Here is a 212,439-nt window from a genome sequence, read left to right as displayed (position 1 = left end):
CGACTCTCGTAAGACTTCAAAATTTTTGTAGTCATTCGAACATCACTTAAAAAGTGACAGCTCGAACAACTTGCTGAAGTCTCTAGCGAGTGCCCACACAAATTATCTGATTAACTATTTTAAAGAGCGTCTGACTTATCTGTGTAAGATAGTAAGTTACTTGGTAACTTGTCGGTGTAAGCTTTGTTTGCTACCCCGTGTCAGTGGAGGCGTATAATACGCACATGATTTTTTAAGGCAAGTACTTTTTTGAATATTTTCTAATTAATTTTAAATTCGTTAGAGAGCCCAGAAAAGCACCAACCTTAAACTTATCACTAACTATGCTTCTATATAGAACAAGTAACACCTGTTCCTTTAAGACCACAGTATCCATTTACGTTTTTATGAAGATATTGCTGATGGTACTCTTCCGCAAAATAATAAGTATCTATCATCGCGCATTCAGTTGTGATCTCACCATAACCAGATTCAACCAGTCCTTTTTGATAGGCGTTTAAAGATTTTTCAACAACCTCTTGTTGTGATTCATCCGTTGTGTATATAGCAGAACGATATTGGGTACCTATGTCATTGCCCTGCTTCATACCTTCGGCTGGGTTATGATTTTCCCAGAAGACTTTTAATACTGCATCCAAGCTTGTTAAGTCACGATCAAAAATAACATTCACAACTTCAGCATGTCCGGTTGCTCCTGAACACACCTCTTCATATGTCGGATTTAATGTATAGCCGCCAGCATATCCAACTGAAGTTACTGTAACGCCAGGAGTATTCCATAACTTTCTCTCAGCTCCCCAGAAGCACCCCATACCTAAAATGATACGTTCTTCATTTGCTTGCAGGCTTTTTTTCATGTCTTGATTATTTACAGCATGGACCGCTGTAATTTTCATTTCTTCATTACGACCTGGCAGCGCTTCATTTTGAGGAACAATCGCAGCTTTAATAGCTTGTAATTTACTCTGATTAAACATTAAGTTACCTTTATAATTTTGTTACATTGCATACTGGCAATCGTAATAGTGTTACTAAACTATCAAACTGAGAAAGCTTAATGCAAAGAGTCCTTTTTGTTTGGGACGCTCGAAACGCACCGAAACACCTTTATTTTTTTATTGATCATTTTAAAGAGATTTGTTCTGACTATGAAATTGAGCCAAGGTTCCTCTCTTTTTGTGACCAGGATTTTAACGGTATAGATAGATGCCAATATGGTATGCGAGCTTTGTTAAATGCAGTGCATCATCATAATGCCGACATTATCATAAGTTTTGGTAGTCAATCTAACCTGCTTGCTAAGCTAATAAAGCCAACGCTAAAAGTGCCTCTTATTTGTAATAACCTACCTGATGAGCTCGAACAATCTGCGAATGTAAAAAAGAAAATAGATAGAGTAACAAAAACATTTACAGCTCATTGTAATTGGTCATTAAGCTTTAATAGCAAGAGTAATTATTACTTACCTCCTAACATTATCAAGGACTCACTAAATACTTGTATCGGTATCATTAAAGCAGACCCTATTGGACCTGTTTTAGCAAACCTAGTTCTACAGCAGGGTTTGACCTTTAAATATATTAATAGTGAGTCTTCCAATAAAAGATTGAAGAGTCACTTTTCTGATGTTGATTTTATGATTATCTCAACAGATGTAGATGATATCTATCGTCTCTCTAACTATGCCGCAAGCTATGGCATTTCCAGTTTACATGTAGGCCAAAAGCTGAGGACTAAGGCAAGCAAAGAAAAGCATCCTTTATATGAAAATGTTAGTTCTTCAATAGACATAGAGCTTATTAATAAAATTAAAGTTTGGAAGGGGCTCACGAAACCTCAAAAGCAAGAAAGCGCAAATGAAGCAAGACACGTACAGTCAATACATAATGGTATAGACAAGTTTCTAGCTGATTTAGGTTTTCAAAAATCCCTTAAATCAATTTATATTGAACCATTTTCAAATATCTCTTGACTCTCAATTGGCTCTCCCTATAATACGCACCTCGTTGACGCGGGATGGAGCAGTCTGGTAGCTCGTCGGGCTCATAACCCGAAGGCCGTAGGTTCGAATCCTGCTCCCGCAACCAATTATTTTCTAATTGGATCAACGTCTTAAATTTGTCGCGGGATGGAGCAGTCTGGTAGCTCGTCGGGCTCATAACCCGAAGGCCGTAGGTTCGAATCCTGCTCCCGCAACCAAATTTAAACAATCTGTATTAGTCGCGGGATGGAGCAGTCTGGTAGCTCGTCGGGCTCATAACCCGAAGGCCGTAGGTTCGAATCCTGCTCCCGCAACCATACAGAATACAATATAGATTATTTGTCGCGGGATGGAGCAGTCTGGTAGCTCGTCGGGCTCATAACCCGAAGGTCGTAGGTTCGAATCCTGCTCCCGCAACCATTTAATTCCGTATAGCCTCATTCGTCGCGGGATGGAGCAGTCTGGTAGCTCGTCGGGCTCATAACCCGAAGGCCGTAGGTTCGAATCCTGCTCCCGCAACCAATTCAAGATTCCTCAAATATACACATCTTAATTAAACACATTCGCAGCAATATCTTCTAACGCTAATACATTGTGTACTACTTCTAGTTTTATCGCTTCTCTTGGCATTCCAAACACAACACAAGTTTCTTCATTCTGAGCGATAGTAAAACCACCGTTTTGGTAGATTTTTTTCATACCTTGAGCACCATCTTTTCCCATTCCTGTCAGGATTATGGCGATTACATTGTCCATTCCAAATTCAGCTAATGAATTAAACATCAAATCAACCGAAGGTTTATGACCACAAACTTTTTCTGAATCATCAAGCTGAGTAACATAATGGCCACCACTTTTGATTATGGTTAAATGCTTTCCACCCGGTGCCAAATAGGCACTACCAGGCTGAATAATCTCACCGCCTTTGGCTTCAAAAACATTTAATTGAGTATGTCTGTTCAAACGGTTTGCATAAGATTGAGTAAAGCCAGAAGGCAAATGTTGCGTAATCACTATTCCAGGAGAGTCTGCAGGAAACCGCTCTAAAAGCTCACGTATTGCTTCAGTCCCACCAGTAGATGCTCCAATAGCTATAATTTTAGTCGCCTTTTTATTATTAATAATTTTGGGAGGCGCTTTAACTTGCTTTGGTTTACGCCTAACATTTGCTTGATTGGCAGTACGTATTTTTTCTAGTATAAGCCCAGAGTATTGATTGATCCCATTTACAACATCCAAACTTGGTTTAGCGATAAAATCAACTGCGCCAAGCTCTATGGATTTAAAGGTGGCATCCGCACCTTCTTGAGTCAGAGTCGACATCATGACAACAGGTGTAGGCCTTGCTTTCATGAGTCGGCTCAAAAAGGTAAGCCCATCAACTTTAGGCATCTCTATATCTAATGTAATCACATCAGGTGCAAATTTATTGACTAAATCTCTAGCCACAAAAGCATCTTGTGCGGTTCCTACTAGCTCCATATCGCTAGCACTTTTAATAATTTCAGTCATCAAACTTCGTATTAATGCTGAGTCATCTACTACCAGAACTTTAATCTTCATAAAAATCCTTTTACTAAGAGCGAATTAAAATAAATCGATATCTCCAGTTTTAGTATGACTAGAAATGTCCGTTTGATAGACAGACTCCCTATTTACAAGAGGAGCAATGTGGGCAGATTTAAGCTTTTTAATAAGCACCTTGCCTGTATCGGTAAAGAAGAAAACCTTTCTAGGTTGAGCACCTTGAAGGTCACTACTGTAAACTTCTATATGTTCTTTCGATAAATAAAGACGAACAAATTCCGAGTTCTTCTCACCAACGGTTGAATTTGGCATTCCCGGTAGAACATTCGCCCCACCAAAAATTTTTGCCTGTAAATACTCTTTCCTCGCCCCAAGCTTCATTAAGTGGTTTATCAATATTTCCATCGCATAAACACCATAACGTGCTGAGGCTGTTAACATGCCAGAGTCCCCTCTTTCATCAGTCGGCAATAGAAAGTGATTCATTCCTCCAATTCCTGTCATTGGATCCCTTAAACAAACGGACACACAGGACCCGAGAACTGTAACAATCAGCTTTCTCTCCTTGGTGGCATAATATTCACCAGGTAACACCTTGATCGCATTTTCATTAAAGTTGTTATCATAAAACTGATGTGAGGCAACATGAACATTATCGAAATCAAAAGACATCCAGATGCACTCCTTTAAGCTGGTTTATAAGTCGTTTTGCCAACAGCAGAAACGATGTGTGAAAAATAAGAAAAGTTTTCCGAGTGACCAGCAACATATAAACCATCTTTTGGAAGCAAACGAACCATACGAGTTAACAAAGCTTCCTGCATTTCACGATTAAAATAGATCATGACATTTCGACAAAAAATAATGTTTACAGGCAAGTCTATTGGCCACTTACTATCTAAAAGATTTATCTGTCGAAATTTAACCATTCTTCTTAGCTCAGGCACCACCCTTACAAACCCCTTGTTTGAACCTGTCCCTCTATGGAAGAACTGCTTCTTCATGGATAAATTGAGAGACTGAATTCGAGACTCGTGATAAACCCCCTGTTTAGCTGTCTCTAAGACATTACTATCAATGTCCGAAGCGATAATCTCAATGTTTGTATCGAACTTGCCGAGTGCCTCTACAACACTGATGGCAATGGAGTAAGGCTCCTCACCAGTACTTGAAGCCGCACACCAAATCCGTTTAACTCCTGGCGTTTCATTAAGGTAATCTTTCAGTACTTTAAAATGATGTTCTTCTCGAAAGAAGGAGGTCAAATTCGTTGTTAATGCATTAATGAAGTTTTGTTCTTCATGGGCATTAGCAGCAACATAGTCAAGATACTCAGCAATACTTGATAAGTTAAGGGCTCTTACTCTTCGAACTAACCGGCTATAGACCATAGCGTCCTTGCTATCGGCCAAGTTTATGCCAGTTAGTTTATTGAGAAATACTCTAACTTTTTCAAAGTCCTCATTGGTATATAAGAACTCATGCTTGTCATCATCCTTGATTAAATTTAACAATTAGAATTCTTCCCATTCGTCTTCAGATTGTTGAGCTTGAATAGCTTGTGGCGCAGGTCTTCTTACTAGTTGCTCACTCGATTTAGAAGGTAACTTTTTAACCAGTTTTACCTCTTCCTTTTCCACCTCTTCAGTATCAACTAATTGAAATGTAGCCACTCTAGAGGTTAATTGATCAGCTTGATGCTGCATACTTTCTGCTGACGCAGCGGCTTGTTCAACTAGTGCTGCATTCTGCTGGGTCATTGAATCCATTTGAGTGACGGCTTTGCCTATCTCATCAATACCTGCCGACTGCTCTGCTGAGGCTGCAGCAATTTCAGACATAATATCGTTGACACTCTTAATGGATGTCACAATTTCTTTCATGGTATCGCCCGAGCGTCCTACCAAAGCATTACCATCGGTTATCTTATTAACCGAATCAGAAATCAAAGCTTTAATATCTTTCGCTGCATTGGCAGACCTTTGCGCCAGAGTTCTTACTTCTGATGCAACTACAGCAAACCCTCGACCTTGTTCACCTGCTCTAGCTGCCTCTACGGCTGCATTTAAAGCTAGGATATTAGTTTGGAAAGCGATGCCATCAATCACGCCGATAATGTCAGAAATTTTCTGAGACGATTCATTTATCGATGCCATGGTTTGAACAACTTGCTGAATGAGATCACCACCATCAACCGCCACTTCCGACGCTTTTGAAGCCAAGGAGTTTGCTTGTTTAGCGTTATCAGCATTTAGCCTAACCGTGCCAGTCAGTTCTTCCATACTAGAAGCGGTTTCTTCTAAACTCGCCGCCTGCTGTTCGGTTCGGTTTGAGAGATCAGCATTACCTTGGGCAATTTCAACAGATGCGGTATTTATTGTGTCTGCTGCCGTTCTTATTTCTCCTATAATTCGTGCCAAGTTTTCTGTGGTTTGATTTGAGTAATTCTTAAGTTGTTCGAAGGTTCCTTTATAATCAGCTTCAACTTTCTCTGTTAAGTCGCCTTCAGATAAGGCCAGTAATACTCTGGAAACATCATTCAGGCCAACATCGGCTGTCTCCAATAAACGGTTAAGCCCTTCAGCCATAGATAGCATAAAGTCAGATTTATTTTCTATGCTTGCTCTTTCGGAGAAATTACCATCAACAGCAGCAGAAACCAGCATGGCAATTTCTTCTTCAGCCTCAACTTCTAATGTTCTATCAAGCCATTCAACAACAGAGCCAAGACGCACACCATCTTCAGAAACAATTGGATTTGCTATTAGGCGATAGTGTCTTCTACCAACCTTGATTTGAGAGGTGTAACTTGATTGTAATTTTTCCAGCAAGTTTTGCTGATGAGCAGGGTTTGCATGAAAAATATCAATATTACTACCAAGTACGGTAGCAGAATTAAAGTGAGGTAAAACAGCTCTCAAGTCAGACTCTGAGTCTTGCAACATGGCCATAACACTTTCATTCATATAACAAATATTTCTATCTGCATCTGCAATCATGACATTCGTTGTAGTGCAATTTAGAGATGCCATGATTCGAGCGGTTTCTTCCTCTGTTATCAAGGCTTGAGAAATATCATCCCACTCAATACAAGAACCAATGTGAGCCCCAGCTTCATCCAAAACGGGATTAGCATTTAAATTGAAAGTTCGGATACCAATGCTCGTTCTAGACTCTATGTTGTTAGACATCTTATTAAAGACAGAAACAAACTCGACCGATTTCTCTGGACTCGCCAATTTAGATAAAGGCATACCAACCAGAGATTCAACACTAAAGTCTGGATCCCATCGACGAATATCATCTTGAGAATCCTTGAATAAATCTATTGTTGTCTGGTTAACATAAAATAATTTATTTTCTTCATCCGCCATCATAAAAGCAGTAGCACTGTTATCTATTGCTTGTTTAATGGCATAGTTACCTCTAGCCTCAATTTCAGCCAGTTTTAGCTTCTCACCCATAGCTGATAAGGAATTAAACAACAAACCAAATTCGTCTTTTCGAGATAAATCCAAACTATGTTCGAAGTTATTATTTGAAATATTGTTAGCAGTGTTCATCCCTTCTTTAACACCGTTAATTACTGAGCGTACTATAGCTAGACCAAGCACCAAGCTAACCAAAATTAATACAGAGATAAATAAGATAGCCTCATATAAAAGCCAATAAGCCTCTGTGACTTTCTCTCCTAAACGCTTTTCTAAAACCGCATTAGTATGCTCAGCGAAAAGGTCAAAATCACTCATCATACGATTTGCATCTTCGAAGAATTGATTCGTAGGATAAGTTAAAACTTGTTTTTGAAAGATCTCTTGATCAATTAAATCAGCAAACTCTTGAAACTCTCTATTCAATTTTTCAACTTCGCTTTTTAGCGAAAAGACTTCAGGATCACTCGAAGATGCAATGGCAACTTCAATATTGTGGCTTAAGAAGTAAAATGAGCTTGCGACACTATCAATTGCAACATGAAGCAAACCAGCTTGCTCTGCACTTATATAGCCTTCTGCTAAAACACCAGCACCAATCCCTCTTAAACGGGCAATCCCCTTTAACACTTTGGGTAAGTCATCATTAGATGCAATGACTAAATGATAGGTTTCTGGAGCAGGGTCATACCTGAGATAGAAAAACTCAGATACATTTGGAATCATCTTAGAGCTAATTTCCGTAATCATTTTCGTGTGTTGAGCAAATGATTCTTTTTTGGAAATATTATTGTTACGAACTTCAGATTTTAATGTTGCAAAGCTAGAAGACAATGTACTTAAGCGCTCATTGATTTCAGTGTTAGGCATGACCTCACGGAAGTAAGGTTGAATTTCGGATAAATACTTAGTAACACTTTCCGCTCTTTCATCAATATTTCTTTTACTTGAATCTTCATTCGTTAAATAAATTGCACTTGTGCCCCTGTGACCTTGAAACAAACCCTCAAGTTTCATCAACTTTCTAATAGGCTCTATCCCTGCCAACTCTTTTTCTAAAACATCGATGAGCACGACCTCTGTCTTTATGAAGAAGCCTGTTGGTAATGCAATTGCCACTAGAGCGAGTAAACCAAGTGACAACATTTTTGTTGATAACTTAAAATTGTTAAGCCAGCTCATTATTATTCTCCCTAATATCTAAATCACGATTACTCTCGTATAGCCCAAGCTCATCACTTGAAATCAAAGCTTCAATATTGACCAATATAACCATCTGATCTTCTAGTCTGGCTAATCCATGTAAATACTGGCTATCAAAAGCAACCCCAAACTCAGGTGCCGGTTTAATATCATTCATTGACAGATTGATCACATCAGATACACCATCAACGACTATCCCCACCACGCGATTAGCAATGTTCAGCATAATCACTATGGTAAAATCATCATAAGTAACCTGACCGACTTCAAACTTAATTCTAAGATCGATAATGGGCACAATGTCGCCACGTAAATTTAATACACCTTTAATAAATGGTGGCGCATTCGCTATTTTGGTTACTGCCTCATACCCTCTAATTTCTTTCACTGTCATAATATCTAAGGCGTAATGTTCCTCCCCCAAAATGAAGGTTAAGAACTCTTGCCCATCCATGATTAAGTTTTCTTTTTCATTTGAAGCTTGATTCATATTGCTTCCGCCTGTTGAACATATTCTTGTGAAGTGACTGAATGAGAGAGAGACTCGACATCTAAGATCATCGCGACACTGCCATCACCCATAATTGTTGCTCCAGCAACCCCAGGAACTCTTTTGTAATGCCTTTCTAAACTTTTAATGACAACCTGTTGTTGCCCAACAAGATCATCCACTAATAAACCAAAACGCTTTTTAGCACTTTCAACTAACACGACAATGCCTTTAGAAGGGTCCTCAATCGCATTACTGACTGACAAACAACTACCTAAGGGGATGATTGGCCAGTACTCTCCACGCACCCATAACAAAGGTTCGTTTTTAATTAATCTGATTTGAGTTTGATCTGGCTGAATTGACTCAATGATATTAACGAGAGGAACAACGAAGATTTCACCCGCTACATCAACTGTCATACCATCGACAATCGCCAAAGTTAGCGGTAAATGTATGTGAAAAGCGGTACCTTGACCGGCTGTCGATTCAATTTCAATTCGGCCTCCTAAAGATTCGATATTCCGCTTAACCACGTCCATACCAACACCGCGCCCCGATACGTCAGTTACCTCAGCAGCAGTCGAAAAACCTGGTGCAAATATCAGATTCCAAATATCACTATCTTGGAAGTTTTTCTGTAACGGAATATTATTTTCAGCCGCTTTATTTAAGATTCTTTCACGATTAAGGCCCGCACCATCATCGATAATGCTAATTAAAATAGATCCGCCCTTCTGCTGAGCTTTAAGCGTGATGGTTCCTTTTGCGGTTTTACCTGCTTTGGCTCTTTCTTCTGGCACTTCAATGCCATGGTCAATACTATTTCGAACTAGGTGAGTTAAAGGGTCAGCCAATTTTTCAATCAAGCTTTTATCAATCTCAGTCGTTGCGCCTTCTAAATTGAGGTCTACTGTTTTATTGAGTTTGCTGGATAAATCCCTCACCAACCTAGGAAAACGATTAAAGACAAATGAAATAGGAAGCATTCGAATAGACATGACAGCTTCTTGAATTTCTCGGGTATTCCTTTCAAGCTCAACTAAGGCGATTAGCATTTTTTCGCTAACACCTTCATCAACTTCTTCTTCAATCATGGCAAGCATAGATTGAGTAATTACAAGCTCGCCGACTAAATTGACTAAGGTATCCACCTTAGATGTTTCAACTCGAATAGTGGAAGATTCTGGTGTTTTTTCTACGGGTTTAAGAGGCCTTCGAGCCGCTTTAACAGGTGTAGCTGCTGGTTTAGTTGTTGCAGGTACATCATTTGCTTTTGCTTCGACAACTTTAGCGTCATTAGCAACGGGTTTAGGAACACTCTTAACATCAGAGGTAACAGAATTAAAGGGCTCTTTTTCCTGGGAAGTAATTTCTGCAGATGACTCACTATTGTTACTTTGCACAACCTCTTTATCATCAACTTTTGCTTTTTCCTCTAATGCAGGTTCATCTTGATCAAAGAAGCCAAAACCCTCTTCATCGTCATTAGATTCTTCCTTAACTTCTTTATTCTCAACATCTTCGAAGAACCCGAAGTCTTCGTCATCAGAAGCAGAGACTTTTGATGCCTGTGGATCTTCAAAAAAACCAAACTCTTCGACTTCCTCTTTGATAATAGGACTTTCAAAAAAGCCGAAATCCCCTTCATTATCAGACTCGTCTACTGGCTCATCCTCAGAAGTAACTTTAACAGCATCTTCTAAACGGCGAGTACTGGTACCGACTAGTTCCCAGTCAATATCAGAATCATTTCGATAGCAGGCTAAAATCGACTTCAAGACGTCAATCATTTCTAATAAAAGATCGACAATAGAAACAGATAATTTGATTGTTTGCTTACGGGCTCTATCGAGTAAATTTTCCATTACATGAGTCAAGCCAGTTAGCGCTTTAAAGCCAAAAATATCACTCCCACCTTTTATTGAGTGGGCGGCTCTAAACACGCTATTTAATGCTTCTGGGTCTGGATCATTAAGATCTAGATCCATCAACAAGTGCTCCATTTCATCAAGATGTTCCTGACTTTCTTCAAAGAAAACATCATTGAATTGACTCATATCGATAGTCATAAAACATCCCTGTTTAATTTAGAACTTTTGCAACAACCTGTAGGAGTTTTTTAGGATCAAAAGGTTTAACCATCCAGCCCGTTGCGCCAACAGCCTTGCCTTGTGCTTTCATAGCATCGCCAGCTTCTGTTGTTAGCATAATCAGTGGAGTGCGTTTATAGGCATCCAAGGCACGTAATGATTTAATTAAAGTTAAACCATCCATTCTCGGCATATTCTGATCGGTTAGGACAAAATCGAAACGTTTTGTCTTACAGAGGTCCAGTGCTTCTTTTCCATCTTTGGCAGAAGTCACTGTGTAACTTGCAGATTTTAATGTCGCTTCAATCATTTGCCTAACTGAGGCTGAATCATCAACAATTAATAAATTATTGCTCATATATATCTCACTCCATCGAAATAAAAAACACATATAATCCACAATGAAATTATATAAATAAGATTAGATTCACATTTTAATTTTCGCCATTAATCATTGATGTTTTTATTAAATTTTCTCGAAATCTATTACACAAATTGAAATATCATCATTTACAGGCATATTTCCTCTAAATGAATTGCTTTTATCCATAACACTATCGACTAATACTTCAACTGAGGTTTTATTAATCACCTCAAATACTCTTTGTTCACCAAACTCTTCACCCACTTTATTACACTGCTCTGTTAAACCATCGCTATACATGAATAAAAAGCCTTTTTTAGGCAAAGGCATAGTTAAAAAGTGAGTATCAAACTCCTTATCACCTAGAATACCAAGTGCCATATTTTCTGATTCTGCTTCTTTTTCTTTCATATTATTTTCGGCATAGATAAGCACTGTTGGCATACCACCATTCCATACCTTCAATTGCTGGCTATAAAGGTCTAGCTCAATTAAAATCGCCGATATAAATCGATCTGGAGGGATGTAATCACCCAGTTTTGAGTTTAACTCCTCAAGTACCATTTCAGCAGAATGGCCTTTACTTATCATGGACTTAAAGATGGAAGCCAAGGGAAAAACACTGATTGCAGCAGCCAAACCATGGCCTGTAGCATCCGCTAATAAAATATAATGGGAACCTGAGGGTGACTGCGAGTGCAGTTGAATATCACCACTAAAATTATCTGCGGAAAGAGTATAAGAGTGTAAGAAGTCGGGCTTATCTTCCTCGCCTATCATATGGTTATATACATAATACGCGATACTTTCTTCAACTTTATGTTGATGCATAAGCTCACCTAAGAGCTTTGATTCCTCTTTTGATTTTTTCCTTTGCACATCATCATCAAGTATCTTCTTAACTTTACACCAGAAAAGCTTTAAGTTTAAAGGCTTGATAAAATAATCAGATATTCCAATTTTAAAATATTTATCAATGTTTTTTTCTTCTTCCTTGTCAGTAACAATAATGATGGGATACTTTGATGAAAACTCTAAAACAAAAGAAAACAAGGACTCATCACTTAACATGTCATCATTAATAATGATCATGGAATAGTCTTTTGTCTTTTCCTTTAATTTTGCTTCAAAGAATGTATTAAAGACATTTAATTCAAAGTTATTACTTGAAAAAACATCATTCATTATAGAATCGACAGCATAATCATTACTTACAAGCAATAATTTAACGATTAAGTCATTCATACTTAAAATCTCACTCAAAAGCGTATAGTTTTTGAAAATTAGCCATTTTCAATATCTCAGCTGTTTTTCCTGATACGTTTTTTACAGTTACTTTTTTATTGCATGCCTGAGCTTTTCTATATAATAAAACCATCATTCCCAAGGCAGAACTATCAAGGTAGCTTACTCGGCTAAAATCAAGCACTATCTCAGAAACACTGGCATTTATAATTGAATCATCATATTTTTTCGTAAATTCCTTATGAAAACTAAAATCAAATTTATCGGGTAATGAGATTACATTGGTATCACTCATAAAATAATCACCTTTTAATTTAGAATAAATCAATTTCTCCACTTTCGATGTCAGTAGAAGAAACAGGGTTCCTTGCAGTATCTTGCCTTTGTTTAATTTTTTCAGCATAAGAGTGAACATCATTTTTAACAGACTCAAAGTCATTAAAGTTTAATGAACCAAGCTCTTTAGATAAGAAAGCCAAGGTCTCATTGGTAAAAGTAATATTCTGACTATTAATATCATCGAACTGTAACGCTCTTATTGCGTTATGAATTGAATCTTCAAGCTGAGAAGAAATACCATCTAAGCGCTCTGTTACCTCTTCATCAGACTCTGCTTTCTCGATAATTTTCTTCAGAGCATCTTGCATATAACGTTTAGAATCCATGATATAAGTAACATCTTGAGAGGCTAGAATTTTAACCCCTTCAGACAAGTCTTCTATACGATTACAAATGCTACTGATTTTTGATTGTATTGATTCACTGAACCCAGATGAGCGATTTGACAGAGCTCTTACCTCATCAGCTACAACAGCAAAACCTCTTCCAGCTTCTCCCGCTCTAGCAGCTTCAATCGCCGCATTTAATGCCAATAAGTTTGTCTGGGAAGAGATTTGATCTATGTCTTTTAAAGCGGATACAACCAATGGCAACTCTTCGGCAATGGTATTTACTTTTTGCAGCAATTCCATGGAAGAGGCAGACATTTCAACGGTTGTATTTATAAATTTAGAGAGGGTTTTACCTGTATTATCTGCAAATAGCTTCATTGCAGTACTGTATTGCTCATCCTGATTATCCTCACTTTTCCCCACCTTAATTAAGGTTTGAATACACTCATTCTCTTCTTCCATAAGTCGATTAAAATCAGCGAAAGATTCAGTTAAAAGCTCAACCGCCCCTTTTTGAGTTTCAAAAATACCATCAAGATTTGTTTGGCATTCTTGCAAAACAGGGTGAATCTCTTGCACTAAGCCAAGCATGCCAGATTCACTTACCTCTTCATTACTCACTTCATTTACAGGGTTTTCTTCAGGCTCAGCTTCATTTTCATCTGACACTTCAGAAGGAGGATTTTTGGTAAGAAAGAATTTCATTGAAACAACAGATATTAAGGTACTAGCAACAACGGCTACATAGGTATAGCCAGTTGAAACCAAAGCAATGCCAGCAAGAAGTGCAACAACGACACCAAAAAGCATCTTCGCCCTATCCATGGAACCTCCTTAAAATTTTAAACCTCAATCGGTGAAATTAAATAAACAATTGATTTAATTAAGTTTTAAAACCAGTCCATAACAAATTAAATAGCCCAATTTCTCTTCGAAAATTTAAATATATACAATGAGGCAGTATAGATTGCATTTAAGATATATCCATTATCTCACCCTTAATTTTATTGAATAAATTAACCTCTGCGAGCACACCTCAAAGCCCATTAGGTAAACTCATTGTCTAATGAAAGCTCAAAAATAGTCTTAAATTAAGCGTAGCAGTAAAGGCAAAAAGTAAAAGTGAGGAGACCTAAAAAGTGTTAATTTTTGTCATAAAAGACAATGAGATTAAAATGATAATCCCCTAAGAAGGTTTAAATAGCTCATCACCTTGTAAGGCGAGAAAATTATTATTTATAAAGTGTTAGTAGGCTTTTGCTAATAATAATGAAAGCTGAAAATATTGATAAAAAAATGATACTTTTTTTACTAGGAGAGATCACCGCAAAAAGTTTATACCTTGATAGTAAAAAACCTATCAACACACCCGGCAACATTTTCACACTCAGTACAAAGGCTTGCTGGCTAAGCTCTCCAGCTAAAGCTAGCAAAAGAATAGAAATAGGTGTGCCAATTAAAAAAAAGCTGATCAAAGCCTTACGCGTATTAACAGGCGATTCATTTTGATAAATAAGCGCCATAATCGGCCCGCCGATAGACGTAATAGTGCCAGAAAAGCCTGAAAAGAAACCCGCTAAAAACAGGTTTCTAGCGTTTAAAGGAATGGATAATTTTATAAAAGAAAGTAGCGAAGCAAACAAAAGGCTCACCCCGATAGCCATACCAAGTAGCCATTGGGGGAGGTAAATAAGGATGACAACACCGAACCAAGAACCGGGAAAGCGAGCAGCGATAGCAGGTAAAACTATTTTAAGGGATAAGCTTTGTTTTTCGCTAAAGAACAACAAAAGAGACAAGGTAAAGCCCAAAATTAAAATAGGGCCAGGCATGTAGCTTTCATTGATAATGAAAAGTAGAGGCGCACTTAAAAGCGCAAAACCAATCCCTATCCTTGCTTGAACAAGAATGCCCAAGATCACAATCGCTAAGGATAAAAGGTCAATAGTACTATAAGCAAAAACAGAAAAAGGGAGCATTTAACTCCCTTTTCTGTGGTTTATAGACAGACTCAGCTTAACTTGCACCAGCACCCTGTCTTGACTGTTCAGAGTTCTCTACCAAAACAGCCGCACCGATTTGATTGATTTCTTGCCAAAGTTTTTCATCGATTTCGATACCATTATCTATGGTCTTCTCTTTCTCTTTAGCAATCTCTTTCGCACTCATATGGAATCGAGTTTGATGATCATTTGAGTTTTGCAAAGAAGAAGTTAAATCAACTCGAGAACTACAAATAATGGTCAATGCTTGCTTGTCCTGCTCATTGCTCTCAAGATTAGTCACAGCTTGGCTAAAAGAAGGGTAACGCGCACCAGCATTAATAGCAGCCGTATATTCAGTTACCACGTCCGATCCATTGCGCCAGTAAGCCACCACACTGATACCACGACGGCCACAATCAGTCAGTGCTTTTAGTATGAACTTACGGTTATGACAATTGTGTACACTAATAGTCGCAATACCACATTCAAGTGCCTTTGCATGGGCTAGATCAACCGCTGAAGCAATACAGTTCAGCGCACTTCGGCCATGGCTATCAATAGTAGCGGAGGTGCTATCTTCATAGATGACGGTACTCATATCCTTATATCTATCTTCTTTAATATAAGGCAAGGTTCTTTGTAATTCTTGCAGTCCATTTAAGCCATGCTTTTCTAGCCATAGGATCATGTTGGCAGCATCTTCGTAATTACCAACAAAATAGTTAGCCGCTTCAAAGCAACGTCGTAAAGCCGCTTTCAACTCATTCATAGAAACATGCATTAGACATTCTCCTCTGCTTTTGGCGCCAATGGCATAAACCAATCATCATTAAAACTAGTTCCAATATCTTCTAATAAAGGTGCGCCTTGAAACATGGTATTTCGCACCCAAAGTTTGGATCTAGGATCAAATTTACTCACCCCAAAGAAGGCAAGTTTGGCTCTTAGCAAATGCATAGGAAGTACATTTTTATCAAGCAAGTTGGCCTGAATATCACCATAAACACAACGGTTCATACTTTGAATACGTCTAACAATGCCTCTCAATTTAGGCTTAGTAACCATAAAACGAGCAGTTGAATGTTCTGGGAATTCATTAATATATTCGCACAGCTGGTCGTAGCATTTACGTACGGCATAACCTACACCTAATGCCATTTGTTTATCTTTCCCTTTTTCGGTCGCCGCTTGACCTAATCTTGGCTCCATCTTCTCTTCTGACCTGTACCAGAAAATATCTCTAGAACCACTTTCACTAAAGTCTATTTTCAATGCCCATGCATAACGAGTTTCAATCACCTGTTTAAGTGTTTGCAGCGGCATAACAGGGTCTAGATCTAAAAACTCTTCAGAACCATGATAGCCCTCTAAGTCGTCAACTAACTCAGGGTGAAGCTCTAATAACAAAGAGACTAGAAGCTCTTGCCCTTGCAAAGAGCAAGCCTCTTCACTCCAAACAATCAAGCTATTCCAGCTGTCTACACCAAGGTCAAGACGTGCTTTTAGCTGTTCAAGATCTGCCAAAACAGCAATATTATTGTTTGTTTGCCACTCGTCTTCTGTTTCTGTTTCAGCCATATGGCTTTGTACACGGCTGATTAAACGCTCTAACTTCTCTTTTGCATTTTCATCATAAAGCCCAAGTAACCTCACTCTTGCTAAAGCAAGCTCACGCATCTCAACCCATTGGTTAATTAATAGAGGATGGTTCATGAGATAAGGCGCCATGCCTAAGCCCGTTGAGTTACCAATACCAAAGTAACGCTTAATTTCTGGTTTCATTGGGTTATAAGTCGCTGGCGTACGTTTTTCAGCAATATGCTCAGCTTGGAACAAACTAAAGTTTCTCAACATGAAGCACACGAACATTTCTGCCGAGAAAGGTCGCGCAAAATCAGGCCAGCGAGTAGATACCTTCTCCCAATCCGCCATGCCTAATTTACCACTGCCGTAAACAGCCGTTGTACGATATAAATAGCCCACTTTAGCTATCTTATTAATGTCCGGCTGACCGCCGTTCGCTAATTGATCAACAACGTATTCAAAGTTACGTGCACTTCGGTTAGCACGTGATAAGACAAAGACACGGGAATCAACTCGACCCGCTTCTTGTTTAGGGACATTTTGGCGCAAGCTTTCAACGTAAACCTCATCCACTTTACCAGCAACCAGTGCCATTGTGAGATCCCATTTTGAAGCGATTACCCTATCATTTCGCTCATCTGGAGACAGATAATCAGAAAAGATAACAAAGCTAAACAGGTCATGAGGTGTTTGAATTTCATAAATAGCCGTACCATAGCCTTCGTCATTTAAAGACATGGTCGTCATATTTATCTGCCAACGCTCGCGCATCACATGGCGAACCAAGATGCGCATAAAGCTTAATCGGCTTTGATGCATAGCACCTAATCGCTCCAAATCCATTACCTGGTCGATAGGCCGAAGTGGCAACGCATTATTTCCTCTTAACGAGGAGTCAATCGCGGCGGGCGTGGTCATGGCAAACACTCTCTTATTTTAGTAATTGAAAATTGTCTTCCTAGTGAATAGACATTCATGTTTCACTTGATGGTCTCATCATTGATCATGCGCCCTCTCCCATCAAATCAAAAAGCTATATCATTAGATAAGCTTTTCTAATCAAAACACCTCAAACCATTACTTTTCCTAGGTTTTCCCCTTTTATAAAAAAATGAGCTCTTTTCAATTCTTTGACCAGTATCAAACAAACCCAGCCAATTAGCGCTTTGCCTTGCTCAAAATAAAGTCAACAAGTGCACTCGCGGCAGGTGATAAAGATTTGTTATTAAGCTGCACTAAACCAATTTTGCGCACTACAAAAGGTGTATCCAAAGGGATAAAACACAAAGTTGAGCTCTCTTTAGGGAAGGCATACCTAGGTAAGGTTGTAATTCCCACACCCGCTTCAAGCATGGCAATTAAAGAGATCATATTAGAAATATAGAACTGTGAACGGCCAAGTAAAGGGCTAGCCTCGCTGTCTTCTAGCAAGCGCGAAGTACCATTACTAATAAACCTATGTTCTAACAATGTTTTCCAATGAATCCCCTTAAGCTCAGCTAAAGGGTGATCTTTAGGGCAAACAACTCCAATCTGATCTTCCCAAATAGCTTCAAAGGTTTTATCAGGATGTTCCTCTTCATGAAATAAGCTAGCAATACCAAAATCTACCTGCTGATTTTCAACCATTTTAAGAACGGCATCAGAATTATCATCAAAGAAACTGACATTCAGCTCCGTCGCATCCGCAACAAACTCAAGTAGCAATTCAGGTAAAACCTGACTTGCTATAGAAGGGACAGAAGCTAGTCGGATATGCCCTGCTTTATGATCAGCCATCAACATCATGTCTTGTGCAATACGATCATGATGAGCAATGAGTTCTTTTGCCTTAGGTAAAAACAGTTCACCAAAAGGTGTCAACTCAGCCTTAGCAGACTTAGTTTTACGTTTTTCAAAAACAGACTCACCCAGTTTACTTTCCAAATCTTTTATCGATAAAGAAATCGCAGGCTGAGTTCTATGGGCCCGTTCAGCAGCAACATGAAAGCCTTTAAGCTCAGCAACCCAAACAAAATGGCGTAGTTGAGTAATTTTAAGTTCTGGCATCATAATAAAAAAACCTTATCACTTAATATTAATTATTAATTTTTATTATTAAACCATGGGTACTAGTATGATGCCAATACCACATAGGAGTAGATCATGTCCGATTCAGTTTTTCGTAATTACATCGCCGGTGAATGGGTTGATGGAAACAAAGATAATATAGATAACATTAGTCCAGCTGACACCAAAGATAACATTGGTACTTATGCTCAAGCAGATAAAGCGCAAACACTTGCAGCGATTGAAGCGGCTAAGCAAGGTCAAGCTGAATGGGAAAAAAGCGGTCTAGAGCAAAGATACTCTGTCTTGATGGCTATTGGTGATGAGCTGATCGCACGTAAAGACGAGCTTGGTGAATTGCTAGCCCGTGAAGAAGGTAAAACATTAGCAGAAGGCGCTGGTGAGACTTACCGTTCAGGTCAGTTCTTCCACTATTATGCTGCTGAAGTACTTCGTCAAATGGGCGAAACAGCTGACTCAGTTCGTCCAGGTGTTGAAATCGAAACTCGCCGTGAGCCAGTGGGTGTTGTAGGTATCATCACACCTTGGAATTTCCCAACAGCAACAGGCGCTTGGAAAATTGCCCCAGCACTTGCATACGGTAACTCAGTTGTTTGGAAACCCGCTAACCAAGTACCAGCAAGCGCTTGGGCTTTAACAGAAATCATTTCTCGCCAAGGTCTTCCTGCTGGCACAGTAAACCTAGTAATGGGTCCTGGTGCTGAAGTAGGCGATACACTGATTCACTCAAAAGATATCAATGCACTTACTTTCACAGGTTCTTTAGAAACTGGTCGTAAAGTCGCTGTTGCAACGGCTGCAAACCTAATCAAATGCCAGCTAGAAATGGGCAGTAAAAATGCACTGATCGTTCTAGACGATGCAGACATTGATAACGCGGTTGAATGCGCTGTTGGTGGTGCTTACGGTGGTACAGGTCAAAAATGTACAGCCTCTTCACGTTTAATCGTTACTGAAGGTATCCACGACGAGTTCGTTGCCAAAATGATTGAGCGCATGAAGAAATTGGTTGTTGGTCACCCTCTTAAAGAAGGTGTTCACATTGGTGCGGTTGCTGATGCACGTCAAATGGAACAAAACCTATCTTACCTTGAGCTTGCTAAGAAAGAAGGCGGCGAATTGGCATATGGTGGTGAAGTACTGACAGAAGAAGCTGATGGTTACTACATGCAACCAGCGCTTTTCACAAACACAACAAACCAGATGACAATCAACCGTGAAGAAGCTTTCGCACCGATCGCTTGCATCATCAAGGTTGCTGACTATGCAGAAGCACTAGACACACTGAATGATACAAACTTTGGTCTAACGGGTGGTATTTGCACAACTTCTCTTAAATACGCTAACGACTTCAAACGCAATGCTAAAACAGGTTGCGCCATGATCAACTTGCCAACAGCAGGTACGGATTACCATGTGCCATTTGGCGGACGTAAAGATTCAAGCTTTGGTCCACGTGAGCAAGGAACTTACGCAAAAGAGTTCTACACCGTGGTTAAAACCACTTATATGCGCGCATAACAAAGGGCTGAATCATGCATCAGGATCTTATCGTCATAGATGGTTTGCAATACTCAAATTGGGACAGAAACATCTTCTTACAGCTTAAAGAAGGTGGTGTCACCATGGTACATGCGACCATTGTTTACCATGAACAAATTCGCGAAACCCTATTGCGTATTGGTGAATGGAATACTCATTTTGAGCGTAACGCTGACCTAATTATGCCGGTTCGCTGTGCTGATGATATTCGGATCGCCAAACAAACAGGCCGTGTTGGCATTATGTTTGGCGCTCAGAATTGCTCACCGATTGAAGATGACATTGCCATGATCGAGATAATGCGCGAGCTAAATCTCATGATCATGCAACTCACTTATAACAACCAAAGTCTTCTGGCTTGCGGTTGTTATGAGGCAGTTGATAGCGGTGTTACCCGCTTTGGTAAACAAGCAATCAAGGAAATGAATCGTGTTGGCATGATAGTCGACATGAGTCATAGCGGCGAACGCAGCACCCTTGATGCGATAGAAATATCAGAGCGACCTATTGTAATTTCTCACGCTAATCCGTTGAGCTTCCATGAAGCAAAACGCAACAAGTCAGACCTAGTTCTTAAAAACCTTGCTGAGTCAGGTGGTTTACTAGGTTTCAGTTTATATCCATTCCACCTTAAGAATGGATCAAACTGCCGCCTTGATGAGTTCTGCGACATGATAGCTAACACAGCAGATTTAATGGGCATAGACAATATTGGTATAGGTACAGATTTATGCCAGCAGCAGCCACTTTCTATTCTTGAATGGATGCGAAATGGTCGTTGGTCAAAGACAAAGGATTACGGAGAAGGGTCTAAATCCAATGCGGATTGGCCTGAACCACTCACTTGGTTTAGGGATAGCCGAGATTTCCCAAATCTCACCAAAGGCCTAATTGATAGAGGCTTTAATCAAACTGAGGTAGCAAAAATAATGGGTCAAAACTGGTTACGATTCTTCGACGAAGGATTAACACCACAAGACTCATAAAGGTAACCCAAGTTAACGGGCATACAGGCATGCTCGTTAACGCCGGATAATTCCAATAAATATAAAAAATAAATATCCTTCAGGAGACTACCATGAGTAGAGTTTCTCAAGACGGCGTACAGCCAAATCAAGCTAGCAACGGCACTGGATTATTAGCAGGGGTAGATTTACCCGTGTTTTTCATCAGTGGTGGCGGTTTAGCACTCTTCGTAATTGCCGCTCTGTATGACATCAATATGGTTTCATCTTGGGTAAATAGCGCATTTGCCACATCCACCAAACTCTTTGGTGCTTATTGGCAAGTATTGTTGTTATTAACCTTTATAATCGGCTTATTCCTAGCGATTGGTCGTTCTGGTGCAGTGGTACTTGGCGGCATCAAGACCCCTGAGATTTCTACTTTTAAGTGGATCTCAATCATCATGTGTACCCTACTTGCCGGTGGCGGTGTGTTTTGGGCAGCAGCAGAACCTATGGCTCACTTCACTTCTGCACCACCATTGTTTGGTGAAGCAGAAGGCGCACAAGCAGCTTACAATGCATTAGCACAAAGCTTTATGCACTGGGGTTTCCTAGCATGGGCAATCTTGGGTAGCTTAACCGGTATCGTTTTCATGTACCTACATTATGAAAAAGGTCTACCACTTAAGCCAAGAACTTTGCTTTACCCTGTGTTTGGTGACAAGGTAATGACTGGTCCATTCGGTGCTATCGTTGATGCAAGTTGTGTACTTGCTGTTGTAGCCGGAACAGTTGGCCCAATCGGATTCCTAGGTCTTCAGGTTAGCTTTGGTTTAGAAAAACTATTTGGTATTCCTGATACCTACACAACTCAGCTTGTTATCCTACTTTCTTTGATTGGTATCTATACCCTTTCAGCGGTAAGTGGTGTGACTAAAGGCATCCAGATTCTAAGTCGTGCCAACGTGATTCTTGCTGTTGTTCTGATCGCTTTCATTCTATTATTTGGACCAACTGCTTTCATCATTGATAGCTACCTACATTCTTTTGGTATTTACCTTGATAAGTTCATCCCAATGGCAACATTCCGTGCTAGCCCAGGCTGGTTGGACTGGTGGACAGTATTCTTCTGGGGCTGGTTCCTAGGTTACGGTCCTCTTATGGCCATGTTTGTCGCACGTATTTCACGTGGTCGTACCATTCGTCAAATGGTGCTATTGATCTCAGTTGTTGCACCAATCATCACAACATTCTGGTTCACAATCGTTGGTGGTAGTGGTTTAGCGTTTGAAATCGCAAACCCAGGTGTTATCTCTGAACCTTTCACAGGCTTCAACCTACCAGCAGCACTATTGGCTATCACAGAACAATTGCCTATGGGCTTCATGATCTCTGTCTTGTTCCTGATTTTGACTACTATCTTTGTAGCAACAACAGGTGACTCAATGACCTATGCAGTATCTATGGTTATGACAGGTACAGACCAACCACAAAGCTCTATCCGTGTGTTCTGGGGCATCATGATGGGTGTTGTCGCAGCACTACTTATCTCGATTGGCTCTGGCGGTATTTCTGCCTTGCAATCTTTCATCGTGATCACGGCAGTACCGGTTTCTTTGGTACTACTACCGTCACTTTGGACTGCACCACAAATTGCGAAGAAGATGGCAGACGAGCAAGGCTTGTAAGTGATTACCTTGCTATGAGAACCTAGCCATTAATGCTTAGCCTTACCCTTTGGGTAGGGCAATAGCAAAAGCAGCAATAAATAGAAGGGAGCCTCGGCTCCCTTTCTAGGTGCAAACTCTGCAGTTTTCAGAGTTAACTATTTATAGAAAACACATAGGACACACCAAGACCATGGCTCAGCCAATCAAAACCCCCGTTAAAACAGACCTTTTCGCATCCAAAGCACCACTTGAATGGGCAGTCATTGCTAACGGGCAACTATCGACAGCTCAAATTCCAATTGACCAAGAAGGTAAAGTTGTTGAAGGCGGCATAGAAGCCCAAGCACGTCAAACAATGGATAACTTGAAGCACACGATAGAAGCAGCTGAATTGACGATGGACCATGTCACTCAAGTACTTATCTATGTTACCGATAGATCTCAACTTCCAGTATTTAACAAGGTTTATGCAGATTACTTTGCAGCACCTTACCCAAACCGCGCAGCCATGATAGTTGCAGGTTTAGCGAGAGAAGAGATGCTATGTGAAGTGGTTGCTTATGCCGTCGTGCCTGCACAAAACTAAGCTATCAAAAGCAAGCTTTCAAAATTAAGCGCTCAAAACTAGATAGCCGAAAACAGTGTTGATAATGTGGTTAATCCATTATCAACACGATTAAATGCGTTCTTTTAATGGGCAGGTTCTCCCCCCGCTTTTCTTACCCGTCACAATTGTTTGTGGCTAAGAATTTGGTAGAGCTTGCTTCTTTTTCCCCTCCCTCTCTGAAGCAAATAAAAGGCTTCAGGTATAAAGATTCCAAAACGACGACTAAACACATTCCTGCGACAAAATCCTTGTCTTAATCCATAGAGATAGGCATGCTGCACTATTTTTCAATTCGAACTTTATTCGTCATTATGTTTCGCTATTTATAGGGATGTAATTTGCAAGCTAGCCACTCAAACTCACCAAAAAAGCCTTATACTTTAATAATTATCAGTCTGATATTAACGGCTTGTAGTGCTGTAACACATGGCTTTAGCATGTTTTTGTATTCTGCTCTTTTACCTGAAGTAAGAGACTTATTTCAGCTTAGCTATAGCACAGCCTCTTTCATCTCGGCCCTACTTTTTATTGCCTATATGCTGACCTCATTGATAAGTGGTGTTCTTCTAACAAAACTAGGTGGCTATAAACTCTTTTTACTCACCATAGGGATTAGCCCTGTCTTATTGGCATTAGCCGTACTCTCTCCTTGGGCATTAGGCTTCGCTATTTGCCTTGCTTTTGTATCAGGTTGCGCTGTTGCAAACTGGAATGCCATTGTTGCCTTATCAAGCGACATTATACCGCTAAAGTTTCGTAATCGTATCCTTGGATTAGCGTCTGCAGGTGCCGCCTTTGCGATTACCTTGAATGGTATTTTAATCGCCTTATTTTTACCTGAGTTGAGCCTGCAAGCTTTTTGGTTTGTATGCGCCGCTATCACAGCCGCCATTGCACTTTTATCCTTTATCTACCTACCTAAACCAAAAGAAGAAGCCCAAGAGCAAAACTATCAAAAGCCAAGCATCAATCCTAAAACTATTCTTAAATCTCACCCTGTCGCTTTACAAGCCGTGCTTTTAAGCGCTTTTATTGGCTTTATTTCAGGGCCCTTTTTAACCTTTTTATCACCTTTTATTGTGAATGTACTCAAAGGCGATTCAAATCAGACAGGTTCGATTTGGACCATGATAGGCGTAGCTGGGATAGTGGGCGGCATGATCATAGGCGCACTTGCCGATAAGTTTGGCATTATCCAAGTTATTAAACTCACCTTATTAAGCTTTGCGGCCTGCATACTTCTATTATTGTGGGACGCTAAACTTTGGGTACTCTGGGCTTGTGCCAGCATTTTTGCTTTCTTGTACTTCCCTGTCTGGGGGCTAATCGCCAGCCACATTAGCGACTTTGTCGATAGTAAACAAAGCGCCCTTATCGTCAGCTTAGGCATGGTTGGCTACGGCTGCGGCAATGCTTTCGCCAGCAGCCTTTGTGGCATATTACTCGATATCAGCACTCAATATAGCCAAGTCGACGGCTTCACTCTCGTCTACTCTTGGGTACTCGCATCAGCCTGTCTTGCAGCACTTTGGTGCCAGAGAATGCAAAAAGCGAAAACTTAAAGTAAATAAAAACAGCTTGATCACATCACTTCGCTTAGTCCAACTCACTTAGTTCCAAAGCACTCTCCCAACTGCGGATAAAACGGCTTTGTTTAGCATGATCTCGACCAACCAAGAGTTGCTGGTCTAACTCTATGATACGGGTGGGATGTGATCGCTTTTTACTGAGGTTGATCGCTTGGCTTGCATCGCCTATGGGGAAGAGTAGGTTTTCCGACAACATTAAACTTTGTACTTTTTCAGATAATAAGAAGTCAATGAATTTACCAGCATCTTCGGCATTTGGCGCAAGTTTAGGGATTAACACTGAACGCATCATAAGCAGGGTGTAATCTGTTGGCATTATCATGGTGAGTCTAGGGTCACCCAAAGCACGCTTGTGCGCATAAGAGCCCACTAGGTTATAACCAAGCAATAAGTCCCCTGCGGCCACATCATCTATCATGGCGCTAGTACAACAGTAGGTTTTCACCTTGTGACTACCAAAAGCCTCAATCATACGCCCCCATGTGGCGTCAGCTTGGCGAGCATCTTGGCTCGCTAATAAATAACCTACTCCACTTTTACGAATATCATAGGTGCCTATCTTGCCTTGAAAGGCTTGGCTGTGATGACGCATTATTTGTAATAAATCCAACCTATTTTTTGGCAGCTCACCACCTGGAAACAGATTCTGATTTACCAACATCACCACGGGTTCTAACGAGAAGGCAAAGATTTGATTCCGCCACTTTGCCATTTCTGGTAGGGCTTGAGTCATACTGGATTGATAGGTTTTGGCATAGGCATCATTAACCAGCTTCAATTGTAAATCCATGGCACTGCTAACAATCAAGCTGGCTTTGGGCCTGTCTTTTTCTGCCATCACCTTATGATAAAGTTCGAGGGAGTTCACATCATAATAGGCAACTTTAGTCGCTGGATAGGTTTCGACAAAAGTTTTTAAAATAGGTTCAAACGCATCAAGGTCGACTGTGGAGTAGATATTTAAAGTTCGCTGCTCTTGGAAGAAGTTACCTCCTTGGTCCAACGCTGAGTCAGATTCGTACACAACAGGGTTTGCCATTAAGCTTGCCACATAAGTAAATATGAATGCGACTAACGCTTTTTTCAGACTTCTCATAACTCACCTTCTCGCTCAAAATATAAAGGGAAATCTACACTGATAGTCGCTCCTTTAGGCTGAGTATCAGTCACTTTGATTTTCCCCTGATGCCTATCGCTAATTTCTTTTACCATAGCAAGCCCTACTCCTGTGCCAGATATTTCATAGTTAGCTCGATAAAAGCGTTCAAACACTCGCCTTTTCTCATCATCAGCTATCCCATCCCCATAATCGATAATGCTCAATCTCACAGATTGCACATCTTGTTTGATGCGGATTTCAACCAGTTGCTCATTCTGATCATTTAGGCCATTACCTGCACTGTATCTCACCGCGTTATCGAGAAGATTGTTGAGCATTTGTTGTAGAGAAAAAGCCTCTCCAAGTATCATGACTTTACTGGTGTCTGATTCGAAAGATAAGTGAATCCCTTGCCTTAAAGCCGCAACAGCTTGTTCCATGCAAGACTGCTTTATAAGAGCAACCAAATCCAGAGGAATGAGACGCTGAGTTTGAAGGCGGTGAGACACCACGGCCTGATTAAGTAAGATGGTAACGGTTTCACTTAAGGTTTCGCTTTGTTGCACTATCTGCTCTAGGGCTTCTTCTTGCCTTTCTGGGGTAGTTTGATCTCTGGCATTTTCAGCTAGCGCTTTAAGGCTGGCTAGAGGTGTGCGTAATTGATGCGCTGATTCTGCCGTATAATTTTCTAGCTGTTCTAAGTTTTTATTTAACCGCGCCATAAAATGATTTAAAGCGATTTTAAGTTGGTAAGTTTCTTTTGGTGTATCCAATTTAATAGGTGTTAAATCACCGGGCTGTCTTTCTTCCAGTAACTCTTCAATGCGATGTAATGGGTTAAGTACCAGATGACTTCCCAACATGATAAGCACTATGGCGACAATTGCGATCAAGAGAATCACTTGTACTGCACGGGTAGTAATAGAAGACGCCATGGTTTCACGGGACAAACGAGTTTGCCCTAATAAAATGGTTACACTACCTTGGATATTGGCTTCGGTGACATCTCTTTCCAACCAGACAAGCCTTATCATTTCACCAGAAAAAATTTGATTATAAAACTGAGGTTTGCCTAATTCAGACGGTGATGGTGGTGTACTTTCGAGACTTTGATTTCCTGTAATATAACCATCAACCGAGCTTTCGACACGATAAAAAATTCTATCTTCGTTAGCCTGTGCCAAGGTAGAAAAAGCAGACCAAGGAATATCAATGGATAGGCGCCCATCCTCTGCGAGTATGTTTTCATCCATTTGCAATAAGGCACTCAGCAATAGCCTATCGTAGGATAAGTCCGCTAACCTTTGGCTATAGTTAAACACCAGATTAATCGCGATAAGCGCAATAACACTTATTACGCCAGCACCAGATAAGATAAAGCGCTTTCTTAGAGAAGGCGCTTTTTGTAGCTCTAACGCTTCATTTTCAGCCAGACTAGCTGATTTCTGCCACATAACCCAAACCCCTTAAGGTGCTTATGGTAAGTGAGCTCTTCACCAATTTTTTACGTAATCGACCCACATAAAGCTCAATGGCATTTGGCCCTGGGGTTTCATCGTAATTAAATAAATGCTCGGTAATTTCATCTTTACTTAATACTCGGCCAAGGTGTCCGACAAACACTTCCAGCAAACAAAACTCGCGATTTGTCACTGGCTGTATTTCACCATTTACTGTTACTTGGCGAGCATCCCTATCAATGGTCAAATTACCATGCTCTGTAATATTCGCCGCATAACCATGATGCCTTCTTAGCAAAGCACGGCAACGGGCTTCTAATTCTCGAAAATTAAAGGGCTTAGTTAAATAATCATCAGCGCCAGCATCGAGAAGAATCACCCTATCATCCATTTGATCTCTTGCGGTCAAGATCAAAACAGGGGTCTCATTTGCTCTGGCCCTTAATTGTTTTAGAATTTGCAGGCCAGACATGCCCGGCAAATTGAGATCTAAAATAATCAGATCCAATGTTTGGTACTTTAGAATTTCATTTGCTTGTTCGCCATTCGTTACAAGATCTGCCCCATGACCCAAGCTTGTCAGGCGATCACAGATCGCTTGACCTAAGACTTCAGTGTCTTCTACAACCAATACACGCATAAACATCTCTCTTGCTGATCTTATTTTTATAATTAGCTTTTTTATTTAGTCTCTAACGCTTTTTAATGATCCCTTGATATCAATAGATTATAGCCTTTCAAACGTAAAAAATTCGGAGCAGTCTGGCTGCTCCGAATTCCATTTCTTAGACGGTTTCGTCTGTTTAAAAATCTAACTCGATGTTGCTTCTTTAGATTTTGACATTTTTGCTCGAACCATAGGCCCAACAATCACAGGAAGTACCAAACCAAGAATCGCTACAGTCCAAAGACCAATACTTAAACCACTGTTTAGTAGAACACTCCAGTCACCATCAGATAATACCAAGGCGTGACGAAGGCTTTTTTCCATTTCAGGCCCAAGTAGCATACCTAAAATAACAGGTACTAAAGGCACATCAACTTTACGTAGAACATAACCAATCACACCAAAACCAACCATGAAATAAAGGTCTAAGGCACTGTGACTTACTGAGTAAATACCAACAGATGCGACCAAGGTAACAATCGGCATTAGGTATTTTGGCGGTACGCTAAGCAACTTAACAAATATACCTATCATTGGAATATTCAGTAATAAGAGCACTAGGTTACCAACAAACAAAGCCGCGATTACACCCCAAACTAAATCTGCATTTTGAGTAAATAACATAGGGCCAGGTGTCACGTTTAGTGAGATCAACATAGCAAGTAACACTGCGGTTGTACCACTACCAGGTACACCTAAAGTCAACATAGGAACAAGCGCCCCTGATGCCGCACCGTTATTACCCGCTTCTGGCGCTGCGATACCACGAGTATCACCTTTACCAAACTCTCCTTTATCACCAACGACTTTCTTTTCAAGCGTATAACTGATGAAGCTACCCAAAGAAGCACCGGCTCCTGGCAATACACCTGAAACGAAACCAAGTAAGGCACCACGAAGTGACGTTGGTAAAACCTTAACAATATCGCTCATAGTCAGTTTTAGCTTATTAATAGCCACTTTCTTAAGGCCATCACCCGCATGCTTTTCGATGAAAAAGAGTAATTCACTGATCGCAAACAAACCAACGATAGCGATAATAAAGTCCACCCCTTCAAATAACTCTAGGGTGTTATAGGTATAACGCTGCACACCACTTGAGATATCAATACCAACAGAGGCAATCATCAAACCTAAAGCCGCCGCCATTAGGGTTTTAAATTGGTTTTTACCTGTGATACCACCTAAGGTCGCAAAGGCTAATGCAAATAAAGCAAAGTATTCTGAAGGACCAAACTTAAGCGCAAATTTCGCCAAGATAGGAGCAAGAATCACAAGACCGATAGTGGCAATAAAACTACCAATAAAAGAGGCAATCGCAGAGATAGCCAAAGCTTCAGCCGCCTTACCCTTTAACGCCATAGGATAACCATCAATACAGGTCATCATGGCAGGCTCATCGCCTGGGATATTAAGCAAGATGGAAGAAATACGTCCACCATACATGGCACCAGCATAAACAGAGGTTAGCAATATCAAAGAAGATGTTGGCGATAACCCTAAGCTAAACGCAAGAGGGATAAGAATCGCAACGCCATTTGCAGGGCCAAGGCCAGGCAAAGCACCAATTAAAGTACCTAAAATGGCACCTATAATGGCAAACATCAGGCTTTCTGGGGTTAAGGCAACAGCAAAACCCTGCATTAAAAAATCTAAGGTTTCCATAGTTATAACTCCAATAAACCAAGAGGTAGTGCAAGTTCCAGCACATTATTAAAGATCAAGAAGATAGCCACCGAACTACTCACGCCTATGATGAGGCTCATCTTCAAGTCAGCCCCCATACGCCAAGCAAGGTAAGTCACGACACCAACAGCTGCTGGGATAAAGCCAAGCGGCTCAATCGCCCAAGCAAACACTAAGATGGCAATGACAACACTAATCAGCTCAAGCAACATAGGTAGAACAGGCCAAGCTTCATCTGGATCTGGTTTAAGCATCATGTAAATGGCGCTGGCACCAAGAAAGAAGGATAAAATGATAGGAAAGGTTTCAGGGCCAACACTTTCTTCGCCGCCAAAGGGTTCAGGAAATTGTGTTGCTTCCCACCCATAGACTACAGCTAGAATTAGCATCAACATGCCAAATACACGATCGTTTAAGCGCATGATTGTGCTCCAAAAATAAATTGATCAAGGGTAACGAGTTGAATAAGACAAGGCTTATTCAATATTTAAAGCGGATAGCTTTAATCCAATTAAAAAGGGTTGGGCAATGAGACTAATAACTGCCCAACCAAACACCTCGAGGAGGTTACTTAATTAGACCAATATCCTGAGAAAGAATGCGGATATCCAATGTTTGATTCTTCACAAATTGAGTGAATTCAGCACCGGTTTTATGGAATGGCATCAAACCATTTTTAGCCATAATATCTTTCCATTCTTGAGTTTGATAAAGCTCATCTATGGTATTTACCCACCAATCATAAGAGTCATCACCTGCATTACCAGGTACATAGAATCCACGCCAGTTAGGCGCTACTGAGCTAACCCCTTGCTCTAGTGCTGTTGGGATATTATTAAGTGGCGCAGGAAGACGTTCTTCAGATAAAACGGCCACAACACGAATGTCACCAGAATCTAAAAAGCCTTTAACTTCTGAGATATCACCAGTAAATGCATCAATATGACCACCAACAACCTGAACTAAAGCTTCACTACCACCATTGAATGATAGGTATTTAATTTTTGGTAGTTTAGTGACATTGGCTTCTTTTGCTGTGATTAAAACTTTTAGATGATCCCAACCACCAGTGGCACTACCACCCGCAAATTTAACTGAGTTTGGATCTTTACGAAGGGCGTCCATTAATTGAGAAAGGTTCTGATATTCAGAGTCTTTAGAAACAGCAATAATGCCGTAATCAGCACCTAGCGTACCAACCCATTTTACTTGGTCAGAGTTCATTCCTGGGAACTGGCCTTGGGCAAGACGTGTTGTCGTTGCGGTACTTGCGGCAACAATAAGCGCATCATCTTTAGAACGCTTACTAACAGTATGAGCAAAAGCAACACCACCGCCGGCACCACTCATATTCACTGTTTGTACGTTACCCTTGATGTAGCTTAAATCGACTAAAGCTTTACCAACACTACGACAAGTAAAATCCCAGCCACCGCCTGGGTTAGCTGGCGCAATACACTCAGCAGAGCGCGCAGGTTCATAAGCTTGAACACTCGTTGATGCAAGGGCAATTACACCAGATGCCATGATAGATTTGAGTGCGAGGGTTTTGAATGTACTTTTGGTTTTCATAATCTAATTCCAATTGTTATTTTTGTATTAATGAATCTTTTTGTGCCTTTCCTTTTGCGCCAAGAAACTCGACTCATTCAATCTAGCACACCAAACTGTCGTCAACCTGTCATCCAACTCGAAAGTCCATTTCGCAAATTTTAATAACGCAGAAACTCAATCTTGGTACTATTTTGCTAGCCTTTTGCACTGTAAAAAATAGCGATATAAAAAGACATTGACGATCAAACAAACCCTGAAAGCGAAAGTTTGATTGTTTAGAAAGGGGAAATTCAGAAGAAAAGGGATTAATTTTTAACAAGAAACCATCTTGCTATGTAATGTTTAAAAGCAAAAAAGGCGATCTAATTAGCTTAGATCGCCTTTTTTAAATTCTGTGTAATAGTAATTTTGCGTTAGACAGCGTATGCCAAGCTATCCATCATGCGCATTTCATCTTGGGTTTGTTTAACCAAGCGTTTAGCACATTGGCCACAAGATCCACATTCTGACGCTACACCCATAAACTTACGAATATCACGCAGGCTAGCTCCCGCTTCAACCGCGCTCTGAATCTCTTTCTGGGTAATCCCTTTGCAAATACAAACGTACATAAGAAACAATCTCATTACTATTCAACCTGAAATAGAGTTTAGTAGTAATGAGAACGGTTTTCAACAATAATTGATAAATATTCTCATTTATATTTGCAAATTATTTGTAATCATCAGATTAGTAGAAAAAAACTATCAGAAAACACATTCTAATTTAAGAAAAGTGTTTAGGTGTTTTCTGCAAATAGACTTCTAATTGCGCCATACCTGTTGGCAAGTCCACTTTTACACCCAAGTCTCTCATACTACTTCCAAACGCATGAAGCGCTCTGAAAAGGTTATGCTCACGACATTGTTCCCCCATCTGGCCGATACGAACAACAGGCTGACCAAATGAGCCTGCAATTTCTACCCGGTACTTATGAGAAATGTGGTGACAAATATCCATGGCGGTTAATCCTTCTGGAATACAAATGCCGATTACCGAGTTTAAGCGTGAGTGCTCAGGTACAAATAGCTCTAACCCCATAGACTCGATTCCCTGCTGTAATGCTTTCGAGCATTTCAGGTGTCGATTGAATCGTGCTTCTAAGGTTTCTTCGCATACAAGCTTAAGCGCTTCGTGCAAAGCCATAATGCCAGATACAGGTGCGGTATAGTGGTAACCGTCTTTGTGCCAAAAGTTAGTGGCTAACTTAGCATCAAGACACCACTGCACTACTTGCGTTTCTCTTTCTTGAATACGTTGCCAAGCCGCCTCAGAAAAAGCTAACAAAGACACACCAGGAATCGAAGATAAGCCTTTTTGGCCACCTGTGATCACAGCATCAATTTGCCACTCATCCATTTTTAACGGCATGGTACTTAAAGTACAAACCGCATCGACAACCACTAAACAAGCATACTCTTTCGCAATGCTCGCAATCTCTTTTAAGTGGATATTACACACTGTATTAGAGGTTTCCCCTTGTACCATGGTAAGTACTTTTGGGTTATGTTGCGCCATAGCTTCTCTAATCAAGCTTGGATCAGCAGCGGATTTAACATCGATTTTCAGCTCTATCACATTGGCTCCAACACGTGCCGCCATTTGCGCCATACGATTACTGAAAAAACCATTACTGATACTTAAAACAGTATCACCTGGTTCAATCAAGTTTGCTGCTGCCATTTCCATTGCCGCAGAACCAGGGCCTGCTACACCCATTACCCAAGGTGAACGTGTTTGAAATACATACTGAGCCATGACTTTCACTTGCTCTATTACCTTAGCCATAGCACCACCAAGATGGTTTACCACTAAAGAGTTTGCTCTGGCGACACGGGCGGGAATTGGCACAGGACCAGCCCCCATCATTAACAGAGGTTCTTGGGGTAAAATATCATCAAGGGACATTAAGCTAGGAGGAACAATGTTGAGCGAGTCAAGACTCATAATAAAACCTAAATACAAACAAAAGTGTGAAAATCGAAAAGGAAGTAGTTTAAAATTTTGTTTTTTTTAATTTAACGAAATTTTATTCGGCAATAATAGCGTATTTGACTTTTAAATAAGAGATATCAAGAGCAATACAGTGTTTTATTCTTCACTTAGCATTTTTACAGTACTTTCCCACCCTGTTTTAACTAAATTACCAGTACGACTTACTTCAATATTCGGCATTTAAAACACCTTATAAAACAGTATTTTAATCTCAAATAGAAAAATTGGCTTAGGGTTAGGGCGTGGCTTAGGTTTTATGGGATAATAGCGCCACTAAAACCCGATTAGGATCTTAAAATGTTAACCTGTGGCATTGAAATTAAAGGTAGTGATGCCATCTTGTGCTTACTTTCGAAACAAGATGGATTATTTCAAATAGCGGATTGTCGTCAAACTCGCGTCTCCTTGGTGAAATCAGAATTAAGCGAGAACTTAAAAAGCTTTCAATTCACATTAAAAAAACTTTTTGAGGACTATAAAGTTGATGAAGTCGTGATTCGCGAGCGCCCGACCAAGGGTAAATTTGCCGGGGGTTCTGTAGGCTTCAAGATGGAGTCAGCGATTCAATTAATTGATACAGTCAATGTTACTTTAATGAATAATGCTGAGATCAAATCTCGTATCAAATACACGCCTATGCCAGTCCCTTTTGCAGCAACTGGCCTTAAAGCGTTTCAAGAAGGCGCTTTTAATACAGCTTATGCTTCTCTTTGCCCAGAAGCGCCAAAAGAGTAAAAGCACCAAAGTTAAACCTGACAACTCATGTCAGGTTTAACTATCTCATTCTTGCACAGGCTATAGAGATAAAGTCGACTAGGCTTTTTTAAGTAAGACAATCATCACACCACCCAAAACCATGACGCTTGATATAACAAAGTGTAATTCTATCCCTTCTCCCAAAAAGCTTATGCCCATAGCCGTTGCAATCACAGGGACAAGTAACTGACTCACTGAGGCGAGCGTACCACTTAGTTGCTTCACTACCTGATACCAAATGGCATAGCCTATACCCGAGGTAAGTGCACCGGATACTATTGCTAAGTAAATCCCATTTGCTTCAATTAATAAGTTATCTCCCCCTACAAAAAGCAAGTTAGCAATAAGCAGAAACATTACGAAGGGCATAGACCAAATAAAGTTGCGGCTTGTTTTCATTAAAGCGGATTCATTTACCTCTGTTTTTTGCTTAGCGAGTAGGCTATACACACCCCAGGCAACCCCAGCGATTGTCATCAAGACAAAGCCTTTTAAGCTTGGAGACGATAAAGTTGGCAATAAAAGGTAAATGAAACCACTAAAGCTCAAAAGTATGCCGATCCATTGTACTAAATTAGGCCTTTCTCCTTTTACGACATTAATGCCTATCATGCTAATTTGCACAGCAGCAAAAAGAATAAGTGCGCCTATGCCTGTTTCTAAAGATAGGTAAGCGTAGGAAAAGCCAGCCGCATAGGTAAAAAGTAAAAAGGGGCCGAATATAGGCATTACTCTTTGCTTGAAACTTCTTGGCCTTACATCAGCTTTGTTTAAATTGAGAGCAAACACTTGAGCAACAGGCTTTCTTTCTAAGAGTACAAATAAGAAAACTAAAGTAATCGCGCCGGACAATAACCGAATAAGAGTAAAACTAAGAGCATCTATTTGTTGTCCCGCAAGTGCCCAGCGACATAAAAATGAATTTCCAGCAAAGGCAATTAGCGCCACACTAGTGAGTAAAAACAACCTAGGATCAAATCTCATACAAGCGCCTTAGTAACACACAAACAAAATTGAAATTATCTGACAAGATTATAAGAGACCAGTTCAAACTGAATGGCATTTTTATGCTTTCCCTCTGTATTTTTATCTGGGTCAATCACAATAAGTTTTAAATTTTCTGACAATATCATTCGTAAACTGCCCCAAATCACCCCTAAAAAAGCACTGTCTAAGCCATTATTTAATTTATTAACAATTTAGTAACTTTATAACACAAACAAGTTAAGCCATTGATATTAAATGCTTTTAAAGCATCAATCACTATACGAAATTATGACTATATCCTTAGTTGATATGTCAAATACCCCCTTAACTTTCATTTTTATGTACTATATGTCGGCGAATTTTTCGAACAGATTATTTTAGCGGAGTGACACTCTTACTCGCTAATCAAGGGGGCCAAAAGCCCTCTTACATTCATTTTACAATACTGCTTGTAAACGTTAGGGGAAAACCACATGTCAGATAATCAAACTATTTATTACACTTTGACGGATGAAGCACCCGCTCTTGCGACAGCGTCATTACTTCCAATTCTTCGTTCTTTCACAAAAGAAGCGGGCATTGAAATAGAGCTTACCGATATCTCTTTAGCTGGCCGTATTATTTCTAGCTTTCCAGAAAAACTAGAAGATGGGCAAAAAATTGTAGATGGCCTTAAGTTTTTGGGCGAACTTACTCTTAAAGAAGACGCTAACATTGTTAAGCTACCTAATATCAGTGCTTCTCTTCCTCAGCTAACGACTTGTATTGCTGAGCTTCAAAGCCAAGGTTTTAACGTTCCTAACTACCCTGAAGTTGCTAACTCTGATGAAGAGAAAGACGTTCAAGCACGTTATGCAAAAATTCTAGGTAGCGCGGTAAACCCAGTTCTACGTCAAGGTAACTCTGACCGTCGTGCACCTTCTGCTGTTAAAGCATCTGCACGTAAAAACCCACACTCTATGGGTGTTTGGAATAAGTCTTCTCAAACTCACGCTGACTATATGCGTGACGGTGACTTCTTCTCAAGCGAGCAATCAACAACAAGTAAAGAAGCACAAGAAGTACGTCTTGAGTTTGTTTCTGAAGCGGGTGAAGTTAGCGTTAAGAAAGTATTGCCTCTTCAAGCGGGCGAAGTTCTAGACAGCATGAACATGAGCAGCAAAAAACTACGTGCTTTCTTTGAAGAGTCTCTAAACGACGCTAAAGAAAACAACATCATGTGGTCTCTGCACGTTAAAGCAACCATGATGAAGGTGTCTCACCCTATCGTATTCGGTCACGCGGTAACTGTTTTCTATAAAGAGTTATTTGATAAGTACGGTGAACTTTTTGAAGAGCTAGGCGTAAACCCTAACAACGGTCTAGGCAGTGTTACTGATAAGATCAAATCACTTCCTCACTCTCAGCAGGAAGAGATTCTAGAAACTATCCACTCTTGCTACGAGCACAGACCAGAGCTTGCTATGGTTGACTCTGTACGTGGTATTACTAACCTTCACGTACCAAGTGATGTCATCGTTGATGCGTCTATGCCAGCAATGATTCGTAGCTCAGGTATGATGTGGGGCCGTGACGGCAAGTTGAAAGACACTAAAGCTGTTATGCCTGAGTCAACTTATGCACGTATTTACCAAGAAGCAATTAACTTCTGTAAAACAAATGGTGCATTCGATCCAACCACTATGGGTACTGTACCTAACGTTGGTCTTATGGCTCAAAAAGCTGAAGAATACGGTTCTCACGACAAGACATTCGAAATTGCTGAAAGCGGCGTAATGCGCGTTGTTGATGCAAACGGCACTGTGTTGATGCAACACAATGTTGAGAAAGGTGATATCTGGCGTGCATGCCAAACTAAAGATGCGCCTATCCGTGACTGGGTGAAACTAGGTGTTACTCGTGCTCGTCAATCTAATACACCAGCCGTTTTCTGGTTAGACGAAGAACGTCCACATGATAACGAACTTCGTAAGAAGGTTGAGCTATACCTACAAGACCACGATCTTGAAGGTCTAGATATCCGCGTTATGTCTTACAACGAAGCTATTCGTTTCTCTATGGAACGCATCAAGCGTGGCCTAGACACTATCTCAGTAACAGGTAACGTACTACGTGATTACCTAACTGATTTATTCCCAATTCTTGAGCTTGGTACTTCTGCAAAAATGCTTTCTGTTGTACCTATGCTAGCTGGCGGCGGCATGTATGAAACAGGTGCCGGTGGTTCTGCTCCTAAGCACGTACAACAGCTAGTTCAAGAAAACCACTTACGTTGGGACTCTCTAGGTGAGTTCTTGGCTGTGGCAGTTTCTCTAGAAGAGCTTGGCATCAAGAATGACAACGCTAAATCTAAAGTACTTGCAGCAACACTAGACCAAGCAACAGAGCGTCTATTGGATACTAATAAATCACCATCTCGTAAAGCTGGCGAACTTGATAACCGTGGCAGCCACTTCTACCTAGCTATGTACTGGGCTGAAGCACTTGCAGCACAATCTGATGATGCAGAACTTGCAGCTAAGTTTGCAACACTAGCAAGTACACTAACTTCAAACGAAGCAAAAATTGTTGCTGAATTAAATGAAGTTCAAGGTAAGTCAGCGGGTCTTGAAGGTTACTACCACATGGATCTAGCTGAAGTTGCTAAAGTAATGCGTCCAAGTGCGACACTAAACGAAGCACTAGCAGCACTTTAATCGCAATTAAAGCGTTAGTCCTTGTTATTTGAAAAGCCTTTCAATAAGGTTTTCAAATAACTCAAAAAGCCTAGGTTCTTTATGTGCCTAGGCTTTTTTTGTACTTTAAAAAAGCATCATCCATGGCTTACACTCACATGGTTTTCACTCTCAAGATTTAAATGCAGGTAGCAGTATGAGTAATCTTCTTTTTCCGGCACCAGAGCCAACTACAATCACCATTCAAAACAGCGATCAAGTATTCCCTGTTCGTAGGGTATATTGCATTGGTAGAAACTATGCTGATCACGCTATCGAAATGGGCCATGATCCAGATAAAGAACCTCCTTTTTTCTTTCAGAAAAACACAGATAACATTAATACCTCAGGTCAATTCCCCTACCCGAGTATGAGTCAAGACGTTCACTTTGAAATGGAGCTGGTGATTGCACTAGAAAAAGGTGGCAAGAATATCTCGTTAGATGATGCTCTAAACCATATCTACGGTTATGCCTTGGGTCTAGATATGACACGCCGTGACTTACAAGCGCAGATGAAAAAAATGGGAAGACCATGGGAAATTGGTAAAGCGTTTGAGCAGTCAGCCCCTGTCAGCCCTATCTACCCAGCAAGTAAAATAGGCCACCCACAGCAAGGTAGTATAAGTCTTAGAGTCAATGATGAGGTCCGTCAACAAGGGGACCTGAACCAAATGATTTGGAAAACAGCTGAAATGATCAGCTATCTCTCTAACTATTATGAACTCGCCCCTGGTGACCTCATTATGACAGGTACACCAGCAGGCGTTGGTGCAATACAAGTTGGCGATAAGCTAACAGGGGAAATTGAAAATCTGGGTAAATTCGAAGTAGATGTTATTTAAACTCAGAATTTAAATCGGTTGCTTAAAAACTACTTATATAGAAAGGTGCATCAAAGTACCTTTTCTATATAAGGCCATCTAGACCAGATTCCATATTCAATACACCTTCTACATCGTCCAGTATTTCTACCTTAAGACCAGCAAGCTGAATAACCTTTTTAGGCATAAAGACAATAACTTCATCTATTTCTCTTTTATCAGTAATAGCGCCATTAATATAATTGGCTAGGTTTAATATTGCACTTAAAGGAGATGGCACTTCATAGGTATAAGGTCGCTTATACTGTTTGATTGCAACACCTAGCTCTTCTGGTAGCCCCCACATATCTAATAGGGCCTTACCTGCATCTTGAGAGGTAAAACCTAAACGCTCAGTTTCTGCAGCAACTCGGCTAGCTTTCGTTTCTTTTACCAAAGTTTGTATTGCTTTAGCACGGTTTGGCGCAGCCAAATGAAGTAGAAGCCGTCCTATGTTATAGATAACACCTGCGGTGAAAGCCACATCCGCCTGCACCGTATCAGACCTTTGCGCCAACCATTGAGCAATAGAGGCAACCATAAAACTATCGCTCCAAAACTCTCTCATATCTAGACCGTCAACCTCTGACGCAGAGTTAGCCATACCAGAGGCGATCACTAAGGTGTTAAGTTTATCCATGCCTAAAATAACCACGGCTTCGTCTATAGTGGATACTTTTCTTGTCAAACCAAAATGTGCAGAGTTCACTAATCGTAAAATTTTAAGTGATAAGGTTTGGTCCTTCGCGACCTTTTCCGCTATCAAATTATAATCTGCATCTGGATCACCTAAAGCCTGCATTAACTCTCTAACCACTTCGGGAACATTAGGTAACTTGTCGGTCTGTTCTAATAAATCACTGATTTCCATAAAGACACCTTAAAGCAAACAAGATTTATGAAAGAAATAGGTTTCTTGATAAGCACACTTGAAAAGTAAGAGGACCAATAAACTGCTGGTTACTACTTATTGTTTTAACTCACCATTTCCTAGTTTTAAATAACGATTCTTTCAGCCTAGCTTTGCTTTTGGAAAAATTAAAGGTGAAAACAAAATATATATATTGGCTTTAGATTTAGCTGACTCCTAACAATCTTAGTAGTGTCGTAGTAGATGCCGCCAATAGGATAACAATCAGCAAAGGGACTCTTTTATAAGCCAGAATCGCAGCCACAATAAAACCCATCAAACGGGCAAAACCAGCAAACTCATTCGCCTCGAACAATGCTGTTGCAATTGCCAAACTAAATAAAAGTATTTGGCCTAGCTCATTTGATAATACTTCTATATTAGGAAACCTTGTAAGCTGCTGTCGCAAGTAGGGACCAGCCAATCTTAAGCTGTAGCTACCAAGGGCAAGCACTAAAATACCTAACAAAATATTTTGACTATCCATTGCTAGTTACCCTCTTCATAAAAATACCCATTAAAGAAAGTAAGGCAGGAAGACCAGCAGGTAAAAAAGGTGTGCTCGCCACACAAAGCACGGCGCCAGTCGAAGCTGTCACTCGCATTGTCGAGCTATTTAGCTTAGGTAATACAAGTGCAATCAAGATAGCAGGAAACATCACATCTAATCCTAAAGCATGGGTGCTCTCAATGATTTCTCCCAATACAGCACCAAAGTAAACGCCCAATGGCCAAGCAACTAATATCCCTAGCCCAGAGAGCCAATAAGCTTTCTTGTTCAATTCAGAGCTTGGTTGGCTAATTCCAAATACAACCGATTCATCATTCATCAAATGGCACCCAAGAAACCTACGCCAGCCTTTTCCTAATTGCGTATTCAAACTAAGACCAAATGCTAATAAGCGTGAGTTAACCAATAAACCCGCTATGGCAGCAGTAACAGCCCCACCACCTGACGCAACAATACCGATAAATAAAAATTCAGAGGCCCCTGCTAGTACTAAAATGGATAAGGAAAGAGGTACCCATAAATCAAATCCAAGGCTTATCGCTAAAGCGCCATAGGACACACCAACAAGGGCATCAGCAAGACAAACAAAAAGTATTTGAAAGCCTAATTGAGAAGAGTTTGAACGAATAAGTTTTTTCATAACACCATTTCCATCATGAACGTTTGATCGATATAATGAACAAAACCTATTGCATCGTCAAGACGAACGTTTGTATTTTATATCGAACAGGCAAATATTTATGACTAAAGAAAACCAACTTCCTATTGAAATTGTTGCTAAAGCATTGGTCAGAGAAAGGCGTAAGACGGGCTTATCTATGGCAGAAATTTCCCGTCAGGCTGGCATAGCAAAATCCACTTTATCCCAGTTGGAATCTGGTATTGGGAATCCAAGCCTAGAGACGCTTTGGGCTTTAAGCATTGCATTAAAAGTACCTTTTTCTAAATTAATTGAGCCGGTACAAAACGAGATCCAATTAATTCGCAAAGGGAATGGGATAAAAATAGAGTCTGAACATGCAAATTATACAAGTTTGCTTTTATCAGCCTGCCCGTCAGCTGCGCGCCGAGACATTTATCAGATAATGGTTGAACCAGGGCAAGCAAGGCAATCAGAGCCCCATATGACAGGTGTTGTCGAGCACATTATTGTCACTCAAGGCAGCGCTTTAGTCGGCCCTAATGAGCAAACCCATACCTTATATCCAGGCGATTACATCAGTTATCCTGCAGATCAGGCCCATATTTTCGATGCCCTAGAAGAACACACTCAAGCCATCGTCATTATGGAACAAGCCTAAACTTATTCGGCCAGACCCTACTGACATATCTTGTCAGTAGGGTTTTGTTATACTGCTTCTTTATCGCTAAAAAAGGCCGTTTTCCTTACCCAAATTAAAAAGCGATCTTGGCGTGATGAAATGAACTGGCTAAATGCTGAAAAAGTTCCTACCTCAATAAGGATCTCATACTTATTGAGCATGAGTAAAAGGAGTGAAGGTGTTACCCACAAATCGATTATTTAGCATTATTCAACTGCTTCGAAACGCAAGATACCCTGTCAAAGCACAACAGCTGGCGGATAAATTTGAAGTATCTGTACGTACAATTTATCGAGACATTGCAGAACTTCAGAATCAACTTGTTCCGATTCATGGTGAAGCAGGTGTGGGCTATGTGTTGAAGCCGGGTTATGAAATGCCACCTCTAATGCTGACAGCTAATGAATTAGAAGCCGTCGCACTTGGTGCCCATTGGGTGAGCCAAAGGGGAGATAAATACCTAAGTCAGTCAGCTAGCTCTTTATTAGAAAAAATTAAAGAGGTGGTACCTGAGCACTTACAAAGTGTCGTGCTGGATACTAATTTGGTGTCTGCAAACTTCGCTCAAGCAGTTGAAGACAGCATTAATATGGACGATGTAAGAGAAGCCATTAGACAGCAAAATAAGCTCTTCATTGCCTATAAAGATGTTAAAGAAAATATCAGCCACAGGATTATCTGGCCTATTATGGTTGCCTATTTTCATAGTGTCCGCTTAGTTGTTGCCTGGTGTGAAAGCCGCCAAGATTTTCGTCACTTTCGCACGGATAGGATCAATAAGGTTGAAGTCTTAGCGGAGAATTACCCTAGATCACGTCAAATACTCAAACTTGAATGGCAGCAAAAAGAGAAAATCTCACTGCCTCAAACCAACTCTCAATAAAGGTATTTCTCTAGAGGGCAATCTCGGTACTAAACTTATTACGCGTCATGGATATCAAGGTTCTAAATTTACGCATATTCGACTCTCCGTAAAGCACTCGGTTTGAAAAGTCTTTAAACATCTTCATATTCGCCACATTCACAATCAATACAAAGTCGACTTCTCCCGTGACTTGATAACACTGAGTGACCTCAGGGCTTGCTTGAATACGCTTGATAAAGAGCTCATTCATATCACGCCTATCCCTTTCCATCTCAACCTCAACAATAATCACAATACCTTCGCCGATAAGGTGAGGATTAAGAATGGCAACACTCTTCTCGATCACGCCTTTGTCATAAAGTGCTTTTACTCGCTTTAGACAAGCGGGAGCGGATAGGCTAATCATGTCAGCCAAAGCCGCATTGGTGATTTTATTGTCTTTTTGAAGAACCCTTAAAATTCGTTTATCTATTTCGTCTAACTCAATCATTAGTTAATTCGCCTTCAACATACCTCATAAATGAGAAATAATATTAATCAAATAAGACAATATAAGAAACAATATATTTTTGTATTTATTTAAAATTATGTCCTGTAAATCATCACAAAGTTAATTTGAGCGACACAAAAATGAAAACTTTTTTTAAAGAACTGCTAATCGAAATATGGGATGTTTCCTACACTCTTTTTAAACTTATGATCCCCACCATCATAGTGGTAAAGATTTTAGAAAGTCTTGGCTTTTTAGAGTACTTTGCCTTGGTTCTCGGTCCAATTATGCATTGGGTTGGTTTACCTGAGTCTATGGGGATTGTTTGGGCAACCACCATATTAACCAACATTTATGCTGGTATGCTGGTCTTCTTCTATGCTCAGCAAGCAGAAACACTGACAGTTGCACAAGTAACGGTTCTTTGTATTCTCATGCTCTTTGCCCATGGCCTCCCCGTTGAAGCGCGTATTGCTCAACAGGCAGGTATTCGCCTTAGATTTACGCTTTTACTTAGGGTTGGAGGCGGCTTAGTACTAGCATGGATACTCAACAAGCTTTACCTTGAATTTGATTACCTACAAGAGGTTAATCAATTGTCATGGCAGCCTGAGCCTGCTGACACGAGTTTACTTGGTTGGGCCAAGGGGCAGATTGAAAGCTTAATCATGATTCAAATTATCATTGTGGGCCTCTTATTTGCGCTAAAAATACTCAAACTATTGGGCATTGAAAAACTGATGGGCTATATGCTGTCACCCTTATTACGAATGCTAGGGATCAGCCGTCAAGCAACAACCATTACTATCGTTGGCTTTACCTTAGGGATTAGTTTTGGTGGTGGTTTGTTGATTAATGAAGCAAGACAAGGACATGTTTCAAGACGAGATATTTTCGCTTCTATGAGCTTACTCGCCCTTTGTCATAGCATGATAGAAGACACCATCCTCATGCTCTTATTAGGCGCTGACTTCGCAGGTGTTTTTTGGGCTAGAATCATATTCTCATTTATTGTCATTGCTATTCTAACCAGGGTAATGGATTTACTACCTGCTAGAGTATGGGATAAACACCTAACCAATAAACATATTCAGCCAGGATAATCATAGTAAACACAAAGGGGCCAAAGTCTGGCCCCTTTCATTTCATCATCCTTTTATTCGTTATTTAGTTTCTGCTAGTAAGGAGTCTAAAGCTTCAAAAAGCCAAGTCATCACAGGGCCAATAGCTTTATCTCGACGGTTCACCACACCTATCTCCACCATCAAAGGAGAAGGAATGCACTCACTCGAAAGCTCCACCAACTCTTCTAATACCCAATCAGATTTCGCCACATGCTCAGGAATCAAAGCCCAACCAACGCCTCTCATCACCATCATAGAAATATAATAGTAGCTGTCTATTTGCCAATGGTTTGCTGATAAAGGTGGCTCTTGGGTTTGACCTTTTCGATCACAAATAATGATCTGTCTATACTGGGCTAATTGGTGAATTGTCGGTGCTTTAAATTGAGCTAATGGATGTTGAGCGCTTACCACTAAACTATGCCTAAAGTGTCCAATTGACATAAACTCAAGTGAGTCAGCTAAGGTGCTGATGTAAAACATAATACCGATATCGGCAATACCTTGTTCTACCCATTGGGCGATATCTTCTTGAGAACCATTAATGATAGTAAGCTTTAACGAAGGAAATTCATCCGCTAATCGCTGGAACATGACTTCAAAAGCTGTATTTGGCACAGCTTCATCCAAGGCGACTTTGAGAGTCAACTCTTCACCTATGGTGACTGCTTTTGCTCTCGCCTCAAGACGCTGGCACTGAGCAAGCACAGCTTGTGCTTCGATAAACATTTGCTCACCATCCTTTGTTAAAACTGGCAACTTAGCACTTCGATCAAACAGCTCAAAACCCAAGTCTGCTTCTAGGTTTGCTATCGCCGTACTAATACGTGACTGCACTTTTCCCATTTTTCGTGCCGCGGCAGAAAAAGAGCCAAACTTAACTGAATAAACAAACGCCGTTAATTCATCTAATGTCCAATTCATGAGCATTCCTCAGCTTAACACTCTCTTTTTATATCTCTAAAAGAGATACCAACTAACTAACATCAATCTTATTATAAGGATATCCTGATGTGAATATTTTCTCCGACACAGACAGCTATTGCCCATGAACACATCTATGACAAAACAAACGCAAGCTAAATACATTCGCAGTACATTTTGGCGCTATAGCCTACCTGCGATTACTGCCATGTTGGTGAATGGGCTTTATCAGGTTGTCGATGGTATTTTTATCGGTAAGGTAATTGGTTACAGCGGTCTTGCTGCAATCAATATGGCTTGGCCCATTATCTTCTTTCTTGTGGGTTTCGGCATTATGGTTGGCATAGGAGCAGGCAGTCTGCTATCTATCCACCAAGGTGAGTCTGAAATAGCGCAGGACTCTAACGCTAAATCCAACTATAGCGCTAAGCTTTTAATGACAAGTTTGTATGTGATGATAGCCCTTGGCCTAGTCTCATCCTTCTCATTAAGTCTAGCTGGGGAGTTTCTGTTAGAGCTTCAATCAGGAACAGCTGAAGGTATCATTTTAGCTAAAGCTTACCTAGATTGGTTTAGCATAGCGGGCACATTGAGTATTTTTGCAGCGGCTTTACCCCTACTTATTCGAAATGATAATAGCCCTATGATTGCCACCGGATTAATGGGCTTTGGTGCTTTACTCAATATTTTATTAGATTATGTTTTTATCGATTATCTAAATCTCGGGCTAGCTGGCGCAGCCATTGCAACTTTGATTGCTCAGTTTATTGTTTGTGTATTGGGGCTTATATATTTCTTTAGTCACTACTCAACCAAACCTTTTCAACTAGAAAAGAAAACAAAGAACACACATTTAGTTTTTGATTTCTCACTGGCTAAAAAAGTGATTGCCTTAGGCGCTTCAAGCCTCATTATTTATGTATATACCAGTGTCATGGTAGGGCTACACAATACTTTATTTATGGAGTACGGTAACGCACTTACTGTGGGGGCTTATGCCATAGTCGGTTATCTAATGGTCATATATTACTTTGTTGCAGAAGGTATCGCTGATGGGTCTCAACCTCCTATCAGCTACTTTTTTGGAGCCAAAAGACAAGGCGATATTCAAGCCTTAGTCGTGCTATCAATGAAGGTCACTTTATTAGCAGGCCTTGGATGGACGCTATTATTAAACTTCTTCCCTAATGAATTAATTCAACTCTTTAATCATGAGGACGAGGCCTTAGCGCAAGCAACGATTCACGGTATTCAATTACACCTATTTGCACTGGCGCTTGATGGTTTTATCATGCTGGCATCCATTTATTTTACCAGTGTTAATCAACCTGGAAAGGCGCTAAGTATTGCATTAGGAAATATGTTTATTCAGCTACCTTTCTTATACCTTTTACCCAAATTTTTTGGACTAGATGGAGTTTGGTTGGCCATGCCTGTATCCAACATTGTGCTCTTCTTAATTGTCGCACCTATGTTATTTTTAGATTTAAAACAGACACAAGATATATTTCAAAAAAGTGCGTTTATCAGGTGATATATTAGATTTACATTATCTTGATTGTTATAACAAAAAACTCTTCTAAACTTTTAAAAGTATATTAGAGGGCCCTGTTATGACATTAAAAAATCGTTTTAGAACAATATTCAGTCTGCTTGTCTTTTTCACTTTTTTGCTTGCTATCATAGTCACTCTGTTAATTAATAATCATGCAAAAGTTGATGCTGCAGCAGACTATAGATACAACTCATACAATCTGGGTTTAAGCTCTAAATTAAACTCAGATTTATTAACTAAGTTAGCAAGGCAATACGTCATAACAAGAGATACAAAATATTTTGATGACTATTTAGAAGTTGTCGACATGCTAGAAGGTAAAGCACCTTGGCCTGATGGCATAACTAAGAGCTATGCTGATAAATTAAATGAAACAGGGTTTGCTGAGGATGAGCTTGCCAAGCTAGATTTATCTAATACCCTATCGCTCAAATTAATCGAACTTGAAGAAAAAGCTTTCGCGCTAATCGAGCCATTACTAAAACTCAGTAACTCAGCTCTTTCAGACTCACAAAGAAGTGACTGGCTAGAGGCTGTCTCCCTGCTTTATTCAAAAGATTATGAAAACAGCGTGACACAAATTAAACAACCAGTAGATGAGTTTTTTGTGTTACTTGATACCCGAACACAAACCGAACTTAACCAACTCAAGTCTTCTAGCTATGATTTGGGCATAGCCACTTTAATACTAACCTGCATCATTTTATGTATTTTGATGTTTGCTTATTTCACTATTAACAAACGCATTATCAAACCTACCCTCAAGCTTGCCCATGAAGCAAAAGAAGTGGCTAAAGGAGATCTCACTAGAAACATCTTAGTTGAAGGGAAAGATGAGCTATCTGATTTAGCCATGGCGTTTAACGACATGATTGAGCGTTTGTCATCCTTATTGGTCGACATTAAAAATCAATCAAAAAATACCAGTGCTTACTCTATCTCTCTTAATGAGATTACAGAGAGCACATCACAATTTAGTTCAGAGCAATCTGACGCAGTCGAAGTTATTTCACACTCAGTCAGCGAAAACTCAACGGCAACAAAAGAGATAGCTTCAACTTGTACCAATGCAGTTGCAGCCGTAAGCCAAATTGATACTCAAACTAAAGACGGTAAACAGGTCGTCGAATCTTGTCTAAACGCCGTCGATAGACTGTCCAAAGAGCTCAGCGTTTCAATGGAGAAATCAGACCAGTTAGTTAACTCTGTCTCAGATGTCACCAATATTGTTGAAGTTATCAATAGCATTGCAGAACAAACTAATTTATTAGCATTAAATGCAGCGATAGAAGCTGCAAGAGCAGGTGAAATGGGCCGTGGATTTGCCGTGGTTGCTGATGAGGTACGAAGCCTGGCCCAGAGAACCCAGGCCTCAACCAGTGAAATTACCGATAAAATTAACATTCTTGAAAGTGTCTGTAAGGATGTTGTGAGTAAAGTCAGCGGTTGTGATCAAGAGATAAAATTAGCCGTCGACTACAGCCAACAAGCAAATACATCATTAACTTCAATTGAAAATTATGTTGGTAATCTATTCGACATGACAACCTCAATTGCAGCAGCTTCAGAGCAACAGGCGCAAGTAACAGACGATATAAGTGAAAGGCTTGGCACGATAAAACAAGGGACTCTTTCAGTAAAAGAAAAAATAGAACATGTAGCTGAAACCTCAACCCAAATGCAGTTAGGGTCAGATCATTTAGAAGAGTGTGTTCAAGTATTTAAAGTTAAAAACCCTTAGTAAAAGTTTGGGGGCATTTCGCCCCCTTAATGCTATAGGATTTTAGCTTTGAATGGATCAAGTCACTTCCGTATTTGCAGATAGTGTCACTTTAATTTCTCTTGTTAAGACTATGCTTTCTAATTCAATTAACCGGTTTAGATGCTTTTCATTTAGCTCGATACCAGCGCATATCAAACAGGATCCATTTTTGGTAAAGATGCCCTCCACCAATACCATACCTTCTTTGAGTTGCTTGATATTCGGAATGCTTTGAATACCTTCTAGACTAGGTAATGAGACATTCTCACAAAAGTCATCAACCTCAGCCAGACTTAAAGTATCGTCACTTAAACTATCAAAAATGGTTTCAACATCTTGATACCTAGCTTCATGATACAAGCTAGATGACTCTAGAACTGCACTATTTATTTTTTCAGTTAAGGGCTTAACGGCAAGAGGCTTAACTAAGAAGCCATCTATATCTAACTCCATACAAGTCGTGATCACCTTGATATTGGAATAAGAAGTGACGGCAATAATTTTCAAATCCTTTTTATTTTTCGTTTTACCCAGCCTGACTTGTTTTATCAAGGTCATACCATTCATACTGGGCATATTGATATCAGTAATGACTAAATCAATTTTATGCTGATTAAGCCGTTCAATGGCGAGCTCGCCATTTTTAGCAGATAAGACATTTTCAAAACCGATTCGCAGCAACATAGCTAGGGTCTGCTTCCTAGAAAAATCATGGTCTTCCACCACAAGAATGGTCATTGAAGAAGTTTTCATAATTAATACCGCCTTGTGTTAAATAATGCTTTCCTGCTGTAGATACTGCTTAATTTTCTCAAGCTCAGACACACTTTTAGCATAGAGCTCACTTAGCTCATCCCACTCTTGTTGCGTTGCTGTATTCTGAATTTTTAGTAACTGCTCTGCTAAGGCATCGGCACCTGCTGAATTCGCAGCCCCTTTAGCGGCATGCGCTAGTTCTTGCAGCTCTTGGCTATTATGTAAATCCAGTGCTTGCTTTAACTTATCAAAATCATCACACACAGATTCCCAATATCCTTCTAAAAGAGGGATTATCACGTCATCATCTAAGGTGCCTAAAATATCATTAAGCTTGGAAAGATTAATCGGGCTGTTATCTAAGACATCCACAATATCGATAGACTCATGCTTGGCCCTAGCTTCTTCTTTCCCTTCAATAACCCTAGTTAAAGACGCTTGTCGAATCCATTTTTGCAGAGCTTTACCGAGTTCTGAAAGCTCTACCGGTTTTGATAAATAATCGTCCATGCCTGAGGCGATACATTGCTCAGCTGAACCCACTAATGCATTGGCCGTGATAGCAATAACAGGCGTGTGCCCTAAACTTTTATCTTGGCTTTCCACTAACCTCACTTCCTTGGTTAGTTCAAAACCATCCATAACCGGCATATGGCAGTCTGTTAAAATTAAATCGTACCCACCCTTTTTCCATTTATTGAGTGCTGCTTTACCGTCATTCGCCATTTCACAACGATAACCAAGCCGTGTTAATTGTCGCTGCAAAACATCCCTATTAGTTGGCTGATCTTCTGCCACAAGAATAAAGGCATCAGAGACTGCAGAACTCTCATCAGAGCTATCTGATAGCGTCTCTTTTAACGTGCTGTCGCTCTGAATATTTGGGCTACAAATGCCAAACAAAGAGGCTATAGCATTAATAAAGTTGCTGGGCTTTAGAGGATGAGCAGCCAAAATATAAGCATTTGGCTTAACTATGCCTTTGCTCTTAGAAGGATTATCTGTCATTGATACAATTTTCAGATCGTCATATCCGTCATAGCCAACATGACTTTCTCTACGTTCCTTGATGTCATCTAGGCTGTACTCAGGACAGAGGACCAACATATCAAAAGCTTCGTCTTCGTTTTTAGCATGGCATAACACAACTTCAGCTTTATCTATCGTAGTCACAAAGCTCAAATCGCAATCATAGTAGGACAAGTTATCTTGAATCGCGTTTTTCAGATTCAAATCACTATAGATACATAGAATCTTTTTAGAAACTAAATCAATTGGGGTTACCTCATCATTATTTAAAGCAGAGGTATCTATCGGTACATTAATTTTGAATGTGCTTCCCATACCGATTTCACTTTCAACACTGATAGTTCCTCCCATCATTTCTAATAAGGTTTTAGTGATGGAAAGCCCCAAACCTGTGCCGCCGTACATGCGTGTTGTTGAGGTGTCAGCTTGTGTGAAAGCAGTGAATAGCTTAGATAATTGTTTTTTCGTCATGCCAATTCCATTATCCGAAATAATAATGTCGACAGACTCTTTACCACCGCGATTAATGAAATGTGTTTTTAACCAAATTTCACCGAATGAATGTTCATCACCGCCACAAAACTTAACCGCATTGCCTAATACATTAATCAGTATCTGGCTCAACCTTACCCCATCACTCATGATGGTTTGTGGTATTTTTGGATCATGGGTAATGTAAATCGAAATGTTCTTATTATTCGCTTGCAGCCAAAGTACATCGGCAGTCCTCTCTACCACTAGCTGAAAATCTACTGGGATAATTTCTAATGACATTTGCCCTGCTTCAATTTTTGAGAAGTCCAAAATATCATTAATAATATTGAGCAATGTTAAGGCTGAGTCCCGTATGGTTGAGACCATAATTTGCTGATCTTGACTCATATCGGTTTCATGTAACAAACTCACCATACCCACTACACCATTCATTGGCGTGCGTATTTCATGGCTCATGTTTGCAAGAAACATAGATTTAGCTTCATTGGCAGCTTGAGCAATTTCGCTTTCTTGCCTTAAAAAGTCTTGGGCATTTTTTTCCTTGGTGATGTCTATATTCACACCACCCATACCAATCGCTTCACCTGTCACTTCGTCGAATATGACATCGGCAGCGGCCTTAATCCAATGTACTTCGCCAGATTTCAGTCTAATTCTGAACTCACTATTAAACTGAGAGAGCGTTTCTCTAGCCAAGGCTAATTCTGCTTCAGCGGCCTCAACATCTTCAGGTAAAACACGTCCGCGCCACATTTCATAGTTATTAAGAGAATCTTCCTTATCAACGTCATAGAGGGTGTACATTCTATCGTCCCACTCCAATTGATTTGTAATGAAGTTCCAGTTCCAAATCCCTATGCCACCAGCTTCTGTGGCCAGGTTTAATCTATGAAGAATTTTTTGTAGATGTTTCTTACTTAGGTTTAATTCGTATTCTGTAATTTTCGCGACACTGATATCCCTTAAAGTACCAAAGTAAAATCTCTCATTATTAAAAACGAAACTATTTGCATGAATGGAAAGAGGAAATATTTCGTTATCACAAGACTTACCCGTTGTTTCTATAGTCTCGCCTGATAACTGGGTTTGAGTAATATAGTTAATACTCACAAGGTTCATATCAGAATCGTCAGAAAACTCTAATAACTTACTGAAACGCTTACCTAAAATATCATCTTTTTCATAGCCAAACATTTTTAAAGCAGATTCATTAATATCCAATAATTCTTCATTATCATTAGCGATAAACATGCCATCAATAGCAGATTTAAACACGGCTTTCATTCTATTTTGGGAGCTTTCTAATTTATTGTTTGTAGTATGTAATATTTCTTCTAAAGCTAGATTAGCGGATTCAGAAAAGTTTTCAGCATTACAAATTTCAGTAATATCTAAATGCACTGCAAGAAACCTATCGACACAGTTTTCTTTATTAAAGATGGGAAGGACATGTACGTTATTCCAATAGCTAGCGCCGTTACTTTTAACGTCTTGAATTGTCGTTTCATAGTCATCATAACAGGCAAGTGATTGAGTAAACTTCTCATACTCAGTGGCATCTTTTTTTATTTTACTAATAAATAAAGAGGCTTCACCTAATACACCTTCTTTACTCTTGCCTGTAATATTTAAATATTCATCATTTACATAACAAACAGTACAACTAGAGTCGTTATTATAAAACTCTGTTATGCCAACATTTGCAATTTCAATTGCCTTAGATTGAATAAAAACACGTTCTTTTAAAAATATATTTTCATTCAATATATTTTCAAATACAGAATGATCCTCATCATTTTTCAATTCTAATTTATGAGAAAGGTCATCAATCTCTTTATCTTTAAAAAAGATAATTTTCTCAATAATATTAAATATATAAAAACCTAAAACAAACAATAGGAAGGATGTTAGAGCGAACATAATACTCAACATTGGCTCTATATGATCTTGAAAAAAAGCACTAATTACGTCGACAAGTAAAAATGTGGTTAAGAACGAAAAGAACATAATCTTGGTCTTTTTGATGTTCATAAAATCTCCCTGTTTAACCTTTATATCCTATTGTTATCTGTAAAGAATTATAGGTTAAATTAATATATGCACAGGAATTTCTACGTTTAATTTTATAAACTTTTATGAACAAGACTCATAAAAATCAACGTTTTGTGAAGAGAAAACGAACCTCAGAACAAGGTTTAATCGCAAGCAAAAAAAAACCAACTAGCTACGACTAACTAGTTGGCTAAAAATACCAATTAAGCTGACAGACTTAACTGATATATACGAAGAAGTTAACTACTTAATTTACTTACCTTTAACTAGGTTAAAAAAATGTGTATCACTGGCAACAAAATCTGAAATTGCTTCAAGAACCGGCTGAGCCTTAAGAATTTTTCTATGACCAAATCCTTGAGTTGTCATCAAGTGCGCATTTTGTAGCACACTTTCCAAACGCTTTGATTCACTGTGCAATACCTCTTTATCACTTTCATCATGAATCAATAAAGTGGGTATCTGACACTCTTGTAATAGATTAGTGGCATCAAGCTGATGAAAAGGGACACCCACATATTGAGCGATACGAGCGATGAAATGATCAGAAGTACGCTTATTAAAGCCAATTAAACTAACAAAATGTCTAATGGAGTTTTCGATTGATGAAGGGCCAGATATTAAAACCATTTTCTCTGGTGATACTCCTTTCCCCACGGCAATAGACGTCGCAGAGGCTCCCATAGAATGGCCGATAATGACACTAAACTCACCCAGTGTTTGCTCTGCTAATAATATTGTTTGAGCAAAAAGATTAGCGTTAGAAGAGTTACCCGGAGATTGGCCATGACCTGGCATATCTAAACCCACCACGTTATAGCCTTGCTCAAGCAAACCATCAACTAAACCATACATATGAGTCGCTCGGCTTTCCCAACCATGTACTAACAAGATCTGTTTATTATTTGATTTAGCTGCCTCAGCACACCATTTAATTGCGCTTACTTCATCACCTAAATTGATTCGTTCACCTTTTAATTCAGCTCTTAGCTCCCAATCTTTCACTTCAGAACGCTTAGGTTTTAAGAAAACTTCAGCAAATTTATGAGCAGTATTCGCCGAAGCAAACAAGCTGGTAAGCTGGTTCTTTAAACGGAAAAGTGTAAATGCGATATTCATCATTTAGCCTCGGCTATTCATCTTTTAATAAGGTGTTTGCAATAAAGCCTAAACCTGACGTAAGGTAGGTTTTTAAAGCAAATTTTTTTAATCTGTTCTTTGATCAGGCATTAGATAGCAGTTGATGACTTTCACAGCACTTTCAAAGGCTTGTTTAGAGTCATAGATGCGACACACTAATAGACAACCTTGTATACATGACACTATCCACTGGGTAAGTTCATCAATACTTTGCCCTTGATCTTTAAAGTCACCGTTTTCTATACCAGCGGTTAATACACTCTTGAGCCCTTTAGACTGAGTAATTAGTAGTTTTTTAACCGTTTCTTGAACAGGTGGCGATAACTTATCCCACTCACCAGCAAAAGCGCCAGCTGGACAAAGTTTTTCGCTTGGAATCACGTATAAACGATAGATATTAAAGTAATAATCAAGTCGTTGTTTTGGTGTTTTACCTATACCTCGCTCAAAACTTTCACGTAAATCTATGTTTGCCCTTTCTAATAAAGCCAAGGTCAAATCATCTTTAGATTCAAAATGATAATACATGCTCCCTTTTTTGATGCCCGTGCGTTTAGCTAGCTCTTGAAAACTAACTCCGCTGATTGACTGGCGTTGAACCAAGTCTTGCGCTGCATCTAGGATAGCGGTACGTGTGTCTTTATTAATACTCATTCACCTACCTTACGTCAGGTATGTGATTTGTGTCAACATCGCATTATGAAATATCTGTTTCTTAATCAGAACAATAAATCCAAAACAACTTAATATTTTCTAAATTAGTATTTATAGACAATCACTTAACTAGTCTTGACTCAATTAAAGTGCTTGTATAATTAAACTGAATCCTGATGCAAATAAAATAAAGTAAACAAACTGCTTCATTCGTTTTGAGGAAAAAGGTAACGGAAAATAACCTACTGCAAGGGTCGCTAAAATAACCACAGGAACACCTACTGCACTTAATAAGTAAGCTTGTTCACTCACCTCTTGGCTGCTTATAACGAATGCTAAACGAATCACCGAAGTAAAAGTAAACGCCATTAAAAGCGTCGCTCTTATCGTTTCTAAACTAATGTTTTGACGATACATAATATAAGTCATAGGCGGGCCGAAAGCCGCAAACATTCCCCCCATGACACCAGAAATAAGGCCACTTAGGAGATAGCCAAATTTACTCGTTTTGGATGTTTTTTCACTCACCTTAATTAGCATGGCTAAACTACTAATAAGAATACAACAGCCAAGAATGAGCTTGAGCAAAGCAAGCTGACTCTCACCAAAATAAGCTAATAAGTAAACGCCTAAAAAAGTCGCCGGCACACACGGAATTAAAAGATACCCTAGCGCTAATTTATCAACTTTACGCCATAAGCGACCTTGTAAACCAATAGAAGAGTTTACCAAGCTTAAGAAGCTGACAACAAAGGCGGTTACTTCAATAGGCGCTAAATCAAAAGCCGTTACACCACTCATGACAACGAGAGCAAACGCAAAGCCCGTACTGGCTTGTATATAGCTAGCTAAGATCAAAAAAACCAATAATAAAATATGTGTTACGTCTAACATGACCTCGACCTTTTTATTTTAAAGCGCTTTCTCTAAAAATTTAAAAGCAAAAAAAAGAGCTGCTATAAAAGCAGCCCAAAAGTGGATATACATTTCAGGAGACTGGTGAGTCTATATATCCAATTCATGTGTCTGTTTTAAGCACACTGATTTATCAAGTCGATAAACAAGTCACTCAACAGATTAAATAGCGTCAATAAGATGGCATTGGGCTTGATGCCCACTGGTTGAATACCTCATTTCAGGCACTTGAGTACGACAAATATCTTTGGCATGTGGACATCGAGTATGAAACTCACAACCCATAGGTCTCTGTAAAAGGCTCGGAACCTCTCCTTGTAATTCAATCCGCTCTGAATGAGCGTCTGGGTCTGGATCATGATTAGCAGACAAAAGAGCTTGAGTATAAGGATGCTTAGCCTGTTCAAAAATATCATCTGTATTGCCTTGCTCAATAAATCGGCCTAAGTACATTATCCCCATACGATCACTAATATGGCGTACAACACTTAAGTTGTGCGTAATAATCAGCAGACTTAGACCTAACTCACTCTGTAGTTTTGCTAGCAGATTAAGTATTTCCCCTTGAACAGATACATCCAGCCCGGCGGTTGGCTCATCAGCCACAATGAGTTTAGGTGAAAGGGCCAATGCTCTTGCTACCCCAACTCGCCTCGCTTGACCTCCACTTAACTGAAAAGGATAACGACTGGCAAAATGAGCAGGTAATCCAACCATAGATAAGAGCCGCCTCGCTTCTTCTGCATAATCATCAACTTTGACTCCGTGTATTTTAAATGGCTCGGTAATAAGTGATTCGACTGTTAAGCGCGGGCTCAGTGACCCTATTGGATCTTGAAACATCATGGCAATATCTCGACGCAAAGGTCTGAATTGTGAACTACTCAAACCTATTAACTCTTTATCTAGGTATCTGATACTGCCTTCCTGGGCTTTAACTAACCCTGTGATAGCTCGTGCTAATGTGGTTTTCCCCGAACCACTCTCTCCCACTATTGCAAAGGTCTCACCGGGTTTAACATTTAAAGAGACACCACAAACGGCATCTAAAAAAGGGTCATCATCACGCTCAATTAAAGACTTGATAATGGATTTGCTACGAAAACGTACCTTCACATCACGAGCTTCTAATAAATTAAGCATAAAGAGCTCCTGCTTCATTCAATAAGTGGCAACTAGCCATATGATTATCATTTAACTGACTGACTTTAGGCTTATTCTCATGGCAATTTGCACTTGCAAAATCACAACGTTCGGCAAAAATACACCCTTTAGGCACTTCGATAAGATCGGGTAAACTACCTAGAATGGTCGGCAAGTCTCTGGTTTTATGTTTAATGGCAGCAGGATCACATTGCAGAAGTTTTTGAGTATAAGGGTGGCTAGGGTTATGGAAGATATCCCTAACACTGCCTTTTTCTACCACTTCACCCGAATACATAACCACGACTTCATCACACAGCTCAGCAATGACACCAAGATGGTGTGAAATAAATAAAATAGAGCACCCTTGGCTTGCTTGTAACTCTTTCAAACGATAGATAATTTGCACTTCTAGGGTTGCATCGAGTGCAGTCGTTGGCTCATCAGCAATCAATAGTTCTGGCTCGACCAATAAAGCCATAGCAATGGCAATTCGTTGTAACATGCCGCCGGAGAATTCATGTGGGTATTGAGATAAGCGGCTTTCTGGATCAGGAATACCAACCTTATCTAACATAGCAGCGGCCTTAGCCGCTTTCTCTTTTTTGCTTATTTTGTCTCGGTATTGAATATCTATCATTTGGTTACCAATCGAGACAACGGGATTTAAGCTCGTCATTGGATCCTGAAACACCATAGAGAAGCGATCTCCTCTTAATGCTTGCATCTGTTTTTTTGACAAGTTAAACAGCTCATCTTCAGCAAGTTTTATACCGCCTTTAGTCACTTCTGCATTGGAAGCGAGTAAGTTAATAATGGCACCAATCAAGGTAGATTTACCGCATCCACTCTCACCAACTATGCCTACAATTTTTCCTTTCGGGATTTGCATATTAATATTGCGTAAAGCTTTCAATTTACCTCTTGGGGTACGGTAATCAATCGATAAGTCATGCACATCTAAAATTAATTCAGTCATGGTATTAGATATCCTTACGCAATTTAGGGTCAAAAATATCCCTCAATGATTCGCCTAAAAAGGTGAAACCTAAGGTACATAAAATAAGAGGAATCCCGCCCGCTATAATCATCCAAGGAGTATTGCGAATAAATAAGTAACCGTCGTTTAAGATAGTGCCCCAACTTGGCGTTGGAGGCTGAATACCTAAACCTAAAAAGCTCAAGCCAGCTTCAATGGTGATCACAATAGGCACATCCATACTGGCAAGAATTAAAAGTTGACCAATAACATTAGGAAGCATATGCACACCTAATATTCTTGGCATGCTGGCACCCAAAGCTCGCTCAGCCAGAATAAACTCTTGCGCACTAAGTGCTTGAGTTTGCGTTCTAACAACACGACCATAAATGGGTATTGAGGTAACCACTATCACTAGAATAATGGTGGTTAAGCTAGGTCCTGTTAATGTCACCACTGCTAGAGCAAAGATGATCGTTGGGAATGATCGAACCGTATCAAATAAGGTCACGATAATATGATCCAACCAAGCTGGACCAAAGCCCGCAATCAGCCCTAACAACAAACCGAAACCAAGTGCTAATGAGATGGCTGAAAAAGCCACTTTTAATGCCACCTGACTCCCCATTAATACTCTGGAAAAAATATCCCTACCGAGTTGGTCTGTGCCAAACCAATGCTCAGCCGACGGCCCTTTTAAGCGATTCAAAACATCAATAGCAATCGGATCGTGAGGCACTATCCAAGGCGCTAAGATTGCACTCCCTACAATTAAGGTAACAAGAATTAGACCCAGTAAACCCAAAGGCTCTTTACAAAGGCGCTTAATCGCTAATTTAAAACCTGTTAAAAATTCAAAACTAGGCATAACTAACATCTGCTTGAGGCTTGAAACAGTCATACATACTCCTAAGCATGGGCTCTAATACGTGGGTCTAAAAGGGCATTAACAAAGTCTGCTAAGGTGGTCACTATGACAAACAAAATGGTGGTAATCAGGACTGATCCCATAACGATTGGGTAGTTTCTGGTAGATACAGCATCAAAAATCAGCTTACCGATACCTGGCCTTGCAAATACGATTTCTGCAAACAATGCCCCCGAAAGGAGATAACCCACTCCAACACCTAATAATGTGATGGTAGGTAGTATGGCAATACGCAAGCTATAACGATAAATGATTACTCTTTCAGGTAACCCAAAGGCTCTTGCCGTACGGATATGGTTGGCACCTAAAGTTTCCAGCATGGACGAACGGACAAGCCTTGAAATATAGCCAACCCAACCTAACCCTACCGCTAATGATGGCAAGATAAGATGAGTAAGTTGATCTGCGATATCACCTGAATCACCTGCCCCTATAGCTGGTAACCAACGCAAGGTAACTGAGAAAATGAGCAAGCCATAAATAGCCACAACAAAGGAAGGAATTGCTATTGTACCAACCGATAGAATAGCGCTGATTTTGTCGAACAAAGAGTTCTGATAAATAGCAGAATAACAACCAAGTGGAATACCAATCGCTGCTGCCCACATGATACTGACAAGAATCAAAATCAGGGTATGTGGCAATTGCTCCATTATGATATCAATCACAGGCCTTTGACTAAAAACATCAAAGCCCAAATCCCCTTGAAAGACATCCTTAAAGAAGTTAAATAGTTGGATCAAAATGGGTTGATCTAGCCCCATTTTAACAGCTAACGCTGCTTTCATTTCTTCCGTTGCCCTTGGCCCTAAAATAATACTGGCCGGGTCTCCTGGAATAGAATGAATCATTAGATATAAAGCCGTTACGGCTAAACATACAATGAGTACACCTAAGCCACAGCGTTTAACTAGAAAGAACCACATAATCATCTCACTTAATAACGGGTGAGCACTTAAACCGGGCCAATTTAGGTCTGGCTTAACACTTGAATAAAGGCAATAACAGATAAAAGAGGCTTAATAGGTTAAGCCTCTCAACTCAACTATTACTGAAAGCTTCTGTACAAAGGTGTGCCGTCAGGGCGTAATGCAGGAACAATAGCGTTGCGATAAATAATAGGAGTTGATTCATGTGTGATGAATCGATATGAACCAGATTCTTCCATAATATCTTGCATCTTTTGATACATGATCGAACGTTTTGGTTCAGATGATTCACTCAGCGCCTTTTCATGAAGTTCATCAAACTCTTGATTACGAAAGCGCTCCCAGTTCCAAACACCCACTTGCTTTTCGACAAACCACTGGCTTGCATAATAAGGATCTGGCGTCATAGAGAATCGGTTCATCACCAGCTCAATATTTTTCCAACGATCACCAGAACTTTCAGAACCTAATGCCCAGAAAGAGCCTGATTCATGTAGGTTAACCGTTAAACGAATACCCACAGTTGCCATTGTCGCCTGCATAATTTGTGCAGCTGTCACAAAGGTACTCTTGTTCAAAATATCAATAGATAAGTCCAGCCCAGACCCGTAGCCAGCTTCATTTAGAAGTTGCTTAGCTTTTGCATAATCTGCAGCAGGTGCCAGTATGCTTTTCTCTCTATGGCCAGTTAGTCCAGGGGCGATAATCCCTGTGGCAGCATCAGCAGCATCAAAATAGGCAGCAGCGAGAATAGAAGGTACATCAATTGAAAGCTGGATCGCTTGACGAACTTTAGGGTCTAACAGTTTGCTGTTTTCCTGATTGATTCCCACCCAAACATAAAATAGAGAAGGATTTTCACTTAATAGCGAGTCCTTAGGCGGTGTATCACGGTAGTTTTGCAATGAGCTCAAGCTGATACGAGTAAAGTCTATATCACCTGCTTCAAAAGCAATTTCAGCCGTTTTTTCATCATCTATCTGGTGAATATGAATTTCATCATAAACTGGCATCTTGCCTGTCCATAATGGATTTCGTTCTAGAATAACAACTTGTTTAGGCTTCCACTCTTTAATTTGAAATGGGCCAGAAATAGCAGGCGGCTTACTACCAAACTTACCACCAACAGATTCAACCGCTTTCTTTGATAAAATATTACCAGCCGCATAAGGCAGCGTAATATTCCAAAGTGGTTGGAAAGCCTCTTTTAATACGATAACCCCTGTGTATTTTCCGGTTACCTCAACATGGTCTAAGGTTCCCCAATCTGAGGCTACGGGAGAGGCAAGTTCTGGATCAATAATTCGTTCATAAGAAAATTTCACATCTTCAGCTGTCATTTCTCCAAAGCCATTGGAGAACATGATGCCAGGCTTTAACTCAAACGCGATGTGAGTATCATCAATTTGCTCTATACTCTTCGCTGCTTGTAGCTCCCATTCCCAATCTTTACCGGCTTTGTAATAGATAAGTTTGTTATAAATCGCTCCCATAACGTCTTCATCTGTTGCTGCGGTATAAAAAGCGGGATCAAGGGATTGAATATCGGTAAAGCTACGTGAATGAAGTATTTTCAGGTCACTATCCGCGGCCTCAACAATAGGTAAGCTAACCACACTCATAACACCGAGTAATGCCGAGCTCATCACAAGCTTTCTGCGACCTGCACTAAAGGTCTTTTTTAGAAATGATAGGTTGAACATTGGTTTACCTCTTATTTTTATTCTAGTTTGAATTTAAAATCGCTTGTCTTTAAAGCATTCGTATTTAAAAACTAAGTGAGTTCAAAATTTCGCTATCTATCAAAATTTATCCAAAGGGAAAATGGGTCTCCTCAAGTTTTTGAATGGGAATAAGCTGTAATCAGATTGGCAAACACCGGGACCTGCGACACTGATAATATGTTTTGAAATAGGTTCAAAGGCGGCTCGAAAGTGCAGCCGAGAATGAATAAGAATGTATTTTTTTTGACTAAGATCGATGCCGGTATGAGACAGGTAAGCTTGGTCGTAAGGTTCACAACGCTTACTGCTAACAATTAATTCTAGCGAGCCAGTATCCAATACCGCGCTCATGCCTATATCAGCCTGGAAACCAGGCATCATTGGCCCTTTCAATTTAAAGCGGCCATCATGAATCGACTTTACTCGGCCCTTAAGTGTTAATGGCTGACCTTTAAGCTGTAAACTTGGCACATCACTTTTACCACCTATACTCAGATCAACGTCAGCACCGACTCCTGCTTTTGCCATTTTAGCCACTGCCGTTGCATCCCAAATTGGTCCAGCAACTACCTGCTCTAAACCTTGTGAGATGACCTCTTTAATCACAGCCATACTGTCAGCATTGCCTCCAGCACCACAGTTATCACCATGATCAGCCAGAACAACCGGAAACTGATTTAAGCTTTTAGCGAAAGAAATCGTGTCGTAAATTGGGTCTTGCTGATAAACAAAGGCTTCTCTTTGCTGCCAAGCAGCATCCAAAACAGCTTCAATGACAGCATTACTCATGACTTTTTGAGAAGGAATTAAAGCATCATAGACAACCAAACAACTCACACTTACATGGGATATATCTGCTAGAGGAAAGCCAGTAAATAGTGTCACATTTAACACGTCTTCATTTGTTTCTACCTTAGACGCTATGGCAAGCACGTCTTTCATAGGCTGTTCAGATGAGGCTTGCTTTAGCAAATGAGGCATCATAGGGCGCTTCTGCCACAACATTTTAGGCTTAACTTTACCCTCTAATGTCTTAAGTAAAGTATACGCAGTGCGCATGCCTGCTTCGTACATATCAATATGAGGATTAGTCCGATAGCCAGTAATAATAGAGGCATTATCAACCATGTCTTGTGTGAGATTAGTATGCATGTCTAGAGTAACTGCAATTGGTAAATCTGCATTAATTGCTCGAATACGCTTAAGCAGTTCTCCCTCACCGTCCTCAAACTCATGTGTCACCATTGCGCCATGAAGGTCTAATAAAACGGCATCACAACCTTGTGATACAGCCTCACAAATTTGTGACGCAATTGACTCAAAGGCAAGGTTATCAACCGCGCCACTTGGATCAGCATTTGCGGCAATAGGTAGTACCACCTCTGCTCCTAAACCATCAGCAAAATCTAAAAAGGCATCGATAGGAAAACCTGAATCTTGATATGCTGCTCTTGCAACATCACCTTGGGGAGGCATTGCATAGCCAGTACCACCAGCAAACGCTTCATAAGGTGTCGGCTGTGCCGAAAACGTATTGGTTTCATGTTGCATCATGGCTATTACAAATCGCATTACTCACCTCTGTATAAGCTGAACTAGATCGCTGTTTAATCGCTAATTTGTTTACATTTCATTGAAAGCGATAATCTTGATTAGCTGTGAATTAACAACGTCTTCTCAATATAAAAGCCTGCTAATTAATATCAATTTCGCTAATACAAGTTTTTTTTATGCTCCCCCTTCGCTAGTCAGCGTCACTTTTTTCTTATAAGCAGGGCCACAAGGTCCAAGGCGAACATTGTTTCTGAGGTTTTGATAAGCAAGATTAGAAAGGCGACATGGATGAGCACCAGGAGAGACTACCTGCATCATTTTGCTAGCAATAGTGGCAAAGTCAGCTTGAAAATGCACTGTGCTTTTAAGCACCAAAATACGGCATTCATCTAACTTGATATCAAGATGATGAAACACAGAGCGATCAACACATTGAAATCGATCACGACTTATCACAACGCGAATGTCAGCTTCATCAGATTGCAAGCGCAAACAAGCTAATCCACCCACATTGGCTTTAGCACCAGAATACATATCACCCGTACAGGTAAAGCAGCCATCGGTGACTTTTTCGACTAACCAACGCCCTATTACAGGTTCAGAGTTGAAACTAAAATGGTTTCCCACTTGTGCATCTATATATTGGCCTTCACCAATAACCCGCACTTGTTCTATTAACTTGGCATCACAAATAGCTGCAACCACGCCACCTTTAACACCGGCTTTTATCATTTGATCAAGAATGCCTGTGGTATCACTGGTGGCACCTGCTCCAGAGTTATCTTGCACATCAGCTAGGATGACAGTGCCTTGGGAATGTTTAGCAAGATGCTTTAAAGAGAGCTCAATCGCTTCATCAGCTTCTAATAACTTATCTTGATAAATCTGTTCAGCTTCAAGCACTGTGCCATATAGCTTATTAACACTCTGCCTTAAGATCGCTTTGTCACTGCCATAAGCCACAATCGCAGGACCTGCATCATAGATATCAGCAGGTGGAAAACCTAATGCCAGCTCTAATCCTTGTGCACTATCTTGATCCCACTGCTCTAAATATTGGTATAGCTGTTTATTGGGTTTATCATTTGTGCACTGGGCGGATAAAGGGATGAGATAAGGGATTTGACACAATTGTTTGTAACGTAGCCCACCTTCTAACCAAGAGATTAGGTACTCAAAGGCTCTCTCACCTGTTTCAATCATATCGATATGAGGGTAAGTACGATAAATACTAATAAGATCGCTTTGCTCTACCATTAAAGGCGATACATTGGCATGAAAATCAAGACTCACAACAATAGGAATATCATCAGAAACAATCGTTTTTATCCGTCTTAACAACTCACCTTCTGCATCATCATATTTGGCCGTAGCCATAGCGCCATGCAGATCAAGATAAACGGCATCAAAGTCAGATTCAGTCAATATCATTTGGCAAAGTTGTGACATGATATCTTCAAATGCCTGATCATCAACCAAACCACTTGGCTCAGCCGAACACCAAAGTAAAGGTGAAAGTTCGTGACCAGCCTGCTTTGCGCTTCTCATGAAGCCAGTGCTTGGCAAGCTCATACCATCAAATACAGATAGCATTTCATCGGCAAAAATCATTTTCGGCCAAAGATCTGCTTTTACAAAGTCACTATATAACGCAGGTATAGGAGAAAACGTATTGGTTTCATGCTGAAATCCAGCCATCAATATCTTCATATAAATCTCACCAAATTGGTCCTAAAAGTCTTAAGGCAGGCTTTACTCTCTTTTTGATATCAATAACTAAATCGGCTTAACAGATTGTTATCTAAGGAGCTACGTGCTTAAGTTATAAGGAAAGTTTACTCTCCATATTTAGAGAGCTTCAATTTCGCGAGTAAGGTAAAAATAGAGCAATGTTAGATGCCAATAGCTTAAAAAAGCATAAACTAGCGACAGCAGAAAAGGTCGAAAGTGAACTAGCTAGCAATTTACGCTACCTATGTGATCAGAAGTCATCTATTTCTAAAGTGTGCCGTGACCTAGATATTAACCGACAGCAATTTAATAAATATCTAAGTGGAATATCACGCCCATCAAATTCAAATTTAATTAAGATTTGCGATTATTTTCAGTGTGATTCAGATGTCATCAATTTACCCCATCAACAATTTGTCGCATTGAGCAAACAAGCCCCAAAGCAGTCAATTAGCTCTGACTCACAACACCTATTAAACCTTTTAGAGATCACTTACCCAAAAGCTGACAAGGACCTAACCCGCTACCTTGGTTTCTATAATGTTTATTGCCACTCTATGGGATTCCCAGGCTATATAGCGAAATCTGTGGCACACTTTTATGTTAAAGACGATCGCATTTTTTGTAAGACCATTGAGAAAATGGATAAAGTAGATGAAGAAAAGGGCCCTTGCTTTACCTTTAAATACTTTGGCGTAGTTTCACTGATTTCAGATCGCATTTACATTATTGAAATGGAGTCCCTATTAAAGAAGAACCTATCTATGGCTATTCTTTATCCAACCTATCAACCCAAATTTCAATTTTTAAATGGCATTAATGCTGGTGTTTCTAGTACTCACGGTCGAGACCCTGCCTGTCGTTATATTACCTATGAATTTTTAGGTACAAGCATCAACATTAGGGAAGCATTAAAAGGTAGCGGGCTATATCGACTGGATAGTCCTAAAATAAGCGAGGATGTAAAAAACCGCTTGAAAGTGAAAAAGTCGACCATAGACCCTGATGTCTTTTTTGGTTACGACTATATATAAGTAGGATGTTTAGGAGTAAAAGGGCTAGCTGAATAAAGACAGTCAGCCCAGTGCTAATTTACTCTCTTATCAGAGGTGCGAAGTAAGGCTTTCCTTGCCTTGATCGCAATTGCTTAATTCTTTCTAGAATTAAGACTTAAAAGGTGTAACCCATACCTATCATAACCACATAAGGGTCGATCTCGGCATCAAAGGTACCCACTGTTGTTTTTACTTCTGTGTCTATATCCATATACCAAAGTGACGCATTAAAAAACCAGTCTTCATTTACTTCAACATCAATACCAGCTTGTACAGCTAAACCAAATGAATCATCTAGTTCTACTTCTGTATTATTTAGCGCTCCGAAACCTTTCTCTTCAAAGAAAGTGGTGTAGTTTAAACCTGCACCTAGGTAAGGACGGTATTTGCTGTCCGCTTCACCAAAGTAGTACTGACCCATCAGAGTCGGTGGTAAATGAGACACTTCTGCAATCTTACCTAAACCATTTGTAGAAACATCATGGGTAAAAGGGGTTGCCGCTAATAACTCGATACCCACATTATCAGTCATCATATAGGTAAAAGTTAAACCCACTTGCATATCATTTGTAAGCTCTAGTTCACCAGTGTTTAAAACGTTATCACTGGATTCATTTGGCATTACTGAGGCTAATCCGCCTCTCATGAAAAAATCCCCTTCTTCATGAGCCATTACCATTGGAGAAGCTAACGCCAACATGACACTCAGAGGTACTATCTTTTTCATATTTCTGTCCTTATTGATTGGTTGATCTAGTGAGCAGGCAAAATATCAGCTTTTTCAAAATCTCTCTTAACCTAGATCAATAGAATTCGAGCCATAGCTCTGCTAATTCAAATATCCAAAGCTAGATCAAGTTTTCTGCAAGTATCTCGCTCTTTTCTTATTCGCTGCTCATTTACACAAAAAGACAGACAATCCACACCGATTTCAAAGTTAAAAATCACTTCAATTTAATAACCTTATTGTTCAAAACGTTTTTTTTAAAATTAAAAGTCAACGGTTAAAAAGATATATACACAAATCACGCATACATTTCACATTTAGTGCCAACTGATGACACTTTTAAGGTCAGAAACGTGAACTTATTAGTAAAAGTTGACATTAGATTGACTATAAAACGCACGAATGGAAGCATAAATGAGCAACACAAAGTGCTTAAAAAGCAAAAAAAACTTATGGCAAAACGATTAATCACAATCGCAAAAACCATAAATAATAAGAGCAAATGGAGATTGTAATGAAATTGAAAAAGTTAGCTTATTTAGTACCTGCTTTGATGTATATGACAACTGCGCAAGCCGCTGACATAGTGCAACTTAAAGCAGACCAGAATCAGTCAATTATTGGCCAGTCCATTGTTGGTCAATCATTAACTAATTTGCCGCAAGCCCTTAATTTAGATAGTAAAAACTCTTTTAAGAGTCATGATGTAAAGGCTGTTAAAAAAGCACGTTTACGTCAACAGTTCAACGGAATTGAGGTGTATGGACACTCCTTGTCTGCTAAACGCGACGCATCTGGCCAAATAAGCGAAGTAGTAGGTAACTATATTGCTAACATTGGCAATGACGTGACTTCAGTAAGCGCTGATTTAAGTGAAAAAGAAGCCATTGCAATCGCGTTACGTAAGGATGGTCTAACTAAACCAGAAAGAAGCAGCGCTGATTTAATTATTTGGCTTGATGAAAGCCAAACTGCTCACCTAGTTTACAAAGTAGATATCTTTACTGGCGGCGACACTCCAGCTCGCCCTATTAGCTTCATCGATGCGAATTCTGGTAAGGTTTACAAATCTTGGAACGCACTAAATCATGGCATAATCGGTCAATCTGCACCGTCACACAATGACAAAATCATTGGACAATCTACTGAAAGCAACGAAATCATCGGTCAATCAGTAGAAGCCGTTGCCAGCCAGAATGCGACAGGTATAGGTGGTAACGAAAAAACAGGCGTTTACTACTATGGTACTGATTATGGTCACCTACAAGTTGACTCTGACTGCCGTATGGAAACAGACAATGTTGCAACTTATGACCTGAACAACAGGACATCTGGCGGCAGCATTTATGAGTTCACTTGCCCTGATAACAACGAGAAAGCGGCTAACGGCGCTTACTCTCCACTAAATGATGCTCACTATTTTGGTAATGTTGTTTATGACATGTTCCAAGACTACATGGGCACAGCACCTTTAACATTCCAACTAAAAATGAAAGTGCATTACGGCAATAATTATGAAAATGCATTTTGGGATGGTTCGGCAATGACCTTTGGTGATGGTTATTCAACTTTCTACCCTCTCGTAAGTCTTGATGTCTCTGCGCACGAAGTGTCACACGGCTTCACAGAGCAAAACTCAGGCCTTGAATATGCAAACCAAAGTGGTGGTATTAACGAAGCTTTCTCTGATATGGCAGGTGAAGCCGCTGAGTACTACATGAAAGGCACAAACGATTGGCAGGTAGGTGCAGACATCTTTAAAGCAAATGGTGCACTACGCTATATGGATACGCCAAGCCGTGATGGTAAATCGATTGATCACGCCGATGATTACTATGATGGTCTAAATGTACATTATAGTTCTGGTGTTTATAATCGTGCATTCTATCTACTAGCTAACACTAATGGCTGGAACACTAAAACAGCTTTCCAAGCATTTGCACTGGCTAACCAACTATATTGGGGTGTTAACACCACATATGATGAAGGTGCTTGTGGTGTCATGAAAGCAGCAGATGACTATGGTTTTGATACAACAGATGTTGAAGCCGCTTTCACAACAGTTGGTGTTGATTCAAGCTGTGGTGTCGTTGTTGAGCCAGAAGAAGGTGTTCTTGAAGATGGCAAAGCCATTTCTGGCCTAAGTGCAAGCACAGGTAGCCAGTTAAACTATGTTTACACTGTACCTGCTAATACTAGCTCTGCAACAATTGCTATCTCTGGTTCTTACTTTAATGGTGATGCTGACCTTTATGTAAATAATGGCAGCGAAGCAACAACTAGCAACTGGGATTGCCGTCCATACAAGTCTGGCAATAACGAGTCTTGCACCATGTCAGTAAGCTCTGGTGATAAGCTATACGTTATGATCAATGCTTACTCTAGCTTCTCAGACGTTACGCTTACAGGTAACAAAAACTAAGCTTGCTTAGTTTTAATTGAAGTTATATCCCCGAGAAAGTCTTCGCCCTAGTGCGGAGGCTTTCTTGGTTTACAACTAAAGATTTAATTTCAAAAATTAATAATAGCGTCTCTATCTGCTACAAATCAGGCTTCAAACACTCATTCATAATTTTTAGTATTCAGCTCCTCCAACAAGCTTTAAAATTAACAGATTAAACGTTTGAACGAGAAACTTATGACAAGCCATAACACCTTAGACTTAGATGACGCTTTTCAACTTGCAGAGCCAGCTGCAATAGAAGCGATTAAAACTTGGACAACGCCATTATTTATTGCCCAACAACCTGATCATGAGTTTTTAAAGGACGAGCTTGTAGACTTTATCTATCAATGTAAGGATCAACAAAAAGAGAAAATTGATAGTCTTGTTGCTCCCATCGCTAAACATAAATTGTTTGAAAGCCCGTTAAACTTCCTTGAAGCAGACACGCCTGAAGTTATGGAGCTGAAACGTATTTTTGAAGAACTTTTAGCTGAAGTCGCTTTTGAAGTAAATAAAGAAGCTTGGCCAGAAGAAGTGGAAGTCGAGGCAAATATTATTGAATCTTGGTACCACGTCACACAAAACGGCGGTTACCACGATGCTCACTCACACCCTAACTGTTCATGGTGTGGCATTTATTATTTAGACCCTGGTGAAAGCACCTTAGGTGAACGTAATGGTGTAAACCGATTTTATGACCCTAGAGTCAATGCTGAGCACTACTCAGATGCAGGTACTGCCTATTTAAGTGGCCAAGGTGTGTGGGATTTTGAACCTAAAGAAGGCCAAATTATCTTTTTCCCTTCTTACCTAAAACATGCAGCCCTTACTTATTTCGGACAAAAAGATCGCATTGTCATTGCCTTTAATGCTGTTATTGATATTTATTAATTCTCTTCTTTGGCTCTTAACTCAAGTATGTGAGAGCCCGCCCTCCTTCTGTTATGACGAATTAGTGAGTGAACTGTCACCCACTTTTTCTAACCATCTTATTGAACCTCATCTAATATTTAGTTCTTAGGATTAACTGAACTGAAATAAAAACAGCAAAAAAGTGCCTTAAAACTGCCATTTAATTGCAACAAAGACTCACTACCCTGTGTTCAGGCTTAAAACTAAACACGCGTTTAATAATCTTCTCATAGCAATAAAATAGGTAGGGCAGTACTGATGTATACCATGAGCAAAGAATTACAGAACAAAGAGTTAACCTTGTCAGAATCACAAGAGCAAACAATACAAGAAAACGAGATAACAGCACTAGAACCAACTTTCAATAAGCTAGTTGATACTGCAATCAGTCGTCGCCGCTTCTTTGGTGCAAGTGCAACAGCGGGCCTTGGTGGCTTCTTTGCTTTTTCTAGTGTTGGTAATGCTGTCGCATCTGGCATGGGCAAACACACAATGGCAAAGTCACCACTAATTGGCTTTGACGCAATTGGTACATCGACAGCAGATACTGTTGTTTTACCTGATGGCTACCAGTGGCAGAGTTTGGTTTCTTGGGGAGATCCATTATTTGCTAACGCACCAAAATTTGATCCTAGCGGTAACGCGAATGCAGCCAGTCAAGCGCTACAATTTGGTGACAACACTGACGGCATGAGCTTATTTCCATTAAGCGAAAACCGCGCAATTCTTGCTATCAATAACGAATATACTAACTACAAGTACCTATTCGCAAACGGTGGCGAAAGTCTATCTAAAGATGACGTACTAAAAGCTCAACATGCTCATGGTGTGTCTATTATGGAAGTTGAACGTGACCAACACAACTACTGGCGTGTACTAGACAACTCTAACTTCAACCGTCGTATTCACGTTCAAACAGAGATGAAATTGACTGGCCCTGCGGCTGGCCATGATCTAATGAAAACGAAAAAAGACCCAAGTGGTACACAAGTTTTCGGCACCATGAACAACTGCTCAAACGGGTCTACACCTTGGGGGACTTACCTTACTTGTGAAGAGAACTTCAACGGTTACTTTGGTGCAGACGAAAGTGTGGCTCGTACAGAAGAGCAAAAAATGTACGGCATCAAAAACAACGAAAAACGCTACCAATGGTACAAACAAGATGAGCGTTTTGACTTTGGTAAAAACCCAAATGAACCTCATAAGTTTGGTTGGATTGTTGAGATCGACCCTAAAGATCCTAAATCAACACCGCTTAAGCGTACAGCAATGGGCCGCTTCAAACACGAGAACGTTGCAATCCACGTAAACTACGATGGTACTGTTGTCGCTTACATGGGTGATGATGAGCGTGGTGCGCACATCTACAAATTTGTTTCTAAGCATAAGTACAACGCCAACAACCCAGATGCTAACCGTAATCTATTAGTAGAAGGCACACTTTACGTTGCTAAGTTCTCAATGACTCAGGACAAAGGTGCTGGCGAGTGGGTTGAGCTAACTTTCGGTAAGAATGGCCTAACACCAGAAAATGGTTTTGCAGATCAAGCTGAAGTGCTTATTTATACACGTAAAGCAGCTAAACATGTTGGTGCGACAACCATGGACCGCCCTGAGTGGATTGCAGTACACCCAGAAGGTCATCAAGTTTATTGCACACTAACTAACAACAAAAACCGTGGTAAAGAAGGTCAACCAGTAGGCGGCCCTAACCCAAGAGCCGCAAACCACTATGGTCAGATCGTTCGTTGGACACCACCAAATGGTGATCACAGAGCTGACAAGTTTAACTGGGACCTATATCTAGTGGCAGGTAACCCAAATCAGCATCAAGATGCTTATGCAGGTAGCCACAACATTGGTTCTCACAACATGTTTAACAGCCCAGATGGTATTGGCTTTGACCAAGGTGGCCGTCTATGGATTCAAACAGACGGTAACTACAAAAACAAAGGTGACTTCCTAGGGCAAGGTAACAACCAAATGTTATGCGCTGATCCTGATACAGGTGAAATTCACCGTTTCATGACAGGCCCAGTTGGTTGTGAAATCACAGGTCTAGAATTCAGCACAGATAGCAAGTCTATGTTTGTTGGTATTCAACACCCTGATGCTCACTTCCCTGAAGGCGGTAACAGCAAACCCCGCTCTACTGTGATCGTTATCACACGTAAAGATGGCGGTGTGATTGGCGCTTAATTAAAGCCTAATCCTGTGTAGTAGAGCAAAAGAGCGCCCTTCAACCGAAGGGCGTTTTTTATCTGAAATAGCCATGATAGATGGTCAAAGCAAAATACATATTGATGCCTTTTCATTTCTCAGTTTAAGCCCACCTTTTATATTCTATCTTTTAAAGGTAGAACCTCTTCCATGATGAGATTGATCAAACATAGATATAGCGGTTTTATAAGTTAGCAACTAATCTATTTAGGGAATAGATTATTAATTGCAGGGGGCTTAGAAAATGTCTTGTTCGAACACTCACTCTCACACTGGCCATGTTCATGGCCCAAACTGTGGACACACAGCCATTAAACATGGAAACCATATTGATTACCTAGTTGATGGCGAGCTCCATCATCCTCATGGGGATCACTGTGATGGTCATGTTATCGAGCTGAGTAGTACCAATGCTGATTCTTGTAACCCAGTGAATACTTGCGGTGGCCATACTCATGGGCCTGATTGTGGCCATGAAGCGATAAAGCATGGGGATCACACAGATTATATTGTTGATGGGCGCTTGCACCACCAGCATGGAGACCACTGTGATGACCACGGATCTGTTGACCTTGCTTAAAAAAAGCTTGAGAACAAAACCAGATCAAATTGAAAGTATATAAAGAAAGGTTTATTGAAATGACCCCAATATAGAAAGTATTGGGGTTTATCTTTGTTTTCTAGCTATTCACTAACTTGCTAATAAAATCACGGCGTTCATTAACCGTTGAAAACTGAGCACTCTTTTCACCTTGAGCATCAGTGAAAACGACACGATTTTTGTGAACCGAAATCGAGTGAACCGGTTGTTTAACTTGGATCTGTGTACCATTAAATATAATAGTAATAATAAAACTCACTATAAAGGCGCAGTCTAAACTACGCATCATTTCTAATAAGCCTCATTATCGTATAACGATTTAATTCTGAAGTTCTTCTATTTTATCACCATCACAAATAGTGAACTTAATTGGAATTGAGTACAGGACGCAACATTTTCTGTATTTCGTTGTTCAATAATTTAGCTTTAACGTTTGGATTTTTTAATCTTGCTTACGCATTCTTAGATAAGACTGAAATCGAGGAATTTAGTTCGAGGATTTGCTTAAATAAATCGCCATTGAGGCTAACAGCTAATTATTTGAGTGGCAAGTATAATTTTCAACCAACATTGTCATGCATCATTAGTTGAAACTCGTTAGAAATTTATTCATAAAGGCGCTAGGCGCTCTTCTCTTATTGAAGAGCGCCATCTGTAGATGCCATACAAGGTCTTTTAATAAGGAGAAGCTACTTAAGGCTGTGATTATATTTTCTGAGTCTAGAAGCAACGAGTAAAAGAAGCAGAATGATAAGAGGAACAAAGCCCAAGGATCCGGCGCCAGCACGATGGCTTACTTTCACTTTCTCAGGGTTTTCTTTAATACGCTCTTGGAAAACCGATAACTGATTTTTTAAGTTAATCACCATATCATCAGCGGCATCTTCAAAGCCCTTAATACTATCTGCTCTCAGCTCCTCGCTTAAATTAACCAAGGTTGATTTACCAAGCACTCTGCTGGTACCTGGTGCCCTAAAAAGCATGGACTTACTTTCAATATCGTACACAACCGTATCCATTAAAGTGCTTGTATCATTTTTTTCACCTGACACTAGGTAAGCACCTACAATTGTCCAGTAACTTAGTGACAAGGCACCCTCATCTGTAAATTGCACTTGGTCATAGGAAACTAAAGCAATTACATCAATGCCATACATAGTCTTAATCTGAGAAATATTAGAAAAGCTGCCTCCCGGAGTAAGATAAGCTGAAGGAATCACTTCTATACTACTCACAAACTTTAACTCTCTGAAGTTATCAGAAACTCTCTCTAAAATTTGATTCTTTTTAAATTCGGTAATTTGTCCTGAATAAGATTTACCTGTCCAAATATTATTGGAGGAGTTGTTGTCTGAACTCTCAGGTACAAATGCGACCCCAACACGTAAAGGTAGCTTTAAATGTGGAGTAGAAGTCGTTACCAAATAGTTTTCTGCTGTCGGATAAAGATACTCCATAACACTACTTTTTGTGTTTATTCTTTGACTTGAGCAACCTGTTATGCCTAAAGCGACCAACGCAATAAGAACAAACAAAGACTTCATTGAATTAAAAATCGCCATATATTCCTCGTAAAATAATACGTAAGCGCTTCACACTTATTAACTAGTTAAAATCACAGCTAAATTGTTTACTAACTTTAAATTGGCATAAAACTCATTGTTTTAAAACTGCTTTCTAAGTTGTGTGCTTTCTATATAACTATCAAATGAGTTAAAAAGCACGTCAAAAGCTCCTTATGACCTTATCCTCTACCTAAAACACTTTATAGTGAAATTCAGTCATTTTTTATAGCACCTTAGATAAAAAAACGCCCTTCATGAGAAGGGCGTTTTTCACTATTGAGGCGCGTCTTTACTTTAAACGCATTGCTCTTCTTCAGGCTCTATGTCTTCAGCTAGAAAGCCACCAGTTTGGTGAGCCCAAAGCTGAGAGTAGATACCACCAGATTGGCTGAGTTCATCATGGGTTCCTTGTTCGACTACCTTGCCATCATCCATGACGATGAGTCTGTCCATGGCTGCAATGGTTGAAAGTCTATGAGCAATGGCAATAACGGTTTTACCTTTCATCAAGCGGTTTAAACTCACTTGAATAGAAGCTTCAACTTCTGAATCCAATGCTGAGGTCGCTTCATCTAACACAAGTAGTGGCGCATCTTTTAACAGTACACGGGCAATGGCAATACGTTGACGCTGCCCACCAGAAAGTTTGACTCCGCGCTCTCCGACCATGGCATCATAACCAACATTTCCATGAGGATCAGACAGCGTCAGAATAAAGTCATGGGCTTCAGCTCGTTTCGCTGCTGCTATCATTTCTTCTTCTGTCGCATCCGGTCTTCCGTACAAAAGGTTCTCTCTCACAGTTCGATGCAGCAAGGAAGTATCCTGAGTTACCATACCAATCTGAGCACGTAAGCTATCTTGCTGTACGTCACTGATATCTTGGCCGTCTATTTTGATCTTACCGCCTTCCACATCATAAAAACGCATGAGTAGATTTACCAAAGTAGACTTACCTGCACCAGAACGCCCTACTAGCCCGACCTTCTCTCCTGCTTTAATGTTCAGATTCAGACCGTCTATGCCACCTTCCTCTTTACCATATTGAAAGCGCGTATTCTGGTAATGTATTTCACCTTTCTCAACATTTAGCTTTGGTGCCCCTTCCTTATCTAATACGGTTTGAGCTTTAGACAAGGTTTTCATGCCATCTGCCACAGTACCAATATGTTCAAACAGGCCGCCGATTTCCCACATAATCCACTGGGACATACCGTTTAATCTAAGCGCCATAGCAATCGCAATCGCAATCGCACCAACAGATACCGCATTTTGCATCCATAACCAAATCGACAAACAAGCCACACTGAATGACAAGATATAATTAAGCCCTTGAACACTCACATTTAAGAATGTCACTAGGCGCATTTGTTTGTATGTCGTCACCAAAAAGCCATCCATGCTTTCTTGGGCATAGTTAGCTTCACGCTTATCATGAGAGAAAAGCTTAACCGTGTTGATATTGGTATAGCTGTCTACAATTCGACCTGTCATGGTAGACCTTGCATCAGCCTGCAAAGAAGATATCTGCTTCAATTTCGGCACGAAGTAAACCTGCACACAGGTATAACACACTAGCCAAACCAACATTGGTAACATCAAACGCCAATCCGATTGTGCGACTATCACCAGCATGGAAATGAAATACACCAGAATAAAGACCAGCACATCCAGTAATTTCATCACAGCTTCACGCACAGCTAACGAGGTTTGAAGCACCTTAGTTGCAACACGACCTGCAAAGTCATCCTGATAAAAGGACACACTTTGTTTTAATAAATATCTGTGAGCCATCCAACGTATCATCATGGGGAAGTTCCCCATTAAGGTTTGATGCACGACACATGAATGGATAAAAACCACGATAGGAAGAGCGACCAATAACATGAGTGACATGTAAATCAGGCTCATACCTTCTTCTTGCAAAAAGGTTTCCGGTGTTTTTGTCGAAAGCCAATCTACTAACCTGCCCATAAAATCAAAAAGAATGACTTCTAATATAGCCAGTAAAGCAGTCAGTAAAGACATTATGATTAAAGGCCGACCAAAGCCTTTAGTGTAATGACGACAGAAAGCAATCAGTCCAGTAGGTGGCTGAGAGGGTTCATCATCAGGAAAAGGTTGAGTCCATTTTTCAAAAAAACCTAACATAAATATCCTTTATATTGCCCAGAGAGGGACAACAGAAAATAGAGAGAACGCTCCTTTGAAAATGCGTATTCAAAATAAGGAGGGAAAGACTTTAGGTTAACACAAGACAAGGCTTATTTAGCACAACAGAAAGTTAAAATTCGTGTGAAACACAGGTAAAAAATGCAAAAAATAAGACAAGTATTCAAAAACTACTAGCCTATGCGCTTTCCTCTTAAAATCCCGTATACTCTCGCCCTTCACTATCATTACTCGATAAGGCTAGCAATCACTAATGACACTAAATTTAGGGACTATTTTAATTCTAGGCTTGTTAAGTGCGTTAACGCCGTTAGCAATTGATACTTATTTACCTAGTATTCCTGCCATTGCTGCATCCATTAATACAGATATCAATCTGGTTCAGCTAACAATTAGTATCTATCTTGGTGTTTATGCCTTTTCTCAACTTTTGTACGGGCCTATTTCGGATGCTTACGGACGTCGTAAAGTCCTTTTATTTGGCATGGCTGTCTTTTTCATTGGCACCTTAATTTGTATTTTTAGCACTGATTTTAATAGCCTAATGTTAGGCCGTGCCATACAGGCCTTTGGTGGTGCTGGGGTCGCTGTAGCTAACCAATCTTTAGTGAAGGATGGACTAAGTCCAGATCAGTTCGCCAAAGCCATGTCTTACATTATGTTAGTTATGTCTGTAGCGCCTCTGATTGCTCCTATTGTAGGTGGTGCCATTTTACTTGTTTTAGATTGGCATTATATTTTTGTCTTTCTAGCCTTGATTACGTTAATCAGCGCCAGCTTATTTTATTTTAAAATTCCTGAGACTTTAGCCCCTGAAAAGCGCCACCCACTAGCTCTTAAAAGCGCCCTTCTTAACTATTACAAGCTTTTAAGAAACCCGCTTGTAATGGGGCATATACTGACAGGAGCTTTTCACTTTACCGGCATGATCACTTTTATCACAGGCTCAGCTTATGTCTATATCGAGTTTTACGGTGTGAGTGAACAAATGTTTGGCATCTTATTCGCCCTTAATATGATTGCCATGATGCTAGCAACAACCATCAATGCTCGTCTTATCGACAAAATTGGCGCTAAAAAAGTCACAGAGTATGCATTAAAAGCGGTACTCGCTTGCTCTCTTATCATGCTTGGTTTGATGTTTTTCACCAAATCTAGCTTATCTATTTTGATACTGCCGATTATCATTTTTGTCGGTTGCCTTGGCATTCTAGGTGGCGGCCTTATGGCAGGCGCGATGCAACATGCTGGCAACTTGAATGGTAGTGTGACGGCCTTAGCAGGTACGACACGTTTCTCTATGGGAGCGGTAGGGGGTATTTTGGTGAGCCTCTTACACAATGATAGTTTCACCCCGATGCTCGGTATTATGGCCGCCTGTGGCCTTGCTTCTTTTACTTGTTATCATTTATTTTGTAAGCAAGGCGTTGCAACGAACAAATAGAATTTCAATATCAAGAGGTTAGCAAAACATTTGCTGACCTCTTTTAAATCCCCACAAGATAGGACTTAACATGTTACATAGCAGTGAATTAATTGAAAAAGTTAAAAGTACACCTGAAGAGATCGACTTCACTGACACTATGGCAACCATAGACAATGAGTACCAGTTTCAGGCAGCAAGCTTTCAAAATGGTGAGCAAAAAAATGAAGCAGGCCAAAACAATGGCTCTTGCAAGATTTTCACCTTTGCTAAGCTACATAGCCTAGATGCAACTGATACATTACAGCTATTCGGTGATTTTTATCGAGTAGACGTTCTGCAAAACCCTGAAGGGGAAGATCATCAAAACATTCGCCAGTTCATGATCCATGGCTGGGACGGCGTAAACTTTGAGTCTATCTCACTGACACCTAAAGCTTAATTAAAACCTCCTTCCCGCTTTATGCTAGGAAGGGGGATTTTGATCTGTTAGATAGCTCGCTCATCATTTATTGTGAGCAAAAAAAACCTAGTGCCGAGTAAATCAGCACTAGGTTTTTTTATGGATATCGTGAGGAAGCTTGCGAGCAAGCCCTCCGACTCGCAGGCAAATAACAACTTCTAGCTAAACTAGCCTAGGTTTGCTGTCGCATTACCTTTCGCTTCATCTTCTTCACGACGGCCTTTTTGTATCTTCATGATTGCAAAGGCAAGTAAGAAGGCAGGAATAAAGAACCACTCTTTAGCAGGCCTTTCTGTTTCTAACTGGAAGCGAGTTACTTGCCAATCAAAATCCAGTTTTTGCGCTTCTGCATAACCACCAAACACTAGGTTATCAATATAGATAGCACCGTTTTCTTCACGTACTTCCATACCAGCACCGTCATACAAACGATCTACTGCATTATCTCCTTTAGCAATTGGGATGTTTACTGTTTTGCTCACCCAACGACCATCGATGTTTTCACCTTCAACAGAAATACGTAGCTGCTGTAACTCTGGTGATTCATCAATATAAGCCATCATGCTAGTTGCACCGCGCTCCTCAAAAGGTTCGATAATTTGATCCAACCAGAAACCTGGACGGAACAAGGTAAATGCAACCAATAACAATAATGCAGATTCATACCAACGGCTCTTACTGAAGAAGTAGCCTTGAGTCGCTGCGGCAAAGATCAACATAGCAGCGAGGGAAACAATAAATACCATTACCCCTTGTGCAAATGTCACATCAATTAACAGCAAGTCTGTATTAAAGATGAATAGGAAAGGCAGTAGTGCCGTTCTCATCGAATAGAAAAAGGCGGTGAAACCTGTTTTGATGGGATCACCACCAGAAACAGCCGCCGCGGCAAATGAGGCGAGACCAACCGGGGGGGTCACATCCGCCATTATGCCAAAGTAAAACACGAACATATGAATAGCGATTAGCGGTACGATTAGGCCATTTTGAGCCCCAAGTTCCACAACAACGCTAGCCATCAAAGAAGAAACAACAATATAGTTAGCTGTTGTTGGTAAGCCCATACCCAGTACAAGACTGATTAGCGCAACCATCAATAGCATGATGATAAGCACACCACCAGATACTATCTCAACAAACTCAGCCATTACTTGACCAATACCTGTCAGAGTAACTGTACCTACTATGATACCCGCTGTTGCTGTCGCAACACCTATACCTATCATGTTACGAGCACCTGTATTTAGGCCATCAGCAAGATCGACTAAACCATCAAAACATGCATCTTTAATCTCACCCTGCTTACGCATCCAAGCTTTAAGAGGCTTTTGTGTAAACAGAATAAATGCCATCAACATACATGCCCAGAAAGCAGATAAACCTGGTGACTTACGCTCTACCATCAAGAACCAGATTAACAATACAAGCGGTACTAGATAGTACAAACCTGACTGATAAATATCAGCAAACTTAGGTAGACGTACGATTTCTGCATTCGCATCTTCCATCGCTAGATCTGGCTTTTTAGCAGAAAGGTATAACAAGCCAAAATAACCGAATACAACAAAGGCTAGCAGCGCGATATTGGCAAGGTCACCAAATACCCACTTAACTGCAAGTACAAAATAGTAAAGCACGCCAGCGAGTATCAACATACTTGCGGTAATTAAACCAGAGCGTAGTAGTTGAATCTTCCAAGGGCGAGCAGGAGTACTACGTGGCAAGCCTTGCATATTACTCTTCATCGCTTCTAGGTGAACAATGTAAAGCAAAGCAATATAAGAAATAGTCGCCGGTAAGAAGGCATGCTTAACCACTTCAATATAAGAAATACCTACATATTCAACCATCAAGAAAGCAACCGCACCCATTACTGGCGGCATGATTACCCCATTAACAGAGGAAGATACTTCAACAGCACCCGCTTTCTCAGCACTAAAGCCTACTTTCTTCATAAGCGGAATAGTGAAAGTACCTGTTGTCACTACGTTTGCAATAGAAGAACCAGAGATTAGACCTGTCATGGCAGAAGACAAAACCGCTGCTTTCGCAGGGCCGCCGCGCATGTGGCCAAGTAAGGCAAAGGCAACTTGAATAAAGTAGTTACCTGCACCCGCTTGGTTTAATAGCGCACCAAATAGAACAAATAAGAATACAAAGCCAGAAGATACACCAAGGGCAATACCAAACACACCTTCTGTGGTTAGCCACATGTGTGTCATAGCTTTTTCAATTGAAGCCCCTTTCCAACGTAAAATATCCGGTACATATTGACTATCACCGAAAAAAACATACGCAAGGAAGAAAAGTGCTACCACCATAAGTGGTGGCCCTAGAGAGCGACGTGCCGCTTCTAGTGTAAGGGCAATACCAATACCAGCAACAACTAAATCTAATGTGGTTGGTAGGCCAGGACGAAGAGATAAATCTTCGTAGAATAAATAAAGATAGCTAGCACAAAACGCAGCAACCAGAGCCAGAGCATAATCTAGATAGGGAATACGGTTTTTTGGGCTTTTACTAAAAGCAGGAAAGGCAAGGAAGGCAAGCATGACAGCAAATGCCAAATGGAGGGCTCTTGATTCAGTATCGTTTAAAAAACCGATTCCTATTTGAGAAGGAAGTGGTGAACCAATCCATAATTGATAAAGGGACCAAGTTAAGGGTAATAAAAACAGTAAAGCAACGGCAAAACGACTTTTTGGCTGTCGATTTCCCGTATCTGCCTCAGCGATGAGGTCGTCCAGATGCTCCGAAGTGGGAGATACTTTCGCATCACTAGTCATACTAGGCTCCAGCAGGATTACCTAAAGGGCAATCTATATAGAATTAACAAACGCAAATAAAAAAGAGTGGCCAGACCTATGTCAGGTCAGACTTAGCCCAGCCACCCAAAACTTAAAAAACGGTAGAAACTTACTTAACGCGGGGCGCGAACATGTCGTTCACTTTACAAAAACTTAAAACAGCCTGCTAAAGCGAATTTAGCAGGCTGATATTAACCTTTTGGATATGAGTTACTTGATGTAACCCATTTCACGGTAGTACTTAGCAGCACCAGGGTGAAGAGGTGCAACTAGTGCAGTGTTAGCCATTTCTTCTGGAGATAGGCGTTTGAATGCTGGGTGTAGACGTTTGAAAGAGTTGAAGTTTTCAAATACAGACTTAGTCAACTGATAAACAACTTCTTCAGGAACGTCAGTAGAAGTTACCAAAGTCGCTTTAGGACCAAATGTTTCGATATCTTCTTCGTTACCTGCATACATACCACCTGGGATGATTGCAGAAGAATATTCACCGTGCTCTTTCAAGATTGCTTTAGAAACAAGGTCATTCATTGGAACCATGTTTACGTCACAAGTTGTCGTCGCTTCTTGAGCAGAACCGTTAGGTAGACCAGACAACCAGATAGTTACGTCAAACTTATCATCACATAGCGCTTGCGCTTGCTCAGAAGACTTAAGCTCAGCAGCAATACGGAAAGTTTCTTTAGTCCAGCCACGTTCAGCCATTAGAAGTTCCATCATGGCACGGTTACCAGAACCTGGGTTACCGATGTTTACACGCTTACCTTTAAGATCTTCAAAAGTAGTGATGCCTGAATCAGCACGAGCCATCATGTGAATAGGCTCTGGGTGGATAGAGAATACAGAACGTAGCTCTGGGTAAGCGTTATCAGCAAATTGACCAACACCAGCTAGAGCAGCCGCTTGAACGTCAGATTGAGCAACACCAAATTCTAGTTCACCAGAACGAATGCTGTTTACGTTATAAGCAGAACCACCTGTTGATTCAACTGAACAACGGATGCCATGAACTTTACGCTCTTTGTTTAACATACGGCAAATAGAACCACCAGCTGGGTAGTAAACACCTGTAACACCACCAGTACCGATAGAGATAAAGTTATCACCAGCAGCCATAGCTAGTACAGACGCGCCAGCAAGAGCTGGAGCCAGCATAGTTTTCAAAATTGCTTTTTTGATAGTCATAGTATCCTCGTTATTTTTATGTGATTCAGTTTAACAGGGCCTTACATAGCAACCAGAATGCCAACTTTTCAAAAATAGATATAAGATACTGTTTTATAAGGATTTGTTATTTATTTTAACATGTAACTTTAAGTTAATAGTATTATAATAAAAGTTATACCCCTTTCTTTTTAATATCTGTAGTTAATAAATTAAGTTCTGCTAAAGCCTTAAAATCATTGATTAACAAGAGATTTATAATAAAAGCTATAGCTATAACTTTTGTTATAGTTTTTTGAGCGAGCATTTTTAGACTTAATAAATGTTCGCTTTTCATATGATTTGCAACTGGTTAACATACTCACATCCTAATCTGCGAATTTACCCATTAATGATGCCGTCAAAAAATATCAATTTATTAAGCATAATTGTTTATCTCCAAGTTTTGCTTTTTGCGGTTTTAGCATCCCCTCTTCAGGCAAATGAAGATGCCAATACAGTGATCAAAATGAAGAAACCTGTATTTATTATTGGTGCAGATCACAGTTACCCTCCTTATGAATTTGTAAATAAGTACGGTGAACCTGATGGCTATAATGTCGAGCTAACCCTTGCGATTGCTGACTTGATGGGGTTTGAAGTTGAGTTTCGCATGAGTGATTGGAAGACAGCATTAAAAGGCTTGTACCAAGGCGATGTGGATGTATTACAAGGCATTGCCTACTCAGTGATTCGGGCCCAAACAATTTTATTCTCGCCACCTCACTCCATTGTTAATCAATCTATTTTTGCTCGAGACGATTCTCCTAAGATTGCTGATATCAGCATGCTTAGTGGCAAAGAAGTCATAGTACAGAATGCCAGCATTATGCATGAGTACTTAGTCAATGAGGACATAGGTGCCATCATAGTACCAGCACCAACACATCTAGAAGCACTTAGGCAGCTAGCAGCAGGAAAAAGTGACTTTGCATTAATTGCCAATCTACCAAGTCTATATCTCACCAAAGAGATGGGGCTAAATAATATTTACCCAATAGGGAGCCCTGTTCAAGGCCAGCGCTTAGGCTATGGTGTACTCCCTAAAAATGAAGAGCTCATTTCTCGTTTTACCGAAGGTCTTGCCATCTTAAAAAACACAGGACGCCAACAGGAGATTTATGAAAAGTGGCTGGGGTCATTGGAAAAGAAAGGCTTACCTTGGGACATTATTGCTCAAATTGCGGGCATTGCAGTTAGCCTTCTTCTACTAAGTTTAGTCGGCATTGTGGTGTGGAATTCAATGTTACGTAAAGAAGTAGAAAAGCGCTCTTCTCAGATACACCAACAACAGCAACAATTAATTCAAGCCGATAAAATGGCTTCTTTAGGGGTTTTAGTCTCGGGTGTTGCCCATGAGATTAACAACCCAACAGGCTTGTTGATGCTTAACCTACCTCTACTAAAAGAGGCCTGGGTCGACGCACTTCCTAAGTTAGAGGCACATGCAGAAGAGCATGGTGAATTTAAACTTGCCGGCTTAAGCTTTAACCGCATTAAACAGGAGCTACCTTATCTGTTGGATGAAATGGATCAAGGTACGATACGTATCAGAAACATAGTCAATGACTTAAAAGATTTTGCTCGCTCAGAGCCCGATGAGATTAAACAAGAGGTTGATGTTAACAAGGTTATTCAGACTGCAGTGAGATTGGTTGATAAATCCATACGTAGCGCCACTGATGAGTTTGATCTTAAACTACAAAACAATCATCTCTTTATTATGGGCAGCGCTCAGCGTATTGAGCAGGTTATGATAAACCTGATCATTAATGCCTGTGATGCTTTAGAAAACAAAACTCAGAGAATTAGAGTATCTAGCAAACTAAGCGTCGATCAGACTCGTATTATCATCAAGGTTGAAGACCAAGGTAGCGGTATTGACGACGCTTTACTATCTAGATTAACTGACCCCTTCTTCACCACTAAACGTGAACAAGGTGGTACAGGTTTAGGTTTATCTGTGTCTGCTAGCATAGTGCAAGCCCATGAAGGCAGTATGAAATTTGACTCAGTTAAACAAGTAGGTACGACTGTTACTATCAGCTTGCCTTGTTATATGCCATAAACAATAAATAACCTAAGTTAATAAACAAAGAGACACAAACGGGTGTGATTGCTGCCAAGTTAGGGAATAATGGGCACATTAAATGTTCCACTCTCTTTGGCACCTATTAATTACATCCATTTTGACTTTAAAAGAAGTATTAATGACATGTTAGTTTCAGACTCAGAATCAAGCTTATACCCACAATTCCCTATCTTACTAGTTGATGATGAGACATCTTTTTTACGTAGTATGTCTCTTACATTAGAGCGTAATGATATCACCAACATTCACACCTGTTCTGAGCCAAAAAAAGTGCCAGAGCTGATGAGAAAATTAAATGCAGGTTTGGTTTTATTAGACTTAACCATGCCAGAACTCTCTGGTAGGGATCTACTCACTTGGTTCCAAGAAGAATACCCAGATGTTTGCATTATTATCATCAGCGGTCTTAATCAGGTCGAAGCTGCGGTTGATTGTGTGAAACAAGGAGCTTTTGATTACTTTGTTAAAACCACAGAACAAAGCCAGATCATCGAGGGAATAAAACGAGCAATACGCACTCAGGAACTCAGCATAGAAAATCAGGTTTTAAGACGCCAAATTTTAACCACTGAACTACAAAAACCTGAGCTCTTTGATGCCATTATTACGGCCTCTTCTTCGATGTGGTCTGTGTTTAAGTACCTAGAATCTATTGCAAAAACCAATCAGCCTATTCTGATCTGTGGCGAAAGTGGTGTCGGTAAAGAGCTATTTGCCAATGTGGCCCATTCACTTAGTGCTCGCAAAGGCGAATTAGTCACGGTAAATGTCGCGGGCCTTGATGACGATATTTTTGCAGATACCTTGTTTGGTCACAGCCGTGGAGCATTTACCGGTGCCGATAAAGAAAGGCCAGGCCTAGTCGAAAAAGCAGCTGGAGGCACCCTCTTCTTAGATGAGATTGGTGACTTGAGCCTAGCTTCTCAGGTTAAATTGTTACGTTTACTACAAGAAGGCGAGTACTACCCACTGGGCAGTGATAAACCTAAGCGCATTCAAGCCAGAGTCATAGTTGCAACACATCAAAATTTGGCGCAAAGACAAGATGAAGGTAAATTCAGAAAAGATTTATTTTTCCGCCTTAAAACCCATCAGGTTAAAATCCCCCCCCTACGTGAAAGGCTTTCTGATTTACCTTTACTGATTGATCATTTTGTCAAACTCGCTTGTGATGACATAGATAAAAAGCATCTCAAAGTCCCTAAAAGCCTGACCTTACTATTAAGCGGTTATACCTTTCCAGGTAACGCCCGTGAACTGAAAGCATTAGTATATGATGCGGTAAGCAGAAGCCACGGGGAAACATTAGATACCTCAAGCTTTACTCATCTATTTGATAACGACAAACTCAAGCTAGATGATGGTGAAGGGGTCAGCTTTCACCCAAACATGCCTATCCCAACGCTAACTCAAATGGCAGAACAACTCGTACTAGAAGCCATGAGTCGTGCACAAGGCAATCAATCCTTAGCCGCTCGGATGCTTGGAGTCTCTCAACCGGCTTTAAGTAAGCGCCTTAAAAATATGAAAGATTAAGCCATTTAACTGGGCTATTTTATGCTATATCGAAATAGCCCGTAATGGACTCACCCTTGAATAAACGCATACTGGCCTTATATAAGTTAACTTAACCCATAGAAAAATTACTTAAAACATAATTTTCTTACTTTACCTATTGAACCTTTTCATCCATGATTCAGTCATAGTAAAAGTAAGTTTAAGAATCTGGAGTACGCCAATATGATCGAATTTATGATGTTTTCAGCAGTTTGCTTGGCTATATTCGTGTTGGCAAAAAACATTAGTAAGCAAGCCCAAACGCAATCTTTAAAGCCTATTCGCATAGAAACCGAAGAAGAGATGCGTCGCAAGCTACAGGCAAAAAAGCAGCAAGAACAAGACTCTAAACACTTTAAAGATTAATTTTTCTGTTATTTCTACTTTTTTGTGCTTTAATGAATTTAGTGTAATAAAGAAAAAGTAAGTAAATCGTGAAAAGTAATATTGAAGAAAAAAGCAAAAACCGATCAAATTCCCCGTTGATCGGTTTTTTTGTATCTTGAGCAAGCAAGCCTAACGACCTAAGTTTACAGTGCATTGTAAGCACTAAGCTCCCCTCTAAAAATCATCCAAAAAAGCTCACGAAAAGGCAACTTTATGTGTATTTCGCTTTTTGGCTTGATACATAGCGACATCTGCCGCACGAATAAGTGCATCCACATCTTTTTCATCACCATCAATCAACCTAATACCAACACTTGCACCAACAGTAAGGGTGACATCTTTATAGCGTACAGGCTGGTTAATTAAACCTACCAATTCTATTCCTATCTGCTGGGCAATCTCCCGATTAACTAAGCTATTGCCATACATCCGCTGCAACAAGATGACAAATTCATCTCCGTCTAACCTAGCGACAACATCTTCTTGCCGAATAAGGCTTTGCAATTTAGAAGCGACCTCGATTAAAAGTGTATCACCCGCTTCATGGCCGAACTCATCATTAACTTTCTTAAAGCCATCTAGGTCTATTAATATGATTGCAGCTTGCTCTTTATAGCGACTGTTACTTGAAATAACTTTTTCCATACAACTAAGGAAGTAGCGCCTATTACCTAACTGTGTCAGAGGGTCAGTTAATGCCAATTTTTCTATCCGTGACATTGCTCCCTGACTCGCGTCCACAAAGGGCTTTATGACCCAGAAGTAAATAGGGAGCAATGACACTAAAGTTAAAATAGATGCATCGAGTGCCGCCTCAGCGAAAGAGCTGAGTTTGTGAGGGATCAGCTGAAGAATAAACATTATTATCAGCTCAACAATAAAGATAATTACCAGTATACGTACTACTACCTGTTTTGTAGTTAACAAGTTCATTCATTCTCTTCCGCATTTCGACTCATGTCAGTATTTAATGGGGCAAAAAACACAATCCTTGTTATTTTATATATCGCTCTTAATTGTGTAGGTAACTGATAAACATAGTTAAATACGCATTATGTTATATATTTAACAAAACAGTATGCACTTAATATGAAGCTCCTACTTGATAACAACTAAACAAAATTTCGAACTAAATCGACTTTTATTTATCATAGAGCTTAGTCTTGAATTTAACTTAAGTCACACTAGGGAGGTGACTTAATCACATCCACTTTAGACCTAACGCAGATACTACTATTAGTTATTAATCTCTAAATAGAAGGAAATAAAGATGACCCTAATGCAAATTTGTTATTGGATCATAGCGCTTTTAGGCAACACGATAACCCTCATTTGGTTTAGCTTTTCAGGGTCAGGTATTTCCTTAATAAGTTTAATTTTTACGCTAGCTTATGGAATAGTTGGTGCTTATGACATCTTCTATAGTCCTCACAGTTTAAACCGTCTCTATCCAGTAACAGCTTATATCCGCTACTTTCTAGAGAATTTTCGCAAAGAAATTCATCAGTATTTTGTAGCCAGTGAAACCGAAGAGCTCCCATTTAATCGAGAGCAGCGAAGCCTGGTGTACCAAAGAGCTAAGAATGTTCGAGACACTATTGCCTTTGGTACTCAAAGAGAGCTTTTAGAAGAAAACTACCTTAGCCTTTGGCACTCACTTGCCCCTAAAGAAGTGCAAGAAGCACAACAAAGGGTCCTCATTGGTGGTCCTGATTGCTTACAGCCTTATAGCGCAGCTTATTTAAATGTTTCAGCCATGAGTTTTGGTGCCTTAAGCAGCCAAGCAATCGAAGCACTTAATCTAGGCGCCTACAAAGGAAATTTTAGCCACAATACAGGTGAAGGCAGCGTTAGCCCTTATCACTTAAAGCATGGTGGTGATTTAGTTTGGCAAATAGGATCCGGGTTATTTGGCTGTCGTACTCATGATGGCGATTTTTGCCCTACAAGTTTTGCTAAAACAGCCACACTCAAATCCATAAAAATGATTGAGATAAAGCTATCTCAAGGCGCAAAACCAGGTCATGGCGGAGTGTTGCCTAAAGCCAAAATCACCGATGAAATAGCGCAAGTACGCGGCATCCCGAAAAATAGAGATTGTGTTTCCCCTTCAACCCACCCAGAGTGCCAAAACCCAAAAGCATTATTAACCTTTATTCAAAAGCTTAGGGATTTAAGTGAAGGCAAACCGATAGGCTTTAAACTGTGTCTTGGAAATCCCGCTGAGTTTTTAAGCATATGTAAAGCCATGCTTGAGATGGACACTTACCCAGATTTTATAACCGTTGATGGGGCAGAAGGCGGAACAGGCGCAGCACCAGTAGAGTTTTCTAACCGCCTAGGCATGACTTGCCTAGATGCTGTTTACCTCACTAATAGCATGCTGATTGGCTGTGGCATTAGACACAAGATAAAAATCATAGCATCAGGCAAAACAGCCTCTAGTTTTGACCTTTTAAGTAAGATTGCAGCAGGTGCAGATACAGTTAATGCCGCTCGTACCATGATGATGGCTTTGGGTTGCATTCAGAGTAAGTCATGTAATACCAATGAATGCCCAACAGGCATTGCGACCCAAGACCCTGTTAGAGGTAAGGCAATCGACATTGAAGCTAAAGCATCAAGAGTCGCTAACTTTCAAAGAAACACCTTACACAGCTTTTTTGAGCTAGTCGGCAGTTTAGGTCTAGAAGACCCAAAGAAATTAACTGCTAACATGATTAAACGACGCACCAGCTATAGCTTAAGTATCTCTTTAGGCGTTATGATACCTACATTAAGTGAAGGAGAACTAATCACTCACCCAAATCTCCCTTACCCTTGGCAACAATGGTGGCAAGGTGCGCATAGCGATAGTTTCTATGTTGAAGATTCACATGAATTACCACCACCTGAATTAAAAATTAAAAACATTTAGTTTTTAGACAATTATTGAAACACTCAGTTTCAGTAATCGATGTTTATTAGACCCTTTTTATAAATTAGGATATTTGAATACTGATTTATAAAAAGGGTGAATAATATGAAATTCGCTAACACCAAATCCTCATGGTTAACTTGCGCTATTTTTAAAAACAATATTTTAAATACTGTTTTAATCTTTTTACTTGCGCTACTCCCCTCTTTAATCGCGACATATTCACTTTTATATACATATAGGTTTCAACTGTTTTATTAAAAAGCAACTTAAGGTTAAGCATGTTATTTTCTAAGAAAACAAAGCAGAAGGATCTAATAAATAATTTAAATGATAGTAATTCTTATATTCATTCTCTAAAAGAGAACTTAGCAATTGCTGGGTTTAATCTGGAAGGAGAGCTCCTAAGTGCGAATAAAGTTTTTTTAGATTTATTTAACTATGATCTAGAAGAGCTGAAAAATAATAAAGTAAGCACATTATTCACGTATAAGAATGAACCAAACACCAGAGAGAATGGTATTTGGCAATCCTTGAAGGAAGGAAAAAGCCACCAAGGCACCTATCAAAGGCATACAAAATCAGGTGAATTCATCTGGTTAAAAGAGGTTTATACTCCGATTTTTGACCAAGACCCCCCTTTAAAGTTATTGCTAGTTATACAGATATCTCTACCTACAAAAGCAAAATAAAAAATCAGGATGCTATTTTAGCTGCTCTTAATTTATCTATGGCAGTCATTGAGTTCACCCCAGAAGGCAACATTTTAAAAGCCAATCAAAACTTCTTAAACAGCGTTAATTACCAAGAAAAAGACATTATAAATAAACATCATAGAATTTTTTGTCATGATGATTTTTATATTCAAAACCCTAACTTTTGGCGTGAATTAGAAAGCGGTGAATTTAAGTCAGGTCAGTTTGAAAGAAAAGACAGTCAAGGTAATACTCTTTGGCTTGAAGCGACTTACAACCCTGTATTCAACCATGATGGAAATGTCATAAAAGTTATTAAGTTCGCATCAAATATCAGCAAACAAATAGAAGAACAAAAATCCACTCAGGCAGCAGCTAAAGTAGCTTATGAAACCGCTTTAATTAGTAGCGAAATATCATTAGAGGGAGCACAGATATTATCCAAATCTGTTGAGATTTCAGGTGAGATTTCGGAGCAAATGGAAGCTGCGACAAAACTTATTGAATTGCTCAATGAGGAATCAGATAAAATATCCAAGATTGTTACGACTATAAGCAGTATTGCAGAACAAACAAACCTACTCGCATTAAATGCTGCTATTGAGGCAGCCCGAGCAGGAGAACATGGTAGAGGGTTTGCCGTTGTGGCTGACGAGGTTAGACAACTTGCCTCGCGCACAAGTAGCTCCACAATCGAAATTGACGAGATGGTAAAAAATAATACCAACCTAACTAGGGATACTCGTACAAATATGGAGACAGTAAGCCGGCTCACTCACGATAACAGCCAGCTGATTCAAACCGCTGAAAGCTTAATAAAAGAAATTAAGCAAGGAGCAGATAAGGTTTCTAACAATGTTGCAAGTTTAACTAAAGATAAATAACGCCTTCCCTTACATGGCACCAGCACGTGATAACTGGTGCCGGCCCCTCTTTAGGCAAATATATTCAAACGAATACAAGCGAAAAACATTAACTGAAAGAAATAGGTGAATTTTTCTAACCTAAATAGTGAAAAAGCATCGTTTGTTCTTATGTTGAATGCGTTTTACCATGCATTTGTTGTAATTAAACAACATTTTTAATAATTAAAGAGGAATACATGATGGATTCACAACAAGAGTACGAAGCACTTTTAAAACAATGGGGATTTGAGTCAGACAGCCAAGATACAGCAAATAGTTTTTATGAGTTTACTAAAAAAAACCATGCTTTTGTGTCTAAATTAATCAGCAAGAGCAAGGCAGTTTTCCAGGTTAAATCTCAAAACCCGCAGTTAAGCTTAAACACTTAAGCTTAACTGTTCCCCTTGATATAGGCCTCTTCGCCTTAAAGTAAGTCATTTTTTCACAATCAAACCACTTAATCTAGCTCCAGTCATTCTGCTAATATCCAAGATATTCACTCTAAGCCGCCCTAGTCGATTCTAAGTACTTAACTCTATTTTGATGTATCTAAAGTCATCAAACACTGAACCAGAAAAACATAATGCAAATTCGCTAAGCTTCAACTGATTCCACCGATTATTCTTTCTCATTCTCTTCTACACTTTTCATTGTATTTTGGAAGTTAGTACTTCTGATTATACGACGACACCTTGTAATGAGTTCAACGCTGCTCAGTTTAGGTTTGTTTGATGCAAAGCTTTTTGGTCATGAAGCATTTCAATCAATTTAAGCCAGAGGCTAGTTCTCTAGCCTCTTTTTTTTCAAGCAGCAAGCCATGAAAAAGTCTTTCTATTTTTGTTTAATACCATATTCTCTTAACTTATTAGCGACGGCACTATGACTCATCCCCACTTTCTCTGCTAACAAGCGGCTACTCGGGTATTCAGGGTATAAACGGGCTAACAACCTAGCTTCAAACTGTTTCATGGTTTTATCAAGCGAGCCATCAATTAGGTCTATTTCATACTCCGCGTCTTGCATCTTGATATGACTCACTAGGCTAATATCATCGATATCAATCATATTTTTATTGGTTAGCAAACAAGCTTGATAACACACATGCCTTAGCTCTGTTAGGTTTCCAGGCCAGTTATGCATAGACAACTTACTAAAGGCTGCCCGGCTAATTTTTAACATGGGCTTATTTAAGTCAGCGCAGGCAAGTTGGCAGTAATAATGCGTTAATTCAGATAAGTCTTGTTTTCGCATTCTTAAAGGCGGCATATTTAAGGTTAATTGAGCAAGTCGATATAAAAACGCCTGTTGAGCTGGATATTGCTCAGCCAATTCCGCTAACGATAACTCTGAAACAAAAATAAGCCGATTATAGTCAAAGCCTGTCACATCAAGACAGTCAAGGTAATCCAGCACTTGCTGCTGCATCTCAGGGCTTATCCACTGGGGCTCATTTATTATCCACCATTGCCCCTTGTGATTTGGCTCTAAGTGCTTTGCTGCAAGCTTGTTACCACTAATACTTTTTAACTTAGTTTGGGCAAAACCATTTATTTTTTGCCAACTTTGCATCATGGCTTTTACGAGATCTTGCTTACCCACACCGGCTTCACCTGTTAAGAAAATAGGTGCAGCCATAGGAAGGAAAGCCGTTAAATTTTTTGATAAGGTACGCATCAAGGTACTTTTGGTCACTAACTGATCCAACACTATGTCTTGGGCGGCCGCATGCCTTAATTTTTGCGCCTGTAAGCCTAATCTAGCCTCAGATTTAATCTGTAACACAGCACCAGCTCTAACAGACTCACCTTCAATTTCACCTGGCACGTAGATAGGTAGCATTTCAAGTAATAATGTTTTACCTGCCAGTCTTACTCTCTTACTTTGAAACCGCTTTAATTTAGTCAGGTTAGCACTAGAAAAATACTCCTTGGTAAAATGTACTCCTTTTAAATATTGGCTAAGCGGCTGCCCTAAAAAGTGTTTATCCAGTTGCAGATCTTCTATCGCAACTTGATTTGCCATCATGATATTACCGGAGAGGTCTAGCGACACAACCCCATCAGATAAGGTTTTTAATAGTGTAAATAAGGCATTATGGGCACGATCGGAAGGTGTAAACAAAGCCGTTTTGACATCAATCACACCATCAATTCGCCTAATTTCTGCCATGAGGCTTTGCAACTTCTCAAACGCAATATCAGCAAATGCACAATACATTTGCTCATGCTTTCTATCTATCTCAATGCCTTTAAGATCAATATCATAGGGAATAAAGAGATCTAGCACTTGAGTCGCCATGCCGATTCGATCATGACAATGTATTTCTAAAATCATCCGACGATAGACTCATTAACCGAATTAAGTGCTTGCTTCACCCCATTATCATCTGACACTAACAAGAGGGACTGATAAGGAGAGAAAGTTTGATAAAGAGGTAAAATTGCTGCTCCAACAATACTGGATGTCATGGCCGTTTCTGCAATTTCAATTTTAGGTAAGCTTAATACCTTAGGAGCCTGCTCCTGCAGAGATTGAGTCAACTCCTGAATGAGTGGCTGTAGCACTGATGTTTCTAAACGCCCGCCCAATAGAATCCGCTTAGGATCTTGAATCGCAATCACACTAATTAAAGCAGGAGTCACTTCAAGCGCTACTTTTTTACTCCAAGCCTGAACATATTTAAGTGTCGTATCATCTAAGTACTCAGATTCAAGTTGAGCATAGTCTTGATTTTTTCGTGCTAAAAAACGCCTTAAGGAAACACTGGATAGAGCCTCTAAAATCCAATCACCTAACTCTCCTTTCGCCGTTGGAATCAAACCAAAATTACCAGCACCACCAGCAGCACCGCGAACACACTCACCTCTAGAGACAATACCACCACCACAGGCAGCACCAATAAAGATATAGAAGAAGTCTTGCGCAGAAATCTCCCCTCCACTTAAAAGAAGCTCATTAATTGCCGAAGCATTTGCATCATTTTCGCAAATAACTGTTTTTTCTGTATGGCGAGCTAACCAAAGCTTAAAGTCATCAGATGCCCAATAGGTCATGGCATTTTTTAAATGCATCAGGTCCAGCGCTTCATCGGCCTTATGTACCAAACTTTCCAGCCATTCGGCCATATAGTCAGGCATAGTTAAACCGACACCTTGCACCTTTTGCCAAGTATCACCTAAGGTTTCACGTACTTCTTCAATTAACCCAAGGGCAATTTGCTTAGCTTCCGTTTCAGTTGGAAAATGCACATCACAATGACGTAATAATAAACACTTACCATTAAAATCTACTAGAGCAGCACTGATGTGGTCTCGATCTATATTAATGCCTAGGCCATAGGCTCCTTGGGCATTAATTTCCAGCTTAATTGAAGGCTGGCCACGCTTCCCTTTCACCTTGCCTGTAATACAAAGTAGTTCCTGCTCAATTAAGTAAGAGGTGATAACCGAAATAGTTTGAGCGCTGAGTCTTGTAAGCTCTGCAATTTGAGCTCGTGATATTCCTGGGGTTTCTCGTACCGCTTGAAGAATAATACGCTCATTGTAAAGACGACTTTGCTCAGATGTACTACCTGAATGCTTCATTTAAGTGATGACCTTGATTTAAAAGCAAAAATGCTTAGCAAAATGAAATTTATAAACAATCTGTTGAAACTACTGAAAATTATTAATTAAATCTAATTGATTTAATTAATAATTAGATTACTCTGTGTTTATCCCTATTAATTGCTTAGTGAGTTTCTTTGATATGACAGCTATTCCTGACTTTAAAAGCCCTGATTTTCTCAAGGCACACATAGCAAAAACCATGCACTTCTATCATCCTAGATGTATTGATCCTGACGGTGGTTTTTTTCACTTTTTCAAAGATAACGGCGATATTTACGATACAAAAACACGCCACTTAGTAAGCAGTACTCGCTTTATTTTTAATTATGCAAAAGCATTTCAAGCCAGCCGTAACCCTGACTATTTTGAAGCCATGCTCCATGGTGTGAGCTACTTAAGAGAACGTCATAAAAAAGCAGATGGCGGTTATACCTGGCTACTTGAAGGAGACAAAGACCTAGATAACACCAACCATTGCTATGGCTTAGCCTTTGTTGTTTTAGCTTATGCCCAAGCGTTCGAATCTGGTGTAGAAGAGGCAAGAAGCTGGTTAGATGAAACCTACAACTTGATGGAAACACATTTTTGGGATGAAGAGTTTGGCCTTTACAAAGATGAAATCTCTGATAATTGGCAAACTGTTTCTGACTACCGCGGGCAAAATGCCAATATGCATAGCTGTGAAGCCATGCTAGCTGCCTTTGATGCAACAGGTGAAGACCGTTATCTAGAGCGTGCCAAACTACTTGCTAAGAATATCTGCCAGCGTCAAGCAAACTTAGCTGAAGGTCAAATTTGGGAACACTATGATGTGAACTGGCAAATTGATTGGCAATACAATCTAGATGATCCCAAACATTTATTCCGCCCTTGGGGTTTTCAGCCAGGCCATCAGACAGAGTGGAGTAAGCTTTTGCTTATGCTTAATCACAGAGCACCTGAAGCTTGCTTAATCACCACGGCAAAAAGTCTATTTGATCAAGCTTGGGATAAAGCATGGGATCAAACAGATAGTGGCCTCATCTATGGTTATGGACCAGATGGTTCCATGTGTGATGGGGATAAATACTTTTGGGTTCAAGCAGAAAGCTTTGCCGCTGCGGCTTGGCTTGCAAAAGCCACTCAAGAGGATAAATACTGGGATATCTATACAAAGCTTTGGCAATACGCTTGGGATCATATGATAGATCATGAATATGGTGCTTGGTTTAGAATTCTAACCAAAGATAATCAAGCTATGGATGATTGTAAAAGCCCAGCAGGGAAAACAGACTATCACACCATGGGCGCCTGCTATGAAGTACTACCTCTAGTTTAGTTTCTATCTATTTACCTCTGAACCCAAGGGCAAGGTTTCGCAAAAAAATGAAACCTCACCCTTCCAATCAATACAGCCTTTTACGAACTCAAGTAAGTGAGCTCATTTCCACTTGGATCTCAAGCTAAATTAAGCTTGATCTCCCCTTAAATCTAGACCAATGTCTAACCCGTTTAATATCACAAATACACCAGAAACTAGCCCTAGGGATTTTTCATTAGGCCCTAAATACAGTATGATTCGGGTCAAATTTGTGATGAGAGTTTGATATGCAGTTAGATAAAGTGGATTTAAATTTACTTCGTTACTTAGACTCTCTACTTCGAGAACAAAATGTTACTCATGCAGCAAACCAGCTTGGGATTACTCAACCAGCAATGAGTAACGGTCTTCGTCGTTTAAGAGATTTATTTCACGATCCTCTCTTAGTAAGAACCAGTGATGGCATGATGCCAACAGCACTGGCAATTCAACTTCAACCAAGAGTAAGTTTAATTCTTCAATCTGTGGATGAAGTGCTTCATCTAGGGCAAAGCTTTGATGCAGGTTCTAGCTCTCGCGTATTCCGTATTATGGCCAGTGATTACGCCGAAGCAACTCTTATTCCCCCTCTCATGGCAAGACTGCAAAAAGAAGCGCCAAACGTTATTCTGGATGTCATGAACCCCAGTGATGTGAGTTTTCATGATGTTGAAAAAGGCAAAGTGGACCTCATTATCAACCGCTTTGAGACCTTACCTCAATCTTTTCATCAAAAGTCAGTCTGGGTTGATAGATTTGCTTGTATCGCCCATAAAGACAGTGAACTTGCCAAAAGCCCTAGCCTAGACGCTTATATGAACGCTCAGCACGTTTGGGTTAGTAAAACAGGTTTTGGGGTAGGTGTTGGTGTACAGCCAGATGAAGTTCAAAAACTTGGCTGGGTTGACTCAACACTTGCTGATATGGGATTAAAGCGCAGTATTCGTTTATTTACTCGTAACTATAATGTGGCCATGCGAGCGACAGAGCAATTAGGTCTAGTGGCAACACTTCCCTTACTTGCAACTCGTTTATTAGGTGAAAGCACAGAAATTGTTGTACTTCCTACGCCTTTTGAAATTCCACCTGTTGAATTAAAGATGCTGTGGAGCCCTTTACTACAACATGATCCTGGCCATATGTGGATACGTCAGACTATTTCAGCTTGTGCTCAAGTGATTGCAGATAGCAATTAACCACTTAAAAACCGCCAAACATCCAGATACCGATGTTTGGCAAGCTTCCAGATAATCTTTAATCTAGTCCAATGCTAGGCTTCTAGTTAGAGCTAACGGTAACATCTAGGTCTTTAATAAGACCATTATTAATACCGTAAACCCAACCATGTACATGCAGCTCTTGATCATTATTCCAAGCCTTCTGCACTATGCTGGTCTGGCAAACGTTATTCACCTGCTCCATGACATTTAGCTCACATAGAAGATCGAACTTACGCTTTTCATCAGTTTCAGCATCCATTTTTTCCTGATGAAAACGATGAACGTCTTTAATATGCCTCAGCCAATTATCAATCAATCCATGTTCTTCACTATCGAGCGCTGCCTTAATACCACCACAACCATAATGACCTACCACCATGATGTGTTTAACCTTTAGCACCTCAACCGCGAATTGAATAACTGATAGACAGTTTAGATCCGTGTGCACAACCACATTTGCGATATTCCTATGTACGAAAACCTCACCTGGCATGAGATTGATAATCTCATTTGCCGGCACACGACTATCAGCACAACCTATCCATAAATACTCTGGCTTTTGTTGTTTTGATAGGGTTTCAAAAAAATCTGGCTGTTCACGTGTAATTGATTCAGCCCATTCTCTGTTATTTGAAAATAGATTATCTAGCTTAGACATTAAATTAAGTCTCCAATATCCCTTCTTGTTTGCGCTTTTGCAAAACAGTAAAAGTGACATCTGCAGTTAAAGATAAGTGAGTGAGTGCTTCGATTGCTTTACGTCCCGCGTATGGAGCCTTATGCATATGAGGTGTCATAGCGAGTAAATTCATCAATTCTTCATTTGAGTTTACCTCAAAAGAAAAACGTAAGGACTGGGTTGAAATGACATCAAGACCTTCTATCCCGTTATAATTAGGCGCTTTATAAGACCTAATTTCTGGATAAAGTACTTCTCTCAATTCAAGTAGATGATCTGCACCTGAATCGGCCACTAGAACAAAACCTTGTTCCGTGAGTACACGCTCAAATTCAGACCAAACAGGAAAACCAAATAAACATAATATGCCATCAAACCTATTTTCAGGCATGGGCAAATGACCATTTGAGGCAACAAGCCAAGACAAAGATTTATTACGCTTACTTGCAGATGTTACTGCCCATTTTGAGATATCCAGACCTATGCTAGAGACCAGAGAGTAATCCGTTTGCTCTTGCAGATGCGATAGATAGTAACCTTCACCACAACCCGCATCTAATAAGCATATTTGCTTATCTGTAAAATTTGCAGCAAAACCTTTAACAATTTCATTTACTTTTTTAGCTATGCCTAGATAAGACTGACTATTTAAGAAAGCCTGTCTTGCCGCTACCATGGCTTTGTTATCACCAGGGTCTTTAGAACGTTTATTTTGTACAGGCAGTAGATTCGCATAGCCTGTTTTGGCGAGATCAAAAGTATGACCATTTGGACAAACAAGCGATCGTGCTTCTAAAGTTAATGGCTCGCCATCAAGAGGGCATATTAAGTTGTCTAACACAGTATCAATAGATCCTAAAAAATATTGGGCTAGTCTAGGCAGATACAACTAAGGAAACAAGAAAAATAACCCTAATGCATAGACGCAATTACTATTTGTCTTTAAGTTTATCTCTCATCCAACATTATCAATGCAATGCCCGAAAGTTCTTTGATAGGTTTCCCGACTCTTGCTGCATATAAACAGAAAAGTCATTACTAGACATAGGCTTAGCAAAGAAGAAACCTTGCACCTCCTGGCACTCATAGGTTTTGAGAACATTAAGTTGAGAATAATTCTCTACGCCTTCAGCAATCACTTTTAAATTAAGGCTGGAAGCCATGGCAATCGTTGCTTTTACAATCGCATTATCATCTGAATTACTACCAAGATCCCGCACAAATGACCTGTCTATCTTCAATGTCTGTATAGGAAACTTTTTCAGATAAGCCAAAGAAGAGTAACCCGTACCAAAATCATCAATTGAAAGGCTTAAACCCAACTCTCGAAAACCATGTAGTTTTTCTATAGTCTGATCAGCATCGGCCATCAACATACTTTCGGTTAATTCAAGCTCAAGATTTTTCGGATTCACACCCGTTTCTGCTAACACCTCTTTTACCATGTAGACGAGATCGGCCTGCATAAACTGACGACCAGATAAATTTACCGACAAACTAATCTCTGGGTAGCCCTGCTCACGCCATTTCTGCAATTGTTTACAGGCAGTACGAATTACCCATTCACCTAATGGCAAAATAAGGCCTGTCTCTTCAGCAATCGGAATAAATCTATCTGGTGAAATCAAACCAAATTCGGGATGCTGCCAACGAATTAACGCTTCGGCCCCTACCGTATACTGATCTGACAAACGCACTTTTGGCTGATAATAAAGTTCAAACTCTTGATTCTCAATAGCGCGCCTTAAGCCACCGCCTAGTGTCATATAAGCATTCAAAGATTGAGACATCTTACTGTTATAAACTTTATAAGAGTTATGACCGATAGATTTTGCACGATACATTGCCACATCAGCCCGCTGTAACAAGGTATCAACATCCTCACCATGGCTTGGGTAATGGGCAATCCCTATGCTGGCAGTAATCAGCATTTCCATTTCAGCAATTGGATAGGCCGAGCAAGCCGCTTGCATCAAACTTTGTGCCAGCAGCTCAAGCTCATCAATTGATTTAATATCTTCTTGTATCAAAGCAAACTCATCGCCCCCAAGGCGAAATAACCTTGCACCTTTAGGCAGAGTAGCCAAAAGGCGTTTCGCAACCTGGACAATCAACTCATCTCCAACCCTGTGACCAAAGCTGTCATTCACTACTTTAAAGCCATCTAAATCTAAATAAAGCACACCAAATTCTTGTGACCTTAAGTGTGAGTTTTTTAAAGTCAAATCCAACTCTTGGTAAAGTAAGTGACGATTAGGTAAGTCTGTCAAAGGGTCATAGTTTTTCAGTTTAAATAAAGAGTTTTCCTGTTCTCTTAAATTATTAATATCCAGTAATGACAAAAAGTTTTGTGCTTTTTGAACATCATAATGCATCTCGATTTGATGCCAACGAATACCTTGATTCGTAGTAAGCCTTACCTCCCAAGTTAAAGGGAAACCATGATGATTTAAGGCCTCTTTAGAGGATAAAAATTTAATGGCTTTATTCAAGTCGGAGTTAAGTGCAAAGATATCTTTTAAGTTATCGACATCAGAAAAGGTGTCATTGAATAATGCGCTTGCTTCAATTAAACGATATTTGTCATCGAATACAGCCAAAGAGAGTTGTGAAAACTCGGTAATTGGCATCATAAGTGGCAAGTTACTGACGTCATCAAGAGGGGGATTTTGCTCAACAGGAGCGTTTAGATGAATCGGTATGTTTTTATATGCTTCTGCTTCTATTGGTGCTATTTGCGGTTTTAACCGCTTAGTCGTTTGCTCTGCCGATTTATGAGTTTGATCATCTTTTTCATTTGGCGTCACCTCGCTTCTAAACAGGGTTCGCCTTTTGACGGCCTTAGCTTTAATGCCATAGGTATTCGCTCCCAAGGAAATAATACTCCCTTGGCAGTCATAGTAATGACCTTTAACACATTGAAATGCCCAAGTAAGAGGCGTTGTTGGTCCTTTATCACAAGACGTAATAAACCGAGCAAATCGACGCTTCAAATTTGCTGAAATGGCAGGTAATGCCTGCTTACTGTTCGGATTAGACTCGACAAAGAGCTCAGTGGCTGCTTGGTTACACCAAGCAATACTGGCATGATCAACGTCTACCACCCATTCGGGAATTTTGGCTATCTCCTTTAGCCTCGTACTTTTAATAGACATCGACGTAACAACTTAAAAATCAGTCGCTATTTATGCCCTAAACCATGCAATTTTACAAGCGCTACCAATGCTCAGGCACAACAAAAAGGCGAAGATTTTTGCTAGATCCCCCCTCTTTTCTCCAGGTTAACAGGAATAATCTTGGCCTTTCATCTTCTTTAAATTTGCCCTCGAGGTCTGCTTGCCAAGCATGAAAATTTTGCCATTTATTTGTTGCAACTTCTTGATCTATTGGCGTTGAAATCCAAAAAGGCTTTAGCATCTCTTGGCTAGAAAAAAAGCCTTTATGTAACCAATTCAGATTATTTATTCGCACCCAAAAACCTGATTTAGCATAAGGATTAATCTCCTTATTTTTATTCTTTTCAAAATGTGTTTTATCACTCTCAAACAAAGCTAACGACCCAAAATCTGCCAGTTGTTTAAACAAAACACCAAACATCAATAAGTGTCTTTCAACAGGTAAAGAGAGAGAGTATTGCTCCAATAAAGGCTTAGCTTCTGGCAGATCCAAAATGGTTAACTGATGCGCTTTAGCTCTTTGATATTTCTTTACAAAGCTGTCATTTTTATTAGGCCCTATCCAATGCCCTACCTCGTCACTGGATTCCAAGTAAAATTTAATTGCCACTTCAAGCTGATGAGCCTGTCCATTTGCATCAGTAACAAGCGCATCTATTTCACCTAACGTCCGTTCTGGTGAAATCAATTGAGTATGTTCTAAGACTATCTTTAAAGATGAAAAATGATTGAGTGCAAAGGAGAACAAAGTTTCGAAGTAACTGCCCAAGAAATGAGATTTACATGCTTCTACCATTTGAACCAGAGGCTTTGGGTTTTTATCTAATTGAATGAGCTTATCTTGACTATCTGGCAGCCAGTATTTTGCTATATCAAGATCCTGATAAATTAGAGGTGCCTTTAAAACAAAAGCAAGATCATTTACCACTTGGTGCTTAAATACCATGCTTGCCTACTCTTCATTCAAACAGAGGTCTAACATTTTTAAGGCATTAACAATTGCGCTTTTTACCTGCTTATCTTGTGTTTTATAAAAGTCTTCAGCCATAGGAGCGATATTTGAATGATTAGGCAGGGCTTGACCTTGGGCTAACATGGTTTTAAATCTCGCTATCATGACAAACCTTAACCATTGATCAAACCCCATAGTATCAATACAGAAAGGTTGCTGACTGGCTAAAGCTTGGTCACTTGGTTCAGCCATTTGCCAAACATTGACCTCACGCATAACCTTTTCGAGGTTAAGCAAAGAATCTGCTAATTTATGATGTTTATCCAACCTGATTTCTCTCCCAAAAAAAGGTAATATTGCAGCCATACTATAACGCATTGTCATCTGGACCCAACCTCCAATAGACACCACTTAAGAGCATTCGCGTAAATGAATAATATTGAATCCCTTACAGACCTTTTTGAACTCGTTGGCTGTAAAGCAAGTTTTTATGACATTGGCCGTCATGTTAGCAAAATCACGCCAGCGCAAGTTATTCAATTTGATAAGAAACAGCAACCATATCCATATGCTTTTAAACAGCAAGCTTGGCTAGCCATTTTATTACATCCCTTGAAAGCCGAGCAGAATGCAGAGCCAGTTATCTGGTTTATTCGCTTACCAATAGATGAAAAAGGTAGCCTTAATTTAGGCACAAGAGATCATTTAATTAAATCTATTGTTGATAGAATTTTAAATAAAGATGGCAGCACGGACATTAGCGATGCCCTTAAGGACAACCCTTACGCTTTCCAGCCTGACCACGAAAGAATGGCCAGTTTTCATGCTGCATTATCTGTTCAGTTTAAAAAAGATGCGTCTAGTTTCTTCAATCAATTAGTCACTTACTTAGAATCTGATCTAAACGAAGAAGACACATCTTGGCAGGCTCTTGGCCTTCAAGGGATTGCTGACCTTGCTGTGAGAGCAAATCAAGAGAAGTATTTAGCTTTGATCAAAAAAGCGATTGAATTTGCCCCTCAGCCTGTTGCGGTTGCACTCGCTAAAGCACTGGAACATGAACGCCCTGAAGAAGACTACTTAAACTTTGTTGAGGCTATTTACCCAACGAGAGGTAATACGGAATGGAGAGCTGCGTTAATTCGCTCTGTTTCCAAAGCTGCACCATCTGAGAAACTATTGCAATCAATCAAACTTTCTTTAGTAACGGGTGAAAACCAAGCAACAGATGATGAGTTACAGCTCATTGTGGCTATCGTCGCTAAATGCCCTTCATGGTTTAACACTGACCCAGAGCTTTTGTCTTTAGCAATGGAGAATCTCGCTAATCGTACTGATGGCTATGTTGCTTTTTCTCAGATCGCTTCTGAATTAAGCCACACACCAGTTGTACGTGGTTCGCTTTGGTCGCTATTTAGAGGAGAAAATCGCAGCCCTAAACTGACTCAAGCCATAGGCAGCTTATTTACAAAAGCGCCGGAACAAGTGCAATAGCTTTTTCTGATGCGAATAAAAAAGCCATTATTTAACAATAATGGCTTTTTCGTATCTATACAGTGTCTGTAATTGAGTTAGTGTCGCGTGTGGTTCATATGAACTGGTGAACGCATCTGCTTTCTATGTTCTATGAAAGCCTCACTTAGTTCATAGTCTCCATTTTCATCATATTGAACCGCACCACGATTCACTAAGGCCTCTAACGTTTTAGGCAATACTTTTTGGCGACGATCTCCCTTCACAAAGAAATACTGGTCATCTACCTGCATCACTTTGAATCCAGACTCTAAAAATCCAACACATAAATTCTGAGTAGGTGTAAGTTTCAGTTTCATGGTGCAACCCCTACGCTGTTACTTTATTTGAATGTCCGTATAAATATAGTCAATATTTATAGAAACAAAACAAAGACAGAATTTTTTCCGGTTAGTTCAGATTAGTCTGCAAATACAACTGTCTTATTTCCGTGCACTAAAACACGATCTTGTAGGTGATATCTTAGGCCACGAGACAAGACAAGCTTTTCAATATCCTTACCTAAACGCACCATGTCTTGTGCACTATGGCTATGACGAACTCGAATAACATCCTGCTCAATAATAGGGCCAGCATCAAGGTCAGCAGTCACATAATGGCAAGTAGCACCTATTAACTTCACACCTCGTACAGCGGCTTGGTGATAAGGTTTCGCACCAATAAACGAAGGCAAGAAGCTGTGGTGAATATTAATTACCTGATGCTTGTATTTCTCACATAGGTATTCAGGGAAGATCTGCATATAACGCGCTAGCACTATTGTGTCAGCCTTTGCATCATCAATGCATTGCTCGATCTTTTGAAAGGCATCCATCTTGTCTTCCTTTGGTACAGGAATACAATGGAAAGGAATTTTATACCACTCAACCATGGATCTCAGTTCTTCATGGTTTGCAATTACGCCAACGATGTCACATGCAAGCTCACCCGTATGCCAGCGATGCAAAATATCATTTAGACAATGAGACTCTCGTGTTGCCATCAATACCACTTTAGGTTTACTAGCAGAGTCATTCACGTACCATTCCATTTGGAAGGCCTCAGCAATAGGCTCGAAACCTTGCTTAAACTCTTCTAGGCTAAGCGGCATGCTTTCTGCGTCAAATTCGTGACGCATGAAAAACCACTTTTGCTCTGGGTCTGTGTGGTGGCTGGCTTCCATTATAGAAGCATTATTTTTTTGTAAAAATTGGCTTACGGCTGCCACAATACCCACTTTGTCTGGGCAACTAATTACCAATCGGTACGTCTTGTTCATTTTAAACTCTTTAGTAGGATGTCAAATATGATATGCCAGACCCTTAACGGTCTGGCATACAAATTACTTTTAGATCAATTATGTGAAGGCAGTGAACCTTAATCAGAAATTTGACCGAATAGTCGAAATTATATCGAGTTCTGCAGCCTTCTTACAGGCTTATCCTTGATTAAACTCAGCCAACTAGAAACTTTCAGAAAATAGATCCAAGTTATCTAACCCAGCTTGTTCTTCAGCACTCTTGTGCTTAATAATCCAACACTGGTGAATTTTACTATTACGTTCAAAGTCTAAATCTAACGACTGCTTAGTGATATTTTCAACATCATAAGTATCAAGAATACTCTGATCCAAAGTAAATCGGCGATAGTTGTTAGAGAAAATCAACTCTCCATCAGCTTCTAATCGCGCCATCGCCAAGGTTAATAAGTCGACATGGTCACGCTGGATATCTAATACGTTTTCCATTTTCTTTGAATTTGAAAAAGTAGGTGGGTCCATGAAGATTAAATCAAACATATCTTCACTATTTTTAAGCCACTCAAAGCAGTCAGCTCTCACCACTTTATGATCTCTTTCACTAAACTCATTAAGCTCTATATTACGCCTAGACCAATCCACATAAGTATTTGACATATCAACACTTAAGGTCGACTTCGCGCCACCTTGACCTGCATGTACAGAAGCAGTCGATGTATAACTAAAAAGATTCAAGAAGCGCTTACCGTCAGCTTTAGACTGAATCAATTTACGCACGGGTCTGTGATCTAAGAAAAGCCCTGTATCAAGGTAATCTTTAAGGTTTACGATGAAGTCACAATCATACTCAGTCACTTGCATCTCATGCTTGGATTGATCTAGCTTCTCATACTGCTCACGTCCAGTCTGGCGCTGACGGTACTTCACAATCACCTGTGATTCAGAGATATTCAAGGCATTAGGGATAGCGGCAACCACATCAAATAGTCTTTGTCTGGCTTTTAAAGGATCAATACTTTTTGGCGCTTGATACTCTTGCACATGTGCCCAGTCTTGATAAAGGTCGATCGCAACAGCATATTCAGGCATATCTGCGTCATAAACGCGATAACACTCAATTTTGTTTTTCTTGGCCCACTTAGCGTACTTCTTAAGGTTTTTCTTCAACCGGTTGGTAAACATTTCTGCACCAGCACCATTTACCGCAGGTGCTGCAATGGCATCCTGTTTGATAAAGCGCTCAACCACAGGGAAACGATAAGCACGACACTCTAAACCACCATTCAGTACTCGGGTTTGTTTCTCTGGACGCAATGGGATTTGTTTCGCTAAAGCTTGGTTACTCGTCAACATAAACAAGCGCCAATTCATGCAATTCTCAACGACCCATTCACCCAACTGGCGATAAAGTGCAACCAAAGCAAGCTCATCACCAATACGCTCACCATAAGGAGGGTTAGTCATGACTAGTCCAGGAGCTGCATCCTCTGCAATACCGAAGTCATACTCCTGAAAAGGCGCTAAATCGACTTCAACAATACCAGTTAAGCCTGCACGCTTAATATTTTCACGGGAATGAGCAATAGCCTTTTGATTATTATCCGTCCCAATAAAACGTACTTTTAAGTCCGCAGGTGCAATACGCTCGTTTTTAGCAAAGTCATTCAGCTGTTGCCACATTCTGTGATCATGCTGTCGCCAGCCTTTAAAACCCCAAAAGCTACGGCGCGAACCTGGTGCAATATTCAATGAGATAAGCGCAGCTTCAACTAAAAAAGTTCCTGAGCCACACATAGGATCAATCAGTTGAGAGAAGTCATCTTGCCCCCAACCTGCTCTTAATAACAAACCTGCTGCTAAGTTTTCTTTCAATGGCGCCATAGCACCATGTTGACGATATCCTCGACGGTGCATACTGCCACCTGATAAATCCAAGCTAACAGTGACCTTCTCGCGTTTCACTCGAACCGATATTCTAATATCTGGATCTTGTTTTTCTACTGTTGGTCTTTCGCCGTCTCTTTCAACAAAATAGTCAGCAATCGCATCCTTAGTTTTTACCGCACCAAACTGTGTATTTCGGATGCTATGGTTAGTACCATGACAATCTATTGCTAGGGTTGAAGTAGCCGTCATATGCTCAGACCAGTCGATCGCTTTCACACCTTCGTATAAATCATCAGCACTGTTTATTTCAAACTGAGCTAATGGCAACATGACGCGAGTCGCAACGCGAGACCAAAGGCAAGCTGTGTACATGCCTTCTAAATCTGTCGATAGCTTAACTTGTCCTTCACCTAAACGAGTTTGGGTTAACCCTCGGCCAGCTAATTCTTGAGCCAGTACATTTTCTAACCCCAGCGGACAGGTGATTTCAAGTTGATAGCTCACATCTGATTTTGAGCCTGATTCGAGTTGCGAATTTTGTCTAGTTGTCATTTTTAATTACTTTTTTATGAAAATTTATACTCTTTTAGAGCAAAGTGTTTTTAGACAATCACTCATTTCTCTACTAGAACTTAAAGTTCGACAAAAGAAAGTTTAGAGGATTAGTCAAATGAAGAAACAGAAACGAGACCTTCAACATCGCGCCTACATACGTGGCTATCGCGCAGGTATGGCAGGACGCTCTAAAGGGCTATCAAATCAATACCATGAGAACTCTCGTTCTGAATGGTTAGCCGGCTGGAGAGAAGGCAGAGTCGATATGTGGGATGGTCTAACACCTGTGGAAGGAACCTTTAAAGCAATCAGTTCTCCCCATTAATTAGACTCCGTTTCTAAAATGAAGCAAAAGCATCGTAGCTTTTGCTTCATTTTCCCATCATACGAATAGACTTCTTATCAAGCTTTTACAATCTAGCGTTTACTGTCTTCAAAATTATTCGTTTACAACAAAGCTAATTATTTAGTTTTGCCCATTTCATTCAGGTAACCCGTTGTACTGGTTACTGCTGCACGAACCAGTTCAGGTCCCTTATAAATAAAACCACTGTAAATCTGTACTAGGCTAGCGCCGGCTTGAAGTTTTTCAATCGCATCATTGCCAGTTAAAATACCACCCACTCCAATAATAGGTAGCTCACCTTGCAAATGATCCGCTAAGGTTTTCACTACAAGTGTTGAAGCATCTTTAACCGGCGCACCACTTAAACCACCCGCCTCGTCTGCATGTTTATGGCCAGCAACAGTATCTCGAGACAAGGTTGTATTAGTTGCGATAATGGCATCAATCTTTTGAGACTGAAGAGTATCTGCAACCATTTTAATTTCATCACTTGTCATATCTGGCGCTATTTTCACAGCTAAAGGTACGTGCTTACCAGTACTATCAAAGTATCTTTGTTTAGCTTCAACGAGAGGCGAGATAAGCTCGGCAAGACTTTCACCAAACTGAAGGCTTCTTAGACCGGGTGTATTAGGTGAACTAATATTTGCCGTAATATAATCCGCATATGGCATAACACCGTTTAGGCAAGCCAGGTAATCTTGTACCGCATCTTCAACAGATGTTGTCAGATTTTTACCAATATTAACCCCTAAAATACCTTTATAGTTATGGTTTTTAATACGGCTAACCATATGATCCAAGCCTTTATTATTAAACCCCATACGGTTAATAATCGCTTCATGCTCTGGCAATCTAAACAATCGTGGCTTGTCATTACCTGCTTGTCCTTTCGGTGTGACGGTTCCCACTTCAACAAAACCAAAGCCCATTTGTCCAAACGCTTCAAATGCGTCTGCGTTTTTATCAAGACCTGCTGCAAGGCCAACAGCATTAGGAAAAGTTAGCCCCATGACTTCTACGGGTGAGTCAGGTACGCTATCAAGCAAAAGTCGATTAACACCCAGCCTTTGACCTGCTGCCAATAATTCTAAAGACAACTCATGTGTCACCTCTGCATCCATTTTAAACAGTACAGAGCGAGCAAGGTTATACATAATCAAAAACTCCTAATTGATATCAATATTGTTAGTGAACCTTATGATCACTAAATAAATCTTTGTTAGTTTACTTCTTTTTTATATCGACTAACCGATAATTTTGATCAAATTCCACTTCAAATGTGCCATAAATACCACTATGGGTTAGAAAAGGTCGAAATATGGTTAAAGGTAGTTGGATATTCCTACCATCACGACTTTGCACGACTAAATATTTTGCTCTTCCTTGATACAAGTCCTGAAATTTATGAGCTGCTAAGGCAACATCAACCACTACTAACGCCATCTTATTCCCTATAAAAATTTGAACTAAGCCCTTCTAGGCTTGTCTTCTTGGAATTCAATCATTTAAGATTGTCGTATTATATTGTGTCTCCACTTTTATTGACAGAAGTATGAGGATCATTCACTCGATGGATGCTGTGATAACTCGTTTAAAAAATTACTTAAATCAGGCCATTATTGGTCAGAACACCCTTACCGATAGATTGTTAATTGCATTGATTGCAGATGGACATGTTTTACTTGAAGGACCACCAGGTATAGCAAAGACAACCGCAGCAAAAGCGTTAGCACAAAGCATAGCGAGTAAGTTCCATAGAATTCAATTTACCCCAGACCTATTACCAGGTGATGTCACAGGTTCTGAGGTATACCAACAAGAAACGGGTCAGTTTCAATTTGTACCCGGCCCAGTAATTAATAATATTGTTCTTGCCGATGAAATAAACCGAGCACCCGCTAAAGTACAATCTGCTTTATTAGAAGCAATGGGTGAAAGACAAGTCACGGTTGGTAATAAAAGTTATCAATTACCTGAATTGTTTTTTGTCATCGCCACACAAAACCCGATTGAGCAAGAAGGTACCTACCCTCTTCCTGAAGCCCAGCTTGACCGCTTTATTATGAAGCTAAAAGTAGACTATCCAAATGCCGAGGACGAGCTAAAAGTCCTAAGACTGGTAAGAAATCAAAGTGCTAATAAGGTTGCAATCGAATCACCAGATTGTACCGAAGCCGATATTCGCTCTCTTAGAGAGCAGGCATTAGGCCTCTATATGGCTGAACCTATTGAAGAGTACATAGTGCAAATCGTGATGGCTACTCGTCACCCTGAACACTATCTAGGCGATCAAACTAAGCTTATTGATTTTGGCGCCAGCCCAAGGGCAACCATAGCATTAGATAGATGTGCCCGCGCCCATGCATTGTTAAAAGGAGAGCAATTTGTCACGCCTGATGACGTTAGAGCGGTTGCCCATGATGTTCTAAGGCATAGAATCATCCCATCTTTTGAAGCTGAGGCAAAAGGCCTAACTTCAGATACTTTACTTGATCAATTACTTGAAAGAGTACCTGTTGCTTAGGTAAAGATTATGGATGCACTAATATCACCAGACTCGCCCGAATTGGATGTTCAAAGCCTGTCTGATCTTGCCGTTTTTGCAAAAAAGTTAGGCAAAGCACCTTTGCAACCTCATCGCCGCCCTATGCTTGGCTCTCATCTTACAAGGATGAAGGGCCACGGTATGGAAATGCTTGAAGTGAGAGAATATCAAGCAAGTGATGATATGCGCCATATTGATTGGCGTGTCAGTGCTAAAACCGGGCAAACCCATACGCGTGTCTATGCCGAAGAAAGGGAGCATAGCCGCATTCTCGCTTTAGACTTATCTAGTCAAGCCTATTTCGGAACACAGCATACGTTCGTTTCTACTCGTATGGTCCAATTACTCTGTTTAGTGGGCTGGCGAACCAAGATTCAAAATGACAAGGTAGGCGCTTATCTAAGCTTTGCTAATAAAGACATATTTTTGCCTCCTAAAAACCAAGCAAGCCACTTTAATGCCTTGTTAACCTCTCTGTCTGACGCCACTCAAATATCCCATAGACTTGCCCAAAGCAAAGCAACAAGTCCATGGCAATCCCTTTTAACTCGCAACATAAGACATCAGCAGATTATTATTTGCAGTGATAAAGGCTTACTTAGAGAACAAGACCTTGAAGAGCTTCAAAGACTTTCTAAATACAACCTTATTCACTGGATAAGTATTGAAGATGAACACCTTGATCAACTTCCTGAAGGTCAATATAGACTTCAAGATATGCAAGGTATTCAAACTATACAAATTACTAAAACCAGTATGCAGTCTTACAAAGAAAATAGATTGATTGCTAAACAGAAGATGAACAATCAATTAAGCAGAATAGGCATCCCTTTTCATTATTTTGCCCTGCATGAGTCACCTGTTCAAATTGCTAGACATTTGATGGCTTTTGGCGCTTTAAGCTAATCAATAGGGATACGAGAAGAATCTAAGTTATGAATGCTACAAACATTCCAGCCTCAGGGCCTAAAATCGAACTTCCCAATACGGCTTATATACTGCCAGACAATATTGCTATGTGGCCTCCTGTTTGGTGGACTTGGTTAGTTGTTGGCGCTTTAGTTATTCTACTTATTAGCCTAATGACGATTAAATTCATAAGTTACAAACGCAACTTATACCGTAGGGATGCCATTAAGCTGATAGATACTTTAGAAGAGCTTGATGACGTTGCATTTCTCACTCAATGCCATCAGATTATCCGACGTTGCTTACTCACCCTTGGACGTAATGACCTAGCTTCTCTTCCAAGCCAAGACCTTTTTGATCAATTAGATCTTGGCCTTTCACCAAAATATCAGTTTAAACAACTTGGCTCAGTATTCGTAACAGGTGCTTACCAGCCAAATTTATTATTAAAAGAAGAACAGAAGGAAGAAATACTTCGACTTACCAAACACTGGTGTCGGAGGCACAGGAAGTATGCTTGAATTTATATGGCCTTGGTTTTTAATTGTTGCAATAGCCCCCTTTTTTTTAAAATTTGGTCGCCCTGCTGAGCCTGATCAAAAAGCCCTTTGGTGGCCAAATATTACCCAGTTCAACCAAACTGAAATAAGCATAAAACTTAAGCGTCAAAGCTTTTCAAAGCATTTGATTAAACTTTTTTTATGGATTTCTTGGTTGCTACTTGTTATCGCGATTGCCAGACCTGTTTGGCTTGGCGAACCTAAGGTTGTCACCCCTTCGGGTCGAGATCTACTTATTGCTTTAGATTTATCTGGCAGTATGCAAACAGCCGACATGAAGATAAATCAGCAAGCAGTTGATAGATTACAAGCCGCCAAACAAGTATTAGATAGGTTTATAAAAGAACGTAAAGGCGATCGCATTGGCATCATTGTTTTTGGCAGCAAGGCATACCTTCAAGCGCCATTAAGTTATGATTTAGACACAATTGCACAACTTGTAAATGAAACTCAAATCGGCTTTGCAGGAGAAAATACCGCTATAGGTGATGCGATTGGCCTAGGAATCAAACGCCTGGCAAACATTGATGCCGATAAACGCGTCATGATTTTAATGACAGATGGCGCTAATACAGCAGGCCGAGTAAAGCCTGATCAGGCAGCACAGTTTGCAGCTAAGCAAGGCGTTAAAATTCACACTATTGGTATTGGTGCAGAACAGATGATAAGCCAAGGTTTTTTTGGGCCAAGAGTGATTAATCCCTCTACCGACCTTGACGAGGAGTTACTTCAAAAAATAGCCGATATGACTGAAGGTCAATACTTTCGAGCAAAAAGCACCCAAGAACTTGAGTCGATTTACGCCACTTTGGATGAGTTAGAGCCCACACCAGGTGAAGATCAATGGCAAAGACCAAAGACCACGCTCTTCAATATGATTGCCCTAGGAAGCTTATTCTTTCTCTTTTTAGCGCTTTATACTCGCTGGAATGCAATTAGAAGAGGTAGTTTCTAATGACATTTTTTGATCTAATTTATTTTTCAAATCCCAATTACTTGATTCTGATTGCTTTTGTTATTTTCCTCTACATAGTGAAGAAAGAAAACAGGGTTGAGCAGAATCAGCTATCCAGCTTTATCGATGCCAAGTTACTTCGACATCTAGTGAGTGATAAATCAGGAAAACGCCTACCTAGTTGGGTTGGCATTGTGCTAGTTAGCCTGTTGATAGTTGGCATAGCCGGAATCAGCTGGGAGAAGAAGGTAGAAAAGAAATACATTACCCCAATGCAGACCATCCTCATACTTGACCAGTCCCTGTCCATGTATGCGACTGACATTAAGCCCAACCGCTTAACTCGGGTAAAACAAAAAGTACAAGACCTATTAGTTAGCATAAAAGAAGGCAACATTGCACTAACCGCTTATGCTGGCGATGCTTTTGTAATTAGTCCTTTTAGCCAAGATAAGTCGACTCTAAAACACTTCTTATTGGCCCTTGATCCACTTATCATGCCTCTCTATGGCAGCGACATTCAACAAGCTTTTAGCACCTCACTTGCTCTTATCAGCGACCCGACACAATATACAAACATCATTCTTTTTACAGATGACGTTAATGAAAGCGACTTTGCAAACATTAAACAGCAACTTTCAGGTTACAACGTAAAATTAAACATAATTGGTGTTGGTAGCAATGAAGGCGCCAACATACTACTACCAGACGGTAATACTTTACGCACTTCAGCAGGCCAAGTAATCGCGAAACTTCCTGTCAAAGAACTCAACCAGTTAGCCAGAGAGTTAGGGGCAAATTATTATTCTAGTGACCTATTACCAAGTGATATTGAAGCTATTTTATCAACTCCGATTAGCAATCAAGATAAGGCAGTAGAAGCTAAAAGCCAATCTGTTGATTGGGTCGATAAAGGGCATTGGTTTGCTCTACCTTTTCTTATCTGGCTACTCTATCAATTTAGAGCTGGTGTCATGCTAGCACTATTTGTTGCTATTTTACCTTTCTCTCCTAAAGCAGATGCAATTGGTCTTGACTGGTTTTACACCCAAGATCAAAAGGCACAAAAATTGGTTGATCAAGGAGACTGGGAATCTGCACAGGCATTATTTGAGAACCCAAAATGGCAAGCTGCCAGCCAATACGCACTAGGTAATTATGATGCCGCAGCTGAACAGCTAAACCTCTTAAACGAGCAACAAAATTCAGCGAGTCTTGAATATAATAAAGGAAATAGCCTAGCGCTTGCAGGTAACTTAGATGATGCCATTGCCTCCTATAAAAACGCGCTCAAAATTAAACCAGAATTCACAGAAGCCCAACAAAATTTAGACTATTTAGAAAAATTAAAACAAAACCAAGAGAAACAGCAAAACGAAAACAATCAACAATCTAAAGATGAAGAGCAAGAAAGTCAGGATCAAGATCAAGACTCTCAATCCAATTCTCAATCGGACCCAAGTAAAGAAAAGGATGAGCAAAATAAGCAAGAGGAAGAACAACAGCCTGAAAACTCGCCTGATCAAGATAATAAAGACGCAACAACCCAAGAGCAGCAAGAGCAAACACCACCTAAACAAGAAGACGACCCGCTCACTCCAGAAGAGCAAGTCGCTTTAAACCAGTGGATGAGGCAAATTCAAGATGACCCAGGTGGGTTACTAAAAAGAAAGTTATGGTATTTACATCAGGAAAAACGAGCAGAAAATCGCTATAGACAACAGGATGGACTCCCAATATGGTAGTAAATACATTTTTGATTTCACAGACTTTTTATAGCAAGAGTATTATGCTGCCAAAAACCGCCCTTTTAAGGGGATTAAATCTAACACTGTCTTTCATATTTTTACTTGTTAGCAGCAACCTATATGCAGCAAGCGTCACCGCGACCTTAGATAAACAAACAATTTATGAAAACGACGTAGTCCAATTAACCATTAGAACCGACTTCCCTGAAACAGGCCAAGGGCCAGATTTAAGCGTATTAAAACGGGACTTTGAAGTATTAAGCCAGAGTCAGAATAGCCAATTCCGTTTTAATCTAGGTACGAGTCAATCTCTCAGCTTTTGGGTAATTTCGCTTATGCCAAAATCGACGGGAGATTTTGTTATCCCTGCAATTCAAGTCGGTAACCTAGCTTCTGAGCCAATCAAACTGAAGGTAAAAACAGCCCAACAACTTCTGGATGAAAACGGCAACCCACCTGTCATCATTGATTTAGAGGTGTCACAAGAGCAACCTTATTTACAGCAAGAGCTTATTATTAGTTTGAAACTGTATTCCGCATTTGCTCTGCAAAATGCCAATATTTCAACTCCAAACCACCCAAATCTTTTGATCGAGAGGCTAGCTGACGACCAAATTCATTATGAAGAAGTCAACGGTACTCAATATCAGGTCATTACTCGTGATTATTTAGCTTTCCCTCAGCAAAGTGGTCAGTTAGAAATTCCTCCACAAAAAATCTCCGCAATGATTAACACCAATTTGGGGAGGCGCCTAATAAAAGCCCAGAGTAACGCGATAAAGCTTGATGTTTTACCTATTCCTGCCAGTTATCCAAGTGATGATTGGTTACCTGCAACCCAAGTTAGCTTATCAAACTCTTTATCTCCAACGGCAGATGTAAAAGTCGGCGATACACTTATTTGGGAAATTGAAGCATTTGCGAAAGGCGCCTTACCTGAACAAATGCCAGCTTTTGCTTATGCTAGCACCCGAGATTATAAGCTTTACCCTCAGCCAGCTAAATTGAGTAGCCATAAATCTGACACAGGTATCACAGGAGAACAATCTATACGCATAGAAGTTGTACCAACCATACCTGGAAAACTAATATTGCCAGAAATAGAAATTGTTTACTGGAATACAAAAACACGACAACTTGAACGCACTTACGCTGTTCCGCCTAGTGTAGAAGTTACTGGAATATCCCTTGTAGACCCCACAGGCAAAGGCAAAGCCCAGAAACTACTTGCACCTCAAACAGGATCAGTTGCCCCTATATCTTTAGCTAAGCCAGAAGAAAAAACTAAATCTGATGAAGCCGATATTTTAGAAGGTGAGGTTCAATTAACAACCCAAGAAACTGGCTCATCTTGGAGTGTAAAAAGCATCATAATAGCAATTCTATTATTCATCGCTGGAACAACCTTGATAAGTGCAACTTTTCTCATGCTGAAAAAGCGCAAAACGATTAATAGCGACAAACTAGAAGAAGTTCCAACATTACAAGTTTTCGCCCCTCTTAATACGCATGATGAAAAAACAGCATATCAAGAGCTAATCAATGCTTGTCAAAATCATGATCTAAAATCATTAAGAGGCAAATGCCTTGAGTGGGCAAGACACAGATGGGGTGAAGATAGAATAAATGGCCTTGATGATATTAAGCGTTTAAGTGAATCAAGCAGCCTAAGCCAACTTATCATGGAAGCGGAATTAATTATGTATTCCAACACAGCTGCAACAGACTGGGATGGTAGTGACCTTGCAGATGCTTTAGAAGAGTTTTATAGCGGTGAGGCTAAACCAAGCCAATCGAGTAAACTAAAAACTTTATATCCAAACTTTTAACCTAATCAGCAGCACAAATGCTTTCGTGCTGCCTAGGAGTTTATTTTGTCAAACATTTATCAATCAGGCATTACAGCAGCAGCAAACACTGATGCCCTGTTTATTACCCTTAATGTCTTGCCGCATAAAAAAAACAACATTAAATCTCAGCTTAATAGGGCGCAGTCATTAATCTTTAAATTTCAACAAACCCATGCTGCTAGCAACCCTCATGGTGTTATTGCCATTGGTAGTGAATTTTGGCAAGACATCTCCCCTAATTCTCAGCCTAAAGAATTAACCTCCTTTCCAGACATTCAATCGACTCCAGAAACGCCAGTAACACCTGTCGATCTACTTTTACACATTAGATCAAATCGACGCGATCTAACTTATTTGCTAACCAAAGAAATCATGACACTTCTATCCGGCTATGTTGAGCTGGTTGAAGAAGTTTCGTGCTTTAGATATTTAGACAGTCGAGATCTAACTGGCTTTGTTGATGGGACAGAGAACCCTGAAGGCAGCCAAAGAGCAAATGTTGCCTTGGTCAAAAAAGAAGAGGATGCAGAATATGCAAACGGCTCTTATATCCATTTACAACGCTTCGTTCACAATCTTGAAAACTGGCAAAACCTAGCAGTAAAAGAGCAAGAAGACATAATAGGCAGAACTAAACAGGATAACATTGAGTATAAAAGCGAAGATAAGCCTCTTACAGCTCATGTAAAACGCGCTTCAGCTAAAAGCAAGGATGGGCAAGGCCTAGAGATACTTCGTCACAGCATGCCTTATGCAAGCCTTTCTGAAGCAGGCTTATTATTTGCCAGTTATTGCCGTAGCCCTATTAACTTTAGCAAGATGCTAGAAAACATGATGCTAGGGGATGGATCCGGTCACACAGACAAACTCATGCAATATACCAAAGCAGTAACAGGACAAGCCTTCTTTGCCCCAAGCATTAGCTGGTTCGAACAAACTTAAGCCTAAGTACTAGATATAAAAAACCCATCATACGATGGGTTTTTTATATCTCTTAATCACTTTTTAGGAAATGATTAAATCGTTAAAAGCATACTTTCTTTTAACTAACTACCTTTCAACTACAGCAGCACTTTCTAACGCTGCTTGGTGAGCAGCAATTGTCTGAGACACACCACTTTGATTCAGATAACGCTCAATATAATCACGTTGAGCTTCATCTTCACCCGCATCACCATCCTGAACTTGCAATAAGCTGATCAATACCAGATCGCCGTCATTTAAAGCTTCAACCTTAGTTGTCGCTTCTTCGCCTTGTGGGCGCGCCATTCTGAAAACAATTTCACTGATATCATCACGACCACGACTCGCAAGTTCTACATGTGTCCAGCTAGACTTATCTTGCGCTGACATAAGAGTATCAGCTTTAAGTCTTAGACTTGCTGTAGCTTTTTCTCTAAGAAGAATTGACTGTACATCCTGCTTAGCTTCATCAAGGTTCATATCAGATTGTGCTTTATGCTCATTAATACGAACGATAGCGACCTGCTCTTCATTAAGCTCAATCAAACCACTGTTCAGCTCATCCTCAAGTAATTCAGGACTAAAAGCAGCCGCGATTGCTTGGGCATTAGATGAAATTAACTCAGCACCACCCTGTCTGCCAAACCAGTCAGAATGCATGATGTTAACATTATACTCTGAAGCCAATGTATTTAGATCGTCGCTAGCATACGCAAGATCTGTAATATCTTCCTGCGCACCAAGCAAAGCATCTTGAGCTTTACGGTCAACAATCTCTTGCTTAAGTTCTGGCTCTAGCTCAGCCAATGTTGGTGTATCAACATTACTGATCTCTCTAAGTTCAATCAAATGGAAGCCGAACTCAGTTTCAACAACGGCAGAAACTTGATCTACAACCATGCTAAATAGCACATTCTCAAACTCAGGAACCATCATACCAGGGCTTACATAACCAAGATCACCACCGTTATTTTTAGAACCTAAATCATCTGAATATTCTTTTGCCAAGACTTCAAATTTAGTACCAGAGTCAATCTTAGCTTTAATCTCTTCCGCTAAAGCTCGTGCTTGATCATCATCACGATCAGCATTAGTTTCAATCAAAATATGAGACGCTAAACGCTCTTCCTGAGGAGCCCCAGATGTAGCCGCTTGGTAAGCTTGCTCCAACTCGGTTGCGGATACACTCACTTTGTCTTGAAAATCAACAGATGAAATAATGACGTAATCTAACTTAACCTGCTCCGGGTTCTGAAAAGATTCTGTATTTTCATCGAAGTATTTCTTAATTTCAGCATCTGTTACTTGAGTAGCTTCAACTTCGTTTGCTAAAGAGAAACGAACATAGTCATAGCTACGTTGCTGATTTTGCAGCTTTAAAACCTGATCTACCTGATTCGCCAACACAAAATCAGAGCTGGATAAAGCGATACGACCTTGCTGAAGCAAGATGTCCTGTTTAATTCTTTGTTTAAATGCCAAAGGCGTGTAACCTAAGGTTTGAATAAAGTTAAGATACTTATTCTGATCAAACTGACCATCAGTTTGGAACTGCTCAGCCTGAACAAGGTATTGATCAACTTGCGCATCTGACACAGCTAAATTCATTTCATTAGCGTTATTTGTCAAAACAGCTCTTTGAATAAGCTCTTCCAATGCACGACGTTGTAATAGTGTATCTTCCAATAATGCAGGGTCAATTTGACCACCCATCATTGAAATCAATTGACGTCTTTGTATTTCTGCAGATTGTAACAATTCAGTTCTTGTTATCTCTACGCCATCTACTTCAGCTACCGTATCTGATGTAGTAAAACCTGTTACAAGCGCATCCACCCCAAACAGAGCGAAAGTCACTACGATAAAACCTATGATTATCTTTACGACAATACCTTGTGACTTATCTCTTATATCTTGGAGCATGTTGCCTCCGTGTTAAGTTATGACTATATAAAAAAGGGTGTACTCCTGGTAAGGAGCACACCCTTTCGTTTAATGGCGGAACAGACGAGACTCGAACTCGCGACCCCCTGCGTGACAGGCAGGTATTCTAACCAACTGAACTACTGCTCCTAAAACTCACTTAGTTAACTGAGTCTTTAAGGCCTTTACCCGCTTTAAAACCAGGAACTTTAGCCGCTTTAATAGCAATTTCTTCGCCAGTTTGTGGATTACGACCAGTACGAGCAGCACGATCTTTAACTGCAAATGTACCAAAGCCAACTAGTGTTACTTGGTCGCCTTTAGCTAGTGCGCCAGTGATTGCTTCAAGTGTTGCGTCTAGAGCATTACCTGCAGCCGCTTTTGAAAGATCAGCAGATGCTGCAATTGCATCAATAAGTTCAGATTTATTCACGTTGTACCCCTTCAGTATTCTCGTGGTTCCTTAGTATTATTATCAGCATACTAATGCTGTAAGGTTGAGCATTTATACAAGCCCAACCCACTCCATGTCAATACAGAGTTTGACCTAATGATGACTCACAGCTTCTTGTTCATCAACAGTTTTTTCAGCCTTTGAAGGACTTTCTGCTGTTTTTGGTGAAGGAATATACTCTAAAGCCACATCCAGCACCTCATCGATCCACTTAACTGGCACTATTTCGATATCAGACTTAATATTATCCGGAATCTCTTTTAAATCACGAGTATTTTCGTGAGGAATAATAACGGTCTTAATACCGCCTCTATGCGCAGCTAAGAGCTTCTCTTTAAGCCCTCCTATTGGTAAGACCTCACCACGAAGTGTAATCTCACCAGTCATGGCTACAGAGGCCTTCACAGGGACTTTAGCAAGCACTGACACAATCGCTGTACACATTGCTATACCTGCACTTGGGCCATCTTTAGGAGTCGCTCCTTCAGGCACATGCACATGCAAATCGACTTTCTCATGAAAGTCCTCTGCAATCCCTAAACCTAATGCTCGACTACGAACAACAGTTAATGCAGCTTGAATAGATTCTTGCATCACATCACCCAAAGAACCCGTCTTAACATGGCGTCCTTTACCCGCCATTCCAGCAGCCTCAATTGTAAGCAATTCACCACCAACTGAGGTCCAAGCTAAGCCTGTTACTTGGCCAATTTGGTTCTTATCCTCTGCTTTTCCGTAGCTAAAGCGCTTCACACCAGAAAAGTCTTCTAGGTTGTCTTTAGTCACAGAAATTGCATTTTTATTTTTGTTTAAAGCCTGTTGTTTCACAACACGGCGACAAACTTTGCTTAATTCTCGCTCTAATCCTCGCACACCAGCTTCCTTGGTGTAGTAACGAATTAGGTCCATTAAAGCCTCATCTGAGACCTCAATTTCATGATTTTTTAAGCCTGCCAATTTAATTTGTTTAGGCAGTAAATATCTTAATGCTATGTTTAATTTCTCATCCTCGGTATAACCAGGAATACGAATAACTTCCATACGATCCAACAATGGACCAGGAATATTCATACTGTTAGATGTACAAATAAACATCACATCTGACAAGTCATAATCAACTTCTAAGTAGTGATCATTAAAGGTGTGATTTTGCTCAGGATCTAACACTTCTAGTAAAGCTGATGCAGGGTCACCACGTTGATCCATACCCATTTTGTCAATTTCATCTAACAGGAACAGAGGGTTTTTCACTTTTACTTTAGCTAACTTCTGCAAAAGTTTACCCGGCATAGAGCCAATATAAGTACGTCTATGACCACGAATTTCAGCTTCATCACGCACACCACCAAGTGACATACGCACATACTTACGGTTAACTGCCTTAGCAATTGACTGCCCTAATGATGTCTTACCAACACCTGGAGGCCCCACTAGACAAAGCACAGGCCCTTTTACCTTTTTAACCCTTTGTTGAACTGCCAAGAACTCTAAAATACGCTCTTTCACGTCCTCAAGGCCATAATGGTCTTGATTCAAAACTTTCTCAGCATAAGCAAGATCATTTCTTACCTTACTTCTCTGTTTCCAAGGTAAAGATAGAAGCCAATCAATATAACCACGAACAACAGTTGCTTCAGCTGACATAGGCGACATCATTCGTAGCTTTTTAAGCTCTGCATCGGCCTTTTCCACAGCCTCTTTACTCATGCCTGATTCTTGAATTTTATCTTGCAGTATATCTAGCTCATTACTACCTTCATCCATGTCACCAAGTTCTTTTTGAATCGCCTTCATCTGCTCATTCAAATAGTACTCACGCTGACTTTTTTCCATCTGTTTTTTCACGCGGCTACGAATACTCTTTTCAAGATGGGCAATATCAAGTTCACCATCCATTAAAGCGATTAGGTATTCACCACGTTCGATTAAAGAGGCAGCCTCAAGTAATTGCTGTTTATCTTCAAGCTTAAGGCTCATATGGCCTGCAATACTGTCAATCAAAGAGCCCAGCTCTTCAATTGCTTTAACAGAGGTAACAACTTCACTTGGTATCTTCTTGCTACCAGAGACATACTCATCAAGCTGCTTTAATAAAGCCGCACGCATAGGACCATAATCAGTGCCAGCCTCCTCAACAGCTTCCTCCATTGGAATGACTTTCGCATTAACCAACTCACCTTCATCTTCAAGGCTGGATAGCTTTGCTCTTACACCACCTTCCACTAATACTTTTACTGTGCCATCAGGAAGACGTAAAAGCTGCATCACCTTCGCTGTGGTGCCTATCTCATACAAATCTTCTTTCTCAGGGTTATCTTTAGAAGCATCTTGCTGAGCAACAAGAAAGACATGCTTGTCATTTTCCATTGCTTTCTCTAAAGCTGCGATAGATTTAGCCCGCCCGACAAACAAAGGCAATACCATGTGTGGATAAACAACCACATCACGTAAAGGCAACATTGGTAAAGTTAACATTTCAGACATAATAGGTTCCAATTAGTGCGCATAAATATAAAGGCGCTTATATCAAGTTATCCAGAAGACATAAGGGCAGGATGTAAAAAAACAAGCTCTTAAGGATGACAAATGTAAAATGCATTAATTTAATATAGTAAAGAATACTAGATTGACTGACATAGCGCTTATTGTAAAGTGCATAACCTCACTCCATAAACAAAAAAAAGGCCATACAATAAAGTATGACCTTTTCTTAAAACTCGAACAAAAACAGTATAATAAAAGCTAAATTAGCTCATTAGTTATTAACCGCTTCGTCTCCTTTCTCTAATACCATAAGCGGCGCAGCTTCTCCTTTCATAGAGTTTGCATCCATAACTACTTTTGCTACGTCACCACGTGACGGCAAGTCATACATACAATCTAATAAAGCAGACTCTAGGATACTTCTCAATCCACGTGCACCCGTTTTACGCTCAAGCGCTAACTCAGCGGCTGCTTGCAAAGATTCTGTTGTAAACTCAAGCTCAACACCCTCTAATTCAAACAAGTGTTGATACTGCTTAGTTAAAGCATTTTTTGGCTCACTCAGAATAGTGATAAGTGCAACTTCATCCAGTTCAGCTAGAGTAGCCACCACAGGCAAACGACCAACAAACTCAGGAATCAAACCAAACTTAACTAAATCTTCAGTTTCAACATTATGAACAGTTTCAGAGAAAACTTTATCTTCTTCTTTACTCTTCACAACGGCCGAGAAACCAATACTACCTTTTTCTGTTCTATCACTAATAACACGATCAAGACCGGCAAAAGCACCACCACAAATAAACAAGATATTTGAGGTATCTACTTGCAAGAACTCCTGCTGAGGATGTTTACGTCCACCTTGAGGAGGTACAGATGCAACCGTACCTTCAATCAGCTTAAGTAATGCTTGCTGCACACCTTCACCTGACACATCACGCGTTATTGAAGGGTTATCTGATTTACGTGAAATTTTATCTATCTCATCAATGTAAACAATACCACGCTGGGCTTTCTCAACATCGTAATCGCATTTTTGCAATAGCTTCTGAATGATGTTTTCAACATCTTCACCCACATAACCCGCTTCAGTCAGAGTGGTTGCATCAGCAATAGTGAATGGAACATCCAATACGCGAGCTAAAGTTTGTGCCAATAGCGTTTTACCACTACCAGTTGGACCTATAAGCAAAATATTACTCTTACCTAACTCCACTCCATCAGTCTTACCTTGATGCTTTAAGCGCTTATAGTGATTATAAACCGCTACCGCTAAAACACGCTTAGCCTTCTCTTGACCAATTACATATTCATCAAGGGCAAACTTAAGTTTAGCCGGTGCTGGCAACTCATCACTTTCTTCACTCGTCTCTTCACCTTGCAGTAGCTCTTGCGTGATGATGTTATTACATAAATCAACACACTCATTGCAAATATACACTGAAGGACCAGCGATTAACTTTTTAACTTCATCCTGGCTTTTACCACAGAAAGAACAATACAAAAGTCGATCGGAATGCTCTCCTCGACTGAACTTATCGTCTGACATTAAAATTCACCAATTAAACTTCGCGTTTTAACAATATATCGTCAATCAAACCATATTCTTTTGCTGCAGCCGGATCCATAAAGTTATCACGATCTGTATCTTCAGCAACTTCTTCAATAGGTTTACCTGTATGGAATGAAATAATTTCATTCAACCTATGTTTAATACTTAGGATTTCACGAGTATGAATCTCTATATCAGAAGCTTGCCCCTGATAACCACCTAAAGGCTGGTGAATCATAACGCGTGAATTAGGTAAGCAATAACGCTTACCAGCAGCTCCTGCTGTTAACAACAAGGCCCCCATACTTGCAGCCTGACCAATACACATAGTACTGACATCTGGCTTAATAAACTGCATTGTATCGTAAATAGACATTCCTGCTGTCACAGAGCCACCAGGAGAGTTTATGTATAAATGAATGTCCTTATCTGGGTTCTCAGACTCTAAAAATAATAGCTGAGCCACAACTAAATTAGCCATGTGGTCTTCTACTTGACCAACCAGAAATATAACGCGTTCTTTCAGTAAGCGCGAATAAATATCAAAAGAGCGCTCACCACGAGCAGTTTGCTCTATCACCATAGGCACGAGGCCTGAACTTGTAATTGCAACAGGACCAGTAGTTGGGTTCGTCAAATTCATATTCCATTCCTTAAAACAAAAAAGCCGACATAGCATGAGCTATGTCGGCCTTAATTAGAAAGATAAGAGTTATCTTATGCTTCTTCGCCTTCCTCTACTTCAGCAGTAGCAGGAGCGTTTGGCTTAATAGCGTCTTCATAACCCAAAGTAATTTCAGTAACTTGAGCAGATTCTAGCAGTTTATCAACAACTTGCTCTTCAAGTACAGCAGATTGAACTTGAGACAGTTGCTCTTTGTTCTTCAAGTAGAAATCGATAACTTGCTGTGGCTCTTGGTAAGCTTGCGCCATATCTTCCAAGAAAGCACGAACACGGTCGTCTTCAACTTTAATGTCGTTAACTTTAACAACTTCTGAAATTAGTAGACCAAGTTTAGCGCGTTTGCTAGCTTCTTCTTGGAATAACTCACCTGGAAGTTGAGAAGCATCAAAGCCTTCACCACCGAACTGTTGAGCAGCTTGCTTACGCAATACATCGATCTCTTGATCAACAACAGTTTGAGGCACTTCAATTGGGTTTAGTTCAACCAATGAATCAAATAAGCCAGTTTTTAGCTTACCTTTGATCGCTTGGTTCAGTTCGCGTTCCATATTCTTACGTACTTCAGCACGTAGCGCGTCAAGAGTGCCTTCAGCTAAGCCAAATTTCTCAACAAAAGCATCGTCTAGCTCAGGAAGAACTTGCTCTGCAACTTCAGTCACAGTAATTTTGAAGCTAGCTTCCTGACCTTTTAAGTTTTCAGCTTGATAATCTTCTGGGAAGGTAACAGAGATTGTTTTCTCTTCACCCGCTTTAGCACCTAGAATGCCATCTTCAAATCCTGGAATCATAGTACCAGAACCTAGAACTAGTTTATGGCCTTCAGCAGCACCGCCTTCAAATGCCTCATCACCTAGGTAACCAACAAAGTCAATTACAACTTGGTCACCGTCAGCAGCTTCACGCTCAACAGGGTTCCATTCAGAATTCTGCTTACGCAATGTTTCTAGCATAGTATCTAGATCAGCATCAGTCACTTCTGAAAGAACGCGCTCTGCAGATACTTTTGTTAGATCATTTAATTCGATTGTAGGATAAACTTCTACTTTCGCAACGAATTCAAGGTCAACACCTTCTTCCATCTTCTTAGGCTCGATTGAAGGCATACCTGCTGGTTGTAATTCTTCTTTTTGAACTGCTTCAACATATGCATCACGCATAATTTGCTCAACAGCTTCTAGACGAATACCTTGACCGTAACGTTTTTTAACAACGCTTACTGGCACTTTACCTTTACGGAAGCCATCGATACGAACAGTTTTCGCAGTTTTAGCAACTTCTGCGCTTACTTTTTCTTCGATACGAGCAGCAGGAACACTAATAGTAAGTACGCGTTCAATTGTCGATGTTGTCTCTACGGAAACTTGCATATAACTCCCCTTGGGAACCTTGCTATCCTTGTCGAATATCAATTAAAGATATCGATATACAAGCAACTTTTGACAGCAAAGCTTAAAAAATTAAGTTGATTATTAACAATGAGATGAATGGCGCGCCTGAAGGGATTCGAACCCCTGGCCCTCCGCTTAGAAGGCGGATGCTCTATCCAACTGAGCTACAGGCGCATTACTCATTGCTTTTTCGTGGTGGGCTATTATAGGGAAGCTAACGCCTGCGTCAACAGGGTCTCTATAAAAAGCTAGACATTTTAAGCCAAAAACACGGATAAGTCCGCTAGGCATGGTTGTTTTTTGTTCAAAACGTGTTTTTGAATTAAAAACAACCGTAAAAATACCGCTAAAAAGAATGCGAAGGATAATACAAGAAGCTTATACTTGGCGCAACGTTTGCCACCTTAAATACAAATAAAAAAGCAAATAAAATCATAAATATGCAGTTTATTTTTCTGTTTTATATAAGATCAAAGAAAGACTGTTTAAAAGTTAATCACTAGGACGATTTAAATTTATGCTGCACTTTTTACAGAGCACAGTTTTTCTTCAACTAAAACTAAGCTTGCAACTCTATCGACAAGCCAATGCCTCACTAAGGGTATACCAACTAACGCTAGCAAGTTTATTAGCTGCAGTTCCTATTATCACCATAATCCTAGGTATTCTAGGCTTCACATCAACACTTAAAACGATGCAAGTTAACATCATAATTTTTTTACAGTCTCATTTAGCTCCAGGAAGTAGCGATATTTTACTACCTTATCTAATTAGCTTTTCAGAACAGGCAAAAAACCTTCCTATTCTAGGGTTAATTATTCTTATTCTTACTGCGCTTTTTTTATTGAATAGCTGTGAACAAGCAATTCAATCCATATGGCAAATCAAATCAAACAGAAACCTCAAAGAGAGGCTCTTGACCTATTGGGCCATGCTTACATTAGGTCCAATTCTATTAGGATTAGGACTCAGCATTTATGCCGCCCTACTCACATTAAAGTGGCAAGGTGTTCAGATTGCTGACTTCCTTACCCATTTGGCAAGCTTGAGTTCTTACATTTTATATTTTTTATTACTCTTCACTTTCAACTACCTAACACCAAACATTAATACTCAAATTAAACCAACTTTAATCGCTACCTTAATAGGAACAGGCTTTCTCTCCTTAAATAACTATATCTTTAGCTCTTTCGCTCAACTCTTTGCTAACTACCAAATTATTTACGGCGCATTTGCAGCCTTACCAACACTCATTATTTGGTTGCAAGTTAGCTGGACCATAATCCTAGTTTCAGCAAGTTTAAATGCGGCGCTACACCAACAAAGCCTTAGCAAAGACTCTCGCATACTGTAAACTTTGCTTAAACCAACAGAGTCAGTTTTAAATGAAGACAAAAATCGAACAATTAAATAAAGTTTTAGATGAAGCAGATTGCCTTGTTTCAGAAGATCAACTGAATGGCATTTTGGATAAAATGGCTGCAAACATAACCAAGGACTTAAACGACAAACTGCCACTTGTTGTTTGCGTCATGAATGGTGCCTTAGTACCAGGCTCAGCACTTTTACAAAGACTACATTTTCCATTAGAAATAGATTTCATTCATGCCACTCGTTACGGTATGGAGACACAAGGCGATGCCCTCAAATGGCTTTGTTATCCTCAGTCAGAACTAGAAGAAAGGGAAATCTTAGTCATTGATGATATTTTTGATCAAGGCCACACCTTAAAATCAATCATCGATTGGTTTAAAAACCATGGAGCAGCAAAAGTATATAGCGCGACTATCATTAACAAATTACATGATAGAAAAGTTGAAATGAGACCTGACTATGTCGGCATTGATGTAGACGATAGATTCTTATTTGGCTATGGCATGGACTACAAAGGCTTCTTCCGTAACCTTCCAGGTATTTATGCGGTAAAAGGCAGCTAAGAGATATTATATTGCCAGCTAAAGGCAGCAATAAAAAAAGCGCCAATAGGCGCTTTTTTTTTATTACTTAACTAAATTTAACTAAGCTTCTTAAAAAACTCGGTTAAACCCATTCAGTGCAGCAACACGATATGCTTCTGCCATAGTTGGGTAGTTAAATGTCGTATTCAAGAAGTATTTAAGAGAGTTAGCCTCCCCTTTTTGCTTCATAATAGCTTGGCCGATATGCACGATTTCAGATGCTTGGTCACCAAAGCAGTGAATACCCAATAGTTCAAGCGTTTCACGATGGAATAAAATCTTCAACATACCAACACCTTCGTTGGTAATTTGTGCTCGCGCAGTATGCTTAAAGAAAGCCCTACCTACTTCATAAGGTACTTTTTCAGCCGTCAACTCGGCTTCATTTTTACCAATAGAACTAATCTCAGGAATCGTATAAATCCCCGTCGGAACCTCACTAATAAAGTGACCGCCTTCTAAACCATACATATTAGCAGCAACTGAGCGCCCCTGATCATAAGCAGCACTAGCGAGACTTGGCCAACCAATTACATCACCTGCAGCATAAATATGCTCAACAGAAGTCTGATAACTATCTTTTACTGCTAACTGTCCACGACTGTTAGCTTCAATACCAACATCTTCAAGACCCATTCCATCGGTATTACCTGAGCGACCATTACAGAACAAGAAGGCATCAGCACGCATTTTCTTGCCTGAATTTAGGTGCATAACCACACCGCGCTCAGTACTTTCAATTCTTTCGTAAGACTCATTATGACGAATCAATACACCGTTATCACGCAGGTGATAACTTAGCGCATCTGTAATTTCATCATCAAGGAAGCTAAGAAGTTTAGGACCAGGGTTAATTAACTCTACTCTTACACCCAAACCACAAAAGATAGAAGCATATTCACAACCGATTACCCCAGCACCATAAATAATAATGGTTCGTGGAGTATGACTTAGGCTCAAAATTGTATCTGAGCAATAAATTCTTGGGTGGTCAAAATCAATATCAGCAGGACGATAAGGCCTTGAGCCAGTTGCAATAACTATCTTTTCTGCACCTAGAAGCTCAGGTCCTTGCTCAGTTGCAACTTCAATCGTATTTGGTCCCTTAAACTTACCACGACCAAAGTAAATATCGATTCTATTTCGGGCATAATATTCTGTACGGCTTTTTACTTGCTTACCGATTACATTGTTAGCTCGCTTAAGTACTTTTGGAAATGAGAACCAACGAGGCTCACCAATATCACGGAACATGGGGTTAGTATTAAATACAATAATCTCTTTAACCGCATGCCTAAGTGCTTTTGAAGGAATTGTACCTAAATGAGTACAACTACCTCCCACTTGATCGCTTGCTTCAACAACGGCAACTCGCTTACCTGCCTTTGCTGCGTTCATCGCAGCAGCTTCCCCCGCAGGACCAGTACCTAAAACCACGACATCATAATGCCTAGTTGTCATAGTATCCCCTTATCTTTATTTACTTAGACGCATCGTAAAACTGATCATCAGACTGAACAGTTGCAGCTACACTCTTATTTTCTTCGTCACACTTTCCTTTGTCGCCACCGCAAATATCACAGGCAACTTCCATACCCAATGCGCTCATGCCTCCGCATGAACCTGAAATAGGCTTACGCCCCATCAGTACACCAACTGCCATTGCAGTAACAAGTAGCAACATAACGACAAATGCCAACACGATAGTAAGCATAGAATCACCTCACATTTCTTAAATTAATAAACTTATTGGACGCCTAAATAAGGTTCAAACGCCTTTGAATACTGTTCTATAAAACCTAAATCTTCTTTTACCAACATATAAACAGCAAGCCCGTTATCTTCTGCAAACGCCAAGCCTTTCTCAGGCCCTAATACAGTTATCGCTGTTGCAAAACCATCTGCTAATGTGGCATTTTTTTCTATTACTGTAACAGATACCAACCTATGAGTTATTGGTTTACCTGTTTTAGGGTTAATAGTATGCGAATAACGCACACCATTTCTTTCAAAATAATTACGATAGTCACCAGAAGTTGCTATTGCAACATCAGCCAGCTCAACGACTTTTTGCGCAACACTATGGCCACCATTAGGACTCTCTACTGCCACACGCCAAGGTTCGCCATCAGGCTTAGCCCCCTTAGCAACAATTTCACCGCCAACTTCAACTAAGTAGGATTCAATTCCAAGCTGTTCAAGTTTTTGTGCAACTGCATCAACACCATACCCTTTAGCAATTGATGATAAATCAATATAAATATCTTTTTCTTTTACTAATGTCTGATCAGACAAGTTAATTGCTGCAAAGTCCACTTGCTGTTTAGCTAGAACAATATCTCTTGCGCTAGGAACTGTATCTGTTTTCTTACCTGGGCCAAACCCCCACAAATTAACTAAAGGCCCTACAGTGACATCATATTCACCCTTAGACATTTTACTAATCATAAGCGCCTGATCGATAACATAAGCCAAATCAGTTGAAACTTTCACTTCTGTATTTACAGCTGTTTGATTTAATCGTGAAAGCTCTGATTGTGAGTCATAAGTAGACATGAGTTCATTAATACGAACTAAAACTGCATCTACATCATCTTTGTATTGCCATGCGGAGTCCATATTCTCATTGGTATAGAATTTTACCGTATAAGTGGTTCCCATAGTAGGACCAGAAAAACTGACCAATTCAGGCGTAAAGGAAAACAGTCTGATCAAGAAAGCTAAAACTAAGACAGCACCAGCAATTAAGATAATTTTTTTAGGCATAAATTTTATTTTGATATTCGAGTACAACAAAAATAAAGACCCACCAATAGGTGGGTCTTTATCAACTAGGTAGATTAACCACCAAAGTCATCTAGCAAGATATTTTCATTCTCGACACCTAAGTCAAGCAACATCTGCACTACCGCCGAGTTCATCATTGGCGGCCCACACATGTAAAACTCACAATCTTCAGGTGCTGGGTGATCTTTCAAGTAGTTTTCATAAAGTACATTATGAATAAAGCCTTGATAACCTTCCCAGTTATCTTCTGGTTGAGGATCAGAAAGGGCAAGATGCCACTTAAAGTTCTCATTTTCGTCTTGAAGCATATCGTACTCGTCACCATAGAATGCTTCACGCAAACTACGAGCACCGTACCAGAATGACATTTTACGTGTTGATTTTAGGCGTTTAAGCTGGTCGAAGATATGAGAGCGCATTGGCGCCATACCCGCACCACCACCGATAAATACCATTTCAGCATCAGTATCTTTAGCGAAGAACTCACCAAAAGGACCGTATACTTTAATTGTATCACCTGGCTTAAGGCTAAATACGTAAGAAGACATTTGCCCTGGTGGCAATTCATCTTTACCAGGAGGCGGTGAAGCAATACGAATATTAAACTTAACCAAACCTTTCTCTTCTGGGTAGTTAGCCATAGAGTAAGCACGGATTACTGGCTCAGTTACTGTAGAAGTAAACTTCCACAAGTTAAACTTATCCCAATCACCACGATATTCTTCTTCAATATCAAAGTCTTTATAGTGCACAGTATGAGCAGGTGCTTCTAATTGCACATAACCACCGGCACGGAAGTCAACGTTCTCACCTTCAGGAAGCTTCAACGTCAACTCTTTGATGAAGGTTGCTAGGTTAGGGTTAGACTCAACAGTACAATCCCAAGCCTTAACACCAAAGACTTCTTCAGGTACTTCTACTTCCATGTCCTGCTTAACAGCAACCTGACAAGATAAGCGAAGACCCTCTTTTTCTTCACGACGAGTAAAGTGAGATGCTTCAGTCGCTAGCATTGAGCCGCCACCATCAAGAACCTTACATTTACACTGGGCACAAGTACCACCGCCACCACAAGCTGATGACAAGAATACGCCACTCTCAGCTAGTGTTTGCAGCAACTTACCACCTGCCGCTACTTTAATTTCTTTTTCGCCATTTAGTCGTATCGTGATGTCACCAGAACTCACTAATCGTGCGCGAGCTACCAAAATGATAGCTACTAACGCTAAAACGATTGCTGTGAACATCACCACACCTAGAATGATTTCTAAGTTCAGCATCTATTTAAACCTTATTCTTGGTTATTCTTGGCCAGCCGATTAAAGCTGAACACCCGAGAATGACATGAAGCCCAAACTCATTAGCCCTACAGTGATAAAAGTAATACCTAAACCACGAAGACCAACAGGTACGTCAGAGTATTTAAGCTTCTCACGAATCCCAGCTAACGCTGCAATTGCAAGAGCCCAACCAACACCAGCACCTACGCCATAGACAACACTTTCACCAAAGTTGTAGTCACGCTCTACCATGAACAATGATGCACCCATGATGGCACAGTTCACTGTAATCAAAGGTAGGAATACACCCAAGGCGTTATATAACGCAGGCATGTATTTATCGAGCAACATCTCGAGAATCTGTACCGCTGCAGCGATAACCCCGATATAACTCAATAGACCAAGGAAACTTAGATCAACACCAGGAAGACCAGCCCACTCAAGTGCCCCATCTGCTAACAAGTTAGTATAGATAAGGTTATTAAGAGGAACAGTGATTGCCAATACAACAACTACTGCGATACCAAGGCCGATGGCAGTTTCAACTTTTTTGGACAGAGCCAAGAAAGTACACATACCCAAGAAGAAGGCTAGTGCCATATTCTCAACAAAAACAGCCTTAATAAATAAGCTAATATAATGTTCCATTATAGAGCCTCCTGCGCTTTAGAATTGGCAACAATTTTGAAATCAGCCTCTTCAACTTGATCAGACTTCCAAGCGCGTAGCGCCCAAATAACCAAACCAATCACAAAGAAAGCACTAGGTGGTAGTAACATCAAGCCGTTTGGCTGATACCAACCGCCATTCTGTACTGTGGTAAAGATTTCTACACCAAATAGCTTACCTGCACCAAGTAGCTCACGAAAGAAAGCAACAATGATAAGCATGATACTGTAGCCAAGACCATTACCGATACCATCGATAAAGCTCATAACTGGGCCATTTTTCATAGCGTAAGCTTCAGCACGACCCATTACGATACAGTTTGTGATAATCAAACCAACAAATACAGAAAGCTGCTTAGAAATTTCATAAGCAAAAGCTTTCAATACCTGATCAACCACAATAACCAAAGATGCAATAATAATCATTTGTACAATGATACGAATGCTGCTTGGAATATTGCTTCGAATAATCGAGATAAACAGGTTGGAAAACGCTGTTACCATAGTTAAAGCAATCGCCATTACAAAGCTGACACTTAAACTACTTGTTACAGCCAAAGCAGAACAAATACCCAGAATCTGAAGTGCGATTGGGTTGTTGTTAAAAATTGGCGTAAATAAGACCTTTTTAACTTCAGACATAATTAAGCTCCTTCACCACGCAAGTTTGCTAAGAAAGGACCAAAGCCTTCGTTACCTAACCAGTAGTGAACTAGATTAGTTACACCACGACTTGTTAAGGTCGCACCAGATAAACCATCAACTTTGTACTTTGCATTAGGATCTGCTTTATCAACTGAACCTTTTGCCAAGCTCAACACAGCTTCACCTTGGTCATTGTAAACAGTTTTACCTTTCCAAAGCGCCTTCCAGTTAGGGTTATCAACTTCACCACCTAGCCCAGGAGTTTCAGCTTGGTCATAAAAACCAAAACCAACAACTGTTGAGAAGTCGTTCTCAAGCGCCATGAAACCATACATAGTTGACCATAGGCCGTAACCATGAACAGGCAAGATAACCTTATCAATAGCATCACCTTGCTTAACTAAGTAAACAGTTGCAAATTTTGCACGACGCTTGATGCTCGCAATATCCTGTTCTCCATTCAAAGAAACAGATAATGCAGGATCTTTCGCCGCCGCTTTCTGATCGTAACTTGCAACATCGATTCCAGCCGTTGCTAATTCACTTTCAGATGCGAATGCACCAGTATCAAAGTTAATAATACGAGTTTCGATTTGCTCAAAAGACGCATCAATAGACATAGCTGGATCAAGTAGCTCTGCCGCTGCAAGAATATTTTTCTTACGGTCCTGGTCTTTGTTATTTTGCTGAGTTGACTTCAGGCCAACTGCCGCAGCTGCAACAAATACTGAGCACACTAGGCACAAAGATAGCGCAACCAGAACTGTTTTTTTAGTACTGTCGTTACCACTAGACATTGCGTGCTTTCCTCCTGCTGATGTTAGCTTGGACGATGAAATGGTCGATAAATGGTGCAAACAAGTTTGCAAACAAGATCGCCAACATCATACCTTCTGGGTAGGCAGGGTTTACTACACGAATCAGTACAACCATTAGACCGATAAGCGCACCGTAGAACCATTTGCCTTTTTGAGTCATAGACGCAGACACAGGATCTGTTGCCATAAACATCATACCAAAAGCAAAACCACCTATTACTAAGTGCCAATACCAAGGAGTAGCAAACATTGGGGTTGAATCAGAACCGATTAGATTTAGCAAACTTGATGTTGCTATCATACCGACTAAGACACCCGCGACAATTTGCCAAGATGCTATGCGCATAATCAAGAGCGCACTACCACCAATCAAAATAGCAAGTGTCGATGTTTCACCCATAGAGCCTTGTACAAAGCCAAAGAAGGCATCAGACCATGCAATACCGTGTGCAGCTAGATTCTGGAAACCATCAGCAGCAACAACACTCAATGCAGTCGCACCAGAGAAACCGTCAACAGCAGTCCAAACAGCATCACCAGACATAGAAGCTGGATATGCGAAGAACAAGAATGCACGACCAGCAAGCGCAGGGTTCAGGAAGTTTTTACCTGTACCACCGAATACTTCTTTCGCTAACACAACACCAAACGTGATACCTAACGCCACTTGCCATAAAGGCACAGTTGCAGGTAGTGATAACGCAAAAAGAATAGATGTTACGAAGAAACCTTCGTTCACTTCGTGCTTACGAACAGCTGCAAACAAAACTTCCCAGAATCCACCAACCGCAAAGGCAACTAGGTAAATTGGTAAGAAGTGCATCGCACCATATATCATATTGTCCCAAAGGCTGCTGGCATCATAACCAGTCAAAGCGCCAATGATAGCATGCTGCCAACCATCACCACCTGTCACACCCATAGCGTCCATTGCAGTGTTTGCCTGGAAGCCAATGTTGTACATGCCAAAGAACATAGCAGGGAAGGTACACATCCACACTAAGATCATAATACGCTTCATATCAACCGCATCACGAACGTGTGAACCACCTTTCGTTACTGAGCCAGGACGATAGAAGATAGTATCCACTGCTTCATACAGGGCATACCATTTTTCGTATTTTCCACCTGAATGAAATTCAGGTTCCATTTTATCAAGTACTTTTCTAAGCCCCATGAATTAACCCTCTTTTTCGATCAAAGTCAGGCAATCCCTAAGGATCGGGCCATATTCAAATTTACCAGAACAACTATAAGTACAAAGCGACAAATCTTCTTCGTCTAGCTCTAAAGCACCTAGTAGTTGAGCCTGCTCCGTATCTTTTACCACTATGGATCTTAGCAACTGTGTTGGCAAAATATCCATTGGCATCAAACGCTCAAAGTGGCCAAGTGGCAACATTGTACGATCACTACCGTTAGTAGTACTGCTCATTGCAAAGCTCTCTTTGCCAGTCAATTTCGACCAGAAAACATTCAATACTGAGTGTTTTTCAACGCCGGCACGTAAGTAGTGCATCATTTGACGTTCACGGCCTTCAGAAATGACAACAACCTGATTGTGGTAGCGACCTAAGAAAGCATAAGGACCAAACGCTTTACGACCAGATAATACAGAGCCGGAAATGATACGATTATCACCTTCAAGCAATTCTCCAGAAGTTAAAGCATCAAGATTTGCACCTAATTGAGTGCGAAGCAAACGAGGCTTAGAAACTTGAGGACCTGCTAAAGAAATAACACGTTCAGCATCAAGTTCGCCTGTTACAAATAACTTACCGATTGCAACAACATCCTGATAGTTAACTGACCATACTGTTTTCTTATCACTTACTGGATCAAGAAAATGGATATGAGTACCAGCAAGACCCGCTGGATGAACACCAGCAAACTCTTGAACACTAACATCAGTAGTAGAAGGGATTTTAGTATCAGGTGCTTTACATACAAACACCTTACCTTGAGTAAGACGAGATAATACTGTCAATCCATCAGCAAAAGCTTCTGCTTTTTCAGCCAATACAACTTCTGCAGATGCTGACAATGGGTTGGTATCCATTGCAGTTACAAAAATTGAGCTTGGAGCTGCATTAACTTCAGGTACTTTAGAGAATGGACGCGTTCTAAATGCTGTCCAAAGACCTGAGTTAACAAGGTTATCAACGACTACTTGACGATCAAGAGATTTAAGTTCTGAACCAGAAAAAGAGGCAAACACTTCTTTCTCATCGCCTTCAACATTAATCACTACGGATTGAAGCACACGCTTATCACCACGATTAATCGCCGCAACGGTACCTGCTGCAGGTGAAGTATACTTTACACCTTCAGTCTTTTTATCTGTAAAGAGCAATTGCCCTTTTTTTACCTTATCTCCGACCGCAACTGCCATAGTAGGTTTCATACCATGGAAGTCAGGACCGATCACAGCAACGGAACTCGCTGCTGCAGCATTCTCAATCACTTGATTGGGAGCGCCACTAATCGGGAGATCTAGGCCCTTAGTAATTTTAAACATATGTTCTGCCCAACAAAAATTGAACACAAAAGCGCATTACGTGATATCTGTGACCCCCTCCGGGAAAACATTCACAATCCATCGACTGTTACTAAACCAGCCTTTTAACGTAAACTCACTTCACCAAAAAACCGACGCATTATAAAGATCATTATGCTAATTGACTACTGCTAGCTAGCGAGATCGGCCAATTGTTTAACGATTAAAGACATTCTTATAGTGAAAAACGACTCAAAATAGGCGCTTTCATCCTATCTCTAACTAAAATGACTATTTTCGTAACTCAGCATATATTTTTTTGTCATAGGTCATATTCACCTGACAAAATTACAATTTTCATAGATAACCTTAGCTAGATGGCGTTATCAAACTCTAGAATATATTTTCGTAAACTAAAGATTTTTGTCTTAATTTTTCATTCAAACCACCCACTCTTTATGTGTTTTATTTAAATTGAGCCATTTATCCCCTTCCACCAGTCAAAAATAACTTTCTGGAGCGAGTTATTCAGCACCAATCTCATTGCTCCCTTTTAATTAACTACGTACACTTGAACACCCTAGATCACTTCCAATTGACTCAAGCATTTCATAAGTAACAAGGAAATTTGTTTTAAAGATGTCGCTACTACCTTCGCTCGAGCTTACGTTACGTCCAGGCTATGAAAATTCACTTCATGCCGAGAATGGATCCACATTGGCGTTACAACTTTTAGAAATTTGCCAACAAATGTCCGGGCCTCTGGTCTTACTGCTTGATTCCGTTGCCAAGGTAAACCAGTTAGAAAGTGAACTAGCTTTCTTAAATAGTAAAAGAGTACCTGTATTAAGGTTTGCTGATTGGGAAACTCTGCCCTACGACGCATTCTCACCTCATCAAGATATTATTTCCTCACGACTTGAAACGCTTTCCCAGCTTGCAGACTTACGCCAAGCGATCGTATTGACAACACTTGCCTCTGCCAATTCGCGCTTATGTCCTAAATCTCATATAGATGCGCAACGTTTTGTCGTGAGTGAAGGACAAAACTTATCGTTAGAAAAGCTTGCATCACAATTAACAAGCGGCGGCTATTTAAATGTAGAGAGTGTGAGGGAGCATGGTGAATTTGCCATACGAGGTGCACTTATGGATGTTTTCCCTATGGGGGCAAACAATCCTATTCGTATTGACTGGTTTGACGACGAAATAGATTCCTTACGCTGGTTTGATGCAGAAACCCAAAGAAGTACAGAAAAACTATCCGCTCTTAAAATGCTACCTGCTCGTGAAATCCCAGCAAGCCAAGAAGGCTGCCAGACTTTTAGACAAAAGTGGCGTGAGCGCTTTAGCTCTAGTCCTTTGCAGACCCCGATATACCAAGACATATCCAATGGCATTATCCCAGCAGGCATTGAGTACTACCTACCTCTTTTCTTTAGCCAAACTAATAGTTTCTTCGACTATCTGCCAGCTAATAGCGCCATCATTCTTGATGACAAAATCTCAATTCAACTAGACTTTTTAGAAAGTGAGTTCAAGGCAAGGCATGAATCTTTAGGTTATAACATTGAGCGTCCAATCCTTGAGCCCCATGAGATCAATCTAAGAAAAGAAGAGTTTTTTCACCACCTAAAGCAGTTTGCTCAAATTAAAGTGAGCCAAGGTAAGCAGGAAGAGTTTGATTTATTACCAGATTTAATTCTTGAATCTAAAGCTAAGAACCCTATTCAGAAACTGGCTAACTTTCTTAGCACTCAAGGGCAGCGTACACTTATTGTGGCTGAAACAGCAGGCAGGAGGGAAGCGCTACTCGAATTGCTTAATGAATATAAAATAAAACCTGCTCCTTGTGATAACTGGCAATCATTTTTAGCCGCGAAAGACAGCCTACAAATTACGATAGGTACATTAGAAACAGGCTTTATTATTAATCAAAGCATTGCTGTTATTGCGGAACAACAAATTCTAGGCGAAAGGGTCTCTCAACATAGACGACAAAACAGCAGCGACGTAAACCAAGATGCCATTATTAGAAACCTAACCGAGCTGAGACTAAATGCTCCGGTTGTTCATATTGACCATGGTGTTGGCCGCTACCTTGGATTAACTAATCTAGAAATAGATGGACAAGAAACTGAACTATTAACCCTAGGTTACGCCAATGAGGCAAAACTCTACGTACCCGTTTCTTCTTTACAATTAATATCACGCTACACAGGCGCTGATGAAGACCACGCACCACTACACAAGCTAGGCACAGAAAAATGGAGCATAGCAAAACAAAAGGCGGCAGAAAAAGCCCGTGACACAGCGGCTGAACTACTTGAAATTTATGCTAAACGAGAGTCTCGCGAAGGGCACGCATTCAACAAACCAGATCAAGATTACGCCCTCTTCTCTCAAGGCTTTCCATTTGAAGAAACCCCAGACCAGCAACTAGCGATTAGTGCAGTTGTACAAGACATGGTCAGTAAAAAACCTATGGACAGACTTGTATGTGGCGATGTTGGTTTTGGTAAAACCGAAGTCGCTATGCGAGCCGCTTTCATGGCTGTACAGGGCGGAAAACAAGTTGCAGTACTTGTTCCCACTACGCTACTAGCTCAACAGCACTATGAAAATTTTTGCGATAGGTTCGCAGATTGGCCAATTGAAGTCGAACTCCTCTCCCGCTTTAGAAGTGGCAAACAATCAAGCGCAGCCATTGATAGATTAGAGCAAGGAAAAGCAGATATTGTGGTCGGCACCCACAAACTCATTCAAGGCGACATAAAGTATGCCAATCTAGGTTTGGTTATCATAGATGAGGAGCATAGATTTGGCGTTAAACAGAAAGATCAATTTAAAGCATTACGCTCTGAAGTTGATATTCTAACCTTAACAGCAACACCGATTCCAAGAACATTAAATATGTCTCTTTCTGGCATTCGAGATCTATCCATAATTGCCACACCTCCTGCTAAGCGTCTATCTGTAAACACTTTCGTTAAGCAAAAAGACAATCACACGGTGAAAGAGGCTATTTTACGTGAACTTCATCGTGGTGGTCAGGTCTATTTCCTACATAATGACGTGCAAACAATTGCCAAAGCTGCTGAGGAGCTAGCCGAACTCATCCCTGAAGGGCGCATTCTAATTGGCCATGGGCAAATGCGTGAAAGAGAACTTGAGCAAGTCATGTCTGACTTTTATCACAAAAGGGCAAACATACTTGTCTGCTCAACCATAATAGAAACAGGCATAGATATCCCTAACGCGAACACCATCATTATTAATAGAGCTGATAAGTTCGGCTTAGCACAATTACACCAATTAAGAGGACGCGTTGGCCGTTCTCATCATCAAGCTTATGCATATTTGCTAACCCCTGAAGATAGAAACATTACCAAAGATGCTGAGAAGCGATTAGAAGCCATACAACTAGCAGACACTCTTGGGGCAGGATTTACACTTGCCACCCATGATTTAGAAATACGCGGAACAGGCGAACTCCTTGGCGAAGGGCAAAGTGGACATATTGAACACGTTGGTTTTTCACTCTTCATGGAAATGCTTGATCGCGCTGTAAAATCACTTCAGCAAGGTGAAGCACCAGATGTCGACATCAGCACACCATCACAAACCGACATTAACTTGAGAGTGCCAGCCCTCATCCCTGATGACTATTTGGGAGATGTTCATAGCCGCCTCATTTTATACAAACGCATTGCAAGCGCATCAAGCGAAAAAGAGCTGAAAGACCTTCAAGTTGAGATGATAGATCGTTTTGGTTTACTTCCAAACCCGACCAAAAATTTATTTCAGCAAACTCAAATCAAGCTAAAAGCTGAGAAGCTAGGTATCACCAAAATTGAAGCAGGGCCACAAGAAGCCAAAATATCCTTCAAAGAAAAAACACCGATTGACCCAATGAAGTTAATCACCTTAATTCAAACCAAACCAGACACATATAAATTAGCTGGACCAACTGCACTCAAGGTCCAAGCAAAAATGCTCACTGCCGAGCAAAGGTTTGAAAACATCCACAAACTATTGGAATTATTGCATTAATGTTTATTAAGTCCTTATCTCTCTCAATACTAGGCTTATGCTTGGCTCAAATCGCCCTTGCTGCCGACGATGCAAGCGTTGACGAGCCAGAGAAATCAAACGCTAGAGCCTATAGAGCCCATCTATTAAGCTTTATTTGGTCTGACAAGATGAGCAGCGAGCAGGTTAATTATCAAAACATTTATCAGCTAGATAATATTCAGCGTTTCACCAATGAAGAAGACGCTATCCAAAGCGCAAGCATCATTGATTCAGTAGAACAGGAATTAGATGAAACTAGTGAACCAAATCCATTTTTACAATATCAAGCTAAGATGGGTAAAAGGGTCACCATTTTATCCAATCAAACTTGGCCCATGATTTTTGAAGAACAAGGCAGCGTAGTCTTCGAAGATTTTCATAGCAAGCAGCTTTTTGATGGATACCCTGAACTTGTGGGGAAAGTGCAAGTTAAGCTAGGTCGCTATTTAGAAACAAAAGTTCAATATCAACACTTTCTATTTGATAGCTTTACAGCGCCTGTAACTCAAACAAATCAGACTCAAAGCATAATTTTCGATGAACTTGATCCATTTGACCAAGTTGACCCTTTTAACCCAATACAACCCGAAGAAAAGATTATTAAGCTATACGAGCCAGCACTAGTACTCTCTTTCAACCTTGAAAGAAAAACTGCCAGTAAGAAATTGAATTACCTTGACCACCCAATCATTGGCAGTTTACTGTATTTCGAACCTATTTCAGTTGATGATGCAGAACATGAACTCATGCTCCAAGCATTAACAGAAGAGGAAATGGTGAGAGATGCAGAAGCAAGCATCAACCTTGAACCGCAAGAAAGTTTAGACAATCTACTAAACCAGTCAGAGCTTAATAATCCCCTAGAAAAAAACCAATAGATATTTCATTGGCTAGGACTTAAAACTCATCTAAACTCAAAATGAGTATTAACTATATTTAAAACAAACAAATAGACACTCATAAAGACAGGACGAAATTATGGCGAATATTGTTAAGTTGTTAGCAACACTTTGTGTTTTAGGTGTGTTTAGTTCAGTTCAAGCCCAAACATTAACCTTGGGCATAGTGCCTCAGCAGTCGGCTAAAAAGCTGGCTAGGCTCTGGACTCCCATATGTACGTATTTAAGTGAAAAAGTTGGCCACGAAATACGCTTCAGCACAGCAAATGACATCCCTACTTTTGAAAAACGCGTTCTTGAAGGCCAATACGATATTGCCTATATGAACCCATACCACTATACGGTATTTCATGAACGACCAGGGTATAACGCCATAGCCAAACAAAAAGATAAAAAAATCAAAGGTATTCTTGTTGTCCCTAAAGATAGCAATTTAACCAAGCTTGAAGAGCTTGATGGCAGCACACTTGCTTTTCCAGCGCCAGCGGCCTTTGCTGCTAGCGTTTTACCGAGAGCCAAAATGGCCCAAGATGGTATCAAGATCACCCCCAAATATGTCTCCTCTCACGACTCAGTTTACCTAACCGTTTCAAGAAGCATTTTTCCTGCAGGCGGTGGTGTTCAAAGAACTTTAAACAACACAGCCTCAGATGTTAGCAATAAACTAAAAGTGCTATGGACAACACCGGGTTACACACCTCATGCTATTGCAACTCACCCAGAATTAAGTGATAACATCAAAAACAAGCTCCAAAAAGCTCTAATTGAAATGAATACAGACCCTGAAGGCCAAGCATTACTGAAAAGCATTAATTTCAAAGGAATGGAGCTTGCCAAAGACAAAGATTGGGACGATGTTAGGGATTTAAATATCACCCTTTTAGAACACTTACTAAAATAAGAAGCTGGCCTTAAGTAGGAGACAAGCGTGTCATTAAGAGTTAAAACTATTTTTGGCGTTGCTCTAATTGAGGCCTTATTACTCATTTTACTCGTCAGCATGACGCTTAATTACCTGAAAACAACCAACTATTCCAGCTTAGCAAAACGTGCCACAACCACTGCAGAACTCTTTTCAACTACAACCAAAGATGCCATCTTATCTTATGATCTCGCATCACTTGAATCCTTTGTAAGTGAAGTTTTAAAAAATCCAGATCTAAGCTATGCCAGAGTGTTAGGGCCAAACGGTGAAATTTTTGCAAGTGGTGGAGACCCTAAAGGGCTTAATAAAACCTTTAAGGACGACAAGAATGTTGAAATGATAGATGACGGTATTTTCGACACACACTCTGTCATAGAAGAAGGTGGCGTTGTTTATGGCCAAGTAGAAATTGGTATAGATATTACTGGCATCCTAAATACAATTGAAGAAGCCGAACAGCGAAGTATTTTTATCGCTGGCATAGAAATGTTACTCGTTGCTCTCTTCTCATTTGCACTTGGCACCTATCTCACTAAGCAATTAAAAGTGCTTATGAAAGCCACAAAAAGCATTGCTGACGGCACACTAGATATTAATATTCCAGTTTCAGGCAAAGATGAGCTAGCAGCCGTTTCCAGCGCCTTCAACTTAATGGCTAAAAACCTACACGAAGCAAGTGAAAAACGAGATCTAATCGAAGCTGAATTAAAAGACTTCAACCAGAAACTAGAAGAAATTGTACAAAAGCGAACCAAGGTTATTATCGATAAAAACCAACAACTTGAAGCGGCTAATAAAAACATAAAAGATACTCAAACCAAGTTAATGCAATCCGAGAAAATGGCATCTGTAGGTTTACTCGCAGCTGGTGTGGCACATGAAATAAACAACCCAATGAGCTTTATCATTAGTAATGTCGATATTCTGGAAGAGTACTCTGAGCAGTTTCTATCACTCATAATGCTATACAAACAAATTTCACTTGATTCAACTAATAAGGAAGCACTGTTAAAACAAATTGAGGCGTTTGAAAATGAGATTGATCTAGACTTCATCGAACAGGATTTACCCAACCTTATTAAAGACACAAAAGAAGGCACAAGCAGAGTAAAAGAAATTGTTCAGGGTTTAAAAGATTTCTCCCATGCAGATCAAGAGAGCAGTCATAGCTATTCTGACCTTAATGATTGCATCAATAGCACATTAAAAGTGGCTAACAACGAGCTAAAATACCATTGCGATATACAAACAAACCTAGAAGAACTACCTAAAACTTACTGCGCTCCCGGCCAAATTAAACAAGTAATTTTGAATCTACTGATAAATGCAGGCCATGCCATTAAAGAAAAAGGCACAATTAAAATTAATAGCCAATATTCAAATGGCCAAATCACAGTCAGTATAAAAGATGATGGCTGCGGTATTCCAGAAGACAAAATAGATAAGCTATTTGACCCTTTCTATACAACTAAACCTCTTGGTAAAGGGACTGGCCTAGGCTTAGCCATCTCTTATGGGATAATCCAAGATCATAAAGGAAAAATTGACATAGAAAGCAAACAAGGAGTCGGCAGCACATTCACTATCTCTCTCCCTGTTATCAAAGAAAAGAGTCAGGTGCCTGATAACTCAGAAGCTTAGCAGACACTGATTAATTCAAACAGTAAACTCAAGGAAAGCTGCGATTAAGTCACCTTTTTTCAGTCTGCTCTTTTAAGGCACATAGGGAAAAGTATCACACAAGGCGTTATATTGAATTAATGGAGACACCTTTCGAGAAGTAACAACACAGGGTGTTACTTTTTCTGAAATGCCGTTTAGGAATTCTTTAAAGATCCGAAGGACGTGATCTAAAAGCCCTATCTTTATGCTGAGGACCTTATCAATAGAATAACTATTAAGTTGTAGCCCTCACCATAAATCTTAAGACTTTTATCCACCCGCTGAGGCAGGAAGACTTATGCGTAAGCCCCCTAGTTTAATAACCTTTGTATTGGCTAATTTTGCTAAACCACTTAACTGCCTTGGCCTCAAAAGCACCTAGAACAGATAAGCCTAGTTTTTCAGCCAGCTTTTTAGGCTCTTGATATTTAATAGACACCACATCACTAGACTCAAGCTGAGAAACCAAATAAGCATCACTAGTACTAACTTGATCGATTAGATTATTTTTCAGAGCTTGCGAACCATACCAAACATCACCTGTAGCAATTGCTTCAATATCAATCACAGGTCGTGCACTGGAAACAAACTCTTTAAATAGAACATGCGTATCTTCAAGGTCTTGCTTGAACTTAGCACGGCCTTCGTCTGTGTTTTCACCCAACATAGTTAAAGTACGCTTGTATTTACCCGCAGTATGAAGCTCAACATCAACGAGGCTTTTATCAAGTAAACGGTGGATATTAGGCACTTGAGCCACAACGCCAATTGAGCCCAAAATAGCAAAGGGAGCAGCGACAATTTTGTCAGCTACACAAGCCATCATATAACCACCACTCGCAGCGACCTTATCAACACAAATAGTCAAAGAAAGATTAGCATCTTTAATACGTTGTAATTGAGAAGCAGCTAAACCATAACCATGAACAACACCACCACCGCTTTCTAAACGAACCACCACCTCATCTTTAGGTGTCGCAATTGATAAGATTGCCGTAATTTCACGTCGTAAAGCTTGCGTCGCACTTGCCTGAATATCACCATCAAAATCAATTACGAATAACCGCTTTTTAGCATCCTCTGCTTTTACATCCTGCTTTTTAGATTTCTTATCCGCTTTGGCAGCTAACTTATCCTGCTTCTTCTTTTCTTTTTGCTGCTGTTTAAGCAACTTTTTATCAAGCAACTCATTCTCTAACTGAGACTTGGCTGCATCATAGCTGTCATTCAATTTCGTTACTTTCAGACCACCTGGCTTTTCTTTACTTTTACTTGCAAAGATACCAGCGAAAGTAAGCACTATGATCAATGCAACAGTCACCAGTTTTAGCAGGAAGCCTGCATATTCAATTAAAAATTCCAATTTTTCTCGCCTTTTTTGCCAATTTTCAAACAGATTTTAAGTAAAACTCTCTACCTAGGTATATAAGGTAAAATTTGTTAAAAACAATGTCTTATATTAAAAACTCCAGACTTCCTCTCACTAACAATATCTCTTATCATTCACGTAATTAATATTTATCATTCCAAACTAGGAGCAAATCCATGACTGCGACCCTATTTCAGGCTCTCAGCAAGAACTTTTTAGGAAGTTCTCCTTTATGGTTTAAACAAACCATTATTGCATTTCTCATACTAAATCCAATTATTTTAATGACAGCAGGGCCCTTTGTTGCAGGCTGGTTATTAATTGTTGAATTCATTTTCACTCTTGCTATGGCATTAAAATGCTACCCATTACAACCAGGCGGATTACTTGCTATCGAAGCTGTTGCCATTGGTCTAACTGACACTCATGGGGTTTATAAAGAAGTAGTAAATAACTTTCCTGTTATCTTACTTCTAATGTTTATGGTAGCCGGCATTTACTTTATGAAAGACATGCTGCTATTCATCTTCAACAAACTATTAATTCGCGTTCGCTCGAAAGTCGCTATATCTCTACTTTTCAGCCTTTCAGCAGCGATTTTATCTGCCTTCCTTGATGCTTTGACAGTAACCGCGGTGCTTATTAGTGTCGGCGTTGGCTTCTTCTCTGTATATCATAAAGTCGCTTCTGGTAAAAAACCTCATCACGATCACGACCATGGTTCAGATGATCATGTTTTAGAAACCAACCGTGATGATCTTGAAAAGTTTCGTGCTTTTCTTCGTAGTTTATTAATGCATGGTGCCGTTGGTACCGCACTTGGTGGTGTTGCAACCTTGGTTGGTGAGCCTCAAAACCTTCTGATTGCTGAAGTTGCTGGTTGGGATTTTGCGGAGTTCTTCACTTATGTTGCTCCGGTTTCTATGCCTGTTTTGGTTGCTGGCTTAATCACAGTAGTACTTTTAGAGAAAACAAAAAGCTTTGGTTATGGTGCTCATCTACCTGACAACATCCGTCAGATTCTTAAGAATTATGATGAAGAAGAAGACAAACGCAGCACACCAGCTCATAAAGCTAAGCTTTTAGTTCAAGCTGTCGTCGCCGTTATTCTTGTTTTATCCTTAGCTTTTCACGTTGCTGAAGTTGGCCTTGTTGGTCTAATGATTATCGTACTTTTGACTGCTTTTAATGGCATTACAGAAGAACATAGAATCGGACATGCATTCGAAGAAGCACTGCCTTTCACAGCACTTTTAGTCGTCTTCTTTACCATTGTTTCTGTTATTCACCATCAACATCTATTCCAGCCAGTTATCACCTATGTACTTTCACTACCATTACAACAGCAACCTATTATGTTCTTTGCTGCCAACGGTATCCTGTCTGCTATTAGTGATAATGTCTTTGTTGCAACGGTTTACATTAACGAAATCAAAGCTGCTCTAGATGCTGGAACAATTTCACGCGAACACTTTGACAAGCTAGCCATTGCCGTTAACACAGGTACAAACTTACCTAGTGTTGCAACACCAAATGGTCAAGCAGCCTTCCTATTTCTACTAACGTCTGCAATTGCGCCATTGTTACGCCTATCTTATGGTCGCATGGTGTGGATGGCCCTACCTTATACAATCGTGTTAAGTGTGGTAGGTGGTATGTGTGTCAGCATATTTTTATAATTAGCTGAAACAAGCGAAAAATAAAAAACCCAGCATATGCTGGGTTTTTTATTAGCGAAAAGAAACTAGAAAGACCAAGCAGATGAAGTTAGCTAAGTCTTTACTGTCATTTACTTCAATACAAACAAGTGATGCTTCTTTTTACCTAGTTTAACAAGGAAGTACTTATTGTAATAACCTTTATCAGCTGCAAATATTTCGTTTGCTAACATGTTATCTTGCATCCCTTTCGCTTCCCCATTTACAAAAACAGAGTTACGCTGCAGCGCATCTTTAACTTGCTTACCATTTGATGCAAGACCAGACTCAGTAAAGAAACTTGTTAAAGGCGTATCAGCTAGTTCAGATAACTCAAATTCAGTTGATGGCAGACCATCTAATTGTATCTGAGCCAAATCTTGTTCACTTAAATCAGCCGCTTCGCCACTAAATAAAGCTTGAGTAATACGTTCAGCTGCAGCAAGACCTTCATCACCGTGAACAAGGCGAGTAACTTCTTTTGCTAAAATACCTTGAGCTTGAGGCTTACCTTCTGCTTCTTGATCAGCCTTTTCAATACCGTCTATTTCTTCGATAGATAAGAAAGTGAAGTACTTCAAGAATTTATAAACATCAGCATCAGCTGTGTTTAACCAGAATTGGAAGAAAGCATATTGGCTTGTCTTTTTAGCATCTAACCAAATTGTGCCTGACTCCGTCTTACCAAACTTAGTACCGTCAGATTTGGTAACAAGCGGCATGGTCAAACCAAATACCTGATTACCATTTTGGCGACGAGTTAGCTCTGTACCGCCTGTGATATTACCCCATTGGTCACTACCACCAATCTGAAGGCTACAACCATTCAAACGATTAAGTTCTGCAAAATCAAATGATTGCAAAATCATATAAGTAAATTCAGTGAATGAAATACCTTCACCTTCACGATTAATACGCTGCTTTACTGACTCTTTTTGAATCATGGCATTAATAGAAAAGTGCTTACCCACATCACGTAAGAAATCGAGAATATTTAGATCTTTCGTCCAATCATAGTTATTAACTACTTCAGCACTGTTTGCTTTATCGTTAAATTCAATAAATTGGCTCACTTGCGTCTTAAGCTTACCAACCCATTCATTAACGACTTCAGGGCCGTTTAACTTACGTTCAGCAGCTTTAAAACTAGGATCACCGATCAAGCCTGTTGCACCACCAACAAGCGCTAAAGGTTTATGACCAGCTTGTTGAAAACGCTTAAGCATAAGTAATGGCACCAAACTACCTATGTGCAAACTATCTGCTGTCGGGTCAAAGCCACAATAAAGAGTACGACTTGTCTCATTCAAGTGATTAGCCAGCTCTTCTTCAGCTGTTGTTTGAGCAATTAGCCCACGATTTTGTAGGTCTTTTAAAAGGTCGTTACTACCTATTGTCATAGCGAAATCATTTCCCAATTTTAAAATTCGTATAAGTTAGTTAATTAAAAATCTTGTTTCAGTAAAAGCATTCAATTATAAAGGCATTATTGGTAACATTATAAGGCTTTATTTCAGATTTTTAGGTATTCTCTTGGCTAGAACAAATCTCTCAAAACATCTTTTTTTACTTGCAGCTACCACTTCCATCGTGGCATTACTTGTTGGCTTTGCACCTTCTGAAGTTGAAGAAACAACAATCAAGCTTGAAGTTCCATTGCAAATTATCTCTATTGACGAAGAAATCGTTAAAACTAAAGTAACAGACACAGAAGCGCCGGCTGTCATTAACAACCCAGCTGAGCTACCAACACCTTCTGGTTTGGTAAAACACGACCCTAGCTATATTACACAGCAAGCTTCGGTTAAATCTGGCGACTCACTTTCTAAGATTCTATCTTCCCATGGCATTTCTAATCAGGATATATACCGTGTCTCTAGTGCGGATAAAAAGCCTAAAGAACTGACAAGAATGAGGCCAGGACAGGAACTGGAGTTTGTCAAAGACAAAAACACCAATGAGCTAATTAGCCTAAAACTCATAAAATCCCAACTTGAAACCATTGCATTTGAAAAGAAAGAAGGGAAATTTGTTAGTAATAAGCTAGTAAGAGAGCCCGAGATTGTTAACGTCTACAAGGAAGCGACGATAAGCAACTCTCTTTTTCTTGATGGCTTAAAAGCAGGCATAAGCCAATCCATGCTAATTGAAATGGCAAATATTTTTGGCTGGGATATCGACTTTGCATTAGACCTAAGAGATGGCGATACCTTTAGCCTTCTATTTGAAGAAAAATATTTAGACGGCCAATCAATTGGGTTTGGCAACATACTCGCGGCACAGTTTGTAAATAATGGCCGTGTTTACCAAGCTATTCGTTACGAGACTGACAAAGGTGCCCATTACTACACACCAGATGGTCTCTCTATGCGTAAGACCTTTCTACGTACACCAGTTGATTTCACCCGTATCTCATCAAAATTCAACCCCAATCGCTTACACCCGATTTTCAAAACAACTCGCCCACACCGTGGCGTAGATTACGCAGCATCTAAGGGCACGCCAGTTAAAGCATCAGGTGATGGTAAAGTCATCTTTAAAGGTAAGCAAAATGGTTATGGTAATGTTGTGATCCTTGATCACGGCCGTGGCTACACAACCCTTTATGCTCACTTAAATGGTTTCTCTCGTAAGATCAAACGTGGTGGTAGAGTGAAACAAGGCCAAACAATTGCTTTTGTTGGTCAAACTGGTTACGCAACTGGCCCTCACCTACATTATGAATTCCGCATCAATGGTACTCATAAGAACCCTGTAACAGTGAAGCTACCTAATGACGAGCCTATGGCAAAGAAAGATCTAAAGAGTTACTTGCCTTATGCACAAACAATGGCAAGTGCATTAGAAAGCTACCACTCACCAGACTATATGCAGAAACTAGCTAGCATCAAAAATTAATGCACTAAACAAAACATGAGCACAAAAAAAGCAGCCTATTGGCTGCTTTTTTATTACCTAAATCAAAAGATGATTTAGATAGAAGTATCAATAAAGTCAACAAGCTGACTTTTTGAAACAGCACCAACTTTAGTTGCTACTACTTCACCACCTTTAACAACCAACAAGGTTGGGATACCGCGAACATTGTACTTAGGCGCTGTATCAGGGTTTTCGTCAACGTTAATTTTAACAACTTTGATTTTGCCTTCCATTTCACCAGCAACATCTTCAAGTACTGGACCAATCATTTTACAAGGACCACACCAAGGAGCCCAAAAATCAACTACTACAGGTAGTTCAGAATTCAGCACTTCGTCTTGAAATTGTGCATCGGTAATTTGGATAGTATTGTCACCCATTTGAAATTCCTTAAATCATATTATCTTTGAATATGTGCTAGTTTAGCACTTTTTTATAGGTGTAAAAATGAGTTCCTACTACTAACTCAATAGTAAAAAACTATTTTCTTATTCCTTAAGCTTTCGCTGACTTAATTTTGCGCAATCATATCAGCAATTACTTCTGGTAACTCCTCTAAAGCATGCACTTCAGCATCTGGGCGGCTTGGCCATTTATCTTGCCAACGCCTTGCACCATGACGATTAAACCAGATACTTCGTCCACCAACCTGATTAATACCGTTCACATCATCATGCACATTGTCACCAACATGGATCAGATTACTAACATCAACACCTGCTAGCTCGGCCGTTTTTAGAAAAATATCCGCATTAGGTTTTGCGATCCCTTCTTTGTCTGCCCTTACAGCAAATTCAAAAGAGTCAGATAAACCAACATCAGGGTGAAATACATCAGCATTGCCATTAGTAATCACAGCTAGGCGATAATGATTAGCTAATTGCCACAGTACTTTTTTAGTACCCGGATACAAATCAACTTTTTGACGCCACTCATGAAAGTAATCAAAGGCAGATTGAGCAACTAAAGCAGCCTCTTCCTTTGGTAAACCAAAATCCTGCAAAGCCACTCGATACACTTCCACTCGCAAACGCGAGATATCAGCTCTTAGAGCAGATGAATCTTCCAGTAACTGTTGCTTAAGCTTAAATAAAGCCGCTTGATCAAATGCCTGATTAAAACCAGGAAATCTGTCTTCAAACCAATGGAACATTGCCTGATCAGCTCTTACTATCACAGGCTCTACATCCCAAAGGGTATTATCAAGATCAAAGGTAATTAAACGTGTCACGGTAGCAACCTTATTAAAATAGCACTTAGAATTTCAGACAAATACTCAAGAAACATCACGCCTTTTTCACGTTTAAATTTCTCTAGCTCCTCACTACCTAAAGCTAACACACCAATATACCTATCCGCGCCCTGATAATGGGACACCAGAGGCAATACAGCAGAAGACATAACTTGATCAGCTTTATCTTGAAACAGATATTGAGCTTCATCAACCGACAAAGCACCACAATAGCAACCAGTTTTTAGCAGAACTTCTTTAAGCACTGGACCTGCCTGATGCATTGGTGTCACTCTAATATTAGTATCTAACGCTTTCTCTGAGAAAAGCACCAAAGAGTGAAGCTTAATATGAAAATCATCACGCATGACGTCATCAAGCATGATGGCAAACTCATCTAAGTTAGTGCAAACCATGCCAGCTAACACAAGGCGACGGCTCTTGTGCATAATCGACTCATTTTCACGGGCAACATCAACTAAGCGTTCAAACTGGCTTTTATAGTCTTCAGCAGATTTACGTAATAAAAACACCTGACGTTCAATCAAAGAAACCGTGTTATTTGGCTCCAAAGCATGAGGCACATCCAAGGTTTCTAGCAAATCCAAATGATCATGAAAAAACTTTGGATTTGCTTTTAAGAATTCAATTACGCTAGCTTCGGTCATACTGCCTCTTTATAGATATATCTGGCCTTCAAACACCTTGGCGGTAGGTCCCGTCATTAAAATTGGGTGACCTTCACCTTGCCATTCGATAGTTAACTCACCACCTAATAAGTTCGCTTTTACTTTACTTGCAAGCCAACCTTGTTTAATACCAGCCACTACTGCAGCACAGGTTCCTGTTCCACATGCTTGGGTTTCCCCAACGCCTCGCTCATAAACCCTTAAGTTTATTTCAGACTCAGAAACAAGCTGCATAAAACCAACATTAACATTGTTAGGGAATAATTCATGGCTTTCAATCGCTGCACCGACCTGCTCCACATAATCATCATCTAACTTATCAACCTTATGAACAGCATGCGGATTGCCCACAGAAATGGGAGTTATTTGATAAAGTGAGTCCGCAACGGGAATATCGTAAAAATCCCCATTAGCACTACCTGTGAATGGTAAGTCAGCAGGCTCAAAGCTTGGAACCCCCATATCAACCGTAACTAAACCACCCGCTAAAACTCGTAACTGAATAGGCCCATTTTTGGTTTCAACATTGATAATGTCTTTATCAATCAGTTCCTTATCTTGAACAAAAGTTGCGAAGCAACGAGCACCATTTCCACAATGCTCAACTTCACTACCGTCACAGTTAAAGATACGATATCTAAAATCCATATCAGGGTTAGTTGGCGGTTCAACCAAAAGTAGTTGATCAAAACCAATACCCGTATGACGATCACCCAGGCGAGCTATCATATCTTTATTAAAATAAACTTTACGACTTACCGCATCAACCACTACAAAGTCGTTCCCTAGACCATGCATTTTGGTAAATTTAAGCAACAAAACTAGGCTCCTTCTTTTATTCAGGCAAAATTTGCTCACCAGCTAACTGATGATCAATTGTTTCACGAGAACGAATAAGATGAGCTTTATCACCATCTACCATTACTTCAGCGGCACGGTTACGGCTGTTATAGTTGGACGACATGGTAAAACCATAGGCTCCTGCAGATCTAACTGCGAGTAGGTCACCCGCCTCTAAGTCAAGCTCTCTATCTTTACCTAAGAAGTCTCCTGTTTCACAAACAGGCCCAACTAGGTCATAAACCTTTTTATTTTCTGTCGCTTTAGCTTTCAACTTCACAGGCACAATATCCATCCAAGCACTGTAAAGTGACGGACGAATAAGATCATTCATAGCGCCATCGATAATGGCAAAGTTTTTATGCTCTGAACACTTTAAGAACTCAACTTGAGTAACAAGCACACCAGCATTAGCCGCAATAGATCTGCCTGGTTCAAACGCAAGAGAAAAGTTTCTATCCGCCACTTTAGGCAAAACAAGTGCGGCATAGTCAGCAGGGACGGGGGGTACTTCATCACGATAACGAACACCTAAACCACCACCTAAATCAACATGCTTAATTTCGATACCAGATAAGGCAAGCTCATCAATCAACTTCAATAGACGATCAAAAGCATCGATAAAAGGTGTTAACTCAGTTAACTGAGAACCAATATGGCAATCAACCCCCATTACATCCAGATGCGGAAGCTCATGAGCGATCGTGTAGATTCGTACCGCGTCATTAATATCGATACCAAATTTATTTTCTTTCAGACCCGTTGAGATATAAGGATGTGTTTTAGCATCAACATCTGGGTTTACCCTTAATGAAACAGGTGCTTTTTTACCCAATTTTTCTGCAACTTCATTTAAACGGTACAGCTCATACTCGGACTCAATATTAAAACAATGAATCCCCACTTCGAGCGCGCGCTCCATCTCATGTGCTTGCTTTCCAAGACCAGAAAACATTACTTTGCTAGCATCACCACCAGCACGTAGAACACGCTCTAGCTCGCCAACAGAAACAATATCAAAACCTGCTCCCATTTTTGCTAGCACATTCAAAATAGCGATATTTGAGCAAGCTTTAACGGCATAACAAATTAAAGATGGGTGAGAAGAAAATGCATCTGCATAGGCCTTGTAATGGCGCTCTAGGGTTTCTCTTGAGTAAACATAACAAGGTGTTCCATGCTGCTCCGCAATACTTGCGATAGAAACGTTTTCTGCCATTAACGCTTGATCTTTATAATTAAAAAAGTCCACTAAACTTTATCCTTATTGATTGGTCTGGCTAGGTTGAGCTGGCCCATTATCGGCCGTAGGTAAATACAATGCCCCCTTATTACCGCATGCAATCAAGAGAGAAGTGACAAATACAAGAGCAATCAACCTAGACATATTTTTTTCTCATAATTTATATGCCAACAGTATACGTGTGGAGCGTTCAAAGCCCAACCCCGAAGCTTAAAAAGCCACTGCTTTCACATCATTTTTTTGCTATAGCCTTATACCCTTTTCAAAATCCCAAAAAGTACTTTTATCAAGTAGACTCTGAGTGTCAAAAAACATCGATTCTCTGCGCTATAAGAGGTAAAATTTACTTAATTTACTCACACAAGAAATCATGAACAAGCCTCTTTCTACACCCAAAACAAGTAAACGTACTTTTTTAATTATTCTGCTCATCGCTATCGGCTTGCACCTTATTATTCTTTCACCTTGGATAACCCCGTTTATTGGCTTTAATCAGCCAAAAGACGCTCCCTCTTTACCACAAGTAAAACCTAAATTAAGTTTAAGCTTGATTGACAGCGCCCCAAAAGAAGCCCATGTAAAAACAGATAATCAAGTACAAGCTCCTGTTTCACAAACCTCAACTGAAATAGAGGGCTACATAGACTTAACCTCATCAAGTTCGAGCCAAAGCAACCTATTAGATCCATTAGAAGGCGCAACACCTACTGAGTTTGAAACAGACAATAAATTGATTGACGACACGGCACCATTTCACATTGAAGGGCAAACACTAGAAGCACCAGTACAAACCTTGTCTCAAAGCTTAGAAAGTACCCAAGCAGATCACTTTGATAGCAATTACGAATTAGAAGCGACTGGTGAAGAGTTAGAAAATGTCTTTTCGGAGCAAACTAAAGCCCAGTTAATGCTAGCCAAAGAAGCTCAAGCAGAATATGAAAATGCACAAGTGGAAGAGGAAGAATACGCCATAACAGAGGACTCAGATGGCACACGTTACGTCAATATCAAAGGCGTTTGCTGGCGCATACCTCCTCCAGGAAGTGAAGAGGCATGGACAATTGTTTATGCAGGCTGCTCTGGGCAAACTAAAACATTCAACCTAGAAATAAACATTGGCATGGATATCCTAGGCCCTGATTCACCGTTCGCAACAGATTAAGGATCGAATTTTTCGAGGCGTATGGTCACCCTACGGTTTCTCTCACGATTAGATCGTGTTTTGTTATCTATTGTTGGATAACGCTCACCATGGTATCGAGAAATAATTTTTTCTACTGCGACACCTTGCTCTAACAAGTAAGCAGTCACCGCTTCCGCCCTCTTTTTAGAAAGCTCACGGTTATCCCTTCGAGAACCTAATGAATCTGTGTGGCCATCAATATAGATGTATTCAACACTCGGGTCATTCGCCACATACAAGGCAACCAGATCTAATCTGTCTTGCATCCTAGTTGAAAGCAATACGCCATTTTCAGGAAATAGCACAGCCGATCTTGCGATCTGATCATAATTAACAGGCAGTAAGCTCGCCATACAACGTCTAAATTCATTATAGGCAGGCGCAAAATTAATATTTGTGAGTGCAACTTCTATGGTTTCGCGACCACTCTCCCAAGCACTGCCAGCTAATACAGGATGTAACCCCTTATTCAGGCTGGTAAGCATGCGTTCTGCAACCTTTCCACCAACCTCTACCGTCATTCCGTAGCCAGGATAAGCCAAAACCTCTAATGTTTCTGGCTTTAACCCAGGAGACCAATTTGGCGCCTGAGAAATAATATAGACATTTCCTGGGCCTAACTTTTCATTACCTGGGTTAAGAATAAACTTCATTGGCTCACCCGCATTTTTAATAAAATGCCCTTCCCCATAATACATAATGGGATGACTTAAACTGCAGGAGAAAATATCACCAGAAAGAAGCCATTGAGCTTCAGTCAAGTCAGATTGATAACGAGTTATTGCCTGTGACGAAGCACTAAATCCAATACCGAGCGCACAAACCGCTGGTATTAGTATATTTTTCATTTTTTTTAGTACCGCATTTCCCATTAGATATCTCGTTCAAGCTAACAAATGTGTTATGCTGCAATCCTATCCAGCAATAACATTACGAGCAAGTGGCACATTAAGGATTAGTCTTGTCAAACCACCAAAATTCCACCATGCACGAAATTAAAGACCGCTTCCGTGGTTTCTTACCTGTTGTTATCGACGTTGAGACCGCAGGCTTTAATAATAAAACTGACGCATTATTAGAAATTGCTGCCAGCATCCTGAGAATGGATGAAAATGGCGAGCTTTATATCCATGAAACTATTGAGTTCAATGTTAGACCATTTGAAGGTGCAAACCTTGAAAAGTCTGCCTTAGAGTTCACAGGTATTGATCCTTTCGACCCTGAACGTAAAGATGTCGTTGAAGCAGAAGTGCTTGGCCAAATTTTTAGTAAGGTAAGAAAAGAACTTAAGTCAGTTGGATGTAAACGCGCCATCCTTGTGGGCCACAATGCAGCATTTGATCATGGTTTCCTAAATGCAGCTATCGAACGTTGTGATATCAAACGTAATCCATTTCACCCTTTCTCTAGCTTTGACACAGCAAGTCTTGCTGGCCTAGCATTTGGCCAAACAGTATTAGCTAAAGCATGTGAAGCAGCTGCCATTCCATTTAGTAATGCAGAAGCACACTCAGCAAAATATGATACAGAGAAAACCGCTGAGCTTTTCTGTGAGATTGTAAATAGATGGAAACGTTTAGGTGGTTGGAGCTTAGCAGCACCGGAATCAATGGATGACATGTCATCTTTTGTTTAATCAAATTTTTAAGGGGTTATTGGCAACAAGCAAATAGCTCCTTAAAGTTTCCCCTGCACAATTAGTTTGTACTCTCTCAATTGATACGATAGGGTTTATTGTAAAAGCACTTGCTTTGCCAATAGGACACTCAATACACATGGCCAAACCAGCTAAGCATAAACAAAGCCCTTTTAAACGCTTACTTTATTTAGCAACAGGATGGGTCTCATTAGTCCTTGGCATTATCGGTGTAGTTCTTCCCCTTCTTCCAACTACGCCTTTTATTTTATTAAGTGCTTGGTGCTTTTCTCAATCATCTACACGCTTTCATAACTGGCTCACAGCCCACAAATATTTTGGACCTATTATTCAGGATTGGCAGTCTGACAAAGGCATACCTAAAAAGAGTCGCAATCGAGCCATTATTTTCATGTGGTGTGGTATGGGGCTATCTATGTTTCTTGTTGGAAAGTTTTGGGCGACTTTATCACTCATCTGCATAGGTATCTGTGTCAGTATCTATTTGCTTCGCCTTCCCCTAAGAGCTGAATCAAGCTAATCACAGACCTGTTTTCCCCCTCATTAAATAAGCATTTCTTCTCACAAAATAAGATATTGAGTTTCGATAAAGTGTCATAAACAAGCGTTAACTTGATACATATCAGGACGAAGAAAAGCTTTTAAATTAGTCTATTTTTTGATCAAAAAAGTAAACTAAGCTGATAACCATAAAACTAACACTGAGTAAGGAGATTCAGATGGCCAATAACCTTTCATATCTCATGCTTGAACACCCGCACTATCTTGATGAGATCAGACTCTTAAACTTGTATAACGCTGAATTTCAAACCATGGCGATTGAATACCAGCAACTAACAACACAGATCCAAGCGCTAGACGAGTCACACTCAAGCGACAAGTTACGTCAATATCAAAAACGACACCAAGTGCTAAATCAAACCATTCAATCAATGTTAGTCAAACATGCCCTAGCCGCAAAACTTTAAAGGAGCATCTTATGTCTTATTTCCCTGTTAGTCAGAGCCTTACCCGAAATATTAAAATTGCCTCCTTTGACCACTCGATAAGTCGAGCTGAAGCAAGACTTTTAGATAGTTATAAAGAAAGGCTAGAAAGGATTAAGCAAATCAAACAACAGCAGAATGCTTCACCTATGATTAATGAAGTGTTAGATGAGTGTCAAAAATCTGAACGTTTGGCTTTAGAAGCATTACAAGCTTCAATACAAAAAACACAAGAACATAATTATGGTCTTTGCCAAACCTGTCACAAACCCATTGATGAAAAGCGCTTAACAATACTGCCAGACATTAAGCATTGCTTTGATTGCAGTCATTGACCTTATGACATGAGTATTCTTCAGCAAAGCTTGTGGGTTTACGCTTTTCTTAACCTAGATCAAGATAATTTTCTGATACCGCCTTATGCTCTAAACAGGATCAAATAATTATCAACATAAAAATTAAGGAAGACACTATGCCTGTAGAACACCACACTCTTGCTAATGATTTACCTGAGTTTAAGCATGAAATTCACCAGCTTAAAATGGAGAATGCTCACTTTAAAAAATTGTTTGATGAATACCATGAGCTAACTCGTAGTATTGAAAATATGGAAAACGAGGTGACATTAGCAACCACTGCAGAAGAAGAAAAAGCTAAACACCGCCGCGTTTATTTAAAAGATGAACTTGTTAGCATGCTAAGAAAAGCACAAACAACAACGGCATAAAACCTATTTTACTAAAGCCCTTATCAAGTGTTTGATTAGGGCTTTTATTTAAAGTTCGATAGCTAAAATGGCTGACGCTGTTTCTAACCCCATCTGAGCCAACTCACCATTTTCAAACTTATAACCAGCCATACTTCCTTCAAGCCATAAGCCATCAATAACAGCATTAATCTTAACCGCTGATCGAGCAGACTCTTGATCTGTAATAAATTGCTCATGATCTTCCAACGTGGCTTTTATCAGTGGCTGCAAAATATTAGTTGTTTCCACATAACCATCACTTCTAATAGCAGTCATTTGCTCGTCAATATAAGTAAGAGGCAAAAAGTTAGCCCATAGCAAGACTGTTCTTGGCGACACAATAGGGAAAGATAAGGTCGCTTCTATAAAGCGACGCAAGCGCTCTTTCGCCGGCAACTGAGAATCCTCAATATTCACCCTAGCACTTGCATAAATTTGTTCCAAAAGGGCAGCATAAGCCGCCCTTATCAACTCATCTTTACTAGAGAAGTAAAATCGAATCAAACCATTGGTTACTCCAGCATAGTCAGCCACTTTTCTTACTGTCGCACCTTGTAAGCCTTCATTTTCGATACAGTCTAAAGCTGCTTCAATCAGCTCCTGACGCCGATTATTTCCTTCTCTTCTTTTAATAGACATACTGGGTATGCTTTAGCCTCGTAATATTGGATTAGTTAAACAGGTAGGCCCTCCTTCGCATGCAATGCAAAGAGCATCTCCTTCAAACACATGAACCTTGCATCCAGCATCTTGCATCATAGCTTTAGTCAAAGGGAATCCATCTATCATAATGCATTCTTTAGGCTTAACTGGCAGAACATTTAAGTTCAAGCCACCGCTTGCAAGATACTCTTCCGCTGGTGCATCTATCAATGTGTAGCCCTCTTCCAACAGTAAATTATAAAAAGCCGTTGGCATGAGAGGCGAATATATTAACGCTAACTTTTCATCAAGAGGAGAAATCATTGACATTAAATGTAAACAAGCTTCAGCCCCATGCCATACCGGCAAATCAAAACCTATCACATTAATATTAAACGGATTTAAAATTTCATTAAGCTGATCAATACCTTCACGGTTAGAGCGGAATCCACAACCTACCACTATAGTATTTTCATTCAACCAAATGAAGTCACCGCCTTCTATCATTGCACTACCTGTTAACTCTCCCAAGATAGGAACACCAGCAGCTTGATAAGCCTGTCTATGAAGATTAGGTTCAGGCACTCTTAACACCTTCCCCATGTTTAGTAAAACAGCACCATGATCAGTGACTAAAGAAGCATCTTGAGTAAACATTGCATCACAAAGTCCATCATTATCGTCTTCTATCCAGCTAATTTCTGCTCCAGACTGCGCAACAAGATCAGCGAAAGCGGCATATTGCTCAATCGCCTTTGGGGCATCAAACATAGTGCCGTAATGCCACTTTTTTGCGTCTGCAGCAAGTAAGCTTGCTCCTGGGCGCCTCATAAGAACACGCTGAATCGGCGCAACCATTGACTGACTACCAAATAGTTTCATTTTTTCATTCTCCTAAATTGCACTTTTATTTGTTCACTTATTACTCAAAGTGATTCTGTTGACATCATTATTATGCAAGTGTATAAATTTATGCAAGCGCATAATTTAATTATTTTCGAAATCATTTAGAGACTCCTAACATGGCCATAAATGAGATAGATACAAACAACACCATTCTTGAAATTACCAATCTAAGGAAGAGTTTTGGCGAATTAGAGGTTCTAAAAGGAATAGATCTAAGTGCAAACAAAGGAGATGTCATTGCGCTTATTGGTGGCAGTGGTTCAGGTAAGTCCACCACGCTTCGCTGCATAAATATGCTTGAAACACCCAGTGCTGGTGACATTCATATTTTCGGTAAAAAGATTGAACTCATTCGCAATAAACAAGGTGACATGGTTGCAAAAGACCAAAAGCAGCTTCGCCTTATCCGTCAGAAACTTGGCATGGTTTTTCAAGGCTTTCATCTTTGGCAGCACATGAATATAGAGCAAAACATTATCGAAGTGCCGACTCAGGTATTCGGCATTTCCAAAGATGAAGCCTTAATCAATGCCCACCAGCTACTAAAGCGCGTTGGGCTTTACGATAAGAAGCACCAATACCCTTGTAACCTCTCCGGTGGCCAACAACAAAGAGCAGCCATAGCCAGAGCTCTCGCAATCAACCCTGAGCTAATGCTTTTTGATGAGCCAACCTCGGCCTTAGACCCAGAACTTGTCAGTGAAGTCTTAGCTGTTATGCATGATTTAGCAACTGAAGGCAGAAGCATGATCATAGTGACGCATGAAATGAAGTTTGCGGCGGATGTCGCCAATAAAGTCATGTTCTTGAATGCAGGCAAAGTTGAAGAGTTTGGCTCTGCAGCAGAGATATTCAATGCGCCAAAATCAGAAAGGCTAAAACAATTCATCCAGTCAGTTTGCTAACAAAAAGAAAAATAGAAATAGAAATACCAAACATAAAACAATCTATTTAGAGGAAGTAAATCATGAAACTCAAAGCATCTATTGCGTTAATTAGCGCCTCTGTTATTGGCTTTTTCTCAACAACACTAGCGGCCCAAACGATTAAAGTAGGTATTGCCACCGAACCTTACCCACCCTTTTCTGTGCCAGATGCATCTGGTAATTATTCAGGTTGGGAAATAGACATAGCTAAGGCAATTTGCGCACAAGCCAAACTAGATTGTGAAATTGTGGCTACCGCTTGGGATGGCATTATTCCAGCATTACTCGCCAAAAAAGTAGATGTGGTTGCAGCCTCACTCTCTATAACCTCTGACCGTAAGCGTGTAATCGATTTCTCAGATAAATATTATCAATCAGGCGCCTCTGTCATAGGTTCGAAAAATGCAAATTTCAGCAGTACACCAACCGAACTCGATAATAAAATAATCGGCCTACAAGCCGCCAGCATTCACGTGAAGTTTGCAAAAAAGTATTATCCTAATGCCACGATTAAAGAGTATCAGAGCCAAGACGAAGCTAACCAAGACCTTTACTCTGGCCGCATAGATGCAACCCAAGCAGATGCTCTCACCCTTGAAAGTTTCCTTAACTCAGAACAAGGAAAGAACTGTTGCGATCTAAAGGGGATGGCGGTTAATGATGAATCCTTATTAGGAGAAGGTATTGGTTTTGGCCTACGTAAAGGTAATCCAGAGCTAAAAGAGCAGCTTAACAATGCCATTGACGCCATTCGAAAAAATGGCACTTACGAGCAAATATCCCAAGCTTACTTCTCCTTCAATATTTACGGCGAATAAGATAAACAAAAACTAAGCAAGTTAACTTGCTTAGTTTTTGCTTGTTAACGTTAGGGTGACTTATGTTTATTGATTATCAATCTATGTCTGTTTGGCAGTTATTAGCTTTTGAAGCACCAGGATGGGGTGGCACCTTATTATCTGGGCTTCTTCTCTCATTAGAGATAGCTATTCTAGGCTTCTTATTTGGACTTGTTATTGGCTTTTTTGGCGCGCTTGGCAAGCTAGGTAACAGTATTGTCTGTCGTGATTTATGGGCGTGCTACACAACGGCGGTACGAGCCATCCCAGAACTCGTTCTAATCTTATTAATTTATTTTGCTTTACCAAACTTACTAAATAGTCTGCTCAGCCTAGTAGGGATAAACAACATTGAAATTAATGGATTTATCGCAGGTGTACTGGTCATATCGTTTGTTCAAGGCGCTTATGCTACTGAAGTGATACGCTCAGCGATGCTTGCGATACCAGCAGGTCAAATAGAAGCAGCCCATGCATTTGCTATGCCTAAATACAAAATTCTATACCGTATCAGCTTGCCAGCTATGCTCCCTCACGCTTTACCTGGTCTCTCCAATCTCTGGCTAATTGCAACTAAAGATACCGCACTACTCGCTGTCGTGGGCTTTACTGAATTAACATTAGCGGCAAGACAAGCGGCAGGGGCAACAAAAGAGCAGCTATTATTTCTGACCGTGGCAGGAGGGCTTTACTTATGTATATCATTAGTTTCGGATGCTTTATTTAAGTACTTCATTCGTCGCTCAAATAAAGGACAAATGCATGGATAATCAGCCTTTAATTCAACCTAACTTATCTCAAGAAAAAAAAGCGGCATCCATACTTGATCTATCGGCAATAAAAGCTTGGTTTATGCCTCATAGAATACTACTGATTGTTATTACATTAGGCTCGATAGCTGGGCTAGTTAACAACCTTAGCTGGTACTGGATTCCGGAATATCAAGACGCTATTTTAGAAGGCCTTTGGCGAACCCTCATTTTGTTAGTAACAAGCTTTATCACGGGCTTCTTACTCGCGATTCCAATTGGTCTAGTTCAAGTAACAGGCCCTAGTTTTCTAGCAAAATTAGCTCAGAGCTTTTGTACTCTTATAAGAGGAACACCTCTATTACTACAAATATGGCTCCTTTATTATGGTGTTGGTTCTATCTTCCCAGAAATAGACTGGTTGCGGGAATCATTTCTTTGGCCTTATTTAACCGATGCTTGGCCTTATGCCTTTATTGCTTTAACACTATCTGTTGCCGCTTATGAAGGAGAAATCATGCGTGGGGCTTTTGCTGGTGTTCCTAATGGAGAATTAGAAGCGGCCAAGGCATTTGGTATGCCACCATTTAAAATCTTATCGCGTATTTGGCTACCCAGAGCCATACAGCGCACATTGCCAGTCATCGGAGGAGAGGTCATTTTACAACTCAAGGCAACACCTTTAGTGGCAACTATTACCCTCATTGACACCTATGCAGTATTTTCAAAAATACGACAGGAGACTTATATCGTCTATGAACCATTACTCTTAATGACAGGAATATACTTGTCTTTAGCAGGTATTATTGCCCTGTTATTTCACTATTTAGAAAAGAGAAATGGGGCTAGATAGCCCTATTTCAAAACTATCTATATAGGCTAATAAGACCTAGTCCCAGTTCTTTTTACGCAATGCCTTAATCTGGCCCTTTTGCTTTTTATGATCAACGCGTTTACGTTGCGAGGATTTAGTTGGCTTGGTTGCCCGTCTCACCTTCTCTACCTTAATTGCATCTAGAATCAAGGCTTTCAATCTAGCGAGCGCATCCTCTCTATTTAACTCTTGAGTTCTATGCTGCTGTGCTTTAATAATCACAACTCCCTCTTTGGTAATACGTGAGTCCTTAAGCGCTAACAATCGACTTTTATGAAATTCAGGTAGCGAAGATGCTTTAATATCAAACCTTAAATGAATTGCAGAAGAAACTTTATTAACGTTTTGCCCACCCGCACCTTGAGAACGAATTGCTGTCAATTCCATTTCATGATCCGCAATAGAGACTGCAATTGATATTTTTAACATGGATATTTTCCGTACAAAATAGACAGGCATTAGACTAAAGTTGTGTGATTTACCTAGTCTAGATTTGATAAAAGCGGCATATTGTAACAGTTATCCTAAACATAAAGACATTTTGAGGAAGCAGAGGTTTGAATAAGGTACAATCAGGCCATATTTATTCAGCTTATTTTATGCATTTTTTTGACATTGTTTGGAGCAATTAGATTGACTAAATTTCGACCCTGTATCGACCTTCATCAAGGTAAAGTGAAGCAAATCGTTGGCGGCAGTTTGAATGATCATGGCGCTAAAGAAAACTTTATCAGTGAACATGATGCAGCTTATTATGCGGCTCTCTACAAGGAACATGAGTTAACCGGTGGCCATGTCATCGCCTTAGGGCCAGGTAATAAAGAAGAAGCTATTAAAGCATTAAAAGCCTACCCAAATGGCTTGCAGTTCGGTGGCGGTGTCAATCATAAAAATGCAAGCGAGTTCTTAAAAGCCGGCGCATCTCACCTTATCGTTACCTCTTACTTATTTGAAAATGGCGAATTCTCCTGGGACAGATTAGATAGAATTAAACGCGAAACAGGAACAGAAAAACTTATTTTAGACCTGAGTTGCCGTCGTACAGAAACCGGTTGGAATATCGCAACAGATCGCTGGCAAACAGTCACTTCTACTCAGATCAATTTAGAAAACCTTCAAGAACTAGCCGATCATTGTGATGAGTTTTTAATTCACGCTGCTGATGTTGAAGGCTTACAGGCTGGCATAGATAAAGAATTAGTTGAGTTGCTTGGTAAGCATTCCTCGATACCAACGACCTATGCAGGTGGCGCCAGAACACTTGAAGACCTCGCCTTAGTTCAAACACTTTCAAGAGGAAAAGTCGATCTAACCATTGGTAGTGCCTTAGATATTTTTGGTGGTGAAGGCGTTACCTTAGAAGAATGTATTGAGTGGAATAATAAAGTCTAGAATATTGTGCTATCACCTAGTCAAAGACTTACTTTGCTCAATATTAGGTTTAAATAAAAACCAAGAAGTTAGAACAAGCACTCAGATAAGGTTTAATCCTTCTTATCTGAGGGCTGTTTTATTAAATCTAGGTGGTTAGTTTTTTCTTCAACAAGGTCAAACCTAAACATAACCAGAATAAAAAGCTGCAATACAATGGCAGCATAGATAATCAATGGCCAAGCTGAGTGCATTAATAAGGCAGCCAATAAAGTAAACATACCTGAGAAATAACACAAAGCCTGAACAGCCCATCTGACTTTCGTTGTCACACTAAAGTCGTTACCGCAAATATGACAGGTCGCTTTACCAAAAGATCCCATGAAGATATTAAATACATGCCTTAAGTCGTGTCCTTGGCAATGGGGACAAGTTAACATCCTAGCCTCCTTTACGTCAGTTAAAACCCGATAGCAGATTTCTTAACTATCACTGTTATTTATCCTTTTAGAAATAACAGCCTATTACTGAAACAGAGAACAAGCTTAAAGATACTTGTTACTTGTCCTTCATTGAAGAAAACTCACGGTCTAAATCATACTTTTTAGAAGTGACATATTTTTCCATTTCTTCAATACGACGACTCGCTTGGTTCATTCTATCTCTTGCTCGCTTTAATCGAATTGAAGACGAGTCCGAATACTTAAACATCTTTTTTGGTCCATACTGGTGACGCCTTTCATCATACTCATACTTTAGCTCTCCACCCCCTGGCTTTAAAATATGCCAAAGCACAATGTAAGCAAACAAAGTAAAGCCACCAAGAAAGAGGAAGCCTGCAAAAAAGCTAATACGCACAACCCAAGGCTCAATATCAAAGTGATCTGCAAGACCTGCACAAACACCACCGACATAGCCTTTATCAGGGTTACGATAAAGATTCATATTCCAGCCCTTTTGTTTATTCTCATTAAACATTTTCTGACATAAGTTCTTTAGTTTATGCTTATTCATTCTATTCTCTCCCCGAAGAAGACTCTCTCTGCTCACCTTCTTGATTGCGATATGCCCCTTGAGCTTCTTTGTCTCGCCAGTTAGGGCTATCTACATCTAAAATCCTTTCCAGTATTTCGATTCGATCCGTCAATTGATCTGCGGTTTTTAAAAGATCATCTAATTCCACCCTATCTTCCTCCGCTAACCCTTTTGCTGAACGCCTTTTGCTAAAGTAGTGCAAGATAAGCCAAAGCGGGGCAACAAGCCCCATAAAAATGATGACTGGCACAAAGAAGAAAACAGCCATATTCATAGGTACATCCTTAATAATTTAATCGTTAAAAAGCGTGAATTATTTAGCTTATTACTTACTTGCCATCTTGGCTTTAAGTTGTGCTAACTCATCATTAATTTCATCATTTTCTTTTAAAGCATCAATCTCAGATTTAAGATTCGTTTTTGCATTCGCTCCAATATCCATAGACTCTAGCTCACCTTCTAAGGTATCCATACGACGCTCAAAACGTTCGAATTTATCAAAAGCATCATCTAGATTAGAACGCTGATTCTGTCTTCTCACTTTCAAGCGATTCTCAACACTGGTTTGGCGCATTAGCATGGCTTTTTGTTTCGCTTTGGCATCATCTAGTTTAGTTTGAAGTTGGGAAATTTCGTCGTTCAAACTGGCTAAGTGTTCATCTAATTCACTTAACTCTTGCTCAATTACATCCACTTCTTTTGCTGTGGCCTGTTTTTCAGATAAAGCAGCACGTGCCAAATCTTCACGACCCTTATCAATTGCCAACATAGCTTTATCTGTCCATTCAGCAATTTCTTCTTTAATTCTAGCAAGACGGCGAGCTGCCGTTTTACGATCAGCAATGACTCTAGCTGAACTGGATCTCACTTCAACTAGGGTTTCTTCCATTTCTTGAATGATCATACGAATCATTTTTTGTGGATCTTCAGCCTTATCCAGCAAAGAGGTGATATTGCTGTTAATAATGTCTGTCATTCTTGAAAATATGCCCATTGTATTACTCCTTTTGAAATTAACTTTTAACATTAAGTTTTTTTGAATTTGTTATAGCTATATCAGGATACGTGCCAAGTTTTAAAAAACATTAAAAATCAATAAGATAAGATTTATTTTATATTTCGCTGTGAAAAAACAAAATTAAAACGGTCAATAAAACCATTTAAAATGGCTTTAAAAACCTCCAATAAAGGCTATATTAACCACTCGATCACATTAATTTTATGAAAAGCTACATATGACCTCGAGCCCACAAAGAGCAATTGGCAGTTCAGCTGCACTTGCCCAAGCATTAGAGCAAGCGTCTGCGCTTGCCAACATTAATCGCCCAGTACTTGTCCTAGGTGAAAGAGGAACAGGTAAAGAACTAATCGCTGAGAGACTGCACTATCTATCGCCCCGTTGGGATCAGGCATTTGTTTCCCTTAACTGCGCCACTATTAGTGAAGACTTGATGGAAAGCGAGTTATTCGGCCATGAACCTGGCGCTTTTACTGGCGCCCAAAAAATACATCATGGCCGCTTTGAACGCGCCGATGGGGGCTCTCTCTTTTTAGATGAACTAGGCGCCATGTCCACTAGACTGCAAGAGAAGCTGTTAAGAGTCATAGAGTACGGAGAATTTGAGCGCCTTGGTGGCCACAAAACCTTAAAGGTAGATGTACGTTTGATTGCCGCAACCAATGCTGATTTAAAAAACATGGCTGCAAAAGGTGAATTTAGAGCTGATTTACTTGATAGGCTTGCCTTTGATGTTATTCCTACCCCACCTCTTAGAGAACGCAAAGAAGATATAGAAGAACTGGCTGATTACTTTGCTATGCGAATGAGCATAGAGCTGGGTTGGGAGAGCTTTGCAGGCTTTAGTGATAAAGCCATGGAGGCATTAAAACAACATGCTTGGCCAGGCAATATTCGTGAGCTCAAAAACTGTATTGAGCGCTCTGTTTTTAGACAAGGGGAAACTAACGAGCCGCTTGAAAACATCATCATAGACCCTTTCCCTCATAGCGCTAATACCGAAGAAAAAGTGGCAGAAAAAACAGACAAACAACCAGCCATAGACACTCAACATACCGAGCTAGTTAAAACATCAAACCAGCAAATTGATTTTAAACAAAGACTAAATCAATTAGAAAAAGCGCTACTTATTCAAGCATTAGAGCAAAACCAACAAAGTCAGAAACAAGCCGCGAAAGCTCTAAGCCTAAGTTATGACCAAATCCGCGGCTTGATGAAGAAGCATTTGAAATAAAGAAAACCTATTAAAATTAGATCTTCGACTAAAAATACTTCCCAGTAACGACTTTCGCTGGCTCTCTTTGCATTATGGTTTGACCCTCCTTCACAGAGAGTAACACTTCGCCTTGTTTACGAAGTACGCTGTAGTCATCTTCGCCATCCAACAAAATAAAGCTTGCAGGCTTACCTACTTCAATGCCGTAAACATCTTCTATACAGAGGGTTTTAGCACTGTTATCCGTTATGAGACTCAAGGCGGTGCTGAAGTCTTGATAACCCATCATTTGACAAATATGTAAGGCAAAATCCAAGGTGCGAAGCAGCTTGCCATTCCCAAGGGAATACCAAGGATCAAAAATAGAGTCTTCACCAAGGCATACGTTGATACCTGCGGCATTAAGTTCTTTAACTCGCGTCACGCCACGGCGTTTAGGGTAGGTATCAAACCGACCTTGCAGGTGAATACTTTCTGTTGGACAAGAAACAAAGTTAATGCCTGAATTTTTCAATAAACGAAAGAGTTTAGAGCAATAGGCATTATCATATGAATGCATGGCTGTGGTGTGACTTGCAGTTACTCTGTGCCCCATCTTATTAAACAAGGCTTCACAGGCAAGCAGTTCTAAAAAGCGAGAATTAGCATCGTCGGTTTCATCACAATGCACATCGATTAACCTGTCGTATTTCTGGGCTAATTCAATGATTTTTTTGACCGAGGCCTCACCTAATTCACGAGTATATTCAAAATGTGGGATACCACCGACTACATCAGCGCCAATTTCTAGCGCTTCTATCATGAGATCTAAACCACCTTCATAAGAGAGCAATCCATCTTGTGGAAAAGCCACCACCTGAATATTGATTTTATCTTTTAATTCATCACGAATTGCACAAAGTGTTTTCACACCAATCAAGCTTGGATCTGTGGTATCTGCATGGGTTCTTACATGTTGCACGCCATTTTCAACAAGTAGCTCTAGGGTTTGATAAACTCGGTTGCGAATATCTTCTTCATTGAGCATGGGCTTGCGCTCACCCCAACGCTCTATTCCCTCAAACAAGGTACCTGAGTTATTCCAATTTGGTTCACCAGCTGTTAATGCTGCATCAAGATGAATATGAGGCTCTACAAAAGGCGCGCAGGCAAGCTTACCTTTTGCATCAAATACGCCGTCATGCTGAGGCAAGTCAAGGTAGTCATGTTGCACATCAATTGAGGTAAATTTTCCATTTATTATTTTAATTCTGTGAAGTTCTTTTTTACCACGTAAACGGGCGTTAATCAGTTCCTTCATATTTTCCCTCATGACTTCTTTGTATTAATTTAACAACTAGTTTGTACGCTTCGCCAGCCATTTAGTAATGATAGGTAGAGCAGATGTAGGTACTTGGATTGCACCAGCAAGCGGCAAAAACATAGGCCCTAACAATGACCCTGCGATGGTGTGAGTTAGCAGCACATTACGGTTTCCCGCTGTCACAGCTGCCATAAATGCCTGCTCTTTCCCCAGTTTTTTATACAAAAAGAATGCGGCGATAAAAAACAAGGTCACCAAAAAGGTTGAAATACCAATAAGCTGATACGCCAATATAGGGTCTTGATCCCATTGCAGTCTGAAATTACTAATCAAACCAAATGGGAAGGCAAACACAACCAAAATGGTATAAGGAGAGATTTTTACCAATGCGCGCCCTAACTTATCCTCTGGTACATATTTATGTATAACAAAAGAGAGCAACATAGGGCCAAAGATAAAAATAACCAAGCGCATAATATAGGCTTGCATATCCAAACTTACTTCACCGGATTGCAGCAAAAACAAAGAAACATAAATAGCAACTGGCAATAAAATGGTAGAGGCAATCGTCATGGCCATGGAGGTCATTACATCAAAACCTAAAGCACGGATAATAGCTGGGGTAGCAAACAATGAGCCTGTCGCAGCAACGGCAACAATAGCCAAAGTCAGCGCCTCATCAGCCCCGATCAACTTAGCAAATACAAAGCTAAGCAACATCAAAACAAAGGAGTGAAAACAAGCATACCACCAGACATAAAGTTGTTTCAGCTTAATCACTAACTCGTTTTGCTTCATACCAATTAAGGTTAGTGTCATTAAAACAAAGAGGCAGTAAGGCAATATAGGAAAAACTTTTAAGGAATATTCAGGTAGTAAAAAGCCAAGAATGGCCGCCGCAAAAATAAATACCAAAGAATGGCGTATTAAAAAAGAAAACATACAATCTGTTGCCGAAGAGGAAAGTTAAATGTTGAAGGTTTATAGCTTTACGGCATTTTAGCATCAAGCTTTGCTAAATAATCATGATGAGTGAACCTATTGTTTTTACAATCCAGATTCATCAAGAAATAAAGGTGTTCATTACAAAATAGAGTGGAGTTTATTTTTCTCTGGCAATTCTGCTTCTTCTTCTGGCCAGTCTAATCTAGCCTTATCAAAAGCTTCACGTAATCGCATCAAGTCCAAATCATTCATTTGATCTATTAGGTTAAACGACTCTTCAAGACGCTCATCCCAAGCTTTAGACTCAGACGATTCAAGCTTGTTTTTCTCATCTCTCTGAGCGGTTAATTCTTTAGGAAAACGTAGCACATTGCTCTTCATAAATTCTCTCTATTGAACTTCACTATAGATATCTATCGTTACTCTATGGATAATCTGTAACAAACGCAATATATCTTGCCCTTTATGTTACAGGATTCCCAATGAAGTTTTTAATTTCTCCCGCAAAAACATTAGATTTAGACAGCAAGTTACCAACTAATGAGTCAAGCCAACCTATTGCTCTAACTCAAGCACAGGCGCTGATTGACACCATTAAACCTTATACGCCAGCTGATGTTGCCTCTTTAATGAAGCTGAGCGATAAACTTGCAACTCTGAATGTAAACCGTTATCACGAGTGGGATAAAAACCACACAGAAGCAAACAGTCGCCCTGCGCTATTCACTTTTAAAGGTGATGTGTATACCGGCCTTGACGCTCATTCTCTTAGTCCAGAAGACATAGCATATGCACAAGGCCACCTTCGCATGCTTAGCGGCCTGTACGGCCTATTAAAACCATTAGACTTGATGCAAGCTTACCGCCTTGAAATGGGTACACGCTTAGGTAATGACAAAGGCGCTAACCTTTATCAGTTCTGGGGGGATGATATTGCCAATATGATTATTAGCGAACTCGCTGATGATGAGCTTTTAGTAAACTTAGCCTCTAACGAATACTTTAAAGCGGTAAATACAAAAGTTATTTCACAGCGTGTCGTATCGCCTATTTTCTTGGATGAGAAAAACGGTAAATTTAAGGTGATTAGCTTTTACGCGAAAAAAGCCCGTGGTTTGATGGCCCGTTACTTGATTCAAGAGCAATGTGAAACATACGAAGACATGCTCAACTTTAATCTGGCAGGCTACCGTTATGATCCTGACCAGTCTAAAGCTGACGAGCCCGTTTTTATTCGCCCTGAGAGCATGCAACCGGCAAAGTAGAAGCTTGATTATGCCTTAGTAGATAAATAATTCTGCCGATACGAAAAAGCTAGGTTTTAATACCTAGCTTTCTTTTTTGAAAGGCTAAAAATACCTTATCTACGTTTAGCGCCCTGAATATTGGCCTAAAGTCACTCTGTCGTTATCACCATAATCTTTGCGTGTTTCTATCTTATGATAGCCATTTTTCTCTAGTATCTTTCTCGCACCTTCACCTTGATCATAGCCATGCTCAAAAGCTAACCAACCATTTATAGCTAAATGCGCTTTCGCATCTCGGGCAATAATTTCAATATCTGAATACCCTTTGAGATCAGCAATCAAAGCGGTTTTCGGCTCAAACCTAACATCCCCCTCATCAAGATGGTGATCTTCAGGATCAATATAGGGAGGATTAGATACAATCAGAGTAAAACCAGTATTAGCTACATTATCAAACCAGCTACTTTGCTGAATATCCACATTGAGATTTAGCTTTTGGTTATTCTGCTTAGCAAGCTCAACAGCCTCTGGAATAAGGTCAACTGCACTCACATTTGCATCAGGCCTTTCACTGGCTAACGCTAACGCCACCGCACCTGTGCCTGTACCTAAGTCCAAAATACTCGGGGATTTAACATCAGCAATTAGCTCAAGGCCAATTTCTACCAAACATTCAGTGTCTGATCTGGGAATTAAAGTAAATTCTGATACAGCCAACTCAAAGGTCCAAAAAGCTTGATAACCTAATATATAAGCGATCGGCCTACCTTTAAGGCGCTGCGCTAACAAAGCATCAAACCTTACCCTATCTTCTTCTGATACCTGCTTTTCTGGCCAAGTATAAAAATAGGACGTATTCACACCCAACACTTCAGCTAGTAATAACTGAACATCTAACTCAGGTGTCTCAGTGAGCTTATTAGAACTAGAAAGGGTCGCTAATTGCGCGACCCCTTGCTGGATAACTTGATCAATCCTCATGTTATTTCATCATGCCAATTGCCATTTATCGATTCTCTTCACTCAATGCAGCAAGCTGACCAGCTTGATGCTCATTGATAAGAGGCTGAACCAGATTATCTAGATCACCTGTGATGATCTCGTCTAGTTTATAAAGCGTTAGGTTGATTCTGTGGTCAGTGACACGACCTTGAGGATAGTTATAAGTACGAATACGCTCAGACCTATCACCACTACCAACCAAAGATTTACGTGTTTCAGACTGCTCAGCAGCATGCTTTTCTTCTTCAGCGGCCTGCAAGCGAGAAGCAAGTAAGGCCATCGCTTTGGCACGGTTCTTATGCTGAGAACGCTCATCCTGACACTCAACCACGACACCTGTAGGAATGTGCGTTAAACGTATTGCAGAGTCAGTTTTGTTGACGTGCTGACCACCGGCACCAGATGCTCTGAAAGTATCAACGCGTAAATCCGCTTTGTTGATTTCAATAGCATCCTGCTCATCCATTTCTGGCATGATAGCCACAGTACAAGCCGAAGTATGAATACGGCCCTGAGATTCTGTCGCAGGCACTCGCTGAACCCTATGAACACCAGATTCAAACTTAAGCAAAGAGTAAGCCCCTTCACCCACAATACGTGCGATTACTTCTTTATAGCCCCCATGCTCACCTTCGTTACAGCTGATCATCTCAACTTTCCAACGTTGAGTTTCAGCATAACGAGAATACATACGGAATAAGTCACCAGCGAAAATAGACGCTTCGTCACCACCCGTTCCGGCGCGAACTTCCACAAAAACGTTGCGACCATCATTTGGGTCTTTCGGCAAAAGCAGTTTTTGTAAATCTAGCAACAGCTCTTCTTTCTTAAGCTGGCATGCTTTCATTTCTTCCACACCCATTTCTTTAATATCCGGGTCGGAATCTGTCATCATCAATTGTGCTTCTTCAAGGTTTTCATCATTCTCTTGAAACTCTTCAAAGCATTTTACAACAGGCTCAAGCTCTGCGTATTCTTTTGAATAAGCACGAAACAAGTCTTGGTTCATGATGATTTCAGCATCGCTTAATAAAGCCGCTAGCTCTTCATAACGATCTGCTAAATTTTCTAATTTTAATTTAATCGATTCTTTCATGGTTAAGGTCTTTTTATTAAATTCTTTAAAGTGAGCACTTACGCTAGATTGTTACACGAAATAAGCTGGCTAATTTTTATCGTCTTTCAATTCTGTCATGCCCAACACCTTAAGTGCGACTTCTAGGCTTGCTTGATCATCATCAGCACCCGCTTCACGCAAGAACTGAGTAGGTGTATGAATGAGTTTATTCATTAGATTGTGCGCCATTTTCTGTAAAACTTGCTCTGGCTCTTGACCAGCACTTAAGTTTTTTAGTGCTCTTTCATACTCAAAAGACTTAATGTCTTCTGCTTTTTTACGGTAAGAGACAATAACATTAGATACCTTACGAGAATCTAGGTTACGCCTAAACTCAACGACTCCCGCATCAATAATGGCTTCTGCTGCGGTAGCGGCATCTTGTCTTGATTTAACGTTTTGCTCGATAACTGAATGCAAGTCATCAACTGTATAGAGGTAAACGTCATTAATATCTTCGACTTCTGGTTCGATATCTCTAGGAACCGCAATATCAACTAATAAAATAGGTTTGTGGCGACGCTTTGATACTGCTTTCTCAACCATACCTTTACCAATAATGGGTAATTGGCTTGCGGTTGAAGAAATCACTAAATCTGCTTGAGATAGATATTCGCCTATATCAGCCAACAATATGGCTTCTGCCCCCATTTCAGAGGCAAGAATCTGAGCTCTTTCTAAGGTTCTGTTAGCGACGATTATACGCTTTACACCACTTTCTTTTAGATGACGAGCAACTAGCTCTATTGTTTGGCCAGCACCAATCAAAAGCGCCGTACTGCGTTTTACATCAGCAAAGATACGCTGAGCCAAACTAACAGCGGCAAAAGCAATAGAAACTGGGTTTTCACCAATTGCAGTATCTGTGCGTACCTTTTTCGCAATAGAAAAAGTACGTTGAAATAAAGCCTGTAATGATTGGCCTATATATTTGCCTTCTTGAGACACAGCATAAGCTGATTTAACTTGTCCTAATATTTGAGGTTCGCCCAAGACAAGAGAGTCCAGCCCTGACGCCACACGCATAATATGCCTTACACTCTCATCATCTTGATGGGCGTAACAATATTGCTCTAATTCAGCTGCAGGAATTTGATGATATTCACCTAACCATTGAATAATTTGCTTGATACTCGCGCCTTCTGGCACGGCACAATAAAGCTCAGTTCTATTGCAGGTAGAAACAATAACGGCCTCGTCAGCTCGATCACGGGTGATCAAGGAAGACAAAGCGTCGAACATCTTCTCCGGCGCAAACGCAACTTTTTCTCGTATCGCAACGGGTGCTGTTTTGTGGTTGATACCAACCGTAATTAGCGGCATTAAGGGAACTCTTCACAGGTAATGAGATCTTAGCATCTAAGCTAAATAAGGCTTTTTAAACCAGGCCTCAAAAATTAAGGCCTCGCATTATACGTGTAAACATCACATTTTCGCACCCCATGTGATCAATAAAAACAAGAAAGCTTGTCGTAATGTGATGGATACACTACTGACATTACTATTACTAAGGGATAGTATAAGGAAATAACTTGAACAATTGTTTTAATCTATTTCTGTTAAACCTTAGGTTTTTAGCGCCTTTTAAGATCAAATCAATATTAAACAGGGTTTTATAACTCATGACATCGCCTATTTTTAAAAAAGGATTTGCTGTCTTAACAAGATTAAGCCCTAGCTTTAACAAGTTAAGACAAAAGACTTTCTTAGCATGCATAAAACCCAAACAAGCTTTATTAGCTGCCACTTCATTTAGCCTAATTGCCTGCTCTTCTGCTTCAATACCACTCAATACAGCAAGTTCTAGCAAACAATTAAACATTATTGATGAAGCGCCTATCGCAACAACAAAAATCGAAAGCAAACAAAACCCTATGCTTAAACAGATGCTCGTCGCTGAGTTTAGTTTACATAGGGGAAACTTGAATGCCGCTTACAAAACTTATTTAGCATTAGCACAAGAAGAGCAAAACTTAACAGCCATTAGTCGTGCGACTGATATTGCTGTCGCTATGAACAATTTATTTCTCATTGAGCAGGCAAGTACACTCTGGCTAACTTTAGAAAATAATAAAGCGAGACCTTATAAGCTGAATTACGCGATTCAAATTAATTATCTAAAAAGTGAAGCCGGGCGAGATGTCTTACAAAAAGCACTAGAGAATCAAGTTGATATAAGCTTTATTCACGAAGAAATTAATAAGAATGCAAGAAAGCCTGAGCAAATTGATAGCATCAAAGAGAGCCTAAAACAATTGAAGCTTGACCATCCAGCGAATGTTGAGCTGGATGTCGCTATTGCTAGAATTGATTTTTTACAAGGGGATTTTGATTCTGCTTTAGCCAATAGCAAACGTTTAAAAAAGGCATTAGGTGATGATAAGTTTGGCATTGAAAGCTATCTCATTTTAGCCTTTAGCCAAAACCAAAATGACCAACTTAAAGATGCGATTGAAAGCTTAGAGCAAGCCTCTCTATACCATAAAGACAAGCTAAGAATTCTGACGCCTTTACTAAACTTCTTACTTCAAGATGATCAAATAGAGCTATCCAAGCAATACTATCGAGAGCATTCGTTGGCAGAGCAAGAATCTATTCAACTATCACTAAACTATATTGGCCAACTTCTTGAATACCAACATAGTGGGCTGGCTCTCTCACTATTAAAAGAACTTGATTACCCGTCAACAGGCCTAGCTGATCAATTCTATTATCTAGAGGCAAATGCACTTTCTCAATTAGATAAAAAAGAAGATGGTATCGCACTTTTATTAAAAACCACTGGTCCACTTAAATTAAACGCAACTGAACAAGCCGCATCTTGGCTTTATGAGCTAAAACAAGAAAGCCGTATCAACCCCATGGTCATGTCGCGCATTAATGAGCAGCAGAATTTAGACATGGTACTAAGCATATGCTTTCTACATGAAGATGAAGGGCGTCTTGATCTTGCCGATCAGCTGTTAACCTCAGCATTAGACATTTATAAAAATGCTAATTCACTGCGTTATAAAAGAGCCTTACTTGCTGACCAAAGAGGTTTTTGGCTAGAAACCGAAAAAGAGCTCTCTTATTTAATATCTCTCGAACCTGAAAATCCCCAGTATCTCAATGCGCTAGGCTACACACTTTTGCAATATACAAAACGCCTAGATGAAGCCATGCAATTGATTGAAAAAGCGTACCAAATTAATGCGGATGACCCCGCTATTATTGATAGCCTTGGTTGGGGACACTTTTTATTAGGTAATAATGAGCAAGCTATTTTCTACCTAAAGAAAGCTTGGGATTTATTAAAAGACCCAGAAATTGGCGCTCACTTCGGTGAAGCTTTATGGCAAAAAAATCCAGAACAAGCCAACCTTATTTGGCGTCAAGCATTGGATAACGAACAAAATCACGACACTTTAATGGACACAATCAAGCGTCTAAATCCAGACTTTGAATTCCCAGATAACGAGTTACAACAAACATCTCCCTATACGGACATAGCACAGGATCAAACACCATGATAAGAGCGTTTTTTCTCTTATGTATTACCCTTTTAATTAGCGCCTGCTCCACTAACTCTAAAGTCGTCGTACCAGCACCAGACAGTGTAGATGCCATTACACAATGGCAAACAAGCGGTCGAGTTGGCATTAGAACCAACGAAGATGCCATTTCAGGAAACTTTAATTGGCAGCATAGCCCAACTGGATTTAACTTAGTTATCAGTGGGCCTTTTGGACAAGGCACTACCAAAATTTATCAAGATGAAAGTCAGTTAGTTACCCTTGAGTACAAAGATACCAAAGCAACAGGGCCTGATTCACAAGCACTATTAGAACAACACTTTGGTTGGCAGTTTCCTGTAAAACAAATTGCCTACTGGGCAAGAGGCCTTGCAGAACCAAACTCCGCTGCAGCCTTTAGCTATAACGTTGATACACAACTACTTGAGGAAATATCTCAAGATGGATGGCTAGTGAAATATAAAGAGTTCACTAAAGTTGAAGGCTTAGACCTACCGAGAAAATTACAAGCCATTAAGGCGCCTTTTAGAGTAAACCTCATCATTAATGATTGGTCGATTCAATAGTCGACCAATCAAACCAACATATCCTAAGATTTTTATCACAATGAACACACGAACTATCACACTTCCTTCACCCGCTAAATTAAACCTCTTTTTGCATATCACTGGCCGCAGAGAAAATGGCTACCATGAACTTGAAACGATTTTTCAATTTATCGATGTCTGTGATGAGCTTACCTTTGATCTGGATGAAAAGGATGAGATTCAGCTCCTAAACGAGATTCCTGGCGTTTTAAAAGAGCAAAACCTCATTTATAAAGCGGCAAAATTGTTACTCCCTTATAGAAACGAAAGCATCTTAGATGGCATTAAAATAAGCATTAAAAAGCAACTTCCAATGGGGGGTGGAATTGGTGGAGGCAGCTCCAATGCAGCAACAACTTTATTAGCACTAAACCAACTTTGGCAATGCCAGTTAGGGCTAGAAAAACTGGCTGAACTAGGGCTTGAATTAGGCGCTGATGTTCCCATTTTTGTCTATGGTAAAAGTGCCTTCGCACAAGGGATAGGTGAAGAGTTTACGCCAGTTGAACCAAACACACCTTATTACCTGCTATTGAAACCCGATTGCGAAGTGGAAACTGTTCAAATTTTTACCGATAAATATTTGACAAGAGACACCCCTCCCATCAAAATACCGCACGCCTTGAAGCTGGGTGGACATAACGATTGTCTTGAGGTTGTAAGAAAGCATAATCCTGAAGTAAATGAAGCGTATCTTTGGCTTAAAAATCAAGGAGATGCAAAACTTACAGGTACAGGGTCATGTCTTTTTGCGGCGTTCGATAGTCGAGACGATGTTTTGAGAGTTTTAGCACAAGTGCCTGACAAATGGCTAGCATGGCAATGTCAGGGTCATAATGTGTCTCCAACACATCAAGTTCTTGACCAGTGGATTGAGCATAATTGGGGTATCGCCAAGCGGTAAGGCAACAGGTTTTGATCCTGTCATGCGTTGGTTCGAATCCAGCTACCCCAGCCAAACTCTATTCACCATGAAAATACAAAGGGTATTCACAGTGTCCAAGTTAATGGTTTTTACCGGTAATGCCAATCCTGAACTCGCTCGCAGGGTTGTGCGCCGACTAGGTCTTCCTATTGGCAATGCAACAGTAGGAAAATTCAGTGACGGAGAGATTACGGTTGAGATCAATGAAAACGTTCGCGGTAAAGACGTTTTTATTATTCAATCTACCTGCGCACCTAGTAACGATAACTTGATGGAACTCATCGTTATGGCTGACGCTTTGCGTCGTGCTTCTGCCTCACGCGTAACGGCTGTTATCCCTTACTTTGGCTATGCAAGACAAGATCGTCGCGTACGTTCTGCTCGCGTACCAATTACAGCAAAAGTTGTTGCTGATATGATTTCAGCAGTAGGTATTAATCGCGTATTAACAGTTGATCTGCACGCAGATCAGATTCAGGGCTTCTTCGACATCCCTGTTGATAACGTTTATGCCACACCACTATTACTTGACGATCTACAACGCCAAGGCCATGACAACATTACTGTTGTTTCTCCTGATGTTGGCGGTGTTGTTCGTGCACGTGCTTTCGCTAAACTGCTTGATGATGCGGACCTTGCTATCATCGACAAACGTCGTCCTCGTGCGAACGAAGCACAAATCATGCACTTGATTGGTGATGTTGCAGGTAAAACATGTGTCCTAATTGACGACATGTGCGATACTGGCGGCACTTTATGTGCAGCCGCAAAAGCACTGAAAGATCACGGCGCAGAAAGAGTGTTAGCTTATGCTACACACCCTATTCTTTCTGGCAAAGCGATCGACAATATTACTAACTCTGTACTTGATGAGTTAGTTGTTTCAGACACGATTCCGCTAAGTAAAGCGGCTCAAGAGTGTCCACAAATTCGCCAGTTGTCTATGTCAGACATCATGGCAGAAGCTGTTCGTCGCGTATGCAACGAAGAGTCTATTAGCGCCATGTTTGGGGCCTAATTAAAAAATAAAACCAAATAATACGTTCGGATTTGGTCGCACTTCTGGACATTTAACTTTTAAAATTTAGGAAATAATCAAATGACATTATCTATTAATGCCGTAGCACGTTCTGAAGAAGGTAAAGGTGCGAGCCGCCGCCTTCGTCTAGCAAACAAAGTACCAGCTGTAATCTACGGTGGCGATACTGCACCTCAGTCTATTACTTTCGCTGAGAACGAGCTGAAAAAAATCACTGAAAACCAAGACTTCTTCACAACTGTTGTTGAAGTAGTTACTGATGGTAAAGCTGAAAAAGTTATCGTTAAAGCACTACAACGTCACCCTGCTAGCCCAGCGGTTATGCACGTTGACTTCCTACGTGTTGACGAAGCTCGCGTAATCACAACTCGCATCCCTCTAAACTTCGTTGGCGCTGCAACATCTGAAGGTGTTAAGAGCCAAGGTGGTCGTCTGAGTGTTGAAGCTAAACTAGCTGAAGTTCGTTGCCTACCTGGTAACCTACCTGCTTCTCTAGAAGTTGACTGTGCTAACGCTCAACTAGGTGACATTTTCCACCTATCTGATGCTCAACTACCTGAAGGCGTAGAGCTAGTTGCTCTTCTTAAAGGTAACGATCACAACCAACCTATTGGTCGTATCGGTAAAGCTAAGAAATAAGATCTGATTGAAAAGGCGGTATTGTGGCAAGTTTCAAGTTATTAGTTGGTTTAGGTAATCCTGGAACCGAATATGAGAACACTCGCCATAATGCCGGCGCTCAACTGATCGAAGCACTGGCTCGCCAGAGTCAGTGCTCTCTTAAAAACGAAAGAAAGTTCTTTGGCCAATTTGGCAAAGTTTATATAGGTGGGCAGGAATGCTATCTACTTATTCCCTCCACCTATATGAATTTAAGCGGTAAAGCAGTTCAAGCTGTTTGCCAGTTTTATAAAATCCTTCCTCAAGAAGTACTCGTCATTCATGACGAACTAGATATCCCTCCTGGTACAGTTAAAATCAAACGCGGTGGCGGTCATGGCGGCCATAATGGTCTAAAAGACATTATTTCCAAACTGGCAAATAACCGTGAATTTGGCCGTTTACGACTTGGCATAGGCCATCCAGGACATGCTAGTAAAGTTGCAGGTTATGTATTAACCAAAGCACCTCAGGACGAGTATCAACAAATTGAAGCAACAATTGATGAATCACTTCGTCATATTGATAGCATAATTACAGGGGATCTAAATCCTGTAATGAACCAACTACACAGCTTTAAAGCTTAATTACTAGGCTTAGCGTTAACACTATTTAAGATAACAATTCAGGACTTATTATGGGCTTTAATTGCGGCATCGTTGGCCTACCCAACGTCGGTAAATCAACTCTATTCAACGCACTAACCAAAGCAGGTATTGGCGCGGAGAATTTCCCTTTTTGCACGATTGAACCAAACGCAGGTGTTGTTCCTATGCCTGACCCACGCCTAGATGCTTTAGCAAAAATCGTTAACCCAGAACGCGTTTTAGCGACAACAATGGAATTTGTTGATATTGCTGGTTTAGTAGAAGGTGCATCTAAAGGTGAAGGTTTAGGTAATAAGTTCCTAGCCAACATTCGCGAAACTGATGCGATTGCCCATGTTGTTCGCTGCTTTGAAGATGAAAATGTGATTCACGTGTCTAACCATGTTAATCCAAAAGCTGATATTGAAGTTATCAACCTAGAACTTATTTTTGCTGACCTTGAGTCTATCGATAAGCAAATCTTACGTACGGCTAAAAATGCAAAAAGTGGCAACAAAGACGCCATTGCCCACAAAGCCTTTTTAGAAAGCATTAAAGCTCACCTTGAAGACGGCTTGCCTGTTCGTTCTATGGATTTAACCGACGATCAAAAAAAAGAAGTGAAATTACTTCACCTTTTAACAACCAAACCAACCATGTATATCGCAAACGTGGCTGAAGATGGCTTTGAAAATAACCCATACCTTGACCAAGTCATTGAAATTGCCAAATCAGAGAATGCAGTTGTTGTTCCTATCTGCAACCAGTTGGAAGCAGAAATTTCTGAACTTGATGCAGAAGAGATGCAAGAGTTTCTAGATGAAATGGGCATGACAGAGCCAGGCCTTGATCGCGTTATCAGAGCGGGTTATGAATTACTTGGCCTACAAACTTATTTCACGGCTGGCGTTAAAGAAGTACGTGCTTGGACTGTTAAGCAAGGTGCGACTGGCCCACAAGCTGCTGGCGTTATCCACACTGATTTCGAGAAAGGTTTCATTCGTGCTGAAGTTGTTGCCTATGATGCCTTCATTGAATATCAAGGTGAAAGTGGTGCAAAAGAAGCCGGTAAGTGGCGTCTAGAAGGTAAAGATTACATCGTAAAGGACGGTGATGTGATGCATTTCCGTTTTAATGTATAAAAAAATTAAATTGTTTAGATATTTTCAGAAAAAAGCTTGACCCGATAAGGGCTTATATGAATAATATCGCACCCAGAGACAGGGGATCGAACAAAAGATAATTTGTTTCTGGTTTGCAATTGGGGTATCGCCAAGCGGTAAGGCAACAGGTTTTGATCCTGTCATGCGTTGGTTCGAATCCAGCTACCCCAGCCATTGCAAGCAAAGTTAGGAAAGTAATTATGGCTATGTAGCTCAGTTGGTTAGAGCACATCACTCATAATGATGGGGTCACTAGTTCGAATCTAGTCATAGCCACCATTAATTACTTAGAGATTGGGGTATCGCCAAGCGGTAAGGCAACAGGTTTTGATCCTGTCATGCGTTGGTTCGAATCCAGCTACCCCAGCCATTTCTACCTAACATAGTAAAGGCTATGTAGCTCAGTTGGTTAGAGCACATCACTCATAATGATGGGGTCACTAGTTCGAATCTAGTCATAGCCACCACTAAACAGTTTTTGATTGGGGTATCGCCAAGCGGTAAGGCAACAGGTTTTGATCCTGTCATGCGTTGGTTCGAATCCAGCTACCCCAGCCATAACACTCTTCTTCTGATTTCATTTCCTTACACTAAACTCTTATCCTGCTTAATCTTTTCTGATACTAAATTGTATTCTTACTTTATTTAACTTTAGTTCTTACGTCATATCATCTTATAATTAGCCAAAGTTCACACTCTTACAATTCGTAACTTATATCCAACAAAAGGGAAGATATATTATGAGACCTGCACTTATTCTTGGCTCACTATTAGTGGCTGCAAATGCAAATGCTGACTTTCTTGGTTTAACTGCAGAAGTGGGTAGTTTTTCTCCCGATGCAGACACAACAGCTGCAACTACTGGCACATCTGTATCAAGCAACAATATGGATGCAGATTCAGGCACTTATTACGGTATTGCCTTTGAGCACCCAATCCCACTTATTCCAAATGTACGTATTCAAGGTACAGAGCTAGAAGCTGATGGCACTAGTGGTGGTAACGCAACTATTGTTGATATGTCTCACACTGATTATACAGCTTACTATGAGCTACTAGACGGTCTATTATGGCTAAGCCTTGATGCTGGTGTGAGTTTCCGTCAATACGACGGTAGCGTTTCTATCTCTGGTTCTGAAACTGATCTAGATGAAACGGTTCCTATGTTTTACGCCGCTCCTGCTTTCTCTATTCCAGGCACAGGTCTATCAGTTGTCGGCGAATTCAAAGTTGGCTCTTTCGACGATAAAGATGTCACAGATACAACACTTAAAGTTAAATGGGAATCACCATTCCTAGTAGGTATCGAAGCAGGTTACCGCACACATGATATCGATTTTGAAAATGTTTCAGGTCGTGATGTTGTGAGTGAGAACTCTGGTGTTTTCCTAGGTGTTAACATCGACATCTAATAAATAAACACAAAGCAAAGTTATTCTAAAAAGCCCAGTATTTACTGGGCTTTTTTTATTTCTGAGTAAAGCTAACACAGCCCCAACCCTCAAGAGACGCCAAGTATCACCGATAAACTTATATAGACGCGATTTAAAATGAAAATACTGATGCTTTAAATGAAGCCCTAAAGCATCACCCCACATAAGGAAGAAAACGATGAAACACACACTGATTCTTGGCACACTCCTTATTGCCGCTAACGCAAATGCAGATGTTTTAGGCTTAACTGCTGAAGTAGGCTCATACTCACCTGACGCGGATTTATGGGCCGCTGATACAAATACAACAGGTACCAGTGACATGGATGCGGATAGTGGCATTTATTACGGTATTGCCCTAGAGCACCCTATTCCTGTCATTCCTAATTTACGTATCCAAGGTACAGAGATAACCGCTGACGGTACTGCTACAGCCACTTACAATGGCTCCTCTTATAGCAATGCAGCAGCCTCTATCGATTTATCACACACAGACTTCACCTTGTACTATGAGCTATTAGATGGCCTATTTTGGCTCAATCTAGATTTAGGTATTACCCTAAGACAATATGATGGTTATGTAGAAATTTCGAATGATAGAACAGACTTATCAGAGACATTACCCATGCTATACGCCTCTCCATTTATCGATATTCCAGGAACAGGACTATCAATTGGTGGCGAAATAAAATACCTGTCTTACGATGATTCAAGCATTACTGATACCAGCATTAAAGTTAAGTGGGAGTCTCCTTTCTTAGTCGGAATCGAGGCGGGTTATCGTCAACATGAAATAGATTTAGTCGATGTATCAGATCTAGATGTATACAGCGACAACTCGGGGGTCTTTATTGGTATTAACATAGATATTTAATTGCACTAGCTTAGTATACGATCTAGCGTTTTAAATATTTTCAATAGATACAAAAAAGCCCAGTTAAAAACTGGGCTTTTTTGTATCTCATACTGCGTACTTATTAGCTATTCAAGAATTCTGCACGTGTCTTATCACTTTGCTTAAACAAACCACCTAATGCTGTTGTTTGTGTTGATGAGCTTGCATCCATCACTCCACGCGCTTTGACACAATAGTGAGTAGCGTCAATGGTCACAGCCACATTATCCGTCTCTAACAATACCTGCAAAGTCACTAAGATTTGCTGAGTTAACCTTTCTTGTACCTGAGGTCTTTGAGCAAAAAATCTTACAATACGATTAATTTTAGACAAACCAATAATTTTCTTTTTCGGCAAATAAGCAACTTTTGCCAACCCATCGATTGTGACAAAGTGGTGCTCACAAGTACTGGTAAAGCTAATATCTTTCACCTTTACCATTTCATCTACTTTCATTTTATTATCAATGACAGTAATTTTTGGAAAGGCGTGATAATTAAGGCCAGAGAAAATCTCTTTTACGTACATTTTAGCAATACGGTGAGGCGTTTCAGCCAGACTATCATCTGTAAGATCAAGACCAAGGGTTGTTACTATATCCACGAATGAAGCTTGAATACGTTGGTATTTTTCTTCTGTGCTCAAACCGTTATCTATCATAGGCGTTTCTAGCCCATGCTTAATCAAAGCGTCACGAACACGAATAGCCTCAGAACTTAAAGGTAATTCATTAATAACAGGCTGAGTGGCTAATACTGTTGTCATACTTGTGTCCTAATGTGCTGTCGCATCAAGGGTGTCATAAATTTCCGCTATTCTACACCAATTTTTATGCAAGTTAATACCATCAAAACGACAGGAAGAGAACAAGCCGAATAACTGAAACAAACACAAATTATTCGCCTCAAATTAAGCTAACCAATAAATACAACAAACTCAGTACTTTAATCACCTCATTAGATTAGAGCCAATAAACAGTAAGCCCGTCTAAGACATTAATCAAAAAGGTAAATCATAGCCAGTTTGTTAGCATAACCCCTATCCCTATACTGCGAACATGATCGTCATATTCTGCTAACGATTGTCCGTAACCATCGAAGTACTGGATATAACCTCGTGTTTTACCCCACATAGGAAATGTGAAACCAAGTTGAATAGCACCTTTATTTTCCGACCTTAAGTTATTTCTTAACATAAGATCTATACTATAGTCGTCCAACACATATACTGCATTTAACTCACCATATCCTAAGTACTTTTCTATATTAGGATTATCGTCATCTTCACTTCCCTCTGGTATTCGGTACCAGGGCTTCAAAGAAATAACAGCGTTCTCACTTTCAAAGAAAAACTCCGCAAAAATACGGTTCCAAGAACGCGATAAAGGCTCGGTCCTACCATTGGATTGATGGTTAAAACCGACAGAAATATATTTTGCTTTTAAACTTGAAGTAATCTGCCTTTCAAAATCAAATAGCACAAAACTCTCTGGCTCATAATTTGTTTCTCTAAATGGAGAGGATATCTTTGTGTTATAGGATTGCCATAAAGCTTGCTGAGTATAGGCTCCCCATAAACTTGCCTTAGTGCCGAATAAATTATGAGCTAAGGGAAATTTAACACTCAGCTGAAACTTAAATTCAATATCCTCAAGTTCTCCACTAAAGGCAGAAGCATCACTGGCATCTGTATCATCTTGAAATTTAACAGGTAAGAAGTAATTTGGTTTATGAGGGGTAATAACAAAAGGGTTTTGTAAGGAAGCAGATTCTTTTTCCACCCTTTGCTCAATAAGACCATCCGCCTCATCTGCCCTTTGAGAAATAGAAGCAGGCTGCTCAGGTTCAATCAAGATTGGCGTTTCTTCAATAACTGATTCTTCTTCAACATCAAGGTCTGGTGAGTCAGCAAACACAGTAAAGCAAGACAAGCCTAAAAGGCATATGAAAAGTTTCAACACAATATAGAATCCAGCATGACTAAAAAGCACTCACGCATAAATGCGAGTGCCTACAAAATTTAATTAGGGAAGTTAAAGCTAATAACCCTTACCCATATCAACACCATCAGGAATAATACCTTGCTGGCGATATTTATCGATATTCTTTGCTACGATTTTACTCGCAGAAACAGGGTTAGTTTGAGCAGAAATATGAGGCAAAACAGTAACTTTCTCATGCTGCCAATACTCACTATCACAGGTTAGTGGCTCTTGCTCAAATACATCTAAAACAGCATGATCAAGCTTCCCAGCATCAAGCGCTGCAAACAAGTCGGTCGAATTAACAATACCACCTCTGGCAAAGTTGATAAGCTGAGCACCATCCGGTAAATGAGCGATAAACTCGCGATTTATCAAACCACTAGTCATATCAGTTAAAGGCAACAAACAGATTAAAATGTGAGTATTGGTCAACATGGTTTGCAAACCTTCTTCACCATGATAACAATCCACCCCTTCCAAGGTTTTTGGCGAGTAACTCCAGCCTGATACCTTAAAGCCTTGGGCACTTAAAACCTTTGCAGCCTCTTGGCCTAAAGCTCCTAGGCCTAGGATAGAAATATGACGATCTTTTGGCTCTGTGTACTCTATCTGATGCCATATTTTTTGAGACTGCTGCTTGGCATATTTAGGCATATCGCGATGAAGATACAAGGTCCAAGCCAATGCCGCCTCAGCCATTGTCTGGCTCAGCATAGGCTCAATCAAGCGAACCAAGGTTAACTTCATTTTCTCTACTGCTTTCACTAAGGATTCAACACCAGCCCATAGACTATGAACCCAAACCAGATTTGGCAGGCTTTCTAGATGTTCAAGAAGTGGATTAGCAATGATAGCAATGTCACAAGCCAGCCTTTGCTCATTATTCATCTGACTAAATATCACGATCTCTTCTGCAGGCATTTGTTCTTTAAATAATGCCAACCAAGCTTGGTTTTCAGCATCACTGAGTTGAGTAACCAGTGCAATCATACAAGTAGAATCTCGTTAAAGTCAGATTAGGTAATAGAGTCGTTCTGAAATGACACAGCCAGTAGATGATTAAACGTAAATTGAGTTGCTGAAACTGGGCGACCAAATAAATAACCTTGATAATTTAAACAGCCCATATCTTCAAGCCTTAGCAAGTGTTCTTGAGTTTCAACCCCTTCAGCTAATACCTCAATATCAAGTGCTCCTGACATAGCAATTACAGCACCAACGATAGCGGCATCACCACTATCAACTAACAAATCACGCACAAAAGACTGATCGATTTTAAGTCTTTCAATTGGCAGTGTTTTCAAATATTGCAAAGACGAATAACCAGTTCCAAAGTCATCAATTGATAATTTTATCCCTAAAGACCTGATATGCTCCATCTTTAAACGACTGGCTTGTAAATCGGTTAACAGCATATTTTCCGTGATTTCTATATCAATCAAACTAGCTGGAATATTGTACTTTAATAACAATTTTTCCAAAATAATGAGGAACTCAGGATGCTGGAACTGAATTGGGCTTACGTTAATAGATAAGGTCCATTCAGGCTTCCACAAATCCCGTTTCAGCCATTGTGACAGCTGATAGAAAGCATTCTCCATCACCCACTCACCTAGCTCGATAATCAAACCAATTTCTTCTGCAAGCGGAATAAACTGAGCTGGAGGGATAAATCCATTATCACCATCATGCCAACGAATTAAAGCTTCAGCACCTAACAGCTCACCTTTAACATTATTTTGAGGTTGATAATAAAGCTCGAACTCATTATGAGTCATGGCTCTATGTAAGGCTTTTTCCAGTTTGAGCCTATCATCGGTTAGCACCTGCATTTCTGCTTTGTAGAAACGATAGGTATTACGACCAGCATCTTTCGCCTTATACAAGGCGGTATCAGCTTGTTTCAGCAAAACACCAACATTATCTTCAAAACCATCAAATAATGTAATACCGACACTGACAGAGATGTGCATTTCATGGGCACCAACAAACTTAGCTCGGCTAAATGACTGTATAATCTGCTGCGCAAAAATAGAAACTTTCTCTGTAATAAGTTCAAGGTCACCCTCTAAGAATGGGAAAAGAAATACAAACTCATCTCCCCCAAGTCGAGCAACACAAATATCACCTTCAGCTAAAACCTTAAAGTCATTCGCTACAACTTGTAATAGCTGATCCCCAACATCATGACCTAAAGAGTCATTAATATTTTTAAACCTATCTAAGTCTAAAAATAAAACGGCCCCTTTCACTTTTCGCTCACGACTAATCGACATGGAAGATTCCAAGGTTTCCATGATCCAATGACGATTAGGTAAATGCGTAAGAGAATCGAAATAAGCTAGATGGTTAATTTTATCTTCAGCTTCTTTTCGAGCCGAAATATCACGAGCAAGAATCAAGACTTCGATCGAATCTTGTAATACATATTTGATTAAACGAATCTCAGTCGGTGTAATCACACCAGATGAGTGTCGATATTGAGTTTCAATAGTTAGAGGCGTATCCAGCGGTTGCTTAACCAAGTCTTGATAGAATTTTGTCCAACTATCTTCAGCATGAAGGCTACGCAAATGAGAGTGAGTTAACTGATACTCATCTACACCGACCATTTTAACCGCGGCTTTATTCACTAAAGAAATTTGGCCTTCCATATCAGAGAGGAAAATAGCATCGCCAGCTTGAGAGATAATCGCCTTAGAGTGAGCATCACTTCTTTCCAGTGCTTTCAAGGTGCTCTCTAACTTCCACCAAGTTTCACTAAAAGCATCACTTAAAGCGCCAAGCTCATTATTCACGAACTCAGTGTCATCAAGTTTCGGCAAAGGCTGAGATAAGTCCTCACTATGAGCCAGTAGTATCGTAGTCAGTTTTTTAAGCGGTCTTGTCACAATGACAAAGAAAACGAGGGAAATCAATGATGCTAAAAAGATGTCTTTTAGTAAGCTCAAAAACAGCCCATCCAGGCTTTCATTGATAAAGTTTTGAACAACTAATTCCTGATCAACCCATATACTTAACTTACCAACAAATAAGGCACTGCCCTCATAAGTTAACGGAATACTATAATGAGCAACATCCGGTAATAAGAAATCTGCAAGAATTTTATAGAAACGACTTTTAAAGTCATCCCGTCGGGCAACTCCCAAAAGTGAACCATCCTCACTTGCGAGTTCTGCACGATAGACTAAGGTTTTTTTAGTAAGACCATTGACCAGTTGATTAGCAAAGACGGTATCGAAGCGAAAAGCAGCCTGCTCCGCTGGCTTTTCAATTAATTCCAGTAGCTGAGTAAACTCTTTGTCTACTTCACTTCTAACTTCAATGATGTCCGTATAAAACTTTATTAAGCTGGCAACAAGACTCAAGCCTACAGCAAACAACAGCGTATATAAGGCTTGCTTAAGAAAAAGTGGTTTAGTTAATGCTGATCTCACTCAAAACGCCTTTTCATCATGATATACAAACTAATATTATAGTCAGTTCCAGCTTAGACACATGAAATGCTCAATATGAAAATGCAAAAAATCATGGTTCACTAAATTTGCTTCATATTCACCATAATTTTAAACAAAATCAATATAATTTTTTAAGGATATTGGTAAGTGAAGGTCCTAATAGAAGCTATTGATAATTATAGTTTAATTCCCCCTATACTCCAGAAGAAACCTAGCCAAGCTCACTTGGTTAAACCAACAACCCTATTTCGGCCTGATTTTTTGGCCTGATATAGCTCTTTATCTGCTCGATCAATTAATTGATCCACATTCGTATCTGTTGGGAGTAAACACGAAATACCAGCGCTAATAGTAATACTAAATTGGCCTAACTTAGTGTCTAAAGCCTCACTTGCACAGATTAATCGAATTTCTTCAGCCAGTTGCATAGCCGCCTGCACTTTTGACCCAGGCATCATGATTAAGAACTCTTCACCACCATATCGACCAAAGTAATTTGGCTCCTTAATCACACTCTGACAACGTGTTGAAAAAGCTTTTAGCACTTCATCACCGGCACTGTGACCAAAATTATCATTTATTTGTTTAAACCTATCTAGGTCAATAAGAACACAAGCAATAGTGGATGTTAAATTTCTTTCGGTCGCGAAAAATTCTGCCGCCTTATCCATCAGAAAGCGACGATTAAATAAGCCAGTTAACGAGTCTGTCATCGCCATCATGGTCAACTTTTGTTCCATTCTGACTTGTTCACTCACATCAACCAAAGTGGTCTGTATGGCATCCTCATCATTCCAAGTGACTTTTCGTTCGACTAACTCCACCCACAAAACTGAGCCGTCCTTTCGACGATTCTTAAATCTCAATTTCGGGTCAGGTGTTTGATTGGCTAAAATTTGAGATGCACGAATTAAAGGTGTTTCAACATTATTATCAGAAAAGAAAGAGCTAATATCATCTAGCGCCATGATTTCTTGAGGCGAATCATAACCATGCATATTGGCATAAGCTTGATTAACCATAAGAGGCTTAAAGTCTCTGTGTATTACCATACCTTGAATAGAGCCTTCGATAAGGTCTCTAAATTTCTGTTCGCTTTCTCGTATTTTAGTTTCAGCTTGGGTTAAGGCTGAAATATCAATAAAGGTTATTTGTAAAGCAGGCTCTCCTTGCCAATCCACTATGTGCTCAATCGCAAGGATAAAAAATTCAATATTATTTTGATCTAGATGCCTAAAAGATCGAACCTGAGGCTTTACCTCTCCATTCATTAGGGCTCTATAATTTTCTAAACTTACCTCTCTTTGTCCTTCATTTACCAAAGGAAAAATACTTGGCAGCTTAAGAATATCTTGGCCCTCATTAAAGCCAAAGAACTTAGCATAATTATCATCAGCGTAGAGAGGAACAAAATCTCGATGAATAACCATGCCATAATTTGGATCGATTAAATCCCTTCTTTGTTTATTCATATAAAACACAGCCAAAAATTAGTACTTTAGAAGAACTTGAATAAATATATTTGGTCTCTTATGTAAGCTATCATTGTAATCTAGATAAATTAAAATGCTTAAAACAACTATACTCGCAAATCAGGGCTGGCGGAAAGAGGCCTAGTCAAATAGTTAATTTTTAAATCTGGCAGCAAGTAAATTTTTCTTTTACTTAATTGAAAATGGACTTCACTATACATAAGACGCAGTTAGAGCATCAATTGTGTCAATTTTAAAACTAACATAAGTAAGCCTATTTCCAATATGATATCGTTAAGACTACTTATTTTTTGTGTAATGACTTCAATTACCTTAATTCCGATTTTTGGTTTATCCCTGTGGACAAACAAGATCATTAAGGAGCAAGTATATGAAGCAGTAAATGAAAAGCACCTATTAATAGCGAACAATATAACATTTGCCTTGAATCGCTATACAAAAGATTTAAGTAGCGCACTCAAAACATCCGTTATTTCTCGTAATACTAATGATAATAAAGAAATAACAAACGCATTATTACAGCAGCTTAATATCCATACCTTGGGTAAATACAATCATAAAGGCCGCCGAATAATGACTTACTTTGGCGAAGCCATTTATACGCCAAACTCTCTATTTAGTCTTAGAATAGACAGCCAATCAATTACTAAAAACAAAGTCTATTTCTCCGATTTAAAACATGGCTTCCTACCTGAACCAAGTCTTTTTTTATACCTAAAAGATGATAATAACCAACTTTGGTTAGCCGCACTAAATCGAAAGTATATTAAAGAAATTCAATCACTTATTAGCTTTGGTGAAAAAGGGCACGCGGCCATAGTTGATAAAAAAGGGCGTATACTTGCTCATCCAAATAGTGACTGGGAAAGCTCTGGAAAAAACCTTTCTAAGGTATCCATTGTTAAAAAAATGATGGCAGGCGAAACAGGCGTAAGTCAGTTTTTTTCTCCTGCTCTGATGCAAGACATGATCGCAGGCTTTAATGTTATTGATCAAACTGGTTGGGGTGTCATGGTGCCACAACCACTTAGCGAATTGGACGTGAGTATTAAAAGGGTTAAGCAATTAACCTTAATCATTGCATTAATCTCATTTTCAACAGCGGCACTACTGAGTTGGTGGATATCAGGCATTATTACAGCACCGATAAAAACCTTAGCCAAAAGAACAAATCGTATCGCTGGCAGCTTTGACAGTAAGTCAAAAACTAAAAAGAGCAGAATGCCACCCACAAAAGAGTTTTCTGCTCTCATGTTAAGTTTCAATCACATGGCTCAGCAGATTGAAAAGGATAAATTAGAGCTATCACAAAAAGTTAATGAAAGGACGATTGAATTAAAAGAAGCGGAAGAAAAGAGCCGTAATCTAGCCAATCTAGATTTTATTACTGGGCTTGCAAACCGCATGTCAGCCATTAACACTTTGGAAAAGCTAACTGACAAACAAGAAGATTTTGCCTTACTATTTATCGATTTAGATAACTTTAAACCTATTAATGACAAGTATGGTCATATTACAGGAGATAGGTTACTTCAGGCTGTTGCTAGGCGAATTCGCTCTGAAAATACGCGAAAGAACAATTTAGCTGCGCGTTATGGTGGGGATGAATTCTTAATTATTATTCACCGTCCTGGAGACCTAGATAATCTGATGTCTGAGGTTAATCAAATCTTAGATTTACTGACGACACCTTACATTATAGATGGATTAGAACTGCATATTGGTGCTTGTATTGGTATCACGAGAAACATCCCAACGAAGAAGACGACAGCAGATCAGCTGATTCACCAGGCAGATCAGGCAATGTACCACGCGAAAGAAAGAGGAAAAAATAAAGCCATCCTTTATTCTTCTACTCTTAAAAGCTAAAAAAGCGCAACAGGCTACACTATTGCGCTTTTGAAGAACACAGCCTTACTTATGAGCAAAAGCCGCTTTGCTACAATCACCTTCGATTCTTGCCTTTTCTTCTTCCAATAACTCGTCTGGGAATTGGCTCATAAAGCAACAACACACGCCTTCACCTATCATGGTTCTTGGACCTAATGGGTGCGAGATATGCTGATACACACCATGGCTATGCTGATGGCCATCGCCATGACTATGGGAATGTCCATGACTGTGAGAGTGGCTATGATCATGAGAGTGACTGTGATCATGTGAATGACTGTGATCATGTGAATGATCAGCCTGAGAGGCGCCTTGTGTATCGTCTTCAGGGTCAACAAATTCAGCATGGTGGTGATGCACATCCACTTCACCCGCCGCTAAACGTCGTTTAAAGGAGGCCATTAGACTTTCTTCGCCTAACTCATCACCGTTAACAATTTCCATCACACGGTTTTCGAAAGCATCAATCACTTTTGGGTGATCATTTAGATAAGGCGTTTGTACAAATTCAATACCAGGGTTTTCAGCGGCCACTTTATCAACATAACCTTGAATACGCTTAATAAGACGGCCAGTGAACAAGAAGTAAGGTGCAACAACAATACGCTTAAACCCTAGCTTCATTAGCTTCTCAAGACCCACCCCCACAGAAGGGTAAGTAACGCCAGAATAAACCGTATCCGCCCAACCAAACCCCATATTTTCATTCACTATACGGGTCAGTTTTGCTGCTTCTGCATTTGCACCAGTATCAGAGGTACCACGACCAACGACCACCAGCATGGTGTCATATAAATTTTCTGGTGGGTTTTCAGCATCTAAGCCAAGAGATTCATAGATACGAGCCTGAAAAGCATCAATCATATCGTCTTGTAAACCAAGCTCACGGCCGTACGTCATTTCGACATTGCCTTGCTTTTCAGCAAAGGTAGTCAATACAGATGGAATATCATTTTTAGCATGTGTTGCTGCAAACAACATACCAGGAACAGCATAAATATGTTCAACACCTTGCTTGATTAAACGATTTAGTCCCATATGAATGTTGGGAGCAGAAAACTCTAAAAAGCCATACTCAACCGGCACATCAGGAAAGCGTTCCTTTAAACCTTTTGCAACCAAACCAAATTCACGTTCCGCATCTTTATCGCGACTACCGTGCCCGCAAATCATGATGCCGGCATTCGCGGCTAATTTATTTGTCATCTTTACTCTACCGTCTTAAATATAATTGTTTTAGTACTAGCACTTGTGGCACTAGCTAAGTTAATTCGCCTGCTCTTGCCTCATATCTAGCTCAAGTAGCAGGTCTTGTAATTTCGTTTCATAGCCATTGGGCTCTTGCCACATACCACGTTGGCAAGCTTCTAATAAGCGCTCAGCCATTTCTTCTAAGGCATTAATATTATTTTGCTCTAGAAACGCTCGATTGGCCCCATCAAATACTAAGGCATCGGTGACTTTTTCATACTGATAATCCGCAACCAAATCGGTTGTCGCATCATAAGCAAACAAATAATCAATACTCGCTGCCATTTCAAAGGCGCCTTTATACCCGTGTTCTTGCATGGCTTCAATCCATTTAGGATTAAGTACGCGAGAACGCACCACTCTATTTAGCTCTTCTTTAAGGGTTCGTACTTTAGGCGCGCTTGGATTCGAATGATCATTGAGATAAACCTCTGGGGACTTTTGTGCTAATTGAGTCACCGCATTCGTCATCCCACCTTGAAACTGATAATAATCATCAGAATCTAAAATATCGTGTTCGCGATTATCCTGATTTTGCACAACGACTTCTAACTGAGAAAGTCGATGCTCGAAGGCCCCTTTCGCCTCTATGCCCTCACCTTTAAGATGTTTAGCCCCATAGGCATAACCGCCCCAGTTAACATAAGCTTCTGCTAAATCTGCTTGAGTATCCCAGCAGCGCTCATCAATAAGCCCCTGCAAACCTGCACCATAGGCACCGGGTTTACTGCCAAACACGCGATAACTAGCTTCTTGCCTCGCTTCTTCTTTTGTTAGGCCTTGCGCTTCCAAGGCTTGCTGGCGAGCAAGCACATTATTACGAATCAAATTACCTGTGCCCGGCTCTTCAAAATCCACTATCGCTTGCACAGCGGCATCATAAAGCTGCATAACGCTAGCAAAAGCATCTCTAAAAAAGCCGGAAACTCTTAGAGTGACATCGACTCGAGGCCGACCTAATCGCATACAAGATAAAACCTCAAAGTCAGTCACGCGATTAGAGCCAGCCGCCCAAACAGGCCTGACTCCCATCAGCGCAAACGCTTGAGCAATATCATCCCCACCTGTACGCATAGTGGCGGTTCCCCAAACAGATAACCCCAACTCTTTAGGATAGTCACCATGTTCTTGAAGGTGTCGTAGAATGAGAGCCTCAGCTGACTTTTCTCCCAAGGCCCAAGCCGCCTTTGAGGGGATGGCACGATTATCAACAGAGAAGAAGTTACGACCTGTTGGTAAAGTATCTAAACGACCTCTTGTTGGTGCCCCACTTGGCCCTGGCGCGACAAATTTACCTGCTAAGCCTTTGATAATGGCATTGATTTCTTCTCTTTCGCTCTCTTTAAGCGCGACTAATAATGTCTGTTTCGCATGACTTAATAGCGCCTGAGTGTTGGGTAAATCAGCAAGGTCATAGTTGTAACCACTGGCGTTATCAGTTGGCCTATTATCCAACTGATCATTTAACTGGCTATCTAACTTTTCACTCAATAAGTGCTCAAGAATCAACTTTTGCGCAAACACTTCTAGACGCTCTTTGGTATCAGCGTGGGTGCGCCAATGGTTTTCTAGCAAACTATCAAGTATCGCAGGTTTATTACCCAGCCAAGGCGCTGAACTTGCTTGACTAGGGTCAAATGCAAGATCGTCTTTAGCTGAGCCAATCACACCATAACTCCCTATAAAGCCAAAGTCGTGAGCCAAACTGTGAATAATGCCTTGTGACTCGATACTTGTCCCTCTAGGCAGCCTTAATAAAGCAACCAAGGTATCTGCAAGCTTTTCGCTATCGGGTAATTGCCCTAGTCGATGCAAACCATGACGAATTTGAGACTCTTTGATTTCACATAAATAGGTATCAAGTTCTGCAAGTACAGCTTCATCTTCACCTGAGTTTGGCGCTAATTCATCTAATACATGTGTTTCTTTTACTAACTTTAATATCTGCTCTTTCAGCCAGTTTTCACGTCGTTCATCCATTCCCATGGCTTGATAAAATTCGTCGACCAAGTTTTCAAGTTCAGCCAATTCACCATAGCTTTCAGCCCGCGTCATAGGTGGCATTAAATGGTCGATGATAACGGCTTGAGTACGACGTTTTGCTTGTGACCCTTCTCCTGGATCATTCACAATAAAAGGATAGAAATGAGGCATAGGCCCCATCGCAATATCAGGCCAACACTCATCAGATAAAGCAGCCCCCTTCCCCGGCAACCATTCTAAATTGCCATGTTTACCCACATGAATAATGGCATCAACTTTGTAAACATGTCTTAGCCAAAAGTAATAGGCTAAATAACTATGGGGCGGTATCAAATCTGGATCATGATAATTTGCCGCCAAATCAAGGTTGAACCCCCGCGCAGGTTGGATACCAACAAAGGTCTGACCTAAACGAATCCCTGCCAGCATGATACGAGCTTGGCCATTTTGTACTCGACATTTATGGTCTGCTTCGGGCTCCCCCCAGCGAGATAAAACGGCTTCTTGAGATGCTTTAGGCAGCAAGGCAAAGTGTTTATTATATTCATCAAGACTAAGGCTTTGCCAACACCCTAAGTGATGCATAGTATTAGGATTGTTTGTCACACTACCAAGCAAACTTTCTATCAGCGCATTGCCATCTTCTGGTATCTCATTAATGGGATAGCCTGACTCAGCTAACGCATTTAAAATAGTCACTGTCGAGGCTGGTGTATCCAGCCCAACGCCGTTACCAATGCGTCCATCCTTGGTTGGATAGTTAGCTAAAATTAAAGCGATACGTTTTTCACTATTAGGTTTCACAGCAAGATTGGCAAACTTTTTTGCTAATGCTGCAACAAAATGCGCTCTCTCTTGGTGAATGGCATAACGGATCAAATCAATCTCACAAGCCGGATCATAATAGCTTTGTTGCTTAAAACTCACCGCTCGGCTAATGATACGACCATCCATTTCAGGTAAGACCACTTGCATCGCAAGGTCTCGATTTCGTAGGCCTTGGTTTTGCTCCTGCCAATCCTCTTCTGTACTACTAGAGAGAACCAACTGCAAGACAGGTAGAGGTCGTTCGAAGCTTGACTGAAAATCAGTCGGAGATGGCGCAAGATCAGGGCTAGGGGCACGATTACTAGCAAAACCAGTAGTATTGAGCACCAGTTTAGCATCCGTGCTCTCGATCAAACCATTAAGCATTTGCAAAGATTCTGCATCTTTAAGAGACGTCACAGCAACCGCTAAGGGCACCAGGCCATGCGCCTCTAAAATGCGAATTAATTGATCGAACATTTGCGTATTAGCACTTTGCAAATGATTGCGATAAAACACCAATAAACAAACTGGCCTTGAGTTTTCATCCTGTTGCAACTGGTCTACATAATGAGAGCGCCACTCAACAAGACTAGAGGCGCCCCCCTTTAAGTAAACCAGGCAAGAAGCCAGTGCCTTAGGCTCTTGCCAAGTGTATTGGCTAAGAGCAAACACCTGATCAAACAAAAAATGCCAAAAGGAAGTCAGGTTCTCTGTGCCACTTTCACGTAAAAAACGCCAAACCTTATGGTTTTCAAGATCCCCTAGGTTAGAGGCTGCAGCAAGCTCTGGATCTGGCACATCATCCCCAGGCACCATAACCAAAGTACGGCCAGGTTTCGCTTTAGACCAAGCCACCAACCTTTCATAGCCATAGGGCCAGTAATTCTTGCCCCCTAAAAAAGACACAACGACTAACTTAGCCTTTTCAAGCACCTTATCTTCATAAAGATCATAGGCTGCAGGCTTTAACAATTGCATCCAATTAGCGAGGCGTATACTAGGCCTTTGCCTATCATCCAGCGTTTTATCAAGGGCTGTTACACCTTGAGCCAAGGCAGACAACAAGGAGTCAGCAGCAGCTAAACACACAATATCAGCAGGGCTTTGATCAAGGTCGATAATACCTTCATCATCGACAAAGCCACCCGGTTTCGCTGCTAAAAGATGCACTTATTATTTCCTATTTCGTTTATTCAATCAGGCTTAAAACTAAACTAATCAAAACCAAAGCTAAGCCAAGGCTTTATTTAATTCAGCCTCAACAGCGTCTTTAGAAATGCCTTTACCAATAAAGACTAATTGAGTTTGGCGTGCTTCTTCTGCATTCCACAAACGGTCAAAGTATTTATCAAGACGTTTACCTACCGCTTGGAAAACCTGACGCATAGGTTTACCTGCTACCGCTGCAAAGCCTTTGGCACGATAGATATTGTGAGACGCAATTAAACCATTTAGAACCAGCTCTAAGCGATCAGAGTCCACTTCGCCGATACTAATCACAAAAGAGTCAAAATGGTCGTGGGCATGATCATGATGCTCACCATGTGCATGGTGATGGTCATGGTGATTATGTACATGATCAATACGCGTTTCAGACGCCGCATCCATGCCTAGTAGCATGTCTAATGCTGCTACACCATTGTCAATATACGCCGTTTTCACTGTGTCGGGCACTTTATGAGCAACCACTTTTTTAACTTGCTCACGTTCAGCTTCGGCGAGTAAATCATTTTTACTGACGACCACTAAATCAGCTGCACTTAACTGATCATCCAATAACTCTTGTAAACTTGGGTCATGATCTAAGCTCTCATCTGCTAAGCGTTGCTTTTGCACTAACGCTTCATCATGAGCAAATCGGCCTGCAGCAACTGCTGGACCATCAACCACAGTAATCACAGCATCAACCGTGCAATATTCTTGAATGCCAGGCCAGTTGAAGGCTTGTACTAATGGCTTAGGTAACGCCAAACCACTGGTTTCAATCAAAATATGGTCTATATCATCACGACGCGCGACTAACTGCTGCATAACAGGCAGAAACTCTTCTTCAACGGTACAGCAGATACAACCGTTGGCGAGTTCATAAAAACCATCTTCACCGTTTTGTGTTGTACTCGCCTCTTCATCATCACAGTCTAGTGGGCATGAACGTAGTAAATCAGAGTCAATATCTAGCTCACCAAACTCATTCACAATCACAGCAATACGCTTGCCTTGGGCTTGCTTTAAAACATTAGAAAGTAAGGTGGTTTTACCGCTGCCCAAAAAGCCAGTAACAATAGTTGTTGGAATTTTATTAAGTTGCATTATCTAGTCCTTGTTCTCGTTAAGCATCTTATCTGCCTTTGGGGCACGCTGCTTTTTACGGAATAAATTAGGTTGGTTTTTATCGTATAAATAAGAGTCATTAAAGTCGTCAGTATCCAGCACATGGCCAACCAAAATAAGGCTAGTTAGGGTGAATTTTTTCTCACGTACTTTTTGTACTATGTCAGCCAAAGTGCCAGTCACATAGTCTTGATCAGGCCAACTTGAGCGATAACAAACAGCTACCGGGCAATCAGCGCCATAGTGAGGTATTAGCTCTTCAACTATTTTATGTATCTTGGTAACACCCAAATGGATCGCGAGCGTTGCACCACTTTTAGCAAGCGCCGGTAAACGCTCTCTTTCAGGGAAAGGCGTTTTACCTTCATAGCGTGTCATTATGATGGTCTGGGACACACCCGATAAGGTTAGCTCTTTACGTAATAGAGCAGCAGAAGCCGCAACAGCGCTGACACCTGGAATCACTTCATAATCGATGTCTAGTGCTTCAATACGGCGAATTTGCTCGCCAATTGCACCATACAAAGACGGATCACCACACTGCAAACGAGCCACATCCTTACCTTCTAGATGCGCCTTTTCAATCACTGCTGTGGTTTCATCTAAGTTCATTTCTGCCGTGTTATAAATTGCTTCAGCGCTTTCTTCTACACTGGCAATCACTTCTCTTGGAATAAGGGAACCTGCATAAAGTACAACAGGGCAAGCACTCAAGGTTTTCATGCCCTTAATTGTCATTAAATCAGGGTCACCAGGACCTGCACCAATAAAGTAGACTTTCATTTTCTCTGCCTTAATGCCTCAGTATTAGAGTTTTTTAGAATAGCCCCTAGGCGTATAAATCCAATCTTTCTCACCATTTTGAATATGACGAGATTCACTGTTACCCACACTCACCATGGTAAACATATCTACATCTTTAGCATCTAACTTCGCTAAGGTTGTGAAGGTAATCTCTTCATCAGGACGTGTTAATTGTCGCCCAATCATGACGGGAGTCGTCGCTGGACGATACTTCAATAAAACATCACGGGCATGGTTTAATTGCCAATCACGCTTTCTTGATACTGGGTTATAAAAAGAGACCACAAAATCACCCGCGCCCGCAGCGTGAATACGTTTATCAATACTTTCCCATGGGGTTAATAAATCGGACAAAGAAATGGTACAGAAGTCATGCCCTAACATAGCACCGACTTTGCTCGCACCCGCCTGCATCGCAGAAATACCTGGCACCACTTCAATCTCGACATCTAACCATTCAGAGTGAGACTCTTTACCTTGTAACTGCTGATCTAGCAATTCAAACACCAAGGTCGCCATAGCATAAATACCAATATCCCCACTCGAAATTAGAGCGGTTGTTTTACCTGATGCAGCCAGATCTAAAGCTAATCGCGCTCTGGCAATTTCTTCACCTAAAGGCAAATCATGGTGGGTTTTGTTGTGGCAAATATCGCCTAACAGATCCAAATAATAACCATAGGCCACCATGTCTGTGCTGGCCTTTAATGCAGCAAGGGCTTTAGGTGCGACCAGATCCAGATCTCCTGGCCCCATTCCAATTACAAATAACTTACTCATGACAAACCTGTACTCAAATAATAACTTAGCGATTCTTCGCGAATGGAGCGCATTGTACAGGACTTCTTTATAAGACGGCATGAAAAGCCTTGATGAAAGTGTGAAGGCTTTTCAGGTCAAGCTGAATACCTCTCCAAAATGAGTCTCAATATTTAATACTTTTTCAGGGAAACCCACTCAAACATGAAGTTATCTGCATATTGGTATTATTCGGGTCAGCATTTTGATTAGACTTGACTCAAAGAAATGAAAAAAACATGCCGAGCATCTCAAAAGAAACTAGGCTTATGGCTTGAAAAGTCGAGTTAAGCGCACCTTATTAACAAGCTGTATTTAGACTTGCGTTGAGGTGCTAATAATTACTTAAACATGGAAAACAAATGGAAGTCTCTATGAAAAATACCTTTGTAATAGGTCTTGTTACCAGTTCAATTTTTTCCGTCGCAGCCCATGCTGCTAGCACCTCTTCAAATGCTGTTGCTGATAGCGTCATTGCAAACCAGAGAGCCATGCTAGAAAGCAATACAGCTGGTAAGGGTTATGGTCCCCAATCACCTAGAGACATAGATTCGCTGGAAGGAAAAAATGACATTATTTTTGGCTTATCACCTGCTTCCACTCAAATGAATTTATGTAACATACACTTTCATAAAAATGCCGAGCATAAAGGGGGTGAGTTTACCCATTTCGCAGGCAATGGCGATGGTCACGGTTATCAAACAGGCTTTGAGTACACAGGCAAGTTTAATAAGAGTGAACTCATGCCCTATGAGCATACAGTGGGAGAAAGTGAACATGGAGGTTTATATCCAGGCGATACCATCGAAGTTCACTATGTTTATTCAACCGCTAAAGTTACTCCAGGCCCAACACTTGGATCTTGCCTAACCAAAGAAAATGGCAACCCACAATTAAGAGTTGAAACGCAAGTCTATGTACTAGTGAATGATAAAAAAGCACAAAACTTTTTATATTTAACTGCTGTAGACACTGTTAATGACAGACCACAAGCGCCAAACATCCCATCCAATACAGGTAAAGCCGTTGAATATATTGGCTCAACCACCGGCCCTGGCTACAACGAAAAAGCGTCTCCTTATCAAGTAACCTGGAATGTTAGACCGCAAGTGGTCAAGGTAAACATAGCCACAGTCGATGAGTGGCTAAAAGACAATGTGTTTGAAGAAGATCATGCCCATGGGGTAAGGAACCTCGTCACTAACCTGAGTTTGTTATCATCAATTAAACAATAAAGCCTTACAAAAAAGTCACCTTATGAAGACGCTTAAAGGGGATTAATTTTCTAGATCTAGCCTTTCACTAAATATAAAAAAACCGGTCTCCTTAGCCGGTTTTTTTATATAACTAAATAATATATACCCTTAATTAAAAACCTCGTTCAAAGCGTTTTCTGACTCTAATTAAATTTAATATGAGGAAGCATAGGCATATTTAATGCTTAACATAAAATATTTATAACTTTAGTTATAATCAAAGTGAATATAGTTATAATTTTTTAGAATAAAAGTCTTAACATAAGTTTCAACGTATGATTATATTTATAGCCTCTTCTAAATAACTTTAATTATAAAACAGGGAAATAGAGATGACTTTTACACAAAAGAAGCTTAGCAGTCATATAGCTGCTGGTATTTTAGGGTTCAGTTTAAGTGGCATGGCTGTGGGCGCAGGACAAGTTGCAGACACAGTTGCCCCTGAACTTTCCAATGCTTGGCTAAATAAAGACTTAGTTAAATCTAACCATTTTATGGTGGCTGCCGCCAACCCGATCGCTACTCAAGCGGGTTATAAAGTTTTAAGTGAAGGTGGCTCAGCCATAGATGCGCTCGTTGCAGTACAAATGATGTTAGGCCTTGTGGAGCCTCAGTCTTCTGGTTTAGGTGGCGGTGCTTTTGTTGTTTATTATGATGCAAAGTTAAAAAAGCTGACTACCTTTGATGGCCGTGAAACCGCACCACAAGAAGCGACACCTGAACTATTCCAAGATGAAAATGGCAAACCATTAAAGTTCTATGATGCGGTTGTCGGTGGCCGCTCTGTAGGTACACCAGGTACAGTGAAACTCATGGGTGACTTACATGAAAAGTATGGCCGTTTATCTTGGAGTCGATTACTCCAACCCGCTCTTGAAACGGCTGAGGATGGCTTTGAAGTCTCAGCTCGCCTAGCAAGTTCTATTGAAGGCGGCAAAGAAAGATTAGCAAGGTACCCTGCCACTAAAGCTTACTTTTTTGATGCTGATGGCGAACCATTAAAAGAAGGTACCTTACTTAAAAACTCAGCTTATGCACAAACCTTAGACACCCTTGCTAACAATGGTGCAAATGCATTTTATACAGGCCATATCGCCAAAGATATCGTCAAGAAAGTCCGCGGTATTGAAGATAACCCAGGTGTCTTAAACGAAATCGACTTTGCCAGTTATCAGATTAAAGAAAGAGCGACAACCTGCCTTGCTTACAAGCAATATGATATTTGTGGCATGGGTCCACCAAGCTCTGGCGCCCTTACGATTGGGCAAATTATGGGAATAACAGGCGAATTTGATCTTGCTTCTATGGGGCCAGACTCGGCAAAAGCTTGGCAAATTATTGGTGATGCATCACGTTTAGCCTTCGCAGACCGTGGTCGTTATATGGCAGATACAGACTTCGTCCCTATGCCACAAGGTTTGCTAGATGCTTCCTATCTGAAAGAAAGAGCCGCACTGATCACACCAGGAGAAGCACTTAAAGAGGTAAAACCAGGTAACCCAAGTTGGAATCACCCTATTGCGCAAGCGGATGATATTTCGATCGAACTACCATCCACCAGCCATATTTCGATTGTCGATGCTGAGGGTAATGCTGTCTCTGTTACAACCACAATTGAGAATGGTTTTGGCTCACGTGTCATGAGTAATGGTTTCTTATTGAATAATGAATTAACCGACTTCTCATTTAGAGCTCATAAGGATGGTTTTCCAATTGCTAACCGTTTAGAACCAGGCAAACGCCCTCGCTCGTCTATGTCCCCAACTATCGTACTTAAAGACGGTAAGCCTTATCTAGTACTAGGCTCACCGGGTGGCTCTCGTATTATTGGCTATGTAGCTAAAACGTTAATTGCTCACCTTGAGTGGGGCATGGATATTCAGTCAGCAATTAGCTTACCGAACATGCTTAACCGTTTTGGTACTTATGATGTTGAAAAAGGCACAAGCGCAGAAAAGCTAGGCTCTCAGCTAGCTGAAATGGGCTTTAAAGTGAATGTGCGTGATTTGAACTCTGGTTTACAGGGCATCATTATTGATGGAGATGGTTTCCAAGGTGGTGCAGACCCAAGACGTGAAGGGATTGCCTTAGGGGATTAATCACCTCTGAACCATTTTAATTAAGCTAAAAAACGGGCTTCACTTAATATGAAGCCCGTTTTTTTTGAATGTATCGCTATGAGACTAGTTAGCCCCAGTCTTGAATAGCATCTACAAATACTTGTAGAAAACGATTAGTTTGATGGGCATCTAAAGCCCTGTGATCCATAGAAAGAGAAACGTAACACATAGGCTTGATTACCATGGTATCCACCCCGTCCACTTCTTTTACCACTACTCGTTTATCCAGTTTACCTATACCTAAAATCGCCACTTGAGGTTGATTAATGATGATAGGTGCTGCGAGCAAACTACCACTGACACCGTGATTAGAAATGGTAAAGGTGCCATTTTTCATATCGCTAGGCTGAAGTTTTCCGGTACGGGCCTTTTCTATTTGCTGATTAAGCCCATAGGCAATCTCAAACAGATTCATTTCTTGAACTTGTTGCACAACAGGCACAACCAAACCATCATTCGCTAACGCCGTCCCGACACCGATATTAATGTCTTTAAATAACTCTAAACCTTCTTCATGAAAGCGAGCATTAACCTCTGGCACAGCTTGTAATGCTTTAACACAAGCAGACAAAAAGTAAGCGGTATAAGTCAGGTTAACCCCAAGCTCTGCAAACTCTTTCTTATGCCATTTTCTATGTTCAATAATATTTGTCATGTCCATTTCAAATACGCTAGTTACATGGGGAGAGGTATGCAACAAGCTATCTGTCATGTGTTTTGCAATGCTCTTACGCATACTTGTGTGGGGCTTCATCTCGCCAACTAGCGGTCTAGCATCATGATCATGACGAGTTAAACGCGATTTAGTCACACGCTTTTGACTAACACTTTGAGGAACAGTTTCACCCATTTGAGCCAGATGAGCTTTGACATCACAAAGTGTCACTCGACCATATCGACCCGTACCTTGTATCTGAGATAAATCAAGGCTGTGCTGTCTCAACAAACGCCTAACAGCTGGCCCAACTAATTTACTAGCGGACTGTTGATAGGTCTCTTCATCCGAGTGAAAGGCTTCACTTTCTTTTACTTGTGGTACAGTTTGCGTAACTTTCGAATCTTGTGCTACTACACCTGATTCTGAAAGACGCCCTAAAATGCCTTCAACTGGGACATCATCCCCTTCGTGCATCATTATTTCAGCTAACACTCCATCCTGATTAGCACATATCTCCATAGCCACCTTGTCGGTTTCTAATTCGATAATAGGGTCGCCTTGCTTAACTTCTTCACCCACATTAATGAGCCATTTACTTAATACCGCCGAAGTACCTTCTAACTGATCTGCGGGTAATACAATATCTATAAGTGCTTGCATGCTAATCTCCTTAAATCTCAATCAGATCTTGCATGGCAAGTTCAATACGTTCAGTGGTAGGGACAACAGCATTTAACAAATTAATGTTATGCGGCACAGGGGTATTTGGCATGGCTAAACGCTCAATCGGTGCATCCAAATCGAAGAAGGCTTCTTTGGCGAGTATGGCAGCTATCTCAGCCCCAAAGCCTGCTGTCATATTATCTTCATGCACGATCAAACAACGGCTAGTTTTCTTAACAGAAGCAAGGACCGCCTCTTTATCCCAAGGCTGAATAGTTCGTAAATCGATGACTTCGATACCAAGATCTAACTCAATTGCGGCTTGTTCACAGCGCTCTACCATGGCCCCCCAACACACCACGGTTAGCTTGTCTCCTTGGGTTAAGGTTTTCGCCTTACCAAAAGGAATCACATAGTCATCACCAGGGTAAGGTCTACGGGCCCAACGGTTATCAAGCAAGGTTCTGTGCTCAAAAAAGATAGTCGGGTTATTATCTCTTAAGGCATAACGCAATAGGCCAGCAGCGTCTTCTGCATTAGAAGGCATTACCACTTGCCAACCGGTTTTGTGCGCCCACTCCACTTCATCCGACATTGAATGCCAAGGATCACCACGACCAGCAAAGCCCCCTGGAATACGTATTACCATAGGTGCTGCAAATTGGTTATTGGTACGCCAGCGCATAATGCCAGTATCGGTAATCTGCTCACTAGCAGGTTCGGCATATTTTCTAAATTGAATTTCAGGTACAGGCATCAAACCTGCTAACGCCATCCCTACGGCACGACCAATAATGCCCTCTTCCGATAAGCTAGTATCAAAAACTCTTAAATCACCATAAGCTTCATTAAGCCCTAAGGTCGCTGCATGCACGCCTCCTTTAGGTCCAACGTCTTCACCAAACACCAATACCTTAGGGTTAGTTTCTAACTCATGGGCGAGCACCTTACGAATCGATGCCAACATATTTAAACGAGCACCTTCTGGTTTGGCTTGCTCGCTCACTTGTGGAAACACATGGTGATCCGCATGTAAGCCGCCTCTTAACTGCAGTTCAGCTTGGCCTTGCTCATCTTTTTCGGCATATACATAACGGGTAATATTTTCGATTTTAGGCTCAGGTCTCAGCTTCACTCTTGCCACAGCGGCTAATACTTCTGCATGAGTTTGCTCTTCAAGTGCTAGCCATTGCTGCTCATCCATAATGCCTTTGTCTTGTAAAAATTCGCGCAGTTTAGGCAATGGATCTTGCGTTTTTTCTTGGGCAAGTAAATCAGCAGGTTTATAGGTTTGGGTATCTTGGAAAGTGTGGCCACACAAGCGTGGTACTTTAAGTCTGAGAAGACATGTCCCTTTGCCGCTTCTCACATATTCAACTGCTTCTACGATAAGCGCTGGCGCTGTGTAGGGGTCAGTACCATCACCATCAATAATTTTTAAGTTTTTATAAGCCGCTAAGTTAGCAACCTGATCCCCCCCTGGTGTTTGCACTGTTTGCGGAACAGAAATGCCATAACCATTATCTTCAATATAAAAAAGGTGAGGTAAATTATTCGTTGTAGAGATATTTAATGCCGCCCAAAAACCACTGGTAGACATGGAAGAATCCCCCCCCATGGATAAGCCAATAGCGCCTTTATATGCTTCATCTTTAAGTTGATCTCTATGATAAACAATAGACTGAGCCCAACCCGAGATAGGTGAATACTGAGAGCCAACGCCACCACACATAGGAAATAACATGGCGCCATTACGCTCTTGGTTAGCATAGTTACACACCACACCAATATCACGTCCATCACTGTAACCACCAGATTTAGCCATCCCAGAAGCAAGTGCATCGTCCATAGATAAACCCAAAGATAAAACAAAAGGACGAGAACGGTAGTAACCCGTTGCACCATCATGAGGGTGAGTTAAAAGAGAACCTAATAGAATTTGTGCGAAGTCATGTCCACGAGCTGAGAATTGATTAAAGACAAGTTTTGCTGGTACTAAATCTTGTTCTTCAACATCGTCCATATAGCGAGAAGTAAGTAAGGTATGTACTAATTGGAACCAGTCAGTTTTCGGCTTCAGCCAAGTTGCTTTATCCAATTCGTTAAGGGGTACATCGTTATTCTTTTCGATCTTAGCTGCCGAAAGATTTGCTGCCAAAGATTGCATTATCCTGTCCTCTCTATCCCTTCATACCACAGCATGCTGCCTCATAACCTGGCTAACCATACCTAGTTAACCACAGCAACAAAAACGCAGGCAGATACTAATCAGGGAGGTAATTTTATTCTTATTTGCAAGCATCAATGGGAAAGTTAATTTTCACTAAATGCCCTACCTGATTAAATTCTAATCTATGTTTTGAGAAACTTGATTGCTTTTTGTTTGGTGTTTTTGTCACAATAAGAAACATATGTATCTCAAAACAACAATAAATAGAGAATAAATTGCTATGTCATTAGATAGAGTCGATTCTGAAATATTAGGGGCCTTACAAGAAGACGGTCGTTTGTCCAATCGAGACCTAGCTGAAAAGGTGTCCTTATCCAATGCGCCTTGTTGGCGAAGAGTGAAACGTTTGGAAGAAGACGGCTACATAAAAGGTTATGCCGCCATCATTAATTCAGACAAAATTGGCCTTAAGATTTGTGCCTTTGCTGAGGTCACTTTAGATAACCACCACCCTGACACAGTGGCCGACTTTTTGGCCATGGTGAACCGCTGCCCTGAGATTTTAGAATGCCATGCCGTATCTGGTGGTTGTGATTATTTATTGAAAATGTTGGCCAAGGATATGGAAGCCTATCAAGAGTTTTTAACCCAGAATATTTTGAATCACAAAGGGGTACATAACGCCAATACCCTCTTTTCAATGAAACAGCAAAAAGTCTCGGTTGAAATTCCATTAGATTTATAGAAAAGCATTAGATTTAGCGAAGACGTTAGACTTATTGAAAGTCGTGAGATTTAGATAATAAAAAAGGCATGCTGTTAAGATAACAGCACGCCTTTTCCAAATCTATTTTAGGCTTAGCCTACACAACGAACTTCGACAGTACGAGGTGTGTAAATACCAAAAGTTACAGCGCCCAACAAACCATTAATGAAAGTTTGTTTAGTCAGTACTTGAGCTACTTTATCAGCACTACCACATACTTCTGCCGCATTCACTTCAGTCTCTTGACCAATACCACTTACAAAGAAAGTTTGAGATGTTGTAAGACTCGCATCAGAGGTTAAATCAGCACCTGGATTCAAGTTGAATTTTTGAGTAGAACAACCTGCTAAAAGAAGAGTAGTAAGTGCTGCAACAGCTAATGTTTTTTTCATGTTTAAATTACCTATATTTCCATTTTAAAGTAAAAAGTCCCTATAAAATTAAACCCTGTTCAAATGGCCTAGTTTTATCACGGCGTAGTAAGCCCCAAGAGCTCCTATATTGCAAATTATTTATGAGCAATTCCTAAAGAAATATACCGATTAAGCATGTGGTAAATCAAAATTAAATAAATGGCGTTTAGAATCAATAATTCTATCCAATACCCCTATCAACCATTTCAATGCTTGCGAGTGATTATTACGGCTATGCCAAGCTAAACTAATCTTGATACTAGAGAGCTCTAATGGAACGGGTTTTAACACAAGATCGCTCGTTTCAAGGTGTTCTGCTATCACGGCATAGGGCATGGTAATAATTAAACGTGTTTGCTTGATAAGGTTAATTGCACTGGCAAAGCTATTTACTGTCATAGCGGTTCGCCGCTTACTATCAAGCTCAGCAAGCTTGTCATCCACTATCCCGCATATATCGCCAGATAAAGATACCATTAAGTGCTCAGCTTCTAGATAACGCTCAAGGGTTAACTCTTTATCTGCTAGCACATGATCTGCGCGCATCACAGTCACAAAATGATTTTCGTACATCACTTTAGAACTAATTTCATTACTATTACTACTGCCATCATAATAATCAAACACCAGATCCACATCGGCATTATTTAATAAAAGCTCTCCATCCACCTTATAAGGCACAGCATATATATTAATATTTGGCGCTTCTTGCTCAATAATATGCCTAAGTTCAGGCCAGACAATAGAAGCAGAACCATCCGTGATACCTATGCGAAAACTGGCTTTAGAGGTTAATGGATCAAAATAATCAGGGGCAATTGCATGGTTAATTTGAGCAAGAGGTTCGGCCACACTTTTCCAAAGTTTACTGGCATAAGGAGTCGGTCTTATGCCTCTGCCATCCTTTACAAATAAAGGGTCTTTCCAAGCATGGCGCATGCGAGAAACAGCATTTGATACAGATGGCTGAGTCATAGCAAGGCTATCTGCCGCTGCAGTGATAGATTTCTCCTTCATGATGGCATCAAAAATCACAACGAGATTGAGGTCCGTCTTCGCCATTTTCGCTCTCCTTTTGATAAAACAAGGTCATTAAAAACCATTAAGTTAGACAAACCTTATATAAACACATCATTTTTATCAATGATTTTCATACCAATCATTAATTTGAAGATATGTATTTAATCTTCAATACTGGCATTAACTCGAATACAGCCTAAAAGGCAAAATACACAGGAAATAAGACAATGAATAAAAGCATTAAAACTCAAATGAAAGCCGCCTTTATCAATCAATATGGTAGCCATGAAAATTTACAAGTTGGCACGCTCGATACACCTCAAATTAATGCCGACCAAGTCTTAATCAAGGTCGCAGCAGCCGGTTTAAACCCAGTTGATTTTCACATTCGTAACGGCATGCTAGCAGGAACAGACACCCACCAGCTCCCACTCGTTTTAGGCTGGGATTTAGCCGGTGAAGTGGCTCAAATAGGCAATGATGTCAGTGGCATCAACCTTAACGATCAGGTATTTGCTTTCACTGATATCGGCAAACAAGGCACTTATTCTGAGTATGTGGCAGTTGATGCCGAATTAGTAAGGTCAAAGCCGAATAAGCTTAATATGCAGCAAGCCGCAGCCGTCCCTTTAGCAGCAGTAACAGCTTGGCAAGCTCTTACCCGAGACGCAGGGCTCAACTTAGAAAATGCCAAAGACAAAAAAGTCTTTATTCAAAACGCATCAGGGGGTGTGGGTGGTTTTGCTGTACAAATTGCTCACTATCTTGGAGCTCATGTCATCGCTAGTGCATCAGGCACAAAAGAAACCTATGTTAAAAGTTTAGGAGCCGATGAGTTTATTGATTATAAAACACAAGATTTTAGCAAACTTATTGAAGAAGTAGACATAGTATTAGCAGCCATTGGCGGTCAAGAAAATCTCGTCAAATCATTAGATGTAATAAAACCTAACGGCCAACTTATTTCGACCTTAGATGAGCTCCCAGAAGGTACTCAAGTTACCAATAATATCCAGTTTACGCGTATGTTGGTAAAAACTGACGGAAATGATCTTGGCAAAATTGCAGAGCTAATCGATGCAGAAAAAATCACAGTGCATCTGGACTCTGTTTACCCTCTAGAAGAAGTGAAAGCAGCCCATCAGCGCAGTGAGGCAGGTAAAGCGACAGGTAAAATAGTGCTCAATATTGCAGCATATGAATATGTTGATTAAATGCTAAAGCTGAGCCAAAGCCAGCGATTGTTATTCAACCAATCGCTGGCTTTATCGTACCAAAAGATCACAACCCAATCAGTGTCTGATCACAAATACAGAGCACTTAGCATGACGCACAACTCTATCTGCATTTGAACCAATAAAGTAACTTGAGAAGCCAGGTTTTTTGGACATTAAAATAATAGCATCAACATCGAGTGCTTTGGCCTGTTTTAATATCTGTTCATGAACACTACCTTGTTGGGTATGACATTTAATTGCAGACACTTCTTTCTCAGAAAAAGTATTTTGAATGGAAGCCATTAAAGACGCTATTGCAAATTTCACTTCTTCTTTATGGTGCCTGATATTTTGCTCCTCCAGTTGCTGGGTACTAATACCTTGCTCTAAGTTAGGGTCAGCATAAAACAAACAAATCTGACCGCCCTCTTGATCTAACACTTCAAAGGCTGCTTTCAGCAAATAAGGCACTTGCTCATTATGGGCAATATCAAAAGCGACGAGTATTTTTTTAAACATAACTCACCCCATGACCTTATTAGGTAACCAAAGAATAATATCTGGAAACACCATACATAAAATAAGTACAGTCAAATTGAGCAAAATAAACGGCGTGACAGATTTATAGATCTCCCCCATGCCCACATTAGCTGGAGCAATACCTTTTAGGTAAAACAAAGCAAACCCATAGGGAGGTGTTTGTACTGCAATTAAGATATTGATGATCATCAGGATGCCAAACCATATAGGGTCATATCCTAATCCTACGGCTATTGGAGTAAATAATGGTGCGCACATTAAAACAATAATGAATTCATCTATGATAAAACCTAAGAGCAGCATAATAATTTGAAACATTATGATGATCATAATCGGTGGAAGGTTTAAGCCATCGGTAAAATTAGCGACCATGGACTGAACCCCCATCAATAGATGGAAATTACTAAATACCGATGCTCCAAAGATAACCCACATTGCGACACTGACTAAAATTGCCGTTTGAATCCCAGCAGATCGAAACATATCTAGCTTAAATCGCTTAAAAACAATCGCTAGCAAGATAGCTCCAACAACACCGATTGCTCCTGATTCGGTAGGGGTAGCAATACCAGTAATAATACTGCCAAGAACAGTGACGATCAGCAAAATCGAAAAAAATCCATCTCGTAAAATGCGAAACTTCTGCTTAGGGGTTTGCTCTTCATAATCATTTTGTTCTAAATCTAGAGGCGCTTTATCCGGGTTGATTTTACAACTGATCACGACATAGCAAATTAGCAGCAGAATCATCAATAATGCAGGTACCATGGCCCCTAAGAACATACGGCCAATGGAGTTTTGAGTTGCAGCAGCAAACATAATCATTGGAATACTTGGAGGTATTAATATCCCTAAACCACCACCAGCCATGATAACCCCCAAAGCCATGCGTCTATCATAACCACGCTCTAGCATAGGCCTTAAGGCGATACTGCCCGAGGTCATAATGCCTGCCCCAATAATACCGACCATGGCACCTATCATGGAACAAACACCTATTACGCTAATGGCTAACGAGCCTCGTACTTTGCCA

Annotated in this window: 187 protein-coding genes and 13 tRNA genes (1 of these 200 cut by a window edge); 85 read left to right on the top strand and 115 right to left on the bottom strand. The window is 40.2% G+C overall.

Annotation, left to right across the window (positions count from 1 at the left end; all coding sequences use genetic code 11):
* Positions 1–329: 329 nt before the first annotated feature.
* Positions 330–977: a peptide-methionine (S)-S-oxide reductase MsrA gene (gene msrA / locus TW85_RS10655; RefSeq protein ID WP_046017073.1), complete on the bottom strand. Its 648-nt coding sequence runs from the start codon at positions 975–977 to the stop codon at positions 330–332.
* Positions 978–1,057: 80 nt separating this feature from the next.
* Between msrA and TW85_RS10650 the strand changes: the two genes are divergently transcribed.
* The 6 genes from TW85_RS10650 to TW85_RS10625 all read left to right on the top strand — a co-directional run bounded on the left by TW85_RS10650 (position 1,058) and on the right by TW85_RS10625 (position 2,503).
* Positions 1,058–1,972 (top strand): hypothetical protein, encoded by a 915-nt coding sequence (locus tag TW85_RS10650; protein ID WP_046017072.1) that lies wholly within the window; start codon positions 1,058–1,060, stop codon positions 1,970–1,972.
* Positions 1,973–2,010: 38 nt separating this feature from the next.
* Positions 2,011–2,087: transfer RNA gene (locus TW85_RS10645), tRNA-Met, on the top strand.
* Between the two features lie 35 nt (positions 2,088–2,122).
* Positions 2,123–2,199 (top strand) — tRNA-Met (locus tag TW85_RS10640).
* Positions 2,200–2,221: 22 nt separating this feature from the next.
* Positions 2,222–2,298, top strand: a tRNA-Met gene (locus TW85_RS10635).
* A gap of 26 nt (positions 2,299–2,324) precedes the next feature.
* Positions 2,325–2,401, top strand: a tRNA-Met gene (locus TW85_RS10630).
* A 25-nt stretch (positions 2,402–2,426) separates the two neighbouring features.
* A tRNA-Met gene (locus TW85_RS10625) sits at positions 2,427–2,503 on the top strand.
* A 27-nt stretch (positions 2,504–2,530) separates the two neighbouring features.
* On the opposite strand, the gene TW85_RS10620 is transcribed toward TW85_RS10625, so the two are convergent.
* The 14 genes from TW85_RS10620 to TW85_RS10555 form a co-directional block, all read right to left on the bottom strand.
* Positions 2,531–3,544 carry a chemotaxis response regulator protein-glutamate methylesterase gene (locus tag TW85_RS10620; protein ID WP_046017071.1) on the bottom strand — a complete coding sequence of 338 codons (1,014 nt, stop codon included), beginning with the start codon at positions 3,542–3,544 and terminating at the stop codon, positions 2,531–2,533.
* Between the two features lie 24 nt (positions 3,545–3,568).
* A complete protein-coding gene (gene cheD, locus TW85_RS10615; RefSeq protein WP_046017070.1) occupies positions 3,569–4,180 on the bottom strand; it encodes a chemoreceptor glutamine deamidase CheD in 612 nt (203 codons plus the stop codon).
* A gap of 14 nt (positions 4,181–4,194) precedes the next feature.
* Complete coding sequence (locus TW85_RS10610; protein WP_082827809.1) at positions 4,195–5,022, bottom strand: CheR family methyltransferase; 828 nt, start codon at positions 5,020–5,022, stop codon at positions 4,195–4,197.
* Positions 5,023–8,121 (bottom strand): methyl-accepting chemotaxis protein, encoded by a 3,099-nt coding sequence (locus tag TW85_RS26585; protein WP_084616227.1) that lies wholly within the window; start codon positions 8,119–8,121, stop codon positions 5,023–5,025. It lies immediately after the preceding gene.
* A complete protein-coding gene (locus tag TW85_RS10600) occupies positions 8,108–8,632 on the bottom strand; it encodes a chemotaxis protein CheW (RefSeq protein WP_046017069.1) in 525 nt (174 codons plus the stop codon). The genes TW85_RS26585 and TW85_RS10600 overlap by 14 nt, the downstream gene beginning before the upstream one ends.
* On the bottom strand, positions 8,629–10,704 hold the full coding sequence (locus TW85_RS10595; protein ID WP_046017068.1) for a chemotaxis protein CheW: 2,076 nt from the start codon (positions 10,702–10,704) through the stop codon (positions 8,629–8,631). Before TW85_RS10595 ends, TW85_RS10600 begins: the two co-directional genes overlap by 4 nt.
* A 13-nt stretch (positions 10,705–10,717) precedes the next feature.
* A complete protein-coding gene (locus TW85_RS10590) occupies positions 10,718–11,083 on the bottom strand; it encodes a response regulator (RefSeq protein ID WP_046017067.1) in 366 nt (121 codons plus the stop codon).
* A 108-nt stretch (positions 11,084–11,191) separates the two neighbouring features.
* On the bottom strand, positions 11,192–12,334 hold the full coding sequence (locus TW85_RS10585; protein WP_046017066.1) for a SpoIIE family protein phosphatase: 1,143 nt from the start codon (positions 12,332–12,334) through the stop codon (positions 11,192–11,194).
* 10 nt (positions 12,335–12,344) lie between these two features.
* Positions 12,345–12,629, bottom strand: coding sequence for an STAS domain-containing protein (locus tag TW85_RS10580; protein WP_046017065.1), 285 nt, complete (start codon positions 12,627–12,629; stop codon positions 12,345–12,347).
* A 19-nt stretch (positions 12,630–12,648) separates the two neighbouring features.
* Positions 12,649–13,830: a methyl-accepting chemotaxis protein gene (locus tag TW85_RS10575; protein WP_052702088.1), complete on the bottom strand. Its 1,182-nt coding sequence runs from the start codon at positions 13,828–13,830 to the stop codon at positions 12,649–12,651.
* 407 nt (positions 13,831–14,237) lie between these two features.
* The gene (locus TW85_RS10570; RefSeq protein ID WP_046017064.1) at positions 14,238–14,984 is read right to left on the bottom strand and encodes a sulfite exporter TauE/SafE family protein; all 747 of its coding nucleotides are present in this window, start codon (positions 14,982–14,984) and stop codon (positions 14,238–14,240) included.
* A gap of 37 nt (positions 14,985–15,021) precedes the next feature.
* A complete protein-coding gene (locus TW85_RS10565) occupies positions 15,022–15,771 on the bottom strand; it encodes a DUF3726 domain-containing protein (RefSeq protein ID WP_046017063.1) in 750 nt (249 codons plus the stop codon).
* On the bottom strand, positions 15,771–17,492 hold the full coding sequence (locus tag TW85_RS10560) for a hypothetical protein (RefSeq protein WP_046017062.1): 1,722 nt from the start codon (positions 17,490–17,492) through the stop codon (positions 15,771–15,773). Before TW85_RS10560 ends, TW85_RS10565 begins: the two co-directional genes overlap by 1 nt.
* A 240-nt stretch (positions 17,493–17,732) precedes the next feature.
* The gene (locus TW85_RS10555) at positions 17,733–18,626 is read right to left on the bottom strand and encodes a LysR family transcriptional regulator (protein ID WP_046017061.1); all 894 of its coding nucleotides are present in this window, start codon (positions 18,624–18,626) and stop codon (positions 17,733–17,735) included.
* A 93-nt stretch (positions 18,627–18,719) separates the two neighbouring features.
* Between TW85_RS10555 and TW85_RS10550 the strand changes: the two genes are divergently transcribed.
* The 5 genes from TW85_RS10550 (at position 18,720) to TW85_RS10530 (ending at position 24,972) form a co-directional block, all read left to right on the top strand.
* Positions 18,720–20,165 carry an aldehyde dehydrogenase family protein gene (locus TW85_RS10550; protein ID WP_046017060.1) on the top strand — a complete coding sequence of 482 codons (1,446 nt, stop codon included), beginning with the start codon at positions 18,720–18,722 and terminating at the stop codon, positions 20,163–20,165.
* Positions 20,166–20,179: 14 nt separating this feature from the next.
* The gene (locus tag TW85_RS10545; protein WP_046017059.1) at positions 20,180–21,172 is read left to right on the top strand and encodes a dipeptidase; all 993 of its coding nucleotides are present in this window, start codon (positions 20,180–20,182) and stop codon (positions 21,170–21,172) included.
* Positions 21,173–21,264: 92 nt separating this feature from the next.
* Entirely contained in the window at positions 21,265–22,821 is a 1,557-nt protein-coding gene (locus TW85_RS10540; RefSeq protein WP_046017058.1) for a BCCT family transporter, read from the top strand.
* 184 nt (positions 22,822–23,005) lie between these two features.
* The gene (locus tag TW85_RS10535) at positions 23,006–23,389 is read left to right on the top strand and encodes a RidA family protein (protein ID WP_046017106.1); all 384 of its coding nucleotides are present in this window, start codon (positions 23,006–23,008) and stop codon (positions 23,387–23,389) included.
* Between the two features lie 359 nt (positions 23,390–23,748).
* Positions 23,749–24,972, top strand: coding sequence for an MFS transporter (locus TW85_RS10530; protein WP_052702086.1), 1,224 nt, complete (start codon positions 23,749–23,751; stop codon positions 24,970–24,972).
* Positions 24,973–25,006: 34 nt separating this feature from the next.
* On the opposite strand, the gene TW85_RS10525 is transcribed toward TW85_RS10530, so the two are convergent.
* From TW85_RS10525 to TW85_RS10490, 8 genes are all read right to left on the bottom strand, one after another.
* Complete coding sequence (locus TW85_RS10525) at positions 25,007–26,095, bottom strand: ABC transporter substrate-binding protein (RefSeq protein ID WP_046017057.1); 1,089 nt, start codon at positions 26,093–26,095, stop codon at positions 25,007–25,009.
* A complete protein-coding gene (locus tag TW85_RS10520) occupies positions 26,092–27,552 on the bottom strand; it encodes a sensor histidine kinase (RefSeq protein ID WP_046017056.1) in 1,461 nt (486 codons plus the stop codon). The genes TW85_RS10525 and TW85_RS10520 overlap by 4 nt, the downstream gene beginning before the upstream one ends.
* Positions 27,533–28,198, bottom strand: a complete 666-nt coding sequence (locus TW85_RS10515; protein ID WP_046017055.1) for a response regulator transcription factor — start codon at positions 28,196–28,198, stop codon at positions 27,533–27,535. The genes TW85_RS10520 and TW85_RS10515 overlap by 20 nt, the downstream gene beginning before the upstream one ends.
* 171 nt (positions 28,199–28,369) lie before the next feature.
* The gene (locus TW85_RS10510) at positions 28,370–29,890 is read right to left on the bottom strand and encodes a tripartite tricarboxylate transporter permease (protein WP_046017054.1); all 1,521 of its coding nucleotides are present in this window, start codon (positions 29,888–29,890) and stop codon (positions 28,370–28,372) included.
* 2 nt (positions 29,891–29,892) lie between these two features.
* Positions 29,893–30,333, bottom strand: coding sequence for a tripartite tricarboxylate transporter TctB family protein (locus TW85_RS10505; RefSeq protein WP_046017053.1), 441 nt, complete (start codon positions 30,331–30,333; stop codon positions 29,893–29,895).
* A 145-nt stretch (positions 30,334–30,478) separates the two neighbouring features.
* Positions 30,479–31,483, bottom strand: a complete 1,005-nt coding sequence (locus TW85_RS10500) for a tripartite tricarboxylate transporter substrate-binding protein (RefSeq protein ID WP_197477755.1) — start codon at positions 31,481–31,483, stop codon at positions 30,479–30,481.
* A gap of 395 nt (positions 31,484–31,878) precedes the next feature.
* Positions 31,879–32,091 carry a (2Fe-2S)-binding protein gene (locus TW85_RS10495; RefSeq protein ID WP_238326202.1) on the bottom strand — a complete coding sequence of 71 codons (213 nt, stop codon included), beginning with the start codon at positions 32,089–32,091 and terminating at the stop codon, positions 31,879–31,881.
* A gap of 139 nt (positions 32,092–32,230) precedes the next feature.
* Positions 32,231–33,451 (bottom strand): alanine--glyoxylate aminotransferase family protein, encoded by a 1,221-nt coding sequence (locus tag TW85_RS10490; protein WP_046017051.1) that lies wholly within the window; start codon positions 33,449–33,451, stop codon positions 32,231–32,233.
* A 345-nt stretch (positions 33,452–33,796) separates the two neighbouring features.
* On the opposite strand from TW85_RS10490, the gene TW85_RS10485 reads away from it, so the two are divergent.
* On the top strand, positions 33,797–34,234 hold the full coding sequence (locus tag TW85_RS10485) for a DUF3010 family protein (protein ID WP_046017050.1): 438 nt from the start codon (positions 33,797–33,799) through the stop codon (positions 34,232–34,234).
* A 78-nt stretch (positions 34,235–34,312) separates the two neighbouring features.
* Here TW85_RS10485 and TW85_RS10480 read toward each other — a convergent pair whose 3' ends face one another.
* Entirely contained in the window at positions 34,313–35,239 is a 927-nt protein-coding gene (locus TW85_RS10480) for a DMT family transporter (protein ID WP_202904849.1), read from the bottom strand.
* A 476-nt stretch (positions 35,240–35,715) separates the two neighbouring features.
* Between TW85_RS10480 and TW85_RS10475 the strand changes: the two genes are divergently transcribed.
* Together TW85_RS10475 and TW85_RS10470 are read left to right on the top strand one after the other, a co-directional pair.
* The gene (locus TW85_RS10475) at positions 35,716–37,938 is read left to right on the top strand and encodes an NADP-dependent isocitrate dehydrogenase (protein WP_046017049.1); all 2,223 of its coding nucleotides are present in this window, start codon (positions 35,716–35,718) and stop codon (positions 37,936–37,938) included.
* Between the two features lie 175 nt (positions 37,939–38,113).
* Positions 38,114–38,800 carry a fumarylacetoacetate hydrolase family protein gene (locus tag TW85_RS10470; protein WP_046017048.1) on the top strand — a complete coding sequence of 229 codons (687 nt, stop codon included), beginning with the start codon at positions 38,114–38,116 and terminating at the stop codon, positions 38,798–38,800.
* Between the two features lie 64 nt (positions 38,801–38,864).
* Here the strand turns inward: TW85_RS10470 and TW85_RS10465 are convergent, their stop codons facing one another.
* The 3 genes from TW85_RS10465 to TW85_RS10455 form a co-directional block, all read right to left on the bottom strand.
* Positions 38,865–39,689: an HDOD domain-containing protein gene (locus tag TW85_RS10465; protein WP_046017047.1), complete on the bottom strand. Its 825-nt coding sequence runs from the start codon at positions 39,687–39,689 to the stop codon at positions 38,865–38,867.
* 205 nt (positions 39,690–39,894) lie between these two features.
* Positions 39,895–40,215 (bottom strand): AzlD domain-containing protein, encoded by a 321-nt coding sequence (locus tag TW85_RS10460; RefSeq protein ID WP_046017046.1) that lies wholly within the window; start codon positions 40,213–40,215, stop codon positions 39,895–39,897.
* Positions 40,208–40,879: an AzlC family ABC transporter permease gene (locus tag TW85_RS10455; protein WP_046017045.1), complete on the bottom strand. Its 672-nt coding sequence runs from the start codon at positions 40,877–40,879 to the stop codon at positions 40,208–40,210. Before TW85_RS10455 ends, TW85_RS10460 begins: the two co-directional genes overlap by 8 nt.
* 100 nt (positions 40,880–40,979) lie before the next feature.
* On the opposite strand from TW85_RS10455, the gene TW85_RS10450 reads away from it, so the two are divergent.
* On the top strand, positions 40,980–41,540 hold the full coding sequence (locus TW85_RS10450) for an XRE family transcriptional regulator (RefSeq protein WP_046017044.1): 561 nt from the start codon (positions 40,980–40,982) through the stop codon (positions 41,538–41,540).
* Between the two features lie 199 nt (positions 41,541–41,739).
* A complete protein-coding gene (locus TW85_RS10445) occupies positions 41,740–42,444 on the top strand; it encodes a YafY family protein (RefSeq protein WP_046017043.1) in 705 nt (234 codons plus the stop codon).
* A gap of 10 nt (positions 42,445–42,454) precedes the next feature.
* Here the strand turns inward: TW85_RS10445 and TW85_RS10440 are convergent, their stop codons facing one another.
* Entirely contained in the window at positions 42,455–42,916 is a 462-nt protein-coding gene (locus tag TW85_RS10440; protein ID WP_046017042.1) for an Lrp/AsnC family transcriptional regulator, read from the bottom strand.
* Between the two features lie 140 nt (positions 42,917–43,056).
* Here TW85_RS10440 and TW85_RS10435 point away from each other — a divergent pair, with 140 nt between their 5' ends.
* The gene (locus tag TW85_RS10435; protein ID WP_046017041.1) at positions 43,057–44,019 is read left to right on the top strand and encodes a nucleoside recognition domain-containing protein; all 963 of its coding nucleotides are present in this window, start codon (positions 43,057–43,059) and stop codon (positions 44,017–44,019) included.
* A gap of 60 nt (positions 44,020–44,079) precedes the next feature.
* Here the strand turns inward: TW85_RS10435 and TW85_RS10430 are convergent, their stop codons facing one another.
* A complete protein-coding gene (locus tag TW85_RS10430; RefSeq protein ID WP_046017040.1) occupies positions 44,080–44,964 on the bottom strand; it encodes a LysR family transcriptional regulator in 885 nt (294 codons plus the stop codon).
* A 136-nt stretch (positions 44,965–45,100) separates the two neighbouring features.
* Between TW85_RS10430 and TW85_RS10425 the strand changes: the two genes are divergently transcribed.
* Positions 45,101–46,498 carry an MATE family efflux transporter gene (locus TW85_RS10425; RefSeq protein WP_238326201.1) on the top strand — a complete coding sequence of 466 codons (1,398 nt, stop codon included), beginning with the start codon at positions 45,101–45,103 and terminating at the stop codon, positions 46,496–46,498.
* Positions 46,499–46,577: 79 nt separating this feature from the next.
* Positions 46,578–48,260 (top strand): methyl-accepting chemotaxis protein, encoded by a 1,683-nt coding sequence (locus TW85_RS10420; RefSeq protein WP_046017038.1) that lies wholly within the window; start codon positions 46,578–46,580, stop codon positions 48,258–48,260.
* Between the two features lie 57 nt (positions 48,261–48,317).
* Here the strand turns inward: TW85_RS10420 and TW85_RS10415 are convergent, their stop codons facing one another.
* From TW85_RS10415 to TW85_RS10360, 12 genes are all read right to left on the bottom strand, one after another.
* The gene (locus TW85_RS10415; protein WP_046017037.1) at positions 48,318–49,034 is read right to left on the bottom strand and encodes a response regulator; all 717 of its coding nucleotides are present in this window, start codon (positions 49,032–49,034) and stop codon (positions 48,318–48,320) included.
* A gap of 18 nt (positions 49,035–49,052) precedes the next feature.
* On the bottom strand, positions 49,053–52,592 hold the full coding sequence (locus TW85_RS10410; RefSeq protein WP_052702082.1) for a PAS domain S-box protein: 3,540 nt from the start codon (positions 52,590–52,592) through the stop codon (positions 49,053–49,055).
* 273 nt (positions 52,593–52,865) lie between these two features.
* A complete protein-coding gene (locus tag TW85_RS25440) occupies positions 52,866–53,732 on the bottom strand; it encodes an alpha/beta hydrolase (RefSeq protein ID WP_052702080.1) in 867 nt (288 codons plus the stop codon).
* 87 nt (positions 53,733–53,819) lie between these two features.
* Entirely contained in the window at positions 53,820–54,407 is a 588-nt protein-coding gene (locus TW85_RS10400; protein WP_046017036.1) for a TetR/AcrR family transcriptional regulator, read from the bottom strand.
* A 144-nt stretch (positions 54,408–54,551) separates the two neighbouring features.
* Entirely contained in the window at positions 54,552–55,301 is a 750-nt protein-coding gene (locus tag TW85_RS10395; protein ID WP_046017035.1) for a sulfite exporter TauE/SafE family protein, read from the bottom strand.
* A gap of 183 nt (positions 55,302–55,484) precedes the next feature.
* Positions 55,485–56,465 carry an ABC transporter ATP-binding protein gene (locus TW85_RS10390; protein ID WP_084616223.1) on the bottom strand — a complete coding sequence of 327 codons (981 nt, stop codon included), beginning with the start codon at positions 56,463–56,465 and terminating at the stop codon, positions 55,485–55,487.
* Positions 56,458–57,444: an ABC transporter ATP-binding protein gene (locus tag TW85_RS10385; protein WP_046017034.1), complete on the bottom strand. Its 987-nt coding sequence runs from the start codon at positions 57,442–57,444 to the stop codon at positions 56,458–56,460. Before TW85_RS10385 ends, TW85_RS10390 begins: the two co-directional genes overlap by 8 nt.
* A gap of 4 nt (positions 57,445–57,448) precedes the next feature.
* Positions 57,449–58,345 carry an ABC transporter permease gene (locus TW85_RS10380; RefSeq protein WP_202904847.1) on the bottom strand — a complete coding sequence of 299 codons (897 nt, stop codon included), beginning with the start codon at positions 58,343–58,345 and terminating at the stop codon, positions 57,449–57,451.
* Between the two features lie 8 nt (positions 58,346–58,353).
* A complete protein-coding gene (locus tag TW85_RS10375; RefSeq protein WP_046017033.1) occupies positions 58,354–59,298 on the bottom strand; it encodes an ABC transporter permease in 945 nt (314 codons plus the stop codon).
* Between the two features lie 122 nt (positions 59,299–59,420).
* Positions 59,421–61,004 carry an ABC transporter substrate-binding protein gene (locus tag TW85_RS10370; protein ID WP_046017032.1) on the bottom strand — a complete coding sequence of 528 codons (1,584 nt, stop codon included), beginning with the start codon at positions 61,002–61,004 and terminating at the stop codon, positions 59,421–59,423.
* A 99-nt stretch (positions 61,005–61,103) separates the two neighbouring features.
* A complete protein-coding gene (locus TW85_RS10365; protein WP_046017031.1) occupies positions 61,104–62,597 on the bottom strand; it encodes a M81 family metallopeptidase in 1,494 nt (497 codons plus the stop codon).
* Between the two features lie 156 nt (positions 62,598–62,753).
* On the bottom strand, positions 62,754–64,289 hold the full coding sequence (locus tag TW85_RS10360; protein ID WP_046017030.1) for a M81 family metallopeptidase: 1,536 nt from the start codon (positions 64,287–64,289) through the stop codon (positions 62,754–62,756).
* 179 nt (positions 64,290–64,468) lie between these two features.
* Between TW85_RS10360 and TW85_RS10355 the strand changes: the two genes are divergently transcribed.
* Complete coding sequence (locus TW85_RS10355; RefSeq protein ID WP_046017029.1) at positions 64,469–65,344, top strand: helix-turn-helix transcriptional regulator; 876 nt, start codon at positions 64,469–64,471, stop codon at positions 65,342–65,344.
* 136 nt (positions 65,345–65,480) lie between these two features.
* On the opposite strand, the gene TW85_RS10350 is transcribed toward TW85_RS10355, so the two are convergent.
* A complete protein-coding gene (locus TW85_RS10350; protein WP_046017028.1) occupies positions 65,481–66,092 on the bottom strand; it encodes an OmpW family outer membrane protein in 612 nt (203 codons plus the stop codon).
* A gap of 514 nt (positions 66,093–66,606) precedes the next feature.
* On the opposite strand from TW85_RS10350, the gene TW85_RS10345 reads away from it, so the two are divergent.
* The 4 genes from TW85_RS10345 (at position 66,607) to TW85_RS10330 (ending at position 72,253) form a co-directional block, all read left to right on the top strand.
* The gene (locus TW85_RS10345) at positions 66,607–68,514 is read left to right on the top strand and encodes a M4 family metallopeptidase (RefSeq protein ID WP_238326200.1); all 1,908 of its coding nucleotides are present in this window, start codon (positions 66,607–66,609) and stop codon (positions 68,512–68,514) included.
* A gap of 216 nt (positions 68,515–68,730) precedes the next feature.
* Complete coding sequence (locus tag TW85_RS10340) at positions 68,731–69,429, top strand: putative 2OG-Fe(II) oxygenase (RefSeq protein WP_046017026.1); 699 nt, start codon at positions 68,731–68,733, stop codon at positions 69,427–69,429.
* A gap of 288 nt (positions 69,430–69,717) precedes the next feature.
* Entirely contained in the window at positions 69,718–71,652 is a 1,935-nt protein-coding gene (locus TW85_RS10335) for a PhoX family phosphatase (RefSeq protein ID WP_238326199.1), read from the top strand.
* A gap of 265 nt (positions 71,653–71,917) precedes the next feature.
* The gene (locus TW85_RS10330; RefSeq protein ID WP_046017025.1) at positions 71,918–72,253 is read left to right on the top strand and encodes a hypothetical protein; all 336 of its coding nucleotides are present in this window, start codon (positions 71,918–71,920) and stop codon (positions 72,251–72,253) included.
* 100 nt (positions 72,254–72,353) lie between these two features.
* Here the strand turns inward: TW85_RS10330 and TW85_RS10325 are convergent, their stop codons facing one another.
* The 3 genes from TW85_RS10325 to TW85_RS10315 form a co-directional block, all read right to left on the bottom strand.
* Positions 72,354–72,563, bottom strand: coding sequence for a hypothetical protein (locus tag TW85_RS10325; RefSeq protein ID WP_046017024.1), 210 nt, complete (start codon positions 72,561–72,563; stop codon positions 72,354–72,356).
* Between the two features lie 400 nt (positions 72,564–72,963).
* A complete protein-coding gene (rhlP, locus tag TW85_RS10320; protein WP_046017023.1) occupies positions 72,964–73,836 on the bottom strand; it encodes a rhombotarget lipoprotein in 873 nt (290 codons plus the stop codon).
* Positions 73,837–74,133: 297 nt separating this feature from the next.
* Entirely contained in the window at positions 74,134–75,990 is a 1,857-nt protein-coding gene (locus TW85_RS10315) for an ABC transporter ATP-binding protein (protein WP_046017022.1), read from the bottom strand.
* A gap of 274 nt (positions 75,991–76,264) precedes the next feature.
* Between TW85_RS10315 and TW85_RS10310 the strand changes: the two genes are divergently transcribed.
* The gene (locus TW85_RS10310; protein WP_046017021.1) at positions 76,265–77,455 is read left to right on the top strand and encodes a Bcr/CflA family multidrug efflux MFS transporter; all 1,191 of its coding nucleotides are present in this window, start codon (positions 76,265–76,267) and stop codon (positions 77,453–77,455) included.
* A 70-nt stretch (positions 77,456–77,525) separates the two neighbouring features.
* On the top strand, positions 77,526–77,876 hold the full coding sequence (locus tag TW85_RS10305; protein WP_046017020.1) for a HopJ type III effector protein: 351 nt from the start codon (positions 77,526–77,528) through the stop codon (positions 77,874–77,876).
* 188 nt (positions 77,877–78,064) lie between these two features.
* Here TW85_RS10305 and TW85_RS10300 read toward each other — a convergent pair whose 3' ends face one another.
* A complete protein-coding gene (locus TW85_RS10300) occupies positions 78,065–80,683 on the bottom strand; it encodes a TRAP transporter permease (protein ID WP_046017019.1) in 2,619 nt (872 codons plus the stop codon).
* 231 nt (positions 80,684–80,914) lie between these two features.
* Positions 80,915–81,889 carry a TAXI family TRAP transporter solute-binding subunit gene (locus tag TW85_RS10295; RefSeq protein ID WP_046017018.1) on the bottom strand — a complete coding sequence of 325 codons (975 nt, stop codon included), beginning with the start codon at positions 81,887–81,889 and terminating at the stop codon, positions 80,915–80,917.
* 487 nt (positions 81,890–82,376) lie between these two features.
* Between TW85_RS10295 and TW85_RS10290 the strand changes: the two genes are divergently transcribed.
* From TW85_RS10290 to TW85_RS10280, 3 genes are all read left to right on the top strand, one after another.
* The gene (locus TW85_RS10290; protein ID WP_238326198.1) at positions 82,377–83,975 is read left to right on the top strand and encodes a transporter substrate-binding domain-containing protein; all 1,599 of its coding nucleotides are present in this window, start codon (positions 82,377–82,379) and stop codon (positions 83,973–83,975) included.
* 147 nt (positions 83,976–84,122) lie between these two features.
* A complete protein-coding gene (locus tag TW85_RS10285; protein ID WP_046017096.1) occupies positions 84,123–85,535 on the top strand; it encodes a sigma-54 dependent transcriptional regulator in 1,413 nt (470 codons plus the stop codon).
* 204 nt (positions 85,536–85,739) lie between these two features.
* Positions 85,740–85,922, top strand: coding sequence for a hypothetical protein (locus tag TW85_RS10280; RefSeq protein ID WP_046017017.1), 183 nt, complete (start codon positions 85,740–85,742; stop codon positions 85,920–85,922).
* Between the two features lie 216 nt (positions 85,923–86,138).
* Here TW85_RS10280 and TW85_RS10270 read toward each other — a convergent pair whose 3' ends face one another.
* Positions 86,139–86,876, bottom strand: coding sequence for a GGDEF domain-containing protein (locus TW85_RS10270; protein WP_046017015.1), 738 nt, complete (start codon positions 86,874–86,876; stop codon positions 86,139–86,141).
* A gap of 337 nt (positions 86,877–87,213) precedes the next feature.
* Between TW85_RS10270 and TW85_RS10265 the strand changes: the two genes are divergently transcribed.
* The 4 genes from TW85_RS10265 to TW85_RS10250 all read left to right on the top strand — a co-directional run bounded on the left by TW85_RS10265 (position 87,214) and on the right by TW85_RS10250 (position 90,849).
* Complete coding sequence (locus tag TW85_RS10265; protein WP_046017014.1) at positions 87,214–88,860, top strand: FMN-binding glutamate synthase family protein; 1,647 nt, start codon at positions 87,214–87,216, stop codon at positions 88,858–88,860.
* 281 nt (positions 88,861–89,141) lie between these two features.
* Complete coding sequence (locus TW85_RS25940) at positions 89,142–89,552, top strand: PAS domain-containing protein (RefSeq protein ID WP_046017013.1); 411 nt, start codon at positions 89,142–89,144, stop codon at positions 89,550–89,552.
* A 38-nt stretch (positions 89,553–89,590) separates the two neighbouring features.
* The gene (locus TW85_RS10255; protein ID WP_052702079.1) at positions 89,591–90,439 is read left to right on the top strand and encodes a methyl-accepting chemotaxis protein; all 849 of its coding nucleotides are present in this window, start codon (positions 89,591–89,593) and stop codon (positions 90,437–90,439) included.
* A 218-nt stretch (positions 90,440–90,657) separates the two neighbouring features.
* Positions 90,658–90,849, top strand: a complete 192-nt coding sequence (locus tag TW85_RS10250; protein ID WP_157196923.1) for a hypothetical protein — start codon at positions 90,658–90,660, stop codon at positions 90,847–90,849.
* A 442-nt stretch (positions 90,850–91,291) separates the two neighbouring features.
* On the opposite strand, the gene TW85_RS10245 is transcribed toward TW85_RS10250, so the two are convergent.
* Complete coding sequence (locus TW85_RS10245; RefSeq protein ID WP_046017011.1) at positions 91,292–92,794, bottom strand: TyrR/PhhR family helix-turn-helix DNA-binding protein; 1,503 nt, start codon at positions 92,792–92,794, stop codon at positions 91,292–91,294.
* Positions 92,791–94,044, bottom strand: a complete 1,254-nt coding sequence (locus TW85_RS10240) for an ROK family transcriptional regulator (protein ID WP_046017010.1) — start codon at positions 94,042–94,044, stop codon at positions 92,791–92,793. Before TW85_RS10240 ends, TW85_RS10245 begins: the two co-directional genes overlap by 4 nt.
* Positions 94,045–94,207: 163 nt before the next feature.
* Here TW85_RS10240 and TW85_RS10235 point away from each other — a divergent pair, with 163 nt between their 5' ends.
* A complete protein-coding gene (locus TW85_RS10235; RefSeq protein WP_046017094.1) occupies positions 94,208–95,386 on the top strand; it encodes an AGE family epimerase/isomerase in 1,179 nt (392 codons plus the stop codon).
* A 269-nt stretch (positions 95,387–95,655) separates the two neighbouring features.
* Positions 95,656–96,603: a LysR family transcriptional regulator gene (locus TW85_RS10230; protein ID WP_046017009.1), complete on the top strand. Its 948-nt coding sequence runs from the start codon at positions 95,656–95,658 to the stop codon at positions 96,601–96,603.
* Positions 96,604–96,685: 82 nt separating this feature from the next.
* Here the strand turns inward: TW85_RS10230 and can are convergent, their stop codons facing one another.
* The 5 genes from can to TW85_RS10205 all read right to left on the bottom strand — a co-directional run bounded on the left by can (position 96,686) and on the right by TW85_RS10205 (position 101,818).
* Positions 96,686–97,285 carry a carbonate dehydratase gene (can, locus tag TW85_RS10225; RefSeq protein WP_046017008.1) on the bottom strand — a complete coding sequence of 200 codons (600 nt, stop codon included), beginning with the start codon at positions 97,283–97,285 and terminating at the stop codon, positions 96,686–96,688.
* 4 nt (positions 97,286–97,289) lie between these two features.
* Positions 97,290–98,147: a putative RNA methyltransferase gene (locus tag TW85_RS10220; protein WP_052702077.1), complete on the bottom strand. Its 858-nt coding sequence runs from the start codon at positions 98,145–98,147 to the stop codon at positions 97,290–97,292.
* A gap of 127 nt (positions 98,148–98,274) precedes the next feature.
* A complete protein-coding gene (locus TW85_RS10215; protein ID WP_046017007.1) occupies positions 98,275–100,461 on the bottom strand; it encodes an EAL domain-containing protein in 2,187 nt (728 codons plus the stop codon).
* 61 nt (positions 100,462–100,522) lie between these two features.
* Positions 100,523–101,428 (bottom strand): DUF1853 family protein, encoded by a 906-nt coding sequence (locus tag TW85_RS10210; protein WP_052702074.1) that lies wholly within the window; start codon positions 101,426–101,428, stop codon positions 100,523–100,525.
* 6 nt (positions 101,429–101,434) lie between these two features.
* Entirely contained in the window at positions 101,435–101,818 is a 384-nt protein-coding gene (locus TW85_RS10205) for a YqcC family protein (RefSeq protein WP_052702072.1), read from the bottom strand.
* 45 nt (positions 101,819–101,863) lie between these two features.
* Here TW85_RS10205 and TW85_RS10200 point away from each other — a divergent pair, with 45 nt between their 5' ends.
* Positions 101,864–102,928, top strand: coding sequence for a DUF3549 family protein (locus TW85_RS10200; protein ID WP_046017006.1), 1,065 nt, complete (start codon positions 101,864–101,866; stop codon positions 102,926–102,928).
* A 77-nt stretch (positions 102,929–103,005) separates the two neighbouring features.
* Here the strand turns inward: TW85_RS10200 and TW85_RS10195 are convergent, their stop codons facing one another.
* The 3 genes from TW85_RS10195 to rlmKL all read right to left on the bottom strand — a co-directional run bounded on the left by TW85_RS10195 (position 103,006) and on the right by rlmKL (position 106,643).
* On the bottom strand, positions 103,006–103,266 hold the full coding sequence (locus tag TW85_RS10195) for a hypothetical protein (protein ID WP_046017005.1): 261 nt from the start codon (positions 103,264–103,266) through the stop codon (positions 103,006–103,008).
* 101 nt (positions 103,267–103,367) lie between these two features.
* Positions 103,368–104,225, bottom strand: coding sequence for a formyltetrahydrofolate deformylase (gene purU, locus TW85_RS10190; protein WP_046017004.1), 858 nt, complete (start codon positions 104,223–104,225; stop codon positions 103,368–103,370).
* 183 nt (positions 104,226–104,408) lie between these two features.
* Positions 104,409–106,643: a bifunctional 23S rRNA (guanine(2069)-N(7))-methyltransferase RlmK/23S rRNA (guanine(2445)-N(2))-methyltransferase RlmL gene (gene rlmKL / locus TW85_RS10185; protein WP_046017003.1), complete on the bottom strand. Its 2,235-nt coding sequence runs from the start codon at positions 106,641–106,643 to the stop codon at positions 104,409–104,411.
* A 118-nt stretch (positions 106,644–106,761) separates the two neighbouring features.
* Between rlmKL and TW85_RS10180 the strand changes: the two genes are divergently transcribed.
* A complete protein-coding gene (locus TW85_RS10180; protein ID WP_046017002.1) occupies positions 106,762–106,971 on the top strand; it encodes a ribosome modulation factor in 210 nt (69 codons plus the stop codon).
* Positions 106,972–107,108: 137 nt separating this feature from the next.
* On the opposite strand, the gene TW85_RS10175 is transcribed toward TW85_RS10180, so the two are convergent.
* Together TW85_RS10175 and TW85_RS10170 are read right to left on the bottom strand one after the other, a co-directional pair.
* A complete protein-coding gene (locus TW85_RS10175) occupies positions 107,109–108,149 on the bottom strand; it encodes a quinone-dependent dihydroorotate dehydrogenase (protein WP_046017001.1) in 1,041 nt (346 codons plus the stop codon).
* A gap of 70 nt (positions 108,150–108,219) precedes the next feature.
* A complete protein-coding gene (locus TW85_RS10170; protein WP_046017000.1) occupies positions 108,220–108,438 on the bottom strand; it encodes a DUF2835 domain-containing protein in 219 nt (72 codons plus the stop codon).
* Positions 108,439–108,565: 127 nt separating this feature from the next.
* On the opposite strand from TW85_RS10170, the gene TW85_RS10165 reads away from it, so the two are divergent.
* Genes TW85_RS10165 through TW85_RS10135 form a run of 7 tightly spaced genes read left to right on the top strand, consistent with a single transcriptional unit; the run spans position 108,566 to position 116,504 of the window.
* Positions 108,566–109,519, top strand: a complete 954-nt coding sequence (locus TW85_RS10165) for a MoxR family ATPase (RefSeq protein WP_046016999.1) — start codon at positions 108,566–108,568, stop codon at positions 109,517–109,519.
* 9 nt (positions 109,520–109,528) lie between these two features.
* Positions 109,529–110,446: a DUF58 domain-containing protein gene (locus tag TW85_RS10160; protein WP_046016998.1), complete on the top strand. Its 918-nt coding sequence runs from the start codon at positions 109,529–109,531 to the stop codon at positions 110,444–110,446.
* Positions 110,447–110,475: 29 nt separating this feature from the next.
* Complete coding sequence (locus TW85_RS10155) at positions 110,476–110,970, top strand: DUF4381 domain-containing protein (protein ID WP_046016997.1); 495 nt, start codon at positions 110,476–110,478, stop codon at positions 110,968–110,970.
* Positions 110,963–111,964 carry a VWA domain-containing protein gene (locus tag TW85_RS10150; protein ID WP_046016996.1) on the top strand — a complete coding sequence of 334 codons (1,002 nt, stop codon included), beginning with the start codon at positions 110,963–110,965 and terminating at the stop codon, positions 111,962–111,964. Before TW85_RS10155 ends, TW85_RS10150 begins: the two co-directional genes overlap by 8 nt.
* Positions 111,964–113,709: a VWA domain-containing protein gene (locus tag TW85_RS10145; RefSeq protein WP_046016995.1), complete on the top strand. Its 1,746-nt coding sequence runs from the start codon at positions 111,964–111,966 to the stop codon at positions 113,707–113,709. The genes TW85_RS10150 and TW85_RS10145 overlap by 1 nt, the downstream gene beginning before the upstream one ends.
* A 44-nt stretch (positions 113,710–113,753) precedes the next feature.
* Positions 113,754–115,541, top strand: a complete 1,788-nt coding sequence (locus TW85_RS10140) for a BatD family protein (protein ID WP_238326197.1) — start codon at positions 113,754–113,756, stop codon at positions 115,539–115,541.
* 45 nt (positions 115,542–115,586) lie between these two features.
* Positions 115,587–116,504, top strand: coding sequence for a Dyp-type peroxidase (locus tag TW85_RS10135; protein WP_046016993.1), 918 nt, complete (start codon positions 115,587–115,589; stop codon positions 116,502–116,504).
* Between the two features lie 108 nt (positions 116,505–116,612).
* Here the strand turns inward: TW85_RS10135 and TW85_RS10130 are convergent, their stop codons facing one another.
* From TW85_RS10130 to TW85_RS10095, 8 genes are all read right to left on the bottom strand, one after another.
* On the bottom strand, positions 116,613–118,448 hold the full coding sequence (locus tag TW85_RS10130) for a SurA N-terminal domain-containing protein (RefSeq protein ID WP_046016992.1): 1,836 nt from the start codon (positions 118,446–118,448) through the stop codon (positions 116,613–116,615).
* Positions 118,449–118,521: 73 nt separating this feature from the next.
* Positions 118,522–118,598 (bottom strand) — tRNA-Asp (locus tag TW85_RS10125).
* Between the two features lie 10 nt (positions 118,599–118,608).
* On the bottom strand, positions 118,609–118,896 hold the full coding sequence (locus tag TW85_RS10120) for an HU family DNA-binding protein (RefSeq protein ID WP_269447904.1): 288 nt from the start codon (positions 118,894–118,896) through the stop codon (positions 118,609–118,611).
* A gap of 99 nt (positions 118,897–118,995) precedes the next feature.
* Complete coding sequence (gene lon, locus TW85_RS10115; protein WP_046016991.1) at positions 118,996–121,386, bottom strand: endopeptidase La; 2,391 nt, start codon at positions 121,384–121,386, stop codon at positions 118,996–118,998.
* A 271-nt stretch (positions 121,387–121,657) separates the two neighbouring features.
* Positions 121,658–122,935, bottom strand: coding sequence for an ATP-dependent protease ATP-binding subunit ClpX (clpX, locus tag TW85_RS10110; RefSeq protein ID WP_046016990.1), 1,278 nt, complete (start codon positions 122,933–122,935; stop codon positions 121,658–121,660).
* Between the two features lie 13 nt (positions 122,936–122,948).
* Positions 122,949–123,581, bottom strand: a complete 633-nt coding sequence (gene clpP, locus TW85_RS10105; protein ID WP_046016989.1) for an ATP-dependent Clp endopeptidase proteolytic subunit ClpP — start codon at positions 123,579–123,581, stop codon at positions 122,949–122,951.
* Positions 123,582–123,655: 74 nt separating this feature from the next.
* Positions 123,656–124,990 (bottom strand): trigger factor, encoded by a 1,335-nt coding sequence (tig, locus tag TW85_RS10100; protein WP_046016988.1) that lies wholly within the window; start codon positions 124,988–124,990, stop codon positions 123,656–123,658.
* Between the two features lie 118 nt (positions 124,991–125,108).
* Positions 125,109–125,185 (bottom strand) — tRNA-Arg (locus TW85_RS10095).
* A gap of 343 nt (positions 125,186–125,528) precedes the next feature.
* On the opposite strand from TW85_RS10095, the gene TW85_RS10090 reads away from it, so the two are divergent.
* Together TW85_RS10090 and TW85_RS10085 are read left to right on the top strand one after the other, a co-directional pair.
* A complete protein-coding gene (locus TW85_RS10090; RefSeq protein WP_046016987.1) occupies positions 125,529–126,365 on the top strand; it encodes a YihY family inner membrane protein in 837 nt (278 codons plus the stop codon).
* A gap of 31 nt (positions 126,366–126,396) precedes the next feature.
* Positions 126,397–126,948: a hypoxanthine-guanine phosphoribosyltransferase gene (locus tag TW85_RS10085; protein WP_046016986.1), complete on the top strand. Its 552-nt coding sequence runs from the start codon at positions 126,397–126,399 to the stop codon at positions 126,946–126,948.
* Positions 126,949–127,038: 90 nt separating this feature from the next.
* Here the strand turns inward: TW85_RS10085 and sthA are convergent, their stop codons facing one another.
* From sthA to TW85_RS10040, 9 genes are all read right to left on the bottom strand, one after another.
* Positions 127,039–128,430: a Si-specific NAD(P)(+) transhydrogenase gene (gene sthA, locus TW85_RS10080; protein WP_046016985.1), complete on the bottom strand. Its 1,392-nt coding sequence runs from the start codon at positions 128,428–128,430 to the stop codon at positions 127,039–127,041.
* A gap of 19 nt (positions 128,431–128,449) precedes the next feature.
* Positions 128,450–128,683 carry a (Na+)-NQR maturation NqrM gene (gene nqrM / locus TW85_RS10075; protein ID WP_009833704.1) on the bottom strand — a complete coding sequence of 78 codons (234 nt, stop codon included), beginning with the start codon at positions 128,681–128,683 and terminating at the stop codon, positions 128,450–128,452.
* A 32-nt stretch (positions 128,684–128,715) separates the two neighbouring features.
* Positions 128,716–129,735 carry an FAD:protein FMN transferase gene (locus TW85_RS10070; protein ID WP_046016984.1) on the bottom strand — a complete coding sequence of 340 codons (1,020 nt, stop codon included), beginning with the start codon at positions 129,733–129,735 and terminating at the stop codon, positions 128,716–128,718.
* 74 nt (positions 129,736–129,809) lie between these two features.
* Complete coding sequence (nqrF, locus tag TW85_RS10065) at positions 129,810–131,036, bottom strand: NADH:ubiquinone reductase (Na(+)-transporting) subunit F (protein ID WP_046016983.1); 1,227 nt, start codon at positions 131,034–131,036, stop codon at positions 129,810–129,812.
* 39 nt (positions 131,037–131,075) lie between these two features.
* Positions 131,076–131,684: an NADH:ubiquinone reductase (Na(+)-transporting) subunit E gene (gene nqrE, locus TW85_RS10060; protein ID WP_009833701.1), complete on the bottom strand. Its 609-nt coding sequence runs from the start codon at positions 131,682–131,684 to the stop codon at positions 131,076–131,078.
* Complete coding sequence (locus TW85_RS10055; RefSeq protein WP_009833700.1) at positions 131,684–132,346, bottom strand: NADH:ubiquinone reductase (Na(+)-transporting) subunit D; 663 nt, start codon at positions 132,344–132,346, stop codon at positions 131,684–131,686. The genes nqrE and TW85_RS10055 overlap by 1 nt, the downstream gene beginning before the upstream one ends.
* Before the next feature lie 2 nt (positions 132,347–132,348).
* Positions 132,349–133,146 carry a Na(+)-translocating NADH-quinone reductase subunit C gene (locus tag TW85_RS10050; protein ID WP_046016982.1) on the bottom strand — a complete coding sequence of 266 codons (798 nt, stop codon included), beginning with the start codon at positions 133,144–133,146 and terminating at the stop codon, positions 132,349–132,351.
* Positions 133,139–134,344 carry an NADH:ubiquinone reductase (Na(+)-transporting) subunit B gene (locus TW85_RS10045; protein ID WP_046016981.1) on the bottom strand — a complete coding sequence of 402 codons (1,206 nt, stop codon included), beginning with the start codon at positions 134,342–134,344 and terminating at the stop codon, positions 133,139–133,141. Before TW85_RS10045 ends, TW85_RS10050 begins: the two co-directional genes overlap by 8 nt.
* A 3-nt stretch (positions 134,345–134,347) precedes the next feature.
* Entirely contained in the window at positions 134,348–135,685 is a 1,338-nt protein-coding gene (locus TW85_RS10040; protein WP_046016980.1) for a Na(+)-translocating NADH-quinone reductase subunit A, read from the bottom strand.
* A gap of 618 nt (positions 135,686–136,303) precedes the next feature.
* On the opposite strand from TW85_RS10040, the gene mfd reads away from it, so the two are divergent.
* The 4 genes from mfd (at position 136,304) to TW85_RS10020 (ending at position 143,203) form a co-directional block, all read left to right on the top strand.
* Positions 136,304–139,717: a transcription-repair coupling factor gene (gene mfd, locus TW85_RS10035; RefSeq protein WP_046016979.1), complete on the top strand. Its 3,414-nt coding sequence runs from the start codon at positions 136,304–136,306 to the stop codon at positions 139,715–139,717.
* On the top strand, positions 139,717–140,616 hold the full coding sequence (locus TW85_RS10030) for a hypothetical protein (protein ID WP_052702071.1): 900 nt from the start codon (positions 139,717–139,719) through the stop codon (positions 140,614–140,616). Before mfd ends, TW85_RS10030 begins: the two co-directional genes overlap by 1 nt.
* 100 nt (positions 140,617–140,716) lie before the next feature.
* Positions 140,717–141,538, top strand: a complete 822-nt coding sequence (locus TW85_RS10025) for a phosphate/phosphite/phosphonate ABC transporter substrate-binding protein (RefSeq protein WP_046016978.1) — start codon at positions 140,717–140,719, stop codon at positions 141,536–141,538.
* 27 nt (positions 141,539–141,565) lie between these two features.
* Entirely contained in the window at positions 141,566–143,203 is a 1,638-nt protein-coding gene (locus TW85_RS10020) for an ATP-binding protein (RefSeq protein WP_046016977.1), read from the top strand.
* Positions 143,204–143,540: 337 nt separating this feature from the next.
* Here TW85_RS10020 and sohB read toward each other — a convergent pair whose 3' ends face one another.
* Positions 143,541–144,587: a protease SohB gene (gene sohB, locus TW85_RS10015; RefSeq protein WP_046016976.1), complete on the bottom strand. Its 1,047-nt coding sequence runs from the start codon at positions 144,585–144,587 to the stop codon at positions 143,541–143,543.
* Between the two features lie 182 nt (positions 144,588–144,769).
* Here sohB and nhaB point away from each other — a divergent pair, with 182 nt between their 5' ends.
* Complete coding sequence (nhaB, locus tag TW85_RS10010) at positions 144,770–146,272, top strand: sodium/proton antiporter NhaB (protein ID WP_046016975.1); 1,503 nt, start codon at positions 144,770–144,772, stop codon at positions 146,270–146,272.
* Positions 146,273–146,382: 110 nt separating this feature from the next.
* Here nhaB and tyrS read toward each other — a convergent pair whose 3' ends face one another.
* Positions 146,383–147,690 (bottom strand): tyrosine--tRNA ligase, encoded by a 1,308-nt coding sequence (gene tyrS / locus TW85_RS10005; protein ID WP_046016974.1) that lies wholly within the window; start codon positions 147,688–147,690, stop codon positions 146,383–146,385.
* Positions 147,691–147,823: 133 nt separating this feature from the next.
* Here tyrS and TW85_RS10000 point away from each other — a divergent pair, with 133 nt between their 5' ends.
* A complete protein-coding gene (locus TW85_RS10000) occupies positions 147,824–149,188 on the top strand; it encodes a peptidoglycan DD-metalloendopeptidase family protein (RefSeq protein WP_238326196.1) in 1,365 nt (454 codons plus the stop codon).
* A 74-nt stretch (positions 149,189–149,262) separates the two neighbouring features.
* On the opposite strand, the gene trxA is transcribed toward TW85_RS10000, so the two are convergent.
* The 6 genes from trxA to TW85_RS25935 form a co-directional block, all read right to left on the bottom strand.
* Complete coding sequence (gene trxA, locus TW85_RS09995; RefSeq protein WP_046016973.1) at positions 149,263–149,589, bottom strand: thioredoxin TrxA; 327 nt, start codon at positions 149,587–149,589, stop codon at positions 149,263–149,265.
* Positions 149,590–149,720: 131 nt separating this feature from the next.
* A complete protein-coding gene (locus TW85_RS09990) occupies positions 149,721–150,440 on the bottom strand; it encodes an HAD-IA family hydrolase (protein WP_046016972.1) in 720 nt (239 codons plus the stop codon).
* A complete protein-coding gene (locus TW85_RS09985; RefSeq protein ID WP_046016971.1) occupies positions 150,437–151,108 on the bottom strand; it encodes a DUF484 family protein in 672 nt (223 codons plus the stop codon). The genes TW85_RS09990 and TW85_RS09985 overlap by 4 nt, the downstream gene beginning before the upstream one ends.
* Positions 151,109–151,117: 9 nt before the next feature.
* Positions 151,118–151,948, bottom strand: coding sequence for a diaminopimelate epimerase (gene dapF, locus TW85_RS09980; RefSeq protein WP_046016970.1), 831 nt, complete (start codon positions 151,946–151,948; stop codon positions 151,118–151,120).
* A gap of 16 nt (positions 151,949–151,964) precedes the next feature.
* Positions 151,965–153,221 (bottom strand): diaminopimelate decarboxylase, encoded by a 1,257-nt coding sequence (gene lysA / locus TW85_RS09975; protein WP_046016969.1) that lies wholly within the window; start codon positions 153,219–153,221, stop codon positions 151,965–151,967.
* 12 nt (positions 153,222–153,233) lie between these two features.
* Positions 153,234–153,356 (bottom strand): lipoprotein, encoded by a 123-nt coding sequence (locus TW85_RS25935; protein ID WP_082827817.1) that lies wholly within the window; start codon positions 153,354–153,356, stop codon positions 153,234–153,236.
* A 226-nt stretch (positions 153,357–153,582) separates the two neighbouring features.
* On the opposite strand from TW85_RS25935, the gene TW85_RS09970 reads away from it, so the two are divergent.
* Positions 153,583–154,374, top strand: coding sequence for a hypothetical protein (locus TW85_RS09970; RefSeq protein WP_046016968.1), 792 nt, complete (start codon positions 153,583–153,585; stop codon positions 154,372–154,374).
* On the opposite strand, the gene TW85_RS09965 is transcribed toward TW85_RS09970, so the two are convergent.
* A complete protein-coding gene (locus TW85_RS09965; protein WP_046017088.1) occupies positions 154,371–155,243 on the bottom strand; it encodes an OmpA family protein in 873 nt (290 codons plus the stop codon). The two genes, TW85_RS09970 and TW85_RS09965, sit on opposite strands and share 4 nt — an antisense overlap.
* A gap of 137 nt (positions 155,244–155,380) precedes the next feature.
* Between TW85_RS09965 and rnt the strand changes: the two genes are divergently transcribed.
* From rnt to TW85_RS09940, 5 genes are all read left to right on the top strand, one after another.
* Positions 155,381–156,031: a ribonuclease T gene (rnt, locus tag TW85_RS09960; protein ID WP_046016967.1), complete on the top strand. Its 651-nt coding sequence runs from the start codon at positions 155,381–155,383 to the stop codon at positions 156,029–156,031.
* A 139-nt stretch (positions 156,032–156,170) separates the two neighbouring features.
* Positions 156,171–156,572, top strand: coding sequence for a YbaN family protein (locus TW85_RS09955; protein ID WP_046016966.1), 402 nt, complete (start codon positions 156,171–156,173; stop codon positions 156,570–156,572).
* A 199-nt stretch (positions 156,573–156,771) separates the two neighbouring features.
* Positions 156,772–157,020 (top strand): hypothetical protein, encoded by a 249-nt coding sequence (locus TW85_RS09950; RefSeq protein ID WP_046016965.1) that lies wholly within the window; start codon positions 156,772–156,774, stop codon positions 157,018–157,020.
* Between the two features lie 11 nt (positions 157,021–157,031).
* On the top strand, positions 157,032–157,373 hold the full coding sequence (locus tag TW85_RS09945; RefSeq protein ID WP_046016964.1) for a TraR/DksA C4-type zinc finger protein: 342 nt from the start codon (positions 157,032–157,034) through the stop codon (positions 157,371–157,373).
* 137 nt (positions 157,374–157,510) lie between these two features.
* Positions 157,511–157,765 carry a DUF465 domain-containing protein gene (locus TW85_RS09940; RefSeq protein WP_046016963.1) on the top strand — a complete coding sequence of 85 codons (255 nt, stop codon included), beginning with the start codon at positions 157,511–157,513 and terminating at the stop codon, positions 157,763–157,765.
* Positions 157,766–157,813: 48 nt separating this feature from the next.
* Here TW85_RS09940 and TW85_RS09935 read toward each other — a convergent pair whose 3' ends face one another.
* Positions 157,814–158,425, bottom strand: a complete 612-nt coding sequence (locus TW85_RS09935) for a TetR family transcriptional regulator C-terminal domain-containing protein (RefSeq protein ID WP_046016962.1) — start codon at positions 158,423–158,425, stop codon at positions 157,814–157,816.
* A 12-nt stretch (positions 158,426–158,437) separates the two neighbouring features.
* Positions 158,438–159,310, bottom strand: coding sequence for an arginine deiminase family protein (locus tag TW85_RS09930; RefSeq protein ID WP_046016961.1), 873 nt, complete (start codon positions 159,308–159,310; stop codon positions 158,438–158,440).
* A 140-nt stretch (positions 159,311–159,450) separates the two neighbouring features.
* Between TW85_RS09930 and TW85_RS09925 the strand changes: the two genes are divergently transcribed.
* The 4 genes from TW85_RS09925 to TW85_RS09910 all read left to right on the top strand — a co-directional run bounded on the left by TW85_RS09925 (position 159,451) and on the right by TW85_RS09910 (position 162,701).
* Positions 159,451–160,239, top strand: a complete 789-nt coding sequence (locus TW85_RS09925; RefSeq protein WP_046016960.1) for an ATP-binding cassette domain-containing protein — start codon at positions 159,451–159,453, stop codon at positions 160,237–160,239.
* 62 nt (positions 160,240–160,301) lie between these two features.
* Complete coding sequence (locus TW85_RS09920) at positions 160,302–161,078, top strand: transporter substrate-binding domain-containing protein (protein ID WP_046016959.1); 777 nt, start codon at positions 160,302–160,304, stop codon at positions 161,076–161,078.
* Between the two features lie 62 nt (positions 161,079–161,140).
* Positions 161,141–161,869, top strand: coding sequence for an ABC transporter permease subunit (locus TW85_RS09915; protein WP_046016958.1), 729 nt, complete (start codon positions 161,141–161,143; stop codon positions 161,867–161,869).
* Positions 161,862–162,701: an ABC transporter permease subunit gene (locus TW85_RS09910; protein WP_046016957.1), complete on the top strand. Its 840-nt coding sequence runs from the start codon at positions 161,862–161,864 to the stop codon at positions 162,699–162,701. The genes TW85_RS09915 and TW85_RS09910 overlap by 8 nt, the downstream gene beginning before the upstream one ends.
* Before the next feature lie 36 nt (positions 162,702–162,737).
* Here the strand turns inward: TW85_RS09910 and arfB are convergent, their stop codons facing one another.
* Positions 162,738–163,151: an alternative ribosome rescue aminoacyl-tRNA hydrolase ArfB gene (arfB, locus tag TW85_RS09905; protein ID WP_046016956.1), complete on the bottom strand. Its 414-nt coding sequence runs from the start codon at positions 163,149–163,151 to the stop codon at positions 162,738–162,740.
* A 204-nt stretch (positions 163,152–163,355) separates the two neighbouring features.
* On the opposite strand from arfB, the gene hisA reads away from it, so the two are divergent.
* A complete protein-coding gene (gene hisA, locus TW85_RS09900) occupies positions 163,356–164,114 on the top strand; it encodes a phosphoribosylformimino-5-aminoimidazole carboxamide ribotide isomerase (RefSeq protein ID WP_046016955.1) in 759 nt (252 codons plus the stop codon).
* 92 nt (positions 164,115–164,206) lie between these two features.
* Here the strand turns inward: hisA and TW85_RS09895 are convergent, their stop codons facing one another.
* From TW85_RS09895 to pspA, 4 genes are all read right to left on the bottom strand, one after another.
* On the bottom strand, positions 164,207–164,533 hold the full coding sequence (locus TW85_RS09895; protein WP_046016954.1) for a hypothetical protein: 327 nt from the start codon (positions 164,531–164,533) through the stop codon (positions 164,207–164,209).
* Between the two features lie 118 nt (positions 164,534–164,651).
* Positions 164,652–165,107, bottom strand: a complete 456-nt coding sequence (locus TW85_RS09890) for a PspC domain-containing protein (RefSeq protein ID WP_046016953.1) — start codon at positions 165,105–165,107, stop codon at positions 164,652–164,654.
* Position 165,108: 1 nt separating this feature from the next.
* Positions 165,109–165,402, bottom strand: coding sequence for an envelope stress response membrane protein PspB (gene pspB, locus TW85_RS09885; protein WP_046016952.1), 294 nt, complete (start codon positions 165,400–165,402; stop codon positions 165,109–165,111).
* A gap of 51 nt (positions 165,403–165,453) precedes the next feature.
* Complete coding sequence (pspA, locus tag TW85_RS09880; protein ID WP_046016951.1) at positions 165,454–166,122, bottom strand: phage shock protein PspA; 669 nt, start codon at positions 166,120–166,122, stop codon at positions 165,454–165,456.
* 241 nt (positions 166,123–166,363) lie between these two features.
* Between pspA and pspF the strand changes: the two genes are divergently transcribed.
* A complete protein-coding gene (gene pspF, locus TW85_RS09875; RefSeq protein ID WP_046016950.1) occupies positions 166,364–167,380 on the top strand; it encodes a phage shock protein operon transcriptional activator in 1,017 nt (338 codons plus the stop codon).
* Positions 167,381–167,408: 28 nt separating this feature from the next.
* On the opposite strand, the gene codA is transcribed toward pspF, so the two are convergent.
* The 3 genes from codA to TW85_RS09860 form a co-directional block, all read right to left on the bottom strand.
* Positions 167,409–168,662, bottom strand: a complete 1,254-nt coding sequence (gene codA / locus TW85_RS09870) for a cytosine deaminase (protein WP_046016949.1) — start codon at positions 168,660–168,662, stop codon at positions 167,409–167,411.
* Between the two features lie 36 nt (positions 168,663–168,698).
* Positions 168,699–169,607 carry a membrane protein gene (locus TW85_RS09865; RefSeq protein WP_046016948.1) on the bottom strand — a complete coding sequence of 303 codons (909 nt, stop codon included), beginning with the start codon at positions 169,605–169,607 and terminating at the stop codon, positions 168,699–168,701.
* 141 nt (positions 169,608–169,748) lie between these two features.
* Positions 169,749–169,991, bottom strand: coding sequence for a hypothetical protein (locus TW85_RS09860; protein ID WP_046016947.1), 243 nt, complete (start codon positions 169,989–169,991; stop codon positions 169,749–169,751).
* A gap of 101 nt (positions 169,992–170,092) precedes the next feature.
* On the opposite strand from TW85_RS09860, the gene yaaA reads away from it, so the two are divergent.
* Positions 170,093–170,875 carry a peroxide stress protein YaaA gene (gene yaaA / locus TW85_RS09855; protein ID WP_046016946.1) on the top strand — a complete coding sequence of 261 codons (783 nt, stop codon included), beginning with the start codon at positions 170,093–170,095 and terminating at the stop codon, positions 170,873–170,875.
* A 105-nt stretch (positions 170,876–170,980) separates the two neighbouring features.
* Here the strand turns inward: yaaA and prmC are convergent, their stop codons facing one another.
* From prmC to hemA, 3 genes are all read right to left on the bottom strand, one after another.
* The gene (gene prmC / locus TW85_RS09850) at positions 170,981–171,838 is read right to left on the bottom strand and encodes a peptide chain release factor N(5)-glutamine methyltransferase (RefSeq protein WP_046016945.1); all 858 of its coding nucleotides are present in this window, start codon (positions 171,836–171,838) and stop codon (positions 170,981–170,983) included.
* A gap of 25 nt (positions 171,839–171,863) precedes the next feature.
* Complete coding sequence (gene prfA, locus TW85_RS09845) at positions 171,864–172,955, bottom strand: peptide chain release factor 1 (protein WP_046016944.1); 1,092 nt, start codon at positions 172,953–172,955, stop codon at positions 171,864–171,866.
* A 69-nt stretch (positions 172,956–173,024) separates the two neighbouring features.
* Positions 173,025–174,299 (bottom strand): glutamyl-tRNA reductase, encoded by a 1,275-nt coding sequence (gene hemA, locus TW85_RS09840; protein ID WP_046016943.1) that lies wholly within the window; start codon positions 174,297–174,299, stop codon positions 173,025–173,027.
* A gap of 299 nt (positions 174,300–174,598) precedes the next feature.
* On the opposite strand from hemA, the gene TW85_RS25435 reads away from it, so the two are divergent.
* The 15 genes from TW85_RS25435 (at position 174,599) to TW85_RS09755 (ending at position 183,759) form a co-directional block, all read left to right on the top strand.
* Entirely contained in the window at positions 174,599–176,488 is a 1,890-nt protein-coding gene (locus TW85_RS25435) for a hypothetical protein (protein WP_157196922.1), read from the top strand.
* Positions 176,485–177,057 carry a lipoprotein insertase outer membrane protein LolB gene (lolB, locus tag TW85_RS09825; RefSeq protein ID WP_046016941.1) on the top strand — a complete coding sequence of 191 codons (573 nt, stop codon included), beginning with the start codon at positions 176,485–176,487 and terminating at the stop codon, positions 177,055–177,057. The genes TW85_RS25435 and lolB overlap by 4 nt, the downstream gene beginning before the upstream one ends.
* Positions 177,058–177,097: 40 nt before the next feature.
* Complete coding sequence (ispE, locus tag TW85_RS09820; protein ID WP_046017086.1) at positions 177,098–177,982, top strand: 4-(cytidine 5'-diphospho)-2-C-methyl-D-erythritol kinase; 885 nt, start codon at positions 177,098–177,100, stop codon at positions 177,980–177,982.
* A tRNA-Gln gene (locus tag TW85_RS09815) sits at positions 177,962–178,036 on the top strand. Before ispE ends, TW85_RS09815 begins: the two co-directional genes overlap by 21 nt.
* 37 nt (positions 178,037–178,073) lie before the next feature.
* Positions 178,074–179,021 carry a ribose-phosphate diphosphokinase gene (locus TW85_RS09810; protein ID WP_046017085.1) on the top strand — a complete coding sequence of 316 codons (948 nt, stop codon included), beginning with the start codon at positions 178,074–178,076 and terminating at the stop codon, positions 179,019–179,021.
* 81 nt (positions 179,022–179,102) lie between these two features.
* Positions 179,103–179,681, top strand: coding sequence for a 50S ribosomal protein L25/general stress protein Ctc (locus TW85_RS09805; protein WP_046016940.1), 579 nt, complete (start codon positions 179,103–179,105; stop codon positions 179,679–179,681).
* Between the two features lie 23 nt (positions 179,682–179,704).
* The gene (gene pth, locus TW85_RS09800; protein WP_046016939.1) at positions 179,705–180,289 is read left to right on the top strand and encodes an aminoacyl-tRNA hydrolase; all 585 of its coding nucleotides are present in this window, start codon (positions 179,705–179,707) and stop codon (positions 180,287–180,289) included.
* Between the two features lie 50 nt (positions 180,290–180,339).
* On the top strand, positions 180,340–181,431 hold the full coding sequence (gene ychF / locus TW85_RS09795; protein ID WP_046016938.1) for a redox-regulated ATPase YchF: 1,092 nt from the start codon (positions 180,340–180,342) through the stop codon (positions 181,429–181,431).
* 120 nt (positions 181,432–181,551) lie between these two features.
* A tRNA-Gln gene (locus tag TW85_RS09790) sits at positions 181,552–181,626 on the top strand.
* 28 nt (positions 181,627–181,654) lie between these two features.
* Positions 181,655–181,731, top strand: a tRNA-Met gene (locus tag TW85_RS09785).
* Between the two features lie 16 nt (positions 181,732–181,747).
* Positions 181,748–181,822, top strand: a tRNA-Gln gene (locus TW85_RS09780).
* 20 nt (positions 181,823–181,842) lie between these two features.
* Positions 181,843–181,919 (top strand) — tRNA-Met (locus TW85_RS09775).
* A gap of 16 nt (positions 181,920–181,935) precedes the next feature.
* Positions 181,936–182,010, top strand: a tRNA-Gln gene (locus TW85_RS09770).
* Between the two features lie 182 nt (positions 182,011–182,192).
* Positions 182,193–182,864, top strand: a complete 672-nt coding sequence (locus tag TW85_RS09765) for a TIGR04219 family outer membrane beta-barrel protein (RefSeq protein ID WP_046016937.1) — start codon at positions 182,193–182,195, stop codon at positions 182,862–182,864.
* Between the two features lie 199 nt (positions 182,865–183,063).
* Positions 183,064–183,759, top strand: a complete 696-nt coding sequence (locus TW85_RS09755; RefSeq protein WP_046016935.1) for a TIGR04219 family outer membrane beta-barrel protein — start codon at positions 183,064–183,066, stop codon at positions 183,757–183,759.
* Positions 183,760–183,862: 103 nt separating this feature from the next.
* Here TW85_RS09755 and folE read toward each other — a convergent pair whose 3' ends face one another.
* The 5 genes from folE to TW85_RS09730 all read right to left on the bottom strand — a co-directional run bounded on the left by folE (position 183,863) and on the right by TW85_RS09730 (position 190,695).
* Entirely contained in the window at positions 183,863–184,546 is a 684-nt protein-coding gene (folE, locus tag TW85_RS09750; protein WP_046016934.1) for a GTP cyclohydrolase I FolE, read from the bottom strand.
* Positions 184,547–184,793: 247 nt separating this feature from the next.
* Positions 184,794–185,741, bottom strand: coding sequence for a phospholipase A (locus TW85_RS09745; protein WP_197477759.1), 948 nt, complete (start codon positions 185,739–185,741; stop codon positions 184,794–184,796).
* A 78-nt stretch (positions 185,742–185,819) separates the two neighbouring features.
* Positions 185,820–186,755, bottom strand: coding sequence for a glyoxylate/hydroxypyruvate reductase A (locus TW85_RS09740; protein WP_046016933.1), 936 nt, complete (start codon positions 186,753–186,755; stop codon positions 185,820–185,822).
* A 26-nt stretch (positions 186,756–186,781) separates the two neighbouring features.
* Complete coding sequence (locus tag TW85_RS09735) at positions 186,782–189,202, bottom strand: EAL domain-containing protein (RefSeq protein ID WP_046016932.1); 2,421 nt, start codon at positions 189,200–189,202, stop codon at positions 186,782–186,784.
* 242 nt (positions 189,203–189,444) lie between these two features.
* Entirely contained in the window at positions 189,445–190,695 is a 1,251-nt protein-coding gene (locus TW85_RS09730; RefSeq protein ID WP_046016931.1) for a sensor domain-containing diguanylate cyclase, read from the bottom strand.
* Between the two features lie 318 nt (positions 190,696–191,013).
* Between TW85_RS09730 and TW85_RS09725 the strand changes: the two genes are divergently transcribed.
* On the top strand, positions 191,014–192,585 hold the full coding sequence (locus TW85_RS09725; protein ID WP_052702065.1) for a diguanylate cyclase: 1,572 nt from the start codon (positions 191,014–191,016) through the stop codon (positions 192,583–192,585).
* A 45-nt stretch (positions 192,586–192,630) separates the two neighbouring features.
* On the opposite strand, the gene TW85_RS09720 is transcribed toward TW85_RS09725, so the two are convergent.
* Genes TW85_RS09720 through cobJ form a run of 5 tightly spaced genes read right to left on the bottom strand, consistent with a single transcriptional unit; the run spans position 192,631 to position 200,565 of the window.
* Positions 192,631–193,812, bottom strand: a complete 1,182-nt coding sequence (locus tag TW85_RS09720) for a sirohydrochlorin chelatase (RefSeq protein ID WP_046016929.1) — start codon at positions 193,810–193,812, stop codon at positions 192,631–192,633.
* Between the two features lie 60 nt (positions 193,813–193,872).
* Positions 193,873–197,820, bottom strand: coding sequence for a cobaltochelatase subunit CobN (gene cobN / locus TW85_RS09715; protein ID WP_046016928.1), 3,948 nt, complete (start codon positions 197,818–197,820; stop codon positions 193,873–193,875).
* A 60-nt stretch (positions 197,821–197,880) separates the two neighbouring features.
* Positions 197,881–198,960, bottom strand: a complete 1,080-nt coding sequence (gene cobW / locus TW85_RS09710) for a cobalamin biosynthesis protein CobW (protein WP_046016927.1) — start codon at positions 198,958–198,960, stop codon at positions 197,881–197,883.
* A 3-nt stretch (positions 198,961–198,963) separates the two neighbouring features.
* Positions 198,964–199,764, bottom strand: a complete 801-nt coding sequence (gene cobM / locus TW85_RS09705) for a precorrin-4 C(11)-methyltransferase (RefSeq protein ID WP_046016926.1) — start codon at positions 199,762–199,764, stop codon at positions 198,964–198,966.
* 24 nt (positions 199,765–199,788) lie between these two features.
* A complete protein-coding gene (gene cobJ, locus TW85_RS09700) occupies positions 199,789–200,565 on the bottom strand; it encodes a precorrin-3B C(17)-methyltransferase (protein WP_052702062.1) in 777 nt (258 codons plus the stop codon).
* 392 nt (positions 200,566–200,957) lie between these two features.
* On the opposite strand from cobJ, the gene TW85_RS09695 reads away from it, so the two are divergent.
* Together TW85_RS09695 and ggt are read left to right on the top strand one after the other, a co-directional pair.
* Positions 200,958–201,818 (top strand): delta-class carbonic anhydrase, encoded by an 861-nt coding sequence (locus TW85_RS09695; protein WP_052702092.1) that lies wholly within the window; start codon positions 200,958–200,960, stop codon positions 201,816–201,818.
* Positions 201,819–202,171: 353 nt separating this feature from the next.
* Positions 202,172–203,938 carry a gamma-glutamyltransferase gene (ggt, locus tag TW85_RS09690; protein ID WP_046016925.1) on the top strand — a complete coding sequence of 589 codons (1,767 nt, stop codon included), beginning with the start codon at positions 202,172–202,174 and terminating at the stop codon, positions 203,936–203,938.
* Between the two features lie 88 nt (positions 203,939–204,026).
* Here ggt and TW85_RS09685 read toward each other — a convergent pair whose 3' ends face one another.
* Together TW85_RS09685 and TW85_RS09680 are read right to left on the bottom strand one after the other, a co-directional pair.
* The gene (locus tag TW85_RS09685; RefSeq protein WP_046016924.1) at positions 204,027–205,277 is read right to left on the bottom strand and encodes a 2-oxo acid dehydrogenase subunit E2; all 1,251 of its coding nucleotides are present in this window, start codon (positions 205,275–205,277) and stop codon (positions 204,027–204,029) included.
* A gap of 10 nt (positions 205,278–205,287) precedes the next feature.
* Entirely contained in the window at positions 205,288–207,447 is a 2,160-nt protein-coding gene (locus TW85_RS09680; protein WP_238326195.1) for a transketolase C-terminal domain-containing protein, read from the bottom strand.
* Positions 207,448–207,730: 283 nt separating this feature from the next.
* On the opposite strand from TW85_RS09680, the gene TW85_RS09675 reads away from it, so the two are divergent.
* The gene (locus TW85_RS09675) at positions 207,731–208,195 is read left to right on the top strand and encodes an Lrp/AsnC family transcriptional regulator (protein ID WP_009833848.1); all 465 of its coding nucleotides are present in this window, start codon (positions 207,731–207,733) and stop codon (positions 208,193–208,195) included.
* Between the two features lie 113 nt (positions 208,196–208,308).
* Here TW85_RS09675 and TW85_RS09670 read toward each other — a convergent pair whose 3' ends face one another.
* Positions 208,309–208,608: a Bor family protein gene (locus TW85_RS09670; protein WP_046016923.1), complete on the bottom strand. Its 300-nt coding sequence runs from the start codon at positions 208,606–208,608 to the stop codon at positions 208,309–208,311.
* A 150-nt stretch (positions 208,609–208,758) separates the two neighbouring features.
* On the bottom strand, positions 208,759–209,691 hold the full coding sequence (locus TW85_RS09665; protein WP_046016922.1) for a LysR family transcriptional regulator: 933 nt from the start codon (positions 209,689–209,691) through the stop codon (positions 208,759–208,761).
* A gap of 185 nt (positions 209,692–209,876) precedes the next feature.
* Between TW85_RS09665 and TW85_RS09660 the strand changes: the two genes are divergently transcribed.
* Positions 209,877–210,863, top strand: a complete 987-nt coding sequence (locus TW85_RS09660) for an NADP-dependent oxidoreductase (protein ID WP_202904845.1) — start codon at positions 209,877–209,879, stop codon at positions 210,861–210,863.
* A gap of 78 nt (positions 210,864–210,941) precedes the next feature.
* Here TW85_RS09660 and TW85_RS09655 read toward each other — a convergent pair whose 3' ends face one another.
* Both TW85_RS09655 and TW85_RS09650 read right to left on the bottom strand, forming a co-directional pair.
* Positions 210,942–211,385, bottom strand: coding sequence for a universal stress protein (locus tag TW85_RS09655; protein ID WP_046016921.1), 444 nt, complete (start codon positions 211,383–211,385; stop codon positions 210,942–210,944).
* A 3-nt stretch (positions 211,386–211,388) separates the two neighbouring features.
* Positions 211,389–212,439: the 3' portion of a TRAP transporter large permease subunit gene (locus tag TW85_RS09650; RefSeq protein WP_046016920.1), read on the bottom strand. 272 nt of this gene lie beyond the right edge of the window; only the last 1,051 of its 1,323 coding nucleotides appear in the window; its start codon lies off the right edge, out of view; it ends in the stop codon at positions 211,389–211,391.

Origin of the sequence: Marinomonas sp. S3726, assembly GCF_000967665.1 — a bacterium.
Taxonomy (GTDB): domain Bacteria; phylum Pseudomonadota; class Gammaproteobacteria; order Pseudomonadales; family Marinomonadaceae; genus Marinomonas.
This window is presented reverse-complemented; position numbering and strand designations above follow the sequence as displayed.

Coding starts and splice junctions, on each gene's coding strand:
- msrA (WP_046017073.1), bottom strand. CDS start 977: ATGTTTAATCAGAGTAAATTACAAGCTATTAAAGCTGCGATTGTTCCT.
- TW85_RS10650 (WP_046017072.1), top strand. CDS start 1,058: ATGCAAAGAGTCCTTTTTGTTTGGGACGCTCGAAACGCACCGAAACAC.
- TW85_RS10620 (WP_046017071.1), bottom strand. CDS start 3,544: ATGAAGATTAAAGTTCTGGTAGTAGATGACTCAGCATTAATACGAAGT.
- cheD (WP_046017070.1), bottom strand. CDS start 4,180: ATGTCTTTTGATTTCGATAATGTTCATGTTGCCTCACATCAGTTTTAT.
- TW85_RS26585 (WP_084616227.1), bottom strand. CDS start 8,121: ATGAGCTGGCTTAACAATTTTAAGTTATCAACAAAAATGTTGTCACTT.
- TW85_RS10600 (WP_046017069.1), bottom strand. CDS start 8,632: ATGAATCAAGCTTCAAATGAAAAAGAAAACTTAATCATGGATGGGCAA.
- TW85_RS10595 (WP_046017068.1), bottom strand. CDS start 10,704: ATGACTATCGATATGAGTCAATTCAATGATGTTTTCTTTGAAGAAAGT.
- TW85_RS10590 (WP_046017067.1), bottom strand. CDS start 11,083: ATGAGCAATAATTTATTAATTGTTGATGATTCAGCCTCAGTTAGGCAA.
- TW85_RS10585 (WP_046017066.1), bottom strand. CDS start 12,334: ATGAATGACTTAATCGTTAAATTATTGCTTGTAAGTAATGATTATGCT.
- TW85_RS10580 (WP_046017065.1), bottom strand. CDS start 12,629: ATGAGTGATACCAATGTAATCTCATTACCCGATAAATTTGATTTTAGT.
- TW85_RS10575 (WP_052702088.1), bottom strand. CDS start 13,830: ATGGATAGGGCGAAGATGCTTTTTGGTGTCGTTGTTGCACTTCTTGCT.
- TW85_RS10570 (WP_046017064.1), bottom strand. CDS start 14,984: ATGCTCCCTTTTTCTGTTTTTGCTTATAGTACTATTGACCTTTTATCC.
- TW85_RS10565 (WP_046017063.1), bottom strand. CDS start 15,771: ATGCATGTTTCTATGAATGAGTTGAAAGCGGCTTTACGACGTTGCTTT.
- TW85_RS10560 (WP_046017062.1), bottom strand. CDS start 17,492: ATGACCACGCCCGCCGCGATTGACTCCTCGTTAAGAGGAAATAATGCG.
- TW85_RS10555 (WP_046017061.1), bottom strand. CDS start 18,626: ATGATGCCAGAACTTAAAATTACTCAACTACGCCATTTTGTTTGGGTT.
- TW85_RS10550 (WP_046017060.1), top strand. CDS start 18,720: ATGTCCGATTCAGTTTTTCGTAATTACATCGCCGGTGAATGGGTTGAT.
- TW85_RS10545 (WP_046017059.1), top strand. CDS start 20,180: ATGCATCAGGATCTTATCGTCATAGATGGTTTGCAATACTCAAATTGG.
- TW85_RS10540 (WP_046017058.1), top strand. CDS start 21,265: ATGAGTAGAGTTTCTCAAGACGGCGTACAGCCAAATCAAGCTAGCAAC.
- TW85_RS10525 (WP_046017057.1), bottom strand. CDS start 26,095: ATGAGAAGTCTGAAAAAAGCGTTAGTCGCATTCATATTTACTTATGTG.
- TW85_RS10520 (WP_046017056.1), bottom strand. CDS start 27,552: ATGTGGCAGAAATCAGCTAGTCTGGCTGAAAATGAAGCGTTAGAGCTA.
- TW85_RS10515 (WP_046017055.1), bottom strand. CDS start 28,198: ATGCGTGTATTGGTTGTAGAAGACACTGAAGTCTTAGGTCAAGCGATC.
- TW85_RS10510 (WP_046017054.1), bottom strand. CDS start 29,890: ATGGAAACCTTAGATTTTTTAATGCAGGGTTTTGCTGTTGCCTTAACC.
- TW85_RS10505 (WP_046017053.1), bottom strand. CDS start 30,333: ATGCGCTTAAACGATCGTGTATTTGGCATGTTGATGCTAATTCTAGCT.
- TW85_RS10500 (WP_197477755.1), bottom strand. CDS start 31,483: ATGAAAACCAAAAGTACATTCAAAACCCTCGCACTCAAATCTATCATG.
- TW85_RS10495 (WP_238326202.1), bottom strand. CDS start 32,091: ATGAGATTGTTTCTTATGTACGTTTGTATTTGCAAAGGGATTACCCAG.
- TW85_RS10490 (WP_046017051.1), bottom strand. CDS start 33,451: ATGAGTCTTGACTCGCTCAACATTGTTCCTCCTAGCTTAATGTCCCTT.
- TW85_RS10485 (WP_046017050.1), top strand. CDS start 33,797: ATGTTAACCTGTGGCATTGAAATTAAAGGTAGTGATGCCATCTTGTGC.
- TW85_RS10480 (WP_202904849.1), bottom strand. CDS start 35,239: ATGAGATTTGATCCTAGGTTGTTTTTACTCACTAGTGTGGCGCTAATT.
- TW85_RS10475 (WP_046017049.1), top strand. CDS start 35,716: ATGTCAGATAATCAAACTATTTATTACACTTTGACGGATGAAGCACCC.
- TW85_RS10470 (WP_046017048.1), top strand. CDS start 38,114: ATGAGTAATCTTCTTTTTCCGGCACCAGAGCCAACTACAATCACCATT.
- TW85_RS10465 (WP_046017047.1), bottom strand. CDS start 39,689: ATGGAAATCAGTGATTTATTAGAACAGACCGACAAGTTACCTAATGTT.
- TW85_RS10460 (WP_046017046.1), bottom strand. CDS start 40,215: ATGGATAGTCAAAATATTTTGTTAGGTATTTTAGTGCTTGCCCTTGGT.
- TW85_RS10455 (WP_046017045.1), bottom strand. CDS start 40,879: ATGAAAAAACTTATTCGTTCAAACTCTTCTCAATTAGGCTTTCAAATA.
- TW85_RS10450 (WP_046017044.1), top strand. CDS start 40,980: ATGACTAAAGAAAACCAACTTCCTATTGAAATTGTTGCTAAAGCATTG.
- TW85_RS10440 (WP_046017042.1), bottom strand. CDS start 42,916: ATGATTGAGTTAGACGAAATAGATAAACGAATTTTAAGGGTTCTTCAA.
- TW85_RS10435 (WP_046017041.1), top strand. CDS start 43,057: ATGAAAACTTTTTTTAAAGAACTGCTAATCGAAATATGGGATGTTTCC.
- TW85_RS10430 (WP_046017040.1), bottom strand. CDS start 44,964: ATGAATTGGACATTAGATGAATTAACGGCGTTTGTTTATTCAGTTAAG.
- TW85_RS10425 (WP_238326201.1), top strand. CDS start 45,101: ATGACAAAACAAACGCAAGCTAAATACATTCGCAGTACATTTTGGCGC.
- TW85_RS10420 (WP_046017038.1), top strand. CDS start 46,578: ATGACATTAAAAAATCGTTTTAGAACAATATTCAGTCTGCTTGTCTTT.
- TW85_RS10415 (WP_046017037.1), bottom strand. CDS start 49,034: ATGAAAACTTCTTCAATGACCATTCTTGTGGTGGAAGACCATGATTTT.
- TW85_RS10410 (WP_052702082.1), bottom strand. CDS start 52,592: ATGAACATCAAAAAGACCAAGATTATGTTCTTTTCGTTCTTAACCACA.
- TW85_RS25440 (WP_052702080.1), bottom strand. CDS start 53,732: ATGAATATCGCATTTACACTTTTCCGTTTAAAGAACCAGCTTACCAGC.
- TW85_RS10400 (WP_046017036.1), bottom strand. CDS start 54,407: ATGAGTATTAATAAAGACACACGTACCGCTATCCTAGATGCAGCGCAA.
- TW85_RS10395 (WP_046017035.1), bottom strand. CDS start 55,301: ATGTTAGACGTAACACATATTTTATTATTGGTTTTTTTGATCTTAGCT.
- TW85_RS10390 (WP_084616223.1), bottom strand. CDS start 56,465: ATGCTTAATTTATTAGAAGCTCGTGATGTGAAGGTACGTTTTCGTAGC.
- TW85_RS10385 (WP_046017034.1), bottom strand. CDS start 57,444: ATGACTGAATTAATTTTAGATGTGCATGACTTATCGATTGATTACCGT.
- TW85_RS10380 (WP_202904847.1), bottom strand. CDS start 58,345: ATGACTGTTTCAAGCCTCAAGCAGATGTTAGTTATGCCTAGTTTTGAA.
- TW85_RS10375 (WP_046017033.1), bottom strand. CDS start 59,298: ATGTGGTTCTTTCTAGTTAAACGCTGTGGCTTAGGTGTACTCATTGTA.
- TW85_RS10370 (WP_046017032.1), bottom strand. CDS start 61,004: ATGTTCAACCTATCATTTCTAAAAAAGACCTTTAGTGCAGGTCGCAGA.
- TW85_RS10365 (WP_046017031.1), bottom strand. CDS start 62,597: ATGCGATTTGTAATAGCCATGATGCAACATGAAACCAATACGTTTTCG.
- TW85_RS10360 (WP_046017030.1), bottom strand. CDS start 64,289: ATGAAGATATTGATGGCTGGATTTCAGCATGAAACCAATACGTTTTCT.
- TW85_RS10355 (WP_046017029.1), top strand. CDS start 64,469: ATGTTAGATGCCAATAGCTTAAAAAAGCATAAACTAGCGACAGCAGAA.
- TW85_RS10350 (WP_046017028.1), bottom strand. CDS start 66,092: ATGAAAAAGATAGTACCTCTGAGTGTCATGTTGGCGTTAGCTTCTCCA.
- TW85_RS10345 (WP_238326200.1), top strand. CDS start 66,607: ATGAAATTGAAAAAGTTAGCTTATTTAGTACCTGCTTTGATGTATATG.
- TW85_RS10340 (WP_046017026.1), top strand. CDS start 68,731: ATGACAAGCCATAACACCTTAGACTTAGATGACGCTTTTCAACTTGCA.
- TW85_RS10335 (WP_238326199.1), top strand. CDS start 69,718: ATGAGCAAAGAATTACAGAACAAAGAGTTAACCTTGTCAGAATCACAA.
- TW85_RS10330 (WP_046017025.1), top strand. CDS start 71,918: ATGTCTTGTTCGAACACTCACTCTCACACTGGCCATGTTCATGGCCCA.
- TW85_RS10325 (WP_046017024.1), bottom strand. CDS start 72,563: ATGATGCGTAGTTTAGACTGCGCCTTTATAGTGAGTTTTATTATTACT.
- rhlP (WP_046017023.1), bottom strand. CDS start 73,836: ATGGCGATTTTTAATTCAATGAAGTCTTTGTTTGTTCTTATTGCGTTG.
- TW85_RS10315 (WP_046017022.1), bottom strand. CDS start 75,990: ATGTTAGGTTTTTTTGAAAAATGGACTCAACCTTTTCCTGATGATGAA.
- TW85_RS10310 (WP_046017021.1), top strand. CDS start 76,265: ATGACACTAAATTTAGGGACTATTTTAATTCTAGGCTTGTTAAGTGCG.
- TW85_RS10305 (WP_046017020.1), top strand. CDS start 77,526: ATGTTACATAGCAGTGAATTAATTGAAAAAGTTAAAAGTACACCTGAA.
- TW85_RS10300 (WP_046017019.1), bottom strand. CDS start 80,683: ATGACTAGTGATGCGAAAGTATCTCCCACTTCGGAGCATCTGGACGAC.
- TW85_RS10295 (WP_046017018.1), bottom strand. CDS start 81,889: ATGACTATCAAAAAAGCAATTTTGAAAACTATGCTGGCTCCAGCTCTT.
- TW85_RS10290 (WP_238326198.1), top strand. CDS start 82,377: ATGAAGAAACCTGTATTTATTATTGGTGCAGATCACAGTTACCCTCCT.
- TW85_RS10285 (WP_046017096.1), top strand. CDS start 84,123: ATGTTAGTTTCAGACTCAGAATCAAGCTTATACCCACAATTCCCTATC.
- TW85_RS10280 (WP_046017017.1), top strand. CDS start 85,740: ATGATCGAATTTATGATGTTTTCAGCAGTTTGCTTGGCTATATTCGTG.
- TW85_RS10270 (WP_046017015.1), bottom strand. CDS start 86,876: ATGAACTTGTTAACTACAAAACAGGTAGTAGTACGTATACTGGTAATT.
- TW85_RS10265 (WP_046017014.1), top strand. CDS start 87,214: ATGACCCTAATGCAAATTTGTTATTGGATCATAGCGCTTTTAGGCAAC.
- TW85_RS25940 (WP_046017013.1), top strand. CDS start 89,142: ATGTTATTTTCTAAGAAAACAAAGCAGAAGGATCTAATAAATAATTTA.
- TW85_RS10255 (WP_052702079.1), top strand. CDS start 89,591: ATGGCAGTCATTGAGTTCACCCCAGAAGGCAACATTTTAAAAGCCAAT.
- TW85_RS10250 (WP_157196923.1), top strand. CDS start 90,658: ATGATGGATTCACAACAAGAGTACGAAGCACTTTTAAAACAATGGGGA.
- TW85_RS10245 (WP_046017011.1), bottom strand. CDS start 92,794: ATGATTTTAGAAATACATTGTCATGATCGAATCGGCATGGCGACTCAA.
- TW85_RS10240 (WP_046017010.1), bottom strand. CDS start 94,044: ATGAAGCATTCAGGTAGTACATCTGAGCAAAGTCGTCTTTACAATGAG.
- TW85_RS10235 (WP_046017094.1), top strand. CDS start 94,208: ATGACAGCTATTCCTGACTTTAAAAGCCCTGATTTTCTCAAGGCACAC.
- TW85_RS10230 (WP_046017009.1), top strand. CDS start 95,656: ATGCAGTTAGATAAAGTGGATTTAAATTTACTTCGTTACTTAGACTCT.
- can (WP_046017008.1), bottom strand. CDS start 97,285: ATGTCTAAGCTAGATAATCTATTTTCAAATAACAGAGAATGGGCTGAA.
- TW85_RS10215 (WP_046017007.1), bottom strand. CDS start 100,461: ATGTCTATTAAAAGTACGAGGCTAAAGGAGATAGCCAAAATTCCCGAA.
- TW85_RS10210 (WP_052702074.1), bottom strand. CDS start 101,428: ATGGTATTTAAGCACCAAGTGGTAAATGATCTTGCTTTTGTTTTAAAG.
- TW85_RS10205 (WP_052702072.1), bottom strand. CDS start 101,818: ATGACAATGCGTTATAGTATGGCTGCAATATTACCTTTTTTTGGGAGA.
- TW85_RS10200 (WP_046017006.1), top strand. CDS start 101,864: ATGAATAATATTGAATCCCTTACAGACCTTTTTGAACTCGTTGGCTGT.
- TW85_RS10195 (WP_046017005.1), bottom strand. CDS start 103,266: ATGAAACTGAAACTTACACCTACTCAGAATTTATGTGTTGGATTTTTA.
- purU (WP_046017004.1), bottom strand. CDS start 104,225: ATGAACAAGACGTACCGATTGGTAATTAGTTGCCCAGACAAAGTGGGT.
- rlmKL (WP_046017003.1), bottom strand. CDS start 106,643: ATGACAACTAGACAAAATTCGCAACTCGAATCAGGCTCAAAATCAGAT.
- TW85_RS10180 (WP_046017002.1), top strand. CDS start 106,762: ATGAAGAAACAGAAACGAGACCTTCAACATCGCGCCTACATACGTGGC.
- TW85_RS10175 (WP_046017001.1), bottom strand. CDS start 108,149: ATGTATAACCTTGCTCGCTCTGTACTGTTTAAAATGGATGCAGAGGTG.
- TW85_RS10170 (WP_046017000.1), bottom strand. CDS start 108,438: ATGGCGTTAGTAGTGGTTGATGTTGCCTTAGCAGCTCATAAATTTCAG.
- TW85_RS10165 (WP_046016999.1), top strand. CDS start 108,566: ATGGATGCTGTGATAACTCGTTTAAAAAATTACTTAAATCAGGCCATT.
- TW85_RS10160 (WP_046016998.1), top strand. CDS start 109,529: ATGGATGCACTAATATCACCAGACTCGCCCGAATTGGATGTTCAAAGC.
- TW85_RS10155 (WP_046016997.1), top strand. CDS start 110,476: ATGAATGCTACAAACATTCCAGCCTCAGGGCCTAAAATCGAACTTCCC.
- TW85_RS10150 (WP_046016996.1), top strand. CDS start 110,963: ATGCTTGAATTTATATGGCCTTGGTTTTTAATTGTTGCAATAGCCCCC.
- TW85_RS10145 (WP_046016995.1), top strand. CDS start 111,964: ATGACATTTTTTGATCTAATTTATTTTTCAAATCCCAATTACTTGATT.
- TW85_RS10140 (WP_238326197.1), top strand. CDS start 113,754: ATGCTGCCAAAAACCGCCCTTTTAAGGGGATTAAATCTAACACTGTCT.
- TW85_RS10130 (WP_046016992.1), bottom strand. CDS start 118,448: ATGCTCCAAGATATAAGAGATAAGTCACAAGGTATTGTCGTAAAGATA.
- lon (WP_046016991.1), bottom strand. CDS start 121,386: ATGTCTGAAATGTTAACTTTACCAATGTTGCCTTTACGTGATGTGGTT.
- clpX (WP_046016990.1), bottom strand. CDS start 122,935: ATGTCAGACGATAAGTTCAGTCGAGGAGAGCATTCCGATCGACTTTTG.
- clpP (WP_046016989.1), bottom strand. CDS start 123,581: ATGAATTTGACGAACCCAACTACTGGTCCTGTTGCAATTACAAGTTCA.
- tig (WP_046016988.1), bottom strand. CDS start 124,990: ATGCAAGTTTCCGTAGAGACAACATCGACAATTGAACGCGTACTTACT.
- TW85_RS10090 (WP_046016987.1), top strand. CDS start 125,529: ATGCTGCACTTTTTACAGAGCACAGTTTTTCTTCAACTAAAACTAAGC.
- TW85_RS10085 (WP_046016986.1), top strand. CDS start 126,397: ATGAAGACAAAAATCGAACAATTAAATAAAGTTTTAGATGAAGCAGAT.
- sthA (WP_046016985.1), bottom strand. CDS start 128,430: ATGACAACTAGGCATTATGATGTCGTGGTTTTAGGTACTGGTCCTGCG.
- nqrM (WP_009833704.1), bottom strand. CDS start 128,683: ATGCTTACTATCGTGTTGGCATTTGTCGTTATGTTGCTACTTGTTACT.
- TW85_RS10070 (WP_046016984.1), bottom strand. CDS start 129,735: ATGCCTAAAAAAATTATCTTAATTGCTGGTGCTGTCTTAGTTTTAGCT.
- nqrF (WP_046016983.1), bottom strand. CDS start 131,036: ATGCTGAACTTAGAAATCATTCTAGGTGTGGTGATGTTCACAGCAATC.
- nqrE (WP_009833701.1), bottom strand. CDS start 131,684: ATGGAACATTATATTAGCTTATTTATTAAGGCTGTTTTTGTTGAGAAT.
- TW85_RS10055 (WP_009833700.1), bottom strand. CDS start 132,346: ATGTCTGAAGTTAAAAAGGTCTTATTTACGCCAATTTTTAACAACAAC.
- TW85_RS10050 (WP_046016982.1), bottom strand. CDS start 133,146: ATGTCTAGTGGTAACGACAGTACTAAAAAAACAGTTCTGGTTGCGCTA.
- TW85_RS10045 (WP_046016981.1), bottom strand. CDS start 134,344: ATGGGGCTTAGAAAAGTACTTGATAAAATGGAACCTGAATTTCATTCA.
- TW85_RS10040 (WP_046016980.1), bottom strand. CDS start 135,685: ATGTTTAAAATTACTAAGGGCCTAGATCTCCCGATTAGTGGCGCTCCC.
- mfd (WP_046016979.1), top strand. CDS start 136,304: ATGTCGCTACTACCTTCGCTCGAGCTTACGTTACGTCCAGGCTATGAA.
- TW85_RS10030 (WP_052702071.1), top strand. CDS start 139,717: ATGTTTATTAAGTCCTTATCTCTCTCAATACTAGGCTTATGCTTGGCT.
- TW85_RS10025 (WP_046016978.1), top strand. CDS start 140,717: ATGGCGAATATTGTTAAGTTGTTAGCAACACTTTGTGTTTTAGGTGTG.
- nhaB (WP_046016975.1), top strand. CDS start 144,770: ATGACTGCGACCCTATTTCAGGCTCTCAGCAAGAACTTTTTAGGAAGT.
- tyrS (WP_046016974.1), bottom strand. CDS start 147,690: ATGACAATAGGTAGTAACGACCTTTTAAAAGACCTACAAAATCGTGGG.
- trxA (WP_046016973.1), bottom strand. CDS start 149,589: ATGGGTGACAATACTATCCAAATTACCGATGCACAATTTCAAGACGAA.
- TW85_RS09985 (WP_046016971.1), bottom strand. CDS start 151,108: ATGACCGAAGCTAGCGTAATTGAATTCTTAAAAGCAAATCCAAAGTTT.
- TW85_RS25935 (WP_082827817.1), bottom strand. CDS start 153,356: ATGTCTAGGTTGATTGCTCTTGTATTTGTCACTTCTCTCTTGATTGCA.
- TW85_RS09970 (WP_046016968.1), top strand. CDS start 153,583: ATGAACAAGCCTCTTTCTACACCCAAAACAAGTAAACGTACTTTTTTA.
- TW85_RS09965 (WP_046017088.1), bottom strand. CDS start 155,243: ATGAAAAATATACTAATACCAGCGGTTTGTGCGCTCGGTATTGGATTT.
- rnt (WP_046016967.1), top strand. CDS start 155,381: ATGCACGAAATTAAAGACCGCTTCCGTGGTTTCTTACCTGTTGTTATC.
- TW85_RS09955 (WP_046016966.1), top strand. CDS start 156,171: ATGGCCAAACCAGCTAAGCATAAACAAAGCCCTTTTAAACGCTTACTT.
- TW85_RS09950 (WP_046016965.1), top strand. CDS start 156,772: ATGGCCAATAACCTTTCATATCTCATGCTTGAACACCCGCACTATCTT.
- TW85_RS09945 (WP_046016964.1), top strand. CDS start 157,032: ATGTCTTATTTCCCTGTTAGTCAGAGCCTTACCCGAAATATTAAAATT.
- TW85_RS09940 (WP_046016963.1), top strand. CDS start 157,511: ATGCCTGTAGAACACCACACTCTTGCTAATGATTTACCTGAGTTTAAG.
- TW85_RS09935 (WP_046016962.1), bottom strand. CDS start 158,425: ATGTCTATTAAAAGAAGAGAAGGAAATAATCGGCGTCAGGAGCTGATT.
- TW85_RS09930 (WP_046016961.1), bottom strand. CDS start 159,310: ATGAAACTATTTGGTAGTCAGTCAATGGTTGCGCCGATTCAGCGTGTT.
- TW85_RS09925 (WP_046016960.1), top strand. CDS start 159,451: ATGGCCATAAATGAGATAGATACAAACAACACCATTCTTGAAATTACC.
- TW85_RS09920 (WP_046016959.1), top strand. CDS start 160,302: ATGAAACTCAAAGCATCTATTGCGTTAATTAGCGCCTCTGTTATTGGC.
- TW85_RS09915 (WP_046016958.1), top strand. CDS start 161,141: ATGTTTATTGATTATCAATCTATGTCTGTTTGGCAGTTATTAGCTTTT.
- TW85_RS09910 (WP_046016957.1), top strand. CDS start 161,862: ATGGATAATCAGCCTTTAATTCAACCTAACTTATCTCAAGAAAAAAAA.
- arfB (WP_046016956.1), bottom strand. CDS start 163,151: ATGTTAAAAATATCAATTGCAGTCTCTATTGCGGATCATGAAATGGAA.
- TW85_RS09895 (WP_046016954.1), bottom strand. CDS start 164,533: ATGTTAACTTGTCCCCATTGCCAAGGACACGACTTAAGGCATGTATTT.
- TW85_RS09890 (WP_046016953.1), bottom strand. CDS start 165,107: ATGAATAAGCATAAACTAAAGAACTTATGTCAGAAAATGTTTAATGAG.
- pspB (WP_046016952.1), bottom strand. CDS start 165,402: ATGAATATGGCTGTTTTCTTCTTTGTGCCAGTCATCATTTTTATGGGG.
- pspA (WP_046016951.1), bottom strand. CDS start 166,122: ATGGGCATATTTTCAAGAATGACAGACATTATTAACAGCAATATCACC.
- pspF (WP_046016950.1), top strand. CDS start 166,364: ATGACCTCGAGCCCACAAAGAGCAATTGGCAGTTCAGCTGCACTTGCC.
- codA (WP_046016949.1), bottom strand. CDS start 168,662: ATGAAGGAACTGATTAACGCCCGTTTACGTGGTAAAAAAGAACTTCAC.
- TW85_RS09865 (WP_046016948.1), bottom strand. CDS start 169,607: ATGTTTTCTTTTTTAATACGCCATTCTTTGGTATTTATTTTTGCGGCG.
- TW85_RS09860 (WP_046016947.1), bottom strand. CDS start 169,991: ATGAAGAGCAATGTGCTACGTTTTCCTAAAGAATTAACCGCTCAGAGA.
- yaaA (WP_046016946.1), top strand. CDS start 170,093: ATGAAGTTTTTAATTTCTCCCGCAAAAACATTAGATTTAGACAGCAAG.
- prmC (WP_046016945.1), bottom strand. CDS start 171,838: ATGAGGATTGATCAAGTTATCCAGCAAGGGGTCGCGCAATTAGCGACC.
- prfA (WP_046016944.1), bottom strand. CDS start 172,955: ATGAAAGAATCGATTAAATTAAAATTAGAAAATTTAGCAGATCGTTAT.
- hemA (WP_046016943.1), bottom strand. CDS start 174,299: ATGCCGCTAATTACGGTTGGTATCAACCACAAAACAGCACCCGTTGCG.
- TW85_RS25435 (WP_157196922.1), top strand. CDS start 174,599: ATGACATCGCCTATTTTTAAAAAAGGATTTGCTGTCTTAACAAGATTA.
- lolB (WP_046016941.1), top strand. CDS start 176,485: ATGATAAGAGCGTTTTTTCTCTTATGTATTACCCTTTTAATTAGCGCC.
- ispE (WP_046017086.1), top strand. CDS start 177,098: ATGAACACACGAACTATCACACTTCCTTCACCCGCTAAATTAAACCTC.
- TW85_RS09805 (WP_046016940.1), top strand. CDS start 179,103: ATGACATTATCTATTAATGCCGTAGCACGTTCTGAAGAAGGTAAAGGT.
- ychF (WP_046016938.1), top strand. CDS start 180,340: ATGGGCTTTAATTGCGGCATCGTTGGCCTACCCAACGTCGGTAAATCA.
- TW85_RS09765 (WP_046016937.1), top strand. CDS start 182,193: ATGAGACCTGCACTTATTCTTGGCTCACTATTAGTGGCTGCAAATGCA.
- TW85_RS09755 (WP_046016935.1), top strand. CDS start 183,064: ATGAAACACACACTGATTCTTGGCACACTCCTTATTGCCGCTAACGCA.
- folE (WP_046016934.1), bottom strand. CDS start 184,546: ATGACAACAGTATTAGCCACTCAGCCTGTTATTAATGAATTACCTTTA.
- TW85_RS09740 (WP_046016933.1), bottom strand. CDS start 186,755: ATGATTGCACTGGTTACTCAACTCAGTGATGCTGAAAACCAAGCTTGG.
- TW85_RS09730 (WP_046016931.1), bottom strand. CDS start 190,695: ATGAATAAACAAAGAAGGGATTTAATCGATCCAAATTATGGCATGGTT.
- TW85_RS09725 (WP_052702065.1), top strand. CDS start 191,014: ATGACTTCAATTACCTTAATTCCGATTTTTGGTTTATCCCTGTGGACA.
- TW85_RS09720 (WP_046016929.1), bottom strand. CDS start 193,812: ATGACAAATAAATTAGCCGCGAATGCCGGCATCATGATTTGCGGGCAC.
- cobW (WP_046016927.1), bottom strand. CDS start 198,960: ATGCAACTTAATAAAATTCCAACAACTATTGTTACTGGCTTTTTGGGC.
- cobM (WP_046016926.1), bottom strand. CDS start 199,764: ATGAAAGTCTACTTTATTGGTGCAGGTCCTGGTGACCCTGATTTAATG.
- cobJ (WP_052702062.1), bottom strand. CDS start 200,565: ATGAGTAAGTTATTTGTAATTGGAATGGGGCCAGGAGATCTGGATCTG.
- TW85_RS09695 (WP_052702092.1), top strand. CDS start 200,958: ATGAAAAATACCTTTGTAATAGGTCTTGTTACCAGTTCAATTTTTTCC.
- ggt (WP_046016925.1), top strand. CDS start 202,172: ATGACTTTTACACAAAAGAAGCTTAGCAGTCATATAGCTGCTGGTATT.
- TW85_RS09685 (WP_046016924.1), bottom strand. CDS start 205,277: ATGCAAGCACTTATAGATATTGTATTACCCGCAGATCAGTTAGAAGGT.
- TW85_RS09680 (WP_238326195.1), bottom strand. CDS start 207,447: ATGCAATCTTTGGCAGCAAATCTTTCGGCAGCTAAGATCGAAAAGAAT.
- TW85_RS09675 (WP_009833848.1), top strand. CDS start 207,731: ATGTCATTAGATAGAGTCGATTCTGAAATATTAGGGGCCTTACAAGAA.
- TW85_RS09670 (WP_046016923.1), bottom strand. CDS start 208,608: ATGAAAAAAACATTAGCTGTTGCAGCACTTACTACTCTTCTTTTAGCA.
- TW85_RS09665 (WP_046016922.1), bottom strand. CDS start 209,691: ATGGCGAAGACGGACCTCAATCTCGTTGTGATTTTTGATGCCATCATG.
- TW85_RS09660 (WP_202904845.1), top strand. CDS start 209,877: ATGAATAAAAGCATTAAAACTCAAATGAAAGCCGCCTTTATCAATCAA.
- TW85_RS09655 (WP_046016921.1), bottom strand. CDS start 211,385: ATGTTTAAAAAAATACTCGTCGCTTTTGATATTGCCCATAATGAGCAA.